This is a genomic window from uncultured Caldilinea sp. (genome assembly GCF_937128415.1).
GTDB lineage: Bacteria > Chloroflexota > Anaerolineae > Caldilineales > Caldilineaceae > Caldilinea.
This window is the reverse complement of record NZ_CAKZMJ010000068.1, coordinates 1-203,047: the sequence shown is the minus strand read 5'-3', so window position 1 is coordinate 203,047 and position 203,047 is coordinate 1. Positions and strand designations below refer to the sequence as shown.

Sequence of the window (203,047 nt, the reverse complement as noted above, 5' to 3'; positions counted from 1 at the left end):
CCTCCAGCGCTGCGCCGACGATTCCCTCCTCTGAACCGACTTTTTCACCTGAACCGACGCCCACCGACGCTTCTGCATTGCCTTCTCCTGAACCCGCAGGCGCCGAGGCCTCGACTACGAGCGTGGGAAGCTCCGTGCGCTTCTTCGGCAACGGTCGCGACGCCATCGATCGCATTACGATACCCATCGACGCGCCGGAACGCCCCGCCGACGTCGGCGCCACAGACTTTACGATTGAGTTCTGGATCAAGGCGGAGCCGGGCGTCAACATGGGCAGCGTCGCATGCGACGTCAACGACGGATGGATTACCGGCAACATCTTCTTTGACCGGGACATTTACTTTGCGGGCGATTACGGCGACTTTGGCATTGCACTCAACAACGGCGCCATCGCCTTTGGACTGAGCGTAGGCGATGAGGGAACCACCCTATGCGGGGCGCGCACCGTGGCCGACGGGCGGTGGCGCCATGTGGCCGTGACGCGAAGCCTGAGCGGAGAAATGGCGATCTTCGTCGATGGGCAGCCGGATGGCTTTACGGTCGGTGCAGCGGGCGATGCAAGCTATCGCAACGGCCGCAGCACGGACTATCCCTGGGATCCCTACATCGTGCTTGGCGCTGAGAAGCATGACGCCGGCCCGGAGTACCCCTCCTTCAATGGCTGGCTAGATGAGCTGCGAATTTCGACGACGGTGCGCTACACCGCCGTCTTCCAACCTCCGACTGCGCCTTTTGTCCCCGACGTTTACACGGCGGCACTCTATCATTTCGATGAAGGCGCGGGAACGACCATCGCCGACAGCGCCGACGCTCCTGGCGGCCCCAGCGACGGCGTCCTGCGCGTCGGCGGCGATCCCGCCGGTCCGGTGTGGAGCGACGAAAGCCCGTTTCGACGCTGAGCGGCGGGACGACGCATCTGTAGGCCGCCGTTTGGTTCAATACAGCTCGGGTCGTCGATCCTCGAACACGGGAATGCGCCGCCGCACTTCGTCCACGAGCGTTGTGTCGATAGTCACCGTCAGCAGCGTTTCCACTTCTCCGGCCTCCACCAGCGTTTCCCCCCACGGGTCGATGACGGCGGAGGCCCCGAAGAAGGAAGCGGTCCCGGTCGTTCCCACCCGATTGCAGGCGGCCACAAAGCACTGGTTTTCGATGGCGCGGGCGCGCAGCAGCGTGCGCCAGTGCTCGCGGCGGGGATGCGGCCATTCGGCGGGGATCAACAGCAGCCGCGCGCCGGTCAGCGCATAGCTGCGCAGTAGCTCTGGAAAACGCAGGTCGTAACAGATGGCCAGCCCTGTTTTGCCCCATGGCAGGTCAAGGCAGACCCTTTGCTCGCCGGGCGCCAGGTATTTTTCCTCGTCCATCAGCCGGAAGAGATGCACCTTGCGATAGGCGGCGCACAGGACGCCGTCCGGCCCGTAGAGTGCAAAGCAGTTGTAATAGCGCCCTTCTTTCGCCTCCAGCATGGAGCCGCCGACGTACAGGCCGTGGTGGGCGGCCAACGCGGCGAGGCGCGCGAACCACCCTTCTTCAGAGGGATCGTGCGCGAGGGGCGAGGCCAATGTGGGAGCAGCCTCCAGGGCATAGGCTGTGCTCCACAGCTCCGGCAACAGCGCAAGGTCGCTGCCTCGCCGCGCCGCCTCGGCGATCGCTTCGGCGGCGTAGGCGAAGTTGCGTTCTGGTTCGCCTCGCTTGCAATCCATCTGGACGAGCGAAATAGTCACCGGACTGCTCATGCGATGTTCTCCTACTCATCGGGGTCGGGCAGCACTTCGACGGCGCTCCCCGACGCGTTTTTCGTATAGCCATAAACAGACGTCGACGTCGCCGCTCGCGTTGTGGCGGCGTCGCTTCGTTGTCTCCGAGTTGGAGCATGATGAATCTCCAGCCGCTCCGCCCGTGAAGCGCCTCGAGGCCATAAAGCGATCAGCAGACCGGCGACGATCAACATCGCCGGCCACCAGCGCAGCAGGGGGGCCATCTCGCCGCCTTCGCTGCGCACGGCGAGCAGCGCCGCAAAAATCCAGAGAATGCCGCCGGGAAGCACGGCCCACCATTGACGACGATGCAACAGGAAGAGCAGAAAAAAGACGGCGCCCGACCCGCCGAAGAGAACAAGCGCCATCCACTCCACCCGGTGGAACCAGGCGCTGAATCCGATGACCAGGCCGAAGACGCCCAGAAAGCCGGCGGTGAGCAGCGCCCACCAGCGTTCACTGCGCTGAGTCAGGTAGATATGGGTGAACCCGAGCGTCAACCCTGCGAAAACGATCGCTCCGAGCCAGCGACGGTCCACTTCGAGGGTGCTCAGCAGGAGAAGGGTCGCCAGCGCCAGCAACGTCCAGCCGGGCAGCACGCGCCACCACTCCGAGGGATTTCTTACGAAGCCGCCAAAGAAGAGAATGGCGCCAAAGACGGCTGCCACGGCGAGAAGATATTGAAGCTGCGGCGTGTAGGATGCCAGCAGCCCAAATTCAAAGAGCAGCAGCACGACGCCGCTGCTCATGAGGAGGAAGGCCCAAAGCCAGGTGCGCAGGCGCAGATCGGTCATGATGGGAGCCGCTACTGCGTCACCGGCAGCGTCGTCACATCGACGTTCAGTTCCGACGTGCTTGCCAACACCCAGCCGGTCGTTCCATCGGCCAGGCGCACCTGAATCCAGCTCCCATCCTCGGTGCGCCCGATGGCCGGGAAAGTGGCGCCCATGCTGACGGTCTCGATCGGCTCGCTTTCGTTGTTCGGCGCCAAGCGGATATTGGCGCCGAGCAGGCTTCTCACCGTCAGCGTCGGCTCCCCTGGCGTTGCGGGCGAGGGCGTCGGCTCCACAGGTTGTCCATCGGCGCCGACGATGGGCGCGTCGTCGATGTTCGAGGAGACGACCACTACGCCGCGAAAAACCCATGCGCGCTGGTTGTCCGGCAGGACGATCTGAATCCATTGCGTGTCGGCGGAACGCCCGACGGCCGGCAGCACGGCGCCGTTGGGCAGCACCGTCACGACGGCTGCTTCCAGCGAGGGAGCCGTGCGCGCACGCACGCCGACGGTGTCGGAGATGGCGATCGCCTGACCAACGGTTGGGATGGTGTTGGTGTAGGGCGCCGGCGGAATTACGTTGTTGATTTCGAGCGTGAAGGATGGCGCGCCTGTGGGCGTTTCCGGCTGCGCTGCAACCGGGGTCGGCGTCGCAAGGCCTTCCGCAATGATGATGTTGGAAGGTTGCACGGGCAACGCAGCAATGTCTCCCCCGACGGAGACCAGGCTTGCGGAAATCCAGCCGCGGCGGCCGTCGGGAAGCGTCGCCAGCAGCCAGTCGCCGGCGTCGGTGCGGCCTGAAACGGTCAATGCAGCGCCGAGCAGCGCCTCGCCGACGACTTGCGCCTGCAGGGCGGGTTCGAGACGCAGCGTGGCTCCTGGATCGGCGATCACGGTTGCGGTCAGGGGAGTTGCAGCTGTTTCCGCAGCAGGCGCAGGCTCGACGCCGGCTTCCGGCGTCACCGGCGGCAGCCCCGCACCCGTCAGAATGGCGTTCCATTCCGCCAGCGTCTTTTCTTCGCCCACGCTTTGGTCGAAAAATTCCGCCCAGACCCACGCCGCCTGATTTTCCGGGAGGATCACCAGCAGCCAATCGCCTTCCTGGCGCACGATGGTGACGCGCTCGCCGTTGTTGAGTAAGCGAATGATCGGGGCGGTCGTCGAAGGCTCGCGGCGGGCGTTGACGCCGGCCGGGTCATTGACCACGCCGATGCGCGTGAGGATCAGGGCGGGCGTCGGGGTGGGCGGCTCCGGCGTCGGCGTAGGAGGTTCGGGCGTGGGCGTCGGCTCTTGGGTAGGCGTTTCTGTGGGCATGACTGCTGCAGCCTGGTCGGGGGTTGGTGCGGTCGTCGGCGCACCAGACGGCTCGAAGCCGGTCAGCGGCGTCAACCCCAGATTGTTGAAGGCGATAAAGGCGACGTATGCCAGCGCGGCCAGGAGCGCCACAATCACGATCGAAGGCAGAATCCAGTTGCGGCCGGAGCGGGCGGCTGCGCGTTGATACTCGACGGGCTGCCAGTTCGGAGGCGTGGCGCCGGTTTCCTGAAGCTGCAGGTGGCTGGCGGCCTGCTCTGCATCCTGCAATTTCCACTGCTCAAGAGGTTCGTCGCTTTTTTCCAGTTGCCAGTTTTTCAGCGGATCGTTACTCATGATTGTTCTTTCCCTCAATGGGAGCATCCCAACCGCCCTGGCGACCCGTCCATGCGTAGGCAAGCGTCTGGACTCCAAACAACAACGTCAGTACGCTCCAGGCGATCGTTTGCCACCACGGTGTGGGCGCTCCGGAGAAAAGGCCCGTTAGTGCAATGCCGCCGCTGAACAAAAAGAGTGAACAGGTGAACGGCGTTAGAAATACAGGCGTCTTCAGCGTATAGCGCCAGGACCATCGTCGAACGCCGCGCAGCCAGCTCATGTAACTGAAGGTTGCCAACACGCCGGCGAGCCCTAGCACCCAAAGGCTGTTGCTGAGCAAAGACGGAGCCGAGATCATGCTCAAACGCGCCGACGCTTTCTAAAACTGTCTAACCGGCGCCTCTGCCGTCGGAAAACTGCTTGCATCATGACAGGCGTCGAAGAATGCAACGACCGAACATTAGACGAAGCGCTATTTTCGGATGCGGCGTCGAATTGACGCAACTTGTCCATAAAGTTAGTATACACGCAATGGAAGATTCTGAAAACAACGGGCTGCAGGCGAAAATCTGTGCATGACCTCATGCTCATCGGTGTTGACGCTTCGCGTGCGCTGCGTGCACGCCGCACCGGCACGGAGCGCTATTCATTAGAGATCATCCGTCATCTGCTAGGCTTGAAAGAAGCTTCTGAACATCGATGGCGCCTCTATACGGACGCCGCCGACGTCGATTCCAGATTGACGGCGCATTTCCCAGATGATGTTCATGTGGAGATGTGCGTGTTGCCTGCGCGTCGCCTCTGGACGCATCACAAGCTGGCGCGCGAGGTGACGCAGCGTCCCCCCGATGTGCTCTTCGTGCCTGCGCATGTGATTCCCTTCGTGGCGCCGATCGGCCGTCTGCCCGCCTGTGTGGTCACCGTGCATGATCTCGGCTATCATATCTTTCCCGAAGGGCATCCGTGGAAGCAACGGCTCTATCTGGAACTCACAACGCGCTGGAGCGTGCGCGCGGCCCAAAAAGTGATCGCCGTCAGTCAGGCTACGGCAAAGGATCTGATGGTGCTGTACCAAACGCCGTCGGATCGGATTCGAGTCATCCACGAAGCGCCTGCGCAGTCGGCGCCCGTCGCTCCGGAGCAGATGCAAGCCGTGCGCGCCCGCTATGCCCTGCAACGTCCGTATGCGCTCTTCATCGGCACAATTCACCCCCGCAAGAATATTGCGCGACTGGTGCAGGCGTATCAACAGATCGCTCACAACGGAGAGGCGACGTGGGACCTCGTGTTTGCCGGCGCTTCCGGCTGGATGACCGAAGGTCTTGTCGAACAGGTTGCAGCGATGGGGCTGGGCCGGTCGGTGCGTTTTCTCGGTTATGTTCCGGACGAAGCGTTGCCCGCCTTGCTGAAGGGCGCGCTTTTTTTTGCGTTTCCGTCTTTGTTTGAAGGATTTGGCCTCCCGGTATTGGAGGCGCAAAGCTATGGAGTGCCTGTGTTGACATCGAACAATTCTGCTTTACCCGAGATCGCTGGCGACGCCGCTCTGCTGGTCGATCCGACCGACGTGGACGCCATCGCCGACGCGATGCTGCGCCTGAGCCAGGATGAGGCGCTGCGTCAACGCTTGATCGAGGCGGGCTACGCCAATGTGAAACGCTTCTCCTGGGAGAAGGCCGCCCGCGAGACGCTGGCCGTTCTGTTGGAAGCCGCTGAAGAGGGACGGCGTCCAAAATAAGCCCACCCGCTGAGAGTTGAAGACGTCCGCCGTGATTGACTTCGCGCGCCCTCCACAGGTGAACATCCTTGGCGTGGCGATCGACTGCGTCGATTTTGCGCTTACGCTCGATCTGATCGATGCGTGGGTGATGCAGCGTCGCGCGTCCGGGGGCGTCGGCGTTCCCTGCCGTCAAATCTGCACCGTCAACCCGGAGTTTCTGGTCGACGCGCAACGCGATCCGGCGTTTGCGGCGACGTTGGCGCGCGCGGATCTGCGCGTGCCCGACGGCGCCGGCGTGCTCTGGGCGGCGCGGCGCATGGGCCGCCCTCTACGCGAGCGCGTCACCGGCTCGGACGGCGTTGCGTACATCTGTGAACGGGCGGCGCAGCGCGGGTGGCGCGTTTATTTTCTAGGAGCTGCGCCCGGCGTCGCCGAGCGCACTGCAGCGATCCTGGCGGCGCGCTACCCGGGGCTGCAGGTCGCCGGCTGCTATGCAGGCAGCCCCGCCGAGGCCGAATGGCCGGCGATTCGGTCGAGACTGGAAGCGGCGACGCCGGACATTCTGTTTGTCGCCTACGGGCATCCGCGCCAGGATTTTTGGATCGATCGGCGGCGCCATGCGCTGCCGGCGGCGGTGGCCATCGGCGTCGGCGGCGCATTCGATTTTGTGGCAGGCGTCGCCCCACGTGCGCCGGTGTGGATGCGACGAAACAATCTGGAGTGGCTGCATCGGCTGATCACGCAGCCCTGGCGTTGGCGGCGCATGCTGAAGTTGCCGGTTTTTGTGGGCTTGGTGTTGTTGCAGCAGTGGAGAGGCGAACGATGAGCGAATTTCGGCGCTGGTGGAAGGAAGCAGTCGTCTACCAGATTTACCCCAAAAGCTTTTATGACAGCAACGACGACGGCGTCGGCGATCTGCCCGGCGTCATCGAAAAACTCGATGTTTTGCACCATTTGGGCGTCGATGTGCTCTGGCTGAACCCGATCTACGCCTCGCCGGAGGTGGACAACGGCTACGACATCAGCGACTATTTCGCCCTGAACCCTAAATTTGGAACGATGGACGACCTGGAGCGTCTCCTGGCGGAGTGTCATCGCCGCGGGATGCGGGTGATCATGGACCTGGTCGTCAACCACACCTCCGACCAACATCGGTGGTTTGTCGAAAGCCGTCGCGCCCGCACAAATCCCTATCGAGACTATTACATCTGGCGCGATGGCCGAGATGGACGCGAGCCGAACAACTGGGCGGGCCATTTCAGCCAGTCCGCCTGGACGTTCGATGCAACGACCGGACAGTATTATCTGCATATCTTTTCGCCTCAGCAGCCCGACCTCAACTGGGAAAACCCTGCCGTGCGCAGCGAAGTGCAGCAGATCGTGCGCTGGTGGTTGGAAAAAGGGATCGACGGCTTTCGGCTGGACGCCATCAATCTGATCTCAAAAGCCCCCGGCCTGCCTGACAATCCAGGGGAGGGGCGCTATGTCTTTTCCTTGCAACACTTCTGCAATGGGCCGCGTTTTCACGAGTACATGCAGGAGCTGAATCGCGCCGTGTTTGCGCACTACGACATCATGACGGTGGGGGAATGCGCCGCCTTGACGATCGAGGACGCCATCGCCGTCTCGGCGCCGGCGCGCGGCGAGCTCAACATGGCCTTTCTTTTCGAGCACACCGACTATTACAACACGGTGGGTCGGGACGAGCAGAAACTGAAGGAGATCCTGACGCGCTGGCAGCTCGGCTTGCATGGCCGCGGCTGGGTGGGCCTCGCTTTCAGCAACCACGATCAGCCGCGCATTGTCTCCTGCTTCGGCGACGAGACGCGCTATCGCGAGGAGTCGGCCAAGCTCTTCGCCACCCTGCTTTTGACGCTTGAAGGCACGCCTTTCATCTACCAGGGCGAAGAGATCGGGATGACCAACGCCTACTACGATGCGATCGAAGCGTACAACGACGTTGGAACGGTCAACCTTTATCGAGAAAAGGTGGCGGCGGGCGTCGATCCGCAGGCGGCCTTTCGAGAGGTGCGGGCGAAATCTCGCGATCGCGGCCGCTCTCCCTATCAGTGGAGCGCAGAGGCAAACGCCGGTTTCACGCGCGGGCGACCGTGGATCGGCGTCAATCCGAACTATGTAGAGATCAACCTGGCGGCCAGTCTCGCCGATCCGAACTCTGTCTTTCACTACTATCGCCGTATGATTGCGCTGCGCAAGGCGACGCCCGCTCTGATCTACGGTGAGTTTCTTCCCGTCGAAGCGCCGGAGGAGCTGTTCGTCTATCGGCGCAGCCTTGGGGGGCGAACGTACGAAGTCGCGCTGAACCTGAGTGAGCGCACGGTGCGCCATGCCTCGGCGGGCGCAGCGCTGATCGGAAACTATCCAGAGGAGACGCACAAGGATAGACTCCGGCCCTACGAGGCCAGAGTCTATCAAATCGAGTGAGAGAACCAGGGAGAAGAGCCTCAGCCTTTGACGGCGCCGGCGGTCAGGCCGGCGACGATGCGGCGCTGAAAGATGAAGACCAGTGCGATCAGCGGCACGCTCGAAACGATGCCGCCCGCCATGATCTCCCCAAAGGGAATCTGTCTGGAGAACTGCGACGGGAAGTTGGCGATGATCACGGGCAGCGTGCGCGCATCGGGAGCGATCGACGTGAAGGTCAACGCAAAGAGGTACTCATTCCAGGCGCCGATGAAGGCCAGCAGGCCGGTCGTCACCAACGCCGGCGCCGTCAGCGGCAACATGATCATGTAGAAGGTCTGGAAAGGCGAAGCGCCGTCCACCTGCGCCGATTGGAAAATTTCTGTGGGCAGCTCGCGGAAGAAAGCCGTCAACACCCAGGCGGTGAAGGGCAGCGTGAAGAGCATATAGGTGATGATCATGCTGGGGATCGGCGGAATGCCCAGGTTGTTGATCATGGCGTAGAGGCCGGTGAGCACGGCGATGGCGGGGAACATCGTCATCGCCAAAATGACGTACAACGTGGCGGTCTTGCCTCGATAGCGCAGCTTGCCGAGCGCAAAGCCGGCGAACGAGCCGATCGCCAGCGACAGGAGCGTGACCGAAGTCGCCACGATGACGCTGTTGACGATGCCGCGCAGGAAGGCCTGGTTCGTAAAGACGGCTTCGTAGTTGCGCGTGAAGAAAGAAACCTCTCGCGTCACCGGGTCGCGAGGAATGAAGGTGGTCGGCGTCATCGCCAGCATGCCTTCCGATTTGAACGAGGAGTTGATCGCCCAGTAGAAGGGAAAGAGCATCCACACCGCCATGAGCACGATCAACACCCACAGCAAGATGCGATTGATGCGCCGTTTCATTTTAGTGGTCATCGGACTTCACCCCCAGACTGCGCATGTAGGTTACGGCAAAGACGGAAAGCACGAGGAAGATCACGACGCTGCTGGCCGAGGAGTACCCCATTTGACGGTTCTGGATCAGTTCATAGTAGGTGAAGCTGGCCATCGAATAGCGCGCCTGCCCCAGTACAATTTGAAAGAGATCGAAGACGCGCAGCGCATCGAGCGTGCGGAAGACCAGGGCAACGGCGATGGTGCCTTTCAGCAGCGGCAGCGTCAGCTGGAAGAACTGTCGGACGGGGCCGGCGCCGTCGACGTCGGCGGCTTCGTAGATGTCGCCGGGGATGAGTTGCAGGCCGGCCAGCAACAAGAGCGCCATGAACGGCGTCGTCTTCCAGACATCGATCATGATCATCGAGGGCAGCTGCCACGCCGGGTCGGAGAGGAAGGGGATCTCGCCGTTGCCCAGGCCAAGGTACCAGAAGACGGTGTTGAAAAACCCCGTGCGGTTCGGCTGCAGCATATAGGCCCACATCTGTGAAGAGACAGCCGTTGGGATCGCCCACGGAATCAGGATGATCGCACGCATGAAGCCGCGCCCTTTGAAGTTGGCGTTGACGATCAGGGCGACGATCATCCCCAACACCAGTTCCAGAAAAACGGTTGCGACGGCAAAGACGATCGTGTCCCAGACGGCGCGGATGAAATTGGGGTCGGTCGCCCCCAGCACATACCGCGTCCCGAAGAGGTCGAACTGTGTGACGGGGCGAAAGCGAATCGGTTCGCGCGGGAGCACTGTGACGGCGCTCTCATATTGCACGGCGCCGGTGTTTGGATCCACAATCGGTCGTCCAGCTTCATCCAGCCTGGGCGGAAGCTGCCGGATTGTCATACTGAGCAGTCTTTGATAGTTCTGAAAACCGACAAACTCAGTAGGCGCCGCGCTGGCGAACACGTTGTTCGTGAAACTGGTGTAAAAGACCGAGAAGAGCGGGTAAATGGCGATCGCCAGCAAAATGATAAATGTCGGCGCTAGCAACCAATAGGCCAACCGCTGTTCTCGTCTGGCCAAATCACTGCCGCCTTGTCTGGCCATAGTCGATGCTCCTTCTCACTAGACTCTGAAGCTGGCGACAATTGCATGGATGTCGATCCCTCACGCGCGCCCTTGGCGTCAGTCCGATGTCGAAGAGGGCGTCGTTTGCCTAAAGGCTCTTACGCACAGATCGACTCGACATGCTTGGCGGTGAGGGAGGGTTCTCGACGCCTTCCGGCGAGGAAAGGCGTCGAGAACGGAACTTTCGTCAGGATCGGTGAACTCGAAACGAATCTCCTACGGTGCGCCCACGGGGAAGCCGAGCAGATCTTGCAGATCCAGCTCGATGGTGGCCACGGCGTCTGCACCGCTCATGCGTCCGGTCAACACCTCAAAGACGTTGGAGAAGAAGATGTTGGACGTCTCGTTGTACTTCGGCGCAGTGGCCGTCGACGGGCGAGCAACTGCGCTGGTGAAGACCGGCAACAATCGCGGCATGAAGGGGCGCTGCTCGGCGATGTCCGGATCGGAGTACAAAGCCACCTTGGTCGGGATCAGTGAAGAGGGGCTGAGCGCCTGGGCCTTCTGCTCCTCCTCCGAGGTCAGCCACAGGGCCAGTTTGACCGCCGCCTCCGGGTTGCGGCTATATTTCGACACGCCGACCTGCCAGCCACCGAGCGTCGCTGCGCTCATGCCGGCCTCCTTGCCAGGCAGTGCAGTGACGTCAAATTTGTCTTTCACTGCGCTGTCCTCACCCTGGCTGAGACCATAGGCGTAGGGCCAGTTGCGCATGAAGGCTGCGTTGCCGCCGTGCCAAACGCGCCGCGATTCTTCCTCCATGAAGCTTGTCACGCCGGGCGGGGTGATCTTGCCGATCCAGCTATAGGCGCGATCCAAAGCCTCGGCGGCTGCCGGGTTGTTGATGGTGATGACTTTGTCCGGGCTGACGATGGTGCCGCCGCCGCTGGAATAGATCCACTCCAGCGCGTCGCAGGTCAGACCTTCATACGGCGCGCCCTGCCACACGAAGCCCCAGAAGTCCTGGTTGCCCTCGGCGCGCTCGCCGTCCTGGATCGTCTGCGCCATCTGCTCCAGCTCGTCCCAGGTCTGCGGCGGGCCATCGAAACCGTACTTCTCCAGCAGGTCGGTGCGATAGTAGAGCAGGCCGCCGTCGGTGAACCAGGGCAGGCCGACCAGGCGCCCATCGACCGTGTTGTTCTGCACGATGGCCGGGAAGTCGCCCGCCACCGCCTCGGCGACGCCCTCGTACTCGTAGAAGTCGATCAGGTGCTCGGCCAGGTCGCCAGGCCAGATCACGTCGATCTGCATGATGTCGATGTCTGCGGACTGCGCCTGGAACGCCTGCAGATAGAGGCCGATGCGGTCGGTCGCCGAGACCGGCCCCTCGATCAGGCGCACCTGGATGTCAGGGTTCGCCGCATTCCAGCGCTCCGCCTGCTGCCGACGGAATTCGAATTCAGCGCCCGGGCCGGGCCCCACCCACGTCAGCGTCACCACGCCTTCCTGTGCAGGCGCCGCCGGCTGCGCTTCGGTCGCTGCAGGCGCTGCGGGGGTGGCTTCCTGGGCAGGCGGGGGTGGAGGCGCCGTCGGCGTAGGCGCCGGTTGCCCAGGGCATGCCGCCAACACCATGGACAGCACGAGGAGCAGACTCCATATGGCTAAAAATCGCCGTTTCATAGTGACATTCTCCTTTTGATGCTAGTTGAGCGAAAAACCTATATTGCTAACCTGGAAATTTCCAGAGGTTAACCGATAAGGAGAGCGACGCCTTTCCAATCCGCTGCAGAACGGCGGCGGCGTTTGAATAGACGACCCTCAAGTTGTCTCGCGCTCGATGACCTGCAGCGGCAGCCGAATGCGGCGACTGCTTCGCGAAGATTCGGAGATCATCGAGAGCAACATTTCTACGGCCAGGCGTCCAGACTCCTCGAGAGACTGAGAAACGGTCGACAGCCCGATGTATTCGGCGAAGTCTGCGTCGTCAAAGCCCAATACGGCGACGTCCTCCGGCGCTCGCATCCCCAACTCTCGCGCCGCCTTGAGCACGCCGAGCGCCAACGTGTCATTGCCTGCAAAGATCGCTGTGGGCGGCTCCGGCTGCTGCAACAGATCGAGCGCCTGTCGCCGCGCTTCCTCATGCGACGCCGTCTGAGGGGCGAAACTGGGCAGGATCGGCGCAATGCCATGCCGCTCCAAGGCCTTTGCAAGCCCGCGAAATCGAAGTGCGCTGGTGCCGATCGCATACCCGGGAAGCTGCCGGTCGCCGCCGACGAAGCCGATGCGCCGATGTCCTTTGGCCAGGAGATATTCGGCTGCAATCTCCCCGCCCTCGACGTTGTCAATTTCCACAGCGGGCAGGCTTGGGTGCGACCCTTCGATGAGCACCGTAGGGAGTCCATGTTTCACCAGACGCGCCGCTTCCTCGTCGCTCAACACCAACGAGATGATCAGGAGCCCATCCAGTCGTCGCGTGATCGGCAGTGTGTGCAAATAGCTGCGCACGTGCTCCGGCGTATCCACGTTGTATACGACCAGCTCGAAACCGGTGTCCAACAATGCGCTTGAAACCCCGCGCAGTCGTTGCGTAAAGGACGGATAATGCATGAAAAAAGGCGCCAACACTCCGATCTGACGATGGATGCGCCGTGCACGCGCCGACGCTTCGGCTTTGGGCACGAATCCGAGCGCGTCGATCGCTTCCTGGATTCGCTGCAGGGTGGCCGGATGCACCGTCTGCGGCGCATTGAGCGCGCGCGAAACCGTAGCGATGCTCACGCCTGCACGCGAGGCGACATCGTAAATTGTTGAAGACATTCAACAAAACGTTTCTGATAAAATCGTATGCCTGGATTTTCTGGGGCGTATGTATTCATGCAATCAACATGAATACTGAAAGAGCTTTCATGAAAGCTCTTTCATGGCCAACAGTGTAGCATACTTTTTTGCAGGTGTCAACCTGGAATTTTCTGGTTTGGATGAGGATTTCGTTCGGAAGAGCTTGTGAAATCAGGTTGCACAATAGGTGAGTTGTGAAATCGAGCTGCGCCAATTGCGCAGCGAGGGTCATTCATCAGCAGGGGAGCGCCCTCACGAAAGGAGACGTCCGTCGCTGAGATGGAGCACGCGATCGGCGTAAGCGTCGACCAGCACGTCATGGGTGGCCATGAGCAGCGTGATGCGGCGCTCGTTCACCAGGGCGCGAAAGAGGGAGAGCACGCTGTGCGCCGTTTTGGTGTCGAGGTTGGCGGTGGGTTCGTCGGCGATCAGCAGGCGAGGAGAGTGCGCCAGCGCGCGGGCGACTGCCACGCGCTGCTGTTGACCGCCGGAAAGTTCGTAGGGGCGGTGGTCCTTCCATTTTAAAAGGCCGACCATTTCCAACGCCTCGAGCGTCGCTTTTCGCCGTTCGGCAGGGGCGACGCCTTTGAGTCTGAGCGCAAGCTCCACGTTCTCGTACGCCGACAGGATAGGCAGAAGCCCTAACGACTGAAAAATGAAGCCGATCTCCTGCTTTCTCCACGCCGTGCGCCGGCGCTCCGACCAGACGCCGATCTCATTGCCAAAGACGCGCACGCTGCCTGCCGTCGGCTGATCTAGGCCGCCGATGCAGTTGAGCAGCGTCGTCTTGCCGCTGCCGGAGCGCCCCTTGACGGCGACAAACTGGCCGGCCTGGACGGTGAGCGTCACCCCGTCGAGTGCACGCACCGTCTGATGATCGCGACGGTAGACGCGTTCCAGGTCAATCGTTTCCACCGCCAGGGTTGTGGCTGTCGGCGAAGTCGTCGAGGCGCTTGGCTGGAGCATTGCATCCTTCATTTCTGCACTACGCTTTCTTGCCGCGGCGTCCAAACAAGTTCAACCATCGTCTGGATTTCTCAGGCAGAAGTTCTTCCGTGTGGGCCGTTGGCGTTTCCACGAATTCGGCTTCCTCAACGCGGCGAATCAAGATGCCTTCTGGGGTCAGCTCCAGCCGCGCTCTTCTGCCGATATTGTGCTGTTCCAAATACTCGGGCGGAATGTGCAGACGTCCATTTTTATCCAGCACAACCAGCTCTTCGTAGTGTTCGTGTGCGTGGGCGTCCTCGTCCGGTTGGCCCTCATCGGCGAGCCAATCCGCCGTCTGCGGACGGATCTGTCGGACCGTTTCGCTGGCCAACATGCCGTCGCGGATCGCCACCACGCGGTCCACCTGTCGCGCCACGCCGGGATCGTGGCTGACGATGACGATGGTGACGCCCATCTCCTCGCGCAGACGACGAAAGGTGTCGTAGATCAGGGCGGCGGTGGCCGTGTCCACCTCGCCGGTTGGTTCGTCCGCAAGCAAGAGCGGCGGATGGTTGGCGAGGCCGACCGCAATGGCCACGCGCTGCTGTTCCCCGCCGGACAGTTCGGAGAGGCGATGGTGCATGCGCTCGCCCAATCCCACCCGCTCCAACAGCTCCGCCGCGCGCCGGCGATTTCCCCGCACGCGGCCGGCAACGGTCATCGGCAACATGACGTTTTCGATGGCGTTCAGGTAGGGGATCAGGTTGCGCGTGCTCTGTTGCCAGACGAAGCCCACGCGCTCGCGACGATAGCGGTTGAGTTGGGCGTCCGACATGCGCAGCAGGTCCTGCCCATCCACCAACACGCGGCCGGCGGAGGGACGATCCAACCCGCCGAGGATGTTCATCAGCGTGGTCTTTCCGCTCCCGCTGGCGCCGACGATGGCGATCAATTCGCCCTTTTCGACGCGCAGGTTAAGCTCGCGCAAGGCGACTTGCTCCAACCCGGCGATCTTGTAGATTTTGACAAGCCCATCGCACAAAATGAACGGTTCAGCCAAGATGTCTCCCTTCTTCAGCCGACGTCGGACGAAGCGCAGTGGGGCGCTTGCCGCGGCTCATCCCACGTCTACACCGTCTCGCCAAGCTTAATCGCCTGGAACACCTTCATGCGCAGTAAGAGCGCGATCAGGATGACGAATGCGGCCAGGAACAGCGCGCCGAAGAGCGCATACAGCCGCGTGACCGCCGGCCATGCAATCTCCACCGTGAAAGGCGGAATGTTGGCGGTGGGGCCGCTTCCGATCTGGAAATAAGGAATAAAGAGATCGCTGATAAGGGCGCCGATGGCGCTGCCGGCGCCTAAACCCAGCAGGATCAAGAACGCCAGTTCGCAGATCAGAAAGACGGAAAGTTGCCCGATCGAAAGCCCGATGGCGCGCAAGGTGCCGAGCTCGATGAAGCGCCGCCGGAACGAGAAAACGGCGTACAGCAGAAATCCCAACACCGTCAACAGGGCGGAAGCGAGAAAGCCGACCGAAAGCACGCCAAACAGCCCCTGTCGTTCCGGACGACGCAGCTCCTCGGCGATGCGCACCGGCGCCGCCTGGTAGTTGAGCACGGTGATGCCATATTGACGCAGATCTTGCACCATCTGTTCAAAGTCGGTTGCAGGCGCAGTCTTCACCCATACGTCGTAGGGATACTCCCCGCCGAGCTGCTCGAAGATCCACTCCAGGTTAGCGATGAAGAGCGGCTTGCCCTCCGCCAGTGGGCTGTACCAGGTGGGAAAGTAGCGAAAGTCTCCCACAATGCGCATCGGGAAGCTGGTGTTGCCGCCGGCGGCGCGCAGCCGCACCTGCACGGCGTCGCCGACGCGCAGCCCTTGCTGGCGCATGAAGGAGCGCTCCATCAGGACGCCGTCCGAGGCGATGGCAAGCGAGTTCATCAACGCGCCGAGGCTGGCGGAGGCGAAGTCGTTGCGCCAGTACGCCGCCTTAGGAAAATCGATGCGGTCAATGCCGATCATGGTGAAAGGCTGCCAGCGATCCTGCACCTGAATCGAGCCCTCGAATCTGCCCACGCGCGCAGCCGCTTCGATCTCCTTGACGTTCAGATGCTCATCGACCGGGATGAAGACCCACTCCGGCCCTGGGATTTGCGAGATGGCGCTGCCGGTCGTTGCGCTCTGTCCGGAGGTTGTCTCGGTGGATTGATTTCCGGTTGGGGCGCCCATGTTGGCGAATGGATTTTCCCCTGTGTTCGGCGTGGCGCCGAGCTCCACCAAACGGGCGTCTGCGCCGATGGCGTAGTAGCTTTGGTCGTAGAGATGATCGTCCAGCGTCTGCGCCAGCGAGGCCGTGAAGACCGCCAGGCTAAGCGTCCACATCAACAACACCAGCGGCGTGCTATAGAGTCCTGGCTCTCGCGCCAGATAGCGCGTGGCCAGCAAAAAGCCGACGCCGTTGAAGCGCGCCGCAATCCAGGCCAGCAGGGCCATCGCCAGCGGCAACAGCCGCAGGATCAACAACGTCAACGCCAGCGCCACCAGCGCGGGCAACAGAATTAACAGCGGATTTTCAAACACGTCTCCGGAGGCGGCGCCGGTGGGCGATACGATGGCGCCCTGTTGTTGCACCAGGTAGACGCCATAGCCGGCGGGGATCAGGAGCAATAGATCGAGCCAGGCGCGTTGCCACCATGGTTTGGAGACCGTGCGCGCCAGCTCCTGTTTATAGCTGACGATCGTGTGGCGCGCCGCGCCGATCGACGGCAAGACTTGCGCCAGCAACGCCACGCCGACCGCCAACAGGCCGAATTGCACAGGCGTGCTCGTCATCTGCACGCGCAGTGCGCTGTCCAGCGAAAAATTGAGGAACGAACGCGTGGCGCCGAAAATTTGCGCCATTGCCATGCTCAGGGGCGTCGCCACGGCCAAAGCCGCAAGCCCGAGCAACGCAGCTTCCAGCACTGCAACGACGGCGACCTGGATCGGCGTCGCCCCGCGGCTGCGCAACACTGCGATCTCGTTGCGCTGACGGCTGACGGCGAGACCCACGACCAGCCCGATGAACGCCAACAGCAGCGCCACGATGGGAAGGCTGAACGCGTACAGGAGCACGGTGAGCGTGCGCGCAGAGGACTGATATTTGCGCAGGGCGTCGTACGGGGAGATCTCCAGCCGCGTATTGGGAAGCAGCGTCGCGGCGCGCAAGGTGATCTGGTCGATGCGCGCCGCCAGGGAGGTGGCGTTGCTGGCGTTGACGTCGGAGCCATCCACCACCCAGTGCCAGGCGATCAGCGCCACCTCGTCGTCGAGCAAAGAGGCGATGCGCCCTTCAAAGGTGGCGGGAGGAACCATGAGCTGGGTGTCGAAGGCGCGAGGGCGATAGAACCAGAAATCCTCCTCCGAGTCGCGCGGGGCCCAGACGCCGCTGACGCGCACCGGGATTTGGACGGTGCGCACGCCGGCGCCGCTCTCGATGTTGCGGAAGGTCATGAACGGCTCGCCCACCTGCATGCCCAACCGTTCCGCCAGCACCTCGCTGACCGCCACTTCGATCGGTTCGGATGGATCGGCGCTGGCGGGCTGCGGCGGCCCCCCTTCGCGCCAGACGACGTGCTCTGCAAAGTGTTGCAGCGCGCCAAAGCTCACCCATTCCAGCGGCTCCTGTGCACTGGCGTAGCTCTGGCTCGTGTCTGCAGGGAAGAGGCGAAAGTTGTCCGTTTTGACATAACGCGTGATGCGTTTTACAGGCAAATCAAGCTGTTCGGTCGCTGGGCCGGAGAGATAGGCGTCGACGGGGGCGATCTCCTCCCAATCTTTGACGCCGTAAATGGAGCCGATGTTGCGAAACAGGAAGGTGAACGCGCTGCGGTCGTCTCTGACGCTTTGCCCGGCTTTCGCAAGCTCTTCCTGAAGCACGCGAAAATAGACTGCATCCGCATACAGGGGGATGCTCATGATCAGGGTGGTCGCCGCCACCAGGCCGACCAGGGTGGCGAGCGCCAGCCACCGTTGCGCTGCAAGCCGGCGTAGTGCGATGATGAGAGCCGCCCAAAGACGAAACAGAAAATTCATGGTGGAAACTCAGCTGGCTGTGGAGAGATGCAATTTACGGACCAACGACGATTTGGCCTTCTTCCAGACCTTCGACAATCTCGACGCGATCCTGCGCCTCTACGCCGATGCGCACATCGACGCGGCGCTGCACGTCGCCGTCCTGCACCACGGCGAAAAGCCGCCCGCTGAAGTTGCGGATCGCCTGGGGCGGGAGCCAGAGGACGTTCTCCGCCCGCTCCACCTCCGCCGTGACGCGCACAAGATCTCCCAGCGCGTAGCCTCCCACATCTTGAGATTCCTCGATGGTGATGCGCGTGCTTTTATCCTTCTCCTCAATGGTTTGCCCGCTGCCCCCGCTGCCATAGGGATAAGGAAGCCGTCGGATCACGCCGTGCAGGGTTTGTCCTGGCCGTGAGGAGAGCACGAAGGTGACAGGCATCCCCTCGGCCAGAAATTGAAGCTGATTGCTCAGCAGGTCGGCGCTGATCTCCAGCACACTGGCGTCCGCCACGGAAGCGACCGGCGCGTATCCGTTCACAGCCATGCCGGGCGTCAAAGAGATGGAAAGGAGGATGCCGTCGAAGGGAGCGATGATCTGCGCCTCGGCGATCTCCTGTTTCAGCTTTTCCACTGCATAGCGGGCGCGCTGCACGTCGTTTTCCAGCAATGGGCTGACGCCTGCGCTCAGGCGCTCTACTTCAATTTGAGCCAGCTCGACGTCCTTTTCCAGCGCCGCCACCTGCGCTCTGGGGATGGTGCGGTCGCGCTCCGCCCCCTGCAGCAAGATTTGCGCTCGCTCCAGCCGCGCCTGCGCCTCGCGGCGGTCCAGCTCCAGATTGCGCAAGGCTTCTTCCAGCGTCACCTGGGCGCGCTCCAGCTCCAGCTCGGCCGCCGTCAGTTCCCGCTCGAGCGCCTCGATTTCATATTCTGCAATGACGTCGCCGGCCTTCACGAAATCGTTGCGCTTGAAGAAGACGGAGCGGATGCGTCCGTCTTTGCGAAAGAAAAGCGCCTCTTCTCGCATCGGCGAGATGCGCCCAGAGAAGGTCATGGTCTTGATCACGTCGCCGCGCTGCACGCGATAGGTGGGCTTGAGGGCAATGGCAGCCGTTGGGATCGGGGTGGGCGTAGGTTCGGCTGCGCTCTGCTCGGTGCGCGTCGTCGGCATCAAGGCGCAGCCGGCAAGGAGCATGGCGGCGACAAACAAAGAAAGCGTCTTTTCTTGCAACACCTTCACGCTTCGTCCTTTCAGGGTGGAAACGTCAACACACGCAGTCCGAAATCGACGATAAACAGGGAGCGCGTCTAAACCGCAGGCGCTGAAAGAAAATTATAGCTGAAGAGGGTCGTAATCTTACAAATTAAAAGGAAAGAGAATTTGAAGGAAATGAATTCGCTCTGAAAGCTGCGAGCCTGACAAGAGGGTGCAGGCTCGCAGCGAGGAGTTGCTCGGTTACGTCCAGCGGGGCCGCGCTTCGTAGGCGGCGATGGCTTCTTCCTTGGAGAGCAGATAGCCCAGATCGTCGACGCCCTCGAGCAGGCAGAGCTTGCGGAACGGATCGATGGCGAAGCTGTGCTGTTGGCCGTCGGGCAATGTGACCGTCTGGCTGCGCAGGTCGATGTGGAGCAGCGTCTCCGGCTCTTCCTCCACCAGGTCCCAGAGCAGGTTGACCACCTCTTCGGGCAGCACGATCGGCAGCAGCCCGTTCTTCAGGCTGTTGTTGTAGAAGATGTCGGCGAAGCCCGGCGAGATGACGCAGCGGAAGCCGTAGTCCGTGAGCGCCCAGACGGCGTGCTCGCGGCTCGACCCGCTGCCGAAGTTGCGTCCGGCGATCAGAATCTGCGCGCCCTGATACTCGGGCTTGTTGAGGACGAAGTCCGGCTTCGGCGTGCCGTCGGGATTGTATCGAATCCAGGAGAACAGCCCCTTGCCCATCCCCTCCTTGGTGACCGCGGTCAGGTATTGGGCCGGGATGATCTGGTCGGTGTCCACATTTTCCATGCGCAGCGGCGCAGCCGTCGATGTCAAGGTCGTAAAGGGTTGCATATGATGAATTCCTCAATCAGTTCAGCATTTCGCGCACGTCCACCACGCGGCCTTTCACCGCCGCCGCCGCCGCCATGATCGGACTCATGAGCAGGCTGCGCGCGCCTGGGCCCTGGCGTCCCTGGAAGTTGCGGTTGCTGGTGCTGGCGACATATTTGCCGGCGCCGGCTTTGTCTTCATTCATGGCCAGACACATGCTGCAGCCGGCTCCGCGCCATTCAAAGCCCGCCTCGATGAAGATGCGATCGAGGCCTTCCGCCTCCGCCTGCGCCTTGACGCTCTTGGAGCCGGGCACGACGATGCCCCAGACGTGATCGGCGATCTTCTTGCCCTTGACGATGGCGGCGGCCTCGCGCAGGTCTTCGATGCGGCTGTTGGTGCAGGAGCCGATGAAGACGATGTCCACCGGCTGGCCTTCCATCGGCTGGCCGGGCTTCAGCCCCATGTACTCCAGCGCGCTGATCAGGCTGCGGCGTTCGGCCGGGTCTTCCAGCTCCTCCGGGTAGGGGATGCGGCCGGTGATCGGCACGCCCTGGCCAGGGTTGGTGCCGTAGGTGACCATCGGTTGCAGCTCGCTGGCGTCCAGCTTCAGCTCGCGGTCGAAGACGGCGTCCTCATCGGTGGCCAGCGTCCTCCAGTAGGCCACGGCGCGCTCCCATTCCTCGCCTTTGGGGGCGTAGGGACGGCCTTTGATGTACTCGAAGGTCGTCTCGTCCGGCGCGATCATGCCGGCGCGTGCGCCGCCTTCGATGCTCATGTTGCAGATGGTCATGCGGTTGGCCATGCTCAGCTTGCGGATGGCGCTGCCGCGATACTCGAAGACGTAGCCTGCGCCGCCGCCGGCGCCGTTCTTGGCGATGATCGCCAGAATGATGTCTTTCGCCGTGACGCCCTTGCCCAGCTCGCCGTCGACGGTGATCGCCATGGTCTTGGGCTTTTTCTGGAGCAGGCACTGCGTGGCGAGCACATGGCCCACCTCGCTGGTGCCGATGCCGAAGGCGAGCGCGCCGAAGGCGCCATGCGTGCTCGTGTGGCTGTCGCCGCACACGATCGTCATCCCCGGCTGCGTGACGCCCATCTCCGGCCCGACCACGTGGACGATGCCCTGCACCGGGCCGTCGATGTCCCACAGGGTGATGCCGAAGTCCTTGCAGTTCTGGCGCAGGGTGCGCACCTGCGTGGCGGCGTCGGAGGGCCACAGCTCGATGTCCACGCTGCGGGTTGGGATGGCGTGATCCATGGTGGCGAAGGTCTTGTCGGGGCGGCGCACCTTCAGCCCGCGCTCGCGCAGCATGGCGAACGCCTGCGGCGAGGTGACCTCGTGGATCAGATGTGCATCGATGTACAATACAGCGGGCGCTCCTTCATCCTGTGCAACGACGTGAGCGTCCCAAACTTTTTCAAAGAGCGTCTTTCCCATTCGGCTTCTCCACTGCCTTCAGATTTCTAAGTTACTCTTATTATCCTGAAATCGAATCAATGCTTCAACTTCTTTAATGACCACAGGTAGATTGGGTCTTACAAAGCTCATTTCTGGCGCTGGAATTCGATTGTGTTTTATATCCGGCGGCACATGTTTATGATGAGGATGCGTGCTTTGCAATGTCGGTTCGTGTGGATGAGGTTGTGAGTCATACCAAAAAAGTTTTTCGCCATGACGCCACACTTCATATCCATACCAGTCGATCTGAGCTGGCAATCTGTCATAAACGATTCGCTCGCGCACTACAATCCGGTACCCATCCGCAAAATGTAACTCGCCTGCAACTCGCGCTAAAGTGGCGCCTTGTCGAACAAAGGTAAGTGTAGATCGCGCGATAGACTGGAAAGACTCGGCAATCGAGTAAATGAAAAATTCATAGTCAGCATCGGAGCGCAGCGGATTGTCTATCATGCGGGGGCTACGTGTATAAGTCCATGCAAACTATTGTGCGACTGTTGCTTTCGTTGGATCTCATTTCGGTACTCGGCTTGGCGACGTAGCCAGAGCTTATACACGCTGGCCCATTCACCAAAGTCTAACACCCAGGCATCATCCTCTGGCTCTTCGCCAGCCACGTAGGCTGCGTACATGGTTTCTGAACGCACGCCGTATTTTCTCTCGAATTCTAGCAGTTGTTGTTCCAGTGCATGTATGTCAGCGATCAGACTCTGCAGATCCATAGAGCCTCCTTATTTTTCTCTTTCAACAGCATCGTTCAACAGCATCGTTGTGAACCGAATGCTATGTCGGCGTTTCGTCCATCCAACCTGCAAGAATGCTTCTTCTTTACGTCTGGTCTCGTCATCTTGAACTCGGTCGCCTTCACGCCTTCACCGTCTCTTCTTCTTCCTCGCTCTCCGCAGAACCTTCGGTCGCCGCCTCGATCTGCACGACGTTGTCCTTGGGCATGATGTGCCAGAAGAAGAGGCGCTGCGCCTCCCAGTCGTTGAGCAGCATCTGCGCCAGCGGCGAGCCGGTCTTCTCCCAGTGCTCGACGATCAGCGACTTGAGATATTTCTCATAGGCGTCTCCCTGCAAGCGGGAGATGTTGATCAACTCTTTATTATACCGCCGCTCGAAGGTTTCGTTCACGTCGTAGACGAACGCCTGGCCTCCGGTCATGCCTGCGCCGAAGTTGCGCCCCGTCTCGCCGAGGACGACCACGCAGCCGCCGGTCATGTATTCGCAGCAGTGTTCGCCTGCGCCTTCGACCACGGCGATGGCGCCGCTGTTGCGCACCGCAAAGCGTTCGCCCGCAATGCCGGCGGCGAAGAGTCTGCCGCCGGTGGCGCCGTAGAGCGCCGTGTTGCCGAGGATGACGTTCTGATGCGGCGTGAAGCGCGCCTCCTCTGAAGGGCGAATCACGATTTCACCGCCGCCCAGGCCCTTGCCGACATAGTCGTTGGCTGCGCCGCGCAGGTGAAGCGACAGCCCGCGAATGGCGAAGGCGCCGAAGCTCTGCCCGGCCGTGCCCTCGAAATCGATGCGAATCTGTCCGTCCGGCAGGCCGGCGTCGCCGTAGCGCAGCGCAAGCTGGCCGGAGAGCGCCGCGCCGACCGTGCGGTCGGTGTTGCGGATCTTATGCGCCAGATGGATCGGCGCATCGGGGTTGGCCTGCAGGCTGGCAAGCACCTGCTCCATGATGCGGTCGCTCAGCGTCGGGTCCGGCGGGGCGACTTCATTGCGCGGCAGGACGTTGCGCCGCGCCGTGCCGACGTCCGGCACATAGAGCAGCGGCGACAGGTCCAGGAAGCCCGCCTCGCGACCGTGCACGACCTGCACCAGATATTCAGGGTGGCCCACCACCTCATCCAGGCTGCGGAAGCCGAGGTCGGCCAGAATCTGGCGCACATCCTCGGCGATGGCGGTCATAAAGTTCATCACCATCTCGGGCGTGCCGGTGAACTTCTTGCGCAGCTCCGGGTCCTGCGTGGCGACGCCGACCGGACAGGTGTTTTTGTGACAGACGCGCGCCATGATGCAGCCTTCGGCGATCATGGCGCTGGTGCCGAAGCTCACCTCGTCCGCGCCGAGCATGGCCGCCATCACCACGTCGCGCCCGGTGGCGAGGCCGCCGTCGGTGCGCAGGGTGACGCGCGTGCGCAGGCCGTTGGCGAGCAGCACCTGGTGCGTCTCCGCCAGGCCGATCTCCCAAGGCAGCCCGGCGTTCTTGATGCTGCTGAGCGGGCTGGCGCCGGTGCCGCCTGATGCGCCGGAGATGTGAATCACGTCGGCCAGACCTTTGGCCACGCCTGCGGCGATGGTGCCGACGCCCATTTCCGCCACCAGCTTGACGCTGATCTTGGCGTTGGGATTGATCGCTTTTAGGTCCCAAATGAGCTGCGCCAGGTCTTCGATCGAATAGATGTCATGGTGCGGCGGCGGGCTGATCAGCGCCACGCCCGGCGTGCTGTGGCGCAGGACGGCGATCTCCACCGTCACCTTGTGGCCGGGAAGCTGGCCACCTTCGCCCGGCTTGGAGCCTTGCGCCATTTTGATCTGCAGCTCATCGGCGCTCATGAGGTATTCGGGCGTGACGCCGAAGCGACCGGACGCCACCTGCTTGATGCGGCTGGCGCGCTCGGTGAAATAACGCTCCTTGGCTTCGCCGCCTTCGCCGCTGTTGCTCATGCCGCCCAAGCGGTTCATGGCGATGGCGAGCGTCTCGTGCGCCTCGGCGCTGAGCGCGCCGTGGCTCATGGCGGCGGTGGAGAAGCGGCGCAAGATGCGCTCGACCGGTTCAACCTGTGTGACCGGAATCGACGGCCGAATGCGGCGGAAGTCGAGCAGATGCCGCGGAGCCAGCTTCATGCTGTTGATCAGGTCGGCGTATCGGCGATAGTTGGCGGGAATGTCCTCCGGCTTTTTGGGCCGGGCGACCTGGGTGAGCGCATGCACGACCTGCGGGCTCCACTCGTGCAGCTCGCCTCCGCGGCGCGCTTTGTACAGGCCCCATGTCACCAACTTGACCGCCTGGCTGAGGTCGCTGTTGGGATAGCCGTACTGATGCCAGGCGAGCACATCCTCCGCCACGCTGGCGAAGCCGATGCCGCCCAGGAGACTTGGCGTGTCGACGAAGGCCACATCCAGCAGTTCCTGACCGATGCCGATCGCCTCGAAAATCTGGGCGCCGCAGTAGGCGTCGATGGTGCTGATGCCCATCTTGCTCATCACTTTGAGCAGCCCTTTGTCGATGGCCTTGATGAAGTTCTTGCGCGCCTGTTCGACCGTCAGATTGCCGGTCTTGCGGCCTTCATGCACCAATTCCTCGATCGTCTCATAGGCCAGGTAGGGATAGACGGCGTTGGCGCCGTAGCCGATCAGACAGGCGAAGTGATGCACCTCGCGCGGCTCGCCGCTGACGCTGACCAGGCTGGCGCGCATGCGCAGCCCCTGGCGAATCAGATGATGATGCACTGCGCCGATGGCCAGGAGCGATGGAATCGGCAGCGTATGCACGTCGGCTTTCTCGTCGCTGATGAAAAGGATGCGAGCGCCGTTGCGCACCGCCTCTTCGGCGTCGCGGCAGAGCTTTTCGACCGCAGCGCGCAGGGCGGCGCCTGCTTGCTCCGGCGTCACCTCTTCGCCGGAAGGCGCCTGCCAGACTGCATCCACCGTGGCGGTGGCGAACTCCGGCATGGTTTGCATGCGCAGCGCCGCCATCTGCTCCGGCGAGAGGATCGGCGACGAGAGTGCGATCAGGCGCACGGCTTCGGGCGTCTCCGAAAGCAGGTTGGCGCGCTTGCCGAGCAACATGCGCAGGCTCATGACCAACTCTTCGCGCAGTGGGTCGATCGGCGGGTTGGTGACTTCGGCGAAGCGCTGTTTGAAGTAGTGGAAGAGCGGTCGCGGCAGCTTGCTCATCGCCGCCGGCGGCGTGTCGTCGCCCATGGCGCCGACCGGCTCCTGCCCGGTGGTGATCATCGGCCGCAGGATGACGATCATCTCTTCCGAGGTGTAGCCAAAGCTGGCCTGGCGATTCGAGAGCGGCGCCCGCTGTGCATGCGACGCTTGCCCGTCTTGCCCGGCGAGAGCGTGGCCGTTTACGCCTGCAAGCTGCCCATTGCCTTCGACAACCTCTTTGACCTTCTTGGTCAGGTCGTCCAGATGCACCAGATTCTCTTTGATCCAGCGGTCATAGGGCCGCCGCGCGGCGAATTTCTGGGTGATCTCTTCATCGTCCATGATCACCCCGCGCGCGGTGTCCACGCAGAAGATTTGACCGGGGCCGATGCGACCTTTGCGGATCACGCGGCTTTCATCGTAGGCCACGGAGCCGACTTCGCTGGCGCTGATGACGATGCCGTTGTCGAGGATGACGTAGCGCGCCGGTCGCAGCCCGTTGCGGTCCATCGCCGTGCCGACGATGCGGCCATCGGTGTAGGTGAGCGCCGCCGGACCGTCCCATGGCTCCATGAGCGCGCTGTGATATTCGTAAAAGGCCCGCCGCTCCGGCGTGACCTCGCCCTCAGGCAGCCGCTCCCAGGCTTCGGGAACCATCATCATGATGGCGTGGCGAATGTCGCGGCCGCTGCGCACGAGCAGCTCGAGCACGTTGTCGAACTTGCCGCTGTCGCTGCTGTCCTTGGCGATGATCGGACGCAGTTGTTCGGCCGGTTTCTCCCAGTAAGGGCTTTCCAGGTCAGCCTCTCTGGCGCGCATCCAGTTTTCGTTGCCCTGCAGCGTGTTGATTTCGCCGTTGTGACAGACGAGGCGGAACGGCTGCGCCCTCTCCCAGGTGGGGAAGGTGTTTGTGCTGTAGCGCTGATGGAAAACAGCGATGGCCGTCTTGTATTCAGGATCGCTCAGGTCCGGGTAAAAGTGGGCCAGCTCATTGGCCAGCACCAGCCCCTTGTAGACGATCGTGCGACTGCTGAAGCTGGCGATATAGAGGCGTTGGATGCCGCGCTCCTTCGCCGCGTTGATGATGCGTTTGCGGGCGATGTACAACAGACGCTCAAATGCATCGCCGGCCTCACAGGCTTCGTCGGTGCGACGCACCAGCACCTGCCCCAGCCAGGGGCGGCTGTACAGCGCGCGCTGGCCCAGTGCAGACTCGATCACGGGCACGGAGCGGAACGCAAGCACTTCCAGCTTCATCTCCCTGAGCACTTCCTGGATCAGATCGCGCGCCCTCGCCCGGTCTTCGCCGTTGCCCTTGTTGAGGAAGAGCTGACCCACCGCCAGGTCGCCCTGCGGAGGCGGCTCCATGCCGATGCGCCGCAGCTCGCGGGCAAAGAACTCGTACGGCAGTTGGGTCAAGACGCCGGCGCCGTCGCCCGTCTTGCGGTCGTCGGCGACGGCCCCGCGGTGGGCGTGATTGCACAGCGCCTCCAGCGCCATTTCCAGGATGCGGTGGCTGCGTTTGCCCTCGACGTGGGCCACAAAGCCGATGCCGCAGGCGTCATGCTCGAAGCGCGGATGATAGAGGCCCTGAGGGGCCGGAAGAGACCATTGAGATTGTGTGTTCGGGTGCATAGTCGTTCCTCTCATCGTCGACAATTCGCTTGCGTTCTTGCTAATTGTTTCGTGTGCATCGGCGCTCATGCATCGATGGCGCCTCTTGACGCAATTTCTGGTTCAGGAGTGGGCGTCCTGTCCCAAAATCTGTCGTCGGCGACGAGAAACCTTCTGCTTTGAAGGATAGAGTGCGGAACATGTTGAACAGAACATTCACCGCGTTGAGCCAATAACTATAGCACTGAAGGTGTTGCAGCGCAAAATGGGCCATTATTGTAGAGAGGAATCGTTTTCGGGAGGCGCCGCCTTCAGCGCCCACAGCTGCCTCGTCAGCTCGGCGTGGCCGATATGCCTGCTCATGTGCTCGAAGGCGTGCTGGATGTCGTAACGGGCGGTCAGAACGCGTCCCGGCTCGAGCGGGTGGGGGCGGCTCGCCTCCAGGTCTTGCGGAGAGAGACCGTCGAGAAATTGATGAACATAGAGCTGCATGCGTCGGGCGCGGGCAAGCAAATAGGCGGGGTCATGGTTCGCCGGGCCGAACTCCTCGCCGCCTTCGTCGCCGTCCACGGCGCTCCAGTCCAGGCGTCCCATCATCCACTCGGCGCGGCGCAGCAGGTAGTAGGTTGAGGAGATGGCGTGAGCGATCAGCCAGCCCAGGCTGCCTGCAGGGCCGCGCCAGGGGCTATGCTCGAAAGGCTTCCAGAGCAGCGCCTCGGCCGGCAAGTCCTCGAGCAGCAGCTCGATGTCATTCACCATCGCGTCAAACATGCGGCGGTAGGTGGCGAGTTCTGATGTCGGCGTCATAGGCTTCTCGGTTACAAGGTGCGAATTCGGGGCCTCGGCTGAAGCGCTTCAAGTGCATCCTTCAATCGAGCGATGTGCGGTTCATACCCCGTCAACAGTTCGGGCAGCGGCCAGATGCGCAGGTTGCTGTCAAGGAGTTGGAAGGCGGCGCGTGCGACGCCGGCCATCAGCGTCAGGGCGAACTCCAAATCGTCGCGGCTGCGCTCGCAGACGTGCGCCCGAAAACTTTGCATTGCCTGCGCCGCTTCGACGGCAAGGTCGGCCATGGCGCGCGGTCCTTCGCATAGCAATGCGTAGCCTGTCAGCGGCTCCCCGCGCTCCTCCAACGCCACGAACTCTAGAATCGCCTCGGCGTCGGCGTCGGCCAGACGCAGAAACTCCTGGCGGATGCGTTTCATCGTCTGTTGCATGGATTCGGCTGCAGCGTCCTGGGCGTCTGTCGGTTGTTGGCTGCGCGTGGCGTTGGCCGTCGCCTGGGCGAGCGCTGCGGCCAGCGCGCCGCTGAGGCCGATGGCGCCGCCCGCCTGGCAATGGTCGTGCTCGCCGATGCGTTCGACGGCTTGAAAAACCGGACTGACGGAAAGCTGGGTTTGAGAAAGCATGCCTGTTCTCGCTGTTCTGAAAGTTTGTGCAGATAGTATAGAGCAGGGCCGGATCGGCGTCAATCCAAGGAGGCGGCGACGGATTCGGAAACGGATTCAGAGGGAGCGGAGGACGTGCATCGCCCGATTCCTCGGCGAACCTTGCAATAAGCTTACATAAAAAGTGATTGACTTGCCGGACATTTCGTTTTACACTACAAAAAACTGCCCTTTCTGATCGAATGTGGATGGCGTACACCCGACGCGCCTGAAGCGGTTGCCCGTGGAATCGGGTGAGGAGCATGCATGCCCCTTTCGACGCAGTGGCCTCACCATCCGAGCAAGTTGAGCGAACTCATTGACCATGAGACGCTGGCCGTTATTGTCTCCGGCGCCTGCGCCCGGTTGGGGCGCGCGCTCACCGTGCTCGACTACGACAAAGACAGCGGCGCCATTGCGCGCATCGATCCCCTGGACACTCGACAGAATTTCGAGCCATTTTGCCGTTTGCTGCGCACTGAGACGCGCGTGCGCGGCGGCAATGCTGCCTGTGAACGCTGCGACGCACAGCGCGCCCAACAGGTGGTCAAGCAGATCGGCGGCCACCGGTGCGGTAAGGTGGAAGCGTATTCATGCCACATGGGGTTGACCGACTTTTCGCAGGTGTTATGCGTGGACGATGCGCCGGTCGGGGTGCTGTTGGCGGGTCAATTTGCAGCGGCTGAACAAAAGGACGTAGTGCGGCGAAGGGTGCGTCGGATTGCGGCGGGCGAACATCGGGACATTGCATTGCTCGATCCAGCCGTTGGCGAGGAGCTGCTCCATCGGGCGTCGCAGATCAAGGCGCCTGAGGTGGATTTCGCCGAGCGCTTTCGTCGCGAGGTTGAGAACCTTCAGGCGATTGCGACGGCGCACTATCGTCAGCAGAAGACGGAATACGAGGCGTGCTTTTTGGATCGGCTTCGCAGCGCGCGGCGTTTTTCGACGGCCGTCACGTTGCAGCCGATCCGCAGCAGCGCCAGGCAATTGCTGCAAATTGTGCAAGAACATTGCGGCGCGCGCTATCTGCTGTTGTTTTGCAACGTCGGCGAGAAAGACACCGTGCTCACGCCGCTGGCGCAGGTTGGTCTTGCCGGTGAGCAGGACGGAAATCTTCCCGGCCTGCCTCACTTCAACTGGACCAAAGCCGGGCTGCCAAGACATGAAAGCGAAGAAGGATGCTGGCGTCTCGCAGCCGGCGCTCCGGAGCTGACTCGCGGGGTGCGCGGGGACAACGCAAGCGCGCTGCGCGATGCGGCGTGCGCCGTTGCGCTGCTCCTGGGCGACGCTTTCCGCATGGTGATGCTCTTCGGCCCCTTTGAACGCCCGGTGAATCCCGAACGAGAGCAAGGATTTTTGTTCGAGGTGAGCCGCATCATCGGCTGGAGCGTCTTTGTGCAGTTGCAGTCCCTGCGGCTGTATGAGGAGCGCGAGCGCCTGATCGCTACGACGCAACTTCTCCAACATCGCTTCAAGACGGCCCTGACGCCCATCGCGACCCACATCGGTCGCGCCAAGATGCAACTGACCAATCGTCAGTACGACGCGTCTTTGCGCCCGATCATCGAGCAGATGAAGGCGGCGCATGAACTCAGCCTGCAGCTGGGGCGCACCGTGCGCGACACCGTGCGTTCGGCGGTGGTGATGATCGAACGGGATGACCTGAAGTTCGACCTCTATCCTCTCTCGGTGCTGGTCGCCAACTGCGCCGAAGGCTTCGTTCCTCGCGCCGAGGAGCGTTCCCGTGAGCTGATTGTTGATCCCAGCGTCGAGCTGCTCCCCTACGCGGAGGTGGACATCGCCCGGCTGACGATCGCCATCAGCAATTTGCTCGACAACGCCGTGAAGTATTCGTTCCCGACCACGCGCATCCAGGTCAAGGCGCTGCTGGACACTGCAGAACAGCGTCACGCCGCCATCGTCGTGCAGGACCTGGGCGATCCGATTCCACCGGACAAGATGGAGGCGATCTTCGAGCGTGGGCGTCGCGCGTTGGTCGAGGCCAAGATGGGCAAGATTCCCGGCACGGGCTACGGCCTGTGGGAGGCGCGCGCCATCATCGAGGCGCACGGGGGAACCCTTGTCGCTCGCTCGGTTGAAACCGGCGTCTACATGCGCCAGGGCCGCGCCTATCGGGTCAGTTTTCTGGTGAGGATTCCGCTGCGGCAGGAGCGAGAGTGAAAGCGAGGGGAGAGGCGTTTGCTGCGAGGAAGGCGATGCAGAAGCGAATTTTACTGTTCGACGACGACTACGAAAGCATGAAGCCGCTGGCGGAGGCGCTGGAGGAGCAGGGATATGAGGTGGTGCTCTCCGCTGCGCAGGAGATCCCCAGACGGCTGGGCCAGGAGCGCTTCGACCTGTTGATTGTGGACATAATGATCCATCCTCAGAGTCCAGGGGTGGATGATAGAAGCGTCGTGCGCAACGTGCACTATTCCGGCGTCAACTGGCAGGAGACCGGCAAGGAATTTTTGATCAAGCTGCGCCGCGGCGAATATGAAGGCGTCAACGGTTCGGGCACACCGCGCACGGCGCCAGTGGTGATGCTTTCCGCAACCGCCGATCCTGACGAGCACTATGAGGCCCAGGCGGTTTTTGAGAAACCTTTTGATATCGAAGAGGTGATCGAGAAGGTCTGCGCGCTCACGCGAGGGTGAGTTGATGACCCCGGACGACCCTGATTTTTTAAGCGAGTTGCAACGGAACGCCCGCAAGTATCAGAAGCTGGTGGTGGCTTTACGCCACACGCAGGAAATTTCTCGGCAAATCGAGCACTCCTCTGTTTTCACCATCGCTGAAATTCTTTCGCGTCTTTTGCCCCACTATGTGACCGCCTTTGAAGCGCAGCGCGGTTTTGTGGCGCGACGACCCGTATTCAACGCGCAGGGGCAGCCCTTTGAGGTCGTCGCCGTCGAGCCTGCCCAGCCCAGCATGCCCGAGATCGCTCTCTCCGACCGTCTGGAGGAGATGGTCAACGCCGGCGGCTCTCGCATCCTGAATACAGGAGGGGGTGACGGCGTCGTTCCCGAACTGCGCGCCTTTGACGCCCGCTCGGCGCTGCTGGCCTCCTTCCGCGCGTTGGATCACGTCTATCTGGTCGGCTTGCTCGACAAGGTGGGAGCTGAGCAGTATCCCTTTCTGATGGGCGATCGCCGCGTGCTGGAAAGCCTGTTGAGTCTGCTGGCGATGGGCGTGCGCAGCGTCGAACGACGCCAGCGCGAGCTGGCCATTATTCAGGAGATCAGCGAGCAGATCGTCGCCGGTGAAGGCGTTGGAAAGACCAACAACTCCATTTGGTTGAAAATTGCGCAGGGCGCAGGCGAGGTGAGCGGCGCGCAAATCGTCGGCGTCTATGCATACAACGAAGCGCAGAAGCGACTCGAACCACGCTGCGCCTGGGATCACGAACGCAAGACGACCATCGGCGGCGGCGCTCCGTTGCCTCTGGACGGCCGCAGCTTAAACGCCGCTGCGGCGCGCGCGTCGCAGCCGATCTACCTGCCCGATGTCTCGGCAAGCGAAGAGATCTTTCTGGCGACCGCAGCGGAGACGGGCGTGCGCTCCGCTTACTGCACCCCCCTCTTCAGCCGGGGGAAGCTGGTCGGCACGCTGTACGTGGGCAGCAAATGTCTCAACGGCGTCGGCGAACCTCAGCGCGAGGCGATCGACCGGCTTGCCCCGCATGCCGCCGTTGCGCTGCATAACGCCCAGTTGCTGGAGCAGCTGCAGCAGCTGCATGAGATCGACGACGACGTCATCGAAATCCAGCAGGCCATCGCCGATGTCTTGCAGGAGGAAAAACAGAATCAGCAACTCGAGGCGGTGCTGGCGCGCTTCTTTCCCAAGCAGAGCGACTTTTTCATCGCCGGCTACGACGACGCAACGGGGAGGATTCACCTGCGCATCGTCCATGAAAAAGGCGTCCGCGTCGATCATCTGGAGCAGCACCCCCTCTATCATCCCCGTCGCATCGGGGAGCGCCGCGGCCTGCTCGAGTACATGTTCGAGCGCAACCTTCCGGTGCTCGACGTGCGCAACTTTCCAGAATGGTCGGGCGCCTCTGAAATTGAGGAGGGATTCAGAAGCGGCATGCAGTGCTGCTTAATCAAGCCGCTGGAATACGGAGGCAGATTGACCGGCTGGATCGGCTTTCGCAATTTTACGCGTCCAGAGAGCTTCAGCGACTACCATCGCACGCTGCTCGAAAAAATTGCTCCGCACGTGGCGATCGTGCAACACAACGCTCGCCTTTATGAGCAGCGCATCCGCGAGCTGAAGGCGGTGAGCGAGTTTCAGACTCGCATCACCCGTCTCAGCGAGACGGAGAAGGAGGAGATCGACAGCGTCGCCGAGGAGGTGCGACGCACGCTGCGCGAGCTGGGGCTGCACACCGGGGATTTCTACATCGCCCTCTACGATGAAAGCCGGAGCCTGGTGAGCGTGCCCGTCTGTTACGAGCGCGACCGCGCACTCTCAAGAGACGAGCGCGAACAGCGTCCGGCGTACTGTACGCGACCGCTCGCAAAGCGCAATGGTCTCGCCGAATGGGTGCTGCGCCACAACCGGCCTGTGTTCGCTCCCGACCGCGCAGCCATCGAACAATGGCGCCTTCAGGGAGTCGCCGACCTGCCGGAGACGACCTGCTGTTGGCTGGGCGCGCCGATGCGCGTGCGCAACAGACCGGTCGGCGTCCTGGCGCTGCGCAGTTTTGTCGAAGAGAACGCTTTCACCGAGGCGCATCTGCCGTTGTTGCAGACGATCGCCGACCAGGCGGCGATCACGATCGAGAACGCGCGGCTTTTCCAGAGCCGGCGCAAGCAGCAAGAAGCTCTGCTGCGCGCCAGCCAAGCGATTGCAGCCGGCGGCGATGATCCGGATAGCGTGCTGCGCATTATCCTGGAGCAGGCGGTGCGCGTCACCGACGGCTATCTTGGCATGTTTTATCTGGTCGATGGCAATCAGATGAAACTGCACAGCGTTTATCCTCAGAGCGAAGAGGAGCGCATCCGTCGCAGATTTGAAACCATCCCTCTTAGCCAACCCGGCGTCATGGCGCTGGCCGTGCGTGAAAGGCGGGCGGTGCTGGAAACCGACGTCGCCAATGCCAGAGAGTATCTGGATGTCTCCGACGGCGTCACGCGCTCCGAGTTGGCGGTCGTCCTGTTCCGCAAGGGAAGGCGCACAGGCGAAGTCATGGGTGTGCTCAACGTCGAGCACCCAGAGGTGGGCGGCTTGAACGCCGGTCATCGCAGCCTGTTGATTTCGCTGGCGCAACTGGCGGTTTCCGCCCTCCAGAACGCCGAAAAGATCGCCGATCGGCGTCGTCTGCACACCATCGCCGTGATGGGCGCCTACAGCGCAGACGTGATCCACGACGTGAAACAGGAAATCAGCACCATTCGCTGGGCTGTGGATCGTTTGCGCCGTCGAAGAGATTTGCCTGCAGACGCGCTGGATGACCTGCGCGAGATTGACCTGGCAGCTGAACGCATGAGCTTGCCCGACCTCTCGTCCGCTGAGCGTTCGTTGTCTCCAGACAAGCCGTCGACGCATCGCTCGTTGCTGGACGACGTCGTCGCCGATGAAGTCCGCGTCTTCCGTCAAAAGACGGAAAAGGATCGTAAGATCGCGATCGACTTCGAGTTGGATCTGCATTGCGGGGACGCCTCCGTATCCATCCATGAAAGCTGGCTGCGCCGCATGCTCCGCCATTATCTGAGCAATGCTCTGAAACATGTGACCCCGAATCGCAAACCGTATATCGTCGTGCGCACAGCGCGAGACAAAGATACGGCCACCGTTTTCGTCAAAGACAACGGCAGCGGCGTCCGTCGCGAAATTCTTCCTCGCCTGTTTAGTTGGGAGATCGATCACGGCGACGAGCCGCCCGGGCGCGGCCTGTTGCTTGTGCGGCTCATCGCCGAAGCGCATAAAGGCGACGCATGGTGTGAACACAGTGAGCCCGGCAAGGGAGCCTGCTTTGCTTTTTCGTTGCCGGTGGCGGCTGACGTCCAGGACAAGGTCGTCGGAGGGTGACCGCCTGGAAAGAGCGTTGAATTGAACCCCTGGTCGCTGTCTGAGAAGGAGGATCCAATGCCTGAAGTTGCAAGCCATGGAAAAACCCTCGAAACCTCTTTCTCACAGGCGCGCCTTTTAATTGTAGACAATCGAGGGCAGACGCGTCGCGATTTGCTCCGCGCTTTCGAGGCTGAAGGATATAGCGTGGTCGTCGCCGAGGGCGCCGGCGATGCATTGCGCAAAGACGCGCTGCGCCTTGCCCAAAAGACGCGGCCGCACGTCATCATCGTCGATCTGCGCCTCGACGACGACCATGACACGAGCGATATTTCAGGGCTGGAGCTGCTGCGTCGGCTGCGCAGCCTGGGGAAAAACGTCGGACTGATCGTTTATTCCGGCTACCTCAATCCGACTGTAGATCGCGCTATCGCTGAGTGCGGCGCCAGGTGGGTGAATAAAGATGACTCGCCGGATGTGCTTAGAAACGAAGTGGAAAAGTTAGCGACCCAGTCCTGCGCGGCAAGAAGACGTCTCCAGGTGTTTTGGCAGCCCAAGCTATGGAGCCGGGAGCGGACAGTGCGCCGACTTTTCCGGCGATGGGCGCCGACTTCCTTGCTCGATGATCTGATCGCACAGCTTTTTGAAGACAGGCGTCGCGTGTGGGTGTACCCGATCGAAGGGAAGCTGACTTCATCGGCCATGCCGGCGTCGCGAGGGCGTTCTCTGGTGCTGCGAGCACGCATTCATCAGGGAAAAGCCCAGAAAGTGGTGAAAATTGCCAAAGCCCATCGCGTTGCGCATGAATCAAAGAATTACAAGAAATACATCGCCTCTCGTGCGCTAGGGCAGTTCCATACTCGGCTTGAGACGACCGCCTTCTTTTGGGATGCGGGTGCTTCCGTCTACAGTTTTCTTGGCGAAGGCGATGTGAAACATCTGCAGGCATTTCGGAGCTTTTACGCCGCCGAGCAAGACATCGATCGCCTGCTGAAGCCGATTCGTTTTTGGCGAGACCTGTGGAGACAGGCTTTTCCAAGATTTACAACGACCACTTGCACGATTTTTGAAGCGTATGACAAACTTCTCGGGCTAAACAAGCAGCTTGCCAGGCTACGCGAGCATCCGGTGGGCTTGTCGGCTGAGCCACCCCAGCTTTTGCAAAGAATCCATGACAGGATGAATGAATTGTCCAACTGGAGGGGAGCGCGGTGGATTGTTCATGGCGATTTTCACGCCGACAATCTGTTTACGGACGGCGATCATCTCTGGCTCATTGATTTTGAGCGCACCGGCCCGGGCCCCGCATATGCTGACTTTTGCGAGCTGGAGATCGATGTGGTGACGCGGCTGCTGCCATCCACCGTTTCCTCTCAAGATTTTTTGACGCTGACGCAATCCCTGATAGATTTCGACGCCGCCGATGAGCCGCCGGGGTTGAGCTGGGAAGCGGATAAAGCGCTAAAGTTCGTGCGCGCACTGCGCAAACTGGCCTTTGAAACAACGAATCGTCAGAACCAACTGCCCGATTATCTGTGGGGATTGCTCTGTGACGCCCTGTTCGTCGCCGGGATGCGACCGCGTGCGCGCGGTTTGCAGGAGCAGATGATCCAACGCGAGCGCGCATGGCTGTATGCATCGGCGCTCTCGGCGCAGATCGACGCCGTCCAGCCAGCCGGACGACGCTGAAAATGGATGAAGAGAGCTATGACTCTAATTCATGAGCGTTATCCGCCCACCTATCGGCAAGAAATTGTGCAGCAGGTGTTTCGGGTGACCCAGGAAGGCCGCTCGATGTGCCTGGTGGGGCTTGCCGGCGTGGGCAAGTCCAACCTGCTCACTTTTCTGGAGCATCCAGAGGTTCAGGTTCTCTATTCCGAATTCATCGACAAAAGGACACACATCGTTCGCGTTCCGTGTGAAAAAGATACAGATTCTCCGGAGAGCGTCTATCGCTCCTTATTATCTGCACTTGCGCGCAGCCTGGACCTTCCCCATCTCGACAGCCGAGGCGGCGTTGAGTTCGATGCGCTGCGCAATACACTCGATCTGCACTGTAAACGCCGGAATCAACGCATCGTCTTCATCCTCGACGAATTTGAGCAGCTGATCCGAGCGCAGCCGCCCACGCTTTTCGAGGCACTGCGCGTCCTGCGCGATGACCATCGCACCACCGGCAATCTGGCCTATGTGCTGGTCATGCATCGCATGCCGCAGGTGATCGTGGGGCGACAGCCTTTCGCCAAAAGCCGCCTGTTTGAAATCGTGCGCAACGACATCTATGCGCTTGGGCCTTACACGAAAGAAGATGCATACGCCATGATCGATGCCCTATGCACAAAGAGGCGTGTGACGCTTTCGGACCTTGAAAAAGATCGGCTGTACAAACTCAGCGGAGGGCATAGCGGCCTTCTCAAATCCATGTTCATGGCGATGCATCCGCACTTCAGCAACGTTTCAGTTCTCAAGATCCTCAGGCTCGCCGAAACCGATCCTGAGGTTGCAGCGGCGTGCAAACATATCTGGGAGCATCTGCACACCGAGGAACAGTTCGCATTGTCTCGCCTGGTGCGAGGCGCCTCGCTCGACCTGAGCATGGTGGAATTTCTGCAAAGAAGGGGATTGGTGCGACCCGGCTCAGGGGGAGAACTTTTCTCCGAGGTGTTTCAGGAGTTTGTCAAGGGGATCGAGATGGGGTAGAGGCGTGCAGCCTTTATTTGCAAAAGAGGAGATAATCATGACGGAAATTATCACCCTGATCCTGTTGCTCATAATCGTGCTGCTTGTCGTCGTCTGGTTGATGAAAAGCTTTAAAACCGTGCCCGAAGGCTATGTCGCAATCACAAACTGGATGGACCGTTATGCACGCATCCTCGAACCGGGGCCTCATCTGTTGATGCCATTTGAGGAGGAAAAGGCGCAGATCAAAGTGCGGCAGAGTGAAGGAAAGCTTGCCGTGCCCAACGTGTTCACCCACGGCGGGCTGCCGGTCGTCGTCAATTTGCGGTACACTTACCGGCTCGATCCGAGGCGAATGCACCGCGATGAGCTGTACTACCTTGAGGATGAACGCCGAGAACAACAGGTCAATATTTTTAAACAAATTTTTCAAGAGGTCATTGCAGAGCTCGCCCCTTCGGCGGAGCAATCGGCGCAAAAATCTGCGCCGCAGAATCCACAAGGGGGTGGAGGCGCCGACAAGGGAACTACGCCGAGCCGTGTAGACGTTGCAGGGTTGTTCAGCCCCTTCGTCGGTCGACAGGGAATCGAACTGAAACGGCGTGTTGAGGAAAGGGCGCGTACGATGTTGGCGGAGCATGGCGTCATGCTTGCGACGAACGCGCCCTTTGTGATTTACGGACTGCAACTGCCCGATGTGATCGTCGAAGCCTACATGGACTTGATCGCCAGCGACTTCAACAGCACCGCCATGTCGGACTTCATCGCAAGGGTGCGCAACGCCACCAATATGTCCGAGGCGGGTCTCGTTCAACTGCTCAACGTGATTCAGAACCCGTCAGCAGATCTGCGCGCGATCTTTGCCAGCGGCTTCGTACAGCCCGAAATGCATATCCAAGATGGAAAGCCTGGCGTTCGCCAGCGAGTTCCCGACGCCCCAACGCAAAGAGAGCCCGACAAGACGCATAAAATGTCATCGGATGAGACCGGTCAACCGAAATCGACTCCGTCTCCGCTCGACCTGAGCGCAATGCACGATCTGCCGTTGACGGAAGAAGTGATGCGCACGTTAAAGTCTCCGTAACGTCAAACCCTCGCAGGTCCGCTGCTGGCTGACCATACACCCTCGGCTGACTTTTGTGTTTTTTGTTATCTGGGTACAATGCTCGCCACTAAATCGCTGCGAAAACATTGAAGCCGTCTAAATGTGTCCGGTCAGTTTCACGACGATATCGGTCGATTGGTGAGCGATCTGCGCTGTCTACAATGGGTGCGGGAGAATATGCCGGAATTGCGTGACGATCCGGTGTTTTGGGGGTGACGTGCCATGATTCCGCTGCCTTCGTCATCCGTCTTACCCGTCTCTGCGCTGGCAGCCAGTTTCGATGAAGTCACTAACTCCTATAAGTTCTACTGGTTCCTGGCGATACTAGAGCAGGTGCGTGAGACGCAGACGCGTATCATCCCTCTCGATATACTGCTGGCACGGATGGTTGCCAGCGTCTGGCACCCTACCAACTACTTTCGCCTGTCGTTCGGCAAGCAGGATCGTCTGGGGAGTATAGCGGCACGGTTGGGGGAGCAGGCTGGCTTGCCGATGGACATCCCTCGCAATCGTGTCATCACAACTGCGCTGGCGCATCTATCGCAATTGGATGATGTCGGACGGGAGATCCTTTCTTTGGCGAATTTCGTCCCCTATCGTTTTCTGCGTCCTTTTTTTGCCTCAACTCTCCGGGGCGCAAGAGATTGGGAAGTCAATCGTCGCATCAAAACGCTGGCTGAGAACGCCTTCCACGATTCACAAACCCCCTGCCTGTACCGTTTCGTGAACCTCCCCCAACCAGGCATCGAGATTCACCCAGATTGGTTTTCATATCTTCAACAACACCTGACGATTTTAGCAGGCTTCTGCCTGTGGCATTTGGTCAACTATCTGCAGAAAAATAATCCCAACGTCCCCAACATTGCCGGGAAATTGTTTGAGCCACAAGAACGCGATTTGCGACGGGCCCGCACATTTTGGAACATCGTTCTGGACCAAGTGGCGCATGTGACCTGCATCTACTCCGGTCAGCCTTTGCAGAAGGGCGATTTCTCACTCGACCACTTCTTGCCCTGGCGTTTTGTGGCGCATGATTTGCTCTGGAATCTTCTGCCCACGTCTAAGACGGTCAATTCATCCAAAAGTGACAACTTGCCTGATGCCGGATTATATTTCGATCCATTTGCCGAATTGCAATATCAAGCTGTTCGGGTAGTCGTCCGTACGCCGCAAGCGACTAGACTGCTTGAAGATTACGTTTTGTTATTCAAAGTTAGCGCTATCGCCGACCTTCAAACGATGGCGTTTTCCACCTTCCGCAATATCCTTTATCAGTCGATCGCCCCTCAAATCCAGATTGCCGCCAACATGGGCTTTGCGACCGGTTGGAGATATGCCTCATGAACCTGGTGTTTCGTTCGCCTCAAAACCCGAACAGCCATCTTACGGTCAAGGAACGCTCGGAAGCCTCTTTCCCTGTTCGGTATTTGTGGCGATCAGGTCTGATTCGTGGACGTGTGCTTGATTTCGGCAGTGGATTGGGCCAAGATGTGGCCTTCTTGCGCCAAAAAGGGGTCGATGTCAGTGGCTACGACCCTCATTATGCTCCTGACTTGCCACAGGGTCGATTCGACACCATTCTGTGCCTCTATGTCCTGAATGTTCTACTTCCAGAGGAACAAGCCCATGTCCTGATGGCTGTTTCTGAACTGTTGGCCCCCACAGGACGTGCTTATTTTGCCGTGCGACGTGACATTCAGCGTGACGGCTTCCGTACGCATGTGAAGCATGGCGTAAGCGTCTATCAGTGCAATGTCAAACTCCCTTACTTGAGCATCCTGCGCACCGAGCACTGCGAAATCTATGAATACCGCCCTTATAACCGGATGCCACATCCCGACGCTGCGACCTGTCCCTTTTGCGCACCCGAAGCAGAAAGAGAACTGATAACTGAGTCAGCCACCACTTTTGCTATTTTCGACAAGTATCCTGTGTCACCTGGTCACGCCCTGATCATACCCAAGAAGCACATCGCGAATTACTTTGACCTCTCGACACATGTCAAAACTGCCTGTTGGCTCATGGCGGATAGAGTGCAGCAGTTACTCATCGAACGTTTTCATCCTGATGGCTTCAATGTGGGGATCAATGTCGGCGCAACTGCCGGACAGACAGTGCCACATGTGCATATCCACCTCATACCGCGCTACTCCGGCGATGCAGAGGACCCAACTGGCGGCGTGCGTCATGTCATTCCAGGCAAGGGGAATTATCGGAAAATGGGATAGGCCAGAGACTTTGCAGACGACAGCTACATTAAAGTCTCCATAACCTCACGCCTGAACCGGTCGCCTTTTGATCATCACGCCGCGCGCTGGCGCAAAGAGATAGCACACCAGAAAAATCACGCCCGCCATCGTCGCCATCGACCCGGCGATCGAGGCGTCCAACGCGTAGGCGAGCCAGTAGCCGCTCACGGCGGAAAGGACGCCGATGGCGGCGGCGTAGATTAACATGTGCGACAGCCGATCCGCCAGCAGATAGGCGGCGGCGGGCGGCGCAATCATGAAGGCCACCACCAACACCGAACCGACCGCATCGAAGGCGCCGACCGCCGTGACGGAGACAAGCGTCATAAAGGCGTAGTGGAGGACGCCGGGCGCAAAGCCCAACGCCGCTGCAAGCGCCGGGTCGAAGGTCGCCAGCTTGAGCTCCTTGTAAAAAATCGCAATGAACAAGAGGTTGAGCGCAAGGATGCCGCCGCTGACGTACAGCCCTGCAGGGCCTGCGTCCACCCCGAAAATCTGGATGCGGTTGAAAGGCGCAAACGCCAGCTCGCCGAGCAACACTGCATCGACATCCAGATGAACGTTGCCGGCGAAGCGCGTGATCAGGAGGATGGCGATGCTGAAGAGGGCGGGAAAGACCAGCCCAATGGCGGCGTCTTCGCGCACAAGCTGGGTGCGGGTGAGCAGCTCCACCAGGCTGACGGTGAGGACGCCCATCAACGCCGCGCCCGCGATCAGGAGCGGCGAGGTCAGGCTCTTGGTTAGAAAAAACGCCAGCACGATCCCCAGCAGCACGGTGTGGCTGATGGCGTCGCTCATCATCGCCATGCGGCGCAGGACGAGAAAGACGCCCGGCAGCGCACACGCCGTCGCCACCAGCGCGGCGATCACCTGAATTTCAATTTGTGCAAGCGACATACGCTGCTCCTTTGCCTCTTCCTTGTCGCCTGGCAAGCCTGGCGAGGCGCGGCGCAGCCAGACGACCACTCTCTTCCTTTTTTGCGCCCTTGCGTTGAATCCATGTTCAAGGCTGTAGATGCGCCGTGCGAACTCGTCGCTGATTTCTCAAGTCGCGCAGCCGTCTCCAGACCACCCCTCGCGCAGGCGCGAAGAGCAGCGAGACCAGCACAAGAGCGCTGATGCACAACACGATCACCGGCCCGGTCGGTGTCTTTTCCATGGCGCTGCTGATCAGGGCGCCGCTCACGCCGGCCAGAGCGCCGAACAGGCCGCTGAGCCCCACCATCGTTTCCAGCCGATTCGTCCATTGACGCGCAGCCGCCGCCGGCGCCACCAGCATCGCCGACATCAACACCACGCCCACCGTCTGCAGCCCGATGACGATGGCGACCACCAACAGGGTCGTCAGCAGGATGTCGAGCGTCCGCACAGGATACCCGAGCGACGCAGCGTAGTCGGCGTCGAAGGTGAGCAACTTGAACTCCTTCCAGAAGAGCAGCGTGGTTCCCAGCGCCAGGGCGCCCACCGTCGCCATCGCAATCACGTCGCTCTGCAAAAGCGTGGCGGCCTGACCGAAGAGAAATTTATCCAGCCCCGCCTGCCTGGCGTCGGACAGCTTTTGTGCGAAGGTCAACAGCATCAGGCCAAAGCCGAAGAAGACGGAGAGCACCAGGCCGAGCGCGCTGTCGTCCTTGATGCGCGTCGTGCGGGTGATGGCTGCAATGCTGAGCGTCGCCGCCCACCCCGCCGCCAGCGCGCCGAGCAGAAAGACCACAGGCTCCCGGCTGCGCGTGAGCAAAAAGGCGATCACGATCCCCGGCAGCGCAGCGTGTGAAATGGCGTCGCCGAGCAGGCTCTGTCGGCGCAGCACTGCAAACGCGCCGAGCGCACCGCTGACGACGCCCAGGATCGCCGCGCCGAGCGCCACCGTGCGCAGGGTGTAATCAAAGAACAGGTTGTGAAAGAGCTGTCCGATATCCATCTTGAATCTCTCCGACGCCGTTGCCGTTCAAAAAGGCGATCTTGCCGCCATAGGTTGCGCGCAGGTTTGGCTCGGTGAAGACTTCGCGCACCGGTCCACAGGCGATGCGACGCACGTTGAGCATCATCACCCAGTCGAAATACTCAGGAACCGTCTGCAGGTCGTGGTGCACGACGAGCACGGTCTTCCCCTGCGAACGCAGCTCCTGCAGCAGCCGCACGATCGCCCGCTCCGTCGTGGCGTCGACGCCCTGAAACGGCTCGTCCATGAGGTAGACTTCTGCGTTCTGAACCAGCGCGCGGGCGAGAAAGACGCGCTGTTGCTGACCGCCCGAGAGTTGCCCGATCTGGCGTTCGGCGAAATCCACCATCCCCACTTTGTCCAACGCCTCCAGCGCAGCGCGACGTTCGGCGGCGCCGGGCCGCTTGAGCCAGCCCAACGCGCCATAACGCCCCATCATGACGACGTCCAGCACGCTGGTGGGAAAATCCCAGTCGACGCTGCTGCGTTGCGGCACATATGCCACCAGATGGCGCTGCTTCAGGTAAGGCTTGCCGTAGATCAGCGCCTGGCCGGCCAGCGGTCGCACCAACCCCAGGATCGCCTTGATCAACGTGGTCTTGCCGGCGCCGTTCGGGCCGACGATCGCCATCAGCGCGCCCGACGGCGCCTGCATGTCCACACTCCACAGCACCGGTTTGTCTTTGTAGGCTACGGTCAGGTCGCGAACCTCAACGGCTGTTGTTGTCATGACTTTCCTCCAGTAAAGCGCTGACGATCGTGTCGATGTTGTGTTTCACCATGCCAATGTACGTCCCTTCCGGAGTTCCTTCGCTGCCCATGGCGTCGGAAAAGAGTGCGCCGCCGAGCCGGACGTCGAAACCCTGCGCTTGCACTGCGGCCTGCACCGCCTCGATGTTGCGCTGCGGCACAGAGGTCTCCACAAAAATCGCAGGGATGCGCCGCTCGACGATGAAGGCAGCCAGGTTTTGCACGTCGGCGGCGCCCGGCTGCGCCTCGGTGCTGATGCCTTGCAGCCCGCGCACTTCAAACCCATAGGCGCGGCCGAAGTAGTGGAAGGCGTCGTGCGCCGTGATGAGGACGCGCTTTTCGGGGGGCACCTTCGCCGCCTGGCTCAACACATATTGATGGAGCGCTTTCAGCTCCTGCAAGTACGCCGCTGCATTGGCCTTGTATTCGTCGGCGTGGTTTGGATCGACGGCGATGAGCGCCTCCTTCACTCGCTCCACCGCCTGCATCCACAAGGTGACGTCGAACCAGATGTGGGGATCGTATACATCTGGATAGGTCGGATCGGCGAGCAGGGCGCCGGGGTCAATCCCCTCGGCCACGGCGACCGTTTTGACGCCGAACTCGTTCATTTTCTTGAGCACTTCGCCCAACTGCGCCTCCAGGTGAAGACCGTTGTATAAAATCAGATCGGCCGACTGCAGACGACGCACGTCGCCCTCGCTGGCTTTATAGAGATGCGGGTCGACGCCAGGCCCCATCAGGGCCGTCACCTGCACGCGTTCGCCCCCCACGTTTCTGGCGATGTCGGCGATCATCCCGGTCGTGGTCACGATGTTCACTCTGCCGTCCGAGGCGGCCGTCGGTTGAGCCGTGCATGCACTGAGCGAGAACGCTGCTATCAAGAGCGTCCAGAGAAAACGTTGCATGTTCGCCTCTTCCCTTCCTGTAGTTGTTTCGCTATCGAATCATCAATCGGATCATTTTGCAGGCGCTGCTCGCAGCTGTGCTCTTTCGGTTCATTCACAATCGTTGCTTGTCTCAAGAATCGTTGTCTTGTTCCTCAAATCGAACAAATATCTTTGCCGTAATATTCAGCCCCAACACGTGCGTCTGTTCCCCGGCTCGAATCGTCAAGTTGTTGTCAAAGGGCGAATAATCGATCACATCGATCTGCGCACCTGGCGTCAGCCCCAGCGCCTCGAGATGACGCAGCAGATTCAGGTCGCGCGCCAGCACGCGCAGAATAACGGCGCCCCGGCCTGGGCGCAGCGCCGAAAGCGGCAGCGACTCATCCTCGGGCATGCTCAGGTCGGCGCCGGGGATCAGCTCGCCGTGGGGGTCGCGCGTCGGGTAGCCGAGCGCAGCGTCGATGCGGCGCTCGAATTCCTCTGAGATGACGTGCTCCAGCCGCTCCGCCTCTTCGTGCACTTCGTCCCAGGAATACCCCAGCGATTGCACCAACCAGGCCTCAATCAGGCGATGGTGGCGGATGACCTCCAGCGCCGCCCGGCGACCGGCGGCGGTGAGCACCACCCCTTGGTGCTTCCGGTATTCCACCAGCGGCGGATCTTCCGCAGCCAGCTTCCGGAGCATCCCCGTGACCGAGGCGGGCTTCACCTTCAGGCGCTGCGCCAGCGCGCCGGTGCTGGCGGAAGAGCCATCTTCGGTCAGTTCATAAATGTGTTTCAGATAGTCCTGAACGGACTGGGTGGCGCCGGATTTCTTCATGGTTTTTGTGTTGTGTTTGTTATACACGTATTTTTAGTTATGGCTAAAAATATTTTGTTCTATCTAAATTCGATTGTCAAATTTCATCCCCGACAATTTCTAACGCACGATTCTTTTGAGCCTCCTTGTGTCTTCGCTCCTTTGTGGTTGATCGCTTCGCCCAGACGCTCGCAGCGCCTTCGGCGGTCGGGGAGAGGAGATGAGGAATTCGCCGGCGCTGACGCCGACCGAGTCGCCGGACTGTGCAACAGGGGTTTCTCAGGATATTGCGCGGGGAATTCCTTCCAGGAGCTTGGGGTTTGAAATTTGAACTCGTCGTTGAAAACCATAGAGCGGCGAGACGTCTCGCCGCTCTATGGTCAAAAGGAGCGCTGTTGTACAGGTGAACCGCTAGAGATTATTCTTCCGGCACTGTGGGCAGGTCATTGTCATATTCGGGGAAGCCCGCCACCGGCTCCGTCCACAGCTTGCCGTCGAGATAGTCTTGCAGGTTTTCCGGCGTCACGACGACCGACGGGGTGAGGATGATCTGCGGCACTTCTTCGCCGTTGAAGATCTTCTGCATGGTGTCGATCACGGTCACGCCCATGCGCACCGGGTCAACGCCTAACGTGGCGCTGAATTTGCCTTCGCGCAGCAGGTCAAGCGTAGGCTGGTTGCCGTCGATGCCGACCGCAAAGAAGTCCTTGTTGATTTGCAGGCCCAATTGCTCGGCGGCCAATGCAGCGCCGATCGCCATTTCGTCGCTGTTGCCGTAGAAGACGTCGATGTCTGGGTTGGCCTGCAGGGCGATGGCCGCCACTTCCGAGCCCTTGGTGCGCAGCCATTCCGCCGTCTGCTCGCCGACCACTTCAACGTTCGGGCAGTTCTTGGCAAGGCCGGCCTTGAAGCCGCCCGTGCGTCGATGAGAGAAGATGCTATCGATGCCGAGAAGGATGAAGACTTTGCCTTTCGTCTCTGCAGGCGTGGTGTTGTACTTCTTGGCGATCAGCTCGCAGGTGTACGCGGCCAGCTTCTCGGCGCCGCCCCATTGGTCATAGCCGATGTAGGCGACGACCTCGCCCTCGGCGAAGGGCGTGATGAAGTTGTGCGCCAGGATCGGGATGCCTTTTTCATTGGCCGCCTTCACCGCCGTGATGGCGGAATCGGTGCCGATCGGGTTGATGCTGATGGCCTCAACGCCCTTTTCGAGCAGCTGCTGCACGGTGGTCACGAAAGCCTGGAAGTCGCCTTCGCTCGCCGGCGCCTGCACGTCCAGCGTCCAGCCCAGCTCTTTGCTGCGCGCCGTGGCGCCATCCACCATCGCCACGTGGAAGGGGCTGGTCAAGGCCGGTGGCACAAAGCCGACGTAATGGCCGCCTTCGGCCGGCGCTGCTGCCTCCTCGGCGGCGGGTTGTGTGGCCTCCGCTGGCGCTTCTGCAGCGGGCGCTTGCGCCGCAGGCGCCGGAGCCGGCGCAGCGCAGCCGGAGACAATCATTGCGACAATCAACACGACGCTGAACAGAGAAAGAATGGGTTTGTGTTGCATAGTCCGCTCCTTGCGTTGTTTGAATCAAAATGAACGGTATAGACAGAGGGAATCTCCTCTCTGCGTCAAGGTTGGAAGGGCGACCGATTGCACGCAACAGGGGCGATCTAAGTCGCTCTCAGACTGTGCACCCTTTTTTACGTTCGAGCCCGCCTGAAGCGCAGCCATTTGACGTCTCCCCGGCGAATCACATCGAGCGCCACCGCCAGGACGATGATGGCGCCGATCACGATCTCCTTGGCATTGGAAGGAACGCTCATGTAAACGAGGCCGGCCTCCACGACGCGGATGATGAAGACGCCGATCAGCGTGCCCCAGATGCCGCCGACGCCGCCCGAGAGCGCCGTGCCGCCGATCACCACCGCCGCCACCGAGATCAACGTCATGTTGGTGCCGTTTTGATAGGCGCCGGATTGCAGCCTGGCCATCACCAGAATGCCGCCGATCGCTGCAAGCAGGCCGCTGATGCCGTAAATAAAGACTTTGACCCGGTCTACGTTGATGCCGGAGAGCCTTGTCGCCGTCTCATTGCCGCCGATGGCGTAGGTGTAGCGACCGAATTTGGTGTGTTTTAAGACAATCCAGAGCAAGAAGTAGATGCCCAGCACGATGATGAAGGGCATCGGCACGCGCAGCCCAAACAGATCGACGGTGCTGGTGACAAAGTTGAGGAATGGCCCCTTCTGGATGTTGATGCCCGCCCCGCGCGTCCACACCAGCGAAACGCCTAGCAACATGCTGCGAAAGCCGAGCGTGACGATCAGGGGATTCATGTTCATCCCTGTGATGATCAGCCCCTGAAACATGCCGATCGCCAGGCCTGCAGTGATGGCGATCAGCACCGCCTGCCAGTCGGCGATGCCGAAGGCAATCTGGCCGCCGGCAATATTGGTGCCTGCGATCAGGATGGCCGCTGTGACGCCCGCAAACGAGACCATCGCTTCAACTGATAGATCGATGCCCCCGGTCAAAATGACGAAGGTCTGACCTGCCGCCACAACGCCGATCGCCGCCGCTTCTAACGCCAACAGCATCAGGCTTGTAGGTGAACGAAAAGGCGGGGACAAGATCCAGAGAATCAGGATCAGCAGCAAAAGCACGAGCAGCGGACCGGTCGCCGCCAGCGCGCGCCGCAACGCTTCCATCGCTTCGTTGCGCTCACGGGGAGCAGGAATCGTCGTCTCACTCATGGATGCTTGCCTCAAAAAGTTTCGACTGCTCGATTTCGGAAGCTGCCATGCCTGTCGCCAGCTCCATAATGCGCTCCTGGTTGGCTTCGTCACGGTTCAGGAAACCGGCCACGCGGCCCTCGTGAATGACCATGATGCGGTCGCTCATGCCCAACACTTCGGGAAGCTCGGAGCTGACCATCAGAATGGCGACCCCGCGTCTGGCGAGTTCATTCATCAGACGATAAATCTCCACTTTGGCGCCGACGTCGATGCCGCGCGTCGGCTCATCGAAAATCAACACCTTGGGATGGGTCGCCAGCCATTTCGCCAGCACGATCTTTTGCTGGTTGCCGCCGGAAAGATTCATGACCAACTGCTGTTGGTTGGGCGTTTTGATCGCCAGACTTTGGATGAACCCATTGCTCAGCTCTTGTTCTTTGGCTGCGCTTGTGAAGAGACCGCGCGTCAGGCGGTCGAGCGAAGCGAGCGTTATGTTGTCGCGCACCGACATCAGCAACACCAGCCCTTGCGTCTTGCGGTCTTCCGTCAGGAGGGCAATCCCATGCCGAACCGCATCGCGCGGGTTGCGGATGCGCACCTCTTTCCCTTCGACAAAAATGCGACCGCCGTCGATCGGATCGGCGCCGAAGATGGCGCGCACCAGCTCGGTGCGACCGGCGCCCACCAGCCCGGCGATGCCTAAAATTTCGCCTGCATGGACAGAAAAGCTGATGTCGTGGAGTTTTCCGTCGCGCCGCAAGCCTTCGACGCGCAACATCTCTTTGCCGCGCGGAGCAATTTCTTTGGGGAATTGCTCCGCGAGATCGCGACCCACCATCAGACGAATCAGCTGCTCCACCGTCAGCTCGGATGAAGGCCGGGTGGCGACCTTACGGCCATCGCGCAACACGGTCGTGCGGTCGCTGATGGCGAACGTCTCTTCCAGGTGGTGGCTGATATAGATGATCGCCACCCCTTCGGCCTTGAGCTCGGCGATGATGGCGAACAAGTCTTCAATCTCGCGCACGCTGAGCGCGGAGGTCGGCTCGTCCATGATGATCAGGTCGGCCTTCTGGTGCAGCGCCTTCGCCACCTCCACCATCTGCTGTTGGCCCACGCCAAGGGTGTAGAGCGGCGCGCGCGGGTCAATGTCGAGGTGCAGCTTCGCCAGCAAGCGCCGCGCTTCCTGATGCATCGCCGGCCAATCCAACAGGCCGTTGCGCGTCCATTCGCTGCCCAGAAAGATGTTTTCGGTCACAGAGAGATAGGGAACCTGGTTGAGCTCCTGATAGATGGTGACGATGCCGGCGTCCTGCGCCTGGCGCGGCGTGCGAAAGACGACGGGCTGGCCCTTAAAAATGATTTCGCCCGCGTCGGCCTGATAGACGCCGGAGAGGATTTTCATCAGCGTCGATTTACCGGCGCCGTTCTCGCCGACCAGCGCGTGCACTTCCCCGCGGCGCACGTCAAAGTCCACCGACTTGAGCGCCTGCACGCCTGGAAAGCTCTTGACGATTCCGCGCATTTCCAACAAATTCATAAATTGCTCGATGGGCCAAAGGTCTTATTAAAAGCGGGCGTTGACAAGCCCAGGGATGCGTCGTACAATATTCTTAAAACGTTTTAACGACATTGATTGTAACACAGGTCGATTCCGCTTGTCAATTGCTTGTTTTTCATCTCCCTTCATTGCTCGAAGGTGCGGGTCGACTTGAGCGTTCGATCAACCTGAACATCGGACAAGGATTTTTGAATGGAGCGCAAACATCCTGTGACCATTGTGGACGTCGCCGCCCATGCAGGCGTCTCGGCGGGCACGGTCTCCAACGTCTTGACCGGCAAACGTCCGGTGGCGGAAGCGACGCGCGAGCGCGTCCTGCGCGCCGTGGAGGAGCTGGGGTATCAGCCGAATCTCCTGGCGCGCAGCCTGGTGAACCGCAGCAGCGACACGTTGGGCGTGGTGACGTATGGATTGGAGTTTTACGGCCCCTCGCGCACTCTGGTGGGCATCGAGCGGGCGGCGGCGGAACTGGGATACTCGCTGTTGCTTGACCTGCTGCATGAGCCAGACGTCGCCGACGTCGACGCCGTGCTCGATGAGCTGACGGCGCGACGCGTGGACGGCATCATCTGGGCGGTGCACGAGGTGGGCGACAATCGGGCGTGGATCGATGAGGAGCGGCTGCGCACGCTGCCGCCGATCATTTTTCTGACGATGGCGCCGCGGCCGGGGGCCTCGATCGTCTCCACCGATAACTGCGTTGGCGCCCAGCTGGCGACCCGTCACCTGATCGCTACAGGTCGGCGCACGATCGGTGTCATCACGGGGCCGTTGACGTGGTGGGAGGCCCGGCAGCGATTGGAAGGATGGCGCCGCGCGCTCGACGAGGCCGGCCTGGAAGGCGATGATGCGCTGATCTACGAAGGAAGTTGGTCGGCGGCCTCCGGAGAAGCTGCGCTGGAAGCCCTGTTGCATCGCCGGCCGGACCTCGACGCCGTGTTCGCCTGCAACGACCAAATGGCGCTCGGCGCGCTGCGCTATTGTCACGCCACCGGCCGCCGCGTGCCGGAAGAGGTGTCGGTCGTGGGCTTCGACAACATTCCGGAGTCGGCCTTTTTCTGGCCCGCGCTGACGACCATCCGTCAACATCTTCTCGATTTAGGGCGGGTGGCCGTCGAGGAGCTGCATCGCCGGATTGAACTGCGTCTTCAGGACGCCGAGCCTGAGCCGCCTGCCATGCACTTGTTGCAGCCGGAGCTGATCGTGCGCGAGAGCACTCTGCAGTCGCAGCCGGCGTCGCCGTGAGCCAGGCCACCTCGCTTTTCCCCTTTCTGTGCTTCCTTACATTCCTCAAGACCGTGCGGTTCACCGAGAACGTGCGGCTGGGAGCTGCACCCACCATCATCGCCGACTAGTTTCTCAATATGCTCTATCGATTGCCAGATTCTGCTGCATAATTTGTTTGTTAAATATAATTCGTCGCTAACTGACGAAGCTGAACATGCTTTGTGATACGATATTGTTTGTATAAAGCTCCGTCGGATTAAAAAGCATTCATCCATCCACACAGGAAAGGCGGCTGGCGTTTATGTTGATCCACTCCGCACCGCTGGCTGAGACGGCGGAAGCGCTGCGCAGCGGTGAACTCGATCTCCACGCGTATCTCGATCAAGTCTGCGACCGCATTGAACAAATCGATCCGCAGGTGCTGGCCTTTCTGCCGGAGCCAGATCGCCGCAGACGGCTGCATGCCGCCGCAGATGAGCTGCTCGCCACGTTTCCCAGGCCCGTGGGACGTCCCCTTCTCTTCGGCGTTCCGGTCGGCGTCAAAGACATCATTCACGTCAACGGCTTTGTGACGCGCGCGGGAACCGAGGTTTCGCCGGAGCATTTCGCCGGCGAGGAGGCGATCTGCGTGCGCCGTTTACGCGACGCGGGCGCGCTGATCGCCGGCAAGACGGTGACGACCGAATTCGCCTATTTCGAGCCGGGGCCAACGCGCAACCCACACAACCTCTCACACACGCCCGGCGGTTCGAGCAGCGGCTCGGCCGCAGCGGTGGCCGCCGGAATGGTTCCGCTGGCGCTAGGCACGCAGACGATCGGTTCGGTGATTCGGCCGGCGGCTTTCTGCGGCGCCGTGGGCTTCAAGCCAACTTTGCAACGCATTCCTACGGCGGGCGTCCTCTATTTTTCGCGCACGCTCGACCAGATCGGCCTTTTCACGCAGGACGTGGCGGGCATGGAGGCGGCGGCGTCCGTCCTCTGTGAGGAGTGGGAGGATGTGCAGTTGAGCGAGGACGACATCCCCGTGCTGGGTGTGGCCGATGGCCCCTATCTGCGCCAGGCGTCGCAGGAGGCGTTGGCTGCTTTCAAACAGCAGTTGCAGCGGCTGGAGGCGGAAGGCTACACCGTCTGGCATGTGCCGACGTTGCTTGACATCGAAGCGATCAACCAATGGCATCGCCGTCTGGTCTTCGCTGAGTTCGCTCGCGAACACGCGACGCTGTACGCGCGTTTCGGGCATCTGTACCGCCCGCGCACCGCTGAGATCATCGAGTTGGGAAAGCAAGTGAGCGACGCCGAGCTGAGCGAGCTGCGCAGCCGCTGCATCGAGCTGCGCGACCGCCTGGAAAAACAGATGCAACAGGCGGGCATCGACCTGTGGGTGGCGCCCGCCGCCCCCGGCCCTGCGCCCGCCGGCCTGCAATCGACGGGCGACCCGAACATGAACCTGCCGTGGACGACCGTCGGCTTTCCGGTGTTGACCGTTCCGGCGGGCAAGGTGTACGATCTGCCTGTCGGCTTCCAAATGGCGGCGCGCTTTGGCGACGACGAGCTGTTGCTGGCGTGGGCCAAAGAGATCGAAACGGTGCTCTCCGCATGACAACGCATGTTTTTACACCGACTCGCTACTACAACGTGTTGACCGCCGCGCCGCCTGTCTTGACGGTGGCGCCGGGAGATACGGTGGAAACAACCACCGTCGACGCACATGGGCTGGACGCACAGCGCAATCCGGTGACGCCGCCCGGCAACCCCATGACCGGTCCCTTCTTTGTGCAGGGCGCCGAGCCGGGGGATGCGCTCGTGGTGCGCCTGGAGGCGATTACGCCGAACCGCACGTATGGCTGGAGCAACGCCATGTTGGCGCCCAACGTGGTGGACCCGGATTTCGTTCCAGAGTTGCCGTGGCCACCCAAGGGAGAGCGGCGGCGCAGCTACTGGCAGGTGGACGTGGAGGCGGGCGTCGCCTCGCTCGTTGAGCCGTCCGTCTCCGGGGGGCTAACCCTGCCGCTGGCGCCGATGCTCGGCTGCTTCGGGGTGGCGCCTGCCAACGGCGAGGCGATCTCGACGGCAACCTCCGGCCCGCATGGCGGCAACATGGACTATCGCGGCTTTATTGCCGGTGTGACCGTCTATTTCCCGGTCTTTGCGCCTGGCGCGCTCTTCTTCCTGGGCGACGGTCACGCCCTGCAAGGCGCCGGGGAGATTGCGGGCGCAGGGGTCGAGGTCTCCTGCAACGTGCGTTTCACCCTCGACCTGCAAAAGGGGCGCCGCATCCGCTGGCCGCGCGGGGAGACGACGACGCACATCTTCACCGTCGGCAATGCGCGTCCGCTCGACCAGGCGCTGCAACATGCCACCACGGAGATGGCGCGCTGGCTTCAGGACGAGTATGGCCTGTCTCCACTGCACGCCCAGACGCTGCTCGGCCAGGCGGTGGAGTACGAGGTCGGCAACGTCTTTGATCCGGCGTACACGATGGTTTGCAAGCTGGAAAAGCGCTGGCTGCCGGGATGAGATTGCTGCATGGTGCGCATTCCGTAACGAAACACGCGCCACGCAACACGAAACACGCATCACACAGGAGGACGCCATGACAAACACGATGAAAGCGATCCGAATCCACGAGACGGGCGGGCGCGAGGTGTTGCGCCTGGAGGAAGTCGCCATCCCCGAACCGGGGCCCGGCGAGGCGCGCATCAAGGTCGAATACGCCGGCCTAAACTTCATCGACATTTACCAACGCACCGGCCAATACAAGCTGCCGCTGCCCTTCACGCCGGGGCTGGAGGCGGGCGGCGTCGTCGACGCCGTCGGCGAGGGCGTGCATGAAGTCAAGGTGGGCGATCGCGTAGCCTATTGCATGGTCAACGGCGCCTATGCAGAGTATGCGGTGGTCCCGGCGGCGAAGCTCGTTCCGGCGCCTCCTGCGCTGGGGCTGGATGTGGTCACGGCGTTGATGGTGCAGGGGTTGACAGCGCATTATCTGGCGATCAGCACCTTTCCATTGACGAAAGGACACACGGCGCTGATTCACGCCGCGGCGGGCGGAGCCGGGCGCCTGCTCGTTCAGGTCGCCAAACGCGCCGGCGCCCGCGTGATCGCCACCGTGGGCACGGAGGAGAAGGCTGCTTTGGCGCGCAGCGCCGGCGCCGACGAGGCGATCATTTACACGCAGAGCGACTTCGTGAGCGAGACGAAGCGGTTGACCCACGGCGTCGGCGTCGATGTGGTGTACGACTCGGTGGGGCAGAGCACCTTCTACGGCGGGCTGGACTGCCTGAAGCCGCGCGGGATGATGGTGTTGTGGGGACAGGCGAGCGGGCCGGTGGGGCCCTTCGACCCGCAGATTCTCAATCAGAAAGGCTCGCTCTATCTGACGCGGCCCAGCCTGGGCGCATACGTCGCCACGCGCGAGGAGCTGCTCTGGCGCGCCAACGAGCTCTTTGCGTGGGTGCAGGCCGGCGAGCTCGACGTGCGCATCGACCGCATCTTCCCGCTGGCGGAAGCGGCGGAGGCGCACGCCTACATCGAGAACCGACGGACGATGGGCAAGGTGCTGCTGAAGCCTTAGCGTTTTTGGCGTCGCAAAGCGCCGCCTATGCTAGAATGACGCATGGAGATGTAGGAGCGGTGGATGCCGCTCCTACTTTTTATTGTCCGGTGGAGATCGTCCTTTTGCGCTCCAGAGAAATTTTTGAATCTCCCCGTTCGGCCCCCCTAAGCCGGTGATCTGTCAAGAGCGGACAACACATGACGCTTGTGTCGCAAGTCACAGCGTTTTGTCGCCTGCTGTCTACGATGATCGACAATGGCGCGCCATCAATGTTTACAGATGTGGTTTCGTCATTTTCAGGATATCGCAAGGGGGAGTCTATGGAGGACGAAAAGGCAAAAGGGTCGCGCCCACCGAAACTTCTGCTTAAGTTTCTTAGAGGCTGTCTCAGCATCACGGCGGCGCTGATGGCTGTCATTGCCTTCAGCAGTGTTGTGAATGCCGCGGACCTCACGGTGAATACGCCTAACGATGAATACGATGTAGCGCCAAACGCAACCTGCTCTTTACGCGAGGCGATTCAATCCGCTAACCAAGACAGTGATTTCGGCGGTTGCGTCGCCGTTGGAGCTTATGGAAACGATACAATTCGTTTCGGGCCGGGCATCTCCGTGGTGCAGTTGTCGTTGTCCTCTGGCGTCAACAATGACGACAATTCATTCCTCGATCTGGATATTAACGATCCTTCCTTTCCCAACAGTCTGACAATTTCAGGGCCGCCCGGCAAAGTGACGGTGGAAACCGTCGCCGCCTGGACGGATCGCATCTTTGACATCCCAAGCGGCAGCTCGCCGCAAGGAGATATTTTGCTCGAAAATCTCGTGATTCGAGGGGGGGCGGTCGATTTTACGGCGACTCCCGAGACGGGAATGGTGTGCAGCTTTAGCGGCGGAGGCGTACGGGCGATTGGCTCGAATCGTTCGCTCACGCTGCGAAATGTGAGGCTGCAGGACAACGAGGTGGTGGGCGGCAACGGTGGCGGCGCGTGTGAAAAGTTCAACGGCAATTTTGTGCTTGAAACAAGTGAGGTGCTCAGCAACACAGCCGATGCATCCCCCCTCAGCGGCGGCCAAGGAGGCGGACTATGGTTAGGCGGCGGTCCTTTTCCCAGGACGATCCTCACCAGCACCGTCGCCTATAACCGCTCGGAGGTGGAAGGCGGCGGCGTCGCCAATCTGACGACTCGTGGATTACAGATCGACGACAGTCGGGTGCTCAGCAATGTCGCCGGCTATCTTCAGGTCGGCACAGGCCTGGGCGGCGGCGGGATCTGGAGCGTCTCCGGCTTGAATCTGAACAACACTGACGTGATGAGCAATGTTGTTTTTTATGATCCCTCGACGCCTTCGTTGTGGGTTGCAGGAGGAGGGGGAATTCATCAAGCGACCGGTGCAACCGGTCCGCTGACTATTGCAGGCGGGCAGATTTCATACAACCACGTCCGAGCGATTTTGAATGGCTCGGCGGTCGGCGGAGGCGGCGTCTTAAACGCCGGTTCGGCTGCATCGTTGAACGCCGTCCGCATCGAATTCAACGTTGTCGACACGGCATCGCCGTTAGTCAGTGCGGACGTTTACGGTGGGGGTGTTCTCAACCAACAACAGAAAATGTCTATCGTCAGGGGGACCATCTCTCATAACCGCATCGAGGCTACAAATGCAAGCGGAGGCGGCATTGCGAGCTATGCTCAGATTACGCCTCCGGGAGGCCAGCTTTTCCTGAACAGCGTCACCGTTGCGAACAATTCGGCGAGTGGCACAGGCGGTGGATTGGTTAGCGGCGGCGGCATCAACATTGTGACCTTGGTGGACACCGTGATCGTGGATAGCAGCCTCATTCAGAGCAACACGGTCTCCGGCAGCGGCGCTCTGTTATGGGGCGGCGGCATCCACTCCAACGGCGAAATGACGGTGCTCAACTCTAGCATCGTCGGCAACGTCGGGGGGCAGCGAGGCGGCGGCGTCTTGAACTCGTATCTGTTCCATAGCATCAATGCTACGTTGAGTGGCAACAGCGCTGCGAGCGGCGGCGGACTATATAATTTCAACTCTTTCAACACCACGAGCTACCTGACGCACACGACGATTGCAAACTCGACCGGAGGCGGCCTCCATGTCGAGCCTGGCGCCCCTGTTGAAGTATTGGCGACCTTGTTGGCGAACAACGCAGGGGGGAATTGCACCGGCGCTGCGGTGACTCACAATGGCGCGTCGTTGTCGGACGATGCTTCCTGCACCGGCTTTGCATTCACCAATGTCAATCCGCTGTTGCAGCCGCTGGCTTTGAACGGCGGCGCAACACCCAATCACGCGCTCGGAGCAGGAAGCCCCGCGATCGATCAGGCCGGGGCCTGCAACGGTTATGGCGTCATAAGCGATCAGCGCGGCCTGGCGCGGCCACAGGGCGCAGCTTGCGACATCGGCGCCTTTGAGTTGGAGGAAGCAGACCTCTCTGTTAACAAGACGGTCTTCCCTGCCTCTGTGATGAGCGGAGAAACCATCACCTACACCGTGTTGGTCGTGAACCTGAGCAGCTTTGGCTCCGCCTTGAACATTGTCTTAACCGACACGCTCACAGGCGGTGCAAGCTTCGGCGGCGTCGTAAACGGAGGCGGATTTACTTTGCAGAGCAGCAGCAGCGGCCAGGCAATCTTTACGCTGCCGACGCTTGCAGCCGGCGCAGGAACCACGCTTGTCTTTACGGCGACGGCGCCGACCCTCGCCGGCTCCGTCGTCAACACGGCCACGGTCGCTTCGGGCAACCCTGACCCTGGTTTGGTTAATAACGTTTCCGTCGTGAATACACCGGTCACCCCTGTGGCCAACCTGCAGATCGGCAAGATGCAGAGCTACAATGCCATCTTGACCAACACGGTGGCGTCGGGCGCGACTATCTCCTATACGCTCCTGGTGACCAATACAGGCCCGAGCCCTGCGGCCAGCGTCGTGGTGACCGACGTTCTGCCAACCGGCATGAATTTCATCGGCGCCTCGGGGGCTGGCTGGAGTTGCGGTTTTAGTGCACCGAGCGTAATTTGCTCTGCACCTTCGCTCGCTCTCGGCCCGGCGCCGGCTATCATGATCGAGGCAAGCGCTGCGATCACGGTCGGTCTGACGCTAACGAACACTGCCACGGTCCACTCGGCAACGCATCCGGCCACGCCTGTAACGTCGAACGCAGTGTCGGTGAACGTGGGAGCGGCCAATCATCTCCCCGTGATTTTTAAGCAACCGTAGACGACAGCCGCAGCGGCGACGCAAAAAGGAGGAGCGACAGAGGCGCTCCTCCTTTCGCTTTTTCACTTTACCTGCAAGCCTTTGCCTGCAAGCGCGAAGACGCGTTGCAAACACGGAAGCAGCGTCACCTCCGCTCTATCCGCAAGATTTTCTCCTGCCCCATGCTAAAACCGTTTCACCACCCCATCGTACACCGGCCCGGCGGGCGAGCCGCCGAAGCGTCGTTGTCCATGGCTTGGCCCGCCGGCGGCTCCAGACGAATCCAGCACGGTCGAACCGCCGCCTTCGTCGAAGTGATAGAGGCCGACCGTGTTGGCGTCGGGTGTGAAGGGGGCGTTGGGCGGCGTGAACGCGCCGGTGTAGCGCACGCTGTTCGAGATGCGCACTTCGTCCACCCAGCCGCTGAAGGACGGATAGCTGTTGGGGTCGTAGTCATGTTTCTCCGCTCCGATCACCAGGAAAGGCTCGTTCCACCACTGGTTGTCGGTGATGGGGCGCCCCACGCGGTAGGAGACGTTCCCTGCCGGGCCACTGGGGATGCGACGGTCGAGCGCACCGTTGACGAAGATGCTCATCTCGCCGTTGCTGCGGCGGGTGACGGCGACGTGATGCCATTGGTTGGTCGCCAGCGTCGTTGCGCCGCAGATCGTCTGGCCGCTGGCGCCGTTGTTGACGCCGAAGGCGATGCGTCCGCCGTAGAGTGAAACGCCGAAATCTCCATAGTCCGGCGCGCCGAAGATGTCACGGTCAAAGATGATGTTGCCGCGGATCCAGTTGTCGCCTCCTTCGGTGCAGGCGCCGCTGTTGTTTTCGCCGGGCGCGTAGCGCATCCAGAACTCGATGGTGAAGTCGCCGGCGCCGATGTTGACCGGCAGTGAAGCGCCCACGGTGTTGCTCATGGGAATCTTGACGCGGTCGATGTCGTTCACGCCGTTGCCGTAAAAGCGCAGCGAGTAGGTCGAGCCGCCGGGGGGAGGCGTGGGGGTGTTGGTGGGCGTCGGCGTGAGGGTCGGTGGAATGGTCGGCGTCACCGTAGGGGTTTGGGTTGGCGTTGCGGTCGGTGTGGCAGTGGGGGGCGGCGTTGCGAATGGTTTCAAGACGATCGGCAGAAAGAGAGTCGGCTGCTGCGCTGCCTCCTCTTCGCTCTCTTCTTGCTCGTCGGCCTGAATCGTGGCGACGATTTTTTGGATCGAGTAGAGGTCTCCCCGTCCCCATGGCCGATCCAACCAGCGGCGCAACGTCGTGCGCGAATCGCCCAGGATGTAGGCGCGGGCAAGAAAGTGCGACCAGCCGGCGATCGGCGCAATGAACGAGCTTTCCCCTTCCTCGGCGTGAATGCCTGCGCGCGTGATGTACCACCAGCGCAGGCCGTCGCCTGTCTGCCGGGAAATTACGTGCGCCGCGGCCTGGCCGTTGGTCTGCTCGCGCAGATAGAGGCCGATCTCCGGCGTCAGGCCGAAGAAGACCGGCAGATACCACCCCTGAAAGCGCGCCCATTCCGCTTGATCATCGCGCGGCGTCCAATACTGGCCGATGGAGCGCGCGTATTCGATGTACGGCGTGATGACCCGACCGGCCTCCAGCGCAGCCACCGCCGTCTCGACCGCACGAACGTAAGTCAATGAATCGGCCCCGAACAATTGCTGCGCCATGCGCGCGTAGCCGATGAGGCCGGCGATGTCGGCGTAGTAGGCGACACCGCGTCGCGCGTTATACAGGCCGGTGAGCGCACTCCAGTTGTTCTGCACCAGCGCCCAGTCGCCTGTGTTCTTGGCCCATAACCAGACGGCGTAGAGCGAAAGCGGGCTGGCGGCCGGCGGCGGCCAGTTGTTCAGGTTGGCGCGGATGTCTTCCGGCACAGGATACAGCTCGCGCGGCGCGCCGTTCTTCAGCCAATCGCCGCCCCAGGGCATGTCCTGCCAGGGGGGGTAGCGGGCGATAAGGACGTCGGAAACATATTGCCGCACCCGGCTTTGCAGCCCTGCATCGAGATACGGATAGGCCATCGCCAGCGTGAGCAACAGCTCGCCGGAGTCATGCCAGTAGGCGTTGCCGCCGCCGTTGTAGGTGATGGCGGGCGGCTCCGGCGGGATGGTCGAGTTGTGCGGCCACATGGCGGAATTGCTCATGCCTCGCTGCAGATAGTAGGGCATGAGATATTCGTCGTCGCGCACCAGGTCGGCGACTTCGCTGCGCAGCCGCTGCACCAGGTCGGCGGGAGGATTCGTGATCGGCGTGGCGAGGTCGAGCGTGACGTAGTCGGTCAGCGCCCGACTTGTCATGACGACAGGCGGCGTGGGCGTCGGTGCGGGAGGCAGCGTCTGCGTATAGACCAGGGGAGGAGGACAATTTGCACCATTCCCTGCGCCAATGCCCGCCAGCCCACCTTCGATGACGCGCCAGTAGATCATGTTGTTGGCGATGACTGCACCCGCCATCACAGCGCCTTCTCCGACGCGCGGGGAGGGAAAGGGGTAGTCCTGGTCGCGCGGATCGCCGCTGAGCGGGAAAAACGGATTGGGGCCGACCGGTCCGCAGCCGGAGTCAGGGCCGCCGCCGCATTCCGGCCAGACATTGGAGACCGTGCCCACGTGCACCAGCTCGCCTTGAATCTCTGTCGTCAGGCTGATGGCGCCGAGCCGCTCCCAGTTGTCGATGTAAAGAATGTTGCCGCCCATCGTCATCATCGCCGGCTCGTCCGAGGTGAGGCGGAATTCGTAGTTGAAATTGGATGCAGGATAGTCCGGGGTGCGCAGGCCGACGATGTCATCGAGCGTCTGCATGTTCATCAGCCCTAACTCGCCGTCGTACTGCGAGGAGACGTGCACTGCATAGGGGCTGGTGGTCTGGATGCCCTGGCGCGCCCGGTAGGTGACGTAGGCGGTGTAGGCGGCGCCGCTGCGCACCACCGGCGTGTTGGGAATGTCGTTGTCGCCGAAGGTGTAGAGCACCGGCGCCACCCCGAGCAACTGGCCCGTCCTGGCGTCCAGCACGAAAAAGGTCTGCTTATGCGGCTGCGCGCTCAGGTAGGCGGTGATGCGCGGGCGCACGGCGCGCCAGTCGGCGTCCCAATCTGGGTTGACGGCTCCGGCCTGGTTCATCACGACATCTCCCTCGCCGAGCAATTGCCAGAGGGCGTAAAGCGGCTGCGAGCGATAGACCACCGTGTCGCTGAGCACGACCGGGTAGCGCTCACCCAGGCTCTGGCCGTAGAGTCGAGTCTTCCAGACCAATGCGCCGCTTTCGGCGTCGACGGCGAAGGCGTAGATCGCCTCGTCGCCGCTGAAGATCAGGGAGCCGTCGCGGCTCAGGGCGGGCGTGGTCAAGATCGGCGCGTCGGACCGATATTGCCAGAGCTCTGCGCCGTCGCTCAGGCGGAGCGATGTGAGCCGACCGTCGGTCGAAGCGACTATCACGCGATTGCGGGCGACGTCCAGCAGCGGCGCGGTGGCGCTGGGGCCGGTGCTGCGTCGCCAGCGCAGGGCGCCTGTGGCGGCGTCCAGCGCAAAGGTGGTTCCCCCGTGCGTGCTGAAGATCACCGTGTCGCCGAGTGCGCCGGGCGAGTGGCGAATCGGGCTGCCGTCGCCAGGATGCGTCCACAGGGGGGCGCCGGTGCTGGCGTTGCGGGCGTAGAGCACGCCGTCCATGCCGCCGATGAAGAGCCGTCCCGCGGCCACGACAGGTTGCGCACGCGAGGCGAATGGAACTTCGTACCATTTCCACAGATAACAGTACGGCGGGTTCACCTGGAGCGGCGTATAGTTGGTGCGTTGGGCGTCGCGGCCGACCTGAGGCCAATCTTGCGTAGGGATGGCTTGCGTTTGCTGCGCCGGGGCGTCGATCTGCAGGACCGGCGTATCTGCGATCAGCATGCGCTGCACCAGTCTCGTCGGCAGCCCAAGCGCGCCGGTCAACAACATCGCTGCAACGCCGAGCGCAATCGTCGTGCGAACGAGCATCGGCCTTCTCCTCTTTTCATCCTTTGCTGTGCGCATCAGAATAAAGGTTGCGCAGTTGAATCTGGCAATCGATAGAACGACTTGAGCAATAGACAGCGGTGATGGTCGGTGCGGCGCTCAGCCGTACATTTCGATGAATCGTAAGGTCTTGGGGAATTCGAGCAAGCCTCGAACCTTCCCGCAGCAGAGCATACCAGAACAGGAAGGGCCGTTCAATCGACAATTGCCAGACGCAGAGGGTTCGACGTAGGTTCGACGCCGTAGTTTTACATTACATCCCCGATGAGCAGCGCCGTCACGATCGTTCCCGCCGGCAGCGTCCCTTCTCCTTGCGGCAGCTCGAGCAGCGCGTTGGCCGAGCGCATGCTGAGCAGACGGCTGCTGGCCTGGTTGCCGGTGCTGTCCGCCAGGAAGCCGCCGCGTCCTTCGTGCAACGACATCTCCCAGCGCAGGGTGGCCCGGTGATATTCTGGGCGATAGGGGTCGAGGCGCAGGGACTGACCGAGGGTCGCCTGCACGCGCGGCAGCCGTGGGTTAGGCCAGCCCGCCAGCTTGCGCATCGCCGGCGCAGCCAGCAGGTAAAAGGTGACCAGGCTGCTGACCGGGTTGCCGGGCAGGCCGAAAACCAGTTTGCGCCGACCGCGGCGTTCGACGGTGGCGAAGGTGCAGGGTTTGCCCGGCTTCATGCGCAGCCTGCCGAAATGCACGACGCCGGAGCGGTCGAGCAGCGGCTTGATGAGGTCGAGATTGCCCATGGAAACGCCGCCGGAGGTGAGCAAAATGTCCGCCTCTTCCAGACCACGCTCGATGGCCGCCGCCAGCGCAGGCGCCGCGTCGCCGGCGATGCCGAGGTCGATCACCTCGCCGCCCAGCATTGCGACCGCAGCGGCCAGCGTAGGGCGGTTGCTGTCGTGAATCTGCCCCGGACCAGGCGCAACGTCGGCTTCCACCAGCTCATCGCCCGTGGAAAGAACGGCGACGCGCGGGGCCGGATGCACCTCCACCTGCGCTGCGCCCACCGTCGCCAGCAGGCCGATTTCCGCCGGCCCAAGCCGCGCGCCGGCCGGCAACACCTCCTGCCCGACCGCCACGTCGTAGCCGATGGGGCGCACGTCGGCGCCCGGCTCGACGCGTGCGCGGATGCGCACAAGGGGGCGTCCTTCCGCGCCATCCTCACGGCCCACGGCCTCGGTCTCTTCCACCATCACCACGGCGTCGGCGCCCTGGGGCAGCGGCGCGCCGGTGGTGATGTAGGCGACCTCCCCGCGCTTCAGGACAAACTCCGCCACGCGGCCGGCGGTCACCTCGCCGACCACCGGATAGACGCCGGGGCCGTCGGCGGCGATTACGGCGTAACCGTCTTTGACCGAAGCGGGGAAAGGTGGCAACGGTTTACCGGCGTGAACGGCGCGAGCAAGAATACGACCGAGAGCTGCACGAATCGGGAGCGTCACCGGGGGAAGTGGCGCAGCCTGGTCGAGCACGATGCAGAGCGCAGTCTCGACGTCGATCATCGGGTAGGTGGATTCGGCCATAAGGGTCTTCAACTCAATCTGCTTGATCAACAGGCGTAATGTCAATGACGCCGGGCGCATGGAGCAGCTCCTGCGCCGCGTGCGGGGTGCACTCGACGAAGAGCATGTTGAACCCGGTCGCCGGGCTGACGGAGCGCACCTCGTCGCTGAGGTTGTGCATGGCGATCCATTGTTGCAGTTGCTTGCGCTGCGCCTCGACATTGGCGCGCAACAGTCGATAGCGCTCCCCCCGCGAGTAGTGCGCAAGCTCTTCCGGGGCAGGTCGTTCGACCTGGAGTAAGACGTTGACGAAGGCGGGCGTTGCGTTCTTGGCAGAGGCGGAATTTTGCACAAATTTCTGCGTCATGAGATTGCCTCCTGAACAAACCGCGCCAGGCCGGCCCCGGCACGACCCTTCGGTGCATCAGGCAGGGGGAGCGCAGTGCGCAACAGTTGCTGAGCGAGCTCGGCGCCCTGCACCATGCGGCCGCAACAGGCATAGAGTGCGGCGACGCCGGCCACGTAGGGCGTCGCCATGCTGCTGCCGCTCATGGCGCGATAGAGGCTGCGGTTGTGGCGGTCGCGCTCATAGCTGGAGACGACGTCGACGCCGAAGCCGACCAAATTAGGCTCGTGCTCTTTGGTGATGGGGGAAACGCCGCTGCTGCTGAACTGCGGGACGTTGAGCTCCCAGTCGACCGCTCCGACGGAGAGCGTGTTGGCGAAATAGGCGGGCGCGCGCACCTCGCCGACGCCTTCGTTGCCGGAGGCGGTGATCGGCAACACGGCGAAGTCGTTGACCAGGATGTCGATCACCATCTGCAGGCCAAGCGCAGCTTTCCGAAACGCGCGGCGCGCAAGTGTGCGACGGCTGAAGCCCAGCGACATGTTCAGAATCACCGGCTTGTTCAGATTCTCTTCCTCTTCAAACTGAGAAAGGAGCCAATCAAGCGCAACCACCACGCGCTCCAGGCTGGTCTTGAGCGTCTCGCTCTCCAGCACCGCCGCCACTTTCAGATCGACTTCAGGCGCCACGCCGAAATATTTTCCCGCCAGGATGCCCGCCACGTGCGTGCCGTGGCCGTCGACGTCGAAGCCCCGGCAATCGCGCAGCCTGCCGGCTGCAACGTCGAGGGGCGCGTAGCGGAAGTCGATCACCTTGTCGCGCAGCTCCAGATGATCGGCGTCGACGCCTGTGTCCAGAATCCAGACCATCATGTCCTTGCCTTTGACGCCGAGCCGGTGCGCTGCGTCGACGCCGGTGATCTCCGGCCATCCTTGCTTGGAAGGAGGGCGTCTGGCGTATTGTCGGCCATGCTCCGGAAGCGGCGCCTCCATCTCCCAGTCGGGCACAAACATGTACTCCCCTTCCAGCGACTGCATGGCGCGGCGTTGTCGCTCCGGATCGTCCGTCTGAATCACGTAAGCGTCCAAATAGGTCAGCGCCTCGAAGCTATGCTCCGGAGCCTGCTCTATCTCATCCGGCTTCACAGGCGTAAGCCCCATGTCGGCCAGACGCTCCGGCGCGCTGGCCTTTGCAGAGCGGGTCACGACCCTGGCGCGTTGTTCTTCGACGGAGGCGACTGCGCGTTCCCTGGCCTGCAGGCGAGATCGTCGGCGCAGCGCAATGATTTTTTCGCTCATGAAGCTCGGTGTTCTCGGCGTCTCTGCGGCGAGCGTTTTCCGGCAAGTGGATCGATGTTGCGTGCTGCGTGTTGCGTGTTTCACGAATCCCGGTCACGCATCACGCAACACCCAACACCCAAGACGTAACACCCAACACGCAACACTTTATATTTTTTATTGTGCCACAACGCAGCCGCTCTTCCAAGCAGGAGCAAACCCTTCCTCACACAGGGATATGTCTGATTGGAGCGCTCGCAGGGCGGCGGCGCTTCCGGTTTGGAATCTCTGTGGCATGCAGTATACTGCGATGGACGGATTCGTTTTCTCACTTTCATGAAGCGGAGCGACGCCATGAAAATTCGCTGCATTCTCATCCTGGGCCTCCTGGTCAGCCTCATCGGGAACCTTTTCCCGGTCGCAGCGTTTGCCCAGGATGTTGCTTCCTCCACTGGCCGTGCAGAGCTTTCTGTGTATGGCGTGCGCTGCAAAGACAGCCAGTGCTTTCTGACCGTCAACGCTTCTGGGCTGCAGGCGGAAGTGGCTGTGCCCGCCGCCAATCCGCTGCGTTTTGATCTGCCGGTCAGCGCACTGGGAGGACTTTCCGGCGCCCGCGTGGAAATCTCCGATCAGCTCACGCTCAGCCTGCCGGTCGGCGTGCTCCAGATGCGCAACGGCGACTTTTTGATCGGCGTCGATGCAACGGGAAAAGTCCAGCGCTTGCGCGGAAAGGCGGAGACCGTGCTGCCCTCCCTGACGCTGCCCAACAACCTGCGCATCGGCGGCGCGTTTGCGGCGGAGTTCGGCTATGACTACGGCGCCGAGCTAGATGCGGCGGGGAGATTGTTGAACGCAGAAGACCGCTACTTCTACATGCGCCTCGGCGAAGGGTTGACGCTCGACGCAACGCTGCTCGATGAAAGCGGCGCTGCGACGCCGATCACGCTGGGCCTACCCGAAGGCGAATCGACCACCATCATCGTCGATCCGGAAAACCAGTTGCTCTATCTCGACGGCCGGTTCAATGTCGCACAGGCGGTGCGGCTGGCGCTGGTGGCTACGACGCTCGGCATCGACGCCGGCCAGTTGCCGATGCTCACCGGCGTGGCCTTGCCCCTGCGTTCGACGGTCGGCGTGGCCGCGCTGTTTTCGCATGATCCGGAGCGCAACTTCGTGCAGTTGAACACCGACCTCAGCATCGAGGGCGGCCCGCTGGCCGAGCTGCTGCGCCTGCAAGAGGCGCCGCTTGCACTCGACAGCACCGTGCGCATCGACCGCCGCGGGCTGTTGGTTCAGGGCCTCGTCGACGCGCGCGTGGCGCCCAAAACCCTGCTCGAAACGGGCGGCATGGTGGAGTTCTTTGTCCCCTTCCAGCGCCTGCGCGACGCCTACGTGCGCCTGGGCGGCAATCTCGCTGCGCCGATCCTGGGCGTCGCCACGGAGAACGAGCTGGTCTTACAGGCGCCCGAAGACGCAACGCTCTCCCCCGAAACCCTGGCCGATGCGCAGCTCCCCTGGTGGAACACGGCGACCGCCTGGATCGGCGACGCCGCCAGCAGTGCAGCCATCGCCGTCGCCGAAGGAACGCAGGTGAGCGTCGATGCAGTGCAGAGCGCCGTAGATGCAACGTTGCGGTCGGCTGGTGCGGCGACGCCTTCTCCGCCGACGGTCGACGTCGGAGCCTCGACCGGTGCAGCCATCTCCGGCGCCGTGGACAGCGCCGCCTGCGGCCTGTTGCGGGCGCAACAGCTCTGGTGTAAGAGCACCGGACTGTGCGAACCGCCGGCGGACGATCCGGCCTGCCGGGGCGAGAGCGATTGAAATGAAGGATCATCCGTTTCATCCGTCCACATGGTAGCTATTGAGGCAGTGCAACTGACCCGCACCTTCGGCGCTAAGGTTGCGGTCGATCATCTCAACCTGGCGGTGGAAGAGGGCGAATTTTACGGCTTCCTGGGGCCAAACGGCGCCGGCAAATCGACCACCATTAAAATGCTGGTCGGCCTGTTGCGCCCTACGGCTGGACAGGTGCGCATCGTCGGCGTTGACATTTGGAAGCATCCGCTGGAGGCCAAACAGCAGATCGGCGTGCTGCCGGAGGGGTTGGCGCTCTATGAGCGGTTGACCGCGCGCGAATTCGTGCGTTTCGTCGGCGCCATGTATGGGCTGTCCGCGCCGGAGGCGGCTCGACGCACCGATGAACTGATGGAGCTGTTGGACCTCGACGCCGACGCCGACAAGTTGATCGTCGATTACTCGCAAGGCATGCGCAAGAAGACGGCGCTGGCCGCCGCCATCATTCACACCCCCCGCGTGCTCTTCCTGGACGAACCGTTCGAAGGGATCGACGCCATCTCCGGTCGCGTCATTCGCAACGTGCTTCAGCGTCTGCGTCAACGAGGAACCACCATCTTCTTTTCGTCGCACATCTTGGAAGTCGTCGAACGCCTGTGCACGCGCATCGGCGTGATCGTGCAGGGCCGGCTTGTGGCCGAAGGCGCCATGAGCGAACTGCGCGCCCTGGCCCAAACGGGTGAACACAGCACGCTCGAGGATATTTTTCTGCACGCCGTGGGCGCGGCCGATGAACAGGCGTTGGAGGCCAGTGAACGGAGCCTTTCATGGCTGGACTAGTCGCCCGTCTGGTCAGCGTCGCAGGACTCGATCCCGCCAAGCAACGCACCTTGCTGGGCTTGCGCCTGCGCCTGCTGCGACGTCAGTTCGAGCGCGAGCCGGGCCGGATCGTGGGGCTCGTTCTCCTGTTGGCGCTCGTCGGACCTTTCGTGTTGCTGGCGGCGATCGGCACGGGCTTCGCCTATCGGCTGGCTCCCCAGCCGTGGCCTGCACTAGTGCTGGCCAGCGTCCTCGTTGCGTTGTGGGTGGCGTGGATTGCACTGCCTTTGTTTGCCTTTCGCACCAACGAGGGGCTTGACCTCTCGCGCCTGCTGCTTTACCCGCTGCGCACGCGCGACCTGGTGGCCAGCGCGCTCATCGGCACGCTTTTCGACGTCCCCAGCTATCTGACGCTGCCTTTTTTCATGGCGGTGTTCATCGGGTGGAGTGGTCAGCCGCTGTTGTACGTAGTGATTGCGCCCGCGCTGCTGACCGCCTACGCGTTGATGATGGTCAGCGGTCAGTTGGTTTTGACGGCCAGCGCGGGACTGTTGCGCAGTCGGCGTTTCCGCGATCTGGCCATCGTCGTCTTTTCCTTGTTGGGATCGTCCTGTTATTTCACCAATCGCGTTATCGAGGGGTGGATCAGGGCGACCGACGCCGCAGACCTGCAACGGCTGCAGCCGCTCCTCTTCCTGCGCTGGCTGCCTCCGGGCGCCTGCGCGCAGGCCGTCGCCTCCGCTGCGCAGGGCGCCTGGGGCGAGGCGCTGCTGTGGCTGGCCTATGCGTTGGGATGGTTGGCGCTCCTGCTGTGGATGTGGTGGAAGCTGCTCTTGCGCATGACCACCGGCGCAGCGCTCTGGGCGCCGCCCACTTTCGAGGCGAAAAAGCCGCAACGACGAACGCAGTCGCTCAGCGAGCGAATCGTTGCATTCGTCAACACTTGGCTGCCGGCCCCGGCGACGGCGACGGCGATCAAGGAGGCGAGGCTGATCTGGCGCGTGCCTCAGCGCCGCATTGGCCTGCTGCAGAGCGTCGTGGCGCCCTTTGTTCTGATCCTGGCCGTCTTTGTCGGCGACATCGAGGCGCTCGGCCGCCTGCCGGAATGGACGGCGCTGGCGTTGCCGGGCGTGATGCTTTTTTCAACGTGGGGGTTGAGCACCAACATGTTGGGGATGGAAAGCAAAGGGTTGGCTACGCTGCTGTTGACGCCGGCCCCGCGCTGGCAGATCTTCGCCGGCAAGGGGCTGGCGTATCTATTCACCGCGCTGTTGCCCACCGTCGTGTATGCAGGGATTCTGGCCGTGACGGCGCGCAGCGCCTTCATCGTCTACGGCCTGGTTGCGGCCGCGGCGATGGCGCTGATTGTGATCGCCGTCAACACGGTGGCCGCCCCTTACGTCACCTATCCTTTCGATGAGAACAGCCCCACGCGACAGCACGCCGGCGGCAAGTGGCTGACCGGCGTCGCCCAAGTGCTGGGCGTGCCCCTGGCGATCTTCGTCCTCTCAACGCCGGTCACCGCGCCGCTCATGCTGGGCGTCTGGTGGAGTCGTCCTGAAGTCGCCGGCGTCGGCGTGCTGGTCGGCCTGGCGTATGCGGCCGGCGTGTGCAGCGTCGCCATCCGCTGGGCGGGAGTGCAGCTCACCCGGCGAGAGCCGGAAGTGCTTGAAGCTGCAAGGGCGATCGATTTTTGACGCGCCGGCGCGCTCCTTAGAACTCTCCCTCTCTGGCGTAGGGTCGGCTCCACAGCACCACCTGCAACACAATCGACTTGAACCATGCCTGATGCATCTTTTCCACCTCCTCTGCGGAATGTCCTTTTTTCGCCAGAAACCCGCGGATGGTGGCGGTGATCGGATAGATGAAGGCGATCATGTAGCGCAGCGGCACGATCGGCGGAGCGTTCACCTGGTCGGTCTGATTTTTGCGCGTGCTGTGGTGACGCAGCGCGATCTCCTCCTGATAGTCGAGCCAGGTCTGGTCGTAGGGGCGGCGACAGGTGTCCAGGATCCACTGTCCAAAGCGCGCCCGCACCCGGCTCAGATAGATGTCAATCGGCTTGCCGTCCGGCCCGGTGAAGTAGTGGAGCAGGTGCGGATGCGAGCCGACAAAGCCATACCAGAGGTCGAGCACATCCTCCACCTGATCGGCCAACACATCCCCGGCCATGCGCAGGTAGCGCTCGTCCTCCTCGCTCCATAAAACCGTCTGTTTCAGGAGGTCGAACTCCTGAGCGGAGATCGGGGAATGCGCCACCGTCGGTTGACCATAGGTGTAGCCGGGAATCGTCGTTTGGGTTGCTGTGGTCATGGGATTTCTCCTTTCCGAACGAAATTCTGCTATTCGTCTCGGCTGTTTGCGCGCTCGCACGCATTTGACGTCTTCACAATACTTCAGGTAAATTGATAAGTGAAATATTCGTTTTTTCTTATATCGATAAGATTTTCTTATGAATCATCCAGAACTGCGGCAACTCCGCTATCTTCTCGCCGTGGCGGAGGCGGGAAATTTCACGCGAGCGGCTGAAAAGCTGTTTGTGTCGCAGCCTGCGCTCTCCCAACAGATTCAACAGCTCGAAGAGCTGCTCGGCGTGACGTTGCTTGACCGACAGGGTAGATCGGTGCGCCTCACGGCGGAGGGCGAGATTGTCGTCCGCGCTGCGCAGAGAATCTTTGCGCAGTTGGAGCAGATGGAGACGGAGCTGCAGGAATTGAGCGGCTTGCGTCGGGGGGCGCTCTCTTTGGGCGTTGTGCAGACGGTCAACGCCTATCTGATGCCGGCGGTGGTGGCCGACTTTGCCTGTCGCCATGCCGGCGTGCTCCTGCGCGTCGAGGAGGCGGCGCAGGAGCAAATTGAGGAAGGGCTTGCCTGTGGCCGCTATCAGTTGGGGATTGGGTTCCAGCCTGCAAGTCGGGAAGTGGAAATAGAGCCGCTCTTTCTCGAGGAGCTGGCGCTTATTGCGCCGCGACGTCATCCGCTGGCGACGCAGCCGACGATCCCGTTGCGCGAGGCGGCGCGCTGGCCCATGGCGTTATTGACCGAATCGCTTTGCACGCGTCGTCTGCTGAACGAATGCATGGCGCAGGCGAACGCCCGCCCGCAGGTGGTCGCCGAGTTCAACACCATCGCTGCGGTGCTGGCTGCAGTGCAGCGACTCGGCGTGGCCACGGTGCTGCCCTGTCCTGTGCTCGAAGCTGTGGGCGAAGACGGGCTGTGCAGCGTTGCGCTCCAGAACCCTACGCCGCAGCGGACGGTTGGATTGCTTTACCGGAGCAAGGGCTATCGCTGCCGTGCGGCGCTGGCTTTTGCCGAAGCGGTGCGGAAGGTGACGCAAAGCAAGGGCTTGGCGATTTCCTCTGCATCCTCGCCTTGAGCGCCGCTCACAACGCTGGCGGCTCTGCGCAGGTGCGTAGGATTGCCCGAGCTATCTGCGTCAGGTCTCTAGAGGAAGGTGATCCGGCGACTTCTGTTGAAAATCTTGTTTGACAGAAGCGCTATTTTCCCGTATAGTATACTGCGTAGGACGGAGTAGCTGCTGTTTTGGTTGGAGAAGACCCTATTCAGACGGCTGGATGTCTGAATGGGGTTTTTTGTTCTACAGAGCAGCGCGCACCGTCGTCGTTTTATCATGCGCTTCAGTAAAGGAGAAGTAAAATGAGTGAGCGCGAAACCGGAACAGTCAAATGGTTCAATGATGCAAAGGGCTACGGCTTCATCGCCCGCGACGATGGCGGCGCCGATGTGTTCGTGCACTACTCGGCGGTCAGCGGCAGCGGCTTCAAGAGCCTGGTGGAAGGGCAGCGCGTCGAGTTTACCGTCGAGCACGGCCCCAAGGGCGCAGCGGCCGCCAATGTTGTAAAACTCAGCGATGGCGCCCGATGAACGCCAAGAATCTAGCCGTCGCAGACGGCACAGTAGTGCAGATTGAGTACACGCTGTCGCTCGCCGATGGCGAGGTGGTGGATAGCTCCTCGGAGCACGGGCCGTTGGCGTTCTTGCAAGGGGCTGGCGAGATCATTCCGGGCCTGGAGGCCGCCATGTACGGCATGGTCGCAGGAGAGCGCAAGCAGATTGTCGTGACTCCAGACTTGGCCTACGGCGAGTATGAACCCGACAATTATCAGGTGGTTCCCTTGGAGGCCTTCGACGATGCGGCGGATCTCGAGCCGGGCATGGCGCTGGAATTTTTCGATGAAGCGAACAATCAGGTCATCGAGGGCTATATCAGCGAGATTCAGCCTGACGGCGTCGTGGTGGACTTTAACCACTGGCTCGCAGGCGAGACCCTTTACTTCGATGTGAAGGTCGTCGACGTGCGGCCGGCCACGCCGGAGGAGCTGGAACACGGCCATGCGCACAGCGGTGGACATGCCCACTAGCCGAGCCGGCATTCGTTGAAACGAAAACGGGGCGTCGCTTTGAGAGAGACGTCCCGTTTTTTATTTTTGATCACAAGAGGGAGTTCCACCAGGGGAGTGAGAAGGAAGCGTCGCCGTGGCGACGCCCCTATCCGAGACCGGCGGCCTGCTATGCTTTCTTCAGCACCGGAAGGCCATTCTTGCTCTCAGAGACCTGATAGCCGGCGGGCACGGAGTCGAGCGCCCCTTCCTTCACTTCTTTGGCAAAGAAAAAGATCGTCTGCTTTTTTCCATTTTTCAGAGTGGTCTCGCGGGCATGCAGGTAGTAGGTGCTGCCTTTGCTGTTCGTGTAAGAGTATGCGCTCACGTTATCATCTCCTTTGCAATGTACATAGATGGGCAAACACTTCTCCACATCGATCCGCCTGTAGAAAACCCGTCTGTAGAAACGGTCCACCTACAGACATGCTCCAGTGACAAGCCACTGAATCTATGGCGCTATTGTATCACGACTTTTCCAGAGAGAAAATACCCCTGGACAGGAGAAATTAGACGAGAAGCGTCCGAAATCCTGTCTATCCATATCACTCGCCCGGCAACAGGTAGGCGTTCTCTGGCAAGAATTGCACATACACCGCTTGATGGACAGGATACAGGTCGCTTTCCGCCGGATCGTAGCGCACGGCCAGGAGTTTTTGGTCGGCAATTTCGACGTCGTATTCGATGAAGCTGCCCAGGTACGAGGTGCGCGTGACGACGCCCGACCACGCCGCCTTCTCGTTGTTGGGCGGCGTTGGAGACAGCCGAATGGATTCGGGGCGAATCATCAGCACAGCTTGCCCGCTTTTTCGGATGGCTGCGTCTTCTTCGCCCGGAGCTTCAATCACCTGACCCAATAGCTCGAGAACCCACATGCTCGACGCACGGTCGAGCACTCGCACCGGCAGAAAATTGGCGCGCCCGATGAAATCGGCCACGAATCGATTGTGCGGTCGACGGTAAATCTCCAGCGCTGTGCCGATCTGTTGCACGCGGCCCTGATGCATCACGACAATCTTGTCCGAGAGCACCATCGCCTCGTCCTGGTCGTGCGTGACGTAGACGCTGGTGATACCCAGCTCCTGCTGAATGCGACGAATCTCGGTGCGCATCTGCACGCGCAGCTTGGCGTCCAGGTTGCTCAGCGGCTCGTCGAAGAGCAGCACTTTCGGCTCCATGACCAGCGCACGCGCCAGCGCCACGCGCTGCTGCTGTCCGCCGCTCAGCTGGTTGGGCGCGCGGTTTTCCAGGCCGGTCAACTCGGTGAGCGCCATCACATCGGCGATCTTGCGGCGGATTTCCTGGCTGCTCAGCTTTTTGATTTTCAGCCCGTAAGCGATGTTTTCATATACATTCAAATGAGGAAAGATCGCATAGCTCTGAAAAACCATCGCCATGTCGCGGCGATTGGGCGGCAATTCGTTGATCACCTCGCCGTCGAGGATGATGCGTCCGAAGGTGGGAAACTCAAAGCCTGCGATCAGGCGCAGCGTCGTCGTCTTGCCGCAGCCGGATGGCCCAAGCAACGTGACGAACTGTCCTCGTTCGATGTCGATCTGCACGTCATCGACGGCGCGCACCTCGCCGCTTCCGGCGCGCGCAGGAAAATGTTTGCTGACGTGGTCCAGGCGCAAAAACACGGAACGTTCTCCTTCGTCGTTCATTCAAGTCAAGCGGTCCGCTTAAAATCCAACTATCTTTCAGCCGCCAAGGGTCATGTCGATCCTCTGGCTTGCGCCGTAGACGCGCTTCAGCCACAGGCTCATCAGCCCGATCGCCGTCAACACGATGGCGATCAGAATGACCGAATAGGCGGCCGCCACGCTCATGCCGCCTTGCTCGACCTCGCTTAAAATCCACACGGTCAGGATCGGCCACTGCGCTGTGGTGAGAAAGATCACCGCCGAGAGGCTGGTCATGTGGGTGGCGAAGGCGTAGATCAGGCCGGCGAAAAAGGCGGGCAGGATCAACGGCAGCGTGACGTGACGGAAGGTGTACTGGGCGTCGCCGCCCAGAATGTTGGAGGCTTCCTCCAGCGATGGGTCGATCTGTTGCAGCGCCGCAACGCCGGCGCGCACTGCGGCCGGCAGGCTGCGCACTGCATACGCCATCACGATGATGTAAGGTGTGCCCACCAACGTGAGCGAGTTGCCGTAGAAGATCAGCGAGGCCGACAGCGCCGCCGCCGCAAACGCCAGCCATGGCCGCGCCCGTGGCCGCATCTGCTCAACAGCAAAGACGCTCAGGGTCAGGAAGGTGTAGCCCAGGATGGCGGGCGTCGGCTGTGTGAAGAAGGTGATGAACGCGCTCACTTTGACGACGATCTTGGGCAGGTCTACCCCGGGCAGCTGACGCCCCCAGCGCGCCAACGGTTCGGTGACCCAGGGGCTGAGGTTGTACACCAACAGCGCCAGCGCCATCATCGCAAAGAGCAGCGCCACGACGCGGCTTTTGCCCGGTTGGGCGAAGGCCGCGCCGAGGAGGGCGAGCAGCAGAAAGGCCGCCATCAACAGAAAACGCCATCCCGTCTCGCTCTGCCCGAGCAGGATCGGCGTCCAGTTCAGATAGTAACCGGCGACGGTGACGGCGGTCAACAGCGCCAACGCCGCCCAGCTGCGCGTCGTGGCGCGCGAGGCCAGGTAGCCGGCCAGCAGCGCATAGACGATCAGGATGGCGATCCACGGCGCACCGATATAGGCCACGATATAACCGATGCCCAGAATGGTGCCCGGCACCGCGCCGCCCAGGTTCGAGACAAAATCGAGCGTTTGCTTGCCGATAAACGTGCGACGCACAACCATGAAGGCGACGATGACGCCGATCAGCCCGGCCACAGGGGTCGCCACCGCCGAAAGAAAGGTGGTGGAGAGGATGGCGTTTAGTCCGCGTGAGAACGCCGTGGCGTAATTGCCTAAATAGAGCTGATTGTTGACGCCCCACAGCACGGTGAAAGAGCCCCACAAAATCGTGAAATAGAGCATGAGCACCAGCGCCAGCGCCAGCAGCGTGAGCACGATGAAAATCCAGCGGATGACCGGCTCTTTGACGAAAATCTGCCCGCCCGTTGGCTTGCCCGTGACCGAAATATAGGAGCGTCGGCTGATGTAATAGCGCTGCAAGAGAAAGACGGTCAGCGTCGGCAGCAGCAACACGAGCGAGAGCGCCGCCCCTTTCTGCTGATCGAACTGGCCGGCGACGGCCAGATAAATTTCGGTGGAGAGCACGCTGACGTTGCCGCCAAGCAAAAGCGGATTGCCCAGATCGGCGAGCGACTCGACGAAGAGCAGCAGGAAGGACGCCGCAATCCCCGGCGCCAACAACGGCAACGTAATCGTGCGGAAGATGTGAAACTTGCTGGCGCGCAGGCTCAGCGCCGCCTCCTCCATCGAGGCGTCGATGCGCTCGAGCATGGCGCGAATGATCAGGTAGGAGACGGGGAAAAAAGTGATGATCTGAACAAAGATCAGCCCATCCAGCCCATAGATGTCGTTGACGCCAGGGCCAAAGCGAATGCCGAGCAGCTGGCGCGTGATCAACCCGTTGCGGCCAAAGAGCAAAATGGTGGCGATCGCAATGGCGAAGGGCGGCGAGATGGTGGGCAGCAGCGTGACGATATGCACCAACCGCGCAAAGGGAAAATTGCAGCGCACCAGCGCATACGCAAAGATAAAGCCTAAGATCGTGCCGCCCGCGGCTGCGCCGACTCCCATGATGAGCGTGTTGCGCACAACCTGCCACAGATATGGGCCGAAGTAGGGATCGAGGAATTGGGCGAAATAGACGAGGCTGAATTCCCCTGTGACGGGATTGACGAAGCCTTGGTAGATGACGCGCAGCAACGGCAGGGCCACGAACAGAAAGACGAACGAGGCGACGACGATCAGGCCAATCGCCAGCATGGGGTCCTGGCCGATCAGCCGCACTTCCTGCCAGTGGCGCCAAAACGCAGAGCGAGGTTTGGAAATGGATGCGCTCATGAGAAATCGAGATGGATTGAATGCAGATGTTGCATGGGAACAATGAAGAGATGGGTTCAGCTCTGCGCTGAACCCATCTCGAAAGGCGCCTTTGTTGAGGAAATCACTCCTTCAGGTTGTCCGCAGCCGCAATCTCGTTGGTGAATTTGTCGACGAAAGCCGTCTTGTTGGAGCCACAGTAGTCAAAGTCGTAGTCGATCAGCTTCACCTCGAGCAGCTCCGGCCGCGAAGGCGTGGCGCCCTTGACGGTCGGCGCCTGATACGCCTGGTATTTGGGGCCCAGCTCCTGCGTAGCCGGCTCGAGCGCCCAGTCGAACCACTTCTTGGCGGCGTCGAGGTTGCGGGCGCCTTTGACGATGCCCATGCCGCCGATCTCGTAGCCCGTGCCCTCCTCCGGGAAGGTCAACACCAGCGGTGCACCTTTCTCCATCTCCGCCACGATGTCATGCGAGAAGACGATGCCGACCGCAGCCTCGCCCTGGGCGACGAACTTGGCCGGCGCGGCTCCGCTCTTGGTGAACTGCAGCACCTGACCGGCGTACTGGCGCAGATAGTCCCAGCCCGCCTCTTCCCCACGAATTTGCAGGACGGTGCACAGCGCCGTGTAGGAGGTGCCGGAGCTGGACGGATGGGCGACCATGATCTGACCCTTGAATTCGGGCTTCAGCAGGTCATCCCAACTGCGCGGGGCTTCGACGCCGGGATGCTCGTCCAGCCAGTTTTGATTGGTGGCGAAGCCCAGGGTGCCGATATAGATGCCGGCCCAGAAGTTGTCCGGGTCCTTGAAACGTTCGGGGTCGGCCAGATTGGCCAGATTGGGTGAATCATACGCCTCCAGCAAGCCCTCCAGCTTGGCCGCCACAAAGCTGTCGATGGGGCCGCCCCACCAGATGTCGAACTGGGGATTGTCCTTCTCGTTGCGCAGGCGGGTCAGCGCCTCGCCGCTCGACATGCGCACGAAGTTGACCGTGATGTCGGGATAGACCTTCTCGAACTCCGCCTTCATGCCCTCGCACCACTGCACCTGTGGCGTACAGAGCAGGTTGAGCTCGGTGCTGGCGGTTTCCTGCGCAGCGCCCTCGCCGGCGGAAGGCGCCGCCGCCGGCGCAGCAGGAACCGGCACAGGGGCGCACGCGGCCATCAATAAAACGGCAAGCGCCAGCGCGGCGACAAGCAGCACATGGGTTCGTCCAGAATGGTTCATGGAAAAACTCCTTTCACATTCAATTTGGATCCTTCTCACCCTTTTTCAATGTATTCGATTGTGAATCTGGGAGCACAGCGAAGACTGCGCTGATAGTATGGCAAAGAAAGGTTGTTCCGTCAAAGCGTTTCCCACGCCTTTTGGGCGTGGCCGCGTCGGGCGGCGTCCAGCACTCTCTGGACAACCAACCCGTCGTAGAAGCTGGCGGCGTCGTTCAGCATGGTTTCTCCCATCGGCAACGACAGAGCGAGCGTCTGCGCCAGGTAAAATGCGCCGATGGTGAAAGGCCCTTGATTGGGCAGTCCCTCGGCGGGAGGCGGCGCTTGCCGCGTGCGAATCGGCTCCCAGTTTCCGCCGGGATAGACGCCCTTCATGCCGAAGAGCTGATCCTGGTTGTCGAGCATCAGCGCGCCGTCCGTGCCCACCACGAGGATGGACATGCCGTAGCCGCCCGGCGTCAGCCCGCTGACGGTGATGTGCCCGGTTGCGCCGTTGGCGAAGCGCAACAGCAGATCGGCGTGATCGTCGGCCGTCACCGCCCGTTGTGCGCCGCTTTCCGGGTCGGTGCGGAAGAGGTGCCCGATCTGCAGTTGCGCCGTGACCGACTCGATGCGGCCGATCATCCAGCGCGCCAGGTCGATCAGATGGCTGCCCAGCGCGCCCAACATGCCGCCTCCGCGCTCGGCGTCGCTCCACCAGGTCCAGGGCTGCGCAGGGTCGAGCCGCTCCCCGCCCAGGCGGTCGAAGCGCGCCTGCAGGACGCCGCCGACGTAGCCCTCGCGGATCAGCTGCCGCATCTGCATGCGCTGCGGATGGAAGCGCAGTTGATGGTCGATGATGGCGAGTTGCTCGGGCGCAGCCTGGGCGGCGGCCAACATCCTTTCCGCTTCCTGGACGTTGAGCGCCGTCGGCTTCTCGCAGATGACATGTTTGCCCGCCGCCAGCGCTGCGACCGCTATTTCGGCATGGAGATGGGGCGGCGTGCAGATGCTGACGATATCGACCTCTTCGCTTTCGACGAGAGCCTGCCAGTCATCGAAAACCAGGGGGATGTTGTGCGTCGCCGCCACGCGTTCGGCGCGTTCGCGCCGGGCCGAAGCGATGGCCTGGGGCGTCAGCCCGCCCAGCCGAAAGGCGGCGATTTGCACGCGGTCGGGCCAGCCGGCGCCGATGAAGCCCACGCGTAAACCGTGCTGTGCAGACATCGGATGCTCCTTTCTGAATATGAAGGCGATGCATTGGCATTGCATATCGTACTCTCTTCAATCCGACTGAGCAACCGGTCGCCTGGAAAAATGGAGCCATCCGCCGATCGCGCTTTACTTCCGCTGCGGCGATCTGGTAGGATTCAAGATGAAGATCAAGCGTCACATGCGAGGCAAGCCTTATGAGCAGGTTGTATGCAGCCATCCCGATCTTGCGCGCCGTGCAGGCCTCGCCGCCGCCTGCAGACGCCGACCTCGACGAGCCAACGCTCTACTTCAACCGGGAGCTGAGCTGGGTCGACTTCAACTGGCGCGTGCTGGCGTTGGCCATGGATGAGCGCACGCCCTTGCTTGAGCGCGTCAAGTTCGTTGCGATCACCGCCAGCAATCTCGATGAATTTGTGCAGAAGCGCATCGGCGGCCTGCGACGTCAGGAGGGAGCGGGCGTGACGCAGCTCTCCGACGACGGTTTGACGCCGACCGAGCAGTTGCAGCTTCTGCATGGCGCCACCACGCAGATGCACCAGCGCATGACTGCGCTCTGGGAAACGGAGCTGCGTCCTCGTCTGGCGCTGGAGGCTGACATTCATGTGCTGGACTACGCCACTTTGTCCACTGCGCAGCGCAGTTTGCTCTATGAACGCTTCCACGACGAAATCTATCAGGTGCTGACCCCGCTGGCGGTGGATCCGGGCCATCCTTTCCCATTCATTTCCAACCTCAGCCTTTCGCTCGCCGTGGTGTTGCGCAATCGCAAACGAGGCACCATCCACTTTGCGCGCATTAAGCTGCCGCAGCCGCGTCTGATGGAAATTCCAGGGGAATGCGAATGCACGCGCAATCCGAAGCCACACTATTTCGTTCCGATCGAGCAGGTGGTGGCTGCGCATGTGGAGGATTTGTTTCCGGGCATGGAGATCATCAGCGTTCACCCCTTCCGCGTGACGCGCAACGCCGACGTGCGCCGCAACGAGGAGGAGGCCGAAGACCTGCTGGAGATGATCTCCGCCGAGTTGCGCGAGCGGCGCTTCGCCGAGGTTGTGCGCCTGGAGGTGGATCGGGCGATGCCGGCGTACGACCGTCAGTTGCTCGTGCGTGAGTTGAACCTGCGCCCTGAAGATGTATGGGAGGTCGATGGGCTGCTCGATCTGACCTGCCTGTTTGCGCTAACGGAGATCGATCGGCCTGCGTTGAAGTACGAGCCCTGGGAGCCGGTGATCCCGCCGGAGCTGCGCTACGAAGGAGAGAGCAAAGACGCGCCCAATATCTTCGCCATTATTCGCAAAGGCGACCTGATGGTGCATCACCCCTATGACTCGTTCGCCGTCAGTACGCAGCGCCTGCTGGAAGAGGCGGCGGAAGATCCGCATGTGCTGGCCATCAAACAGACGCTCTACCGCACTTCGGACGACTCGCCGATCGTCGCCGCCTTGATCCGCGCAGCCGAGCGCGGCAAGCAGGTCGCCGTGCTGGTGGAGGTGACGGCGCGCTTCGACGAGGCCAACAACATCGAGTGGGCGCAAATTTTGGAGAACGCCGGCGTCCACGTCACCTACGGGTTGGTCGGTTTGAAGACGCACACCAAAGCTACGCTGATCGTGCGCAACGAAGAGGGGCGCATCCGCACCTATTGCCACATCGGCACCGGCAACTACAACCCCAAGACGGCGCGGCTCTACACCGATCTAGGGCTGCTCACGTGCCGCCCGGAGTTGGGCCGCGATATTGTCAACCTGTTTCATTTCCTCACCGGCTATGCGCCTGCGCAACGTTACGAGCAGACGCTGGTGGCGCCGGTCTACATGCGCGATCGCTTCGAGGCGCTGATCGACGCCGAGATTGCGCACCAGCGCGAGACGGGCAACGGCCGCATCATCGCCAAAATGAACGGCCTGGACGACAAGCGCATGGTGAAAAAGCTCTACGAAGCGTCGCAGGCCGGCGTGCAGATCGACCTCATCATCCGCGGCCACTGCACGCTGCGCCCCGGCCTGCCTGGCTACAGCGACAACATCCGCGTCCTCAGCATCCTGGGACGCTTCTTGGAGCACGACCGCATCTTTTACTTTCACAACAACGGTCAGCCGATCACGATCATCGGCAGCGCCGACTGGCGCACGCGCAACCTCTCGCGCCGCGTCGAGTTGGCGACGCCCGTGACCGATCCGAAGTTGCAGCAACGGCTGATCGATATCCTCCATGACGCCCTCAACGACAACCGCTCGGCCTGGGAGTTGGACTGCGACGGTTTCTATCGGCTGCGCATGCCGGCGCCCGGAGAAGAGGTGCGCGAGTTTCAGGCGATTATGATGAAAAAGGCCCTTCAGCGCTCGCTGGGGAAATAAATTCTTCCCCGCTGCTCCATTGGCCCGGAACATTCTCCGCCTCCGCTCCGTCACCTGACCAGAATGCAACTTGTTTTGCGCAGACGGATAAGGAGGCGATATATGCGCACGCCAGCTCGCAGTCCACTCCTCATTTTCTTACTGCCTATCGTTGTCAGTTTAGCTGTCTGTTTGGGGGTGCTTGGGGCGATGCTGCCCGTCGGCGTGCAGGCGCAGGAGGCTCCCCCGTGGCCAGGGCCGCCGCTCCCGCCCCCAACTCCGATCGAGCCGCCGATTGTTTTCAGTCCACAGGTCGTCGTGGAGCGCCATGCAGTGGACGCCGTGATCGACGGTCCGGTTGCACAGGTCGAGGTCACGCAAATTCTTCGCAACTCCTCGGGCCGCGTGGCGGAGGGCGTCTATGTGTTTCCGCTGCCGGTCGACGCCACGGTGAGCGATTTTCAGCTGACCGTCGACGACCAGACGCTGGAAGGCAAGCTGCTCGACCGCAACGAAGCGCGGCGCATCTATGAGCAGATCGTGCGCAATCAGCGCGATCCCGCCTTGCTTGAATATCTGGGACGCGGCCTCTTCCAGACCAGCGTCTTCCCGATTCCAGCCGGTGAAACGCGCACCGTTCGCCTCACCTACAGCCAATTGCTCGAACGCAAAGACGGACTGCACCGTTTCAACTATCCGCTGCGGGCGTCCCACCGCAACGCAGGCGCTGCTGAGGAGATTGCATTGCGCATCGAGCTGCGCAATCTCTCCGGTCTGCGCACGATATACAGCCCGAACTATCCGATCACGGTCGAGCGCCTCGCCGATGACCATGCCGTGGTTTTCTATAAGGCCGCAGGCGCAAAGCCGACCGGCGACTTCGACCTTTATTTCGGCGTGGAAAAACAGCCGATCGGCGTCGATCTCCTCTCCTACAAGCCGGCCGGCGAGGACGGCTATTTCCTGCTGGTGGCTGCGCCTGCGCTCGAAGCGGCCGCAGAGGAAGTGGTCGCACGCGACCTGATCGTGGTCATCGACGTCTCCGGCTCTATGCAGGGGAAAAAGATTCAACAGGCCAAAGAGGCGATGCGTTACCTCGTCCAAAACCTCAACCCGGAGGATCGCTTCAACCTGATCGCCTTCAGCACCGGCGTCTCGCTGTGGGAAAAAACGCTGCAGCCGGTCGACGCGCGCACACAGCAGTCGGCGATGCGCTGGATCGACAAGTTGCGCGCCACCGGTTCGACCGACATCAACCGCGCACTGTTGGAGGCGCTGGCGCAGCTTGATGTCGAGGAGCTCGACCGACCCGCTTACATTCTGTTTCTCACCGACGGCCAACCGACGCAGGGAGAAATGAACGCCGACGCCATCGTGCGCAACGCACTGAACAACCTGCCGGGTGAACGCTCCGTGCGGCTCTTCACCTTCGGCGTAGGATATGACGTCAACACCGATCTGCTCGACGTGCTCGCCGACGAGCTGCGCGGGGCGAGCCACTACGTCAAACCGGATGAAGCCATCGATGAGGCGGTGAGCGCCTTTTACGCTCAGGTCAACACGCCGGTGCTCGCCGACATCCAGATCGACTTCGGCGAGTCGATCTTTATCGAGGATGTGTATCCTCACCCCCTGCCCGATCTCTTCGCCGGGCGCCAGCTTGTCGTCGTTGGCCGCTATCGCGAAGGCGGCGAGGTCGAAGTGATGCTTTCCGGTCGCGTCAACGACGAAGAGAAAGTCTACGTCTATCCGCAGCGCACACTGGTCGAAAGCGGGGGCGAGCCGTTCGTCGCCCGACTCTGGGCCACGCGCAAGATCGGCCATCTGCTCGCCCAAATTCGACGCAGCGGCCCGGACCCAGAGCTGGTGCAGGCGATCATCGACCTGAGCCTGCACTACGGCGTCCTGACGCCCTACACTTCGTATCTTGTCTTAGAGCCGGATGCGCCGGCCTTGTCGCTCGATGCAGCGACGCAGGCGCCGGCGCAATTGGCGTTGCCTGATGAGGCGCAACTGCGCACCCAGGGAGCGGAGATCGCCGCCCAGGTCTACGCTGCGCCGGCCGCCGGCGCAGCAGCAGTGATCGCCAGCCAGGAGCGCAGGGCGCTGCTGCAAGCGGAAACCACGCAGACGATTCCATCGGAGATGCGTTACGTCGCCGGTCGCGCCTTCGTCTTGCGCGCCTACGTCGTCGATGCGGAGGGGCGTCGCCTGCCTGTATGGGTGGACACGCGTTACCAGGAGGAGATGGAGACCACCGTCGTTGCTTTCGCCAGCGACGCTTATTTCGCCCTGCTGGACGAGCCTGGGATGGCGCAAGCGTTGGCGCTTTCGCCGGAGATGATCATCGTGACCGATGAGGGCGAGGCGATTCGGATCACGACCTCTGAGGCCGTTGAGAGATAAGAAAAAAGGAGAGCGGGGAGAAGGCGTTTCATCCTCGTGCTCTCACTTCTCCCCTCTTAAACTTGCCAGGTCGAACACCGGGCCGTGCACGCAGGCGCGCGTCCAGCGGCCGTTGGCGAGCGGCGTGAGACAGGCGAGACAGGCGCCGTAGCCGCAGACCAGGCGGGCGTCGACCAGGCACTGCACCACGCCGGGTTCGATGCGCATGCGGGCGGTGCGCACGGCCTCGGCCAGCGTGGCGATTTCGCAATCAGGCAGGGCGGTCGCTGCGGCGTCCGCCCACGCCAGCGCCTCTTGCAGACGCGCGCGCCAGCGCGCCTCGTCGGCCTCCTGATGCACTTCAGCTGCGAAAGGCAGCAGGCTGCGCAGCGTCGCATCGAGCGTCCCCTCTGCTTTCAACAAGAGAAGCACGCTTGCGCCGCGATCCAGCATCGCATGCAGGAGAGGCGCCAGCGCCAGGATGCGCGCGGGAACGCCGATCAACGCCAGGCGTTGCGCCCGCGCAGGCGATGCAAAACCGTTGCCCAGCGGCCCGATCAGGTGAATGCATTCGCCTGGTTTGCGCGCCGCCAGCCAGCCGACGCCTGCATCGTCCAGCGCCGGCGTGGTCAAAACCCATCGCTCAACGTCCTTCTCATCGCTGCGTGAAGGCCGCCAGCCGGCCACGAAGAGCGGCCGACGCAACGGCAACGTCCAATCATGCGCTTGCGCCCAGGGCGTTGGCTCGGCGCAACGCGCCAGAAAATAACGGCCCGCCAACACCTCGTGCGGCAGGCCGACGGGCATAGCTACCGTCAACACCAGGCCGCCGGCGACGAGCTGCGCCGCTTCCACGCACGCGATCACGCCGCCGTTGGCTGCGAGCGAGGGGCGGTCGGGCGCTGTGAATTGCGAGTGTTTCATGGTAGGCTAAAAATGGGTGCGTGATGCGTGTTGCGTGATGCGTGTTGCGTGATGCGTGTTGCGTGATGCGTGTTGCGTGTTGCGTTGAAGACACGAAACACGGAACACGAAACACGCAACATATTCTGTCATCTTCCGGAAACGTCGCCAAATGGCTGTTCGACCTGAACAAAGAATTTCACGGCGGATTTCGTGGCGCGACTATTGGCGCGTGCATCTTTGGAGTCGAGGATTGCCGGCCGGCGCTGTGATCGAGGCGCAGACGGTGTGGCCGCTTCTTCTGCTGCCGTTTGCGCTTTTCGGTCAGCTCGTGACGCCGCATCCGGTGTGGGTGGCGCTGTTGACGTCGATCGTGGGCGTCTACGCCATCGGCTACGCCTGGGTGCGCGAGCAGGTTCAAGGCGTTCGCTTCACGCGACGGCGCATCGGCGCCATCCTGGTGGCGGGCGATGCGCTGCAAGAAGAATTTGTCGTCTCCAATGAAAGCGGGCTGCCGCTGCTGTGGGCGGCCTTCGTCGACGCCTCCGACTTGCCAGGATATGCACCGGGTGTTGTCGTCGCCTGCGGCGCCCACAGCGAATATCGCTGGAAAACCGAAGCGGTCTGCGAGCGCCGCGGAGTCTTTCGACTTGGTCCGCACTCCATCGAAATGGGGGATCCGTTTGGGCTGTTCCGGGCGGTGCAGCGCTATGACAACTTCGATCGGTTGCTGATTTACCCGCGCGTCGTACAGTTGCCGGAGGTGGCGCTGCCGCGCGGCGGCGCCGATGGACACACGCGCCGGCGCCGTTCCCTCGCCGGCGCGCGCCCGGCGGCCAGCGTGCGCGACTACGCGCCCGGCGATTCGCTGCGGCTGGTGCACTGGCGCACTACGGCGCACCGGGGACGATTGACGACGAAGGAGCTGGAGCTGGAGCCGAGCGGCGACGTCTGGATTGTGCTTGACCTGGATGCGGCCGTGCAGGCCGGCCAGGGCGCAGAGAGCACATTGGAATACGGCGTGATGTTGGCGGCCAGCATGGCGGCGGAGATGGTCTCCGGCCGCGAGCGCCGCGCCGTCGGGCTGTTGACCGCCTCCGGCGACGAGGTGATCACGCTGGCTCCCCAGCCCGGGCAGGCGCAGCTCTGGGCGATCCTGGCGGCGTTGGCGCCCGCTCAGCCCTCGGCTACGCCGCTGCACGCCTTGTTGCAGCGCAGCCTGCCCTTGTTGGGGCGTCGCCACACGCTGGTGGTCGTGACGCCTTCGCTCGGCGAAGGCGCTCCGCTGTGGATCGCGGAGCTGGTGCGCGCAGGCAGGCAGGGCCTCTTCAGCAGCGTGCTGGCCATCGCCGCGCCGGAGCAGAGCGCACAGGCGGATGAATGCCTGGCGCTGCTTGCGCGTCTCGACATTCCTCATCAATTTCTGCGCACGGACCTGCGCCTGCGCGCAGCGCTCACCTATCGTCGACGCCGCAAAGTGATTCGCACTACGCCCACCGGCGGCGCTTTCACCGTTGAGGTCGAGGAGGAGGTTGGGTGAACGAGCGCGCATTCGGCTGGGATGCAGACGCTGCAGAGACGGGGAGCGCATGGTCGGTGCGCAGCCTGCGCTGGCTCATCGAACGTGGCCGCCCTGATCTCGGGTGGACGGCGCTGGCGCTCTGCCTGGCGTTGAGCATGCTGCCCGCTGCGCTGCTGTGGGAAAATCGCTGGCTACGCTCAGGCCCGTTGATTGCGCGCCTCTATCTTGCCGGGCCGTTGGCGATTCTGCTGCTCTGGCTGGTGTTGGGGTGGCGGCGCCCCTGGACGTCCGCGCATCGCAGGCTGCGCATCTTGGGGCAGGGACTGGGGTTGGCGTTGCTCAGCGCAGCGGCGACGACGCAATTGCTCGTCGGCTGGGCGCCGGGGCCTGGCCTGCTGTGGCAGGCGGCGACGACCGGCGCCTGGGGCCTCCTCGTTGCGCACGCCGTCGACGCGTGGCAGCGCGTGCTCGTTCGCTACGCGCTCTGGTGGCAAGGGGTGCAAAACAACGCCGCCGGTCGCGATGACCTGGTCGTCTTTGGCTTTGCGCTGGCAATCGTCTGGCTCTTCAGTCTGGCGAGCGGATGGCTTGCCTATCGGCGTCGCAACGGTCTGCTGGCGGCGACGCCCATCCTGTGGCTCGTTGGACTGGTGATGCTCTACAGCGCCGTCGACCGCTGGCTCTTTATGGCCGGCGTGGCATTGGCCCTGCTGCTGCATCTGGCGCTCGATCAGCAGGCGCTGGTGCAACGGTGGCGGCGCCTGAACCTCGACCACAACCCGATTGTGTTGACCGAGCGCGCGTTTGTCTCGTTGGGGCTGATCGCGCTGGTCGTCACGGCGGCGGCGGTTGCGCCGAATCTTTATTCGCTGGAGATTGCGAGTCGGTACTACGCTCTGCTTGCGCCCGTCAACGCCCGGTTGGAGGCGCTTGCCAAGCGCGCATTCCCAGAATTGACAGGCGTCAATCCCTGGTCAGGAGGCGATGCGGTCGGTGGATTGCCGAACGAGTTCTTGTTGCGCGGCGGCCCGACGTTGAACGAGCGACCGGTGATGCGCGTGCGCACCAGCGAGCCGCCCCGCTTCTACGACGCTCCGCCGCTGGCCCACAACCTGCGCGGGATGACCTTTTCCGCCTACGACGGTCGCGGCTGGCAAAACCCGGCTTCCCTGCTGCGCACCGAACGCGCAGCCGAGCAGCCCTGGACTTTCCTCTCGGATGAGGGGCGACGCCCTCTTCTCCAGAATGTAAGCATGAATCTCGTCGGTCGCACCCTCTTCGCCGCCGGCGAACCGCTGGCGCCGTCGGTGAGCTATCAGGCTGAAGAGCGTTTCCCAGGCGACCTGGTGGCGCTGCGCAGCGCCGAACGCAGCTACACCATCGTCTCGCTCGTTCCTGCGCTCTCTGTGGACGAGCTCGACGCCTTGCCGGGGTGGGAGGTGGAGGCGCTGCCCGACGACTACGCCATCTATCTGGAGCTGCCGGAGCGCGTGACCTCGCGCGTGCGGGCGCTGGCGACCCAACTGACCGCCGACGAAGCGACGCTTTTCGCCAAAGCGACGGCCATTGAACGCTATCTGCGCACCTTCCCCTATGACCTGACCGTCCCGTCGCCGCCCGAGCATGTGCAGGATGTCGCCGACTATTTTCTCTTCGATCTGCAGCGCGGCTACTGCGACTACTACGCCACTGCGTTTGTGGTGCTGGCGCGCGCCGCCGGCATCCCGGCGCGCTTCGTCACCGGCTTCACCAATGGGTCCTGGAACCCGGAGCAGCAGGCTTGGACGGTCACCGAGGCCGACGCCCACTCGTGGCCGGAGGTCTATTTCCCGCAGGTGGGGTGGATTCCCTTCGAGCCGACGGCGGGCCGGCCCGAGCTTGCGCGCATCGGCCTGCCGCGCAGCGGGGCTGTTGGCCCGGCGCCGTCGCCAACCGTGCAGCCCTTGCCTCCGCCCTCGCCCCCCTTCGATGACCGCTGGCTGTGGCTCATCCTTCCCGCCATGGCGCTGATCGCCATCGGAATCTGGCTGCTGCAGCGCTGGCGCCTGCGCCATGAAGACCCGTGGGAGACGCTGCTGCGCTGGGGCAGTCGGCTGGGGCGCTCGTTTAAGCCGGGGGAAACGGTGTTGGAATACGGCGCGGCCCTGGCCATGCACATTCAGACCTATCGGCAGGACGAGCCGGAGCTGCGTCGCCTTGTCAGCCGTGAGGTGCTGCGCCTGAGCGAGGAGATCAGTGCGCTGCGCTACGCGCCTGCGCACCGACGCGAGCAGTTGCATGCGCGGGCTGCCGAACGCTGGGGGCGATTGCGAGGCTATCTGCGCCGGATCCGATGAGCGCGTCGCATAGCTCCATCTGCGCTTCAAGCGCTGGACAGCGAAACGCGTTTTTGTCTCCACAGTCAGTTGACAACGATTCGGTGTGTCGCTATACTGGCTAGCAATAAAAAGAATCTGTGCTGTAAGTGTAAGATTTTAACCTGCCAGCTTATCCATATTTCAGACTATGCCAGCAGTCTTCGCATTGATTAGCCTTCTCCTTATCGTAGCGCTTCGGGTCGTACTCGTAGACCGGGAGCTGATTGGGGTTGGAGAAGGTTGAGGCGCAGGCTGCTTCACACAAGGTCATCGTAGACCCTTCCCAACCGGGAAGGGTCTTTTTTTATCGGTTTTTTGTCGAGTCTGGTTCCGGTCCGGCAACGAAGGAGATTCGAATATGCCAAAAAGGAATGGAAACACAGCTTCAGCATCGCCAGAGACGCCTGTGCGGATGAAGGGAGCGCAAATGGTTTGGGAGGCGCTGCTGCGCGAGGGCGTGCGCGTGATCTTCGGTCATCCAGGCGGCGCCATCCTGCCGACCTACGACGCGCTGGCGCCGTATGAGGCGGCGGGCAAGATTCACCACGTGCTGGTGCGCCATGAGCAGTGCGCTGCGCACATGGCCGATGGGTGGGCGAGAGCGACGGGCGAAGTGGGCGTCTGCATCGCCACCAGCGGTCCGGGCGCCACCAACCTGGTCACCGGCCTGGCGACGGCGCAGATGGACAGCGTGCCCGTCGTCGCCATCACCGGTCAGGTGCCCACCAACCTCCTCGGCACCGACGCCTTCCAGGAGTCCGACGTCGTCGGCGTCACGGCTCCCGTCTGCAAGCACAATTATCTGGTCACCGACGTCAATGAACTTCCCTTAATTCTGAAAGAAGCTTTCTATATCGCTCGCGAAGGCCGGCCCGGCGTTGTGCTGATCGACATCTGCAAAGATGTTCAGAACGCCGAAGGGTGGTTCCGCTATGATTTCGAGATCGATCTGCCCGGTTTCGAGCCGTGGCCTCAGGTGGATATGGAGGCTGTGCGCAAGGCGGCGGAGCTGATCAACAAGGCGGAGCGACCGTTGGTGCTCTCCGGCCACGGCGTGCAACTTGCAGGTGTGGGCAGAGAGCTGCTCCAGATGGTTGAGAAGGCTGAAATTCCTGTGGTCACCACGCTTCTGGGCGCCGGCAACATTCCAGAAAGCCATCCGTTGAGCCTGGGCATGGGCGGCATGCACGGCGAGGCCTACGCCAATCGAGCGGTGCAGTCCTGCGACGTCTTGATCGCCATGGGGATGCGCTTCGACGACCGCATCACCGGCAGGTTGGACGCCTTTGCCAAACAGGCGAAGATCATCCACTTTGAAGTGGATAAGGCCGAGGTGGGCAAGAACGTCATGCCCGATGTGGCGGTGATCGGCGATCTGGCCGAGACGCTGCCGGCTTTGCTCCCGCTGATCGAAGAGCGCCGTCATCAGGTGTGGCTGCAGGAGATTCGAGAGTGGAAGAAGGACACGGAGCAGACCGATATTCTCAACTACGAGGTGGATGAGCTGATTCCTCCCTTTGTGATTCGCCAGCTCTGGCACGCCACCCACAACGCCAAGAACGGCCCGCCCATCATCGTGACCGACGTGGGGCAGCATCAGATGTGGGAGTGCCAGTATTTCACCCACGACCATCCTGGCCAGTTAATCACCAGCGGTGGCTTGGGGACAATGGGTTTCGCACTGCCCGCCGCCATCGGCGCCCAGATGGCGCACCCAGATCGGCTGGTGTGGGCGGTCGTCGGCGACGGCGGCTTCCAGATGACGATGCAGGAGCTGGCGGTCATCAAGCAAGAGGGCGACCTGCCGGTGAAGATCGCCATCATCAACAACGGTTTCCTGGGCATGGTGCGCCAGTGGCAGCAGTTGTTCTATGAGAAGCGCTACGTCGGCACGCCCGTCTGGTCGCCCGACTTTGTGAAGCTGGCCGAGGCGTACCAGATTCCGGCGCTGGCGGTCACAAAGCCGGAGCAGGTCGTGCCTGCGCTGGAACAGGCGCTGAACACGCCCGGCCCCTTCCTGATCGACTTCCGCGTCAAAGAGGAGGTCAACGTTTATCCGATGGTGGCGCCCGGTGCAGCGGTGGATCAGCTGATCCGTCGCCCCAAGCCGGCGGTGATGCAAGGCTATAGCGGCGTGCAGCCGAGTTGGTGAACAAATGGATCGGGAGGGCAGAGATCGGTGGCGGTTTCCCAAATCTCTGCTCTCAAAAACACAAAAGGTGGAGCAACCATGAAATACACACTGATTGCCTGGATGCGCGACAAGCCCGGCGTGTTGAGTCGGGTGGCGGGGATGATGCGCAGGCGCAATTTTAATATCGACAGCCTGCAAGTGGGGCACAGCGAGACCCCCGGCATCAGCCGCATGACCTTCGTCGTGGACGGCAACGAGCGGATGGTCGATCAGGTCATCAAGCAATTGCGCAAGCTGGTCGACGTCACGCGCGTCGAAAATATCTCCGAGCAGCCGATCGTGGCGCGCGAGATGGCGTTGATCCGCGTCTCGACCAACGCCGAGAACCGCTCGGAGATCGTCCAGATGGTCAACATCTATCGCGGGGAGATCGTGGATGTGGCGCTTGATTCGATGATCGTCCAGATCGTCGGCTCTGAAGAGCGCGTGGCCTCGTTGATCGACTTGCTTGACAATTTCGGCATCATCGAAATGGTGCGCACCGGCCCGGTGGCGATGGCGCGCGGTCAGATGGAGCATAAATACCGCCGCAGCACCGCCGTCTGGCGCGCTCAGGCCAACGGCAGAGACGCGACCGCGGCCGAACGCTTTCGGACGGGAGGCGTGTAGGTTGCGACGCCGGGTGTTGGGGGCTTGGGTTTGGGGAGGCGCAGTCCGCTGGAGTCTCCCCAAAACTCAAGACCATGACGCCCCGGTTTTTTTCATACCCACATTCAATCGAAGCAATACAGGGAATCATCATGGCGAAGATTTACTACGAAAACCAGGCGAACCTTGACGACATTCGCAACAAGAAAATTGCGATCCTCGGCTACGGCAGCCAGGGCCATGCGCATGCGCTCAACCTGCGCGACAGCGGCATGGACGTGCGCGTCGGCCTCTATCCGGGCAGCAAGAGCTGGGCGAAAGCCGAGGCCGACGGCCTGCGCGTGCTCAGCACCGCTGAGGCATGCGCCGAAGCCGACATGATCATGGTGACGCTGCCCGACCCGATCCAGGGCAAGGTCTATGAGCAGGACATTGCGCCCAACCTCAAGGAGGGCGACACCTTGATGTTCGCCCACGGCTTCAACATTCGCTTTGGCTTCATCCAACCGCCCGCCAACGTCGATGTCAGCATGGTGGCGCCCAAAGCGCCCGGCCATCGCGTGCGCGAGGTCTTCAAAGAAGGATCGGGCGTGCCGGCGCTGGTGGCCGTCCACCAGGATTTCAGCGGCAAGGCGCTGCAGAACGCGCTGGCCTACGCCAAAGGGCTGGGCTGCACGCGCGCCGGCGTGTTGGAGACGACCTTCGCCGAGGAGACCGAGACCGACCTTTTCGGTGAGCAAGCGGTGCTCTGCGGCGGCGTCAGCGAGCTGGTCAAGGCGGGCTTCCAGACGCTGGTCGAAGCGGGCTATCAGCCCGAGATCGCCTACTTCGAGTGCTTGCATGAGCTGAAGCTGATCGTCGATCTCATGTATCAGGGCGGCCTCAGCTACATGCGCTACAGCATTTCCGACACCGCCGAGTGGGGCGACTACAAGAGCGGCCCGAAGATCATCACCGACCAGACGCGCGAGACCATGCGCCAAATCCTGAAAGACATCCAGAGCGGCGCCTTCGCCGAAGAGTGGATGGACGAATATCACAGCGGCGGCAAGAACTTCTACGCCCGCCGCGCCCAGGAGCAGAACCAGCCGATCGAGGTCGTCGGCAAACAGCTGCGGCGGATGATGACCTTCCTGGATGCGAAGGAAGTGAATTGAAGAAATGCATGGCGAAAACCGGGAGTTCGTTTCATGCCATCTTCGAGGAAGCTTCGTGAGGTTTAACAGATAAAGCTGGCGAATCCGTAGGCGCTGCTCGTAGCTGCGCATCCTTGAGACAATCGCAACTTTGCGGCCTGTCGAGGACGTGCGACTGGAGCCGCACCTACGATTCTTGCCGGATGATTTTGTTCAAAACCATCGAGCTTCCCAGAGGACAAAGCCATTTGATTGCACAGCACTTATGACCGACATCATCGCAACGATTGGTCCGGCCTGCGCCGACGTGGACGTTCTGGCCGATATGATTCGCTCCGGCATGAGCGTGGCGCGCATGAACTTCAGCCACGGCGACTACGCCTTTCACTCGCGCATGGCCGACCTCGTCCGTGCAGCGATGGAGAAGGCGGGCAGGCCGATCGCGCTGCTCGCCGATCTGCAGGGCGCTAAAGTGCGCATCGGCTGGCTGGCGCAGCCGGTTCCCGTCGCCGTCGACCAGTCGGTCATCCTGGTGGGCATGGAGGTGGATGCACGCGAGACCGGCGACGGCTTGCCGCCCGACGCCGTCCTCCTCCCGGTCGATTTCGACCTGGCGCCCCATCTCAAGCCCGGCGCCACCGTGCTGATCGACGACGGCAACATCGAGCTGCGCGTCGAGTCGATTGTAGACGGTCATGTTCACTGTCGCACGGTGCACGGCGGCGAGATCAAGTCGCGCAAGGGCGTCAACGTCCCTTACACCATGTTGCCGATCCCGGCGCTGACCGACAAAGACCGCGCCGACGCTTCTTTCGCCGTCAGCCTGGAAGTGGACTGGATTGCGCTCAGCTTCGCCGGGTCGGCGGACGACGTCAACGAGCTGCGCGAAATCGTGGCGGCGGCGCAGGCGCACAGCAACGTGCATAAACTTCCACGCATCATGGCGAAGATCGAGCGGCCCGACGGCGTGGAAAATCTGCGCGCCATCATCGAGGCGAGCGACGGCGTCATGGTGGCGCGCGGGGACCTGGCCCTGGAAACCAGCCCCTGGCAGTTGCCGTTGCTGCAAAAGCAGATCGTGCGCGCCTGTCGCCGCGCGCACAAGCCGGTGGTCGTCGCCACGCAGATGCTGGAGAGCATGATCCATAACCACCGCCCTACGCGCGCCGAGGTCAGCGACGTCGCCAACGCGCTGCTCGACGGCGCCGACGCCGTCATGCTCTCCGGCGAGACTGCGGTCGGCGCCTATCCGGTGCAGGCCGTGCGCACGATGGTCACGATCTGCCAGAACGTGGCCCCGGGGTTGTCCACCCACAACCCGCTTTCGGCGACGGTCAACGGCGCTCCCGCCGGCGTCGGCGCTCAGCGTCCATCGCTGGAGCCTGTGCAGCGCGAACGCTTTGTTTTATGATATGGACATGCGAACCTCTATGCCGGTGTTGTCGATGTTCTATGGCATTATGATACGCTCTATTTAGAAAGCGTTCCGCTCGGGGAGGTCACTGAGGCGCAAAGAACCGCTTGAATCTGGATTTCATACACAATGGAGTTTTTGTTCCTGACGGAAAGGGGGTGATCGAAATGGAGGATGGTCTTGATGACCTTTTGCAGCGGTCGATAGAAGAAGCATGGATGAGAAAGCATCCGACGGACAGACGAGAACGATCCAGTTTCGATTCACCTTCGAGGAGGATTTGCAATGAACCGGTCAGCATCTGTAGAGCACAACGAACAGGAGTTCGTAGACGGTGGCTCCGATGAGATTCCCGCCGTAGACGTCGAGCAATTTCGCATTCAGGATCAGGCGGCGTACGCCCGTGAAATTGCCAACGGCAACGTCGTGCTGATCTTTGACACCACGCTGCGCGATGGCGAACAAAGCCCCGGCGCCACGCTCAACACCCAGGAAAAACTGGAGATTGCCCATCAACTGGCCCGCCTGGGCGTCGACATCATCGAGGCGGGCTTCCCGGCCGCCAGCCCCGGCGACCTGGAGGCGGTGAAGCGCATCGCCGAGACGGTGGGGCGCAAGCCGCGCCGCGGCAAGAACGGCGAGATCGTTGCGCCGCCCGTCATCGCCGGCCTGGCCCGCGCCAATAAAAGCGACATCGACAAGGCGTGGGAGGCTGTGCGCGGGGCCGTGCGGCCGCGCATTCACACCTTCCTGGCCACCAGCGACATCCACATGCAATACAAGCTGCGCATGACGCGCGACGAGGTGCTGGAGACCGTCGGCGACATGGTGGCCTATGCGCGCAGCCTCTGTCAGGACGTCGAATTCAGCCCAGAGGACGGCGGCCGCAGCGACCCCGAGTTCCTGGTCAAGGTCTTGGAGGTGGCAATCAAAGCCGGCGCCACCACGCTCAACATCCCAGACACCGTCGGCTACACCACGCCGGAGGAATACGGCGCATTGATCAAATATCTGCGCGAAAACACCCCCGGCGGCAAGGAGGTCATCTTCTCCTGCCACTGTCACAACGACCTGGGCCTGGCGACCGCCAATACGCTGGCCGGCGTGCGCAACGGCGCGCGCCAGATCGAGGTGACCATCAACGGCATCGGCGAGCGCGCCGGCAACACCAGCCTGGAAGAGACGGTGATGGCCATGTACGTGCGGCCGCAGGTCTTCGGCCTCACCACCAACATTATTACGCAGGAGATTCACCGCACCAGCGACATGGTGAGCCGTTACACCGGCATGGTCATTCAGCCGAACAAGGCCATCGTCGGCGCCAACGCCTTTGCACACGAGGCGGGCATCCACCAGGACGGCATGCTCAAGCACAAGCGCACCTATGAAATCATGGACGCCTCCACCATCGGGCTGAACACCAGCAAGCTGGTGCTGGGCAAACATTCCGGCAAGCACGCGCTGGCGCGCAAGCTGGAGAGCATGGGCTATCGCCTCACGCAGGAGGAGCTGAAGGAGGTCTTCAACCGCTTCAAGGAGCTGGCCGACAAGAAGAAGAACGTCACCGAGGCCGACCTGGAGGCGCTGGTCGGCGACGAGCTGTATCAGCCGGTCGAAGCGTGGGAGTTGGTCGAGGTGCAGGCGCACTGCGGCACCTCGCTGACGCCTACGGCGGTGGTGAAGCTCAAGGACAACAGCACCGGCGAGATCAAATTGGGCGCGGCCACCGGCGCCGGCCCGGTCGACGCCGTCTATAAAGCGATCAACGAAGTAGTAAGGGTGCCCAACAACCTGGTCGAGTTCCTGGTGCAGGCGGTCACCGAAGGCATCGACGCCAACGGCGACGTCACCATCCGCATCGAGGTGCCCGACAGCCGCGGCTACAAGGAGACTGCACAGGGCCGCCAGCGCCGTCGCCTCTTCAGCGGACGCGGGGTGGACACCGACATCATCGTCGCCAGCGCCAAGGCGTACATGCAGGCGCTGAACAAGATGATCGACGCACTCAAGAGCGAAAGCCAGGCTCCCACTGCGCAGGTGAGTGAAGACCTGGTCATCGAGGCCGGTTTGTAAAAAACAGATCGTGCAGGACTCGGATCGGGCGGGTAGACGCAAATGATGAATCTGCGTCAATCCGTCCGATCTGCGTTGTCTGTGTGTTCTTTATTCCTCCAACCTGTCACCTTTGCGGAGCGCGCATGGCGCAGAAGATCATCTTTGACACCGATCCTGGCATCGACGACGCTATGGCGCTGTTTTTTGCATTGGCGTCGCCGGAGATTGAGGTGGTCGGCGTGACGACCGTCTTTGGCAACGTTCACACCGAGCTGGCGACGCGCAACGCCCTGGCTCTGCTGGAGTTCGCCGGTCGCTCGGATCTTCCCGTGGCGCAAGGCGCCGTTAGACCGTTGCATCTCCCTTTCGAGGAACCGGCCACCCTCGTTCACGGCCAAAACGGGTTAGGGGAAGTCGCTCTGCCGGCGCCGAAGACCTCGCCCGATCCTCGTCCGGCGGCGCAGTTCATCGTCGACGCCGTGATGCGCTTTCCCGGCGAAATCATCCTGGCGCCGGTGGGGCCGCTTACGAACATCGCCCTGGCGCTGATGCTGGAGCCGCGCATCGTCGAACGGGTGGCGGGCGTCGTGCTGATGGGCGGCGCCGCCACCGTGAACGGCAACGTCAACCCTGCGGCCGAAGCCAACATCTGGCACGATCCTCACGCCGCCGACCTGGTCTTCACCGCCGGTTGGCCGGTCACCATGCTGGGGCTGGATGTGACAATGGCGGTGCAAATGGATGACGCCTACTTCGCCGGCCTGCGCACTTCCCGGCTGGGCGAGTTCATCCACGCCATCTCGCGCTTTTACCTCGAGTTCCATCGTCAGGTGCATGGGCTCGACGCCTGCCACACGCACGATCCCTCCGTCATCGCCTACCTGATCGATCCGACGCTCTACACCGTGGAATACGGCCCGATTCGCGTCGTCACCGAAGGGATCGCCATGGGACTGACGCTATGGGATCGCTGTGGAAAATGGCTCCGACCCAATGCGTGGACAGGCAGACCCGCCGTCGGCGTCTGCACGCGCGTGGATGCGCCGCGCGTCTTGGCGCTTTTTCACGAACGCATCGTTGGAGAGCGTTTGCCGGCGCAGTAGAAAATTGTCTATCACAGAAACAATCTTTTACCCGTATAAAATCGCATTTCAACCATCCAGAGATCAGGGAAGAACTCTATGACTCGCCATTTCATCATCGACACCGACACCGCTTCGGACGACGCCGTCGCCATCGTCATGGCCTTGCAGTGGCCTGACGTGGAGGTGGACGCCATCACTGTGGTCTACGGCAACATGCCGTTGGAGGTTGCAAGCGCCAACGCTCGCTACAGCGTGGAGGTGTGCGGCAAGGAGACGCCGGTCTATGAAGGCTGCGCCAAACCGCTGCTGCGCTCCGCCGCCTACGCCGACTGGTTCCATGGCCCCTACGGCATGGGCAAGCTGGGACAGTTGCGACCGCAGCGCCCCGCAGCCGGCCAAAACGCGGTCGAAGAGCTGATCCGTCGCTTCCGCGCCGCGCCGGGCGAAATTACGCTCGTCACCCTGGGGCCGTTGACCAACATCGCTGCCGCGCTCACCGTCGAGCCGAGGATGGCGGAGTGGGTTAAAGAGTGCTACATCATGGGCGGCGCCGCCAACTGCGTGGGCAACGTCACGCCAGCCGCCGAATTCAACATCTGGTGCGACCCGGAGGCGGCGCGCATCGTCTTTCACTCTGGCATGAAGTGCCTGATGGTCGGCTGGGAGCACTGCCGCTTCGATGCGGCGCTCTCTGACGAGGAGATGGCTTATATTCGTTCTTTCGACACCGAACGGGCGCACTTTGCGTTGGATTGCAACTCCTTCGCTCTGGACGCCGGGCGCAGAATTCAGGCCGCCGCCGGTCTGATGCTGCCCGACCCGGTGACGATGGCGATTGCGATTGAGCCGGGCGTCTGCACGCGACGCAGCCGACATTACGTCGACGTCGCCTGCGCCGACGAGCTGACCCGCGGCATGACCGTCGTCGATGAGCTACATGTGACCGGCAATGCGCCGAACATCGATGTCTGCTGGGAGATCGACAAGCCTCGCTGGAAGGAAATTTTATACCAAACGCTGCAGTAAGACTTCAACGGTATGATACAATTCTTGTAATCGTCATGGGGGTGAGTGAAGAGAAGGCCATCGTTCAACGGGTAGCCCGAGGCGCCTTGCCTGTGCTGAGGAGAAATAATGAGTCGGTTAGAAACACTGATACAATCTGTTCGTTACGTCACGGTGAAGGATCATCACTTCGTTGTGTTGGACGCCGATGATTGGGAAGCCTTGCTCGAGTGGCTTGAAACTATCGAAGACCTTCAGATCTTTCAGGATGCTCTGACGCAATTGGACGTCGCCGGGGGTGATCCGAACCAGGCAGGCTGGCTGCGCTGGGAAGAAGTGCGGGATCAACTTTCGTGAAGCGGTATGAAATCTATGTCACGCCATCCGCCTGGGCGGAGCTTCAGCAACTGCCCGGCAATGTCAAGCAGCGCCTTCGTAAAGCGATCGATGGATTAACCGAACATCCGACGCCTCCCGCCAGTAAACGACTCACCTATACAAGCAGCAGTAAAGTTCTTCTTTATCGACTACGCATAGACAGATGGCGAGTTGTTTATGCAATTGATGAAGAAGCAGCATGGGTCGGCATCCTGGCGGTGCGGCGTCGCCCTCCTTATGATTACAGCGACCTTGAGGTCTTACTGGAGAACCTTTTGTAAACTGGGGAATCTGAAATCGTTGTGTGAACACCGGTATCGATTATTTTACGTTTTCCGTCATCATTGACGATCTTGTCTTCCACGATGGCCGCACGTTAATGGGGGTGCTCGGCGGCGGAGGGCCGCAGACGGCCTTCGGCATGAAGCTGTGGACGCATGGGGGCGTCGGTCTCTGCGGCGGCGTGGGGCTGGACTTCCCGCCGGAGGCGCAGGCCTGGCTCGACGCCATGGGGATCGACACGCGCGGCCTGCGCCGCGATCCGGTGCATCGCTCCCTGCGCGCCTGGCAGATCATCGAGGAGGACGGACGGCGCACGCAGGTCTGGCGCACCCAGGGCGAGGCCATTCCCACGCATCTGGCGCTGCGCCCTGACCAGGTGCCGGACGTTTACTGGTCGGCGCGCGGCTTTCACTTCGGCGTGCATCCCGAAGCGCCCAATTTGCGCATCATGCAGGCGCTGCGCGAACGCGGGATCGTCGTCAGCATTGAGCCATTTCGGGATGCTTCACGCCCATTGAGCGACGCCGAGCTGAGCGCGCTGGTCGGCGCCTGCGACATTTTCTCCCCTAATCTGGTCGAAGCCGAGTCGCTGGTGGGAAGCGGCGACCCGATGACGCTGATTCGACGCTTGACAGACGCCGGCGCGGCCATCGTAGCGCTGCGCATGGGCGCCGAAGGCTCCATCGTGCATCGGGCGGCGACCGGCGAGACGTGGTGCATTCCGGCGGCGCGCACGCCGGTGGTGGACCCGGTCGGCGCCGGCAACGCCTACTGCGGCGCGCTGCTCGTCGGTTGGCTGGAAACCGGCGACCTGCGGCTGGCGGGCCTGTATGCGGCGGTTGCGGCGAGCTTCCTGGTGGAGCAATACGGCCTGCCGGCCCCGCGTCCCGACCTCCGTCAGGAGGCGGAGCAACGGTTGGTCAGCCTTTTAGATTCTCACTCAATTTCAAACACGCCTTCCATGCCGCCGGCCAGCACCCTCCCTTGACGCGTCCTCAAGAAGGTGAGCGCCGGCGGTGAAGCGAGCGGCGTCCAGCGGGCGCCATCCTCCGAACGCCAGATGCGTTCGACGTCGCTGAGCAGCCAACCGTTCGGCAGCGCCAACAGGGCGTTGACGACTTCGGGCGCGTCAGGAACAGGTCGGAAGGTGTAGCCGCCGTCATCCGAGCGCCACAGGCCGGCGCCTTCCGTCCCCGCCAGCACCGGGCCGCCGCAATGAAACGCAGGCGACGCGGCGATCGAGAGCACCGGCGCAGGCAAAGAGGCGATCTGCTTCCAGCCGCGCCCAGCGTTGGGCGACCGATAGAGTCCGCTCCCGGCGCCGGCGAAGACGACCTCCAGCGGAGGCCAGTCGCCGTCCGGCTGCGGCGGCGCCCACGCCAGCGTCAGCACGTCGAAGTCAAACAGGCCGAAGTTGCAGACGAAGAAGTCGCGGCCCCGATTGGCGCTGCGCAGCACGCCTCCACCTGAAGAGCCTGCCAGGATCACGCCGGTGTGCTCGTAGTTGGGATGAGGCGCCAGACAGACGACCGGGGCCGTTACGTTGTCCACCCAGCTCGCGCGCCAGCCGCCCTCGTCCGTCGTGTAGGCGACGCCGTGCGTTGCGCCTCCGACCAGTAACCGTTCGCCGTCATGAAAGCAACAGGAGGGATGGTGATCGGGCTGGGGCGTGGCGAGCAGTTGTCCATCTTTGTACAGAAACAGACCTTCTGGGCCAAGCGCCCAAATTTCATCGTGATTTTCGGTGAGCGAAAGAATTACAGGCATAGCTACGGCGTAAAACTCTGCTGAGGTTTGCGGTGATAAACGATGGCGTCGGTGCTCAACGCCATGGATGCGCCGCTGACTGCAGCCTGCAAGACCGCCGTCACGACGTCCGTAGCGTCGAGCAGACCGGCGCGCTGCGCATCTACGATGGCTCCTCGGAGCACGTCATAGGTCATCGGCGGCCCCTGCTCCGCCACCCGTTCCAGGATGAGCGCAGGGGAAGAGACGCCTGCGTTGCACAGCAGCTGTCGTTGCGGAGCGCTGAGCGCATGGGCTACGATGCGCATGCCGGATGCACATTCGGCGTCGCTCTCCTGTGCAGCTGCTTGCAACACTGTGCTGCGACAATGCAACAGCGCCGCGCCGCCGCCCGCCACCACGCCCCCGCGCTGGACGGCGGAGAGCACCTTCCAGGCGCGCTCCGCCTTGGCGCGGCGCATCTCGCGCTCCGGCTGATGATAGGCGCCGATCTTCAACACGCCGACGCCGCCGCTCAGCGCAGCCAGCCGGCGCACCAAGACCGGTCGCTCTTCCTCATCGTAGGGCAACAGGGCCAGACGACGGCTGAGCTCGGCGATTTGCTCTTGGATGAACGTTCGCCGCGCGCCTTCCATCGTGACCACAAGGTTTTTGTCAGAGAACTCGACGCGCTGCGCGCGTCCCAAATCTTCCGGACGCGCGTCTCTGGCTGTGCGCTCGCCGAGTTCGCCCAAAATCGCAGCGCCGGTCATGGCGGCGAGGTCCTGCAGGGCAAAACGGCGCTCATCGCCGACCGCCCTCAGTTTGACCGCCAGGATCATCGCCTTGCGCTTTTCGGCGGGCTGCATCTGATTGGCGACGAGCACGTTCAACGCCGGGCCGGAGACGTCTGGCGCAACAATCAGGAGCGCTTTGCGCCCTGCGCGAATCGTCGCTTCAAGCAAAGCGACCGCCTGCGCCGCTTCGTTCAGAGGCTTGTCGAGGAGCGCAACCGCTGGCGCAACCAGCACGCTGCGTCGACGCTCCATTTCGGTGTAGAAATACATGCTGACGATCTCGGCGCCGTAGTGCGCACCGCCCAGATATTGCCGCTCCAGATAGGGAGCGACATAGGATTCGATCTGGATGTGACCGTCCGCGCCGAGCAGGTAGCTCATCTCGCCGAGCACCGCCGCCAGATCATCATCTTGAACGACCGTGCGCGCGACCACGGCCAGGTTGCGTTCGCCGTCGACCTGTACGCTTTGGCGGCGCAGCGCCTCGACCGCCACGGCTGCGCCCCGCCGCATCCCCTCGGTCAGGCGCATGGCGTTGAAACCGGCGGAGATCTGGCGGACGCCTTCATCGACCAGCGCCCGCATCAACACCAGGGCGGTTGCGCCGCCGTCGCCCACCTGCTGCTCGAGCCTCCAGATCACGTGCCGCGCCAACATCGCGCCGACGTCGAGGTCGGGCCGGCCCAGGCTGATGATGCGACGCAGAGCCGTAGCGGCGTCGTCGAGCGCTTCCACGATGCGCCGCGTGCCTTCGTAATTAAGCACCGGCCCGCGACTGGGGCCAAGCGTCGCCGCCACCATGTCGGCCAACATGGCGATGCCTGCATGAAACTGGCTGCGCGCTTCGGGTTGGAAAGCGATCCCCGGACGCAGAACAGGCGCCGATGGCGCAGAAGGACGATTGGGTTGTGGCATAGACGAACCTTTTCGAGCGACCTTCAATTTTCAGTCTTGCTGGCAAATGATCGAACGAGGGCGAACTTCAGCCCTGGAAATGCTACCCCAGGCGCGATGATTCGTCAAAACAGGGGAGAGGGTCAGGAGCGGTTGGCGTAGGCGCGTTGCAAGGCGGCGAGCAACATCTCTCGCTGCACAGGCTTGCTGACGTAGTCATCCATGCTGTGTTCGAGGTACAGGTTGCGCTGAGTCTCGAAGACGTTCGCCGTCATCGCCACGATCCAGGGTTGCTGCGCCGCAGGCAAGATGGCGCGGATGAGCTGCGTCGCTTCGACGCCGTCCATCTCCGGCATCTGAACGTCCATCAGAATCACGTCGTAGGGTTGACGGCGCACCGCCTCCACGGCCTGCACGCCGTCGCTGACGACGTCGGCGCGATAGCCGAGACGTCCAAGCATGGTTTGAATGACCTTTTGGTTGACCAGGTTGTCTTCCGCAACCAGGATGCGCAAAGGGCACCGCTGCGCCATCTGCGCGTCCCACTCGGTGGGGGCGCTGCTCTTTTCTGGCGTAGTTCCTTCTTGCCACAACGCCAAGAGCGCCTTGCGGAGATGAGCAGGTTTGATCGGCTTGGCGAGGCGTCCATCGACGCCTGCGGCGCGCAAGTCTTCTTTTTCCACATCGATCGACGTGAGCAAGAGAATGGCAGGGCGATTGGAACCCCAGCGCCGATGGATTGCTTTCGCTGCGGTCACGCCATCCATTCCGGGCATTTGCATGTCGAGCAGAATTACGTCGAACCGTTCGCCCTGCTCCATGACTTGAAGCGCGCTTGCCGCAGAGTCGGCCACGGCGCATGTCATTTTCCATTCGGTCGCATATCGTCTCAAAATGTCCTGATTGGTTCGATTGTCATCTACGATGAGCACGCGTTTGCCCGCCAGCACGCTTTCTGCGACGCCGGCGTCTTGTCGCGTCACTTCCGGCGCAGCCTGTAGCGCCACCTGAACATGAAAGATCGAGCCTTTGCCTGGAACGCCTTCACTTTCCACCCAAATGGAGCCGCCCATGAGCTCCACGATTTTGCGCGAGATGGCGAGTCCCAAGCCTGCACCGCCATGCCGCCGCGTGGAGGAGGCGTCCACCTGACTGAAGGGCTGGAAGAGCAACGGCTGACGCTCTTTCGGGATGCCGATGCCTGTGTCCTGCACTTCAAAATGAAGGGAATAACGCGAAGGAGCGCCGCCTTCGCCTCCCGGCTCGCGGCGGCCGGTGACCCGCAGATTGACTTCGCCTGCGTCGGTGAATTTGACGGCGTTGCTCAACAGGTTGACCAGCACCTGGCGGAGACGGGTGACGTCTCCGAGCACCTGCTCTGGGATGTCGCCGTAGACGGCGTAGGTGAGCTCCAGCTTTTTGCGCAGCGCCTGCACCGCCACCAGGTCGAGGGCTGACTCGACGCACGACAGGAGCGCAAAGGGTTGCATCTCCAGCTCAAGCCGCGCCGATTCAATTTTGGAGAAGTCCAGAATGTCGTTGACGAGGGCAAGAAGATTCTCGCTCGAAAGGCGCACCGTTTCGACGAAGTCGCGCTGCTCTTCGTTCAGGGGCGTGCCGAGCAAGAGGCTGGTCATGCCGACGATGGCGTTGAGCGGGGTGCGAATTTCATGGCTCATGTTGGCCAGAAATTCGCTCTTGGCGCGCGTGGCGGCCTCCGCCGCCTCTTTGGCCGCCCGCAACGTTTGCTCGGCCACTTTTCGGTCGGTGACGTCGTGGAGCAGCAGCAGCGCCCCCAGTCGCTGTCCGGGGAGCGCCTCTAAAGAGGAAGTGCGCACTTCCAGCGTTGCGCCGCTTGACGTCGCCACCTCGAACACCGCCGCCTGTTCCGAGAGCTGGCCGGCGATGACGGCGCCTGTTGGGCTGACCTCATGAAGTTTTTTCCCAATCGCTGCAGCCGTCGTTTCCACCTGCAAAATGGCTGCGCCGGCAGGATTGAGGTCTATTATCCGCCGGTCAGCGTCGACGACGACCATGCCCTCGTTCATGTATTCGACCAGTTGTGTGCGCGCAAGCGGCACGATGTGCAGCAGCCCCAGCTTGAGGATCGCCCAGGCGAGCAGCGCGCCGACCAGCGCAAACGCAATCGACGTGAGGTCTAGCCAGGGCCAGGGCGTGAGATCAAAAAGATAGACGAAATTGGCGATCCATGGAATGAAGACCGCCGCCAGGATGACGATGGATTGCAGACGATAGGGATGGTGATGGGCGTTCGCCAGCGTATGGCGCACGAGCAGCGCGGCGCCGATCAGCACCAGGGCGTACAGATAGGCGGCATAGAGCCAGAAGAGCGGCCCGTGCGTGTACTCGTCCTCCAGCCCATAAGGCGCCTGAACGAGCTGTGCGTCCGTCCAGAAGAGATGATGCCAGTCGTTGGTGAATGCGGTTGCAATCGCCAGCAACGAAGGCAGCCAGAGCAGATGGCGCCAGCGGCTGGTGAAAAGTCGATCGGCGCCGATGTACCGGAGAACGAACAGGAAGAACCAAACCGGCGTGGTCTGGATGCCGATATGGCTGACCTGGTTGATGAGAATTTTCTGCTGGAGGTCGGTGACCGCCAGCGCCAGTCCGTCGCAAAAAATCCACAGTGCGGCGCTGAGCATTAAAAAAGTCAGCTCGCGCGCGCCGGGGCTGTTGCGCTTTCGCCAGGTTTGTCTTGCGACAAAGAGCGCCCCAATCAGAGCAGCGATGTAAAGGAATAGAATCCAATGAAATTGCAAACGATGTCGCCTTTGAGAACAAGAATTTCGATTTCAGGCTCCGAAGTTTTCAATCCTCATAGAAGATATACAAACTTTATTCGTTCGTTGCACGCGCAAAAAGGCGTAAAATGAACGCTTACTTTTCAAGACAGGCGCTCTGAGTGGATCGGCATGTCGCGCCGGAGGCGGTGACCCCCGTTAGGTTCGGCCTCTGGCCGGACGCCCCTGCAGTGTATAAAGTCATGACAGGGCGAGTAGGCGCAGCTACGCACTGCGCCTACAGATTCCCAGATTTTCGTGAAATCTCATCAAGCTGCCTGGCAGATAGTCGCTCACTCTGGCGATCAATCTTTTCGTTCGATCACGCGCTCGATGATCTTGCCTGTGCTCTGGTCGCACAAAATCTGTTTGACTTGGTTGCCGTGCATCAGCTCTTCTTTGACGAGCGCCAGGCCATCGCGGATTTCATGGTGCACCGTGATCGGTTTGGCCGGCTCCTCCGCCCGCCATTCAAAGAGTTCGACCGGCTCCCATTGTTTAGATGCGGCGGATTTGTAGCACGCATCGAGAATGGCGTTGATGACATAGCCGTCGTAGAAGGTTTCCATCGGCTGCCGCCCACTGTCCAGCGCGTCGAACATGTCGGCGAACATGTTGACGTAGCCCAGCTCGTGCACTTCGTCGCCGACGGGGAAGAGCCAGCCGCTTTCCGTCTCCGCCTTTTCCGCCGTGTAGCCGCCCTTGGCCGCCGTAAACATCTCGAAGCCGGTGCGCAAAAAGTGGTTGAGCCAGATCGTGCCCTGCGTGCCGGAGACCTCGTCGCGCAGATCCATGCCGCCCCGGAAGGTCCAGCTCACCTCGAACTGGCCGACGGCGCCGTTTTCGAAGCGAATGAGGGCAATGGCGTTGTCATCGGCCGGGATGGGATGGACAAGCGTGTCCGCCCAACACATCACCTCCACCGGTCGGTTGTTCTTGCCGACGAAGTTGCGGATGATCTCGGCGCAGTGACAACCGAGATCGACGATGGCGCCGCCGCCCGCCAGCTCCTTGTCCCAGAACCAGGCGCTGTGCGGGCCGGAGTGCGTCTCGCGCGAGCGCACCCAGAGCACGTCGCCGATCGCTCCTGCGCGCACCGAGGCCAGCGCCTTCAACGTTTTGGGCGTGTAGACCAGGTCCTCCAGATAACCGGCGAAGACCCCCGCCCGCTCCACGATCTCCAGAATCTGCCGCGCCTCTTGTGCATTGCGCGCCAGTGGCTTGGTGAGCAGCACCGCCTTGCCTGCCTTGGCCGCCAAATCCACCGCTTCGACGTGCTGATAGTTGGGCAGGCCGATCACAACGACGTCGGTCTCCGGGTCGTTGATGGCCGCCGCCAAGTCATTGGTGGCTTTGGGGATTCCCCATTCTTTGGCGAACGCTTCGGCGCGGCTCTGGCTGCGCGAATAGATGACCTCCACGCGATCCCGGCTGCGCGCGCCGTGCAGCGTCATCGTGTAAAACATGCCGATCAATCCGGCGCCCAGCATGGTTACCTTGTGTGCTTTCGACATACAATGATCCTCTCCTTCGGGTGAATTGAATCTGGGGATTGCATTGCTGCAGAAGCAGTATACTCAAAAGATTAACAATCTCATAACCTTCCGAGCGTCCGCCCTCTCAATGTCTTTAACATGCCGGGGGTACTGTGAAGAACGGAGGCGCCATGCTGTGGCGGCATGGTGAACCACCAAGACACAAAGACACAAAGGACACTCAAGGACTATGAAGAATGGAGGCGCCATGCCGTGGCGGCGCCGTAGGGATGAAATCTCGCCGATCGCCCGAGCGCTCTGTTTTTGGGGGCCTTGCGCTGACTCTATTTTCATATCGAGATGTATTGCGCACCGTCTCGCCTGCAAGTGATCGCCCATCGCGGTTTTTCCGGCCTGTACCCGGAAAATACGCTAATCGCCATCGACGCCGCCATCCGCCTCGGCGTGGACATGGTGGAGGTGGATGTGCGCCTCAGCCGAGATGGCGTCCCCGTCCTTCTGCACGACGCCTCGTTGGAATCGACGACGAACGGCAAAGGCAAAGTCTATGAGCAGGATGCAAATGCGCTGGGCAAGCTCGACGCCGGAGGATGGAAATCTCCGGAGTTTCAGGGGGAGCGCATTCCGACGCTGGCCGAGGCGTTGCGCCTGGCCCGCCACCGCGTTGCACTGAACCTCGACCTGAAGACTGCGGACGCGATCGTCCCGACGATTGCGCTGGTGCGCCAACTCGACATGCTCGATCAGGTGGTGCTCAGCGGGCTGCGCCCCTGTCATGTGCGGTGGGTGCGCCGCCTCGAGCCGCGCATCCACGTGCTGCTCAACGGCCATGGCGTCTTTGAGTCGCTGATGCGGGTGATGTCGGCGCGCTGCGCCTTTGCCCTTACGCTTTGGCAGGCGCGACGTTCGGCTGCGCTGGGGTTAAATGTGAGCCATCGCTATGTGGCTCGGCCGTTGATCGACCGGGCGCATGCCCACAACCTTCGGGTGTGGACCTGGACGATCGACGATCCGGTGCGCGCGGCGGCGTTGGCGCAGTTAGGCGTGGCCGCCATCACCAGCAACTGGCCGGATCGCATTCTGCCGCTTGCACGCCACAAGGAGTTTTCCTCAACCTGTGAAGCGGCTTTTCAGAGGTGACAGCGCGCAACGAAGTCGTCGATCAGGCGGCGGGCGATGCTGATTTTGGGCGGGAGCAGCGGCAGCGCGTCGGGTGCAAACCATTGCGCGTCAGCGATCTCGCCGGCGCCCACCACAATTTCACCGCCGGCGTGCTCCGCCGTGAAGCCGATCATCAGTGAATTGGGGAAAGGCCAGGGCTGGCTGCCAAAGTAGCGGATGTTGTCCACCTGCACGCCGGTCTCCTCCTCCACTTCGCGCCGCACGCAATCCTCCAGCGTCTCGCCTGCTTCGACAAAGCCTGCAATGACGCTGTAACGGCCGGGTGGAAAACGATGGTTGCGCGCCAGGAGGATGCGAGGGCCATCGTCAAACCGCCGCGTGACGGCGACGATGATCGCCGGCGAGATGCGCGGGTAGCTGGTCAGTCTGCAGCGAGGGCAACGGCGGGCGCGCTCCTCTGTCAGCAGCTCGGTCTGCGCGCCGCAACGTCCACAAAACTGATGATCGCGATCCCAGTGTGCGATCTGCTTGGCGCGGCCCGCCAGCCCGATCTCGAACTCGTCCATCTGCTCGAAGAGGGCGCGCAGGTCATAGGCGGCGAATCCGTTCGGCAGCGTCGCCTCATCCGCAACGCAGCCGGAGAAACAGAGCAGCGGACGTTCGCCCTCCAGCATCCCCAGGTACTCTGTGCAGACGGCGGCCAGTCCTAACTCCTGCGGAGTCTCCGCAACCGGAATGGAGGGCGCGCCGTTGTGCTCATCTACGATCAGGCGGTCGCCCTGATACAGGTACCAGCGCGCCAGGCCGTTGGCGGCAGGCGCTCTGACGCCGGGGATAAATCGCATGGTCGGCGTGTGTTCTAAGATCGGCATTTTCAGTCCATTTCATGCAAAGCGTCGCGCCAGCTCGGCCTCGACGTCCTCCCAACGCAGGCCGCGCATATTCAAAAAGACGAGCGTGTGATAGACGAAGTCCGCCAGCTCGTAGACCACGCGCTCGTTGCTTTCATCTTTGGCGGCGACGATCACCTCGATCACCTCTTCCCCCATTTTCTTCAAGACTTCGTTTTCGCCTTTGGCGAAGAGAGCGGCGGTGTAGGACCCGGCGCGCGGATTTTCTCTACGATCCTGAATTGTGGCGGCGAGCGTCGCAAGCGTTGACATGAGACTCCTTTTCCATTTCCGGTTTTGCGAAGGTTGTAACAATTGACCCACCTTCGGAAAGAGCGGTCTACAATCGTTCACAAAATCATTTCGGCGATCATCGTAGCTGCGGCTCGCAGCCGCAGGGTCTGGCATACAACCCTGTGTCTCTGTCCGAGCGCCTTTTGCGACCCTGGCTGCGGTGCGCAGCCGCAGGCTCTGGTATAACTCTGTCCCGCCGGAAGCGATGACCCGATGTGCGCTTTTCACGTCGTCCACTGCAGCTCATAGCTGCATGCGCTCGGCAGGCCACAAGGTCTGGAATGGGTCAGGGAAGCGCAGCTGCGAGCTGCGCCTACGAATTTCCTGGAATCGTTTGTTAAAAATCGTCAAGCTTTCTGGATGGTTGCCTTCCGCCAAAAACCTACCCCAACTCCGCCGCCCACGCTTGCGTTCAGACGATTTTGCGAAAAAAGCAGGAGACGGCGCCTGTGTGACAGGCGGGGCCCGCCGGTTCGACTTGAATCAGCAGCGCATCGCCGTCGCAGTCGAGGTGGACGCCGACGACTTTCTGGATGTTGCCGCTGGTGGCGCCTTTATGCCATAGCTGCTGGCGGCTACGGCTCCAGAAGACCGTTTCGCCGATCTTCAGGGTCAGCGCCAGGCTTTCGGCGTTCATCCACGCCATCATCAACACCTGGCCGGTGTGCGCATCCTGCACGATCGCCGGAATCAACCCGGCTTCGTTGTAACGAATCTCTTGTAAGAGCTCTGGATTGGTCATAGATGAGCCGTGCGGTGGGGAAGGTGCGCCGAAGTCGTTTCGTCGATCTGGAGCGGAAAGCGCACCGGCGTCCCCGCCGCGCGCAGCTGTTCTTTGATCTCCAGGATGCTGATCTCGCGAAAATGGAAGAGGCTGGCGGCCAATGCGGCGGCGGCGCCTCCTTCGGTGAGCGCCTGCACAAAGTGCTCTGGCCGGCCGGCGCCTCCGCTGGCGATCACCGGGATGGAGACGGCGTCGCTGATGGCGCGCGTCAGCGGGATGTCGTAGCCTTCCTTGGTGCCGTCGCCGTCCATCGAGGTCAGCAGAATCTCGCCGGCGCCGCGTCGCTCCACTTCGCGCGCCCATTCCACTGCGTCGATGCCGGTGTTGATGCGCCCGCCGTTGACGAAGACGTCCCAGCCGGGTCCGCGTTCGGCGAGCTCCTGGCCGCGCCGTCGCCGTGCGTCGATGGCCACGACGATGCACTGGCTGCCAAAGCGCGTTGCGGCTTCGGTGATGAGCGTCGGGTTGCGCACCGCCGCGCTGTTGACGCTCACCTTGTCGGCGCCCGCCAGCAGAATGGCGCGCATGTCCTCCACCGTGCGGATGCCGCCGCCCACGGTGAAGGGGATGAAGACGCTGTCCGCCACGCGGCGCACCATGTCGATCACGATGGCGCGCGCTTCATGCGTCGCCGTAATGTCGAGAAAGACCAGCTCGTCGGCGCCCTCGCGGTCATAGACCTGCGCCTGCGCCACCGGATCGCCGGCGTCGATCAGGTCGACGAAGTTTACGCCCTTGACGACGCGGCCATCTTTCACATCCAGACAGGGAATGATGCGTTTCGCCAACATATCGAATATTATACGCGCAGTTGGCTGAGGAATTCCAATGCGGCGTCCAGCGCGGGCAACTGTTCGGGGGAGGTCTCGGTCAGCAGCTCCCACGCCTCTTGCGCCGACACCCAGCGCGCCTCGCAATGATTTTCGTGGCCGAGCCGAATTTCCCCCGGCCCGATCTCCGCCAGGTAGTAGACGATGGTGCGTTCGACCTCAAAGCCGCGGATCACCGAGGTGTAGTGAAGCTCGGTGCGGCAGGCGTCGTAGACTTTGCGCACCGGCAGGCCCGCCTCTTCGGAAAATTCGCGACGGGCGCAGGTGATGTCGCCCTCGTTGCGGTGACGTCCCCCGCGTGGGAACTGCCACTGCTCGAAGAAGAGATTGTAGAGCAGGAGAAACTGGGGTTCGCCGTTCTCCCAGCGAAACGGAATCAGCCCGGCGCTGCGTCGCACGAGCGGTTGATGGCCGATTCGGATCGCCTCGGCCAGGTCAAGCGCGCCGGTGTAGAGCGCCTGCCCCACGATGACGCCCTCGATGTTGTAAAATTCGTGCGCCTTCAGCGTTTCGATGTCGGCGAGGCCGGCGACGCCGCCGCTGGCGATCACTTTGAGGCCGGTGACGTCGCCCAGGCGCGAGGTCATTTCGATATTGACGCCGGAGAGCATCCCGTCGCGGCTGATGTCGGTGTAGACGACGCGCTTCACGCCCATCGCCTGCATTCGATGCCCCAGCTCAATGGCGTCTACGTTGCTGGTCGTCTGCCAGCCGTGCGTGGCCACCTTGCCGTCGCGCGCGTCGATGCCGATGACGATGCGTTCAGGCCCCCAGCGCAACAGGGCCTCTGCGATCAGCCCTGGGTTGTCGATCGCCGCCGTGCCGAGCACCACGCGGTCGGCGCCCAACTCCAGGGCCAGCTGGATGTCCTCCAGCGTGCGCAGGCCGCCGCCAAACTGAATTGGAATCTCGACCGCCTGGCGGATTTCGCGCAGACGACGCAGGTTGATGGGGAGATTTTGTTCCAGTTCTTCGGTGGGCGTGACGGGCTTGTTTTGACCCGGATGTTGAATCAGGATGTGAGGAGGGCGATGCAATGCATTCAGGTGCGCCTGGGTGGCGCCGAGCGCGCCGTCGAGATTGACGACGTGCAGCCACTCCGCCCCTTGGGCTGCCCAGTGCCGCGCCATCGCAGCCGGATCGTCGCCGAACACAGTTTCCGCCGAAGGGTCTCCCTGGCGCAGGCGCACGCACCGACCCTGACGCAGATCGATTGCCGGATAGATGATCATCTACAAAACCTTGCTAAGCCGTTTTGATGCATCAAGTTAACCATTTTAGTTAACAGCACTTTACCACAAGTCTGTCTGGTGCAACGTAACTTACCATCCCCAAAAATTCGATTCCGGCGGGGCTGCACCGGCGTTGCACGAAGGATCGGTCGTGGTTGGCAATTCGGTGTGCACCCCATGTAGAATGGGTGTGCGCTGACGGTCCACGACGGACGCCAAAACCAACAACGGACAAGAAAACGTATCAGTGGTGGAGCCACGTATGCAATTCTCTCGCTTTGGAGAAAAATTCACCGGCCCGAGCGGCGTCTTAACCTTGATGGATGATCTCGGTTCTGCGCTGGCGGCGGGCGCAGGCAAGATGTTGATGCTGGGCGGCGGCAATCCGGCCAAAATTCCGACGATGGAAGCCCACTTCCGTCAGCGTATGCTTGAGATGCTGGAGGACGAAGAGAGCTTTGCGCGGATGGTGGGCGATTACAGCGCGCCGGAGGGCCATCGCGCCTTTATCGCTGCGCTTGCCGAGCTGTTGCGTCGCACCTACGGCTGGGAAATCGGCCCGGAGCACATCGCGCTTACGAACGGGAGTCAGACTTCGTTTTTCTATCTGTTCAATCTCTTCGCAGGAGAGTTCTGCGACGGGAGCCACAAACGCATCCTGCTGCCGCTGGCGCCCGAGTACATCGGATACGCCGACGCAGGGCTGACCGACGACCACTTTCTTGCCTATCGTCCGGAGATTTCGTTTTTAGAGGATCGCCTCTTCAAGTATCGCGTCGACTTCGATGCGCTGCGCGTCGGCCCTGAAATCGGGGCCATCTGCGTCTCGCGACCGACCAATCCCACCGGCAACGTGCTCACCGACGAAGAGATCGACCGTCTCAGCCGCCTGGCGAAGGCGCACGACATCCCGCTCATCATCGACAACGCCTACGGCGCGCCTTTCCCTCACATCCTCTACACCGACGTGCGTCCGGTCTGGGAGGAGCATCTGATCCTGTGCATGAGCCTCTCTAAGCTGGGCATGCCCGGCCCTCGCACCGGCATTGTGATCGCCCATCCGCGCGTGGTGCAGGCCATTGCTGCGCTCAACGCCATCATCAGCCTGGCGCCGGGCAGCGTCGGCGCAGCATTGGCGCTCGACATGGTGCGGAGCGGCGAAGTCCTTCGACTCAGCCAAGAGGTGATCCGCCCCTTCTACCAGGCCAAGGCGGAGCAGGCCGTCGCCTGGGTGCGCGAGGCGATGGGAGACGCGCCGTGTTATATTCACAAACCCGAAGGCGCCTTTTTCCTCTGGCTCTGGTTCAAAGACCTGCCGATCTCCAGCCAGACGCTCTACGAGCGCCTCAAAGCCCGCAACGTGATCGTGTTGTCCGGCCATCACTTTTTCCCAGGCTTGAAAGAGGAGTGGCCTCACAAGCACGAATGTCTGCGCGTGAGCTACGCCCAGGACGACGCCACCGTGCACGCCGGCATCCAGATCATCGCCGAAGAGGTCCGGCGCGCCTACGGCTTGCCTGAGCGGTGACGCCCCACGCAACGCGCTCCATTCAACGTTCTCCCTTGAATCGATGCCAATAAACGCGATCCGAAGCGGTCTCCTGGCTTGGAGGCGAGATCGAGGCAGTGCTAGAATGTCTCCAGGAGAGGCGATCGAGAGAGGGGCGATTCGAGACGAGGGAGACCTTTATGACGATCACAACTCAGGCGACATGGACAGAACGCGCCCACAATGGCGCGTACTCAATTGAAGAGAAGCTGGCCCGGCTGGACGTGGAGACCCTGACCTTCGACGACGTGTTGTTGATCCCCGGCTACACCGAGGTGTTGCCCAGCGAAGTCGATCTGCGCGTCGAGCTGCACCCGCGACTTCAGCTCAACATCCCGGTGCTCAGCGCCGCCATGGACACCGTCACCGAAAGCGAGCTGGCGATCGCGCTGGCGAGGCAGGGCGGGCTGGGCGTTATTCATCGCAATTTGAGCATTGAAGAGCAGGCCGCCGAAGTGGACAAAGTGAAGCGCAGCGAGAGCGGAATGATCGTTGACCCGATCACGCTGCCGCCGGACGCCACGCTGGCCGAAGCCGAGCAGCTGATGGCCCGCTACAAGATCAGTGGCGTGCCCATCACCGATGCGTCGGGCAAGCTGGTCGGCATTCTCACCAACCGCGACGTGCGCTTCGCCACCGATTTCACGCGGCCCATTCGGGAATACATGGTCTCCGAAAATCTGGTGACGGCGCCGTTGGGGACGACGCTGGCCGAAGCGCAGGAAATTTTGCATCGCTATCGCATCGAGAAGCTTCCTTTGGTGGATGAGGAAGGCCACCTGCGCGGGCTGATCACTTACAAGGACATCCTTAAGAAGCAGGATTACCCGAACTCTGCAAAGGATGACCGGGGGCGGCTGCTCGTGGCTGCGGCCATCGGCGTCGGTGAACAGGGCCTGCGCCGCGCCGAGGCGGTGATCGAGGCAGGCGCCGACGCCGTGGCGATCGACACGGCGCACGGCCACAGCAAAGGCGTCATCGAGACGATCCGGGTGCTGCGCCGTCGCTTCGGCGACGTCCCGATCATTGCGGGCAACGTGGTGACGCGCGAGGGCGTGCGCGACCTGGTCGAAGCGGGCGCCTCGGTGGTCAAGGTGGGCGTGGGCGCCGGTTCGATCTGCACCACGCGCGTCGTGGCCGGCGCGGGCATGCCGCAGCTCACGGCCATCCTGATCTGCGCCGAAGCAGGCCGCGAATTCGGCGCACCCATCGTGGCGGACGGCGGCATCCGCTACAGCGGTGACATCACCAAAGCGTTGGCGGCCGGCGCGTCGGCGGTGATGCTCGGCAGCCTGCTGGCCGGGCTGCACGAATCCCCCGGCGAGATCGTGATTCGCGAAGGGCGTTCGTTCAAGGAGTATCGCGGCATGGGCAGCCTGAGCGCCATGAAGGGCCGCGCCGGCGACCGCTATCAGACGGCGCAGGGCGAATCGGCCAGCCCGGACATCAGTGGCAAACTGGTGCCCGAAGGCATCGAGGGGCAGGTCCCCTACAAGGGCATGCTGAAGGATTTCATCTTCCAGCTCATGGGCGGCCTGCGCAGCGGCATGGGCTATGTGGGCGCCGAGAGCATTCCGGACCTGTGGGCGAAGGCGCGCTTTCAGCGCATCAGCCGCGCCAGCATCCTGGAAAGCCACCCGCACAGCATCATCATCACCAAAGAGGCGCCCAACTACCAACTTGCGACCGGACGCGGCTAGTCCGGGCCATCCAGACAGGAGATCGACTTGTCAGGCGAAAATCACCGTCGATTTGAGGGCAAAGTTGCACTGATCACCGGCGGGGGCACCGGCATCGGCGCTGCCATTGCGCGTCAGTTCGCCGTGGAGGGGGCGGGCGTGGCGCTGGTGGGACGCCGGGGCCATATCGTTCAGCGCCACGCCGACGCCTTGCGCGCCAACGGATACGATGCCCTGCCGATCCGCGGCGACGTCGCCGGTGAAGCGCCCAACATCGTGCGGCAGGTGGTGCAACATTTTGGCCGCCTAGACATTCTCGTCAACAACGCCGCCGTTTCGGCCGGCGTCGATCTGGACGAGATGACGCCGGAGCTCTGGCGTCAGGTGCTTGCCGTCAATCTGGACGCCGCCTTCGTGTTGGTGCGCGCGGCGCTGCCTCATCTGGTCGCTGCGCGCGGCTGCGTGCTGCACATCAGCAGCATCGGCGTCGTCGTCGGCGAGTTTGACGACATCGCCTACGTCACCAGCAAGGCTGCGCTGGAGGCCTTCAGTCGCCGGCTCGCCCTGGAGCTGGCGCCGCAGGGCATTCGTTCCAACGTCATCCGTCCGGGGTTGATTCACACCGAAGCGTTTGACACCATGCCGGCGGAGTTTTTCGAGGCGCAACTGCCGTTGATCCCGTTGGGGCGCGTCGGGCGGCCCGAGGACGTCGCCCGCGCGGCGGCGTTCCTCTGCTCTGAGGATGCGTCGTTCATCACGGGGACGGTGTTGACCGTGGACGGCGGAGAATCGGCGAAGTAGTCAGGAGAAGAGGAGAGGAGAAACGAGTCATGACCGTCACCGCAGTGGTGGGCGCCCAGTGGGGCGACGAGGGAAAAGGCCGCGTGATCGACTACCTGGCGCAGGAGGCGGACGTCGTCATCCGCTTCCAGGGCGGCGACAACGCAGGACACACGGTGATCAACGAGTACGGCAAACACGCCCTGCACCTCATCCCCAGCGGCATCTTCAACCCGCGCACGCAGAACATCATCGGCTCCGGCTGTGTCGTCAACCCGCAGTCGCTGCTGCATGAAATGGACGACCTGCGCTCGGCGGGCGTCGACCTGGGCAACCTCTGGATCAGCACCCGCGCCCAGATGTTGATGCCCTATCACCGCCAGCTCGACGTGCTCGAAGAGGCGGCGCGCGGCAAGGACACCATCGGCACGACCAAGCGCGGCATCGGGCCCGCCTACGCCGACAAAGCGGCGCGCTCCGGCCTGCGCATGGGCGATCTCCTGCAGCCAGAATGGCTTCAGATGCGCCTCGACAACGCCTTGCGCACCGTCAACCGCAAGCTTGAGATTCTCGGCGGCGAACCGGTCGACGGCGAGGCGCTCTATGCGCTGTGCATGGAGTACCGGGAGAAACTCGGCGACCGCATCATCGACACCGTGCCCATGACCCGCCGCGCCTTGCAACAGAACAAGCACATTCTGCTGGAGGGCCAGCTCGGCGTGATGCGCGATCTCGACTGGGGCATCTATCCTTATGTGACCAGCAGCAATCCCACCGCCGCCTACGCCGCCTCCGGCGCCGGCCTGCCTGCCCGCGCCATCGATCGCGTGATCGGCGTGGTCAAAGCGTACAGCACTGCCGTCGGCGACGGCCCCTTCCCCACGGAGCTGCACGACGCCGAAGGCGAGAAGCTGCGCGAGATCGGCGGCGAGTTCGGCGCTACGACCGGCCGACCGCGGCGCTGCGGCTGGTTCGACGGCGTGGCGATCGGCTACGCAGCCTGGCTCAACGGCATGACCGGCCTCGCCATCACCAAGCTCGACGTGCTCGACACCTTTGAAGCCATCAAAATTTGCATCGGCTACAAGCTGCCCAACGGCTCGATCGTCACCGACTCGATGCCGGATACGCCGGTGCTCATGCACGTGACGCCGGTGTACGAGGTCTGGGAGGGCTGGAAAACGTCTACGTCCGACTGTCGGCGCTGGGATGACCTCCCCAAGGCCGCGCGCGCGTATCTGCACCGCATCAGCGAACTGGCCGGCATCAAGATCGACTATGTGTCGGTCGGGCCGGAGCGGGATCAGATGTTCGCAGTGTGATGCAACGCCGCCTTCCGCCGGTCAACCGCCGCCGGGGAGACTTTCCCGCCTGAAATCGCCGGTTTTGACAGCAGCGACGGAACCCTATACAATTTCTAAGAAGAGGCGCAACAATTGCGCCTCACTTTTTCATAACGACGGTTTTTTATTCAAATCTTACGCCGAAGCCTGCCCGGTTCACGCCGGATCACAGGAGGAGACCATGAGCAATCGATCGGATCGCGTCTCGCGCGCGCCTGGCGACGCGCATGAGACCATCACGTATGAACTCGCCACCGACCGCACCTCCACTGCAGCCCGCAAATATCACATCTGGACGATCGGCTGCCAGATGAATGTGGCCGACTCGAATCACGTCGCCGCCGAGCTGGAAAAGCTCGGCTATGGGCCGACCGACCGGCTCGAAGAGGCCGACGTCGTCGTGCTCAACACCTGCGTCGTACGCCAGAGCGCTGAAGACAAGGCCATCGGCAAGTTGGGCAGCCTCAAGCCCTGGAAGAAGGCGCACCCCGATCGCGTCATTGCGCTGATGGGTTGTATGGTGGGGGTCAAGCCTAGCCCGCAGCTCGTGGAGAGCTATCCTTTTGTGGACGTCTTCATGCCGCCCAGTGAAGCGACGCCGTTGGTGAATTTTCTTCGCCAGGCCGAGATCGACGCCGAAATGGCGGAGATCGAACGCCAGCAGCTGGCGCGGCGCTATCAGCTTCAGGATGAAGCGCAGCCGATCGGCGCCGCCCAATCGATCAAGCATCTTGCCCTGAGCGGAGAGGCGCCCGTCGCCGCCTACGTGCCGATCGTCTATGGATGCAGTCACGCCTGCACCTTCTGCATCATTCCATTTCGCCGCGGGGTGGAGCGCAGCCGACCGGTGCAGGAGATCGTCAACGAGGTGCGCGGGCTGGTGGCCCAGGGCGTGCGCGAGGTGACGTTGCTGGGTCAGATCGTCGACCGCTATGGCTACGACTGGCGCGGGGAGCTCGGCAACAGCGCAACGGTCAAGGCGTTTCACGGCAACGGTGACGGCTCGAGCGCCCTCGGCGCGCAACCGGAGGACGGTCACGCCTACGACCTCGCCGACCTCTTGCACGCCGTGCATGAGATCGAAGGGCTGTGGCGCATCCGCTTCCTCACCAGCCACCCCAACTACATGACGGACCGCATCCTGCAGGCCGTGCGCGACCTGCCTAAGGTCTGCCCACACATCGAGGTGCCCATCCAGGCGGGCGATGACGAAGTGCTTGAACGGATGAAGCGCGGCTACACCAATGCCGAATATCGTGCGCTGATCGAGCGCATCCGCGCAACGGTGCCGGACGTCGCCATCAACACCGACATCATCGTCGGTTTCTGCGGCGAGACGGAGGAGCAGTTCGAGCGCACCGTCGAAATTGTGCGCGATCTCAAGTTCGACAAGGTGCACCTGGCGCGCTACAGCCCGCGTCCGGGCACGGTCAGCGAGCGTCGCATGGTGGACGACGTGCCGGAGGCGGAGAAGGTGCGCCGGCACAAGCTGCTCGAGGCGCTGCAGGAGCAGATCAGTGCCGAGATCAACCGGCGCTATCTGGGTGAAATCGTCGAAGTGCTGGTGGAGGACAGACACAAAGGCAAGTGGCGCGGTCGCAACCGCCAGAACAAGCTCGTCTTCATCGAGAGCGACCTGCCGCTGCGCGGCCGCCTGGTGGAGGCGCAGATCACATGGACAGGGCCGTGGTCGATGCAGGGGCGCTTTGTGCGCGATGTGTCTCCGCTGCCCGACAAAGTCACCGCTCCGCGGCAAACTTTCACGATCGCCCTGAGGTAGATTCTCCACAGGAGGGGCGGCATGCCAGCTCGCACCATCCGCGCCCCGCGCGGAACACAGCTCGCCTGCAAAAATTGGCTGATCGAGGCCGCGTACCGCATGTTGCAGAACAACCTCGATCCCGACGTCGCCTTCGACCCCGATAACCTGATCGTCTACGGCGGTCGCGGCCGCGCCGCGCGCAACTGGGAGTGCTTCGACGCCATCCTGCGCACGCTCGAGCGACTTGAGCCGGATGAGACGCTGCTGGTGCAGTCGGGCAAGCCGGTGGCGGTCTTCCGCAGCCATCCCGACGCCCCGCGCGTATTGCTCGCCAACTCCAACATCGTCCCGGCCTGGGCCACGCAGGAAAACTTCGACCGCTGGGAGCGCGAGGGGCTGATCATGTACGGCCAGATGACCGCCGGCAGCTGGATCTACATCGGCACGCAGGGCATTCTGCAGGGCACCTATGAGACGTTCGGCGCGCTGGCGCGACAACATGGCTGGGGGTCGCTGCGCGGGAAGCTGGTCGTCACCGCCGGCCTGGGAGAGATGGGCGGCGCGCAGCCGCTGGCGATCACCATGAACGAGGGCGTCGGCCTGATCGTCGAAGTGGATCGCTGGCGCGCCGAACGACGGCTGCACCTGCGCCAGATCGACCGCATCACCGACAACCTGGAGGAGGCGATGACCTGGGCGGAGGAGGCGCTCGCTGCCAAGCGGCCTCTCTCGGTCGGCCTGATCGGCAATGCGGCGGAAGTCTTGCCGGAGCTGGTCGCTCGCGGGGTGCAGCCCGACGTGGTGACCGATCAGACCTCGGCGCATGACCCGCTCTACGGCTACATCCCGGCCGGCATGTCGCTGGCGGAAGCCGCCGAGCTGCGACGTCGCGATCCGCAGGCGTACATGCAGGCTGCGCTTGACTCCATGACGCGTCACGTCCAGGCCATGCTCGACTGGCAGGCGCGTGGCGCTGTAGTCTTCGATTACGGCAACAACTTGCGGCAGCGCGCCTACGACAACGGCCTGCGCGAGGCCTTCAGCTACCCGGGCTTTGTGCAAGCCTATATTCGTCCGCTCTTCTGCGAAGGCAAGGGGCCGTTCCGCTGGGTGGCGCTTTCCGGCGACCCGGCGGACATCTACGCCACCGACGCCGCCATCCTGGAGCTTTTCCCGGAGAACGAGCATTTGCGGCGGTGGATCGCGATGGCGCAGAAACATGTGGAATTTCAAGGTCTGCCGGCGCGCATCTGCTGGCTGGGCTACGGCGAGCGCGCTCGCGCCGGCCTTCGTTTCAATGAGATGGTGGCGCGCGGGGAAGTCAAGGCGCCGATCGTGATCGGCCGCGATCATCTGGACAGTGGCTCCGTCGCCAGCCCGAACCGGGAGACGGAGGGCATGCTCGACGGCTCCGACGCCATCGCCGATTGGCCGTTGCTCAACGCCCTGATCAACGCCGTCAACGGCGCGACCTGGGTGAGCCTCCACCACGGCGGCGGGGTCGGCATCGGCTACAGCATCCATGCGGGGCAGGTGATCGTGGCGGATGGCACGCCGGAGGCTGCGGCGCGGCTGGAGCGCGTCCTCACCAGCGACCCGGGCACGGGGGTCGCCCGCCATGCGGATGCAGGGTATCCGCAGGCCATCGAGTTTGCGCGCAGGCATGGAATCAAATTGCCGATGATTACGGGGATTTGACAAGAGAAAACAGGCGTTGTGGGCCGGTCGCCTGGTTTAAGACGATAGCAAATCCGCCGTCGGTTCTCAATTCGAATCCACTACAACCAATCTTCCATCTCGTCGCGCGCCGCTTTCCGGCGTGACGCCGCCGTGCGCGCGAATGTAAGCGATCAGTTCATTGCGCACCAGCCGATGCGTCTCCTCTTTCGGCAGCGCATGTGCGTTGAGAGAAAGACGCAGGTTGTTGCGCATCGTCTCCTCCCATGAGCTGGCAAGCGCATGCGTGAAGCTGGGGCAGGCCATGACAAACGTGCGCTCGCGCTGCTCGCAAAGCGGCTGGCCGTTTACGATGATGTCCTCCGCCCTGGCCTGCTCGCGGCTGGGGCCGAGGTGAATGCGATAGCGCACGGCTGCGCTGAAGTGAAGGAAGCCCCGTTCGAGGTGAACTTCGTCAGGGCGATCGACGCGGCGAGCGTTTTCATGCAGCAACTGTTCAAGCTGATGGCCGGTCAGCGTGCAGAGCTGAATCACGTCGGCGTAGGGCATCACGGCGAACCAGTCGCCGAGGGTGAGTCGCCCCGGCGGCAACCCTGCAGAGACGGAGGACGCGTCGATGGCCGCGAAGTCCACCGGATAACCCGCCAGCCTGCACTGCTCCACCAGCGCGTCGGTGATGAAGTTGCAAAGCGCCGATTCGTGCGCAGCCAGCTCATTGCGCACGACGTCGATGCTCAGGTCCGGCTCGTCGGCGACGACGCCCAGCGGCTCGGCGAGGATGGGTTCGATCTCGCGCAGCAGCGGCTGAACGTATTCGCGCTCGAACGCTTCGTCCACCGGCAACCTCGACGCCGCGTGTAATTGCACGTTGGTCACGGCGGCCCAGCGTCGCCCCACGGTGATGTCCACCTCCCCAAGAAATTCGCCGAGCTTGCCCGCCTGCACGATCGGAATGCCGTTGACGACGTTGTGCGGGCTGAGCCCGTGCTCGTTCAGCGCGTGGTGAGTGTGCCCGCCGATGATGACCTGCACAGCCGCGTGCGGCAACGCCGCCGCCAGCTCGCAGTCGCCCGCAGCAAGCACCCTGGCCGAGGTGGAGGCCAGGCTGTAGCCAAGATGGCTGAGCACGATCACGACGTCGCTGACCTCTTTGACGACGGACAGCAGATTGTGCATCGTTCGGATCGGATCGACGAAGTGCAGGGTGGAATCGGGCTGCGGCGCAATCTGCGCCGGCGTCGTCAACCCGATCACGCCCACGCGCACGCCTTTCACCACGAAGAGCGCAGCGGGGAAATAGCCGCCGGAAAGCCACGAACAGCCCGCCAGGTTGGCCGTCAGGAGCGGGAAAGACGCGTCCTGGCGCAGGGCGCGCGCAAGCAGCCGCGCGTTCAGGTCGAGGTCGTGGTTGCCCAGAGCGCAGGCGTCGATCCCGGCGGCGGAATAGAGACGATACGCCGCATGGAGACGAAAGCTGTTCTCGTCGCAGCCGAGCAGCGCATCGAAGACGCCGCCGACGGCGTCGTCGCCGCTGCTGAACGCAAGCACGCCTCGCTGCGGGTGGCGGCGATAGCGCTCGCGCAGGCGGCGGATGGAGCCCGCCATGCGCGAAAAAACCGGGTGCGCGCCGCCCGGCTGAAGATAGACCAGATTCCCATGTAAGTCGTTGAAATGGGCGATCTTGAGGCGGAAGGGATAATCCAGGTCGTCGCGTTTGGGGGGAGGCGTCCGTCCTTCGTCCAGGATGAGGCGCTCCACCGGGCGGGCTGTGGCGTCGCCTACAAAAAGATACCGTTCGATGCCCTCTTCTGGGCTGGCCCCGACGTAGGTCAGACGGAGGGCGCCGGGAGGGATGGCAAAAAATGCAGCAGGACGCTCCCACAGCATAGCACTACCCGATTCGTCCGAACTGATCGGGCGTGATGCGATTGAGCGGCGGCTCGCCGGCGAAAAAGCGGCGCAGCTCTTCGACCGCCATCTCGCCGAGGTGCGTGCAGTCCGTGATGCAACCGGCGAGATGGGGCGTCACGACGACGTTGGGCAGCCGGCGCAGGGGGCTGTCTGGGGCGGGCGGCTCCGGGTCGGTGACGTCGAGGAAGGCGAAGAAGCGCCCTTTGGCAAGCTCTTCGACCAACGCCTCCTCGTCGATCAGCGCGCCGCGCGCCGTGTTGATAAGCACGGCGTCATCCTTCATCAGGTGCAGCAGGGAGCGGTCGATCATGTGGCGGGTGGAGGGCAGCGCAGGCGCATGCAAGGAAATGACGTCGGCGCGGCGCGCCAGCTCCGCAAGCTCGACTTTTGTCACACCCAGGCGGGCGGCCTCCGTTTCATTGACATAAGGATCGTAGAGCAAGATGGAGGCGTGGAAAGGGCGCAACAGCTCGATCACGCGGCGTCCGACGTTGCTGGCGCCGACAATGCCGATCACGCTGCTGTGCACCTCCCGCGCGGGCCAGGCCGGATGCTCACGCCAGCCGCCCTCGCGCACATGCTGGCTCAACGGCAGGATGCGCTTGACGCTCACGATGATCAAGCCGAGCGTGGTCTCGGCCACATCCTGCGCCAGGGCGGGCGCGGCGCTCGTCACATGGATATTGCGCGCCCACACCGCCTCGCTGACGAAGCGTTTCACGCTGCCGCCGGTGTGGGCGATGGCGCGCAGCTTTGGCGCTGCGGCGAGCACGTCGGCGTCGATCGGAGCGACGTCCCACCCTGTGATGCAGGCGTCGGCGGGCGGCAAGAGCGCCAGCAAGTCGGCTTTATTCGCCGGCTCCTCCTTGGGGTGATGGATGACCTCGGCGAACGCATCCAAGGCGCGCCACGCCGCCTCGGAAAAGATACGCGTATAATGCGCCCGGCCGATGGTGACGGCGATGATGGGTTTCGACATATAACGTTCTGGCTTTCTATTCTTTAAATTGCAAGCTCGTTTTTGCTCCAACTTCAAAGGAGGGGAAAATGAAAGATTGTTTGACCATTGCTTTGCATACTATAATAATTGCCTAGGATCAATTTTGAAACTCATTGCCTGCAGAGTGCTAATTTTAGAGACTGAGTTGACAATGATGAGCTCTATCGATAGGACTGCAATCGTGGAGGAGCTGAATAGGCTGGATGAGCAGCTGCGTCGGCTGCGGAGCTTGCTGGTGGAACAGGTTGCGGCGACGATGGAGGAGCCTGAACCAGTATACATCACCCGCGATCCAAGAATTTTACATAATGAACCGATTGTTCGAGGGACTCGCACACCGGTGCGCGCAATTGTCGAACACTGGAAGTTTGGGGACTCGCCAGAAACGATTGTGCGGAAATTGCCTCATCTCCGCCTCGCTCAGGTTTTCGCTGCGCTGAGTTACTACGACGATCACCGCGACGAGATCGAGCGCTACATTGCCGCTAATCGAGTGCCGGTCGATGACTGAGCAGATTGACGCCGCGCTCCATTCATTGTATATGCGGCTTTATTTTGACGAAGATGTTTCTGTTGAAATCGCTGCGAATCTAAGGTCCCGTGGCTTTGATGTGTTAACCGTGCGTGATGCAGGACGGTTGCGACTCGCCGATGAGGAGCAGCTTGCCTTTGCTGTTGAGCAGCGCCGCGCTATGGTGACGCACAATCGCATCGATTTTGAGTTGCTTCATCAGCAATACTTCGCTGAACAGCGCCTTCATTTCGGGATCATTATCGTAAAACGGCGTCCCGACGATTTCGTTGTCGTTCGCAAGCTGTTGAATTTGCTCGACACCGTTTCTGCGGATGAGATGTGCAACCAGCTTCGTTATATCTGATAATATGGGTTGCACAGCATCCCCCTCCAGGACGCTCCGAATTTTCTGAAAGGTCGGCTCCATGAGAAAAAACTTTATCCGACTGCGCAATTTCTGATTTGATCCTGGGGGCAGGCCGTCACATTATCACGATAGAATTCCTGCCCGCTTGAAGAGCCGTTTACAGACGGCTCGCGCCTCCGCCAACAGCGCCTTCTCATCCACTACAAGCACCTGCTTGTTGCGCATCAACACCTTCCCATCGACGATGACGGTGTCCACGCTGCCGCTGTTGAGGTTGTAGACCAGCGCCGAAGCGACGCGATGCACCGGCATGGCGAAGGGGGTGTCCAGGTCCACCAGCACGACATCCGCCTTCTTCCCCACTTCCAGTGATCCGATCCAGTGCGGCTGACCGAAGGCGTGCGCACCCCCGCGACAGGCCATCCAGAGCACGTCCTCCGGCAGCAGCGCCATGGCGTCGAGCGTGCTCACCTTGCCGGAGAGGGCTGCAGTCTTCAGCACCTCCAGCATGTCCTGGCTGTTGTTGCTGCCCGGGCCGTCGGTCGCCAAGGCCACAACGATGCCGCGGCGACGCATCTCCGGTACGCGCGCCATGCCCGAAGCCAGGTACATGTTGGCGACGGGGCAGTGCACCACGACGCCGCCATATTGCTCCAACAGGTCGAGTTCATGGTCGTCGAGCCAGACGCTGTGCACGAGCTGCACGTCGGGGCCGAGCACGCCAAGGTGCGCCAACCATTCGACGTGGCGCATCCCGCGCTGCTCCAGGTTCATTTCGACCTCTTTGCGCGTCTCGGCGATGTGGATCATGCAGCCGACGCCCCAGGCCTTGGCCTGAGCGTAGGTGCGACGCATCGTCTCGTCGGAGCACCCCCAGGGAATCAGCGGCGCAAACTCGACGCGGATGCGGCCGTCCTGGCGACCGTGCCAGGTTGCATAGAGCCGCTCCATCTCCGCCATGATCTGGTCGGGCGTCTCCATAAAGGCGGGATGATAGCCCATGTCGGTCCAGCCGCGCGCCAGCAGGAAGCGCACGCCGATCTCCTCGGCGGCGCGACAGACGCCGTCGTCGTTGCGCGGGTCGGTGTGGATGTAGTGATGGTCGATCACGGCGGTGGCGCCCCCGCGGATGTTCTCCACCAGCCCCAGCTTGGCGGCGACATAGGCTTCCTCCTCGGTCAGCGCCTGCGCGGTGGGCCAGATGGCGGCTGCCAGCCACTCCAGCAGCGGTTTGTCGTCGGCCAGCCCGCGTAAAAACGTCTGAAAGAGGTGCGTGTGGGCGTTGACCATGCCGGGCATGACCGCCATGAGGGTTGCGTCGATGCGCTCTGCGGCGGCGCGGCGCAGCCTTTCCGGCGCGGCGCCCGCACCGATGGCGACAATGCGATCTCCTTCAATGGAAACGTAGCCTGGCTCGTAAAGTTCGCCGGCGTCATTCAGGGTGAGCACGGCGCCGTTTTCGATCAAAATGGAACTCACGGATCTCCCCTTTAACTTTCACTGAAGAGTGAAACAATCGATTCACCAACTCACGTGCGTCACGCGCTGCGGGTCATTGACCGGCGCAAAGACGAGGCCGCCCATGAAGCCCTGGGCGCGATGGCCGGCGACGATGAACTCCGCAGTGACCGGCATTCCCAGCCCAACGCGGCGCGCATAGTCGGCCAGGGCGGAGCCAGGACGCAGCTCCACGCCGACGCGGCTCCACGCGGCGGCTCGAATCAGCTCCACCACGGCGGAAGAAGGGGCGGGAGGCGTTGCATCCGCGGAGGGGGCGGCTGCAGCCTGCGGCCCCGGCGACGATTGCGCCCCACCGGAGACAAAGGGAAGGTAGATGGTATAGTCGCCAGGCGAAGGCGGCTGCGGCGGCTCTGGGCCAGGCTCGACCGGCGGCTGCTCCACGCGCACCGCCTGCCACACAACGAAGATGGAGATGTGTTTATTGGCCGGCATGCCGCCGCCGCACATCACCTCCGCCGGAAGGCCGCGCGGCGTCCAGCACCAGGGGCCCTGCTCGCCCCGCTCCGGCACGTAGCTGGAGCCGAACATGACGATGTTGCCCCAGCCGGAGCGCTCCTTGGTGACCGGGTAGCGATGATCGCCCGGGCCGCGCGCGTAGCCGTCGTAGGTGGGGTCGCCGAGCTTGTCAAAACCGTCCGACCAATAGAGCAGCTCCTGATTTTTGATTTTGTTGCCGTGAACGTCCAGCACCAGCGAGAAGAGATGATGGTCGGCGCCGGCGTCGTCGAAATATTCTGGATCGCCCACCGGCTTCAGATAGGCCTCGCGCGCCCATGGGTCGATGCTCCCGTACACGTCGGAAGGCTCCCAACTGCTGTCGCGCGTGGTGAAGACGTCCTTGATCAGATAGACGAGGCCGTCCGGCCCCGGCGTCGGATGGTCGGGGCGCTCGGCGATCGACTTAATCGTTAGGTTCATCGGACCCACCCAGCGTCCCAGCCGACGCTCGAAGGGAGGGGTCGGAGGGCCGGGCGGTTCGGGCGTCGGCGGCTCGGGTGCAGGGGGCTCTTCCGCGCCGACTGTCGTCTGTCGCCACACCGCAAAGATCGAAATCGTCTGTCCATCTTCAGGAAGGCCGCCGCCGCACAACACATCCGCCACACCTTCCGGCGCCCAGCACCATGGCCCTTGCTCGCCGTTCTGAGGCCGATAGACGCTGCTGGGAAAAAGTGTGTAGGTGGCCCAGCCGGTGCTGTCGGAGGTCAGACGCCGGTCCACAAAAGAGGGGTCGTAGCGATTGGTGAAGCGGATGACCTGTTGACCGATCATGGCGCCGTTGGCGTCGAGCACCGCTGCATAGAGATGGTTGGTCTTTTGCAGCTCCATCATCATGGCCGGGTTGGCGTAGGCTTCCTTCGCCCATTGCGGAATCGCATAGCGGCCGCCGGTGACGTCCCACGAACCGCCGATCGTCGTGAAAAGATCGACAAGCCTGTAAATCGTCGCGCCAACAGGAGGCGGATCGACCGGTTGGATGCTGAGGTTCAGCGCCTCGAACCATTCGGTCAGACGGCGCGTGACGGCGGTTGTGCTCATAATGGCTGCTCCTGGAAGGTGGATAAGTCCTGGCGTCGCATGGATGGCGTTGATGGATGAATGGCCAAATATTTTTCATCATAGCCAAAGCAGGCGCACTTGGCAAAGTGTAGTTTTGGAAGGCAACCGCCATCATTTGGAGAACCTTCTATGGTACAATGGCAACCATAGATTGTCAGGAGCGGGTTGGGGATCTGAGCCTTCCTGACGTCGGTGGTCGTCTCTTAGAATTTCAAGGTGAACGCGCATGTTTGAACCCGAACGAGAGAATCGCCCTGGCATCGTCCAGGTCTCCAGCGCCAGCCGGCCTTTGTTGATCACCTGCCTGTCGATCATCGTTGCCGTAGCCTTGTTTCTAGGTGGGGTGGGCGTCGGTTTTGCAGCCGGAAGGTGGGGAGGTGCGCCTGTCGCCGCCGGGCAAGACGACGGGCCGGCGGCTGCATTGCGGGCGGAGTTTTCCCTCTTCTGGGAGGCAATGGATGTGCTCTACCGCGATTATTACGGGGAGCTGCCCGATCCCAAGGAAGCCACCTACGCCGCCATTCGCGGGGTGCTGAGCCGCCTGAACGATCCGAACACCGCCTTCATGACGCCGGATGAGGCGAATTTTTTCCGCACCAACCTGCAGGGCAGCTTTGAAGGCATCGGCGCGCGCGTTGACTGGGATCCGAACTTCAACACGGTGCGCGTTGTTGAGCCTTTTGAAAACCAGCCGGCATGGAAGGCGGGCATCCGGCGCGACGACCTCATCACCCACGTGGACGGCGAGTCGATCGTCGGCACCGACTTGACCTCTGCGGTCGAAAAGATTCGCGGGCCGAAGGGCACCACCGTCGTTCTCACCATCGTGCGCATGGGGGAGGAAAAGCCCTTCGACGTCGAAGTCGTGCGCGATCGCATCGAAATTCCGACGATTGAATCGAAAGTCGTCGCCGGCGACATCGCCTATATCCGCCTCAACAGCTTCAACGAAAACGCCGGCAAGCTGGTGCGCGATGCTGTAACAGCGGCTTTGAAAGACAAGCCTTCCGCCCTGATTTTTGACCTGCGCGGCAATCCGGGCGGACTGCTGCGACAGGCGATCGAGGTCGCCAATGTTTTCCTGCCGAAAGGCGAAACGGTGCTCATCGAACGCTTCGCCGACGGTCGCGAGCAGATCTACAAGACAGAAGGCGATCCGGTCACCGTGGACTTGCCGATGGTCGTGCTGGTCAACGAGAGCAGCGCCAGCGCCAGTGAAATTGTCGCCGGCGCCGTTCAGGCGCATGGGCGCGGCCAGATCGTCGGCGCCACCACCTTCGGCAAGGGCAGCGTCCAGCTTCCCCAGACGTTGAGCGACGGTTCGATCCTGCGTGTGACGATTGCGCGCTGGTACACGCCGGACGATCGCAGCATCGATGGCTCTGGCCTGGAGCCGGACGTGAAGGTGGAAGTGACGGATGCGGATCGAGAGTCGCAGCGCGATCCGCAGCTCGAAAAAGCCATTGAACTGCTGGGCGGCGAACTGGAGCCGCTGCCGGTGCAATAATCGTAAAAAAACAAGATCAAGGATGCTCTGTGGCGAAAGTCAAAGAAGCCATGCACGGGCCGCGCACCGTGGCGACCAATCGCAAGGCGCGGCATGAATATTTCATCGAGAAAACCTACGAAGCAGGCATCGTCCTGACAGGCACCGAGATCAAGTCGGTGCGCGCCGGTAGGGTCAGCCTGCAAGAAGGCTTTGTGCTCATCAAAAACGGCGAGGCCTGGCTGATCAACGTGCACATCGCCCAATACGAACAGGGCAATCGCTTCAACCACGAAGAGCGCCGCGACCGCAAGCTGTTGTTGAAGCGGCGCGAAATCCAGGAGCTTTACGGCGCAGCGACGCGACGCGGCTACACGATCGTGCCGCTGCGCATATACATCAACGAGCGCGGCCTCGCCAAGGTCGAGATCGGCCTGGCGCGCGGCAAGCAGCTTCACGACAAGCGCGAGACGATCGCCAAACGCGAGAGCGAGCGCAACCTGCGGCGGGTGTTGAAAGGTGAGTGGTGACGCCTGCGCCGTCCTCGAGTTGCCTCATGGCGCCCTGCCGTTGCCCGCTTTCCTGCCCGACGCCACGCTCGCCGTCGTGCGCGCAGTGGACAGCGCCGACCTCGAGGCGGTGGGCGTCGATGCGCTGGTGATGAACACCTTTCACCTCATGCAGCAGCCGGGGACGTCCACCATCCAGGCGTTGGGCGGCCTCCATGCCATGAGCGGCTGGTCACGACCGATCCTCACCGATTCCGGCGGTTTTCAGGCTTATTCGCTCATCCGAGAGCAGCCGCGGCTGGGCGCGCTCACCGACGACGGCATCGTCGTGCAGCCCGAAGGCATGAACCGCAAGATTCATCTGACGCCGGAAAAGTGCATCCAGCTCCAGCTCAGCTACGGCGCCGACATTGTCATGTGCCTGGACGACTGCACGCACCCCGACGATCCGCCGGAGGTGCAGGAGCGGTCGGTGCAACGCACCATCGCCTGGGCGAAGCGCTGCCGGGCGGAGTTCGATAAACTTCTTGCGCAAAAGAAAAAGTTGGCGCATCAACCTTTGCTGTTCGCCGTCGTGCAGGGCGGCGCGTCGGAGGCGCTGCGCACGCGCTGCGCGGAGGCGCTGCTGGAGATCGGCTTCGATGGCTACGGCTATGGCGGCTGGCCGCTCGACAGCGAGGGCAATCTGCTGCAGGAAATGCTGGAGCTGACGAGGCGACTCATTCCGGCGCATTTCCCTCTGCATGGGCTGGGCGTCGGCCACCCTCTGAACGTTGTTGCGGCGGCCAGGTTGGGCTATCAAACCTTTGACAGCGCCTTGCCCACGCGCGACGCCCGCCGCGGCCGCCTGTACACCTTCGCCGGCCAGACGACGCCCCCCTCATCTCATTTCGGGTCTTCGTGGTTCCGCTTCCTCTACATCACGGACGACAAGTACATCAAAGACCCGCGGCCGGTGGACGAGCGCTGCGACTGCCTGACCTGTCGCCGCTACAGCCGGGGGTATCTGCGCCATCTGTATCGCGCCAACGAGGCGACCTTTCAGCGGCTGGCTACGATCCACAACTTGCGTTTCATGGCGCGGCTGATGGAGATGTTGCGCGATGGGTGAACGACGGAGCGTTGCTTTGTCCGGCGATGCACAACAGCCGGACGCAGCGGTGGTGGAGAGCGTCGTGCAGGCGGTGTTGGCGAGCCCCAAGTACGCTGCGCTCGATCCGGCGCTGGTGGCGAGCCTCGCCGAGCAGGAGTTGCGCAAAGGCAGGCGCGTCAAAGAGGCGATCAAAGAGGTCAAGAACCGATTGCACCAGAGCGCAGCCTCCTACTGGCAGGCCCCGCCTCGCTATGCGCGCTGGCGCACCGCTATCGAGGCTGCCGAGGACGAGCCTGCGCTGAAGGCGCAGCTGCAGTCGATCCTGCGAACCCATCATTCCATGCGCGAGCGTCTCCCCTTCCTGGTCGACTTTTACCGAACCCTCTTCGCCGGGTTGTCGCCTTTGCGCAGCGTGCTCGATTTAGGCTGCGGTGTGAACCCGCTGGCGCTGCCGTGGATGGGGTTGCCGACGGAGACGGCTTACTTCGCATGCGACATCGACCGAGAGCAGATGGCGTTTCTTGACTGGTGGCTGGCGCGGCAGGGGCGGCGCGGCCAGGCCTTTGTGTGGAACTTGCTGGCCGGCGCACCGCCGGTTGGGCCGGTGGACGCAGCGCTGTTGCTCAAGATGGTGCCCTGTCTGGCGCAGCTCGACCCTGCAGCGCCGGCGAGATTACTTGACGAAGTGCGTGCGTCGGTGTGGGTGATTTCCTTCCCGGCGCAAAGTCTCGGTGGACGAGACAAGGGGATGGTCGCTCACTATGCGGCGACGATGGACGCCCTTCTCGCCGGGCGCAACTGGCGGGTCGAGCGTTTCGACTTCCCCACTGAACTGGTCTTTCGTGTGCATTGTGAGGCGACATGAGCTGGCCGGCGCTCGTCGCGAATACATTGTGAATGGACGCAATGGTTTATGTATAATTTTCGTGTCGCTCGCATCGATAACGTGAATGAATCACGGTCAAAAGAGATATGTACGCTGTAGCAGGGCAGGATGAGAAGATGACCGCATCGTGGCGCAGGTGGGTGGAGCGGTGGTATCTTTCCTACGCCCTGCTCGGTGCGACGATGGCAGGGATGGCGCCAATCCTGTTACCCCTTTTGGTGAGCCGCAATGGGAACGTCGCCGTCGTGGGAGCCGTGATGGCGGCGTTCAATCTAGGCGGATTGACGGCTCCGGTGTGGGGCAATTTCGCCGACCGCTATCGTTTGCATCGCGGGTTGATGTTGGGCGGGTTACTGGTGACCGCCATAGCGCTGGCGCTTTTCCCGTTCACCTCTTCCTTAGCTTTCTGGCTAGTTCTCGCATTTATGCAAGGAACCGGGGCGGCGGCGGTGGCGACGGTCGCAAACTTGTTCATCGTTGAAGCGCATCCGCGGTCTGAATGGGACGCCCGCATCGGCTGGTTGCAGACATACTACGGAGCCGGACAGGTGGGCGGTTTATTGTTGGCAGGGGCGTTGAGCCAGGTCGGGCTAAGCGTTGGATTGCTGATCGCCGCTGCATTGACTGCGCTGGGGCTTGCCCCTGGCTGGTCTGTTCGCACTCCGACAAATTTGCCATTCTCTCGGCCTCTCTTATTGCAGCCAGCGCGTCATGCTCACTGGGCTGCCGGCTCTCCACAACATTTTTACCACCTTCCGACTTTGAAGGCTTTGCAGCAGATGACGCACTCCCTGAACTCGTCTTTCTTTATCTTTCTTGTGCTATGGTTTTTCAGTTTTGCCGGTGCGGCGGCGTTCTTTTCCCTTTATCCGGTGTTGATGCAACAAGTGTACGGCGTTGGCTCAGGAACATCGTCGATAGGCTTTGCGGTCGCCGCTGCAGCAGGCCTGGCCTTATATGCTCCGGCAGGGCGCTGGGCGGAGCGTTTTGGCCCGATGCGCGTGTTGCAGGCCGGGCTTGGGATGCGCGGATTGGCGTTCCTGGGACTGTTTCTGTTAGGGGTCGGCCATTTCCCCGCTCAAGGGGTGCTTGCCATTTTGGGCTTTCTGGTGGTTGTTTTGGCTTGGTCGCTCTTGAGTGTGTCCGGAACCGCTCTAGCCGCGCAGCTTTCTCCAACGGGCGAAGGGAATGGGATCGGCATCTTCAACGCCAGCAGCGCTTTAGCCGGGGTCGTTGGCGCGGCCGGCGGGGGTTGGTTGGCCAAACAGTGGGGGGAGGATGCTGTGACAATTTTCGGCGTTGTAGGGATCGTCATCGGTTTGGCGGTGAGTGGCAGGATTCTAAGCACAAACGGAGACAAAAAGAGCTCATGAAAGCGATTGCTTTGATTCCAGGGACGACCACGGTGCATCTGGTCGAGCGCCCTGAGCCAACTGTTACGACGTCGGATGAAATCAAGGTGCGCATCTTGCGCGTAGGGATTTGCGGCACCGATCGTGAAGAGGCGGCTGGCGGTCGGGCGCGCGCGCCAATAGGGCAAACAGAATTGATTATCGGCCATGAGATGTTCGGGCAAGTAGTGCAGATCGGTCAGGCGGTGACAAGAGTGAAACCCGGCGACTACGTGGTTTTTACAGTGCGTCGAGGCTGTACAAAGTGTCTGCCATGTTCCATGAACCGATCGGATATGTGCCTGACAGGCGACTATCTGGAGCGCGGCATTTGGGGATTGGATGGCTACCAGGCCGAATATGTCGTGGATAAAGAGCAATACATCGTTCGTCTTCCCCCTGAATTGGCTGCAGTCGGCGTATTAACAGAGCCGCTTTCGGTTGCCGAAAAGGCTATCGACGAAGTCGTGCGCCTTCAGATGGCGCGTCTGCCGGACGCTCCGGCCCATCCTGACTGGCTGTACGGTCGCCGTTGTCTCGTTGCCGGGCTGGGCCCGATCGGTTTGCTGGCGGGGTTAGCGTTGCGCCTGCGCGGCGCCGAGGTCTTTGGGTTGGACATTGTTGATGAAGGAAGTGCGCGACCTCAGTGGCTCGTTCACATTGGCGGGTCGTATATCGATGGGCGTCAGGTCTCCCCCGAAAAAGTCAATCAAATCATCGGTCCGATGGATCTCATCTTGGAAGCCACCGGCGTTCCAAGCCTTGCTTTCAATCTATTGGATGCGCTCGCTCCGAATGGCGTGTGCGTGTTGACGGGAATTCCCGGCGGCGACCGTCCATTGCAGATCGCTGGGGCGGAACTAATCCGCCGGTTGGTGTTGAACAATCAGGTGATGATCGGGAGCGTCAACGCCAGCCGCGATCACTTTCAAATGGCGGTGGATGACTTAATGCACGCTCATCTACGTTGGGGTGATCACGTGGAGCGGCTGATTACACATCGCTATGCCTATTCGGATGTGACGACAGCTTTAAAGCAACAACCTTCAGATGAAATTAAGACGGTGATCGAATGGACAACTTGATGAATCCAAATGCCGCCAATCCGCCTGGCGCACCGGGTATTTCGCCGCGTTGGACGTCAAGCGCAAAAGTGGGGGTTGGCACGGCGCTGGGTCCGGCAAGTCGTGTTTGGTTTACACTCAGCCATGGTATCTTGAACGAGGTTTATTACCCGCGCGTGGATCAAGCCTGCATCCGCGATCTGGGCCTGATCGTAACGGACGGGCGCATGTTTTTCTCGGAAGAGAAACGACATGCGCGTTCTCAAGTCGCGTATCTGGCCGAAGGCGCACCTGCTTATCGATTAGTGAACACCTGTATTCAGGGACGCTACCGCATTGAAAAAGAAATCCTGGCCGACCCGCAACGAGACGTCGTTTTGCAGTTCATGCGTTTCACCCCCTTGCAAGGTGTGTTGAGCGATTATCATCTTTATGTGCTGCTTGCGCCGCATCTGGGCAATCGGGGTGCGAACAACACCGCCTGGGTGGGCGATTACAAGGGCGTGCCGATGTTATTTGCACAACGGGAGAACCTGGCGCTTGCATTGGCTTGCTCTGCACCGTGGCTGAAGCGCTCCGTCGGCTATGTAGGATTCTCAGACGGCTGGCAAGATCTTATGCGTCATAAACAGATGACTTGGAGCTACCTACGCGCAGAAAACGGCAACGTGGCGCTCACCGGCGAAATCGATTTGCAGAGCGGCAATGGAGAATGGGTGCTAGCGTTGGGCTTTGGCGGCAACTCGGCAGAGGCCGGTCAGCGCGCGCTCCAGAGTCTACAGGATGGCTTCGAAGCGGCGAAGGTCGTATATATTCGAGAGTGGCAAGACTGGCAAACAGCGCTCTTGCCTTTAGAAAGAACGTCGTCCATCGCGCCGGATTTGTACCGAGTGAGCGCAGCAGTCTTACGCACGCATGAAGACGTCCGCCTTCGTGGAGGCGTTATTGCCAGCCTTTCGATTCCTTGGGGCAGCGCCAAAGGGGATGATGACTTAGGCGGCTATCACCTCGTCTGGCCGCGGGATTTAGTTGAAACGGCGGGAGGCTTGCTTGCCTGTGGAGCAACCCTGGATGTGCGGCTCGTGCTTGCGTACCTGCAAGCAACTCAAGAGGCTGATGGTCACTGGCCGCAAAACATGTGGCTTGACGGCACGCCCTATTGGAGTGGCGTGCAGATGGATGAGACGGCTTTCCCCATTTTGCTTGTGGACATTGTGCGGCGCGAGGGCGTGCTCGGCGCCGATGAGATCCGACGTTTTTGGCCGATGGTGTTCCGCGCTGCAAGTTTTTTGGTGCGAAATGGCCCCGTCACCCAACAAGATCGATGGGAAGAAGACCCAGGCTATTCTCCGTTTACGCTTGCGGTTGAGATCGCTGCACTGTTGGCAGCAGCTGATCTTGCCGAATTGAACCAAGAACCTGCCATGGCCGCTTATCTGCGCGAAGCAGCGGATGCATGGAACGCCAATATTGAACGCTGGACATATGTAACCGGCACAGACCTTGCGCAACAGGTCGGCGTGGATGGATATTATGTTCGTATTGCGCCGCCCGACGAGGCTGAAGCGGCTTCACCAAGCGCCGGATACGTTCCGATCAAAAATCGTCCACCTGGAGAGAACAGTGCGCCTGCTGTTCATCTTGTCAGCCCCGATGCGCTCGCCCTTGTGCGCTTTGGCTTGCGAGCGCCGGATGATCCGCGAATCGTCAACACCGTGAAGGTGATCGACGCATTGCTTAAAGTGGAAACGCCCAGCGGTCCCGCTTGGCGCCGCTATAACGGCGATGGTTACGGCGAGCATGAAGATGGCTCCCCTTTTGATGGCGAGGGGATCGGTCGCGCTTGGCCTCTCTTGACCGGGGAGCGCGCTCACTATGAGCTGGCGGCGGGACGTCTCGATGAGGCTCAACGCCTTCTCCTTGCGTTAGAGTCATTTGCGAACGAAGGCAAGTTGATTCCTGAGCAGATTTGGGACGCGCCTGATATCCCGGCGCGCGAACTTTTTTGTGGGCGGCCCTCCGGTTCAGCCATGCCGTTGGTGTGGGCGCACGCCGAATATATAAAATTATGCCGATCCCTACGCGACAATCGCGTGTTTGACACGCCTCCGCAGCCCGTAGCTCGTTATATCATGAATCGTCAAGACACTCCTTTCGCGATCTGGCGTTTTAATCACAAGACGCGTATCATACCCACCGGCAAAACATTGCGTCTCGAAGTGTTAGCGCCGGCCAATGTCCACTGGAGCACTGATGACTGGCGCACCATTCATGACACAGCAACGCGAGACACCGGGCTGGGCGTGCATGTAGCTGACCTGCCCACCGGCACCTTGCCTGCCGGGTCGACGATCTTCTTTACGTTTTACTGGCTCAAGGTCAATCGATGGGAAGGTGTAAACTTTGCCGTGCGCGTAGATTCCTCATCAGAAATATCCATTCGATGAAACTTTTGTAAAGCTGGAGCGCAGTCGCTGTGAGATCTCCATGAACACTCTACAGCGACGCCGGTTAAGGAGGCACACCTATGGATCCGCTCACGCTTTCACGCATTCAGTTTGGACTGACCGTCAGCTTTCATTTCATCTATCCGCCGCTTTCCATTGGGCTTGGAATTTTGTTGGTTCTCATGGGAATTCAATATATCCGCACGCGCGACGCCAAATGGCGTCGCCTTTCTTTTTTCTGGGTGAAAATTTATGGTCTCATTTTTGCTATGGGGGTGGCCACTGGCATTGTGCAGGAATTCGCCTTTGGCACCAACTGGCCGATCTATTCGCGCTTCGTTGGCAATGTCTTTGGCAGTTTGTTGGCGGCGGAAGGCATTTTTGCTTTTTTTCTGGAGGGCGGGTTTTTAGGTCTGATGCTTTTTGGCGGCAATCGGCTTGGGCCGCGGCTCTGGCTTCTCGCCACCTTTCTGGTGGCGCTCGGCGCTCACTTTAGCGCCTTCTGGATCGTGATGGCCAATTCCTGGATGCAGACTCCAGCCGGATATGTATTGCAGGAGACGCAGTTTGGGCTGCAAGCATTCATGACCGATTTTGCCTCGGTTGTCTTTACGCCATCTTTTATCCCGCGCATCTTGCACACATTTGTTGCGTCCTGGATGACCGGCTCCGCCCTTGTCTTGAGCGTCGGTGCATGGTTTCTTTTGCGCAAGCGCCACGAAGAGCTAGGGAAGTCGATGATTCGGCTTGCATTGCCTGTGTTTGTCGTGTTTTCTATTTTTCAGGTTATCTTCTTTGGCGCTCGTCAGGCGGAAAATGTGACGATCCATCAGCCGGTGAAATTGGCGGCTATGGAAGGCATCTGGAATGACGTCGCTTGTGCGCCGATGACCGTGGTGGGATGGTTGGATGTCGCCAATCAGAAGACTTATGGCATCCAAATTCCCTGTCTGCTCAGCTTCCTCGCCCATGGCGATTTTAACGCCACTGTGCAGGGTTTAAATTCTTTTCCGCGAGAAATGTGGCCGCCCCTTCAGATTACCTTTCAATCTTATCATGCTATGGTCAACCTGGGTCTTGTCTTTATCGGAATTGGGCTATTAGCGACTTTCTTTTATTTTTGGGGGCAACGCCTGTGGACCAATCGATTGGTGTTGAGCTTGTTGGTGCTCAGCGTCTTTCTCGCCGTCGCCTCCTCTATTATCGGGTGGTGGGTTGCTGAATTTGGACGCCAGCCCTGGATCGTCTGGGGACTCTTGCGCACAGAAGAGGCCGGCTCGCCTGTCTTGCAGACGCATCAGGTGCTCCTCTCCAATATCATGTTCGTTCTTGTGTATGCAATTTTGTTTGTTCTCTTCATCTATTTGCTGAATGAAAAAATTCAAAAAGGCCCAGAACCGCTGGAAGAGATGGAAGAGCGTCCTGTTCAAACATTGCCGGACACATTCCGTGAAATCTTTCGTCGACGCGCACGCGCCTAGGAGGGGAGAACATGTGGCTCAATGTTGTTTGGTTTATCTTATTTGTTTTTATCATCGCCGGCTATCTAATTATGGACGGTTTTGACCTGGGCGTTGGGATTTTGCATCCGTTCGTGGCCAGGAATGACGAAGAACGCCGCGTCTCGCTAAATAGCATCGGTCCGGTGTGGGATGGCAATGAGGTCTGGCTTGTGCTGGGCGGCGGCGCATTGTTTGCTGCTTTTCCGATTGTATATGCAGCGCTCTTTTCAGGTCTATATTTGGCGATGATGCTGGTGTTGCTCGTATTGATTTTGCGCACAGTTGCTATCGAGTTTCGCAGCAAGCGTTCATCGCCGCGCTGGCGCACCTTCTGGGATTGGGTCTTCTTCGGTTCGTCGCTTGGAATTGCGTTGCTTTTGGGCATCGCATTTGGCAACATCCTGGAAGGCCTGCCCATTGACGCCGATGGTTTTGTTCATGCCCGGCTGAACGATCTGCTTACGCCGTATGCATTGCTGGTCGGCGTCACCACCGTGTTCATGCTGGCTACGCATGGCGCCATATATTTGAGCATGAAAGCTTCTGGAGAACTGCTTGCTCGCGTCAAGCGGTGGGTTCTACGCTTGATGCTGATCTTTTTTGTGTTGAATACACTCGTGGTCGGCATGACTGCGTATCTGCGCGAGGCCGTGAGCACTCGCTATTGGTCTCATCCCTGGCTGGCAATCCTACCGGCCACCGCGTTGCTGGCGGCAACCTTGGCTTGGGTGATGGTGCGTCGTGAGCATGATTTTATTGCTTTTCTCCTGTCATCCATCATGATCGCCAGCCTCCTGGCTTCGGCTGCAGTCGGATTGTATCCCAATTTGTTGATCTCATCGCTGGATCCTCGTTATAATCTCACGATTTTTAACGCTGCGTCGCAGCCGAACACGTTGACCGTGATGCTGGTGATGGCTTTCATCGGGATGCCTTTCGTCTTGCTCTACACGATCGGCGTATATTATGTTTTCCGCGGGCGCGTCAAACTTGAACCCGGCGGCTACTGATGCCGGCGCCCGCCGGTTGCTTTCGATAGCGATTTTCTTTGGTTTTACAGCCGGCGCCATGCTGGTGGCGCAGGCATGGCTCTTCAGTCTCATCATCGAAAGCGTATTTTTACAAGGCCAAACGTTAGCGGAGACAGCCTCCCTCTTCGGCTGGATGCTGGCGGCGATGGGCGTGCGGGCAGCTGCGCTGTTGATGGAAACCATCGTGGGACAGCGCAGCGCAAACCGCGCCAAACAAGCGTTGCGACAACGCTTGATCGAGCATTTATTCCGGCTGGGCCCGATCCCGCTTCAGAACGAACGAACTGGAGACTTTATTGCTGTAGCTTCTGAGGGTGTTGAGGCGCTCGACGCGTACATCAGTCAATACTGGCCTGCCCGCATCCTTGCAGTTCTTTCTCCTCTCTTCACATTGCTGGTGGTTTTTCTTCTCGATCCCTGGACGTCGCTCGTCCTCGTCGTCGCTGCACCGATGTTGATTTTGATGTTGGCGTTGATCGGAGCTCGCGCCAAAGCGTTGACCGAACAACGTTTCCTCGAATTAAGCTGGATGAGCGCATTTTTCCTGGATATGCTGCAAGGGTTGACGACGCTCAAACTTTTCGGTCGCAGCAAAGAACAGGCGGAAACGATTCGGCAAATCAGCGCGCATTACAGCGCAACCACCATGAAAGTGTTGGCGACCGCTTTTCAGACCTCTCTGGTGATGGAATGGGCGTCGACGGCTGCGACCGCCCTCGTCGCCTTGGAGGTGAGCTATCGGCTGATGGCCGGCCATCTTGCATTGGCGCCTGCGCTCACCGTCTTGCTGCTGACGCCGGAGTTTTTCTCTCCGTTGCGCACGTTTGCCCTTCGTTACCATGCAGGCTCGGCGGGGAAAGCCGCCCTGGAGCGCATCCATGCTGTTCTTGCAACCCCGGTCGGTCAGCTTCAGCCCACCCCTGCGCCGACGACAAATGCGCATCTTCTGAAAGCAGCGTCGAAGCCTCAGAGCCTTGGATGCGACCTCCTCACGCTTCCTGCGCCAATTCATTTTGTGCATGTTTCATACGCATATGCCGCAAGAGAACAACCGGTGTTGCAAGACTGTACCTTTACGATTCTGCCTCATCGCCGCACTGCGCTGATCGGCGCCAGCGGCGCCGGGAAAAGCACTATATTGCATCTGTTGTTGCGTTTCCTTGATCCGCAACAAGGAGAAATCCGGATCGGCGACGTCCCCCTGGCGCACATCCCCATAGATGCATGGCGCGCACAAGTGGCGTGGGTTGGACAGTCGTCCTATCTGTTTCAGGGCGCCGTGCTCGACAACCTGCGTCTTGCCCGGCCTACAGCATCGGATGAAGAGATCGTCGCCGCTGCGCAGGCGGCCAATGCGCATGAATTCATTGCAGCGCTGCCGGACGGATACGCCACGCGGATCGGCGAGCAAGGCGTGCGATTGAGCGCGGGGCAGCGCCAGCGATTGGCGTTGGCTCGCGCTTTTTTGAAAGACGCCCCTTTTCTTCTTTTAGATGAACCGACGGCTCATCTTGATCCTCAAAATGAGCACCTTGTCCTTGAGGCGTTGGAGCGGCTGATGCAGGGGCGAACGGTTCTCTTGGTTGCGCACAGAGAAGGAATCGTGAACACCGCCGACGACGTGATTCTGCTCAAAGATGGCCGAGCCACTCATTTCAAAGGGGGTGTGAATGCAATTCGATCTTCGGAACTCACTTCATTCTCATGAGCGAAACGCACCCCTGGCTGGCGTTGCCGTAGAAAAGCTTTCTCCACGGCGTTTCTCCTTGCGCATCATCCTCGAGCGCTTGTTGCGGCTGGCGAAGCCTTTTCGTTGGTGGGTCGTCGCCAGCGCGCTTTTAAGTTTTGCCACCATTGGGTCAAATGTCGGCCTGACAGCCGTCTCAGCTTATCTCATTGCCAAAGCTGCTGTGGCAATGGACGTGACGCAGCTCTCTCTTGCCATTGCAGGAGTGCGCTTTTTTGCTTTCGCGCGCGCAGCATTTCGATATGGCGAGCGTTATCTCACTCATTTGACCGCTTTCCGAATTTTGACGGAGCTGCGCGTTTGGTTTTATCGCTCCCTTGAGCCATTAGCCCCTGCGCGCTTGCTACAAACACACAGCGGAGATCTCTTCACGCGCATCGGAGCCGATATTGAAACACTGGAAAATTTTTACGTCCGTGTAGTGATCCCGCCTTTCACGGCCCTGTTGGTGACGGCGGGGATGTGTGCAATGCTAGGGATTTTTACTCCAACGCTTGCATTTATTTTTGTCCTGTATATGCTTCTCACCGGCGTTGCACTGCCCGGCTTGACGCAATGGATGAGCCGCCAGGCGGCAAGTGAACAAATCGAAAAGCGCAACGCACTCAACATGCTGCTCGTCGACAGCATCCAGGGGATGGCGGAGTTGATGGGGTTTGGACAAGCGGACAGGCAGCGAAACGCCCTGCTTGCGCAGAGCGCCCAATTTCATCGCGCTCAGGAACGACTGGCGATGTCCAGAGCTGCAGCCAATGGTCTGAGCGCACTTTTCACCGGTCTGGTCAGCTTCTTCATCCTGTTGTTTGCAGCCGCCATGGTCAACGAAGGCGCTCTGGATGGCGTTTATCTGGCCTTACTGCCCTTAAGCGCCATCGCCGCCTCCGAAGCGGTGCAACCGCTCAGCCATGCAGTTCAGGCGCTGGAAACGAGCCGCGCTGCGGCAGAGCGCGTTTTCGACCTGATTGACGCCTCGCCCAACATCCTTGACCCGATACAGCCCTTGCCGCCGCCGCAAGGGCATACGCTGAGCGTGCGCAACCTCTATTTTCACTACCCTTCCTCCGCTGTTACAGCGGAGCCGCCTGTGTTCAACGGTCTCAGCTTTGAATTGCATCGGGGAGAGCGACTGGCAATCACCGGCGCCAGCGGGGCGGGAAAGTCAACGCTGGCGGCGCTGCTCTTGCGGTTTTGGGAGGCCGACTCCGGTAGCATTTTGCTTGATGGACAAGATATACGCGCATACGCCGCCGATGATGTACGCACCTGTATCGCAATTGCACCCCAGGCCCCCTACTTTTTCCACGCCACAATTCGAGATAATTTGCTTGTGGCCAATCCAGAGGCCGGTGAGGAGGAATTGATCGAGGCATGCCGTCATGCACAGGTGCATGAGTTTATCGCCGGGCTGCCCCAAGGATATGACACCCTGGTGGGCGAGCATGGCCTCCATCTGAGCGGGGGCGAACGCCAACGACTTGCCATCGCACGTATGCTGCTAAAAAATGCCCCGATCGTGATTCTAGATGAAGCCACCACGTATTTAGACGCAGATACGGCTGCGCGCGTTTGGAAAGCATTGGATGTTGCTCTGGCAGATCGAATTGTGTTGATTCTTGACCACAATGAACTGGCGCTTTCTCACGCCGACCGAGTGCTGCGGCTGATGGAAGGACGCCTCGTGGACAGCGGAGCGAGCGGTCGGCGTGGGTGCACATCTGTTGCATGAAATATCCATTCGAGGAAGGATTCCGAGTTTAGGTTTGCGTCGATGGAGATGCCGCATTACAATGATGAGTGTGGTTGTATAGCCTGGCTTGTACAAAGTGAGGCAAGTAGTGTCGAAAGGATGATCCGTTCAACTATCCGTCGTGATTTCTGAAAGGAGAAGATGATTATGACGACCACCGAACTCCTTACGCGCAACGACATTCCTCATCATGTCCGAAGCGCCATGATCGAACTGCTCAACCAGCAGCTTGCTGACGCCTTTGACCTGTACAGCCAGACCAAACAAGCTCACTGGAATGTCAAAGGGATGCATTTTATCCAGCTTCATGAATTGTTCGATTCGTTGGCGAGCAGTGTGCTCGGCTTTGTTGATGAGATTGCTGAACGCGCAACGGCGCTCGGCGGTTACGCCAGAGGAACGGCGCGCATGGCGGCTGCACAATCGCGCTTGCCGGAATTCCCTGAAGAGGTGCTTGAGGGCAAGGCTGTGGTGGCGGCGCTTGCCGAACGCTATGCACAGTTCGCCGCTTCGACGCGCGCAGCGATCGATGAAGCGCTAAAATATGAAGAGCAAGATACGGCGGACTTGATGATTGAGATCTCGAGAGAGATGGACAAACACCTCTGGTTCCTGGAAGCGCATCTGCAAGCCTGAGGTGAACACCCCTTGGGCATGGATATTTTATCGACGCCCGCCGCCCGGCGACTCTTTGGCGGTCAGATGGGTTAAGCGAGATCACCCTTCGCAACAGTCCGTCGCATGCGAAGGGTGATCTCTTTTCAGGAACCTTCGGGCGAATTCACCTGACGTTCCAGCCTGCACCGCAGGATTTTTGCCGCTACGGCCAGGCTTATCGTCCCGATGTTGTCCGCTCTGATCGTCGCGGGACGGGGATGTACTCCACCGAGGGCCGGCGCTGCGCCGTCTGTGGATAGAGCGCCATCATTTCGTAAATAATTTTGGGCATCTCTGTGCTCACCGGCAAGCCCAACGCTCGCGCCTCATCTACAGTGATCGGATAATCATGGGTGAACACGCCGGTCGAGAGCGTCGTCGCCACCTTTTCCGCCTTTTCCGCATCCATGCGGTCATGCAACAGCTCCAGCACCGTCTGTTTCACTTGTCGGAGCGCCTTTTCCGCAATATCCGCCATGATCAGCGTGTCGTCGTCGATCTCGCTGATCGGTTTGCGCTCGATCACCTTGAGAATGGACGCCGCAGGTTGATGACCCAGCTGCGGATCCACCGGCCCGAGCACGGCGTTTTCGTCCATCACAATCTCGTCTGCAGCAAGCGCAATCAACGTGCCGCCGGACATGGCGTAGTGCGGCACGAAGACCGTCACCTTGGCCGGGTGGCGCTTCAGGGCGTGAGCGATCTGTTCGGCGGCGAGCACCAACCCGCCCGGCGTGTGCACGATCAGATCAATCGGGACGTCGTCATCCGTCATTTTGATTGCCCGCAGCAGCGCCTCGGAGTCGTCGATGTCGATATAGCGCGCCAGTGGAAAGCCGAGGAAGCTCATCGTCTCCTGGCGGTGGATCAGCGCGATCACGCGGCTGTTGCGCTGCTTTTCCAACCGTTCCATCGCCCGCATGCGCTCCATTTCCAGCATCCTTTGGCGAATCACCGGTTGCAGCGAAGAAATGATTAGAAAGAGCCACAGCAGACCAAAGAAATCCATAGACGCCTCCAGAAAGTATGTTGGGATTGGTGCGCAAAATTAATGCTCGACGGTGTTGCCTATTGCGAGGTTGGGGGTGCTTGTTTTTTGAGCGATTCCCAAGAAGCACGCACTACGCAACATCCAACCATCACCATGGATAATATTCATCGGTGTAAAAGTGGCGAACCGGTCGACGCACGATGAAGAGCCGCACCAGCACCATACCGGCGACAAAGCCGCCCACATGCGCCCACCAGGCCACGCCGCCGACGTCCGGCGGCGCCAGCGCCGAGGTCATGAAGGCGCTGACCAGTTGCCCGGCGAACCAGACGCCGATGAAGAAGATGGCCGGAATTTCAAAAAAATAGGGGAAGAAGAAAAGCGGAACCAACGTGATCACGCGCGCAAAGGGAAAGAGCACCAGGTAGGCGCCCATCACGCCGCTGATGGCGCCGCTGGCGCCGACCGTAGGAATCATCGAGCCGGGATTCATAAGTACATGCACAAGAGCCGCCGCCGCGCCGCAGAGCAGATAAAAAATCAGAAACCGCACCGGACCCATGCGATCCTCCACGTTGTCGCCAAAGATGTAGAGAGCCCACATGTTTCCGAGCAGATGAAACAACCCGCCGTGGAGAAACATCGAGGTGAAGATCGTCAGCCATGTCGTCGGGTTCACAAAAAGCTGCGCCGGAATCAATGCATAGCGCTCGATCCAGAACTCGGCGTGCGGCCCGCTGAGAAACATGAAGAAGACCAATACGTTGACAGCGATCAACGTCCAATTCATCAGCGGCAGCGAGCGAGCCTGCACCGTGTCGCGCAATGGAAACATAAGGTCCTCCTGAAAGTGCGTTTATCTTGACATCTTTTTTCGAGGTGAAGTGATCATCTTCCAGAAAGCCCCAGGCCACCGGGAAGATAGGGGCGAACATTCCCCACCGCCCGAAAACTCGTCATCATCATCGATGACAGAGGTCATTCCGCCTGTCCACGGCGCCATTCGACGCCGGTCAGAAGCGGCGCATACAAGTCATCCTCCAGTGCAATCGTCAGCGCCGCCAGCTCTTCCGGCGTAGGGTCCCGTTCTTGAAACGCCACGAAAGGTGCGTCCACAATACGCGCCAACGGCGTTTGCTCATCGCCCTCCCCCATCACGAGCACGGCGGCGGCCGCCAGTGCGTCGGCCACGTTGATCTGCGTCATGCGCAAAGGGCGACCGAACAGATCACACTGGCCCCGATAGTCGTACAACGCCTGGAATCCGCTGTGCGCCACGCAGAAGCCGGTCACGCCCCAGCGCAGCGGCAGCGGCCGGCTGTCGGTCAGAATCACGCCCACCTGTCGAAGCTGAAAGCGTCTTTGCAGATACGCGCGAACGGCGTTGGCGGAGGCCTGCGGGTCGGATGGCCACAGCACGTACTGACCATCGCCGTTCGATTCATCGACGCCCGCATAGGGCATCAACATGTTCGCCTTGATGGTGAGGTAGACGCCGTAGCGACTGACAGTCTGCGGCAGAAACCAGGCGGACTCCGCCTCGATCAGCTTTGCCTTATCCACATCCGGCGGCGCCGTGCGACCTTCGCAGATGGCGACAATCTTCGATGCAACCGCCAGAATTTCGCCTTCCCCCATCGCGGGGACGAACTCGTCTAATATCGCAAATAGATTTCGGTCGGCTAAAGTGATGCGCCGCGTTTTGATCGGTTCGATGTGCATAGAGTGTGAAAGTGTTTCGTGATGCGTGCTCGTTCGTAGCGCATGCTTTACGTTGTGATGCGGGTTGAGCAAAAGGCAAGCGCCTATCTCCCCAACACGGAATACGAAACACGCATCACGCACCAAGCTGCGCAAACTTTTCTGCAATGATACAATACAGCCCTAAAAAGAATAGAATCAAACAGGAGTTACGCAGTTGGGTGAGGTTTTCTTGCAGAATCCGACCTTTCAGGATGTCCCAGGCTTCCTGAGAGATGAGCCAGCTGGGTGACTTCTATCCAATGTCTTGCAAGGAACAATGGCGACCCAAACCATCACGCGAAGACAGGCCTGGATTCTGGCGGCTCGCCCCAAGACGCTGCCGGCGGCGCTCTCTCCGGTCATTGTGGGGACGGCGTTCGCGTTCGCCGATGGCGGATTTGCCTGGCTGCCGGCGTTGGCGGCGGCCCTCGGCGCGCTGCTCTTACAGATACTGAGCAATTTCGCCAACGATTATTCTGACTTCTTTCGCGGCGCCGACACGCCCGAACGCCTCGGTCCGGTGCGCGTCACCAGCGCGGGCTTGATTCGTCCCGAGGAGATGCGTCGAGGCATCATCGTAGTCATCGGGTTGTCGGTGTTGGTCGGCCTGTATCTGATCTGGGTGGGCGGCTGGCCGATCCTGGCGATCGGCGTGGCGGCCATCCTGGCGGCGCTGGCCTACACCGGTGGGCCGTTCCCTTTCGGGTATTACGGCCTGGGCGAGCTCTTCGTGTTTCTCTTCTTCGGTGTGGCGGCGGTCTGCGGAACCTATTACGTACAGACGCTGACGTTGACATCCCCGGTCTTGATCGCATCCTTCGCCGTCGGCGCCCTGGTCACGGCGATTCTGGTCGTCAACAACTACCGCGACATCGAGACCGATCGTCGCGCCGGCAAGCGAACGCTGGCGGTGCGCCTGGGCAGGCGAGGAACGCAGATCGAATATGTTGTGCTGCTGGCCTTCGCCTATGGGATGGTTTTGGTGCTGTGGTTGTTCCTGGATTCAGGGGCGTGGGTGCTGTTGACGGGGCTGACGTTGCCGCTGGCGGCGCAACTGGCTCGCACCTTGAGAAGCTCCACCGATGGGCCGACGCTCAACCGTGCGCTGGCGGGCACGGCGCGGCTGGCCTTGTTGTTCAGCCTGTTGTTGGCGGCGGGCGTTTTATTGGAATGAAAGATAATGCAGAAGGGAGCAGACCGTGAAAAGCCTGAAAATCCTGATGATCGCTTCCGAAGTTGTCCCCTACGCCAAAACAGGCGGTCTGGCGGATGTGGTGGGCGCATTGCCCCAGGTGTTGCAGCGTATGGGGCATGAAGTCATCGTCGTGATGCCCAAGTACGGCAGCATCGATGTTCAAAAGCACGGCCTGCGCCGCTACTGGAACTCGCTCGGCGTGTGGATGGGCAACGCGCTGGAATGGTGCGCCGTGGACGTGGCCGACAACCACGGCGTGCCGGTGTATTTCATCGAACACAACAACTATTTTGCGCGCCCCGGCCTCTATCACGACGACAATTACAATGACTATGAAGACAACCCGCGGCGTTTTGGCTTTTTGACGCGCGCCGGCCTGCAGCTGGCTCGCGACATGGGTTTTGCGCCGGACGTCGTCCATGTGCACGATTGGCAGACGGCGCTCGCTTCGGCCTATCTCAAAATCTGGCACTGGAATGATCCGGTCTTAGGCGGCGCAGCCAGCCTGTTGACGATCCACAATATCGCCTACCAGGGCAAATACAGCGCTGCGCATTACGACTATCTGGGGCTGGGCTGGCAAAACTTCACCCCGGACAAATTCGAGGATTACGGCGCCATCAATTTCCTGAAGGGCGGCATCGTCTACGCCGACATGGTCAACACCGTCAGCCCCACCTACGCCCGCGAGACGCGCACGCCAGAGCTGGGCTATGGACTGGCGCCGTTTCTCAACAACAAAGGCGAGAACTATGTGGGCATCCTCAACGGCGTCGATTATTCGCAGTGGAGCCCTGAGGTGGACATGCTCATCCCCGCCCGTTATTCGGTCGACAACCTTGCCGGCAAGCGCATCTGCAAGGAGCAGCTGCAGCGACGCTTCCTTCTCGATGCGGCGCCGAATGTCCCGATCATCGGCGTCGTCAGCCGGCTGGTGGCGCAGAAGGGGCTTGACCTGCTCGCCGCCGCCATCGAGCGCATTGTCAACGACATGGTCGTGCAGTTCGTCATCCTGGGTTCTGGGGACAAAGGCCTGGAGAGCTTCTACGGGGACCTGCCGCGACGCTATCCAGGCCGCATCGGCAGCTACATCGGCTACAACAACCAGCTCGCCCACTGGATCGAAGCAGGCAGCGATTTCTTCATCATGCCATCGATCTACGAACCCTGCGGGCTGAACCAGATTTACTCGCTCCGCTATGGGACGCTGCCGATCGTGCGCGCCACGGGCGGACTCGACGACACCGTGCAGCAATACGATGAACACACGGGCGACGGCACCGGCTTCAAATTTTGGGAGCCTAGCCCGCACGCCATCTACTACACGGTCGGCTGGGCGGTCAGCACCTACTTTGACCGCCCTCACCACATGGCCAAGATGATTCGCACCGCCATGCAGCAAGACTTCTCTTGGGAAAAGAGCGCCGCTCAGTACGTGCAGGTGTACGAGCGGGCGATGCGCAACAAGGCCGCCTTGTGAGGGCGCCGAATATGCCCGCCGGCCGAAAGCGCCAGGACGAACCGGCCGACGTCGATTGACGCCTTACAAAATTGATTTAGAAATCAGTTCGCCACAATCGTGGGCAGATAGAGGGTGGACCCTGATTCAACCGGCTGCGCCTGCACGAGGATGGCCTGTTCATAGACGTCGCTCGCACCGCCTGCTCCAAAGACGGATAGACGTGCGACATACATCCCCGGCTCTGCGTAGGTGTGCACCGGGTTCTGCTCTGCGCTGGCCTGCCCATCGCCGAAGTCCCACGCATAGCGGTCAATGGCGCCGGTGGAGTGGTCGGTGAATTGCACGGTCAGCGGGGCCATGCCCGACATCGCATCCACCTCGAAGCGCGCCCTCAGCGGCTCCGCCTCGAATTGCAGCACATAGCTGACCGCATCGCCGGCAATCCGTGCATCCCAGTGTCGCACGCGCACATAATGCCAGCCGGTTGCATCCGCCCGCCATATGATCTGCGAGGCCAGAGTTGCCCCCGGCTCGCTGTCGTCATTTTCCGCCAGGACGGTGACGCCATCGCCGGCGTACAGCGTGAGCACCGTATCGGTGTGCTCCGCAAGGTCGGCTGTTCGTAGAGTGTACAACCCTCCCGCCTCCATCCATAGGGCGACCCAGTCCTCGTCGCCGACGCCGCAGAAGGTGCGCTGTTGGGATGCGCCCGCCTCCAGCGGGCGAGGAGCGTGAACGCTGTCATCCGGTTCGTAGGCGTCCGGCGTGCATAGGTCAATCGCCACCTCGACTTCGGCGGCGTCTGGATAGAGGCGAACATTGCCGGCGCGGTCAAACGCCTGGGCGCGAAAGGCGTAGCGATGGCCGGGCTCGCCGATGAAGCGGGCGCTTCCCTGCCCTTCGACTCCATTCGTCAACCAATCCTCCCAGTCGCCCTCGTCCCGACGCACCTGCACGTCGATGCGTTCGACGCCCGCCACCGGGTCATGGGCGTTCCAGCGCACCGTCACCACATTGGCGGCCAGAGCGGTCGGCAACGCCTCGAAAGTAAAGCTCGGCGCCGTGCGATCGAGGATGACATTCCAAAAGACGACGCCGGCGCCGTTGCCGGCGCGGTCCCAGGCGTAGGCGAACAACGCCACAGGCTGATCCGGCGCAGCGCTTGCGTCCCAGATCACGCTCCATCCGTCGTTGCCGTCGAGGTCCCAACCCAGGTTGCGCCAGCCCCACTCGGTTCCATCGTTGTAGCCGACGATAAACTGCACCTGCTCGACGCCGCTGACGTCGTCGCCTGCCTCGGCGCGCACAAGCACCAGGCTGCTGTTCAAGAAGGCGCCGTCGACCGGTTCGGCGATGGCGATGCTCGGCGGCGCGTCATCGACGACGATGCGCACCGTCGCCGTCTCTCCGACCAGGGCGCCGTTGCTAGACACGCGCCAGCGGCTTTCGTACACACCCGGCGTCGCCGGTGCAGTCATCACAAAGTTGGCGCTGTTCGTTGCGTCGAAGGTGTAACTCTGCCCGGCTTCGACGCGACCGAAAATGGGCTGCGCAGGGGCGGCGCCGAAGGTCTCGCCGCCGACGTGCGCCAGATGGTCGCCGCGCTCGCCGTCGAGCGCGCCGGCGCTGACCAGCATTCGCACGATCGGCGTTACCTCCTGTCCTGGCTTGACATAATGAATAGAGGCGTGTTCAACAACGGTGTTGGCGGTGCAGTCGCTCAATTTTTCCCACTGTACGCCGATGCTGGCGCCGTCGCTTTTCTCGTAGTGTTCGACCCGGAGCGCATGGACGCCGGCGCTCAGTTCAACATCGACCGTGAACGCAGCAGCCTGGTCGCGCCACTGGTCGAGGCGCAGCGCGTCGTCGACCCAGAAGCGCACGCCGTCTTCGGCGTTGATGAAAAAGCGATAGACGCCGCAGGCGAAGTCGGCGTTGCGGCGGAAGCGACTGCTGAAGTTGTCGCTCGGAAAGGTGGCCTCCGGCCCGCCGTCATGCCAGTTCAGGGAGAGCACGGGGCCTTCGTTGCGGCGCATGGCGGGCGTCCCGCTCAGGCCTCGGTTGCCCCAGTATTCGCCGCACCAGGCGTCGGGGGCGCACGTCTGCTCGGGCGGCAGGAAGCCCGGCCCCTGCCACCATGCCTCGAGGCGCGCGGCGCCCGTGTTTTCGTAGAATTCAACCTTGATCTCGTGGTTGCCGGGCGAGAGATAACCGCTCCAATCGTGGCCGTCGAAGCTGGAGTCCCACCAGGCGTCGAGGCGAAGCTGGCCGTCGATGTAGATGCGGCAGCCGTCGTCGTGCTGGCAGTGGAAGCGATACGCGCCGCCGGGGAAATAGAGGGTCTTTGTGAAGCGAGCGCTCCACCCATCCGACGACACGCCGTCCAGCGGCGCGCCGGAGTCCCAGTCTCGGAAAAGATAGACGCCGCCTTCGTCGCGCTCGCGCGCCGGAGAGCCGGAGAGGGTTTTGTTGTTCCAGTATTGGGCGCGCCAGGGGGCGTCGGGCGGGGCGGGCGCAGGCTCAATGGTGAAATGCCAGACGGTGCTCCAGCCGCTTTCGGCGCCTCGGCTGTCGCGCGCTTTGACGCGCCATTGATAGTTGAAGGAACGGCCATCCAACTGACTCGGGCGCCAGCATGCATCGTGAATCCAGCCGCTCTGAGTGTTGACGGCGCTCTCGAAGACCTCGGCGAAGAACTGCACGTCGTCGCCATCGGGGTCGCCGTTGTTCTGCCAGCAGAGGGTGGGCGCGCGTCCATCGCGCGCCACATGCCAGTCGCCAGGGCTGGTCGGCTGAGGCGTGTTGGGCGGTCGATTGACGCTTGCGCCGCAGCCGGCGCCGGTGAAGACTTCGAACGAAGAGACGTTGTCGTTGAGCGAGACGCCATTGTTGAACGTCTTGCCTGCGAAGTCGGCGTCGCCGGGCGCGTCGATGCAGCGGCTGCCGCCCCCGCGTTCGCTGTGTTCGTAAAGCCTCACCGACCAGCCAGACGGAATGCGGATCGACGACGCCTTGTCGTTGAAGGCGCCGGGGACATTTTGAAATCCTGCGCCATTGCGCAGCACATAGCCGACGCCTTCGCCGGCGCCGCCGCACTCGTAGTTGCCGTGCTGATAGAGGATCACCCCGCCGGATTGTGGGCAAGAGGGAGGAGGCGGGGGCGGGGAGCCGCTGCCGATGGTTCCGTCGTTGTAGATTTGACCGCCGGGGGCGCAGCGAGTCATGCTGCCCCGCACCATGCAGCCTTGATAGGGCGCTCCACCCTCCTGCACCGTCCAGCCGCCGATGTCACGATCGTGAATCTCCTGGTGTTGGCCGTTGCGGCGCAACGTGAAGTGAACGTGCGGCCCGGTGGCCGAACCGCCGCATCCGACCGCCGTGGAAATCTGACCTAACGGATGCGTTCCCCGGCTCACTGCCTGCCCATGCGCTACGCCAATGTTGATGAGATGATAGTAGCCGGTCTGCCAGCCGTCGCCGTGATCCACCAGCACGAAATTGTCGCAAGGGCGATAGGCAACGCCATCGCGTGCAGGGCGCACGATGCCACTGCCGCCTGCAAAATCCAGCGCGCTCCAGGGTCGATTGGCGCTGCCCGTGTTATGATGCGGGCCGCCGGTCAGCGTCCAGGTTTCGCCCGTCGCCCAGGGCAAGCTGAGCTGTGCGCTGCCGTCGCCGGCGATGGAGACGTCCGGCGAGGAGCGCAACAACGGAAACGCCGCCGGCGCTTGCGACCGCCACAGTTCGAATTGCGGCTCCCCGCTGAGCGCCGCCTGCCACTGCTTGCCTTGCCGCCGGGCGAGAAAGAGATACGCGTCCGGCGCGCCGGTCTCTCCCGCCAGCATGGCCACGGTGCCAAAGGCCCACTCGCCTTCGATCATGATGTTGGAGACCAGCGCATCGGTCTCGAGAGGTTGGCCGAGAAGACGGATCAAGGCGTCGAGCACTGCGCCTGAAAGCGGCTCTGTCGCCCCGGTTTGTTGCGCAGCTGCGCTGTCGGCGCTTTCGGCTGACAGAGGGATGGTTTCCTTAAACAAGCCCAGTGCGAGGAAGAGAAAAAGAACAAGAGCGAGACGAAGACGCATCTATTGTTGCAACTCCTGAATGGATTGTCCCACGGCTCCAGCATAGTTCGATGATGCAGCAGGATGCAACGGCGGAAAGATCGATTGCAGTGTGCGTCGGCTGCTCGAAATGTTCGTCTCCTTTGGCGAAGGATCACGCATTTGGTAAACTTCGACTAGTCGACGTCTGGTCTAATGCAAGGGAGTTTCATGATGCCTTCCATCGGCGCCTACGAGGCTAAGACACATTTTTCCGAATTGCTGAAGCGTGTGCAACGGGGCGAGCGCTTCATCATCACTCATCACGGCGCGCCGGTCGCCGTACTTGCACCGCTTGAATCCGCCCCCGAACGACCCGTTGATGAGGTCATTGCTGCGCTCAAAGCATTCCGTCGCAAGCGCAGCCTCGACCTTCCCTTGAAAGCGTTGATCGAGGAGGGCAGAGCGTGAGCGAGCAATTTGTCCTGGACGCATCGATGGCATTGGCCTGGTGCTTTGAGGATGAAGGCGGCTCGTATGCTCTGGAGGTGCTCGACCGTCTGGCGACGGGAGAAGCCGTTGCGCCTTCTCTCTGGCGGTTGGAAGTGGCCAATGCCCTGGTTCACGCCGAGCGGCGAGGGCGATTGACGCAGGCGGAGAGCACGCGCTTTCTGGATCTGCTTCGTCAATTGCCGATTCGCATCGAGGAGACGCCCTTGCAGCGCGCCTGGTCGGATATTGTGAGCCTGGCGCGCTCCGTCCATCTTTCCACCTACGACGCCGTCTACTTGGATCTCGCCATGCGCCTGGGGCTTCCGCTGGCGACGCTGGACGACGCCTTGCGTCAGGCCGCCGCCCAGCGTCATGTACGATTGGTGTGAATCCGCGCGCCCTGGCGCGCTTGGGTCTGCTCAATCGGGCTGCCCGCTGTTGATCGATTGGGCTGAGCATGCTTTATGTCCGGCGCCCTCTTCCTGCATTATGTTCACGGCCCCGCCGGCGTGATGTACACGTCGTCGAAGTAGCGTACACCCGTGGCGCTGGCCTGCCCGTTCCATGATCCAATGAGCGGTATCAGGTTGGTAGCCGTCTTCAACGTGTGGGCTTGGCTAGGAATATAGCAGTCCAGCAAGTTGCCATCCAGGTAGAAGCATACCTGCGCCGTGTTTGGATCAATGTCAATACGGGCGGTGTACCAAGTATCGAAGTCGAGCGAGTCAGGCCAAGACGCCCTATATTCCGCATGGTAATTCCCTGGTGTGTAATTGGTGATGTCGCAACCAAAATACGGCGGATACCCGTCGTAAACGCTCAAGCTACACTGCGCCCACCAGCCGCTGCCGTTAATGTCCCGCATAATCTGGATTTTCGCGCCGGTGCCCGATGTTCCATTACTTAGCTTCAGTTTTGCCTGAAAGCGCTGCATCTGACGCAAGGTGCGCTCTAGCGGCATGGCCAACGGCAGGTCTAGGCCGATAGTAGCCGGCGTGCCGGGGGTGTTGGTGACTTGCAACACGCCATCCTGCTGCCGCACGCTGAAATAGTTGCTGGACCCCCAGAACCGCCACTTAATCGGGTTGTAGGCGCCATCAAAGGCTGGGTTGTTGAAGTCGTCATAGAGCATCATCAGCGGATTGTAGGCCCGCGTCACCAGCGGCAGGAAAAGCAGACGGGCGATCTGGATGTAGGCCGGGCGGGACTTGATATCGGTGTCCACCCCATCCGACACCGTGAGTGTGACCGCGTAGTTCCCCGGCGCTGCGTAGGTGTGCTGGACGGTGGTGGCGTTGGTCGTCAGTGGGGGCGAGCCATCGCCGAAGTTCCAGGTGGCCGAGGTGAAGTCCCCGCCGGAGAGGTTGGTGAAGGTGACGGTGGTTCCTGGTGCGCCGGTCGTAGAGCTGGCGCTGAAGTCGGCGGTGACGGTCTTCTTCCACACCTTTCCGCCGCTAGCCCAGTTGGTGATGCCCAGATAGAGGCGATTGTTGTGGACGGCCATGGCGCCTGACGCGACATAGCTGTTATTACTGTCCCCCAGACCGGCATCCAGGGCCACCGGTTCCCAGTTTACGCCATCGGCGGTGCGCCAGAGCTCCAGACCGGTTTCGTAGTTCGCAACTGCAGCGTAAAGATGCGGTCCAAAGACGATACCGCTGAAGATGTACCGGCTCCGAGGGTTGCCGAAGCCATTGTCTGCAACCTTAACCCAGTCGCTCTGACTGTTGCAGACGGTCGCTGCACACTGCCAGATCTCAGCCCCTCTGGATGTGCCATCCACGCGAGAGATGTAAGCGTAAAGGGTGTTGTTGAACACGATCAACTTCTCCACCCGGTGTGCCTCGACATCGCCAAAGCCGGGGTTGTTGACCCGCACCCAGTTCGTCCCGTCGTAGCGCCACACCTCGCCGCCCAGAGGCCCATTCGGGTGCGCGTCGTCTTGCCAATCCCCGTGACGGGTGCCGGCATACAGATAGCCGTTGTATTCGACCAGGGAGAGCACGCCGGTGTTGTAGGGGTCGCCAAACCCGCCTGAGGCCACCTGCTGCCAGGTCTGGCCATCGGCCGTGCGCCAGATTTCCGCCCCTAACGCGTTCTGGTTTCCTCTATCCAGGGCTGCGTACAGGTGCCCTCCCAGCGAGGCCATGACGGACACCCACCGATAATCGCTGCCAATGCTGCCGGGAGGCGTGACGTTCTCCCAGGTGGTCCCATCCGCCGTGCGCCAGAACTGCGGTCCGTTGGTGTGCCACGTGTTGCAATTGGGGTCATCGCAAATGAAGGTGAATGTGGCCACGTAAAGGCGATCGCCGAACACCGCCATGGCGTCAATCTCGGCGTTTGTTGAATCGCCAAATCCCAGCGTGTTGACGGCGCTCCATGTGCCATTCGCCGTGAGCCGCCAGACGTATGGCTGATAGCCTGTGGCGTACAGATTCCCTTTGAACGTTGCCAGGCTACTGATCCACTGATTGCGCCGCTCCCCGAATCCATTGATGTTCACCTGCCTCCACCCCGGCACCCCGGGAACAAATTTCTGGATACGATGGTTGTTATGGATCTCGGACGTGTACACGCTGTCATCCGGGCCGATGGCGATGCCCAGTACGTCGCTGAAGCGCCCCGGCTGCGTGCCGCCCGCGCCGCCGATGGTGGTGAGGTAGGCGTTGCCGTTGGCAAAGTTGTCAAAGACCTGCACCCGGCTGTTCCCTGAGTCCGCCACGTAGAGGCGGCCCTGGCTGTCCACGGCGATGTGATGCGGCCCCCAGCCGTTAAAGCGGCCAAAGTCGCCGCCTGCACCCCCGCCTCCGATGGTGCGCACATACTGACGGTTGCTGTTAAACACCTGCACCCGGTCGTTGCCCTCGTCGGCCACATAGATATAGCCATCCTTATCCATCGCTACGTCAAAGGGGCGGTTGAAGTGTGCATTGTCCGAACCTGATTCGCCGGTTACGCCCAGGGTGGCGACGTAGGCGAACTGGCGGTCGTAAATCTGGACGCGGTGATTCTCTCTGTCGGCCACATATAGATAGCCGTTGCGGTCAAACCCGATGCCGCTTGGGGCGATGAACTGGTAATTGCCGCTGCCGTAGCCGCCGAAGCCGCCATAGTAGCTGCCGTCGGGGTTGAAAATCTGCAGGCGGTGGTTGCTGCCGGGCATATAGAGGGCTGAACTCCAACGTTCCGCTGTATAGATGCGCCCATCGGGGCCGACCGCCACATCGGATAGGTAGCCGAAGTGAGCGTTGTCATCGCCCGGCTGGCCGGCCTCGCCCACCGTCCACTGGGGGCTACCCGCTGCGTTCAGCTTCACCAGGCGGTAGCCATAGCCTTCGGCAATGTAGATGCTGCCGTCCGGCCCGACCGCCACCCCTTCCGGGTAGTAGAAGCGGTCGTTCGCCTCCACGTAGGAGTCGCCCGTCGTGCCGTAGGTGCGCTGGTAGACGCGGCTCGGGCTGAACTGCTGCACCCGCTTGTTGCCATAGTCGGCCACATAGATGTTGCCCGAGGCGTCTACAGCCACGTCGGTGGGATACTTGAACTGGTTGTTGTCCGTGCCGTAACTGCCGCCGATAGTGGTCACGTAGGCCAGCGTGTTGCGGTTGAAGACCTGCACGCGGTGGTTCTCGGTGTCGGCGACGTAGATGTAGTTGGCGTCTACCGCTACCCCCTGCGGGCTCTGGAACTGGTTGTTGCCAGAGCCGGGGGACCCAGTCTGGCCCAGCGTGGCGACGTGGATCGGCGCGCTGGGGATGCTGATGTCGAAGATTTGCACCCGGTGGTTATCGGCATCGGCGATGTAGAGCCGATTCCCGTAGACAGCGATATGCCGCGGCCAGCACAGTTGGGTGTTGCCCGTCCCGCACGGGCCGCCGCCGATGGTGGCCAGGTAATTGCCGCTGCTGTTGAAAATCTGCACGCGGTGGTTGCCGTAATCGCTGCCCCAGTAGCCGCTGTCGCTGACGTAGATGTTGCCGCTGCCATCGAAGGCGATGCTGATGGGGTTCTCGAAGCGGTCGTTGTCCGAGCCGGAGTTCCACGCCTGGCCCAGTTCGCCGACCTTCTGGCTGCTGCTGTTGTACTTCACCACGTGCGAGGCCTCGGCGTCCACCACCCAGACGTTGCCGCTGCCGTCCTCGGCCACATCGGTGATGCGCTCCAGGGGTGTCTGGGCGTAGTCTATGACGCCCGCCTTGCCGATCTTCTGGATGAAGTTGCCGCTGGCGTCGAACTTGAGGACGCGGTGCGCCAGCGTGTCGGCGATCCAGACGGCGTTGCCTGCGGTGCCAACGCCCTCCACCCAATAGAAGTGGTCGGTGGTCTCAATGAACGGCTCCTGGGTCACCCCGAAGGTCTGCACGTAACGAAAGACGAAGCCGGGCTGACCGGTGGGAACGGCGGCGGCCTCCACCCTTGCTGCCTCTCCCATGAATAGGACGGGAGGGGCTGGCTCACCTAGGAAGAGCTTGCCTTCCCACTCCAGCCCCGACAGCGGCTCCGTCTGAGGCTCCGGTGAGGCTGACCCTGGCCCCTGCGCAGCCACAGGCCAAACGCTGAAGAGGGCTAGTATCAACATGGTTAAGACTATGAAGAATAACCTGAGTCTCATTTGTTCGAACCTCCTGAGATCTAGGTGTGTGAATCAATATGACAAGAATAGTTCGTGGAATGCTGTTAAGCCCAGGATGTACGCCTTTGCATTCTCGTGTATTGAGGTCGCTATTTTGTCCTCTAAAAAGAACGATTCATGCAGCCGGGGAAGCTGCACAAACCGTTCTCAGCGGTGAAGGCTGCCGATATTTCGTGGATGTATGCTGGCTTTAGAAGGGACAGCGGCTATAGTTGCGATTGTGTAATGAACTACAGCCGCTTACTCCACCTTAAGAATATAGAGGAATTTGGCGTTTGCATAGCGGAAAATTCCGTAATTGGGAATAAGGAATGCGCATACGGAATTTTCCGCTATGCGCTGCAGAGGAGATAAAACGTTCTTCGATTCTGCCGATTCTTTGGGATGCACAAAATATTCTGCATCGTTTTTCGATAATGTCAGACCCCATCCAGAGGAACATCTAGTTTGACGAGCGTGCCTTTGCCCGGGTTGCTTTCGATGGACAGATGTCCGCTTACCTCGGCAGCGTGAATGCGCATCGCTTCTAGCCCCATATGTCGCCGAGCAGGCGTCAAGCTATGGACAAAATCCGGCAGGAATCCCACGCCGTCGTCTTCGACTTCAAGGTGGACGCCGAGGGGGTGAGTGTGCAGGCGGAGCCATATCGAATTGGGCTGCGCATGCGCCAGCGCATTGTTGAGCGCAGCCATTGCGACATGATAGAGCGCCTCTTTGACCGGGGGCGGTAGCTTGGCGTCGAGGTCTTCGACAGCAAGATGAATACGCACGTTAGGGTGCAGTGATGCCATGCGCTGCGCCATCCACGTGAACGTTTCCAACAGCGAGTGCCGCGACCAATCGATCGGCTCCGTCGTATCCAGGATGCTGCGGATTTCTTGCGCCAGATGGTGCAAAGTTTGGGCGACTGTCAGCCGATCCTGCTGCGCCTGCCCCTTCTCGGCGATCTGCAACGCCTCGACCATCATGCGGATGCCCTGCAGCTCCGGCAGAAGACGGTCGTGGAGACGAGCAGCGATGCGGTGGAGCATCTGTTCGCGCGCCCGGCGCAGCGCCTCTGCCTCCTGGGTTTTGCGTTCGGCCTGAACCAGAAGGTTGCTATGAAAGATTGCATAGGCCAGGCCGAGGGGATAGGTGACGCCCATTGCGATTAAAATTTCATATGGGATCAGGGGGCCCCCGCTCAGCAGATAGGGCGCCCACCAGATCAATATCAGAGCCAGCAATAGGACGCTGAGGGCGAGCAGCAGAGAGCGCGCGCTTTTCCACGCAATCAGGCGTTGGCTGCGTTGCAGTGAGGGAAACCTGAGAATGCCAACCAGAAACGTCGCAGCGACGCAGAGGATTCCATATAGAACCACAGTGTTAAATAACGCCGAAAAAAGCGGACGAGCTTGGGTTCCTTGTTCGGTCAAAATGCGTACAACTATGCCGATCAGCAACGGCGGCGCATAGAGGAGACTCGCCAGCCATGGACGCCGCGCAAGGATGCCCTGGGGCTGTGGATAGAGTAGAAGGCTATGCAAAGCCATGGCGCCGCCTAGCCCAGGAATCGGCGCACCAAAAAGCCAGAACCAGTAGGAGCTTGTCGCCGAAGGCCCGTCGAAGTTGTCCATGGCCCACAAAGTGTGCATCATGGCTGCGGCCGGCAATAAACAGAGCAAAGCAAGGATCCGCCGATAGGGAGGGCACGGAGATCGCAACAGCACATAGCCGGTCAGCAGGGCGATGAGCATCAACAGATAGATCATTCCAAAGACGGCGACAAACGCGTCGGCGCTGAATATATAGGCCGGCTCGACGATGGTTAAGATCTGTCCACGCCGCTCCACGACATACTCGATCGGTTCCCCTGGCTGCGCAGCGGCGTAGATAGTCGGGTAGGCCTCCGGAGGCAGGCCTTGAATGCTCAACAGATGGTCTTCCGCTTGCAAAAAGAACGGCGCAGAACGCACGGTGCGCCAGGGAAAGTACCCCACGTAGAACGGCGGCTCCTGGGTTAGGTCGTGAATCACAATGAAGCCGCCATAAACTCTGCCGATGGAGTGCGCCACCCTGGTGAGCAAGAATCCACCCCAGATGAGTAGCGCAGCAGCGGTGACATTAAACAGCCGTCTTATGAACATAGGGTGTAACTTCAGCCCTCATTGCAATTGGGAGGATTGCATTTTCGACTTTCCAGCGCTGAGGGTGCGCCAAAGCCTTTCCCGGGTCTCGTCTGGCGACCATCCGTTCAAGCGTCGCCAATTGTTCAAACTCGGCGCGCATGTAGACGAACAGGTCGATGCCTACGGGGAAACCTACAGGCAGGTACGCCGCCGCGCGTTCATGCATGGGCGTGGCTGTTGAGGAGATGATCAGGCAGAGGTCAACGTCGCTGCCAGGTCTTGGGATGCCGTTCACCCAGGAGCCGAACCAGAGGATGCGTTCAATCTCTGGGTGCTTTGCGCGCAGATGCGCTGCGTAGCGTTCAACAGCCTCTTTGACGCGCACCGGATCAGCCGATCTGATGACGACAGAATTCGAGGATGGCTTCGGCGTAGCGGATGACATCTTTCGCTTCCGTCTGCGTGTAGAAATCGGCGGGTGCACCGGAGTCGAAACCGTTCGGATATCGGGTGGGGATGTAGTGTTTGTCAAGGATGCGACTATAGTCGCCATCCTCAAGTGCATGCCGAGCGTGGCGTAAGTCTGCCTCAGCCTGTCGGAACCAATCTGCGTATCGATTGGCCATCGAGATTCAGTTCTTTTATCTTAATGTTGTGTCCTCCTTCGAGCAGCTTACATTGTCTAGACGCTTTTTCAAAATTATGAAGGACGCCCCCCTGACGCACGGCAAGCAACGGTGGACGCACTTTTAGATATTTACATCGCATCCTCCTCCCATTCCGGCGGCAGCAGCCCAAGGTGGCGAGCGCGCAACACCGCCTCCATGCGCGTGTGGACGCCCAAGCGCTCGCGCAACAGCTCCAGATGTTTGCTTACGGTCTTGGTCTGAATGCCCAAACGCTCGCCGACCTCCCGATCGCTCAACCCTGCGGCCACCAGGCGCAAGATTTCCATTTCACGCGGGGTTGGAGACCCGACGGGAAGGGTCAGCAGCCAGGCTTGTTGCTGAGGCGTCCAAAGCGGGAGTTTGTGGCGGGCCAGGAAGCGAATCGCTGCGCAGAGCGTTCCCGGCGCTGCGTCTTTCTCGAAAAAGCCGTGTGCGCCCGCTTGGGCCGCGGCGCGCACCCACGCCGGGTGATGATAGCTGCTGAGCACGAGCGTCGGTGCAGAGGTCGCCCGTCGAATTTGATGCAGGAGCTCGACGCCGGTTTCGAGCCGGGAATCGGCGTCGGAGGCGCAGCGCCGCAGCCGCAGGTCGACGATCGCCACCTGGGGTTGCCGTTCGAGAATGGCGGCGAACCCGTCCGACGCACTGGTGGCCGTGGCTACGACTTGAAAATCGTTCTCGAGTTCTAGGATGCTGGTCAGCCCGCGTAAGAAGATCGAAGAATCGTCCACCAACGCCACGCGGATGCGACCGTCGCCGGGAGATTGCGCCGGGGGAGGCATGGCTCACTGTTCCTCCTGATCGAATATTTGTACACAAGCACTGGTCCTGACTCCAAGCGTCAGACCATCGGGAAAATCGCTTTTTCACTATTGAAGCGGCCGCCGACACCTATATTATACTATGGTTATCGCCGCAAGAATTGTTTAATTCCATGTTCATTTTTGTGATATGAGCCTCCTGACCGATGCATTAGAAGCTCAGTTTCACAGAGAGACATATGTTGCCATTCTCAATTCGCTGCTTCGCACCCCGGGCAGCAAACGAGAGCTGGCGCGACGGGCGAAGATCTCTCCTGTTTATTTGAGCTATATAGGAATTACAAAGACGCAAAGCGCGTTCTGACGAGGGAGTATGACCGCATGAATTCCATCCCTCAGAATCCATCCGATCAAGGAGCGCAAGTCATCAAAGTTCTCCTCCTCTTCCGCTGGACGAGCCTGGTTCCCGCCCTGATCGTCTGGCTGATCTCGCCCGCTGCGGCGCCGCTGACCGGGTGGGTGCTTTTCGCGTTGGCGGCGATTACGGCCGTGATTTCGCTCCGCCATCGAGCGCTCAACCGTCAGTTGCAGCAGACGCCGTGGCTGTTAGCCGTCGACCTGGCGCTTTCCGCTGCGGCGATTGCGTTGACGGGCGGCGCCGTCAGCGCCTTCTACTTTCACGCCCTGTCTCCCATCCTGGCCGCCGCCTTTTTCTTCAAGATTCGAGGCGGATTGACCACGGCGCTCGCATTCACGCCGCTGTATATCTCGGCCCTCTTTTACGCCCAGCGACAACCGACGGTCGTCGTGCCCTCTTCGATTGAGCTGTATCTGGGATTGACGCAACTGTTCACGGTTTACCTGATCGCCGTCATCTTCGGCTATTCGGCTCGCCTGCTGGAAACCTTGCGCCAGCAGACCGATCGACTCTCCAGGACCTCCCAAGAGCTTATCCAGAGCAACGCCGAGCTGGAGCACATGAACCAGCAACTTCGCCTCATCCAATCGCTGACGCTCAGCCTGCAGTCGGCGGTCGAGCCGGTGGAAATGCAGCAGGTGCTTCTGAAAGGGCTGGTGGAGGAGATGGGCTACTGCACCGCGGCTGTGGCGCTGAGCGACGGCGATGGGGCGCTGGTCGGCTGGATGCGCCGCAGTCGCAACGACGCCGAGGCGCACTGCGCAGCCCAGGAAGTCATCCTCGATTTGCGGCAGGCGGAGGAAAGCCCGGTTGGACGGGCTGTGCATGCGCGGCGGTTTGTCTCCGTAGGCGCCCAGACGCCGCCCACCGGAGAAGTTGTGTTGGACGACTGGCTGCGCCTCGAGCAAGCCTATGTGGTTGCGCCACTCCACCTGCGCGGCAACCTGATCGGCGTCTTATTGGTGGAGACGGAAGAGCTTGCTGCGCCCGCAGATGCAAAGTTGACCCCGCTGGCATTGGTCGCCAATCACGCCAGCGTGGCGCTCGGCAGTTTACGCCTTTGCATCGAGCGCACGCAACGGCTGGCCTCCGAGGAGGTGCGCAACCGCATCGCCGCCGACATACACGACTCGGTGTCGCAACAGCTTTTTGGCCTCGCCTACGGCCTCAACGCTTGCAATCAGCTTCTCGAACAGCATCCAGAGGCGACGGCGCAGGTCAAAGCGCAGCTCGCCGACCTGGAGCCGCTCGCCTTTGCTGCGCTGCACCAGATGCGCAGCGCCATTTTGGGATTGGCGCCAGGCGGTTTGGACAGTCGGCGCCTGGCCGCCGGACTGCGTAAGCACATGAATTCGCTCTGCATCGGGCGCCGGCTGGCGTTCGACGTGCACGTGACGCCGGCCTTCGACCGTTGGCCTCTCGCCCTCCGTCACGAGTTGTTGCTGATCGCCCAGGAGGGGGTCGCCAACATCGCCCGCCACGCCAACGCCTGCCAGGCTCGCATTGCCATCGAAGAGTGCAACGGGGGCGTCGCCGTGATCATCGAAGACGACGGCGTCGGCTTCGATCCGGCGCAGGCAGCCATTGTGGACGGCGTCGGCCTGGACGGCATCCGTCGTCGCGTGGAGCGGCTAGGCGGCCATTTCCTCCACGAAACACAGCCCGGCGAGGGCGTGCGACTTTACATCGATATCCCCTTGCAGCGCGCCGCACCTTTGCCATGAGCGATTCACAGCAGCCGATCCGCATTCTGATCGTCGACGATCACGCCGTCGTGCGCCGCGGGCTGACGATGGTGCTTTCGTTGCAGCGCGATTTTGTCGTCGTGGGCGAGGCCGGCTCCGCCGCCGCCGCCCTGCACATGGCCGCGACGTTGCAGCCCGACCTGGTCTTGCTCGATCTGGCGCTGCCCGATCGCAGCGGCGGCGCAGTTGCGCCGGAGCTGCGTCGCGTTGCGCCGCGCTCCCGCATCCTTGTCCTGAGCGGCGCGCAGGACGCCCGCCTTGTGCAGGCGGCGGTGGAAGCCCAGGTCGATGGCTACGTGCCCAAGGAGGTGACGCCCGCCGAACTCGCCGACGCCATCCGTCGCGTCGCCGCCGATGAAAGCTACATCCATCCCGACGTGCTCCATTTGCTCCAAGGCGCGTCTCGTCACCCTCAGGCCCACCACCCTCCCTTGACCCGCCGCGAGCTGGAAGTGCTGCAGTTGATGGCGACCATGGCCACCAACCGGGAGATCGCCGAACGCCTGGTCGTCAGCGAAGAGACGGTGCGCTCCCACGTCAAGAGCATCCTGCGCAAGCTCGACCAGCCCAATCGCACCCAGGCCGTGATTGAAGCGGTGCGCTGCGGCCTGATCGAGGTGTGAATTCCCGGCCAGAATTCCCAAAATTCACCCTTCTGGGGGATGAAATCCCCTCCAATCTGGCGTAGACTGAAGCACACTTCCTGAATTGCAAAAATCAATTGCTTCGAATCTGCTTCGGTGTGAGGAGAAGGCGCATGAGCATTGCTTTGCCCGCGGCCGACGTTGTGGCTTCGCAAGCGAGCGGCCGCAGTGAGATTTTTGTGCATGAGTTGTACGCAGCTCTCCAGCAGCCCTCGAATCTGCTTTTGCTGGACGTGCGCAACGAGGATGAGTTCCAGATGTGGCGCATCGAGACGCGCCATACGCCGGAGACGCTCCATCTGCCTTACTTTTTCTTCCTTGAAGAGGAAGAAAAGGCCATCGCCCAGGTTCGAGCGCGCGCGACGAACGGCCGCCCCATTGTCGTGGTCTGCGCCAAAGGCGGCGCCAGCGACTACGTCGCCGAACGCCTGCGAGAGGCGGGTCTCTCCGCCATCAATCTGGCGGGCGGCATGGTTGAATGGGGCGACTTTTACGATGTGCGGCCGGTGATGGAGCAGCCTGACTATCGCATCTACCAGGTCGATCGCGTCGCCAGAGGCTGCGTGAGCTGGGTCTTCGTGAGCCGCGGCGAGGCGGCCATCGTCGATCCCCTGCGCTACGGCGAGCGCTATCTGAAGCTGTTGGAGGAGCAGGGCGCGCAGTTGAAGTTGTTGCTAGACACTCACGCCCACGCCGACCATATCAGCAGCGGTCCAGATTTGGCGGAGCTCACCGGCGCCGCCTACTATCTGCACCCGTACGACGCCATCCACCCCTTCGATATGCTGCCCGCCCGCATGAAGTATGCAATGTTGCACGATGGGCAGCGTTTCACGCTGGGCGCGCTCCAGGTCGAGGTGATCCACACGCCCGGCCACACCCTGGGGCAGGTCAACTTTCTTGTCACCGCGCCCGACGGCGAAGCCTTCTGCTGCACGGGCGACAATCTCTTCATCGAAAGCTTCGGGCGGCCAGACCTCGGTGGACAGGGCGAGCGCTGGGCGCCGGTGGTCTACGACACGATCTTCGGTGTAGTGAAACGTCGCGTGCCCGACCATGCCTGGATTTTGCCCGGCCACTACGCCTCTCCCGCCGAGGCGAATGCAGACGGTCTCTACATGAAGCGACTGGAGGATCTGTGGCGAGACAATCGCAGCCTGCATTTCACAGAGAAAGAACGCTTCGTCGAATTCGTCTTGAGTCACCTACCCTACATGCCGCCGCAATACGTGGAAATCAAACGCGTCAACATCGGCCTGTCCAATCCATCGCTCGACGAGGCGGACGAGCTGGAGCTGGGCAAGAACATCTGCGCCCTCTCGGGCTAATGCGCCACGCCACATGCTTGCACACATCGCCCAAAGAAAGGAGTCATTGCCATCTATGACCACCGACGTAGCCACGATTCAAGTGCACCAGGAGCTCGATGTCCGCGGGCTGAACTGCCCGATGCCGCTGGTCAAGGCGCGGCAGGCGATTCTCAAGCTGGACGTAGGTCAGGTCTTGAAAGTGATCAGCACCGACCGCGGCAGCGTCAAGGATTTTCAGGGCTGGGCCAAAGCGGCCAACAACGTAGCGCTGCTGGCCCAAAGCGAGGAAGCCGCCCCCGACGGCAAGACGCTCTATCTGCATTACGTGCAACGCACGAAATAGGAGGTCCCCATGAGCACCGCAACCATGGAGCTTGACGCCAGAAGCGCCGTCGCTGCGAACGGCGTCAATGACGCTGCGCAGCCGCTCCTTCAGCGCATCGCCGCGCTCGAGGCGCGGCTCGAGGAAATGGAAAGCCGCATCCCCAAGGACAAGGTGACAATGGTCGTCTTTTCCGGCGACCTCGACCGCGTGCTCGCCGCCTTCATCATCGCCAGCGGTGCCGCGGCCATGGGGCAGGAAGTTTCGATGTTTTTCACTTTTTGGGGATTAAATGCGCTGAGAAAGCAACGTAAATTGCAAGGCAAGAAACTGACCGAAAAGATGATGGCGCTCATGTCTCCCGCCGACACAAAGCACATGGGCGTCAGCAAGCTCAACTTTTTTGGCGCCGGCGCCGTGATGCTGCGCCAGATGATGAAGGAGAAGAACGTCACCTCCGTGGAGGAGCTGATCGACCTCTGTGCGGAGCTGGGGGTCAAGATGGTCAGTTGTGAAATGAGCCGCGACGTCATGGGCATCGATCCGAGCGAGCTGCGCCCCGATGTGGAGACGGGCGGCGTGGCCGCGTATCTCGCCGACGCGCTTGAAAGCAGGGTGACGCTGTTCATATGAACTACGGATTCGTTATCGACAACCGCAAATGCATCGGCTGCCACGCCTGCTCGACGGCGTGCAAAAGTGAGAACGAGGTGCCACTCGGCGTCTACCGCACCTGGGTCAAGTACGTCGAGACCGGCGCCTACCCCAACACGCGGCGTCACTTCCAGGTGACGCGCTGCAATCATTGCGCCAACCCGCCCTGCGTGCGCATCTGTCCGGTCACGGCCATGTACCAGCGCGCCGACGGCATCGTGGAGTTCGACCCCAGGGTGTGCATCGGCTGCAAGGCTTGTATGCAGGCCTGCCCCTACGACGCCATTTACATCGATCCGGAGACGCACACCGCGGCCAAGTGCCACTACTGCTCCCACCGCGTTGAGCTGGGGCTGGAGCCGGCCTGCGTCGTCGTCTGCCCGGAGCACGCCATCATCGCTGGCGACATGGACGACCCCAACTCGGAGATCAGCCGCATCCTGGCCACCCAGAAGGTGACGGTACGCAAGCCGGAGCAGGGCACTGCGCCTAAGCTCTTCTACATCGAAGGCAACGACTGGGCGCTGCATCCCACGGCCACCGAGCGCGCGCCGGAGACCTTCATGTGGGCGGACGTCATCCCGTTGCACGCCAAGCCCCATGCGAACGGCCACGCGAACGGCGCCGGGAACGGTCACGCCGTCAGCGTCGAAGTCGCCGCCAACGTTGCGCTCTATCCGGCGACAACCAAGACTGCAAAATCAGGCGTGGCGATCCGAGAGCCTCAACCTCAGGGCGATCCGGTCGGCGGGCCGATCCACATCGGGCGGGGGCGCATGGCCGAGCACATGGTGCAGGTGGCCTACAACGCCCAACACAAGATTCCCTGGCACTGGCCGGTGCCCGCCTATCTGGTCACCAAGGGCGTCGGCGCCGGCGTCTTTATGCTGCTCACCCTGGCCTTTGGTCTGGGCCTCAGCGCCTTCGACGGGGTGACGGCTGCGGTGGGCGGCTTTGTGTCGCTGCTCTTCATCGCCGCTACGACGGGATTGCTGGTTTACGATCTGGAGCGACCGGAGCGCTTCCTCTCGATCGTTTTTCGCCCACAGTGGAAAAGCTGGCTGACGCGCGGCGCGTTCATCCTGATCGGCTTCTCCACCATCGCCGGCCTCTGGTGGTTGCTGGAGACAGGGACGTTGCTCAACCTGCTGCCGACAGGCCTCAGCGCCGCATTGCGTCAGCCGCTGCTCTGGATCGGCGGCGCGCTGGCGGTGGGCGCGGCGGTCTACACCGCCTTCCTCTTTGGTCAGGCCGAAGGCCGCGATCTCTGGCAAAGTCCGTTGCTGCCCTTCCACCTGGTCGTGCAGGCGCTGATGGTCGGCGCCGGGACGCTGTTGGCGTTGGACCTCTTCCTGGCCATGCCCGAGGCGTTCACCCAGTTCACGCGCGTCGTCTTTGTCGTCGCCCTGTTGGTGGACCTGTTCGTGACGCTGGTCGGCGAGTTCTCTATGCCCCACGCCACGGAGCTGGCCGCACGCGCCGCCCATGAGATCAGCCATGGCCGCTATCGTCGCCACTTCTGGCAGGGCGGCGTGCTGCTGGGCCACGCGGCGCCGCTGGCGCTCATGGCGCTGGCCTTCCTGATTGCGCCGATCGCGCCGCTGCTGGCCGCCATCGCCGGCGTGTGCGCCATCGTGGGACTGTACTTCTTTGAGTACGCCTTCGTCATGGCGCCGCAGGAGCTGCCGAACAGCTGAGCCTGCTGGGTTACACAATGAAGGGGTGGGAGGTGGGCCCTCACCCCCTCTCCCAAAGCTGGGAGAGGAGGGAGAAAGGGGACGCCCGTCTTGGGCAGGCCCTACGCCTATGGGAGAATCGGAATCATCGGGAAATTTGTCAATCTTGGGATCATCGAAAGCATCGACTATGACCGAACAGTCTAAGATCAATCGATTGTTATCCGCTCTGTTAGGCCGCAACTCCGACGTTCGTCGCACATCCAAGGGCGAAGGCGGCTTCGGCCTGCCGGAGTTCGCTTCCACCGACTTGAAGCCGGAGCCTGCGCCCATGACCATCGTCCACCACCCGGATGGCCGCATGAGCCAGTATCCGCCGGTGGAAAAATGGGATGACTGGGTGGAATGGGATGGCAAGCTGTGGCCGCAGCGCGTGGCCCGGCGCTACATGCTGATTCCAACGGTCTGTTTCAACTGTGAGAGCGCCTGCGGCCTCCTGGCTTATGTGGATCGAGAGACGTTGGAGGTCAAGAAGTTCGAGGGCAACCCCGTGCACCCCGGCAGCCGGGGCCGCAATTGCGCCAAGGGCCCCGCCACCCACAACCAAACTTACGACCCGGAGCGCATTCTCTATCCGCTCAAGCGCGTGGGCAAGCGCGGGGAGGGCAAGTGGAAACGCATCACCTGGGAGGAAGCGTTGAGCGACATCGCCGGTCAGATGCGCGAGAGTCGCCTCAAGCGCCGCGACGGCATTGTCTACCACGTGGGCCGGCCAGGCGAGGACGGCTACACCAATCGCTGCATCGTGGCCTGGGGGGTGGATGGTCACAACAGCCACACCAACATCTGCTCCTCCAGCGCGCGGCTGGGCTATGCGCTGTGGAGCGGCTTCGACCGCCCCAGCCCCGACCATGCCAACGCGCGCGTGATCTTGCTCATCTCCAGCCACCTGGAGACCGGCCACTACTTCAACCCGCACGCCCAACGCATCATTGAGGGCAAGATGGCGGGCGCCAAACTCATCACCATGGACCCGCGGCTGAGCAACACCGCCAGCATGAGCGACCTCTGGTTGCCCACCTGGCCCGGCAGCGAAACAACCGTGCTGCTCGCCATCGCCAATTATCTGATCCAGACAGGCCGCTACGACCGGCGCTTTGTGCGCCGCTGGGTCAACTGGCGGGAGACCCTGGCCGCCATCCGCGACGGCAAGCTCGACCTCGGCGACCCGGCGCTGCAGGCGGAGATCGCCGGCCTGGCTTTCCCCTTAAGTGAGGACGACTTCGTCTACTTCGACCGCGCGCTCAAGGCCCTCTATCGCGACTTCACCTTCGAGCGCGCAGCCGAGGAGGCGCAGGTTCCCGTGGAGCGCATTCGCCAGGCCGCCGAGTGGATCGCAGACTGCGACGGCAGGCTGGCGGCGCACGTGTGGCGCGCCGCCAGCATCGGCAACCTGGGCGGCTGGCAGGTGGCGCGGGCGCTCTTCTTCCTCAACGTGCTCACCGGCAGCGTGGGCACGCGCGGGGGCACCTCCGGCAACGAATGGAACAAGTTCGTCCCGAAGCCGTTCGCTAGCCCGCCAGGCCCCGAGGCGTGGAACGAGCTGCACTTCCCCATCGAATATCCCTTCGCTCACTACGAGATGAGTTTCTTGCTGCCTCACTTCCTGGAGGAGGGCCGCGGCAGCATCGACGTATATTTCACGCGCGTCTACAATCCGATGTGGATCAACCCGGACGGCTTCATGTGGCTGAAGGCGTTGCGCGACGAATCCAAAATCAAGCTGCACGTGGCGCTCACGCCCACCTGGAGCGAGTCGGCCTGGTTTGCGGACTATGTGCTGCCCATGGGGCACGGCGGCGAGCGCCACGACCTCATGAGCCAGGAGACCCACGCCGGCCAATGGATCGCCTTCCGTCAGCCCGTGCGTCGCGTGGCTATGGAAAAACTGGGGCGCAAGGTGCGCTACACCTACGAGGCCAACCCCGGCGAGGTGTGGGAGGAGAACGAGTTTTGGATCGAGCTGTCGGCGCGCATGGACCCCGACGGCTCCCTGGGTGTGCGCAAGTGGTTCGAGAGCCCTTACCGCCCCGGCGAGATCATCACCGTGGAGGAGTACTACCGCTGGATCTTCGAGAACAGCGTGCCCGGCCTGCCCGAGGCCGCTGCAGCCGAGGGCTTGACGCCGCTGCAGTACATGCGCAAATACGGCGTCTTCGAGGTCAAGCGGGAGAATTACACGCCTTATGAAAAACCGGCGCCGGCCGGCAAGGGCGTCGAAGTGGATGGCGAACGCAAGGTCGGCTTCGAGACCCCCTCCGGCAAGTTGGAGTTCTTCAGCGAGACACTTTATAACTGGGGCTGGCCGGAGCGCGAATACACCATCCCCTGGCCGCTCAAAAGTCATGTCCATCCGGATAATATCGATGTGCAAAAAGGGGAGATGGTGCTGCTGCCCAACTTCCGCCTGCCGACGCTGATCCACACGCGCAGCGCCAACGCCAAGTGGCTCTACGAGATCAGCCACAAGAACCCCGTCTGGATGCACCCCAGCGACGCCGAGCGCATCGGCGTCAAGACGGGCGACCTCGTGCGCGTCACCACCGAGATCGGCTATTTCGTGGACACCGTGTGGGTGACCGAGGGCATCAAGCCGGGCGTGATCGCCATGAGCCATCACCTGGGCCGCTGGCGCTTGCAGGAGGACCTCGGAGTCAACCCCGGCATGTCCGCACTGGCTCGGCTGGAGGAGGACGAGGAAGGGCGCTTTAAGCTCAATTACATCCACGGCGCGCGGCCCTGGAAGAGCTTCGACCCCGACACCGAGCGCATCTGGTGGGAGGACGTGGGCGTGCACCAGAACCTCACCCACGCCGTGCATCCCGACCCGCTGAGCGGCGCACACTGCTGGCTGCAGAAGGCGGTCAACGTGCGCAAGGCCGATCCAGGCGACCGCCACGGCGATGTGTGGGTGGACACCAACCGCTCGATGCAGGTCTACCGGGAATGGCTGGCGTTGACGCGGCCGGCCAACCGCTTCAGCCCCGACGGCAACCGTAGACCGTTGTGGCTCAAGCGGCCGCTCAAGCCACAGGCGGCTTACTATAAACTGCCCAAGGTCGCTATCAGCCGCAACGGCCAAGGCGGCCATGAGGTTGAGCAACCCGTCATCGCTAAGGCAGGTCAATGACCCATGTTCACGCCCCATCAGGCTGCGCAGGCCTATGCACAAGCGTTCGATCTATTCGCCCGGCTCTATCGCCACGGACTGACGCCTGCCCTCGTGATAGAAGCGGCGCAGCTTCCGGACCTGGCGGCCGTCGCACCGCAGCCCTACGACGCAGACGAGGCGGCGGCCGCCTTTCATACGCTCTTCGCGATGAACGTCTTCCCCTACCAGAGCGTCTTTTTAGACCCAGACGGGCTGTTGGGCGGAGGGGAGACCGACCGGGTGCGCGCCGGCTACCGGCGCATGGGCTTTGTCGTCGACGAGGCGAATGAGCCTGCCGATCACCTGGCTCACGAGCTGGATGCGCTCGCCTTTCTGTGCCAGGCGGAAGCCGAGGCGTGGGAGGATGAGCGTTGGGACATGGTCGCACGGGCGCAGCAGCTTCAGGCCGACTTTCTGGACGGGCACCTGCTGCGTTGGCTGCCGGCTTTCACAGCTGCGGTGCAGCGCCAGGAGGAGCCGTTCTACGCCGGGCTGGCCGAGCTGACGCTTGCCCTGGCCGCCGAGCGAAGGCGTTCGCTCGAACCCGGCCGGCTCGGCGTGCAGAGAGCGCGCGACGAGGACATCGCCCTCACGCCGCGCTCGCACCTCAACGGCGCGGGCGATGCCCTAACCCTGACGCCTGCCGACGAGCCCCCTGCACAGCGAGTGGAGCGTCTGCTGGCGAACCCGCAGACCGACCTGGACGCCATCGCCGCTTTTTTGTTGACGCCGGCTTACAGCGGCCTCTTTCTTTCCCGACGCGACATCGGTCGCCTGGGTCGCGCCGCGGAAGCGCCCCACGGCTTCGGCGAACGGCGACAGATGCTGCGCACCTTTTTACGCAGCGCCGCCGAGTTCGACCGGTTTGACGCTGCATTGGCAGGGTTGCGCAGCCTTGTCGAGGACACGGCATGGACGCTGCGCCGCTGGGGCAGTGAAACGGTGAGCCTGTCCACCGTTCAACCGTGGCTGGATCGACTCTCCGCCACGCGACGCCTCTTGGAGACGCTGGAGGCGATGTCGCCGAGCGCCTCCCAGCTGCGAAACCATGGTGTCAATTTTCATCAAAATGCGATAGAATAGTTTCAGGATAGCCGTAGACCGATGGCTACCCCGCTCGATATCAATCCCAATTATGGCGACGGTGCAACTGGAGGCCGGGCAGCGCGTTCGGCCCTCTTCCACGCTTCCCTATGAGCCGCTGCTTGCAACGGGGCGTTTCGTCCTCGCCGCTTTTGCTCGCCCGATTGCCATTCTGCGCTCCTATCAACGCTCCGACCTGCGCCCCGACTTGATCGCGGGGCTGACGGTGGCAGTGATCTTGCTGCCGCAGGCGATCGCCTATGCGCTGATCGCAGACTTGCCGCCGGTCGTGGGGCTGTATACGGCGATCGTCGCCGCCATCGTCGGCGCGCTGTGGGGCTCCTCTGCGCACTTGCACACCGGCCCCACCAACGCCGCCTCACTGCTCGTGCTCTCCACGCTGGCCGTCTTACCCTATGGACATGACAGCCACGCCTACGTGGCCGCCGCCAGTTTGATGGCGCTGATGGTTGGCCTCTTCCGCCTGGCGATGGGCGTCTTTCGTCTCGGCGTCTTGGTCAACTTCGTCTCGGATTCGGTTGTGGTCGGCTTCACAGCGGGCGCCGGCGTGCTCATCATGTTCAATCAGATCAAGCACCTTCTGCGGCTCGACGTGCCCAATAGCCCTGGCCTGATGGACACGCTTCGAGATACGCTGGCGCAGCTTCCCGCCGCCCATGCGCCAACGATGATGGTGGGCGTCGGCGTGATTGTGCTTTTGGCGGCGCTGCGCCGGCTTCGGCCATCCTGGCCAGGCCCTCTGATCGGCGTCGTCGTCGCCGGCGCCGTCGTCTGGCTGCTTCAGCTCGACATGCAGGGTGTGCACGTGATCGGCGCATTGCCGCGCGGGTTGCCGCCGTTGGCGCCGCCCCCCATCTTCGATCTGCATTTGATCGGTCAGCTCTCCCTTGGCGCGCTCGCCGTCGCCGCCATCGGTCTGGTGGAGGCGATGTCGATCGCCCGCGCCATTTCTGGGCTGACGGGGCAGCGCATCAACAGCAACCAGGAGTTCGTCGGCCAGGGGCTGGCGAACATCGCCGCCGGCTTCTTTTCCGGCTACACCTGCTCCGGCTCCTTCACGCGCTCTGCGGTCAACTATCGAGCCGGGGCGCGCACCGCAATGTCGAGCGTCTTTTCCGGCGTCTTCGTGTTGCTCGCAATGTTTCTTTTTGCGCCCCTGGCGGCCTATATTCCTCGCACGGCGCTGGCCGCCGTGTTGATCGTGATCGCCTGGGGGATGATCGACCGCAAGCAGATGGCGCATATCTGGCGCACGTCTCGGCCTGAGGGCTGGATCATGATTGCGACGCTGGGCGCCACGCTGCTGTTGCCGCTGGAGTTCGCCGTGTTGACCGGCATCCTCGTCTCGCTCGCCTACTACGTGCTGCAAAAGAGCATGCCGCGCGTCCTCGATATGACGCCTACGCCGGATTTTCTTCACTTTGAAGAGCGGGGCGACCGCGACCCCTGTCCGCAGCTGGGCGTGCTTTCCATTGTCGGCGACCTCTATTTTGGGGCCGCCCCCAATGTGGAAGAGGCGTTGCGCCGTCACATGGCGACCTTCCCAGACCAGCGCTACCTTCTCCTGCGCATGCACAACGTGACGCATCTGGACATCAGCGGCCTGCACATGCTGGAGGCAATCGTGCGCGCCTACCGGGAGCGCGGCGGCGACGTCTATGTCATGAAAGTGCGCGCCTCGATTTACGAGTTTATGAAGCTTGCAGGCTTTGTCGATTTGCTCGGCGAAGACCATTTTCTCTCCGAAGAAAAAGCCATCAGCCATCTCTTTTATCACGTCCTCGATCCGGTGGTCTGCATCTACGAGTGTCCGGTGCGCGTCTTTTTTGAATGCCAAAACCTGCCGAAAATGTTGACGCCTGCGCTGGCATGTCGAGATTCCCGCTGCCGGGATAGAACGGTCAGGTCGCTCAGTCCTATGGACCTCTGGCTTTTATTGCATCGTCCGCAGCCGCCGGTTGTGATCGATGTGCGAGAGCCGCGTGAATTCAGCCGCGGCCACATCCCAGGCGCTCGACTCATTCCTCTCTCGCAGTTTGATACACAGCGCCTGAACCTGGATAAAGAGACCCCAATCGTGCTGGCGTGTCGCACCGGTCGACGCAGCCGGATTGCAGCGCAGATGGCGATGGCCGCCGGTTACCAAAACGTCTGCAATATGGAAGGCGGGATGGTGGCGTGGGAGGCGGCCGGCTTGCTGGAAGCAATTGAGGAGTTTGTCTGATGGCGGAAAGGGTCGATGTCCACAATCTAGGGTTTGACCTGGTGCGCGCGACCGAACACACGGCGTTGCAGGCGGGGCGTTGGGTGGGCCTGGGCGATCGCGCCGGCGCCGACGACGCCGCTGCACAGGCGATGATGGAAATCCTGGACACGTTGCCGATCGACGGCTACTTGATGGACACCGAGGCGCGCAAGGCCGGCTATCATTCGCAGCGCGAGACGCGACAGCGCGTCGGCGCAGGCGGGCCGGCGATGGACCTCCTCGTCGATTCGGTGGACGGCGTAGGGTTGCTCGCACTGGGCAGGCCGGGCGCCATCTCGGTCGCCTGCGCCGCGCCGCACGGCGCTATCTGGTCGCCCGCGCCTGCGCTCTATATGGAAAAGATCGTCGTCGATCGCGAGGTGGGACGAGCGCTGGTGGCGGAGTGCATGGACGCGCCGGCCGCATGGACGCTGGCGTTGATCGCGCGCATGAAAAAGAAGGCGGTGCGCGACCTGGTCGTCTTCGTGCTCGATCGCCCTCGCCATCACACCTTGATCGAGGAGATCCGCCGCGCCGGCGCGCGCGTGCAGGTGCATCACGACGGCGATGTGGCGGGCGCGCTGCTCGCCGCCATGCCCGGCGGCCCCATCGATGTGCTGATGGGCGTCGGCGGGGCGTTGGAAGGCGTCCTCGCCGCCGCAGCCGTGCGAGCGCTCGGCGGCGCCATGCTGGGGCGGCTTGTCCCACGCAACGACGAAGAGCGCGAGGCGATCCAGGCTGCGCATGGAGACCATAAGCGCGTCTACACAGCCGCAGATATGATTGCCGGCGAGGAGATCTTCTTCGCTGCCACAGGGGTCACCGACGGCATGTTGTTGCAGGGCGTCTCCTATGCAGGCGATCGGGCCACCACGCATTCGCTGGTGTTGCGCGGCAAGAGCGGCGTGCGCCGACTCATTCACACCGACCATCCGCTGCGCGAGTCGCCCACTTCTTCAGGAGTGAGGGTGCTTTCTGCGCTGGCGCATCCATCCCCATGAGGCGCCGAAAAAGAGTGCGCCGCCAAAGCCGAACCCTCCCAACAAGAGCAGATGATTGGGGTCCAGCGAGCGCGCCAGCTTCTCCGCCTGCACCTGCGCCCGCGCTGCGGAGAAAAGCGGCGCGGAGGTGGCGGGCGGCAGAGCCGTCCACGTCGCCGTGGGCGTCGCCGTCGGCGTGTGCGTGGGCGAAGGCGTCGCCGATGGCGTTGCGGTCGGCGTCTCGGTTGGCGTTGCAGTCGGCGTCGCCGTTGGGGTCTCGGTCGGTGGGGGCGCTGCAGCGATCTGCATCTGGGCGGCGGCGACGACCGGCTCCGGCGTTGGCTCGAGAGTCGGCTCCGGCGTCGGCGTGGCGGTCGGCGGCGGCTCGACGGCGGGCGCGCTTTCGTCGGGATAGAGCGCAATGGCGTCGACCAAAATCAAATCGTAAGAAGCCGTCTGTGGATGATCGGTTAGGAAGAAGACCGTGATCGTGTCGCCCAGCGCGCGGGCGCGCACGTCGATGTTGACATCCGGCGGCGGATAGTTGAGGATGCGTCCTTCGCCCCAGTGCATCGGCCCCCAGATCACGGTCGGCGCGTTGGGGTCTGTGCCGCCCGTCGGGTCGATGCCGAGCTGGCGGCCAAACAGGTCGGGGTAGTTCGGCGCCCCCCAGGAGATGCTGGCCCGGTACCCGGCGCCGGGCGTCACCTTCACCTGTGTGTAGATGCCTGCCTTGAAAGGGCTGGTGCTGGCGATGGTGAGGTTGTAGCCGCCGAAAAAAGTGTGTTGATCCTGGATGAACTCTGGGTTGCCGTAGATCACGAACGCGTTCCATCCCAGCGGCAGCTGCATCGGTCGCTCGCCGGTGAAGATGTCCATGTTGCAGACTTCCGGCGGGATGACGTTGGGCGGGTCGCAGGGATGATTGGCCGACGCGGGGGCAACCAGCATTAGCGCAAGCGCGAGGCCGAGGGCCGCTACCATCGCTTCTTTGCTCCACCTTCTGCAACGCAAGCGCAACGATTTCGATCTCATCACTTCAGTATACGATCGACCTTGCACTGCGCCAAACTTCATTCGCCTGACGCAACCTCCACTTCTCCGATCTCAACCCGCTGCAACGGCGTCCAGCCCCGCCGTGCATGAATCTGCAGATCGTCGGAGGCTCGATGCAGCGCAACGGTGAGCGTGTATCGGCCCGGCGCCAGGGCGTCGGATATAGGCAGGTCATAGTCGTCGCGCACCGGAAGCTGCGCCGGCCAGAGGCCGCTGGGATACTCCTCGCCGCCGAGCGGGAAGCGCCATTCCTGTACGTGCTCGCCCGCCTCATCGAACAGGCGCAGCGCAACCTGATAGTTGTCCCGGTACGCGCTGGGGCGCGGCCGCCAGAAGAATGTCGCACGCAGCGTCTCTTCGGGGCGAAGGAGAGGGCGGTCAAAGCGGGCCTCGAGCAGGTCGATGTAGTCAAAGGAGGCGAGCGGCTCCGGCAAGACCGGAATTCGGCTTGAGGGCTTCAGCGTCACCGCGCTCAGTTGAAGGCGCTGGCCGTCGACCGAAGGCGCGGCGGGCGAGAGCGACAGCGCTTCGCCGGTGTCATGGCGATAAACCACCATCTCCAACGAGTAGGAGCCGGGCTTTGTGCTCACGGCGACCGGCAGGGCGAGCGGCTGGCTCCAGATTTCGCCGGCGCGCCAGGCGGTGGTGGAAGGCAAGAAGGGCGCGTCGGCCTGGGCGGCGAGCCTGCCGTAGCGGTCGTAGAGGCGGAGGCTGACGGCGAGCGCGGGAAGGGGTTCGACGCGCGTTCGCCAGCGAGTTGCAAGGTAAAGAAACGCTCCGCTTTCGCCCTCCGCAACTTTCGCATAGTCAAGCAAGCAGAGCATCTCCTCAAAACAAAAGGTGGAGGCGGGGGGCGGCGCTTCATCAGGCGAATTGGAGCTTTGCAAGAAATTCTTTGTAGCGAAGAGCTGCACGAGGCCAAAATCTCGTCCGGGGATGGGCGTTTCGGTGAGCAGCAGCGAATGTTCGTCCAGCCACCGCCGGATCACGCCCTTGGGATCGCTGACCGTGTCGTAAAGACGATAGTGCCAGATGCGTTGGCTGGCGGAGGCAAGCGCTGCGAGCGCTGTTTGCGTCTCTGCGGCGGAAATGGCGAAAAAATCGCTGGTCGGGTCTCCCCAGCCGAGGCCAGGTGGACCGTCCACGCTGCCGGTGCGCACCGTAGTGGGTCGAAGGAAGGTAGGCGTATTAAATTTCGCATAGTCATAAATAGCAATCAAATCACTTGAATCCAAAGGAATGCTTCCCTCAACGCCAAAAACTGCATCCGGCCAATACGTCAACAGAATTGGATACGCCCAACCGGCGTTGATTAAAATCGAATCTCCGGGGCGCCACTGCGCTGCAAGGGCAGCCACAGCGCCGCGATGGTCATCCGCTCGATAGAGCGGATCGCTCCAAAATGCAAGGGCGCCGGCCAGCGCCGCCGCCTGCCATCCGACCAACCCGAGCAACCCAAGCCACCATCGGCGACGTCCCAGCCAAAGTAACAAAAACGCCGGAATTGTCAGGAAGAGTGGAGCGTACAGAAACATGTAACGGACATGATAGATCGGCGTCGCCGCTGCGGTGAGTGCATAAATCTGAAGGATCGGCAAAAAGACAACGGCGGCGACAACTGCGAATCCCCTGCGCTGTTTTGCACTTTGTCGAGGCGTCAGCGTCGCAGCGGCGAGGAGCAGCGCAACGACTCCCGCCGCCCAAGGCCAAACCGTCCGCCCCGGCGGCGATTGCCCGACGACGAAGGCAGCCAGCGTTTCGGCCAACGACTCCAGAAACGCCGAAAGCGAAGTCCACGGCGTGCGCCAGGGCGGCACCGGCGGCTCTATCGTCTGCCGCACAAAGACGGGCAGCCAGGGCGAAAAGAGCAACAGCGCAGCGACCTGGGCGCCGATCCATGCCGCGAGGCGGCTTCCTCTTTGTCCATCCCCCGAACGCCAAAGCAGCCAGAAAATAACCAGATTGACGCCGACCAGCCAGAAGGCGAAGTAGTAGAGCGTGTACATGCCCAACGCCGCCGTCAGGGCGTAGACGAGCAACCAACGCATGGCGCCCGCTCTCTCGACGAAGCGCAGCGCCGCCCATAGACAGAGCAACGCAAGCGACGCGCCGACGGTGTACATGCGCACTTCTTGACTATACCAGAGTTGAAAGGGGTTGAACGTCGCCAACCAGAGGGCCATCAACGCCGTCGGTGCATCAAAAAGGCGACGCGCCAGCGCATAGGTCAACGCCATCACCAGCATTCCGGCCATCAGGCTGGGCCAGGCGAAGAGAAATTCCAGGCCATGCGCCAGCGACGGCGCCGTCAGGCGCTGCCAGAGGTGCAGGAGGAGGTAGTATCCCGGCGGGTGAATGTCGCGAGCTGTATGGGCGATCATTTCAGCGACAGGCTTACGCGCCAGATAGACGCTCACCGTCTCGTCATACCACAGCGATTCTGCACCGAGACGATGCAGGCGCAAAGCAAATCCCGCCAGTAGACCGGTCAACAACAGAAGGCGACGCCAGAAAGTTGTCATGTTCACGGGCATTCAGTATACATCAATCTCTGACACATCTTCACTTGTAGATCGTTTGGCGTTCACAAACCGAATTGATTACAATGGCGCAATGGCGTCTGTAACGATGAAGCGTTTTGATGCAATGCAAGCAGCGAGAAGCAATGTTCGACTGCGCGTGCTCGTCGGCGTTTTGATCGTTGGCGTTGGGTTGACTACGCTTTATTGGCTGACGGTGAAGCCGGTTTATGTCAGCGTCGATGGCTTCGAGGAGACGATTTACACCCATCGCGTCACGGTAGATGCACTCCTGCTCGACCTGGGCTTGCACCCGAATCCACACGACCGCATTGCGCCCGCTCCCTCCAGCGCGGTGGAACGGGATATGGTGATTTCGGTCGAGCGGGCGCGGCCATTGCGCATTCTGGCGGATGGCCGAGACTTTGTCGCCCACAGTTGGGGGCGGACTCCTCGTCAGGCGCTCGCCGACGCCGGCGTTACGCTTGAAACGCACGATGAGGTGCTGATCAATGGTCAACCGTGGGACGCCGACCAGCCCTTGCCGCCGCTCGCCGTAGAACAAGAGGCGCTCACATACGACCAGGGCTTTGCGTGGAATGCAATCCGGGTGGAGCCGCTGCAGATACGCGTGCGCCGCGCCGTGCCCATCGTCGTGCATGAGGGCGGCGCCCGCTACACCATCGAAACGACGGCGCAGACGATCGGCGAGGCGCTGCGCAAGAACGGCGTGACGCTTTACCTGGGCGACCGCATTCTACCCAGCCTGGGGAGCGCCGTCACCGCCAATCTGGACGTTTACATCCAGCGCAGCACGCCGGTCTCCGTGCAGGTGGATGGCCGGCTCTTCAAGACGCGTACGCAAGGCCAGACGGTGGCCGACGCGCTGAGCGACATGGGCATTGTGCTCACCGGCGCCGATCGCGTCGAGCCGGCGCTGGATACAAAGCTCTACAACGACATGAAAATTGTCGTCACCCGCGTCAGCGAGGATGTGATTGTCGAGGAGGAGATAGCGCCCTTTGAAACGGTCTTTGTGCCCGATCCCAATCTGCCCATCGACACGCAAGAGGTGCTTGTGCAGGGCGCTCCAGGCATCACCCGCACTCGTTACCGCGTTCGCTATGAGAACGGCGAAATGGTGAGCAAGGTGATGGAGGATCGCTGGGTGGCGCAGGCGCCGGCCAATCGACGCATCGCCTATGGGCAGAAGATCGAGCCGCGCACGGAGACCATGCCCGACGGCACTGTGATCACCTACTGGCGCAAGATTCGCATGCTGGCGACGAGCTACAACGCCGCATCGGCGGGTGGGAACCGCACGCGCACCGGCGACGTTCTGCGCGAGGGCATCGTAGCGGTCGATCCGCGCATCATTCCGCTGCGGTCGCAAGTCTATGTGCCGGGGTACGGCGTCGCCGACGCGCTGGACACCGGCGGAGGCATCATCGCGCGACGCATCGACCTGGCCTACGACGTTGCAAATTATGTGCCCTGGCGCCGTTGGGTGGACGTCTATCTGCTGTGGCCACCCCCGCCGACCAGCTCGATCACCTGGGTGGTGCCGAATTATCCGCCCGTTCCACAATAAAATCGTGCGACTGGACATCGATGACCACGAATCCGCCTCACCTTGAGTTTGTCTCTGGCGCGCCGAACGCCCATGGCCGCCCCCGCTCCAATCGTCTCGTCGTTCCACTGTTGCTGGTCATTCTCATCAGCGGCTTCACGCTGCGCGTGTGGAACATCAACTTCGACCGCGGCATCGGCAGCCATCCGGACGAACGCAGCACTGCATGTTTTTATGCGACGACAATCGCGCTGCCTGCGAGCTGGGAACAGTTCTGGGATCCCAAACGCAGCCCGATGAATCCGCTGTGGGATCTTTCCCAACAGCGCCCGCGCAGCTTCACCTACGGTCACTTCCCGCTGTACGTCGGCGTGCTGATGGGCGACCTCTTTCATCATCTGGCGCCGCTGGCCGAGGCGCTCGGCGCGCCGGACGAGACGGTCAGCCTGATGCGACGCGCCGACGCCGCCTGCGACGCCATCGCCGTAGCCGGGCGGCTGACGATAGCGCTTTTCGATACGCTGACGATTTTTCTGCTCTATCTGCTGGCGGCGCGCATGGCAGGCCGCGGGGCGGGGCTGCTGGCCGCCGCCTTCTACGCGTTCACCGTGCAGGCCATCCAGCTCAGCCATTTCTTCGCCATGGACCCGGCCAGCACCACCTTCACAGTGTTGGCCGTGCTGGGCGGCGTGAGCATGGTCGCCACCCGCCGCCTAAGCGCAGCGTGGATCACCGGCCTTGGCTGTGGACTGGCGATTGCGTCGAAGTTCAGCGCGCTGCCGGTGTTGGCCGTCCCTCTCGTCGCCGCGCTGTTGATTGCCTGGCGCGAGATGCAGAACAGTCGCCTGGCAGGGCGCCCGCTCGACGGACGCGCACCCTTTATCGCCATCCTCGGCGCCGCCGTCGCCTGGCTGACGGCCTTCGTCGCCTTCTTCATCACCAGCCCCTACGCCATTCTGGACTGGGAAACCTTCAGCCGCGCCGTGTTGGTGGAGCAGGGCATGATGGTGCGCGGGGTGGCGGATTTTCCTTTCACGCGGCAATATCGCAACACGCTGCCCTACATCTACTTCATCGAGCAGCAGGTGCGTTGGGGGCTGGGCTGGCCGCTCGGCGTCGTTGCATTGCTCGGGAGCGCCTACGCGGCCTGGGAGGCGCTGCGCGCGCTCTTTGCCATGCCCAGGCTGCGCCGGGTGAACGACGCCCAGCTCGCCAATCTGGTGGTGTGGAGCTGGGTCTTCCCTTACTTCGCCATCACAGGCGCGTTTCTCGCCAAATTCAACCGCTACATGAGCCCGGTGCTGCCTTTCGTGTTGCTATGGGCGGCGTGGATGATTGCAGCGTTGTGGCGAGCGGGAGCGAAAGGCGTCGAGCAACAGCCGACGCACCCAGAGACGCAAAAAGCGCCCGTTCTCCCGTTCTCCCGCTCTCTCCTCCGTTTCATTGCCGCTGCGCTGGCGACGCTGGGCCTCATCGGCGGCCTCTTCTGGTCGCTGGCTTATGTGAACGGCGTCTACAACCGGGAGCACACCTGGATCACGGCCAGCCGCTGGATTTACGAAAACGCACCGCCCGGCTCGGTGATCCTGTGGGAATTGTGGGATGACCCGCTGCCGAAGACGATCCCCGATGAGCCGGGCATGGACATGCATTCCCGCGGCCTCATCAACATCGACTGGAGCCCCTACGAGGAGGACACCGCCGACAAATACGCTATCCTGAAGCAGAAGTTGCGCGAGGCGGACTTTGTCGTTTACAGCTCCAAGCGCATCTACGACAGCGTGGACGAGCTGCCCGAGCGCTACCCGATGACCAACCTCTACTACCAGGCGATGTGGGACGGCCGTCTCGGCTTCGAGCTGGCAAAAGAGGTGACGTCGCCGCCGCAGCTGTTCGGCTTTGTCTTCGACGACCGTCACGCCGACGAAAGTTTCAGCCTCTACGACCACCCGCAGGTCACGATCTTCCGCAAGGTGCGCGACCTCAGCGACGCCGAATTCGACGCCATCTTCGACCGCAGTTGGGAGCGAGCGATCCCCTACTATCGAGGCAAGGATTCGCCGCTCAGTCCGCTGCTAGAGTGGATGGGGTTGGGCAGCCAGCCGGGGAGCGAGCAGCGCGGGCTGCTCAATCGCATTATCGGCCTGTTGGGCGTCGAGCAATCGGCGCCGGCGCTTCCACCGCCGGACAAACGCCCGTCCCTGATGTTTGACCGACCGATCCAGGAACTGCCGCTCGTCGACAATTATCGCTGGAACGGCGTCGCCAGCGAGAGCACGCCGCTGGCCGTCGCCTGGTGGTGGGCTGTGCTGACGTTGCTCGGCTGGCTGGCGTGGCCGCTGCTGTTTGGCCTGTTGCGTCCGCTGCGCGACGCCGGCTTTTTCTTAAGCCGCACCTTTGGCTGGCTACTCGCCGGCTGGCTGCTATGGATGCTCACCTCGCTCGGGCTCCTGCGCAACACGGTGGCGTTTGCGTGGTTGTCGGTGGCGCTGTTGGCGCTCTTAGGCGGAGGGATTGCGTATCGGCGGCGCAAAGCGATGGTCGCTTTTATCCGCGCCAACTGGCCTTTGATGGCGATGGGCGAGCTTCTTTTCGCTGCAGCCTTCCTGGGCTTCGTCTGGGTGCGACTGCAGAACCCCGACCTCTGGCAGCCCTGGTTCGGCGGCGAGAAGCAGATGGAGTTCGCTTTCCTCAACGGCATCCTGCGCAGCCCGACCTTCCCGCCCGTCAACCCGCACTTTGCAGGCGGCGTGATCAATTATTACTATTTCGGCCTCTACCTGGTCGCCTATCTGATTAAGTTGACGGGCATTTACGCCGAGGTCGCCTTCAACCTGGCGATTCCGACGCTTTTTGCGTTGACGGTGGTCAACGTCTTTGCAGTGGCGTATTCGGCTGTGGAAAAAGCCTGGAAAACGGAGCCAGGGCAGTCTTTCCTGTCCTGGCGGGTTGGCCTGGGCGCGGCGTTGCTGGCGCCGCTCTACGTGACGATCCTCGGCAACCTGGATGGTTTTGCCCAGGTGGTGCGCAACCTGGCGCGGCTGAACCCATCGTCGAATTTCCAGTCGGCTTTCGGGGGGCTCTCTGAAATTGTCGCCGCAGTCGGGGGGCTGCATCTGGTGCTGAGCGGCGCCGCGCAGATGCCTCCCTATGATTTCTGGGGGCCGAGCCGCGTGATCGACGCCACAATCAACGAGTTCCCTTTCTGGAGCTTCCTTTTCGCCGATCTGCACCCCCATCTGATCGGCATTCCGCTGTCTGGGATGTTCCTGGCGCTGGCGTTGGCGCTGTTGAAGCAAGGCGCAGTTGACTGGCGACGCTCGTGGCGGAGCGGGCTGGCGCTGGCGGCGCTCTTTGCATTGCTACTAGGCGCGCTGGCCAGCGTCAACCTGTGGGAGCTGCCGACCTACTTCGGCCTGGGCGTGCTGACCTTCCTGGTCAGCCAGTTCCGCGGCCGAGGGCGCATTGACTGGCCGGCGACGCTGTTGGCCGCCGTGTTCTACGCCGGCGGCGCGTATCTAATCTTTGCACCCTTTTTCCTGAACTACGTCAACGTCGGCGCGTCGGGCGTCGGGCTGGTGAAAGCGCCCGATCCTTTGGGGAAGTGGCTGCTCATCTGGGGATTTTTCCTGTTTGTGTTGGCAAGCTGGACGTTTTATCTGGCAGGCAGGCGTCTGACCGATGAAACCCGGAGACCGCCCGAACCCTCGGACGTTGGCTCCTTGGCCTCCACACCGCAGTCGCTCTTTCTTCCCAAACCCTCTGGGGTCGAGCGCGCAGTCAATCTTTTCTTGCGACGTTTCGACTTTTTGCCACGCGCGCTCTATCTCCACAATCGGCTGGTGCGAACGCCGGGCTTTTTCTATCTGCTCTTCCTGGCGCTGATCCCTGCGAGTCTGGCGCTGGCGGTCGTCGCCTGGCTGGCGGGTTGGAGCGTGCTGGCACTTTGCCTTGCCTGGCTGGGGCTGGCGACCGCGGTGCTGTGGCGCAGCGCGCGTACAACCGACCCCGGCGCCGCCCTCGCCGCCGTGCTCACAGCGACCGGCCTGGCGATCCTGGCGGGCACACAGGTCTTCTACTTGAAGGACTTTCTCAACGGCAGCGACTATTACCGCATGAACACGCTCTTCAAATTCTTCAGCCAGGCATGGGTGATCTGGGGCGTCGCCGCCGCCATCGCCACCCCGCGGCTGCTCGATGCGCTTTTTCCGGATGGAGGGCGGAAGAGCGAGAGAGTGGGAGAAGTTGAGAGCGGGAGAGGGGAAGAAGGGGAGAAAGAGGGGACGCCATCTCCATTCTCCAGAGCTTCTCATTCTTCATACGCCAGAATACGCTCTTTCTTGCCGCGGCTTGCCTGGGCGGTTGCGTTTGGGCTGCTTTTGCTGGCCAGCCTCGCCTATCCCATCCTGGGAACGCCGGCGCGGCTCGACCAGCGCATGCCCGGTTGGCGACCGGAGGTGGGCACGCTCAACGGGTTAGACTTCATGCGGCAGGGCAGTTACTCCTGGCCGGATTTCAACAACGTGATCGAGCTGCGCTATGAGTGGGAGGCGCTGCAGTGGCTGCTGAATCACATCCAGGGCAACGCCGTGATTTTGGAGAGCGCCGAGGTGGATTATTATCGAGCGTGGGGGACGCGCATGGCGAGCAACACCGGCCTGAGCGGTCTGCGCGGGATGCACGAACAGGAGCAGCGCTACCCGGAGGACGTCGGCCGTCGCGATGGCCTGCATCGCGAGCTGTGGCAGACGCCCGACATTGCACGCACGCTGCAGCTGCTTGAGGAGCTGCACGTCGATCTGGTCTACGTCGGGCAACTGGAGCGTTATTTGCATCCCGACGGCGTGCGCAAGTTCGAGAGCATGGCCGCACAGGGGCTGCTGACGCCGTTGTTTCAAAATGAACGGGCGACGATCTACGCCGTCCCAGGCCGACTGGCGCTGCAGGCGGATGGGACGTATGTGCCGGAGGCGGCGGTGCGGGGGAGAGAGGGTGAGAGCGGGAGAGGGTGAGAGCGGGAGAGGGTGAGAGCGGGAGAGGGTGAGAGCGGGAGAGGGTGAGAGCGGGAGAGCGGGAGCGTAGAAGGGCATGGCGTTGGTTGGGCAGTTTTTTGTTGTTTATCTGGTGGTGCAGGTGATGACGGCGGCGGCGCTGCCCTTGGCGCTGCGTTTTTTTGCTGCGCTGCCGGATCGCGGCTACGCCTTCAGTCGTCTGCTCGGCGTTCTGTTGACCGGCTATTTCCTGTGGATCGCCTACAGCCTCGGCCTCTTGCGCAACGACATCGGCGGCGCGTGGCTGGCGTTGATCGCTCTGGCCGCCGTCAGTGGGGTCGTAGGCCGGCGTAGACTTGCAACGCTTCGCCTCGCTTCGCTCCCCTCCTGGCGCTATATCCTTTTCATTGAGCTGCTTTTTCTCGGCGCCTTCGCCGCATGGGCGTGGGTGCGGGCGCACGACCCGGCCGCCGATCACACCGAGCAGCCGATGGATCTGATGTTCATGCACAGCATCCGCGCCAGCCTCACCTATCCGCCGCATGACGCCTGGCTGGCGGGCTATCCGATCAGCTACTATTACTTCGGCTACTGGCTGATGAACATGGTGGGGCTGATGGCCGGACAGTCGGCGGCGGTCGCCTACAACCTGTCGCAGGCGGTCTGGTTTGGACTGCTCCTGACCGGCGCGTTCGGCGTGGGCTACAACCTGGTCGCGGCGGCCGGGCGGCGCTTCGTCGCTGCGCTGGGGGGCGGGTTGACGGCGAGCCTGCTGGTTGGCCTCTCGGCCAATTTACAGGGGCTGCTTGAATGGCTCCACGCCAACGGCGTCGATGTGTCCCGGCTGGCGGCCTGGCTGCAGGTGCGAGGCTTTCCGGAAAACGCCGAAGTGACGCGACAGTGGTTCATCAGCTACGGCTGGTGGTGGTGGCGGAGCAGCCGCGTGCTCGCCGACGTCAGCCTGCGCGGGGATCACATCGAGGTCATCGACGAGTTTCCTGCCTTCAGCTACATCCTCGGCGACAATCATCCGCACGTGGCGGCGATGCCTTTCGCCATCCTCGCCGTGGCCGCCGCGCTGGCGATTTTTCTGAGACGCAGAGAAGAGAGAAGTGAGGATGACCTCGGCTCTCGATTTTCAGTCCCGGCCTCCGACGGATTTATCGAGCGTGTGATGGAACTGAAGCGCATTTTCCCGCTGGGGTGGGGCGGCTTCCTGTTGGTGGCCGTGGTCACAGGCGCGCTGCTCTTTCTGAATACGTGGGATTACCCTCCCTACTGGCTGTTGACGACCTTTAGCATCGCGGCGGCGGCGATGCCATCGCTCTCCGCCGGGCGCGTAGAAGGGGCGGAGGCTCCCTCGCATCCGGGCCGGGCGCTCGGCCTGGCGGCGATGGCGGGCTTTGCGCTCTTTGCACTTGCTCTTTTGTTATATCTCCCCTACTTCCTGACCGCCCAGAGCCAGGCCGGAGGGCTGATTCCCAATCTCTTTCACCCCACGCGCTTCTCACAGTACGTCGCCATGTTTGCAACGGCGCTGCTGACGCTGACGGCGCTGTTGGCGTTGGGATGGGCGACGTTTCGCCCGAGTCTGAAAGTTGTACTGCTCTCTCTTGTCTTGACGATAGGCCTGCCGGCGGCGCTGCTTGCCTTGAGCGCGTGGGCGGCGACGAGCACCGAACGCGGTCGGGCCTTGGTGGGGAACGTGGCGCTGCCCGACGGCGCCGCTTCCCATTTGCCGTTTATCGTGGAGCGGTGGATAGGTCAACCCTTCACCTTTTTGATCGTCGGCGCGATGACGGCGCTGGCGCTGGCGCTGCTCTGGACCGGCGTGCATCGCTTCGCAACCATGGCGCGCGAAGAGCGGCCACTGCTCTTCGCGCTGGCGCTGGCGGCGATCGGGCTGGGATTGACCCTGACGCCGGAGATCGTTTATCTGCGCGACAACTTCGGGTGGCGCATGAACACGATCTTTAAGTTCTACTATCAGGCCTGGCTGCTTTTTGGCCTTGCCGGCGCATTTACAATTGTGACCAGCCTGACGCGTTGGCGCGGCTGGCGCATCGCACCGGCGGCGTTGAGCCTGGCTGCGCTTGCGTTGGCCCTCAGTTCAACCATCTACCTGGTCGCCGGCGCATACAGCAAGACGCAGGGATTTTCGCGCCCGCCGACGTTCGACGCCTCCGCCTATCTCGCCAGCGTGGCGCCGGCGGAATACGGCGCCGTCGAATGGGTGCGCGCCAACACGCTGCCGACGGACATCGTGGTCGAGGGCAAGGGGCGCTCCTACGCAGCGGACACCAACCGCATCAGCACGATGACGGGCAGACAGACGCTGCTGGGCTGGGACGGCCACGAGTCGCAGTGGCGTGGCCGCGCCTACGGTCGCATGGCGGCAGGGCGCCCCGAAGCGTTGCAGGCGATCTACGGCGGCGCCTCGCCGGACGAAGCGCTCCGCCTGCTGAAAGAATTTGGCGCAAGTTATCTGTACGTAGGCCCTTCAGAGCGAGCGCAATATGGTCTCTCGCCTGCCGTGGAGCGGGCCTTGTACGCGCAGCTAGAGCTCGTCTATGAAGATGGCGCGTCTCCTGATACAATGGTGCGGATTTATCGGATTCCATAGCGGGTTCGGATGGGAGCGGATTGAACGGCAGCTTCCATAAGCAGAGTTTTCGATGCGTGAAACAACTGAGCATTCTGTAGAAGTGAGCATTGTCCATCCCACAAGCGAAGAAGTGCATCGCCCGGACGGCGCAGGCGTCCCCAAGAGCGCGCCGCCCTCGGAGGAAAAGGCGGCTCCTGCGGTCGCTCAGACGGCGACCGTGGAGCATCTGCTCTATGCAGTCATTCTTGCAGCGGCGGTGTTGTTGCGCTTGATCGGGCTGGGGCGGGAGCCGCTTTCGCCCCAGGAAAGCGCGGCCGCCTGGAGCGCATGGTTGGCCGCCAATCAACAGTTCGTCGTTGGCGCGCCCGCGCCGGAGAGCGCGCTGTTGTATGGATTGCAGTCGTTGCTTTTCTGGCTGATCGGCGACGGCGACGCATTGGCGCGCGCTATTCCGGCGCTGTTCGGCGTCGCCACCGTGCTGTTGCCGTGGTTCTGGCGGCCCTGGATCGGACGGATGGCGGCGTTGGTGGTCGCGGCGCTCTTTGCCATCGATCCCTGGCTGATGGCGTTCAGTCGCCGTTCGGATGCGGCCGCATTGACGATCTTCCTTGGCCTGTTGACGTTGACTGCGCTGTGGCGGCGAAGCCATGCACCCGACGCACGGCAGGCGCTGCGCTGGGAGCGGACGGCGGCGGTGGCGGCGGCGCTTTTTTTGACCAGCGGCCCGTTGATGTGGGGAATGCTGCCGGTCCTGGCCTTTTTCATTCTGATCTACGGCGTTGATCGCTCCGGTGCAGGGGAGGAGACCCCCTCGGGCTGGCTGTTCCATCGTTCGACCTGGCTTTGGTTCGGCGTCCCGCTGGCGCTGGCGGCCACCGGGCTGACGCTGCGCTTTGAGGCGCTCTCCGCCTTGAGCGCCAGCCTGACGGCGTGGATCTTGGCCATCGCCGGCCTGGAGCGGACGAACCCCCTTGCCTGGCCGTTTGCGCGGCTGCTTCTCGATCAGCCCCTGTTGGCGGTGTTTGGCGTGCTGGGGTTGGCGTCGATCTGGGCGCAACCCGTCCTGGGCGCCCTGCGCAGGGAGCAAAGGTCGGACCCAGAGCAGCAAAGGGAATTGCAAAGGGCTTCCTGGCTTCTCCGCGGTGCAGATGAACGATTGCGTTTGCCGATCTTTCTGAGCGTCTGGGTGGCGTGGGGGCTGTTGCTCTGGTTGCTGCCGGGCAGACCGCCGGAGACGCTGCCCCTCGTTGGAATTCCGCTGGCGATTGCGGCGGCGCTGTTGATTGACCGGGCGTTTCCCCGCCCCTGGGGCGACCTCACGGGACTGGAGCTGTTTGCATTGCTTGTCATCCAGATCGTTCTGCTCGTTGCCGGTTCGATTTGGTTGGCCGCGTCGGTGAACGATCTCATCTTCAACGAGCAAATCTGGCTGAGGAGCGGCGTCCTCGTGGGGTTGATGGCGGCTGTGTGGCTGACCTTTGGTTTCTGGGCCGGCTGGCGCTCGACAGGGCGGGTTGCGTTGATTTTCTACATCGTTGTGCTGGCGGCCTTGACCGTGCGCAGCGGCTGGCAGCTAAACCACACCGCCGAATTGATGCAGCCAGATGGCTTCTGGCCTGTACACACCCATGCAGAGATGCGCTTGCTGGTGCAGGACGTGGAACGCCTGAGCAGCATCCGCCGCGGCGATCCCCATGAAATTGAGGTGCAGCTCATTTACAACCTGCGGCCCCATCCTGCGCTGGGCTGGAGCCTGCGCCACATGCGCAACCTGCACCATGTCCGCACTCTAGACGCCACCGTGTTCGACATCGTGGCCGGCGCGCAACGAATGCCGCTGGTGATTGCGCCGACCTCGCGCAACGACTCGCTGCCGCTGCCCGACCCCTACATCGGCAGCCGCTATGACGTCGAGTACACCTGGCGGCTTTCCATGTTGCCCGCCCCTCAACAGGGCGTGATCACAGACGCAAGCGCCGAGTGGCGACAGGTGCAGCGCCCACGACTGCGCTGGCTGCTCTATCGCAAGGTCGATCAGCCGCCGCCGACGGAGACGGTCACGCTGTGGGCGCCGCGATGATGGAATCGAGAGAAATTTAAGGGATAGGAACCGTGACGCAAGAGCTTGGAATGGTCGATACGCTACAAAGACAAAAGGTTCAGGCTTCGCAGATTTCTTCTTGGCTGGATCGTCCGCTTGCCTCGTGGATCGCGCTGAGTTGGGAAACGGCGATTTGGGTTGGAATGCTTGCCATCGGCGCCGTGATGCGCCTGTACGACCTCGGTGTGCGCGCCATGAGCCACGACGAGAGTCTGCACGCCCTGTACGCCTACTACCTCTACGCCCAGGGCAATTACGACCACAACCCGATGATGCATGGGCCGTTCCGTTATCATGTCACGGCGCTGACCTATTTCCTTTTCGGCGACAGCGACTTCACGGCGCGGCTTGCGCCTGCGCTCATCGGGCTGGCGCTGATCTGGATGATGTATCTGCTGCGCGGCTACCTTGGCCGCACAGGGGCGATCTTTGCGGGCCTCATGATCACGATCAGCCCCAGCCTTCTCTTCCACAGCCGTTACATCCGCGATGACATCTTCATGGCCTTCTTCACGGTGGTCTGGGTCTACGGCGCGTTTCGTTATGTGGACGCCCGGCGCCTGCGCTATCTGGTCATCATGGTAGCGGGCATGGCCTTTGGCTTCGCCACCATGGAAAACCACTTCATTCACGGCGCCATCATCGGCTCCTTTGCCGCCTTTTGGGCGCTGTGGCAGGTCGTCGGTCCGCAGCGGCTGCTGAGGATCGCCGGGCCATTGGCGCTTGGCGGCGCTGTATGGTGGGTGCTGCATGAGCTGAAGCAGGATTTCTGGGGGCTGCTCATCCTGGGAATTCTCGGCGCCGTCTCGCTGGCTGCGTTCGTCATCTCGATGCGCGGGCGCTGGCATCTGCTGCGCAACCATCCCGCCGCCGACCTTGCTGTGCTGATGTTGACGCTGGTGCTGCCCTTCCTCAGCCCCTTCATTTACGTCCTGACCGGCGGCGACCCGGTGGTCTTCACCAACGCCGTCGATTACACCACCCAGGCCATGATCATTCGCATGAGCCTGCTGGTGGGGCTTTGCGTCGTAGCCTCGGCGGCCCTCGGCGTCGCCTGGTTTCGCCGCGAGCCCGTCGCCGAAGATGGGCGTTGGCGTCCCACCTTGCAGCAGTGGGGCGCGCTGTTCGGCTTCTTCTGGTTGGTGCAGATTCTCTTCTTCACCACCTTTTTCACCAACACCGTGCAGGGGCTGGCCACCGGCGTCGTAGGCAGCCTCGGCTATTGGCTGGCGCAGCAGGGCGTCAAGCGCGGCTCGCAGCCGCTTTACTACTACGCCTTTATCGGCTGGTTGTACGAATTCCTGCCCGCTGCGCTGAGCCTCTTCGGCATGGCGACCGTCGGATACAACCTCCGACGCACGGCGGCGCAGCAGGTTGTTTGGGACCCGGTGGCGAAGGGGGACCTGCCGTCCTTCAGCAGCGTCGACGACGACGCGCCTGACTATCGCCGCCAGACGCGTTTCGTCTTTGTCCTCTTCCTCATCTGGTGGACGCTCGGCGCCTGGATCGGCTACACCGTCGCCGGCGAAAAGATGCCCTGGCTGTTGACGCACATGGCGCTGCCGATGTGCGTGCTCGGCGGCTGGTGGCTCGGCTACACAGTGCGCAGCATCGACTGGCGGGCGGCCTGGCGCGAGCGCTCCTGGTTGCTGATCTTTGTGTTCCCTGCGCTGGCAGTGCTTGGGGCTGTGCTGCTCTCCGTCACCTCGGGCGCGGCGGGCCGAGAAGCGAGCGTTTTCGGTCGCCTGCTGCAGTGGCTGTTGATTCTGGCTGCGCTGGGCGGGACGATCTTCGGCGCTGTGTACGCTGCGCTGCGCGTGGGCATCCTGCCGGCCTTGCGGCTGCTGGCGGTGGGGCTGGCTGCGGTGTTGTTTCTCTTCACCGTGCGCACCAGCTTCATGCTGACCTACATCAACTATGACATGGCTACGGAATATCTGGTCTACGCCCACGCATCGCCCGACATCAAGCGGGCGTTGTCGGAGATCGACACGATCAGCGAACGCACCGTCGGCGACCGCAACATCGTCGTCGCCTACGACAACGACAGCGCCTGGCCTCTGAGCTGGTACATGCGCCTCTATCGCAACGCCCGCTACTACGGCGACTCTCCCACCCCCGACGCCATGTCGGCGCCGGTGGTGATCGTCGGCCCGGCGAACCGCGCCAAGGTCGAACCGTACATGGCGCGCGACTACGTCAAGCGCACCTATCGTCGCATCTGGTGGCCGGAGATGGATTACTTCGACCTGACGTGGGATCGGCTGTGGGGCGCTATCGCCGACCCGGCGCAACGGCAGCGCGTCTTCGACATCGTCTTCTTCCGCAAGTACCGCGACCCGAACAATCTGTCGCAGTTCCGCGATCTTTCTAAGTGGCCTTATCAGAGCGAATTCGATATGTATGTGCGCCGCGATCTGGCCAATCAAATTTGGGACCTTGCCGTGACGCCTATCGCCGTTGAAGCTGCGCCGAACGTGCCTGTGATCGAGCCGGGGCAGGTGCGCACGGTCGCCGCACTGACGATTTATAGCGACGCCTACAACGGCCTGCCGCTCTTCGCCCCGCGCGCGGTGGCGGTGGCGCCCGGCGGCAACCGCGTGATCGCCGACACCGGCAACCATCGCATCGTCGTGCTCAACGGCAACGGCGAGTATATTCGCTCGTTCGGCAGCTTCTGCAACGTCAACGATCCGGCCAATACGCCCTGTCTTGACCCGGACGGCGACGGTCCGTTGGCGCTCGGCGACGGCCAGTTTTACGAGCCGTGGGGCGTAGCGGTCGATGAAGCCGGTCAAATCTATGTCGCCGACACCTGGAACGGCCGCATCCAGGTCTTCGACAGCGAGGGACGCTTCCTGCGCAAGTGGGGCGTCTTCGCCACGACGGGCGGCGAGCTGGGCGATCCCTACGCGCTCTTCGGCCCGCGCGGGCTGGCGATCGACCTGGACGGCAACCTGCTCGTAGCCGACACCGGCAACAAGCGCATCCTGAAATTCACGCCCAACGGCGAGCTGATCAAACAGGTGGGCGGCGGCGGCGTCATCGCCGGCCGCTTCGAGGAGCCGACCGCCGTGGCCGTCGATCCAACCGACGGCTCCGTGCTCGTCGCCGACGCCTGGAATGGCCGCATCCAGCGTCTTTCGTCGAATCTGGAGTACCTGGCCGAATTTCCGACCCCTGGCTGGGTGGGTCGCGACGTCTTCCAGAAGCCGTATTTGACCGTCACCGCCGACGGCGCGATCTATGCGACCGATCCGGCGACGGCGCTCGTGATGGTCTTCAATCGAGACGGCGCCGTGCGGGCTGCCTTCGGCGGCCCCGGCAGCGACGCCAGCCGCATCGGGCAGCCCAACGGGATCGCCGCCGATCTGGCGAACAGGCTCATCCTTGTGACGGACGGCGTCAATAACCGCGTGATGGTCTTTCCGGAGATTCAGCCGTGAGCTAACGCTCTACTGTGTTGGTTATGTCCTCAAGAACGGCGCTGCGACCTTTTTTGCTCGGAGGAGGCGCCTGTGCGCTGGCGTTTGCAGGTCAACGCATGGTGCAGGAGGGTCTGCTCGGCGAAGCCGGCCTCCTCTTTGCTGCAGGCGCACTCCTCTTCGTCGTCGCCTTCTGGGCGCATCGCTTTGACCCGCTGCGCCCCCCGGACGACTCTCTTCCCCCGCTCTCCTCTCCCCGTTCGTCTACACACCGGTGGATGGCGCGCGTCGGCGTCGGGGCGCTGATCCTCTCCGTTCTCCTGACCATCAATGCACTGCAACAGTTCTACGACTTCGAGCCGTTTGCCGTGGAGGCGTGGGGCTGGCACGGCGCTGCGCTGCTGGCGGCGCTGGCGGGCGCGCTCCTGCTCGACAGAGGGTTGCCGGCGCATTCCGATGAAAGCAGCGGGGTGCGGCGATGGCAGGAGCGGGGACGTCCTGTGCTGCTCCTGGTTGGGATTGCGGCGCTGGCCCTTGCGCTGCGCCTCTTTCGCTTCGACGATCTGCCTTTCGGCGTCTGGTACGACGAGGCGGAGCATGGGCTGCAGGCGCTGCGCATTCTGGAAAGCGAACGGTTTCGCCCTATCTTCGAGGGCGCCATCAACGGGCCGGCCCATTTTCTCTATTTGACAGCCCTTTCGTTTGAATGGTTTGGGGTCAGCGTGCAGTCGATCCGGCTGGTGAGCGTCGTTTTCGGCGTGCTGGCGGTGGTTGCGAGCTATTGGGTCGGCGCAGAACTCTTTGGACGCAGCGTCGGGCTGCTGCTGGCGCTCTTCCTGGCTGCGTCGAGTTGGGCGCTGACCTTCAGCCGCTTCGGCATGTTCGCCACCATGTCCACGCCCCTCTTCACGCTGCTGACCGCCGCCTTTGTCCTGCGCGGGCTGCGCACGCAGCGCCTGCTCGACTACGCGCTGGCCGGGCTTTGGCTGGGCCTGGGACTCTGTTTTTACACTTCGTTTCGGCTTTTTGTCCCCGCCGTCTATCTGTTGCTGGTGCATTGGGCGCTTTACGAACGCCTTGCGCGCCGTCGCTGGCCTTCGCGCAACTTCTGGATCGGCGTTGGGCTGTTGACCTTGATCGCCGCGCTCGTGGCTGCGCCGGTGGGGCTTTACGCCTACAAGCATCCCGACATCTTCTGGGCGCGCGTTGAAAAGACCTTTATCTTCGCCGACAAAAGCGAGGCGGAGCGCTGGCCGGCGCTGTGGGCGAACGTGCGCCGCCATCTGCTCATGTTCAATGTCTTCGGCGATCCCAACGGACGGCACAATCTCCCCGGCAATCCGATGCTGGATGCAGTGACCGCGCCGTTGTTGGTGGTGGGCGCCGCCTATGCGTTGCGCCGGATGGCGCAGCCGGCCTATCTGTTCCTGCTGCTGTGGATGCTCTTCGGGTTGATGGGAGGCGCGCTCTCGCTCGATTTCGAGGCGCCGCAGTCGTTGCGCGCCAACGCCGCGTTGCCGGTCGCCTATATCCTCGCTGCGCTTCCCCTGGCGACGCTGAGTCGCGCCTGGATGCTGGCAGCCGGGCGTTATTACCCTCACGCGTTGCGGGCGCCTGCGCTTCTGTTGGCGATCGCCGTCATCGGTCTGAACGCCTACACCTATTTCGTGCGCCAGGCCAACGACTTTGCGGTCTGGAACGCCTATTCCACGCCGGAGACGCTGACCGCCCGCCTGCTCGCCCACCTCGACCCCGACACAGATGCCTATGTGACCTCCTTTTTCCGCGGGCACCCGACGATCAAATTCGTGGCGCGCAATGCTCGGCCCTACCAGGAGCTGAACACGCTCGACCAGTTCCCCCTCGATTTTGCGCCGGACCGCAGCGCGCTGCTGATCCTCAACGCCGACAGCCGCAGCCTCTACGACGAGGCAAGGCGGCTCTATCCGCAGGCGCAGTTTGAGGAAAGCCTCCCGCCGGTGAAGGGGCCGCCCGTCCTCTTCACGGCGCGGCTCTCGCCGGAGGACATCGCCTCCATCCGCGGCCTCACCGCCCGTTACTTCGCCAACGACGCCTGGGAGGGTGAACCGGCGTTGGTCCGCCGCGAGGCGCAGATCGCCGCCGATTGGTCGCAAGAGACGCCGCTGCTCGTTCCCTTCTCGGTGGAGTGGGAGGGCTTCTTACATGCAAAAAACTACGGTCAGTATGAGTTCTACCTGGAAGCGCCCGCCGTCGCCGCGCTGCGCATCGGCGAACGCGTGATTGCAGAAGGCGCAGGCGCGCTCTCTGGAGCCATCGTGCTGGCGGAGGGCGTCCATGCGCTGCGCGTCAACGTCGTGGGCGCGCCGGGCCGCGTGACGCTCGGTTGGCGCACGCCGGACGGGGTCGTTTCCGTCATTCCGCCGACTGTGTTTTACAGTGAGCCGCGACTGGGCCATGGGCTGCTAGGGCGCTACTTCGCCAACGGCGACTGGACGCCGCCCGAAGTCCTGAGTCGCATCGACGCCCGCTTCGACCGCTATATCCACGTCGTGCCGCTGCCGAGGCCGTACACGGTCGAATGGACGGGCAAGGTGGCGGCGCCAGTCGAAGGCCTCTATCGCTTTGGGCTGGAGTCGATCGATGAATCGATGCTCTGGATCGACGGGACGTTGGTCGTCGAGGCGCAACGGCCCAATACCTATGCGGAAGGCGAGATTGCGCTGTCGCACGGGCTGCACGATATCCGCATCCGCTTCGCCGACCGCACGTCGCACACGCACATTAACGTCTACTGGCAGCCGCCCGGCCGCGAACGCCAGATCCTTCCGATGGAAGCGCTCTACCCGCCGCAGGAAAGCTACGCCCGCATCGCCCTGCCTTCGCTGGATGCACTGACCTCGTTCCTGCTGGCGGAGCAGCCGCAGCCGGACGCCTTTCCCGCCGAGGAGCCGAGGCTGCAGGGCGTCGCCCGCGTGGTCGCCGACGGCCTGCTCGTCCCACGCGGGGTCGCCGCAGCCGAGGACGGAGCAATCTACGTGGCGGAGAGCGGCGGAGGCCGGATTTCCGTCTTCGAGCCCGACGGCGCATTGCGCGGCGTCATCGATGGCGGCCCGGAGCGCCTGCGCGAGCCGGCCGACGTCGCCATCTTCGACAATCGCCTCTTTGTCAGCGACGTCGGCGTCGGGCGACTGCGCAGCTTCACCCTCGACGGACAGCCGTTGGAGTTCGCCGCCAACCTTGACCCAACGATCGCCGACCGTGTGCGGGGGCTTGGCGCAACGTCGGACGGGCGCGTGCTGGTCGCCAACACGCCGAACAACCGCGTCGTCGTTCTCGACGTAAGCGGCGAGCCGATGGCGCAGGTGGTCGTCTGGCCCGGCGAGGACGCGCAGCCGGTCGACGCGGCGATGGGGGCCGATGGTCGGCTCTTCGTCGTGGACGGCCAGGGACATCGTCTGATCCGCTATTCTCCAGACGGCCGGCGGGAGCGCGCCTGGCCGCTGGCCGTCGCCAACACGGTGGATGGCCCGCATTTGGCCGTCGATAGGGAAGGTCGGCTCCTTCTCACCGAGCCGGAGAACGGACGCATCCTGCTGCGCGATCCGGAAGGAGAGCCGCTCGGCGCATGGAGCCTTGCCGAGCTACTGGGGCGCCCCGTGAAACCGGTCGGCGTTGCGGTGGACGCCAGCGGCGTTATCTGGGTGGTGGACAGCAGCGGCGGAATGTTGATTGCGCTCGAGGGGGAGCTGCCATAGGAGGGCGGCTCCCCTTCTCCCCCTCTCCCGGCATTGGGAGAGGGGGTAGGGGTGAGGGCCTAGCGGCTGAGGTCTGTTGGGGGTGGGCGGCTGCGAGCCGCCCCTACGGTGAATCCCATTTGCGAGGTTTGCGGCGTCTCTACCCCCTCTCCCGGCATTGGGAGAGGGGGTAGGGATGAGGGCCTGCTGCGCTTTCTGCATTCTCTATGACCTTGCGGTCTATCGAGGACGTGCGGCTGGGAGCCGCACCTACGATGCTCCTTTCTCCCCCTCTCCCAATGCTGGGAGAGGGGGCCAGGGGGGGGTGAGGGCCTGCTGCTGTGTAACTTCTATCAAGTAGTTAGATTACAGATTCATGCCTACATCGTCGATTTTAATGGCGCTGTTATTATATCGAACATGATGAGACCGATGCCGTCACATCTTCGGACAGCAAGGGCTCGGCGCGGGACAGCAAGAGCCTGGCGTGAGAGAAGTGAAGAGCGAAACCGGAGGCTCCTTGCCCTTCTCCTCTTCTCATTTCTCTTTCTTCTCTCCCCTATGCTGGCTACGGCGTGTGAGGCTCGTCTTTCGCCCGCTGCGGCTCAATCTGCACCGCCGCTTCGGTGGGAGCCGGTTCACGACGGCCTGCGACCTCATGCGCCCGTCGCCTCGATTGCTTTCGACCCCCATCAGCCCCGCCGCATAGCGATTGGACTGTACGTGCCGACCGGTCTGCTGTTCAGCGAGGACGGGGGTGAAGAGTGGCGCAAAGACCATAGCCTTGCCGAAGCGGCGCATGCGGTTCATTTTGACCAGATTCTATCCGGCGTTCTCTGGGTGGCCGGCGCGCATGGCGTCTGGCGGGTGGAGCTGCACAGCGAAGGGTGGCGCCGGCGGGCGGCGATCGGCTGGCCCGCCGACCACGCCGCCTTTACGGTGACCCAGTCGCCTGAAGGAATTCGCTACGCAGCGGGCGTCTCTCGCTGGGGTGAAGCGCCGACGATCCGGCGCAGTCTCGACGGCGAAAGCTGGCAGCCCCTTACATCATTGCCTACGCCGGCCGATAGCGCCGCGCTCACCCTCGCCGCCGTGGATGGGCGTCTCTTCGCCGGAACCGACGGCTTTGGCCTCTATGTGAGCGACGGCGTCATCGCCGACGACGATTTCTCCTGGCGCCTCGTCGAAGAAATTGGCGAAACGCATGTCGCCGGCCTCTGGGCGTCTCCCGATGGCGCGCTGCTGTTGGCGCGCACGCGCAAAGGGTTGTTTCGCTCCGTGGACGTCGGCGCAACCTGGCGAAGGGTCGATCCGCCGCTGGAGGGCCGACCGGACGCCCTCGCAACCGCGCCGGACGGGAGCCTGTATCTCGGCATGGGCGGCGGCGAGATTTTACGCAGCGACGACGCCGGCGCAAGCTGGCGCCTCTGGTCGGCGCTCGACCGCGACGGCCTCTTTTATGCGCTGGCGATCGATCCTCTGAACGCCGATCGCATCCTCGCCGGAACGCAGCACGGCCTGTATTCCAGCCGTGACGCCGGGCGTACATGGCGGCCGGTGGAAAACGTCGGCGAACGTCGCGGATTGACCCTGCTTGAAGCGGGCGGCGCGTTCTTTTTGGGCGCCGAAGATGGAGTCTATCGCTGGGAAGAAACAACGCGCCGCTGGCGGCGCGTCGGCGAAGGGCTGCCTCTGCGCCAGGTGCGGGCGCTGGCGGCGTCGCCGGCGAATCCTTCCATCCTTTTTGCGGGAACCGACGCCGGCCTCTATCGTTCGCTCGACGCCGGCGCAAGCTGGCGGCTCGTCGGCTGGCCGCAGAACGGCGTCAACGGGCTGCTTTTCGACCCGGACGCTCCGAACCGTCTTGATGTGCATATCGCCTTTGAGCGTGTCTACAGCACGGAGGAGGCGCTCGGCGACGCTCCGACCTGGGACGCGCGTTGGGAAGGCATGCCGATCAGCGCCGAGGTGCTGGCGCTGGCGATGGAGCCGGGCAATCCTCGGCGGCTCTATGCAGGCGCAGCGCGAGGGCTGTACATCAGCGACGACCGCGCTGAACGCTGGCGCAGCGTCCCTGCGCTGGCGGGGCGCAGCCTTTTCACCGTTGTCGTCGATCCGGCGCAGCCACAGCGCGTGTACGTCGGCGCCACCGACGGCCTTTATCGCAGCGAAGATCGGGGCGAAACCTGGGAGCGCATTGGGCTGCAAGACGTCACGGTGACGGCGCTGGCCTGGAGCGCACGCCAGCCGCACCTGCTCTACGCCGGGACGAAATACCAGGGCCTGTGGCGCAGCCTGGATGACGGTCGCACCTGGGAGCGGGCGCCTTTCGATGAGGCTGCGCAGGACGAGTCGGTCAACGCCTTGCTCCTCTCCGCCGACGGTCGTTGGCTTTACGCTGCGACGACGCACGGCGTCTGGCGCGCCGGCCTTTTGCGGGAATGAGAGGACGCGGATTTGTACGGATATGACGGATTTGCACGGAGATGTCTGAAGCTCCAGAGGATTGGGTCGAATTAATTAGGGGACGCGGATTGGCACGGGTATGACGGATTTTCACGGGTTTGGGCCGTTGCATCTATATCGACTCGCTGTCGGCTCTTTGAGGGGCTGGGGTTGCAGGCCTGGTCTGCGCTTGTCAGACAGTCGCCGATCCTCTGCTCTCCCGCTCTCCCGCTCTCATCCTCTCCCGCTCTCCCGCTCTCATCCTCTCCCGCTCTCCCGCTCTCATCCTCTCTCACTCTCCCGCTCTCTTCCTCTCTCGCTCTCCCGCTCTCGTCCTCTCCTGCTCTTCATCTCCACCCTCCTCAGCGCGCTGCTGTTCGCTCTGCTCGTCGGCATGCACCAGGCCGAACGCAAGTCGTTGCGCGTTGGCGTGCACATGATTCGTCCCGACGCCGACGTGCTGACGCAAGCGGCGGAGCTGGGCGTAGACACGGTCGTGCTCCTCTTCCCCTGGCGCGAGGTCGAGCCGACGCAAGGCTATTTCTTCTGGCAAATGGCGGACGAGGCTGTGGCGGGCGCAGCCCATTACGGATTAGAGTTGCTCGTGCGCCTCGACCAGCCGCCGGAGTGGGCGCTGAGAGAGGCGGCGAACGTCGGCGAGCCGCCTGTGGACGTCGCCGCCTATGAGCGCTTCGTGCGCAGCGTCGCCGCCCGCTATCGAGGCAAGGTCGCCGGCTACATTATCTGGAATGAACCGAACCTGGCGCTGGAATGGAACGACCGCCCGCCGGACCCGGCCGGCTACGCAGCGCTGTTGCAGGCCGGGCGCCGGGGCGTCAAGGCGGGCGACCCGGCGGCGAAGGTGATCAGCGCAGGGCTTGCGCCCACCAACACCAACGACGCCCGGGCGATGGATGACCGCCGTTTTCTAGAGGAGATGTATCGTCATGGCGCAGGCCGTTTTTTCGATGTGCTCGCTGCGCACGCCTACGGCTTCGGTCGTCCGCCTGAGGCGCCGTTTTCAGAGGTCAATAGGGCCGGGGACGGACTGGATGGCCTGGTCTTCCAGCGCCTCGTCGCCCTGCGCGCCATTATGGAGCGCAACGGCGACGCGCGCAAGCCGGTCTACATCACCGAGATGGGCTGGACGGTGGAGGCGGTGGCGCATTCGGCCTGGCAGGAGGTGACGCCCGCGCAACAGGCCGATTATCTCATCCGGGCGCTTGACCTGGCCGAGGCGCGCTGGCCTTGGTTGGAGCTGGCGGCGATCTGGAACCTCGGTGGGGAGACGCATCCAGAATGGGGCGGTTACAGCTTGCTGACGCCGGAGGGCGAGCCGCGTCCGGTCTATCACGCGCTGCAAGAACGCCTTGCCGGACGCCGCCCCCCTGCCGCGCATCCGCGTTTTGCCTCGCCGCAGCGCGTGCAGATCGTGGCGGAGGATGTCGTCATCCACCTCGGCGACAAAGACCTGCCCGATCCGTGGGTTCCGCTGTATCGAGGCTTGCGCCGCAGCCCGCGCTGGGAGGGCGTCTTTTACCTGGACGATCCCGGTTCGAGGGAATGGCGATTGTCCCTGCGCATCATGCAAAGCAACTTCTGGTCGAACCGTATCTGGATCAACGGCCATCCCCTGCCGGCGCCGATGCCCATCGAAGATTTTAGCCGCACGTGGGTGATGCATTCATGGCGCGTGCCTGCCGAATTCTTGCAGCCTGGCCTGAACCGCATCGTCGTCGCCATCGCTCATGCGCCGCCGCTGATCCAGGACCGTCGCTTCACTTACGACGACATCCAGTTCACGGATGTCCAGATCGCGCCTGCGTCCCTCGATCAGTAGCGCAGAATCAACGCAATGCGCTGGTGCTCGGCGAGCTGACCGTTTTCGACGAAGACCACCCGCCCCTGTTTGGCCAGCACCGTTTCAATGATCTCATCTACGGCGTCGTCGATAACGCCGGGCGCCTCCGGGTCTTCCGCCGGAGAAAGAATCATTCCGCTCTCATCTACGACGGCCGGATAGTGGAAATCCTCTTCGACCAGAAGGAGACGGCCGCGACCCTCCTGCGCCAGCCGCCACACCTCGCCGATCGTCGAGACGTACTTCTGCTCACCGACGGCTTTGTCCAGCTCCTCCAGGACCTTCCGGCGCTCTTCGGCCAGCGCCTCTTTCACCGCTGGCCAGACGAGCTTGCCGAGCTCATGCGCCGAGGTCTTGTCATGGCTGCCCTGCACCCTGGCGATGATGGCGTCCTTGTGGCTGGAGACTTCGTCGAAGAAGGCCAGATACCGATCCACGCCCACGACCGCCAGGGGCAGCGGGTCGCCGTTCATGAAGGGCTTGAGCGCCTCATCGACCTTGCGGAAGAACTGGCGATGCGCCTCGTCGCGGATGTGCGAACGTTTGACGCCGAACCCGCCGGGCAGCGGCGCTTCGCCCCCTGGCCCTTCGTGCACCATCGGAAAGCCGCCGCCCTGAATTTCGAGCAGGTCATCGCGCGTCGCCTCGAACAGCCGCGTCGGCTTCTCACTGAGCACGAGCACCCAATAGCGCGGGGTGCGGTTCATGGCGAAGACCAGATCGCGCGTGAAAAAGGTTTCGTCGATCACCACTCGCTCTTTCAGCGTGAACGGCAGCGTGATCGAGCGCGCAAAATCTCGATGGACGAAGAGCGCCAGCCCATCGAGCGCGTGCCGAAAATCGACGCTTGAGGCCAGATGTTCAAGCCGCCCCAGGATCGGCTCCACCTCGCGCCTGCTGAACTCGCTCAGCAGACGCTCGGTCGCCTGCTTGACCAGGTTGCGCAGCCGGATCGGGTCCTGCTTGTTCTCCGGCGAGGTGCGATGCGTCGGCATGGTGATGGTGACGGCGGGGTAGCCTGAAATTTGCTGCAACAACGAGATGTCCTGACGGTTCATGGAAGGCTCCTATGCTGAATTTGATTTTGTTCTTTACGGAGGATTTTGCGGAAAAAGATAAATAGAATGCAAAATCGCCGGCCGTTGGGGCGGCTTGTCAGGCCAATATGACTTCGTTTCTGCAGGTGCTCCGGGATGGCGTGTGACCTGCTGGCGCGCAAGGATTTACAACAATTCTTTCTGCTCTTGTAATCGAATTCCACGCGCCGCCAAATCGCTCAGCACAGCCTTGCAACAGCCGGGCGTCTGCCCTACGAACTCCGGCGGGCAGACGCCGGTGCGACAAAACGCACCGCTCGCCACCAGGCGGACGACGGCGGTGCAGGTGTAGCCGGTCGTGCGCGCCATGGAGGTGACGCCGGCGACGTCGTCGTAGCGGTCGAAGAGGTCGTAGATGTAGCGCACGCCGCGCCCGGCCTCGACGCCTTCAACCATCACCTGCATCACGGTCAGATCGCGTTCGCCGGGCTGCAATCGCCACTGTTTGAAGAGCAGCTTCGCCGTGAGCTGGATCGGCGCCACGCGCGCATCTCCTATCTCGAGCGGCTCCTTGCACAGAAAGCCACTCTTGCGCAGGGCAGCCATCAGGTTGGCGTGGCCGGGGTAGCGCAGCGTCTTCTCTTTCATGAAGGGAATCTGCATCGTGCGCATCAGCGTGCGCAAGCCGTCGGTGTTGAACGCCTCCAGAGTCCCGATGGGGGGAAAGTCGCGCAGCTCTACATCGGAGAGCGCCGGCCGCACCACTTCGCGACCCCATTCGACGAGGCGCGCCGGACGCGTGTACTCCTCGAGCACGTCGAGCGGAGAAAAGACCGCCTTGTATTCGAAGGGCCAGCGACGCACCTCCGGCAGCCCGCCGACGTAGCACTCGTAGCGCTCGATGCGCTCCAGCCGCCGCGTCAGGTCGCCCAGCAGAAGGTTGCTCAGGCCGGGCGCCACGCCGCAATCGACCACGGCGGTGACGCCTCGCTGCCGCGCCAGGTCGTCGAGCAGAAAGGGGTCTTCGGCGAAGAAGGATATATCGACGACGTCTTTGCCGGCGGCGATCACTTTCTGGAGCGTGGAGAAGCCCATGAAGCCCGGCACGGCGCACACCACCAGATCGGCGTCGGCCAGCAGTTTGGAGAAATCCTCGAGCGCGTTCAGGTCGACGACGCACCCTCGCACCTTCGCTTCGCTCTCGAGTCGTTGCACTGCACCGGGATCGCGGTCGACGACGGTCACGTGAAAATCAGGCGTCTGCGCCAGGTCTTTGACGATCGCTCCTCCCACCAGTCCGCCGCCTAGCACGCTGATCTGCATCGCACACCGTTCTTTCTCTGCGCTAGCTGCGCCGCGTCAGGCTGGCGTAGCCCCACGCCAGCGCCAGCACAATGGAGCCGTAGACCATCTGCTGGATGGCCTGGCCTACGTTGAGGAAGGTCAACAACGAGTTCAACACGCTGAGGATCAGCGCGCCGAGAATCGTGCCGCTGTAGCCGCCCATGCCGCCGAAGATCGAGGTGCCGCCGATCACGGCGGCGGCCACCGAAGGCAGCAAAAACGCGCCGGCCAACTGCAGGTCGACGGCGCCGGTGCGCCCCGCCAGCAGGATGCCCGCAATCGCCGAGAGGACGCCGGAGAGCATGTAGGCGCTGAGGCGCACCTGCCAGACGCGCACGCCCGCCAGCCGCGCCGCCGTCTCGTTGTCGCCGATGGCGTAGATCAGCCTGCCCCAGCCGGAGCGGCGCAACAGCCAGATCAGTGCAATGGCGACGCCGCCCCACACCAGCACGCTGTAGGGGACGCTGCCCATCCACGAGCCGCCCCCCAGCAGCCGGATGAAGGGCGCCACCTGCGTCGAGCCGGCCAGCACCGTCTGCGTCCAGGCCGTGAAGAG

145 protein-coding genes are annotated in these 203,047 nt (G+C 62.1%); 80 read left to right on the top strand and 65 right to left on the bottom strand.

All coding sequences use genetic code 11. The features are described 5' to 3' along the window. The coding region (locus Q0367_RS13080; protein ID WP_298982717.1) for a LamG domain-containing protein at nt 1-899 on the top strand (899 nt) is incomplete at its 5' end. Nucleotides 900-935: 36 nt separating this feature from the next. Here Q0367_RS13080 and Q0367_RS13075 read toward each other — a convergent pair. From Q0367_RS13075 to Q0367_RS13060, 4 genes are read right to left on the bottom strand one after another with little or no spacing between them, the layout of a single operon-like run. Beyond that, a complete protein-coding gene (locus tag Q0367_RS13075) occupies nt 936-1,736 on the bottom strand; it encodes a carbon-nitrogen family hydrolase (protein ID WP_297631917.1) in 801 nt (266 codons plus the stop codon). A gap of 11 nt (nt 1,737-1,747) precedes the next feature. Beyond that, nucleotides 1,748-2,551, bottom strand: a complete 804-nt coding sequence (locus tag Q0367_RS13070; RefSeq protein ID WP_297631904.1) for a hypothetical protein — start codon at nt 2,549-2,551, stop codon at nt 1,748-1,750. An 11-nt stretch (nt 2,552-2,562) separates the two neighbouring features. After that, nucleotides 2,563-4,182, bottom strand: a complete 1,620-nt coding sequence (locus Q0367_RS13065; protein WP_297631900.1) for an SH3 domain-containing protein — start codon at nt 4,180-4,182, stop codon at nt 2,563-2,565. After that, nucleotides 4,175-4,528, bottom strand: coding sequence for a hypothetical protein (locus tag Q0367_RS13060; protein WP_297631870.1), 354 nt, complete (start codon nt 4,526-4,528; stop codon nt 4,175-4,177). The genes Q0367_RS13065 and Q0367_RS13060 overlap by 8 nt, the downstream gene beginning before the upstream one ends. A 207-nt stretch (nt 4,529-4,735) precedes the next feature. Between Q0367_RS13060 and Q0367_RS13055 the strand changes: the two genes are divergently transcribed. Genes Q0367_RS13055 through Q0367_RS13045 form a run of 3 tightly spaced genes read left to right on the top strand, consistent with a single transcriptional unit; the run spans nt 4,736 to nt 8,326 of the window. Further along, nucleotides 4,736-5,899: a glycosyltransferase family 1 protein gene (locus tag Q0367_RS13055; RefSeq protein WP_297631867.1), complete on the top strand. Its 1,164-nt coding sequence runs from the start codon at nt 4,736-4,738 to the stop codon at nt 5,897-5,899. Nucleotides 5,900-5,930: 31 nt separating this feature from the next. Next, nucleotides 5,931-6,707, top strand: coding sequence for a WecB/TagA/CpsF family glycosyltransferase (locus tag Q0367_RS13050; protein WP_297631864.1), 777 nt, complete (start codon nt 5,931-5,933; stop codon nt 6,705-6,707). Beyond that, the gene (locus Q0367_RS13045) at nt 6,704-8,326 is read left to right on the top strand and encodes an alpha-glucosidase (protein ID WP_298982713.1); all 1,623 of its coding nucleotides are present in this window, start codon (nt 6,704-6,706) and stop codon (nt 8,324-8,326) included. The genes Q0367_RS13050 and Q0367_RS13045 overlap by 4 nt, the downstream gene beginning before the upstream one ends. Nucleotides 8,327-8,346: 20 nt before the next feature. Here the strand turns inward: Q0367_RS13045 and Q0367_RS13040 are convergent, their stop codons facing one another. The 15 genes from Q0367_RS13040 to Q0367_RS12970 form a co-directional block, all read right to left on the bottom strand. Next, complete coding sequence (locus Q0367_RS13040; RefSeq protein WP_297631859.1) at nt 8,347-9,213, bottom strand: carbohydrate ABC transporter permease; 867 nt, start codon at nt 9,211-9,213, stop codon at nt 8,347-8,349. Further along, entirely contained in the window at nt 9,203-10,276 is a 1,074-nt protein-coding gene (locus Q0367_RS13035) for a carbohydrate ABC transporter permease (protein ID WP_297631854.1), read from the bottom strand. The genes Q0367_RS13040 and Q0367_RS13035 overlap by 11 nt, the downstream gene beginning before the upstream one ends. Before the next feature lie 237 nt (nt 10,277-10,513). Continuing rightward, a complete protein-coding gene (locus Q0367_RS13030) occupies nt 10,514-11,914 on the bottom strand; it encodes an ABC transporter substrate-binding protein (RefSeq protein WP_297631851.1) in 1,401 nt (466 codons plus the stop codon). A 138-nt stretch (nt 11,915-12,052) separates the two neighbouring features. Beyond that, on the bottom strand, nt 12,053-13,051 hold the full coding sequence (locus tag Q0367_RS13025; protein WP_297631849.1) for a LacI family DNA-binding transcriptional regulator: 999 nt from the start codon (nt 13,049-13,051) through the stop codon (nt 12,053-12,055). Between the two features lie 273 nt (nt 13,052-13,324). Continuing rightward, a complete protein-coding gene (locus Q0367_RS13020; protein ID WP_297631845.1) occupies nt 13,325-14,038 on the bottom strand; it encodes an ABC transporter ATP-binding protein in 714 nt (237 codons plus the stop codon). A gap of 19 nt (nt 14,039-14,057) precedes the next feature. Further along, the gene (locus Q0367_RS13015; protein WP_297631842.1) at nt 14,058-15,059 is read right to left on the bottom strand and encodes an ABC transporter ATP-binding protein; all 1,002 of its coding nucleotides are present in this window, start codon (nt 15,057-15,059) and stop codon (nt 14,058-14,060) included. A 68-nt stretch (nt 15,060-15,127) separates the two neighbouring features. Further along, nucleotides 15,128-18,079, bottom strand: coding sequence for an ABC transporter permease (locus Q0367_RS13010; RefSeq protein WP_298982709.1), 2,952 nt, complete (start codon nt 18,077-18,079; stop codon nt 15,128-15,130). Between the two features lie 34 nt (nt 18,080-18,113). Beyond that, the gene (locus tag Q0367_RS13005; protein WP_297631835.1) at nt 18,114-19,298 is read right to left on the bottom strand and encodes an efflux RND transporter periplasmic adaptor subunit; all 1,185 of its coding nucleotides are present in this window, start codon (nt 19,296-19,298) and stop codon (nt 18,114-18,116) included. A gap of 216 nt (nt 19,299-19,514) precedes the next feature. Further along, nucleotides 19,515-20,108, bottom strand: coding sequence for a 3-isopropylmalate dehydratase small subunit (gene leuD / locus Q0367_RS13000; RefSeq protein WP_297631832.1), 594 nt, complete (start codon nt 20,106-20,108; stop codon nt 19,515-19,517). Between the two features lie 16 nt (nt 20,109-20,124). After that, nucleotides 20,125-21,528, bottom strand: a complete 1,404-nt coding sequence (gene leuC, locus Q0367_RS12995) for a 3-isopropylmalate dehydratase large subunit (protein ID WP_297631830.1) — start codon at nt 21,526-21,528, stop codon at nt 20,125-20,127. Between the two features lie 18 nt (nt 21,529-21,546). Further along, a complete protein-coding gene (locus tag Q0367_RS12990; RefSeq protein ID WP_298982705.1) occupies nt 21,547-22,002 on the bottom strand; it encodes a DUF6516 family protein in 456 nt (151 codons plus the stop codon). Beyond that, entirely contained in the window at nt 21,999-22,271 is a 273-nt protein-coding gene (locus Q0367_RS12985; RefSeq protein ID WP_298982703.1) for a hypothetical protein, read from the bottom strand. Before Q0367_RS12985 ends, Q0367_RS12990 begins: the two co-directional genes overlap by 4 nt. A 142-nt stretch (nt 22,272-22,413) precedes the next feature. Beyond that, nucleotides 22,414-27,069 (bottom strand): glutamate synthase large subunit, encoded by a 4,656-nt coding sequence (gene gltB / locus Q0367_RS12980; protein WP_298982701.1) that lies wholly within the window; start codon nt 27,067-27,069, stop codon nt 22,414-22,416. 252 nt (nt 27,070-27,321) lie between these two features. Then, entirely contained in the window at nt 27,322-27,855 is a 534-nt protein-coding gene (locus Q0367_RS12975) for a DinB family protein (protein ID WP_298982699.1), read from the bottom strand. 11 nt (nt 27,856-27,866) lie between these two features. Next, complete coding sequence (locus Q0367_RS12970) at nt 27,867-28,457, bottom strand: cyclodeaminase/cyclohydrolase family protein (protein WP_298982696.1); 591 nt, start codon at nt 28,455-28,457, stop codon at nt 27,867-27,869. Between the two features lie 285 nt (nt 28,458-28,742). On the opposite strand from Q0367_RS12970, the gene Q0367_RS12965 reads away from it, so the two are divergent. The 8 genes from Q0367_RS12965 to Q0367_RS12930 all read left to right on the top strand — a co-directional run bounded on the left by Q0367_RS12965 (nt 28,743) and on the right by Q0367_RS12930 (nt 40,502). Continuing rightward, on the top strand, nt 28,743-30,656 hold the full coding sequence (locus Q0367_RS12965; protein ID WP_298982694.1) for an ATP-binding protein: 1,914 nt from the start codon (nt 28,743-28,745) through the stop codon (nt 30,654-30,656). A 35-nt stretch (nt 30,657-30,691) separates the two neighbouring features. Further along, a complete protein-coding gene (locus Q0367_RS12960) occupies nt 30,692-31,132 on the top strand; it encodes a response regulator transcription factor (protein ID WP_298982692.1) in 441 nt (146 codons plus the stop codon). Between the two features lie 4 nt (nt 31,133-31,136). Continuing rightward, on the top strand, nt 31,137-34,511 hold the full coding sequence (locus Q0367_RS12955) for a GAF domain-containing protein (RefSeq protein WP_298982690.1): 3,375 nt from the start codon (nt 31,137-31,139) through the stop codon (nt 34,509-34,511). 57 nt (nt 34,512-34,568) lie between these two features. After that, a complete protein-coding gene (locus Q0367_RS12950) occupies nt 34,569-36,179 on the top strand; it encodes a phosphotransferase (RefSeq protein WP_298982688.1) in 1,611 nt (536 codons plus the stop codon). Nucleotides 36,180-36,197: 18 nt separating this feature from the next. Next, on the top strand, nt 36,198-37,190 hold the full coding sequence (locus Q0367_RS12945; RefSeq protein ID WP_297631799.1) for an ATP-binding protein: 993 nt from the start codon (nt 36,198-36,200) through the stop codon (nt 37,188-37,190). A 37-nt stretch (nt 37,191-37,227) separates the two neighbouring features. Further along, a complete protein-coding gene (locus Q0367_RS12940; protein WP_297631796.1) occupies nt 37,228-38,253 on the top strand; it encodes an SPFH domain-containing protein in 1,026 nt (341 codons plus the stop codon). 243 nt (nt 38,254-38,496) lie between these two features. Then, complete coding sequence (locus tag Q0367_RS12935; RefSeq protein ID WP_298982685.1) at nt 38,497-39,618, top strand: HNH endonuclease domain-containing protein; 1,122 nt, start codon at nt 38,497-38,499, stop codon at nt 39,616-39,618. Then, nucleotides 39,615-40,502, top strand: coding sequence for a bifunctional class I SAM-dependent methyltransferase/HIT family protein (locus Q0367_RS12930; RefSeq protein WP_298982682.1), 888 nt, complete (start codon nt 39,615-39,617; stop codon nt 40,500-40,502). Before Q0367_RS12935 ends, Q0367_RS12930 begins: the two co-directional genes overlap by 4 nt. A 45-nt stretch (nt 40,503-40,547) precedes the next feature. Here the strand turns inward: Q0367_RS12930 and Q0367_RS12925 are convergent, their stop codons facing one another. The 8 genes from Q0367_RS12925 to Q0367_RS12890 all read right to left on the bottom strand — a co-directional run bounded on the left by Q0367_RS12925 (nt 40,548) and on the right by Q0367_RS12890 (nt 49,165). Beyond that, nucleotides 40,548-41,420 carry a metal ABC transporter permease gene (locus Q0367_RS12925; protein WP_297631767.1) on the bottom strand — a complete coding sequence of 291 codons (873 nt, stop codon included), beginning with the start codon at nt 41,418-41,420 and terminating at the stop codon, nt 40,548-40,550. 106 nt (nt 41,421-41,526) lie between these two features. Further along, nucleotides 41,527-42,444 carry a metal ABC transporter permease gene (locus Q0367_RS12920; RefSeq protein WP_297631758.1) on the bottom strand — a complete coding sequence of 306 codons (918 nt, stop codon included), beginning with the start codon at nt 42,442-42,444 and terminating at the stop codon, nt 41,527-41,529. After that, entirely contained in the window at nt 42,407-43,195 is a 789-nt protein-coding gene (locus tag Q0367_RS12915; protein ID WP_297631753.1) for a metal ABC transporter ATP-binding protein, read from the bottom strand. The genes Q0367_RS12920 and Q0367_RS12915 overlap by 38 nt, the downstream gene beginning before the upstream one ends. After that, on the bottom strand, nt 43,176-44,123 hold the full coding sequence (locus Q0367_RS12910; protein WP_297631747.1) for a metal ABC transporter solute-binding protein, Zn/Mn family: 948 nt from the start codon (nt 44,121-44,123) through the stop codon (nt 43,176-43,178). Before Q0367_RS12910 ends, Q0367_RS12915 begins: the two co-directional genes overlap by 20 nt. A gap of 112 nt (nt 44,124-44,235) precedes the next feature. Beyond that, nucleotides 44,236-44,925, bottom strand: coding sequence for a metal-dependent transcriptional regulator (locus Q0367_RS12905; protein ID WP_297631730.1), 690 nt, complete (start codon nt 44,923-44,925; stop codon nt 44,236-44,238). 397 nt (nt 44,926-45,322) lie between these two features. Continuing rightward, on the bottom strand, nt 45,323-46,453 hold the full coding sequence (locus tag Q0367_RS12900) for a sugar ABC transporter substrate-binding protein (protein ID WP_297631728.1): 1,131 nt from the start codon (nt 46,451-46,453) through the stop codon (nt 45,323-45,325). A gap of 137 nt (nt 46,454-46,590) precedes the next feature. After that, nucleotides 46,591-47,643 carry an ABC transporter permease gene (locus tag Q0367_RS12895; protein WP_297631726.1) on the bottom strand — a complete coding sequence of 351 codons (1,053 nt, stop codon included), beginning with the start codon at nt 47,641-47,643 and terminating at the stop codon, nt 46,591-46,593. Beyond that, the gene (locus tag Q0367_RS12890; protein WP_298982676.1) at nt 47,636-49,165 is read right to left on the bottom strand and encodes a sugar ABC transporter ATP-binding protein; all 1,530 of its coding nucleotides are present in this window, start codon (nt 49,163-49,165) and stop codon (nt 47,636-47,638) included. Before Q0367_RS12890 ends, Q0367_RS12895 begins: the two co-directional genes overlap by 8 nt. A gap of 213 nt (nt 49,166-49,378) precedes the next feature. Between Q0367_RS12890 and Q0367_RS12885 the strand changes: the two genes are divergently transcribed. The 5 genes from Q0367_RS12885 to Q0367_RS12865 all read left to right on the top strand — a co-directional run bounded on the left by Q0367_RS12885 (nt 49,379) and on the right by Q0367_RS12865 (nt 57,205). Next, a complete protein-coding gene (locus tag Q0367_RS12885) occupies nt 49,379-50,431 on the top strand; it encodes a LacI family DNA-binding transcriptional regulator (protein ID WP_298982674.1) in 1,053 nt (350 codons plus the stop codon). 283 nt (nt 50,432-50,714) lie between these two features. Beyond that, on the top strand, nt 50,715-52,013 hold the full coding sequence (locus Q0367_RS12880; protein WP_298982672.1) for an amidase: 1,299 nt from the start codon (nt 50,715-50,717) through the stop codon (nt 52,011-52,013). Continuing rightward, entirely contained in the window at nt 52,010-52,930 is a 921-nt protein-coding gene (locus Q0367_RS12875; RefSeq protein ID WP_298982670.1) for an acetamidase/formamidase family protein, read from the top strand. Before Q0367_RS12880 ends, Q0367_RS12875 begins: the two co-directional genes overlap by 4 nt. A gap of 88 nt (nt 52,931-53,018) precedes the next feature. After that, nucleotides 53,019-53,987 (top strand): quinone oxidoreductase, encoded by a 969-nt coding sequence (locus Q0367_RS12870; RefSeq protein ID WP_363325869.1) that lies wholly within the window; start codon nt 53,019-53,021, stop codon nt 53,985-53,987. A gap of 179 nt (nt 53,988-54,166) precedes the next feature. Next, nucleotides 54,167-57,205, top strand: a complete 3,039-nt coding sequence (locus Q0367_RS12865; protein ID WP_298982666.1) for a choice-of-anchor Q domain-containing protein — start codon at nt 54,167-54,169, stop codon at nt 57,203-57,205. A gap of 164 nt (nt 57,206-57,369) precedes the next feature. Here Q0367_RS12865 and Q0367_RS12860 read toward each other — a convergent pair whose 3' ends face one another. The 4 genes from Q0367_RS12860 to Q0367_RS12845 all read right to left on the bottom strand — a co-directional run bounded on the left by Q0367_RS12860 (nt 57,370) and on the right by Q0367_RS12845 (nt 64,322). Then, on the bottom strand, nt 57,370-61,164 hold the full coding sequence (locus Q0367_RS12860; RefSeq protein WP_298982665.1) for a PQQ-binding-like beta-propeller repeat protein: 3,795 nt from the start codon (nt 61,162-61,164) through the stop codon (nt 57,370-57,372). A gap of 266 nt (nt 61,165-61,430) precedes the next feature. Further along, nucleotides 61,431-62,711, bottom strand: a complete 1,281-nt coding sequence (gene glp / locus Q0367_RS12855) for a gephyrin-like molybdotransferase Glp (RefSeq protein ID WP_297631713.1) — start codon at nt 62,709-62,711, stop codon at nt 61,431-61,433. Nucleotide 62,712: 1 nt separating this feature from the next. After that, nucleotides 62,713-63,045 carry a hypothetical protein gene (locus Q0367_RS12850; RefSeq protein WP_297631711.1) on the bottom strand — a complete coding sequence of 111 codons (333 nt, stop codon included), beginning with the start codon at nt 63,043-63,045 and terminating at the stop codon, nt 62,713-62,715. After that, nucleotides 63,042-64,322 (bottom strand): S8 family serine peptidase, encoded by a 1,281-nt coding sequence (locus Q0367_RS12845; protein WP_298982662.1) that lies wholly within the window; start codon nt 64,320-64,322, stop codon nt 63,042-63,044. Before Q0367_RS12845 ends, Q0367_RS12850 begins: the two co-directional genes overlap by 4 nt. Nucleotides 64,323-64,655: 333 nt before the next feature. On the opposite strand from Q0367_RS12845, the gene Q0367_RS12840 reads away from it, so the two are divergent. The 3 genes from Q0367_RS12840 to Q0367_RS12830 are packed head-to-tail and all read left to right on the top strand — an operon-like array spanning nt 64,656 to nt 68,611. Beyond that, on the top strand, nt 64,656-66,122 hold the full coding sequence (locus Q0367_RS12840) for a hypothetical protein (protein WP_297631704.1): 1,467 nt from the start codon (nt 64,656-64,658) through the stop codon (nt 66,120-66,122). A 30-nt stretch (nt 66,123-66,152) separates the two neighbouring features. Continuing rightward, a complete protein-coding gene (locus tag Q0367_RS12835) occupies nt 66,153-66,935 on the top strand; it encodes an ABC transporter ATP-binding protein (RefSeq protein ID WP_363325866.1) in 783 nt (260 codons plus the stop codon). Next, entirely contained in the window at nt 66,923-68,611 is a 1,689-nt protein-coding gene (locus Q0367_RS12830; protein ID WP_298982660.1) for a hypothetical protein, read from the top strand. Before Q0367_RS12835 ends, Q0367_RS12830 begins: the two co-directional genes overlap by 13 nt. A 16-nt stretch (nt 68,612-68,627) precedes the next feature. Here Q0367_RS12830 and Q0367_RS12825 read toward each other — a convergent pair whose 3' ends face one another. Next, a complete protein-coding gene (locus Q0367_RS12825; RefSeq protein ID WP_298982656.1) occupies nt 68,628-69,227 on the bottom strand; it encodes a protoglobin domain-containing protein in 600 nt (199 codons plus the stop codon). A 139-nt stretch (nt 69,228-69,366) separates the two neighbouring features. On the opposite strand from Q0367_RS12825, the gene cynR reads away from it, so the two are divergent. From cynR to Q0367_RS12810, 3 genes are all read left to right on the top strand, one after another. Then, a complete protein-coding gene (gene cynR / locus Q0367_RS12820; protein ID WP_298982654.1) occupies nt 69,367-70,290 on the top strand; it encodes a transcriptional regulator CynR in 924 nt (307 codons plus the stop codon). Nucleotides 70,291-70,571: 281 nt separating this feature from the next. Beyond that, the gene (locus Q0367_RS12815; RefSeq protein ID WP_297631681.1) at nt 70,572-70,799 is read left to right on the top strand and encodes a cold-shock protein; all 228 of its coding nucleotides are present in this window, start codon (nt 70,572-70,574) and stop codon (nt 70,797-70,799) included. Continuing rightward, nucleotides 70,796-71,296, top strand: a complete 501-nt coding sequence (locus Q0367_RS12810; protein WP_297631678.1) for a peptidylprolyl isomerase — start codon at nt 70,796-70,798, stop codon at nt 71,294-71,296. The genes Q0367_RS12815 and Q0367_RS12810 overlap by 4 nt, the downstream gene beginning before the upstream one ends. Before the next feature lie 148 nt (nt 71,297-71,444). On the opposite strand, the gene Q0367_RS12805 is transcribed toward Q0367_RS12810, so the two are convergent. The 5 genes from Q0367_RS12805 to Q0367_RS12785 form a co-directional block, all read right to left on the bottom strand. Next, a complete protein-coding gene (locus Q0367_RS12805) occupies nt 71,445-71,642 on the bottom strand; it encodes a hypothetical protein (RefSeq protein WP_014434686.1) in 198 nt (65 codons plus the stop codon). Nucleotides 71,643-71,859: 217 nt separating this feature from the next. After that, nucleotides 71,860-72,954, bottom strand: coding sequence for an ABC transporter ATP-binding protein (locus Q0367_RS12800; RefSeq protein WP_297631670.1), 1,095 nt, complete (start codon nt 72,952-72,954; stop codon nt 71,860-71,862). Between the two features lie 60 nt (nt 72,955-73,014). Further along, the gene (locus tag Q0367_RS12795) at nt 73,015-75,291 is read right to left on the bottom strand and encodes an iron ABC transporter permease (protein ID WP_298982651.1); all 2,277 of its coding nucleotides are present in this window, start codon (nt 75,289-75,291) and stop codon (nt 73,015-73,017) included. Between the two features lie 103 nt (nt 75,292-75,394). After that, nucleotides 75,395-76,495, bottom strand: coding sequence for an ABC transporter substrate-binding protein (locus Q0367_RS12790; RefSeq protein ID WP_297631664.1), 1,101 nt, complete (start codon nt 76,493-76,495; stop codon nt 75,395-75,397). A gap of 119 nt (nt 76,496-76,614) precedes the next feature. Continuing rightward, nucleotides 76,615-77,700 carry a Gfo/Idh/MocA family protein gene (locus Q0367_RS12785; RefSeq protein WP_298982648.1) on the bottom strand — a complete coding sequence of 362 codons (1,086 nt, stop codon included), beginning with the start codon at nt 77,698-77,700 and terminating at the stop codon, nt 76,615-76,617. 182 nt (nt 77,701-77,882) lie between these two features. Here Q0367_RS12785 and ppk1 point away from each other — a divergent pair, with 182 nt between their 5' ends. Further along, nucleotides 77,883-80,045, top strand: a complete 2,163-nt coding sequence (ppk1, locus tag Q0367_RS12780) for a polyphosphate kinase 1 (protein ID WP_297631658.1) — start codon at nt 77,883-77,885, stop codon at nt 80,043-80,045. A 102-nt stretch (nt 80,046-80,147) separates the two neighbouring features. Beyond that, nucleotides 80,148-82,430: a VIT domain-containing protein gene (locus tag Q0367_RS12775; RefSeq protein ID WP_297631655.1), complete on the top strand. Its 2,283-nt coding sequence runs from the start codon at nt 80,148-80,150 to the stop codon at nt 82,428-82,430. 42 nt (nt 82,431-82,472) lie between these two features. On the opposite strand, the gene Q0367_RS12770 is transcribed toward Q0367_RS12775, so the two are convergent. Continuing rightward, complete coding sequence (locus tag Q0367_RS12770) at nt 82,473-83,333, bottom strand: hypothetical protein (RefSeq protein ID WP_297631652.1); 861 nt, start codon at nt 83,331-83,333, stop codon at nt 82,473-82,475. A gap of 151 nt (nt 83,334-83,484) precedes the next feature. Here Q0367_RS12770 and Q0367_RS12765 point away from each other — a divergent pair, with 151 nt between their 5' ends. From Q0367_RS12765 to Q0367_RS12710, 12 genes are all read left to right on the top strand, one after another. Then, complete coding sequence (locus Q0367_RS12765; RefSeq protein WP_297631649.1) at nt 83,485-84,852, top strand: DUF58 domain-containing protein; 1,368 nt, start codon at nt 83,485-83,487, stop codon at nt 84,850-84,852. Beyond that, complete coding sequence (locus Q0367_RS12760) at nt 84,849-87,170, top strand: transglutaminase family protein (RefSeq protein WP_297631646.1); 2,322 nt, start codon at nt 84,849-84,851, stop codon at nt 87,168-87,170. Before Q0367_RS12765 ends, Q0367_RS12760 begins: the two co-directional genes overlap by 4 nt. 433 nt (nt 87,171-87,603) lie before the next feature. Further along, nucleotides 87,604-89,343, top strand: a complete 1,740-nt coding sequence (gene ilvB, locus Q0367_RS12755) for a biosynthetic-type acetolactate synthase large subunit (RefSeq protein WP_298982721.1) — start codon at nt 87,604-87,606, stop codon at nt 89,341-89,343. Between the two features lie 78 nt (nt 89,344-89,421). Beyond that, nucleotides 89,422-89,994, top strand: coding sequence for an acetolactate synthase small subunit (gene ilvN / locus Q0367_RS12750; protein ID WP_297631640.1), 573 nt, complete (start codon nt 89,422-89,424; stop codon nt 89,992-89,994). Nucleotides 89,995-90,125: 131 nt separating this feature from the next. After that, nucleotides 90,126-91,130: a ketol-acid reductoisomerase gene (gene ilvC / locus Q0367_RS12745; protein WP_297631637.1), complete on the top strand. Its 1,005-nt coding sequence runs from the start codon at nt 90,126-90,128 to the stop codon at nt 91,128-91,130. 244 nt (nt 91,131-91,374) lie between these two features. After that, the gene (pyk, locus tag Q0367_RS12740; RefSeq protein WP_297631634.1) at nt 91,375-92,520 is read left to right on the top strand and encodes a pyruvate kinase; all 1,146 of its coding nucleotides are present in this window, start codon (nt 91,375-91,377) and stop codon (nt 92,518-92,520) included. A gap of 288 nt (nt 92,521-92,808) precedes the next feature. Further along, entirely contained in the window at nt 92,809-94,596 is a 1,788-nt protein-coding gene (locus tag Q0367_RS12735; RefSeq protein WP_298982643.1) for a 2-isopropylmalate synthase, read from the top strand. 125 nt (nt 94,597-94,721) lie between these two features. Then, nucleotides 94,722-95,681 (top strand): nucleoside hydrolase, encoded by a 960-nt coding sequence (locus Q0367_RS12730; RefSeq protein WP_298982641.1) that lies wholly within the window; start codon nt 94,722-94,724, stop codon nt 95,679-95,681. A 78-nt stretch (nt 95,682-95,759) separates the two neighbouring features. Continuing rightward, the gene (locus Q0367_RS12725; RefSeq protein ID WP_297631611.1) at nt 95,760-96,689 is read left to right on the top strand and encodes a nucleoside hydrolase; all 930 of its coding nucleotides are present in this window, start codon (nt 95,760-95,762) and stop codon (nt 96,687-96,689) included. A gap of 108 nt (nt 96,690-96,797) precedes the next feature. Continuing rightward, the gene (locus Q0367_RS12720) at nt 96,798-97,025 is read left to right on the top strand and encodes a hypothetical protein (RefSeq protein WP_298982636.1); all 228 of its coding nucleotides are present in this window, start codon (nt 96,798-96,800) and stop codon (nt 97,023-97,025) included. Beyond that, the gene (locus Q0367_RS12715; RefSeq protein WP_298982634.1) at nt 97,022-97,327 is read left to right on the top strand and encodes a type II toxin-antitoxin system RelE/ParE family toxin; all 306 of its coding nucleotides are present in this window, start codon (nt 97,022-97,024) and stop codon (nt 97,325-97,327) included. The genes Q0367_RS12720 and Q0367_RS12715 overlap by 4 nt, the downstream gene beginning before the upstream one ends. A 23-nt stretch (nt 97,328-97,350) precedes the next feature. Next, nucleotides 97,351-98,316 (top strand): carbohydrate kinase family protein, encoded by a 966-nt coding sequence (locus Q0367_RS12710; protein ID WP_298982633.1) that lies wholly within the window; start codon nt 97,351-97,353, stop codon nt 98,314-98,316. Here the strand turns inward: Q0367_RS12710 and Q0367_RS12705 are convergent. From Q0367_RS12705 to Q0367_RS12690, 4 genes are all read right to left on the bottom strand, one after another. Beyond that, on the bottom strand, nt 98,265-99,095 hold the full coding sequence (locus Q0367_RS12705; protein WP_297631599.1) for a hypothetical protein: 831 nt from the start codon (nt 99,093-99,095) through the stop codon (nt 98,265-98,267). The two genes, Q0367_RS12710 and Q0367_RS12705, sit on opposite strands and share 52 nt — an antisense overlap. A gap of 2 nt (nt 99,096-99,097) precedes the next feature. Then, nucleotides 99,098-100,765 carry a TCP-1/cpn60 chaperonin family protein gene (locus Q0367_RS12700; protein WP_298982632.1) on the bottom strand — a complete coding sequence of 556 codons (1,668 nt, stop codon included), beginning with the start codon at nt 100,763-100,765 and terminating at the stop codon, nt 99,098-99,100. A 122-nt stretch (nt 100,766-100,887) separates the two neighbouring features. Next, a complete protein-coding gene (locus tag Q0367_RS12695; protein ID WP_297631592.1) occupies nt 100,888-103,524 on the bottom strand; it encodes a histidine kinase N-terminal 7TM domain-containing protein in 2,637 nt (878 codons plus the stop codon). A gap of 326 nt (nt 103,525-103,850) precedes the next feature. Next, nucleotides 103,851-105,059 (bottom strand): Gfo/Idh/MocA family protein, encoded by a 1,209-nt coding sequence (locus Q0367_RS12690; RefSeq protein WP_297631589.1) that lies wholly within the window; start codon nt 105,057-105,059, stop codon nt 103,851-103,853. A gap of 321 nt (nt 105,060-105,380) precedes the next feature. On the opposite strand from Q0367_RS12690, the gene Q0367_RS12685 reads away from it, so the two are divergent. Next, entirely contained in the window at nt 105,381-106,181 is an 801-nt protein-coding gene (locus tag Q0367_RS12685) for a glycerophosphodiester phosphodiesterase family protein (RefSeq protein ID WP_297631585.1), read from the top strand. Here Q0367_RS12685 and nudC read toward each other — a convergent pair. The 5 genes from nudC to Q0367_RS12660 all read right to left on the bottom strand — a co-directional run bounded on the left by nudC (nt 106,172) and on the right by Q0367_RS12660 (nt 110,193). Then, entirely contained in the window at nt 106,172-107,035 is an 864-nt protein-coding gene (nudC, locus tag Q0367_RS12680) for an NAD(+) diphosphatase (protein ID WP_298982629.1), read from the bottom strand. The genes Q0367_RS12685 and nudC overlap by 10 nt on opposite strands. Before the next feature lie 12 nt (nt 107,036-107,047). Next, nucleotides 107,048-107,326: a phosphoribosyl-ATP diphosphatase gene (gene hisE / locus Q0367_RS12675; RefSeq protein ID WP_297631579.1), complete on the bottom strand. Its 279-nt coding sequence runs from the start codon at nt 107,324-107,326 to the stop codon at nt 107,048-107,050. Between the two features lie 433 nt (nt 107,327-107,759). Further along, on the bottom strand, nt 107,760-108,089 hold the full coding sequence (gene hisI, locus Q0367_RS12670) for a phosphoribosyl-AMP cyclohydrolase (RefSeq protein WP_297631577.1): 330 nt from the start codon (nt 108,087-108,089) through the stop codon (nt 107,760-107,762). Then, the gene (gene hisF, locus Q0367_RS12665; protein ID WP_297631575.1) at nt 108,086-108,922 is read right to left on the bottom strand and encodes an imidazole glycerol phosphate synthase subunit HisF; all 837 of its coding nucleotides are present in this window, start codon (nt 108,920-108,922) and stop codon (nt 108,086-108,088) included. The genes hisI and hisF overlap by 4 nt, the downstream gene beginning before the upstream one ends. An 8-nt stretch (nt 108,923-108,930) precedes the next feature. After that, nucleotides 108,931-110,193 carry a HisA/HisF-related TIM barrel protein gene (locus Q0367_RS12660; protein WP_297631572.1) on the bottom strand — a complete coding sequence of 421 codons (1,263 nt, stop codon included), beginning with the start codon at nt 110,191-110,193 and terminating at the stop codon, nt 108,931-108,933. Between the two features lie 262 nt (nt 110,194-110,455). On the opposite strand from Q0367_RS12660, the gene Q0367_RS12655 reads away from it, so the two are divergent. The 6 genes from Q0367_RS12655 (at nt 110,456) to hutU (ending at nt 119,004) form a co-directional block, all read left to right on the top strand. Beyond that, nucleotides 110,456-111,721 (top strand): valine--pyruvate transaminase, encoded by a 1,266-nt coding sequence (locus tag Q0367_RS12655; protein ID WP_297631570.1) that lies wholly within the window; start codon nt 110,456-110,458, stop codon nt 111,719-111,721. A gap of 161 nt (nt 111,722-111,882) precedes the next feature. Further along, nucleotides 111,883-113,442, top strand: coding sequence for an IMP dehydrogenase (guaB, locus tag Q0367_RS12650; RefSeq protein WP_298982625.1), 1,560 nt, complete (start codon nt 111,883-111,885; stop codon nt 113,440-113,442). Between the two features lie 27 nt (nt 113,443-113,469). After that, nucleotides 113,470-114,222: an SDR family NAD(P)-dependent oxidoreductase gene (locus tag Q0367_RS12645; protein ID WP_297631566.1), complete on the top strand. Its 753-nt coding sequence runs from the start codon at nt 113,470-113,472 to the stop codon at nt 114,220-114,222. A 29-nt stretch (nt 114,223-114,251) separates the two neighbouring features. Next, on the top strand, nt 114,252-115,523 hold the full coding sequence (locus tag Q0367_RS12640) for an adenylosuccinate synthase (RefSeq protein WP_297631564.1): 1,272 nt from the start codon (nt 114,252-114,254) through the stop codon (nt 115,521-115,523). A gap of 202 nt (nt 115,524-115,725) precedes the next feature. Next, nucleotides 115,726-117,324, top strand: a complete 1,599-nt coding sequence (locus tag Q0367_RS12635) for a MiaB/RimO family radical SAM methylthiotransferase (protein ID WP_297631562.1) — start codon at nt 115,726-115,728, stop codon at nt 117,322-117,324. Nucleotides 117,325-117,345: 21 nt separating this feature from the next. Continuing rightward, entirely contained in the window at nt 117,346-119,004 is a 1,659-nt protein-coding gene (hutU, locus tag Q0367_RS12630; RefSeq protein WP_297631560.1) for a urocanate hydratase, read from the top strand. Nucleotides 119,005-119,070: 66 nt separating this feature from the next. Here hutU and Q0367_RS12625 read toward each other — a convergent pair whose 3' ends face one another. Both Q0367_RS12625 and Q0367_RS12620 read right to left on the bottom strand, forming a co-directional pair. Further along, nucleotides 119,071-120,870 (bottom strand): bifunctional UDP-sugar hydrolase/5'-nucleotidase, encoded by a 1,800-nt coding sequence (locus tag Q0367_RS12625; protein WP_297631558.1) that lies wholly within the window; start codon nt 120,868-120,870, stop codon nt 119,071-119,073. Between the two features lie 4 nt (nt 120,871-120,874). After that, nucleotides 120,875-121,873, bottom strand: a complete 999-nt coding sequence (locus tag Q0367_RS12620; protein ID WP_297631556.1) for a hydroxyacid dehydrogenase — start codon at nt 121,871-121,873, stop codon at nt 120,875-120,877. A gap of 277 nt (nt 121,874-122,150) precedes the next feature. On the opposite strand from Q0367_RS12620, the gene Q0367_RS21115 reads away from it, so the two are divergent. Both Q0367_RS21115 and Q0367_RS12610 read left to right on the top strand, forming a co-directional pair. Continuing rightward, nucleotides 122,151-122,405, top strand: coding sequence for a DUF433 domain-containing protein (locus Q0367_RS21115; RefSeq protein WP_363325868.1), 255 nt, complete (start codon nt 122,151-122,153; stop codon nt 122,403-122,405). After that, nucleotides 122,398-122,772, top strand: coding sequence for a DUF5615 family PIN-like protein (locus Q0367_RS12610; protein WP_297631552.1), 375 nt, complete (start codon nt 122,398-122,400; stop codon nt 122,770-122,772). Before Q0367_RS21115 ends, Q0367_RS12610 begins: the two co-directional genes overlap by 8 nt. A 126-nt stretch (nt 122,773-122,898) precedes the next feature. On the opposite strand, the gene Q0367_RS12605 is transcribed toward Q0367_RS12610, so the two are convergent. Continuing rightward, on the bottom strand, nt 122,899-124,254 hold the full coding sequence (locus Q0367_RS12605) for an amidohydrolase (protein WP_298982620.1): 1,356 nt from the start codon (nt 124,252-124,254) through the stop codon (nt 122,899-122,901). A 42-nt stretch (nt 124,255-124,296) separates the two neighbouring features. Continuing rightward, nucleotides 124,297-125,832 (bottom strand): hypothetical protein, encoded by a 1,536-nt coding sequence (locus tag Q0367_RS12600; protein ID WP_298982618.1) that lies wholly within the window; start codon nt 125,830-125,832, stop codon nt 124,297-124,299. A gap of 247 nt (nt 125,833-126,079) precedes the next feature. Between Q0367_RS12600 and Q0367_RS12595 the strand changes: the two genes are divergently transcribed. From Q0367_RS12595 to dps, 12 genes are all read left to right on the top strand, one after another. Then, on the top strand, nt 126,080-127,360 hold the full coding sequence (locus tag Q0367_RS12595) for a S41 family peptidase (protein WP_298982616.1): 1,281 nt from the start codon (nt 126,080-126,082) through the stop codon (nt 127,358-127,360). A gap of 50 nt (nt 127,361-127,410) precedes the next feature. Next, the gene (smpB, locus tag Q0367_RS12590; protein WP_297632984.1) at nt 127,411-127,869 is read left to right on the top strand and encodes an SsrA-binding protein SmpB; all 459 of its coding nucleotides are present in this window, start codon (nt 127,411-127,413) and stop codon (nt 127,867-127,869) included. Continuing rightward, nucleotides 127,859-128,959 carry a tRNA guanosine(34) transglycosylase Tgt gene (gene tgt, locus Q0367_RS12585; RefSeq protein WP_297631543.1) on the top strand — a complete coding sequence of 367 codons (1,101 nt, stop codon included), beginning with the start codon at nt 127,859-127,861 and terminating at the stop codon, nt 128,957-128,959. The genes smpB and tgt overlap by 11 nt, the downstream gene beginning before the upstream one ends. After that, nucleotides 128,952-129,806 carry a hypothetical protein gene (locus Q0367_RS12580; protein ID WP_297631540.1) on the top strand — a complete coding sequence of 285 codons (855 nt, stop codon included), beginning with the start codon at nt 128,952-128,954 and terminating at the stop codon, nt 129,804-129,806. The genes tgt and Q0367_RS12580 overlap by 8 nt, the downstream gene beginning before the upstream one ends. 137 nt (nt 129,807-129,943) lie before the next feature. Then, a complete protein-coding gene (locus tag Q0367_RS12575; RefSeq protein WP_297631537.1) occupies nt 129,944-131,200 on the top strand; it encodes an MFS transporter in 1,257 nt (418 codons plus the stop codon). Beyond that, entirely contained in the window at nt 131,197-132,303 is a 1,107-nt protein-coding gene (locus Q0367_RS12570; RefSeq protein ID WP_297631534.1) for a glucose 1-dehydrogenase, read from the top strand. The genes Q0367_RS12575 and Q0367_RS12570 overlap by 4 nt, the downstream gene beginning before the upstream one ends. After that, nucleotides 132,291-134,729, top strand: coding sequence for a glucan 1,4-alpha-glucosidase (locus tag Q0367_RS12565; RefSeq protein WP_298982613.1), 2,439 nt, complete (start codon nt 132,291-132,293; stop codon nt 134,727-134,729). Before Q0367_RS12570 ends, Q0367_RS12565 begins: the two co-directional genes overlap by 13 nt. Before the next feature lie 80 nt (nt 134,730-134,809). Then, nucleotides 134,810-136,210, top strand: coding sequence for a cytochrome ubiquinol oxidase subunit I (locus Q0367_RS12560; protein ID WP_297631528.1), 1,401 nt, complete (start codon nt 134,810-134,812; stop codon nt 136,208-136,210). 11 nt (nt 136,211-136,221) lie between these two features. Next, nucleotides 136,222-137,241 (top strand): cytochrome d ubiquinol oxidase subunit II, encoded by a 1,020-nt coding sequence (gene cydB, locus Q0367_RS12555; protein WP_297631525.1) that lies wholly within the window; start codon nt 136,222-136,224, stop codon nt 137,239-137,241. Continuing rightward, the gene (cydD, locus tag Q0367_RS12550) at nt 137,222-138,970 is read left to right on the top strand and encodes a thiol reductant ABC exporter subunit CydD (RefSeq protein ID WP_297631522.1); all 1,749 of its coding nucleotides are present in this window, start codon (nt 137,222-137,224) and stop codon (nt 138,968-138,970) included. The genes cydB and cydD overlap by 20 nt, the downstream gene beginning before the upstream one ends. Then, complete coding sequence (gene cydC, locus Q0367_RS12545) at nt 138,933-140,735, top strand: thiol reductant ABC exporter subunit CydC (protein WP_297631519.1); 1,803 nt, start codon at nt 138,933-138,935, stop codon at nt 140,733-140,735. Before cydD ends, cydC begins: the two co-directional genes overlap by 38 nt. Before the next feature lie 168 nt (nt 140,736-140,903). After that, nucleotides 140,904-141,392 (top strand): DNA starvation/stationary phase protection protein Dps, encoded by a 489-nt coding sequence (dps, locus tag Q0367_RS12540; RefSeq protein WP_297631516.1) that lies wholly within the window; start codon nt 140,904-140,906, stop codon nt 141,390-141,392. Between the two features lie 196 nt (nt 141,393-141,588). On the opposite strand, the gene Q0367_RS12535 is transcribed toward dps, so the two are convergent. The 3 genes from Q0367_RS12535 to Q0367_RS12525 form a co-directional block, all read right to left on the bottom strand. After that, complete coding sequence (locus Q0367_RS12535; protein ID WP_298982609.1) at nt 141,589-142,422, bottom strand: SDH family Clp fold serine proteinase; 834 nt, start codon at nt 142,420-142,422, stop codon at nt 141,589-141,591. Between the two features lie 130 nt (nt 142,423-142,552). After that, nucleotides 142,553-143,239 carry a rhomboid family intramembrane serine protease gene (locus tag Q0367_RS12530; RefSeq protein WP_298982607.1) on the bottom strand — a complete coding sequence of 229 codons (687 nt, stop codon included), beginning with the start codon at nt 143,237-143,239 and terminating at the stop codon, nt 142,553-142,555. 143 nt (nt 143,240-143,382) lie between these two features. Further along, complete coding sequence (locus tag Q0367_RS12525) at nt 143,383-144,126, bottom strand: coenzyme F420-0:L-glutamate ligase (RefSeq protein WP_298982604.1); 744 nt, start codon at nt 144,124-144,126, stop codon at nt 143,383-143,385. A 298-nt stretch (nt 144,127-144,424) separates the two neighbouring features. Here Q0367_RS12525 and Q0367_RS12520 point away from each other — a divergent pair, with 298 nt between their 5' ends. Together Q0367_RS12520 and glgA are read left to right on the top strand one after the other, a co-directional pair. Continuing rightward, nucleotides 144,425-145,321 (top strand): 1,4-dihydroxy-2-naphthoate polyprenyltransferase, encoded by an 897-nt coding sequence (locus tag Q0367_RS12520; RefSeq protein WP_298982602.1) that lies wholly within the window; start codon nt 144,425-144,427, stop codon nt 145,319-145,321. Between the two features lie 25 nt (nt 145,322-145,346). Next, on the top strand, nt 145,347-146,822 hold the full coding sequence (gene glgA, locus Q0367_RS12515) for a glycogen synthase GlgA (RefSeq protein ID WP_298982600.1): 1,476 nt from the start codon (nt 145,347-145,349) through the stop codon (nt 146,820-146,822). A gap of 83 nt (nt 146,823-146,905) precedes the next feature. Here the strand turns inward: glgA and Q0367_RS12510 are convergent, their stop codons facing one another. Then, a complete protein-coding gene (locus Q0367_RS12510) occupies nt 146,906-150,889 on the bottom strand; it encodes a PA14 domain-containing protein (RefSeq protein ID WP_298982598.1) in 3,984 nt (1,327 codons plus the stop codon). Between the two features lie 189 nt (nt 150,890-151,078). Between Q0367_RS12510 and Q0367_RS12505 the strand changes: the two genes are divergently transcribed. Both Q0367_RS12505 and Q0367_RS12500 read left to right on the top strand, forming a co-directional pair. After that, nucleotides 151,079-151,318: a type II toxin-antitoxin system Phd/YefM family antitoxin gene (locus Q0367_RS12505; RefSeq protein ID WP_297631488.1), complete on the top strand. Its 240-nt coding sequence runs from the start codon at nt 151,079-151,081 to the stop codon at nt 151,316-151,318. Beyond that, nucleotides 151,315-151,728 carry a type II toxin-antitoxin system VapC family toxin gene (locus tag Q0367_RS12500; protein WP_297631485.1) on the top strand — a complete coding sequence of 138 codons (414 nt, stop codon included), beginning with the start codon at nt 151,315-151,317 and terminating at the stop codon, nt 151,726-151,728. Before Q0367_RS12505 ends, Q0367_RS12500 begins: the two co-directional genes overlap by 4 nt. A 104-nt stretch (nt 151,729-151,832) precedes the next feature. Here Q0367_RS12500 and Q0367_RS12495 read toward each other — a convergent pair whose 3' ends face one another. From Q0367_RS12495 to Q0367_RS12475, 5 genes are all read right to left on the bottom strand, one after another. Beyond that, nucleotides 151,833-155,756, bottom strand: coding sequence for a PKD domain-containing protein (locus Q0367_RS12495; protein WP_298982594.1), 3,924 nt, complete (start codon nt 155,754-155,756; stop codon nt 151,833-151,835). A 638-nt stretch (nt 155,757-156,394) separates the two neighbouring features. Continuing rightward, entirely contained in the window at nt 156,395-158,101 is a 1,707-nt protein-coding gene (locus Q0367_RS12490) for a sensor histidine kinase (RefSeq protein ID WP_298982592.1), read from the bottom strand. Beyond that, nucleotides 158,079-158,528 carry a nucleotidyltransferase domain-containing protein gene (locus tag Q0367_RS12485; protein ID WP_298982590.1) on the bottom strand — a complete coding sequence of 150 codons (450 nt, stop codon included), beginning with the start codon at nt 158,526-158,528 and terminating at the stop codon, nt 158,079-158,081. The genes Q0367_RS12490 and Q0367_RS12485 overlap by 23 nt, the downstream gene beginning before the upstream one ends. Then, the gene (locus Q0367_RS12480; RefSeq protein ID WP_298982588.1) at nt 158,473-158,709 is read right to left on the bottom strand and encodes a HEPN domain-containing protein; all 237 of its coding nucleotides are present in this window, start codon (nt 158,707-158,709) and stop codon (nt 158,473-158,475) included. Before Q0367_RS12480 ends, Q0367_RS12485 begins: the two co-directional genes overlap by 56 nt. Nucleotides 158,710-158,840: 131 nt before the next feature. Further along, a complete protein-coding gene (locus Q0367_RS12475; protein ID WP_298982586.1) occupies nt 158,841-159,533 on the bottom strand; it encodes a response regulator transcription factor in 693 nt (230 codons plus the stop codon). A gap of 360 nt (nt 159,534-159,893) precedes the next feature. Between Q0367_RS12475 and Q0367_RS12470 the strand changes: the two genes are divergently transcribed. The 10 genes from Q0367_RS12470 (at nt 159,894) to Q0367_RS12425 (ending at nt 173,842) form a co-directional block, all read left to right on the top strand. Then, nucleotides 159,894-161,654, top strand: a complete 1,761-nt coding sequence (locus Q0367_RS12470; RefSeq protein WP_298982583.1) for a GAF domain-containing sensor histidine kinase — start codon at nt 159,894-159,896, stop codon at nt 161,652-161,654. Beyond that, nucleotides 161,651-162,298 (top strand): response regulator transcription factor, encoded by a 648-nt coding sequence (locus Q0367_RS12465; protein ID WP_298982580.1) that lies wholly within the window; start codon nt 161,651-161,653, stop codon nt 162,296-162,298. Before Q0367_RS12470 ends, Q0367_RS12465 begins: the two co-directional genes overlap by 4 nt. A 134-nt stretch (nt 162,299-162,432) precedes the next feature. Continuing rightward, nucleotides 162,433-163,647, top strand: a complete 1,215-nt coding sequence (locus tag Q0367_RS12460; protein WP_298982578.1) for an MBL fold metallo-hydrolase — start codon at nt 162,433-162,435, stop codon at nt 163,645-163,647. Nucleotides 163,648-163,702: 55 nt separating this feature from the next. Next, nucleotides 163,703-163,972 (top strand): sulfurtransferase TusA family protein, encoded by a 270-nt coding sequence (locus Q0367_RS12455; RefSeq protein ID WP_298982577.1) that lies wholly within the window; start codon nt 163,703-163,705, stop codon nt 163,970-163,972. A 9-nt stretch (nt 163,973-163,981) separates the two neighbouring features. Next, complete coding sequence (locus tag Q0367_RS12450; protein WP_298982576.1) at nt 163,982-164,584, top strand: DsrE/DsrF/DrsH-like family protein; 603 nt, start codon at nt 163,982-163,984, stop codon at nt 164,582-164,584. Next, nucleotides 164,581-166,302: a 4Fe-4S dicluster domain-containing protein gene (locus tag Q0367_RS12445; RefSeq protein ID WP_298982575.1), complete on the top strand. Its 1,722-nt coding sequence runs from the start codon at nt 164,581-164,583 to the stop codon at nt 166,300-166,302. Before Q0367_RS12450 ends, Q0367_RS12445 begins: the two co-directional genes overlap by 4 nt. Before the next feature lie 310 nt (nt 166,303-166,612). Beyond that, nucleotides 166,613-169,471, top strand: a complete 2,859-nt coding sequence (locus Q0367_RS12440) for a molybdopterin-dependent oxidoreductase (RefSeq protein WP_363325867.1) — start codon at nt 166,613-166,615, stop codon at nt 169,469-169,471. A 3-nt stretch (nt 169,472-169,474) separates the two neighbouring features. Beyond that, the gene (locus Q0367_RS12435; protein ID WP_298982571.1) at nt 169,475-170,575 is read left to right on the top strand and encodes a molecular chaperone; all 1,101 of its coding nucleotides are present in this window, start codon (nt 169,475-169,477) and stop codon (nt 170,573-170,575) included. A gap of 52 nt (nt 170,576-170,627) precedes the next feature. Further along, entirely contained in the window at nt 170,628-172,820 is a 2,193-nt protein-coding gene (gene sulP, locus Q0367_RS12430) for a sulfate permease (protein WP_298982570.1), read from the top strand. Beyond that, nucleotides 172,820-173,842 carry a fructose-bisphosphatase class II family protein gene (locus Q0367_RS12425; protein WP_298982568.1) on the top strand — a complete coding sequence of 341 codons (1,023 nt, stop codon included), beginning with the start codon at nt 172,820-172,822 and terminating at the stop codon, nt 173,840-173,842. The genes sulP and Q0367_RS12425 overlap by 1 nt, the downstream gene beginning before the upstream one ends. Here the strand turns inward: Q0367_RS12425 and Q0367_RS12420 are convergent. After that, complete coding sequence (locus Q0367_RS12420; RefSeq protein WP_298982567.1) at nt 173,798-174,805, bottom strand: hypothetical protein; 1,008 nt, start codon at nt 174,803-174,805, stop codon at nt 173,798-173,800. The two genes, Q0367_RS12425 and Q0367_RS12420, sit on opposite strands and share 45 nt — an antisense overlap. An 89-nt stretch (nt 174,806-174,894) precedes the next feature. Further along, the gene (locus tag Q0367_RS12415) at nt 174,895-177,399 is read right to left on the bottom strand and encodes a glycosyltransferase family 39 protein (protein ID WP_298982719.1); all 2,505 of its coding nucleotides are present in this window, start codon (nt 177,397-177,399) and stop codon (nt 174,895-174,897) included. 124 nt (nt 177,400-177,523) lie between these two features. Here Q0367_RS12415 and Q0367_RS12410 point away from each other — a divergent pair, with 124 nt between their 5' ends. The 8 genes from Q0367_RS12410 to Q0367_RS12375 all read left to right on the top strand — a co-directional run bounded on the left by Q0367_RS12410 (nt 177,524) and on the right by Q0367_RS12375 (nt 200,089). Continuing rightward, complete coding sequence (locus tag Q0367_RS12410; protein WP_298982566.1) at nt 177,524-178,987, top strand: ubiquitin-like domain-containing protein; 1,464 nt, start codon at nt 177,524-177,526, stop codon at nt 178,985-178,987. A 20-nt stretch (nt 178,988-179,007) separates the two neighbouring features. Next, a complete protein-coding gene (locus tag Q0367_RS12405; RefSeq protein ID WP_298982565.1) occupies nt 179,008-183,978 on the top strand; it encodes a DUF2298 domain-containing protein in 4,971 nt (1,656 codons plus the stop codon). A gap of 76 nt (nt 183,979-184,054) precedes the next feature. Further along, the gene (locus Q0367_RS12400; protein WP_297641297.1) at nt 184,055-186,580 is read left to right on the top strand and encodes a DUF2298 domain-containing protein; all 2,526 of its coding nucleotides are present in this window, start codon (nt 184,055-184,057) and stop codon (nt 186,578-186,580) included. A gap of 52 nt (nt 186,581-186,632) precedes the next feature. Beyond that, the gene (locus Q0367_RS12395) at nt 186,633-188,642 is read left to right on the top strand and encodes a hypothetical protein (protein ID WP_297641298.1); all 2,010 of its coding nucleotides are present in this window, start codon (nt 186,633-186,635) and stop codon (nt 188,640-188,642) included. A 32-nt stretch (nt 188,643-188,674) separates the two neighbouring features. Continuing rightward, a complete protein-coding gene (locus tag Q0367_RS12390; protein ID WP_298982564.1) occupies nt 188,675-192,109 on the top strand; it encodes a flippase activity-associated protein Agl23 in 3,435 nt (1,144 codons plus the stop codon). Between the two features lie 23 nt (nt 192,110-192,132). After that, nucleotides 192,133-195,825: a PA14 domain-containing protein gene (locus tag Q0367_RS12385; RefSeq protein WP_298982563.1), complete on the top strand. Its 3,693-nt coding sequence runs from the start codon at nt 192,133-192,135 to the stop codon at nt 195,823-195,825. Nucleotides 195,826-196,365: 540 nt separating this feature from the next. Then, nucleotides 196,366-198,249, top strand: coding sequence for a hypothetical protein (locus Q0367_RS12380; protein WP_298982562.1), 1,884 nt, complete (start codon nt 196,366-196,368; stop codon nt 198,247-198,249). Nucleotides 198,250-198,685: 436 nt separating this feature from the next. Then, nucleotides 198,686-200,089, top strand: a complete 1,404-nt coding sequence (locus tag Q0367_RS12375; RefSeq protein WP_298982561.1) for a hypothetical protein — start codon at nt 198,686-198,688, stop codon at nt 200,087-200,089. Here Q0367_RS12375 and Q0367_RS12370 read toward each other — a convergent pair. From Q0367_RS12370 to Q0367_RS12360, 3 genes are all read right to left on the bottom strand, one after another. Continuing rightward, on the bottom strand, nt 200,083-201,168 hold the full coding sequence (locus Q0367_RS12370) for a hypothetical protein (RefSeq protein WP_297641024.1): 1,086 nt from the start codon (nt 201,166-201,168) through the stop codon (nt 200,083-200,085). The genes Q0367_RS12375 and Q0367_RS12370 overlap by 7 nt on opposite strands. A gap of 165 nt (nt 201,169-201,333) precedes the next feature. Then, complete coding sequence (locus Q0367_RS12365) at nt 201,334-202,470, bottom strand: saccharopine dehydrogenase family protein (RefSeq protein ID WP_297641030.1); 1,137 nt, start codon at nt 202,468-202,470, stop codon at nt 201,334-201,336. Between the two features lie 22 nt (nt 202,471-202,492). Further along, the coding region (locus Q0367_RS12360; RefSeq protein ID WP_298982560.1) for an ABC transporter permease at nt 202,493-203,047 on the bottom strand (555 nt) is incomplete at its 5' end.

Bases quoted from the DNA above. Each gene is read 5' to 3' on its own strand.
- Q0367_RS13075 (WP_297631917.1), bottom strand. From the start codon at position 1,736: ATGAGCAGTCCGGTGACTATTTCGCTCGTCCAGATGGATTGCAAGCGA.
- Q0367_RS13070 (WP_297631904.1), bottom strand. From the start codon at position 2,551: ATGACCGATCTGCGCCTGCGCACCTGGCTTTGGGCCTTCCTCCTCATG.
- Q0367_RS13065 (WP_297631900.1), bottom strand. From the start codon at position 4,182: ATGAGTAACGATCCGCTGAAAAACTGGCAACTGGAAAAAAGCGACGAA.
- Q0367_RS13045 (WP_298982713.1), top strand. From the start codon at position 6,704: ATGAGCGAATTTCGGCGCTGGTGGAAGGAAGCAGTCGTCTACCAGATT.
- Q0367_RS13040 (WP_297631859.1), bottom strand. From the start codon at position 9,213: ATGACCACTAAAATGAAACGGCGCATCAATCGCATCTTGCTGTGGGTG.
- Q0367_RS13035 (WP_297631854.1), bottom strand. From the start codon at position 10,276: ATGGCCAGACAAGGCGGCAGTGATTTGGCCAGACGAGAACAGCGGTTG.
- Q0367_RS13030 (WP_297631851.1), bottom strand. From the start codon at position 11,914: ATGAAACGGCGATTTTTAGCCATATGGAGTCTGCTCCTCGTGCTGTCC.
- Q0367_RS13025 (WP_297631849.1), bottom strand. From the start codon at position 13,051: ATGTCTTCAACAATTTACGATGTCGCCTCGCGTGCAGGCGTGAGCATC.
- Q0367_RS13020 (WP_297631845.1), bottom strand. From the start codon at position 14,038: ATGCTCCAGCCAAGCGCCTCGACGACTTCGCCGACAGCCACAACCCTG.
- Q0367_RS13010 (WP_298982709.1), bottom strand. From the start codon at position 18,079: ATGAATTTTCTGTTTCGTCTTTGGGCGGCTCTCATCATCGCACTACGC.
- leuD (WP_297631832.1), bottom strand. From the start codon at position 20,108: ATGCAACCCTTTACGACCTTGACATCGACGGCTGCGCCGCTGCGCATG.
- leuC (WP_297631830.1), bottom strand. From the start codon at position 21,528: ATGGGAAAGACGCTCTTTGAAAAAGTTTGGGACGCTCACGTCGTTGCA.
- Q0367_RS12990 (WP_298982705.1), bottom strand. From the start codon at position 22,002: ATGATAGACAATCCGCTGCGCTCCGATGCTGACTATGAATTTTTCATT.
- Q0367_RS12985 (WP_298982703.1), bottom strand. From the start codon at position 22,271: ATGGATCTGCAGAGTCTGATCGCTGACATACATGCACTGGAACAACAA.
- gltB (WP_298982701.1), bottom strand. From the start codon at position 27,069: ATGCACCCGAACACACAATCTCAATGGTCTCTTCCGGCCCCTCAGGGC.
- Q0367_RS12975 (WP_298982699.1), bottom strand. From the start codon at position 27,855: ATGACGCCGACATCAGAACTCGCCACCTACCGCCGCATGTTTGACGCG.
- Q0367_RS12970 (WP_298982696.1), bottom strand. From the start codon at position 28,457: ATGCTTTCTCAAACCCAGCTTTCCGTCAGTCCGGTTTTTCAAGCCGTC.
- Q0367_RS12965 (WP_298982694.1), top strand. From the start codon at position 28,743: ATGCCCCTTTCGACGCAGTGGCCTCACCATCCGAGCAAGTTGAGCGAA.
- Q0367_RS12960 (WP_298982692.1), top strand. From the start codon at position 30,692: ATGCAGAAGCGAATTTTACTGTTCGACGACGACTACGAAAGCATGAAG.
- Q0367_RS12955 (WP_298982690.1), top strand. From the start codon at position 31,137: ATGACCCCGGACGACCCTGATTTTTTAAGCGAGTTGCAACGGAACGCC.
- Q0367_RS12950 (WP_298982688.1), top strand. From the start codon at position 34,569: ATGCCTGAAGTTGCAAGCCATGGAAAAACCCTCGAAACCTCTTTCTCA.
- Q0367_RS12945 (WP_297631799.1), top strand. From the start codon at position 36,198: ATGACTCTAATTCATGAGCGTTATCCGCCCACCTATCGGCAAGAAATT.
- Q0367_RS12940 (WP_297631796.1), top strand. From the start codon at position 37,228: ATGACGGAAATTATCACCCTGATCCTGTTGCTCATAATCGTGCTGCTT.
- Q0367_RS12935 (WP_298982685.1), top strand. From the start codon at position 38,497: ATGATTCCGCTGCCTTCGTCATCCGTCTTACCCGTCTCTGCGCTGGCA.
- Q0367_RS12930 (WP_298982682.1), top strand. From the start codon at position 39,615: ATGAACCTGGTGTTTCGTTCGCCTCAAAACCCGAACAGCCATCTTACG.
- Q0367_RS12925 (WP_297631767.1), bottom strand. From the start codon at position 41,420: ATGTCGCTTGCACAAATTGAAATTCAGGTGATCGCCGCGCTGGTGGCG.
- Q0367_RS12920 (WP_297631758.1), bottom strand. From the start codon at position 42,444: ATGGATATCGGACAGCTCTTTCACAACCTGTTCTTTGATTACACCCTG.
- Q0367_RS12915 (WP_297631753.1), bottom strand. From the start codon at position 43,195: ATGACAACAACAGCCGTTGAGGTTCGCGACCTGACCGTAGCCTACAAA.
- Q0367_RS12910 (WP_297631747.1), bottom strand. From the start codon at position 44,123: ATGCAACGTTTTCTCTGGACGCTCTTGATAGCAGCGTTCTCGCTCAGT.
- Q0367_RS12905 (WP_297631730.1), bottom strand. From the start codon at position 44,925: ATGAAGAAATCCGGCGCCACCCAGTCCGTTCAGGACTATCTGAAACAC.
- Q0367_RS12900 (WP_297631728.1), bottom strand. From the start codon at position 46,453: ATGCAACACAAACCCATTCTTTCTCTGTTCAGCGTCGTGTTGATTGTC.
- Q0367_RS12895 (WP_297631726.1), bottom strand. From the start codon at position 47,643: ATGAGTGAGACGACGATTCCTGCTCCCCGTGAGCGCAACGAAGCGATG.
- Q0367_RS12890 (WP_298982676.1), bottom strand. From the start codon at position 49,165: ATGAATTTGTTGGAAATGCGCGGAATCGTCAAGAGCTTTCCAGGCGTG.
- Q0367_RS12885 (WP_298982674.1), top strand. From the start codon at position 49,379: ATGGAGCGCAAACATCCTGTGACCATTGTGGACGTCGCCGCCCATGCA.
- Q0367_RS12880 (WP_298982672.1), top strand. From the start codon at position 50,715: ATGTTGATCCACTCCGCACCGCTGGCTGAGACGGCGGAAGCGCTGCGC.
- Q0367_RS12875 (WP_298982670.1), top strand. From the start codon at position 52,010: ATGACAACGCATGTTTTTACACCGACTCGCTACTACAACGTGTTGACC.
- Q0367_RS12870 (WP_363325869.1), top strand. From the start codon at position 53,019: ATGAAAGCGATCCGAATCCACGAGACGGGCGGGCGCGAGGTGTTGCGC.
- Q0367_RS12865 (WP_298982666.1), top strand. From the start codon at position 54,167: ATGACGCTTGTGTCGCAAGTCACAGCGTTTTGTCGCCTGCTGTCTACG.
- Q0367_RS12860 (WP_298982665.1), bottom strand. From the start codon at position 61,164: ATGCTCGTTCGCACGACGATTGCGCTCGGCGTTGCAGCGATGTTGTTG.
- Q0367_RS12850 (WP_297631711.1), bottom strand. From the start codon at position 63,045: ATGACGCAGAAATTTGTGCAAAATTCCGCCTCTGCCAAGAACGCAACG.
- Q0367_RS12845 (WP_298982662.1), bottom strand. From the start codon at position 64,322: ATGAGCGAAAAAATCATTGCGCTGCGCCGACGATCTCGCCTGCAGGCC.
- Q0367_RS12840 (WP_297631704.1), top strand. From the start codon at position 64,656: ATGAAAATTCGCTGCATTCTCATCCTGGGCCTCCTGGTCAGCCTCATC.
- Q0367_RS12835 (WP_363325866.1), top strand. From the start codon at position 66,153: ATGGTAGCTATTGAGGCAGTGCAACTGACCCGCACCTTCGGCGCTAAG.
- Q0367_RS12830 (WP_298982660.1), top strand. From the start codon at position 66,923: ATGGCTGGACTAGTCGCCCGTCTGGTCAGCGTCGCAGGACTCGATCCC.
- Q0367_RS12825 (WP_298982656.1), bottom strand. From the start codon at position 69,227: ATGACCACAGCAACCCAAACGACGATTCCCGGCTACACCTATGGTCAA.
- cynR (WP_298982654.1), top strand. From the start codon at position 69,367: ATGAATCATCCAGAACTGCGGCAACTCCGCTATCTTCTCGCCGTGGCG.
- Q0367_RS12815 (WP_297631681.1), top strand. From the start codon at position 70,572: ATGAGTGAGCGCGAAACCGGAACAGTCAAATGGTTCAATGATGCAAAG.
- Q0367_RS12810 (WP_297631678.1), top strand. From the start codon at position 70,796: ATGAACGCCAAGAATCTAGCCGTCGCAGACGGCACAGTAGTGCAGATT.
- Q0367_RS12795 (WP_298982651.1), bottom strand. From the start codon at position 75,291: ATGAGCGCATCCATTTCCAAACCTCGCTCTGCGTTTTGGCGCCACTGG.
- Q0367_RS12790 (WP_297631664.1), bottom strand. From the start codon at position 76,495: ATGAACCATTCTGGACGAACCCATGTGCTGCTTGTCGCCGCGCTGGCG.
- Q0367_RS12785 (WP_298982648.1), bottom strand. From the start codon at position 77,700: ATGTCTGCACAGCACGGTTTACGCGTGGGCTTCATCGGCGCCGGCTGG.
- ppk1 (WP_297631658.1), top strand. From the start codon at position 77,883: ATGAGCAGGTTGTATGCAGCCATCCCGATCTTGCGCGCCGTGCAGGCC.
- Q0367_RS12775 (WP_297631655.1), top strand. From the start codon at position 80,148: ATGCGCACGCCAGCTCGCAGTCCACTCCTCATTTTCTTACTGCCTATC.
- Q0367_RS12770 (WP_297631652.1), bottom strand. From the start codon at position 83,333: ATGAAACACTCGCAATTCACAGCGCCCGACCGCCCCTCGCTCGCAGCC.
- Q0367_RS12765 (WP_297631649.1), top strand. From the start codon at position 83,485: ATGGCTGTTCGACCTGAACAAAGAATTTCACGGCGGATTTCGTGGCGC.
- ilvB (WP_298982721.1), top strand. From the start codon at position 87,604: ATGAAGGGAGCGCAAATGGTTTGGGAGGCGCTGCTGCGCGAGGGCGTG.
- ilvN (WP_297631640.1), top strand. From the start codon at position 89,422: ATGAAATACACACTGATTGCCTGGATGCGCGACAAGCCCGGCGTGTTG.
- ilvC (WP_297631637.1), top strand. From the start codon at position 90,126: ATGGCGAAGATTTACTACGAAAACCAGGCGAACCTTGACGACATTCGC.
- pyk (WP_297631634.1), top strand. From the start codon at position 91,375: ATGACCGACATCATCGCAACGATTGGTCCGGCCTGCGCCGACGTGGAC.
- Q0367_RS12735 (WP_298982643.1), top strand. From the start codon at position 92,809: ATGAACCGGTCAGCATCTGTAGAGCACAACGAACAGGAGTTCGTAGAC.
- Q0367_RS12730 (WP_298982641.1), top strand. From the start codon at position 94,722: ATGGCGCAGAAGATCATCTTTGACACCGATCCTGGCATCGACGACGCT.
- Q0367_RS12725 (WP_297631611.1), top strand. From the start codon at position 95,760: ATGACTCGCCATTTCATCATCGACACCGACACCGCTTCGGACGACGCC.
- Q0367_RS12720 (WP_298982636.1), top strand. From the start codon at position 96,798: ATGAGTCGGTTAGAAACACTGATACAATCTGTTCGTTACGTCACGGTG.
- Q0367_RS12705 (WP_297631599.1), bottom strand. From the start codon at position 99,095: ATGCCTGTAATTCTTTCGCTCACCGAAAATCACGATGAAATTTGGGCG.
- Q0367_RS12700 (WP_298982632.1), bottom strand. From the start codon at position 100,765: ATGCCACAACCCAATCGTCCTTCTGCGCCATCGGCGCCTGTTCTGCGT.
- Q0367_RS12690 (WP_297631589.1), bottom strand. From the start codon at position 105,059: ATGTCGAAAGCACACAAGGTAACCATGCTGGGCGCCGGATTGATCGGC.
- Q0367_RS12685 (WP_297631585.1), top strand. From the start codon at position 105,381: ATGTATTGCGCACCGTCTCGCCTGCAAGTGATCGCCCATCGCGGTTTT.
- nudC (WP_298982629.1), bottom strand. From the start codon at position 107,035: ATGCCGATCTTAGAACACACGCCGACCATGCGATTTATCCCCGGCGTC.
- hisE (WP_297631579.1), bottom strand. From the start codon at position 107,326: ATGTCAACGCTTGCGACGCTCGCCGCCACAATTCAGGATCGTAGAGAA.
- hisI (WP_297631577.1), bottom strand. From the start codon at position 108,089: ATGACCAATCCAGAGCTCTTACAAGAGATTCGTTACAACGAAGCCGGG.
- hisF (WP_297631575.1), bottom strand. From the start codon at position 108,922: ATGTTGGCGAAACGCATCATTCCCTGTCTGGATGTGAAAGATGGCCGC.
- Q0367_RS12660 (WP_297631572.1), bottom strand. From the start codon at position 110,193: ATGATCATCTATCCGGCAATCGATCTGCGTCAGGGTCGGTGCGTGCGC.
- Q0367_RS12655 (WP_297631570.1), top strand. From the start codon at position 110,456: ATGCAATTCTCTCGCTTTGGAGAAAAATTCACCGGCCCGAGCGGCGTC.
- guaB (WP_298982625.1), top strand. From the start codon at position 111,883: ATGACGATCACAACTCAGGCGACATGGACAGAACGCGCCCACAATGGC.
- Q0367_RS12640 (WP_297631564.1), top strand. From the start codon at position 114,252: ATGACCGTCACCGCAGTGGTGGGCGCCCAGTGGGGCGACGAGGGAAAA.
- Q0367_RS12635 (WP_297631562.1), top strand. From the start codon at position 115,726: ATGAGCAATCGATCGGATCGCGTCTCGCGCGCGCCTGGCGACGCGCAT.
- hutU (WP_297631560.1), top strand. From the start codon at position 117,346: ATGCCAGCTCGCACCATCCGCGCCCCGCGCGGAACACAGCTCGCCTGC.
- Q0367_RS12625 (WP_297631558.1), bottom strand. From the start codon at position 120,870: ATGCTGTGGGAGCGTCCTGCTGCATTTTTTGCCATCCCTCCCGGCGCC.
- Q0367_RS12620 (WP_297631556.1), bottom strand. From the start codon at position 121,873: ATGTCGAAACCCATCATCGCCGTCACCATCGGCCGGGCGCATTATACG.
- Q0367_RS21115 (WP_363325868.1), top strand. From the start codon at position 122,151: ATGGAGGAGCCTGAACCAGTATACATCACCCGCGATCCAAGAATTTTA.
- Q0367_RS12610 (WP_297631552.1), top strand. From the start codon at position 122,398: ATGACTGAGCAGATTGACGCCGCGCTCCATTCATTGTATATGCGGCTT.
- Q0367_RS12600 (WP_298982618.1), bottom strand. From the start codon at position 125,832: ATGAGCACAACCGCCGTCACGCGCCGTCTGACCGAATGGTTCGAGGCG.
- Q0367_RS12595 (WP_298982616.1), top strand. From the start codon at position 126,080: ATGTTTGAACCCGAACGAGAGAATCGCCCTGGCATCGTCCAGGTCTCC.
- smpB (WP_297632984.1), top strand. From the start codon at position 127,411: ATGCACGGGCCGCGCACCGTGGCGACCAATCGCAAGGCGCGGCATGAA.
- Q0367_RS12580 (WP_297631540.1), top strand. From the start codon at position 128,952: ATGGGTGAACGACGGAGCGTTGCTTTGTCCGGCGATGCACAACAGCCG.
- Q0367_RS12575 (WP_297631537.1), top strand. From the start codon at position 129,944: ATGACCGCATCGTGGCGCAGGTGGGTGGAGCGGTGGTATCTTTCCTAC.
- Q0367_RS12570 (WP_297631534.1), top strand. From the start codon at position 131,197: ATGAAAGCGATTGCTTTGATTCCAGGGACGACCACGGTGCATCTGGTC.
- Q0367_RS12565 (WP_298982613.1), top strand. From the start codon at position 132,291: ATGGACAACTTGATGAATCCAAATGCCGCCAATCCGCCTGGCGCACCG.
- Q0367_RS12560 (WP_297631528.1), top strand. From the start codon at position 134,810: ATGGATCCGCTCACGCTTTCACGCATTCAGTTTGGACTGACCGTCAGC.
- cydB (WP_297631525.1), top strand. From the start codon at position 136,222: ATGTGGCTCAATGTTGTTTGGTTTATCTTATTTGTTTTTATCATCGCC.
- cydC (WP_297631519.1), top strand. From the start codon at position 138,933: ATGCAATTCGATCTTCGGAACTCACTTCATTCTCATGAGCGAAACGCA.
- dps (WP_297631516.1), top strand. From the start codon at position 140,904: ATGACGACCACCGAACTCCTTACGCGCAACGACATTCCTCATCATGTC.
- Q0367_RS12535 (WP_298982609.1), bottom strand. From the start codon at position 142,422: ATGGATTTCTTTGGTCTGCTGTGGCTCTTTCTAATCATTTCTTCGCTG.
- Q0367_RS12530 (WP_298982607.1), bottom strand. From the start codon at position 143,239: ATGTTTCCATTGCGCGACACGGTGCAGGCTCGCTCGCTGCCGCTGATG.
- Q0367_RS12525 (WP_298982604.1), bottom strand. From the start codon at position 144,126: ATGCACATCGAACCGATCAAAACGCGGCGCATCACTTTAGCCGACCGA.
- Q0367_RS12520 (WP_298982602.1), top strand. From the start codon at position 144,425: ATGGCGACCCAAACCATCACGCGAAGACAGGCCTGGATTCTGGCGGCT.
- Q0367_RS12510 (WP_298982598.1), bottom strand. From the start codon at position 150,889: ATGCGTCTTCGTCTCGCTCTTGTTCTTTTTCTCTTCCTCGCACTGGGC.
- Q0367_RS12505 (WP_297631488.1), top strand. From the start codon at position 151,079: ATGATGCCTTCCATCGGCGCCTACGAGGCTAAGACACATTTTTCCGAA.
- Q0367_RS12490 (WP_298982592.1), bottom strand. From the start codon at position 158,101: ATGTTCATAAGACGGCTGTTTAATGTCACCGCTGCTGCGCTACTCATC.
- Q0367_RS12485 (WP_298982590.1), bottom strand. From the start codon at position 158,528: ATGTCATCCGCTACGCCGAAGCCATCCTCGAATTCTGTCGTCATCAGA.
- Q0367_RS12480 (WP_298982588.1), bottom strand. From the start codon at position 158,709: ATGGCCAATCGATACGCAGATTGGTTCCGACAGGCTGAGGCAGACTTA.
- Q0367_RS12475 (WP_298982586.1), bottom strand. From the start codon at position 159,533: ATGCCTCCCCCGGCGCAATCTCCCGGCGACGGTCGCATCCGCGTGGCG.
- Q0367_RS12470 (WP_298982583.1), top strand. From the start codon at position 159,894: ATGAATTCCATCCCTCAGAATCCATCCGATCAAGGAGCGCAAGTCATC.
- Q0367_RS12465 (WP_298982580.1), top strand. From the start codon at position 161,651: ATGAGCGATTCACAGCAGCCGATCCGCATTCTGATCGTCGACGATCAC.
- Q0367_RS12460 (WP_298982578.1), top strand. From the start codon at position 162,433: ATGAGCATTGCTTTGCCCGCGGCCGACGTTGTGGCTTCGCAAGCGAGC.
- Q0367_RS12455 (WP_298982577.1), top strand. From the start codon at position 163,703: ATGACCACCGACGTAGCCACGATTCAAGTGCACCAGGAGCTCGATGTC.
- Q0367_RS12450 (WP_298982576.1), top strand. From the start codon at position 163,982: ATGAGCACCGCAACCATGGAGCTTGACGCCAGAAGCGCCGTCGCTGCG.
- Q0367_RS12445 (WP_298982575.1), top strand. From the start codon at position 164,581: ATGAACTACGGATTCGTTATCGACAACCGCAAATGCATCGGCTGCCAC.
- Q0367_RS12440 (WP_363325867.1), top strand. From the start codon at position 166,613: ATGACCATCGTCCACCACCCGGATGGCCGCATGAGCCAGTATCCGCCG.
- Q0367_RS12435 (WP_298982571.1), top strand. From the start codon at position 169,475: ATGTTCACGCCCCATCAGGCTGCGCAGGCCTATGCACAAGCGTTCGAT.
- sulP (WP_298982570.1), top strand. From the start codon at position 170,628: ATGGCGACGGTGCAACTGGAGGCCGGGCAGCGCGTTCGGCCCTCTTCC.
- Q0367_RS12425 (WP_298982568.1), top strand. From the start codon at position 172,820: ATGGCGGAAAGGGTCGATGTCCACAATCTAGGGTTTGACCTGGTGCGC.
- Q0367_RS12420 (WP_298982567.1), bottom strand. From the start codon at position 174,805: ATGGTAGCGGCCCTCGGCCTCGCGCTTGCGCTAATGCTGGTTGCCCCC.
- Q0367_RS12415 (WP_298982719.1), bottom strand. From the start codon at position 177,399: ATGACAACTTTCTGGCGTCGCCTTCTGTTGTTGACCGGTCTACTGGCG.
- Q0367_RS12410 (WP_298982566.1), top strand. From the start codon at position 177,524: ATGCAAGCAGCGAGAAGCAATGTTCGACTGCGCGTGCTCGTCGGCGTT.
- Q0367_RS12405 (WP_298982565.1), top strand. From the start codon at position 179,008: ATGACCACGAATCCGCCTCACCTTGAGTTTGTCTCTGGCGCGCCGAAC.
- Q0367_RS12400 (WP_297641297.1), top strand. From the start codon at position 184,055: ATGGCGTTGGTTGGGCAGTTTTTTGTTGTTTATCTGGTGGTGCAGGTG.
- Q0367_RS12395 (WP_297641298.1), top strand. From the start codon at position 186,633: ATGCGTGAAACAACTGAGCATTCTGTAGAAGTGAGCATTGTCCATCCC.
- Q0367_RS12385 (WP_298982563.1), top strand. From the start codon at position 192,133: ATGTCCTCAAGAACGGCGCTGCGACCTTTTTTGCTCGGAGGAGGCGCC.
- Q0367_RS12380 (WP_298982562.1), top strand. From the start codon at position 196,366: ATGCTGGCTACGGCGTGTGAGGCTCGTCTTTCGCCCGCTGCGGCTCAA.
- Q0367_RS12375 (WP_298982561.1), top strand. From the start codon at position 198,686: ATGATTCGTCCCGACGCCGACGTGCTGACGCAAGCGGCGGAGCTGGGC.
- Q0367_RS12370 (WP_297641024.1), bottom strand. From the start codon at position 201,168: ATGAACCGTCAGGACATCTCGTTGTTGCAGCAAATTTCAGGCTACCCC.
- Q0367_RS12365 (WP_297641030.1), bottom strand. From the start codon at position 202,470: ATGCAGATCAGCGTGCTAGGCGGCGGACTGGTGGGAGGAGCGATCGTC.